Annotated in this window: 182 protein-coding genes and 3 pseudogenes (2 of these 185 cut by a window edge); 119 read left to right on the forward strand and 66 right to left on the reverse strand. The window is 67.6% G+C overall.

The genetic code is table 11. The features are described from left to right. Positions 1-752: the 5' portion of a beta-lactamase family protein gene (locus tag IPK85_07925; protein ID MBK8247306.1), read on the reverse strand. It extends 751 nt beyond the left edge of the window; 752 of the gene's 1,503 nt are visible here — the first part of the coding sequence; it begins with the start codon at positions 750-752; its stop codon lies beyond the left edge, outside the window. A gap of 46 nt (positions 753-798) precedes the next feature. Continuing rightward, a complete protein-coding gene (locus IPK85_07930; protein MBK8247307.1) occupies positions 799-1,350 on the reverse strand; it encodes a DUF4440 domain-containing protein in 552 nt (183 codons plus the stop codon). Between the two features lie 228 nt (positions 1,351-1,578). Between IPK85_07930 and IPK85_07935 the strand changes: the two genes are divergently transcribed. Next, on the forward strand, positions 1,579-2,019 hold the full coding sequence (locus IPK85_07935) for a nuclear transport factor 2 family protein (GenBank protein ID MBK8247308.1): 441 nt from the start codon (positions 1,579-1,581) through the stop codon (positions 2,017-2,019). A gap of 34 nt (positions 2,020-2,053) precedes the next feature. Here IPK85_07935 and IPK85_07940 read toward each other — a convergent pair whose 3' ends face one another. Both IPK85_07940 and IPK85_07945 read right to left on the reverse strand, forming a co-directional pair. Then, positions 2,054-3,556, reverse strand: a complete 1,503-nt coding sequence (locus IPK85_07940) for a GMC family oxidoreductase (protein MBK8247309.1) — start codon at positions 3,554-3,556, stop codon at positions 2,054-2,056. A 1-nt stretch (position 3,557) separates the two neighbouring features. Beyond that, positions 3,558-3,989, reverse strand: a complete 432-nt coding sequence (locus tag IPK85_07945; GenBank protein ID MBK8247310.1) for a hypothetical protein — start codon at positions 3,987-3,989, stop codon at positions 3,558-3,560. Between the two features lie 142 nt (positions 3,990-4,131). On the opposite strand from IPK85_07945, the gene IPK85_07950 reads away from it, so the two are divergent. The 8 genes from IPK85_07950 (at position 4,132) to IPK85_07985 (ending at position 12,956) form a co-directional block, all read left to right on the forward strand. Then, positions 4,132-5,505, forward strand: a complete 1,374-nt coding sequence (locus IPK85_07950; protein ID MBK8247311.1) for an amidohydrolase family protein — start codon at positions 4,132-4,134, stop codon at positions 5,503-5,505. Positions 5,506-5,508: 3 nt separating this feature from the next. Beyond that, positions 5,509-6,015 carry a sigma-70 family RNA polymerase sigma factor gene (locus IPK85_07955; GenBank protein ID MBK8247312.1) on the forward strand — a complete coding sequence of 169 codons (507 nt, stop codon included), beginning with the start codon at positions 5,509-5,511 and terminating at the stop codon, positions 6,013-6,015. After that, on the forward strand, positions 6,012-6,578 hold the full coding sequence (locus IPK85_07960) for a hypothetical protein (protein ID MBK8247313.1): 567 nt from the start codon (positions 6,012-6,014) through the stop codon (positions 6,576-6,578). Before IPK85_07955 ends, IPK85_07960 begins: the two co-directional genes overlap by 4 nt. A 30-nt stretch (positions 6,579-6,608) precedes the next feature. Beyond that, positions 6,609-8,000, forward strand: a complete 1,392-nt coding sequence (locus IPK85_07965; GenBank protein ID MBK8247314.1) for an HD domain-containing protein — start codon at positions 6,609-6,611, stop codon at positions 7,998-8,000. A gap of 75 nt (positions 8,001-8,075) precedes the next feature. Next, positions 8,076-10,505, forward strand: coding sequence for a carboxypeptidase regulatory-like domain-containing protein (locus tag IPK85_07970; GenBank protein ID MBK8247315.1), 2,430 nt, complete (start codon positions 8,076-8,078; stop codon positions 10,503-10,505). A gap of 125 nt (positions 10,506-10,630) precedes the next feature. Next, positions 10,631-10,903 carry a DUF485 domain-containing protein gene (locus tag IPK85_07975; protein ID MBK8247316.1) on the forward strand — a complete coding sequence of 91 codons (273 nt, stop codon included), beginning with the start codon at positions 10,631-10,633 and terminating at the stop codon, positions 10,901-10,903. Further along, positions 10,900-12,477: a cation/acetate symporter ActP gene (gene actP / locus IPK85_07980; GenBank protein ID MBK8247317.1), complete on the forward strand. Its 1,578-nt coding sequence runs from the start codon at positions 10,900-10,902 to the stop codon at positions 12,475-12,477. The genes IPK85_07975 and actP overlap by 4 nt, the downstream gene beginning before the upstream one ends. Before the next feature lie 116 nt (positions 12,478-12,593). Continuing rightward, on the forward strand, positions 12,594-12,956 hold the full coding sequence (locus IPK85_07985) for a hypothetical protein (GenBank protein MBK8247318.1): 363 nt from the start codon (positions 12,594-12,596) through the stop codon (positions 12,954-12,956). Positions 12,957-12,982: 26 nt separating this feature from the next. Here the strand turns inward: IPK85_07985 and IPK85_07990 are convergent, their stop codons facing one another. The 6 genes from IPK85_07990 to IPK85_08015 all read right to left on the reverse strand — a co-directional run bounded on the left by IPK85_07990 (position 12,983) and on the right by IPK85_08015 (position 17,204). Beyond that, a complete protein-coding gene (locus tag IPK85_07990) occupies positions 12,983-13,504 on the reverse strand; it encodes a hypothetical protein (GenBank protein MBK8247319.1) in 522 nt (173 codons plus the stop codon). A gap of 43 nt (positions 13,505-13,547) precedes the next feature. Beyond that, entirely contained in the window at positions 13,548-15,005 is a 1,458-nt protein-coding gene (locus tag IPK85_07995; GenBank protein ID MBK8247320.1) for a hypothetical protein, read from the reverse strand. Then, complete coding sequence (locus IPK85_08000; protein MBK8247321.1) at positions 15,002-15,679, reverse strand: response regulator transcription factor; 678 nt, start codon at positions 15,677-15,679, stop codon at positions 15,002-15,004. The genes IPK85_07995 and IPK85_08000 overlap by 4 nt, the downstream gene beginning before the upstream one ends. A gap of 30 nt (positions 15,680-15,709) precedes the next feature. Continuing rightward, positions 15,710-16,447 carry a spondin domain-containing protein gene (locus IPK85_08005; protein ID MBK8247322.1) on the reverse strand — a complete coding sequence of 246 codons (738 nt, stop codon included), beginning with the start codon at positions 16,445-16,447 and terminating at the stop codon, positions 15,710-15,712. 107 nt (positions 16,448-16,554) lie between these two features. Next, on the reverse strand, positions 16,555-16,752 hold the full coding sequence (locus IPK85_08010) for a helix-turn-helix transcriptional regulator (GenBank protein ID MBK8247323.1): 198 nt from the start codon (positions 16,750-16,752) through the stop codon (positions 16,555-16,557). After that, a complete protein-coding gene (locus tag IPK85_08015; GenBank protein MBK8247324.1) occupies positions 16,749-17,204 on the reverse strand; it encodes a hypothetical protein in 456 nt (151 codons plus the stop codon). The genes IPK85_08010 and IPK85_08015 overlap by 4 nt, the downstream gene beginning before the upstream one ends. A gap of 80 nt (positions 17,205-17,284) precedes the next feature. On the opposite strand from IPK85_08015, the gene glgP reads away from it, so the two are divergent. The 21 genes from glgP (at position 17,285) to IPK85_08120 (ending at position 45,927) form a co-directional block, all read left to right on the forward strand. Then, positions 17,285-19,441, forward strand: coding sequence for an alpha-glucan family phosphorylase (gene glgP, locus IPK85_08020; GenBank protein ID MBK8247325.1), 2,157 nt, complete (start codon positions 17,285-17,287; stop codon positions 19,439-19,441). A 13-nt stretch (positions 19,442-19,454) separates the two neighbouring features. Then, the gene (locus IPK85_08025; GenBank protein MBK8247326.1) at positions 19,455-21,044 is read left to right on the forward strand and encodes a glycogen synthase; all 1,590 of its coding nucleotides are present in this window, start codon (positions 19,455-19,457) and stop codon (positions 21,042-21,044) included. A gap of 97 nt (positions 21,045-21,141) precedes the next feature. Next, positions 21,142-22,833, forward strand: coding sequence for a DUF1957 domain-containing protein (locus tag IPK85_08030; protein ID MBK8247327.1), 1,692 nt, complete (start codon positions 21,142-21,144; stop codon positions 22,831-22,833). Next, the gene (locus tag IPK85_08035) at positions 22,830-24,962 is read left to right on the forward strand and encodes a DUF3536 domain-containing protein (protein MBK8247328.1); all 2,133 of its coding nucleotides are present in this window, start codon (positions 22,830-22,832) and stop codon (positions 24,960-24,962) included. The genes IPK85_08030 and IPK85_08035 overlap by 4 nt, the downstream gene beginning before the upstream one ends. Before the next feature lie 88 nt (positions 24,963-25,050). After that, entirely contained in the window at positions 25,051-26,265 is a 1,215-nt protein-coding gene (locus IPK85_08040) for an ATP-grasp domain-containing protein (protein ID MBK8247329.1), read from the forward strand. A gap of 137 nt (positions 26,266-26,402) precedes the next feature. Next, the gene (locus IPK85_08045; GenBank protein ID MBK8247330.1) at positions 26,403-27,620 is read left to right on the forward strand and encodes an ATP-grasp domain-containing protein; all 1,218 of its coding nucleotides are present in this window, start codon (positions 26,403-26,405) and stop codon (positions 27,618-27,620) included. Positions 27,621-27,697: 77 nt separating this feature from the next. Continuing rightward, entirely contained in the window at positions 27,698-28,516 is an 819-nt protein-coding gene (locus IPK85_08050; protein MBK8247331.1) for an alpha/beta hydrolase, read from the forward strand. Beyond that, positions 28,513-29,244 (forward strand): esterase, encoded by a 732-nt coding sequence (locus IPK85_08055; protein ID MBK8247332.1) that lies wholly within the window; start codon positions 28,513-28,515, stop codon positions 29,242-29,244. The genes IPK85_08050 and IPK85_08055 overlap by 4 nt, the downstream gene beginning before the upstream one ends. A 70-nt stretch (positions 29,245-29,314) precedes the next feature. Next, a complete protein-coding gene (locus tag IPK85_08060) occupies positions 29,315-30,247 on the forward strand; it encodes a hypothetical protein (protein ID MBK8247333.1) in 933 nt (310 codons plus the stop codon). Positions 30,248-30,362: 115 nt separating this feature from the next. Next, positions 30,363-31,709, forward strand: coding sequence for a hypothetical protein (locus IPK85_08065; GenBank protein ID MBK8247334.1), 1,347 nt, complete (start codon positions 30,363-30,365; stop codon positions 31,707-31,709). Positions 31,710-31,714: 5 nt separating this feature from the next. Beyond that, complete coding sequence (locus IPK85_08070; GenBank protein ID MBK8247335.1) at positions 31,715-32,824, forward strand: carboxylate-amine ligase; 1,110 nt, start codon at positions 31,715-31,717, stop codon at positions 32,822-32,824. Between the two features lie 2 nt (positions 32,825-32,826). Then, positions 32,827-33,234 (forward strand): hypothetical protein, encoded by a 408-nt coding sequence (locus tag IPK85_08075; GenBank protein MBK8247336.1) that lies wholly within the window; start codon positions 32,827-32,829, stop codon positions 33,232-33,234. Positions 33,235-33,368: 134 nt separating this feature from the next. Then, positions 33,369-35,792 carry a DUF1592 domain-containing protein gene (locus tag IPK85_08080; protein ID MBK8247337.1) on the forward strand — a complete coding sequence of 808 codons (2,424 nt, stop codon included), beginning with the start codon at positions 33,369-33,371 and terminating at the stop codon, positions 35,790-35,792. Between the two features lie 76 nt (positions 35,793-35,868). Further along, a complete protein-coding gene (locus tag IPK85_08085; protein MBK8247338.1) occupies positions 35,869-37,266 on the forward strand; it encodes a DUF1552 domain-containing protein in 1,398 nt (465 codons plus the stop codon). A 15-nt stretch (positions 37,267-37,281) separates the two neighbouring features. After that, positions 37,282-39,399 (forward strand): ankyrin repeat domain-containing protein, encoded by a 2,118-nt coding sequence (locus tag IPK85_08090; GenBank protein MBK8247339.1) that lies wholly within the window; start codon positions 37,282-37,284, stop codon positions 39,397-39,399. Between the two features lie 145 nt (positions 39,400-39,544). Next, complete coding sequence (locus IPK85_08095; GenBank protein ID MBK8247340.1) at positions 39,545-40,000, forward strand: CBS domain-containing protein; 456 nt, start codon at positions 39,545-39,547, stop codon at positions 39,998-40,000. Positions 40,001-40,113: 113 nt separating this feature from the next. Continuing rightward, a complete protein-coding gene (locus tag IPK85_08100) occupies positions 40,114-40,581 on the forward strand; it encodes a DUF1569 domain-containing protein (protein MBK8247341.1) in 468 nt (155 codons plus the stop codon). A gap of 230 nt (positions 40,582-40,811) precedes the next feature. Next, the gene (locus IPK85_08105) at positions 40,812-42,101 is read left to right on the forward strand and encodes an alpha-hydroxy-acid oxidizing protein (protein MBK8247342.1); all 1,290 of its coding nucleotides are present in this window, start codon (positions 40,812-40,814) and stop codon (positions 42,099-42,101) included. A gap of 78 nt (positions 42,102-42,179) precedes the next feature. Then, complete coding sequence (locus tag IPK85_08110) at positions 42,180-43,340, forward strand: VCBS repeat-containing protein (GenBank protein ID MBK8247343.1); 1,161 nt, start codon at positions 42,180-42,182, stop codon at positions 43,338-43,340. A 135-nt stretch (positions 43,341-43,475) separates the two neighbouring features. Further along, positions 43,476-44,039 carry a hypothetical protein gene (locus IPK85_08115; GenBank protein ID MBK8247344.1) on the forward strand — a complete coding sequence of 188 codons (564 nt, stop codon included), beginning with the start codon at positions 43,476-43,478 and terminating at the stop codon, positions 44,037-44,039. A 10-nt stretch (positions 44,040-44,049) separates the two neighbouring features. Beyond that, positions 44,050-45,927 (forward strand): serine/threonine protein kinase, encoded by a 1,878-nt coding sequence (locus tag IPK85_08120; protein ID MBK8247345.1) that lies wholly within the window; start codon positions 44,050-44,052, stop codon positions 45,925-45,927. 45 nt (positions 45,928-45,972) lie between these two features. Here IPK85_08120 and IPK85_08125 read toward each other — a convergent pair whose 3' ends face one another. Beyond that, positions 45,973-47,058 (reverse strand): formylglycine-generating enzyme family protein, encoded by a 1,086-nt coding sequence (locus IPK85_08125; GenBank protein MBK8247346.1) that lies wholly within the window; start codon positions 47,056-47,058, stop codon positions 45,973-45,975. Positions 47,059-47,162: 104 nt separating this feature from the next. Here IPK85_08125 and IPK85_08130 point away from each other — a divergent pair, with 104 nt between their 5' ends. Together IPK85_08130 and IPK85_08135 are read left to right on the forward strand one after the other, a co-directional pair. Next, complete coding sequence (locus tag IPK85_08130) at positions 47,163-50,366, forward strand: protein kinase (protein ID MBK8247347.1); 3,204 nt, start codon at positions 47,163-47,165, stop codon at positions 50,364-50,366. A gap of 47 nt (positions 50,367-50,413) precedes the next feature. Then, the gene (locus tag IPK85_08135; GenBank protein MBK8247348.1) at positions 50,414-51,850 is read left to right on the forward strand and encodes a sulfatase-like hydrolase/transferase; all 1,437 of its coding nucleotides are present in this window, start codon (positions 50,414-50,416) and stop codon (positions 51,848-51,850) included. A 14-nt stretch (positions 51,851-51,864) separates the two neighbouring features. Here IPK85_08135 and IPK85_08140 read toward each other — a convergent pair whose 3' ends face one another. The 3 genes from IPK85_08140 to IPK85_08150 form a co-directional block, all read right to left on the reverse strand. Further along, the gene (locus IPK85_08140; protein MBK8247349.1) at positions 51,865-54,864 is read right to left on the reverse strand and encodes a S9 family peptidase; all 3,000 of its coding nucleotides are present in this window, start codon (positions 54,862-54,864) and stop codon (positions 51,865-51,867) included. Between the two features lie 129 nt (positions 54,865-54,993). Continuing rightward, a complete protein-coding gene (locus tag IPK85_08145) occupies positions 54,994-57,699 on the reverse strand; it encodes an ABC transporter permease (GenBank protein MBK8247350.1) in 2,706 nt (901 codons plus the stop codon). Positions 57,700-57,701: 2 nt separating this feature from the next. After that, complete coding sequence (locus IPK85_08150; protein MBK8247351.1) at positions 57,702-58,043, reverse strand: PadR family transcriptional regulator; 342 nt, start codon at positions 58,041-58,043, stop codon at positions 57,702-57,704. 114 nt (positions 58,044-58,157) lie between these two features. Here IPK85_08150 and IPK85_08155 point away from each other — a divergent pair, with 114 nt between their 5' ends. The 3 genes from IPK85_08155 (at position 58,158) to hypB (ending at position 61,014) form a co-directional block, all read left to right on the forward strand. Beyond that, on the forward strand, positions 58,158-59,885 hold the full coding sequence (locus tag IPK85_08155; protein MBK8247352.1) for a DUF885 family protein: 1,728 nt from the start codon (positions 58,158-58,160) through the stop codon (positions 59,883-59,885). 95 nt (positions 59,886-59,980) lie between these two features. Beyond that, on the forward strand, positions 59,981-60,337 hold the full coding sequence (hypA, locus tag IPK85_08160) for a hydrogenase maturation nickel metallochaperone HypA (protein MBK8247353.1): 357 nt from the start codon (positions 59,981-59,983) through the stop codon (positions 60,335-60,337). Continuing rightward, the gene (gene hypB, locus IPK85_08165) at positions 60,334-61,014 is read left to right on the forward strand and encodes a hydrogenase nickel incorporation protein HypB (GenBank protein MBK8247354.1); all 681 of its coding nucleotides are present in this window, start codon (positions 60,334-60,336) and stop codon (positions 61,012-61,014) included. Before hypA ends, hypB begins: the two co-directional genes overlap by 4 nt. A 37-nt stretch (positions 61,015-61,051) precedes the next feature. Here hypB and IPK85_08170 read toward each other — a convergent pair whose 3' ends face one another. Next, the gene (locus IPK85_08170; GenBank protein MBK8247355.1) at positions 61,052-61,342 is read right to left on the reverse strand and encodes a DUF1905 domain-containing protein; all 291 of its coding nucleotides are present in this window, start codon (positions 61,340-61,342) and stop codon (positions 61,052-61,054) included. 46 nt (positions 61,343-61,388) lie between these two features. After that, complete coding sequence (locus IPK85_08175) at positions 61,389-62,393, reverse strand: hypothetical protein (protein ID MBK8247356.1); 1,005 nt, start codon at positions 62,391-62,393, stop codon at positions 61,389-61,391. Positions 62,394-62,659: 266 nt separating this feature from the next. Here IPK85_08175 and IPK85_08180 point away from each other — a divergent pair, with 266 nt between their 5' ends. Beyond that, the gene (locus tag IPK85_08180) at positions 62,660-63,397 is read left to right on the forward strand and encodes a gamma-glutamyl-gamma-aminobutyrate hydrolase family protein (protein ID MBK8247357.1); all 738 of its coding nucleotides are present in this window, start codon (positions 62,660-62,662) and stop codon (positions 63,395-63,397) included. Between the two features lie 103 nt (positions 63,398-63,500). After that, entirely contained in the window at positions 63,501-64,979 is a 1,479-nt protein-coding gene (locus tag IPK85_08185; GenBank protein MBK8247358.1) for a glutamate--cysteine ligase, read from the forward strand. A 39-nt stretch (positions 64,980-65,018) separates the two neighbouring features. Here IPK85_08185 and IPK85_08190 read toward each other — a convergent pair whose 3' ends face one another. Next, complete coding sequence (locus tag IPK85_08190) at positions 65,019-65,762, reverse strand: sigma-70 family RNA polymerase sigma factor (GenBank protein MBK8247359.1); 744 nt, start codon at positions 65,760-65,762, stop codon at positions 65,019-65,021. On the opposite strand from IPK85_08190, the gene IPK85_08195 reads away from it, so the two are divergent. The 3 genes from IPK85_08195 to IPK85_08205 all read left to right on the forward strand — a co-directional run bounded on the left by IPK85_08195 (position 65,694) and on the right by IPK85_08205 (position 69,280). Then, the gene (locus IPK85_08195) at positions 65,694-66,386 is read left to right on the forward strand and encodes an RNA polymerase sigma factor (GenBank protein MBK8247360.1); all 693 of its coding nucleotides are present in this window, start codon (positions 65,694-65,696) and stop codon (positions 66,384-66,386) included. The two genes, IPK85_08190 and IPK85_08195, sit on opposite strands and share 69 nt — an antisense overlap. After that, positions 66,376-68,823, forward strand: coding sequence for a serine/threonine protein kinase (locus IPK85_08200; GenBank protein ID MBK8247361.1), 2,448 nt, complete (start codon positions 66,376-66,378; stop codon positions 68,821-68,823). Before IPK85_08195 ends, IPK85_08200 begins: the two co-directional genes overlap by 11 nt. A gap of 115 nt (positions 68,824-68,938) precedes the next feature. Further along, positions 68,939-69,280, forward strand: a complete 342-nt coding sequence (locus tag IPK85_08205; GenBank protein ID MBK8247362.1) for a hypothetical protein — start codon at positions 68,939-68,941, stop codon at positions 69,278-69,280. Positions 69,281-69,293: 13 nt separating this feature from the next. Here the strand turns inward: IPK85_08205 and IPK85_08210 are convergent, their stop codons facing one another. Then, complete coding sequence (locus IPK85_08210; protein ID MBK8247363.1) at positions 69,294-70,262, reverse strand: hypothetical protein; 969 nt, start codon at positions 70,260-70,262, stop codon at positions 69,294-69,296. A gap of 441 nt (positions 70,263-70,703) precedes the next feature. Here IPK85_08210 and IPK85_08215 point away from each other — a divergent pair, with 441 nt between their 5' ends. The 7 genes from IPK85_08215 (at position 70,704) to IPK85_08245 (ending at position 77,668) form a co-directional block, all read left to right on the forward strand. Next, on the forward strand, positions 70,704-70,892 hold the full coding sequence (locus tag IPK85_08215; protein ID MBK8247364.1) for a hypothetical protein: 189 nt from the start codon (positions 70,704-70,706) through the stop codon (positions 70,890-70,892). A 100-nt stretch (positions 70,893-70,992) separates the two neighbouring features. Then, on the forward strand, positions 70,993-71,211 hold the full coding sequence (locus IPK85_08220; GenBank protein MBK8247365.1) for a hypothetical protein: 219 nt from the start codon (positions 70,993-70,995) through the stop codon (positions 71,209-71,211). Between the two features lie 80 nt (positions 71,212-71,291). Next, positions 71,292-71,936, forward strand: coding sequence for a thioredoxin domain-containing protein (locus tag IPK85_08225; GenBank protein ID MBK8247366.1), 645 nt, complete (start codon positions 71,292-71,294; stop codon positions 71,934-71,936). 65 nt (positions 71,937-72,001) lie between these two features. Next, positions 72,002-73,126, forward strand: a complete 1,125-nt coding sequence (locus IPK85_08230; GenBank protein ID MBK8247367.1) for a hypothetical protein — start codon at positions 72,002-72,004, stop codon at positions 73,124-73,126. An 801-nt stretch (positions 73,127-73,927) separates the two neighbouring features. Next, complete coding sequence (locus IPK85_08235; protein ID MBK8247368.1) at positions 73,928-74,551, forward strand: hypothetical protein; 624 nt, start codon at positions 73,928-73,930, stop codon at positions 74,549-74,551. Positions 74,552-75,534: 983 nt separating this feature from the next. Continuing rightward, positions 75,535-76,104 carry a hypothetical protein gene (locus IPK85_08240; GenBank protein MBK8247369.1) on the forward strand — a complete coding sequence of 190 codons (570 nt, stop codon included), beginning with the start codon at positions 75,535-75,537 and terminating at the stop codon, positions 76,102-76,104. Positions 76,105-76,183: 79 nt separating this feature from the next. Continuing rightward, on the forward strand, positions 76,184-77,668 hold the full coding sequence (locus tag IPK85_08245; GenBank protein ID MBK8247370.1) for a beta-lactamase family protein: 1,485 nt from the start codon (positions 76,184-76,186) through the stop codon (positions 77,666-77,668). Between the two features lie 27 nt (positions 77,669-77,695). Here IPK85_08245 and IPK85_08250 read toward each other — a convergent pair whose 3' ends face one another. The 3 genes from IPK85_08250 to IPK85_08260 form a co-directional block, all read right to left on the reverse strand. Continuing rightward, positions 77,696-78,547, reverse strand: a complete 852-nt coding sequence (locus IPK85_08250; protein MBK8247371.1) for a hypothetical protein — start codon at positions 78,545-78,547, stop codon at positions 77,696-77,698. Between the two features lie 85 nt (positions 78,548-78,632). Continuing rightward, positions 78,633-79,085, reverse strand: coding sequence for a hypothetical protein (locus tag IPK85_08255; GenBank protein ID MBK8247372.1), 453 nt, complete (start codon positions 79,083-79,085; stop codon positions 78,633-78,635). 9 nt (positions 79,086-79,094) lie between these two features. After that, complete coding sequence (locus IPK85_08260) at positions 79,095-79,631, reverse strand: hypothetical protein (GenBank protein MBK8247373.1); 537 nt, start codon at positions 79,629-79,631, stop codon at positions 79,095-79,097. A 221-nt stretch (positions 79,632-79,852) separates the two neighbouring features. Here IPK85_08260 and IPK85_08265 point away from each other — a divergent pair, with 221 nt between their 5' ends. Then, on the forward strand, positions 79,853-81,019 hold the full coding sequence (locus tag IPK85_08265) for a hypothetical protein (protein MBK8247374.1): 1,167 nt from the start codon (positions 79,853-79,855) through the stop codon (positions 81,017-81,019). A 72-nt stretch (positions 81,020-81,091) separates the two neighbouring features. Here IPK85_08265 and IPK85_08270 read toward each other — a convergent pair whose 3' ends face one another. The 5 genes from IPK85_08270 to IPK85_08290 form a co-directional block, all read right to left on the reverse strand. Next, positions 81,092-83,002, reverse strand: a complete 1,911-nt coding sequence (locus IPK85_08270; protein MBK8247375.1) for a S9 family peptidase — start codon at positions 83,000-83,002, stop codon at positions 81,092-81,094. A gap of 108 nt (positions 83,003-83,110) precedes the next feature. Then, a complete protein-coding gene (locus tag IPK85_08275) occupies positions 83,111-85,102 on the reverse strand; it encodes a chloride channel protein (protein ID MBK8247376.1) in 1,992 nt (663 codons plus the stop codon). 89 nt (positions 85,103-85,191) lie between these two features. Beyond that, positions 85,192-88,338 carry a glycosyl hydrolase gene (locus IPK85_08280; protein ID MBK8247377.1) on the reverse strand — a complete coding sequence of 1,049 codons (3,147 nt, stop codon included), beginning with the start codon at positions 88,336-88,338 and terminating at the stop codon, positions 85,192-85,194. Positions 88,339-88,496: 158 nt separating this feature from the next. After that, positions 88,497-90,173: a carboxypeptidase regulatory-like domain-containing protein gene (locus IPK85_08285; GenBank protein MBK8247378.1), complete on the reverse strand. Its 1,677-nt coding sequence runs from the start codon at positions 90,171-90,173 to the stop codon at positions 88,497-88,499. Next, positions 90,170-91,837 (reverse strand): carboxypeptidase regulatory-like domain-containing protein, encoded by a 1,668-nt coding sequence (locus tag IPK85_08290; protein ID MBK8247379.1) that lies wholly within the window; start codon positions 91,835-91,837, stop codon positions 90,170-90,172. The genes IPK85_08285 and IPK85_08290 overlap by 4 nt, the downstream gene beginning before the upstream one ends. Before the next feature lie 116 nt (positions 91,838-91,953). On the opposite strand from IPK85_08290, the gene IPK85_08295 reads away from it, so the two are divergent. Further along, positions 91,954-92,673: a TonB family protein gene (locus IPK85_08295; protein MBK8247380.1), complete on the forward strand. Its 720-nt coding sequence runs from the start codon at positions 91,954-91,956 to the stop codon at positions 92,671-92,673. On the opposite strand, the gene IPK85_08300 is transcribed toward IPK85_08295, so the two are convergent. The 3 genes from IPK85_08300 to IPK85_08310 form a co-directional block, all read right to left on the reverse strand. Beyond that, entirely contained in the window at positions 92,670-93,239 is a 570-nt protein-coding gene (locus IPK85_08300) for an NUDIX hydrolase (protein MBK8247381.1), read from the reverse strand. The two genes, IPK85_08295 and IPK85_08300, sit on opposite strands and share 4 nt — an antisense overlap. A 48-nt stretch (positions 93,240-93,287) precedes the next feature. Beyond that, positions 93,288-94,829: a DUF853 family protein gene (locus IPK85_08305; protein ID MBK8247382.1), complete on the reverse strand. Its 1,542-nt coding sequence runs from the start codon at positions 94,827-94,829 to the stop codon at positions 93,288-93,290. A 113-nt stretch (positions 94,830-94,942) separates the two neighbouring features. After that, the gene (locus IPK85_08310) at positions 94,943-95,278 is read right to left on the reverse strand and encodes a PQQ-binding-like beta-propeller repeat protein (protein ID MBK8247383.1); all 336 of its coding nucleotides are present in this window, start codon (positions 95,276-95,278) and stop codon (positions 94,943-94,945) included. 318 nt (positions 95,279-95,596) lie between these two features. Between IPK85_08310 and IPK85_08315 the strand changes: the two genes are divergently transcribed. The 4 genes from IPK85_08315 to IPK85_08330 all read left to right on the forward strand — a co-directional run bounded on the left by IPK85_08315 (position 95,597) and on the right by IPK85_08330 (position 103,394). Next, the gene (locus tag IPK85_08315) at positions 95,597-97,036 is read left to right on the forward strand and encodes a decarboxylase (GenBank protein ID MBK8247384.1); all 1,440 of its coding nucleotides are present in this window, start codon (positions 95,597-95,599) and stop codon (positions 97,034-97,036) included. Positions 97,037-97,135: 99 nt separating this feature from the next. Next, positions 97,136-100,777 (forward strand): carboxypeptidase regulatory-like domain-containing protein, encoded by a 3,642-nt coding sequence (locus tag IPK85_08320; GenBank protein ID MBK8247385.1) that lies wholly within the window; start codon positions 97,136-97,138, stop codon positions 100,775-100,777. Positions 100,778-101,003: 226 nt separating this feature from the next. After that, positions 101,004-102,260: a hypothetical protein gene (locus IPK85_08325; protein ID MBK8247386.1), complete on the forward strand. Its 1,257-nt coding sequence runs from the start codon at positions 101,004-101,006 to the stop codon at positions 102,258-102,260. Between the two features lie 201 nt (positions 102,261-102,461). After that, the gene (locus tag IPK85_08330) at positions 102,462-103,394 is read left to right on the forward strand and encodes a hypothetical protein (protein MBK8247387.1); all 933 of its coding nucleotides are present in this window, start codon (positions 102,462-102,464) and stop codon (positions 103,392-103,394) included. A gap of 41 nt (positions 103,395-103,435) precedes the next feature. Here IPK85_08330 and tkt read toward each other — a convergent pair whose 3' ends face one another. Beyond that, on the reverse strand, positions 103,436-105,445 hold the full coding sequence (gene tkt / locus IPK85_08335; protein ID MBK8247388.1) for a transketolase: 2,010 nt from the start codon (positions 105,443-105,445) through the stop codon (positions 103,436-103,438). Positions 105,446-105,615: 170 nt separating this feature from the next. Between tkt and IPK85_08340 the strand changes: the two genes are divergently transcribed. The 4 genes from IPK85_08340 (at position 105,616) to IPK85_08355 (ending at position 109,692) form a co-directional block, all read left to right on the forward strand. Then, the gene (locus IPK85_08340; GenBank protein ID MBK8247389.1) at positions 105,616-107,058 is read left to right on the forward strand and encodes a beta-lactamase family protein; all 1,443 of its coding nucleotides are present in this window, start codon (positions 105,616-105,618) and stop codon (positions 107,056-107,058) included. Between the two features lie 110 nt (positions 107,059-107,168). Continuing rightward, positions 107,169-108,581, forward strand: a complete 1,413-nt coding sequence (locus IPK85_08345) for a M20/M25/M40 family metallo-hydrolase (GenBank protein ID MBK8247390.1) — start codon at positions 107,169-107,171, stop codon at positions 108,579-108,581. Between the two features lie 260 nt (positions 108,582-108,841). Continuing rightward, the gene (locus IPK85_08350; protein ID MBK8247391.1) at positions 108,842-109,213 is read left to right on the forward strand and encodes a hypothetical protein; all 372 of its coding nucleotides are present in this window, start codon (positions 108,842-108,844) and stop codon (positions 109,211-109,213) included. Next, positions 109,210-109,692: an isoprenylcysteine carboxylmethyltransferase family protein gene (locus tag IPK85_08355; GenBank protein MBK8247392.1), complete on the forward strand. Its 483-nt coding sequence runs from the start codon at positions 109,210-109,212 to the stop codon at positions 109,690-109,692. Before IPK85_08350 ends, IPK85_08355 begins: the two co-directional genes overlap by 4 nt. Before the next feature lie 27 nt (positions 109,693-109,719). Here IPK85_08355 and IPK85_08360 read toward each other — a convergent pair whose 3' ends face one another. Both IPK85_08360 and IPK85_08365 read right to left on the reverse strand, forming a co-directional pair. After that, positions 109,720-110,160, reverse strand: a complete 441-nt coding sequence (locus IPK85_08360; protein MBK8247393.1) for a type II toxin-antitoxin system VapC family toxin — start codon at positions 110,158-110,160, stop codon at positions 109,720-109,722. Next, a complete protein-coding gene (locus tag IPK85_08365) occupies positions 110,130-110,450 on the reverse strand; it encodes a hypothetical protein (GenBank protein MBK8247394.1) in 321 nt (106 codons plus the stop codon). Before IPK85_08365 ends, IPK85_08360 begins: the two co-directional genes overlap by 31 nt. A gap of 151 nt (positions 110,451-110,601) precedes the next feature. On the opposite strand from IPK85_08365, the gene IPK85_08370 reads away from it, so the two are divergent. Next, positions 110,602-111,591 (forward strand): hypothetical protein, encoded by a 990-nt coding sequence (locus tag IPK85_08370; protein ID MBK8247395.1) that lies wholly within the window; start codon positions 110,602-110,604, stop codon positions 111,589-111,591. A 101-nt stretch (positions 111,592-111,692) separates the two neighbouring features. Then, positions 111,693-112,739 carry a M20/M25/M40 family metallo-hydrolase gene (locus IPK85_08375; protein ID MBK8247396.1) on the forward strand — a complete coding sequence of 349 codons (1,047 nt, stop codon included), beginning with the start codon at positions 111,693-111,695 and terminating at the stop codon, positions 112,737-112,739. A 26-nt stretch (positions 112,740-112,765) separates the two neighbouring features. On the opposite strand, the gene IPK85_08380 is transcribed toward IPK85_08375, so the two are convergent. From IPK85_08380 to IPK85_08390, 3 genes are read right to left on the reverse strand one after another with little or no spacing between them, the layout of a single operon-like run. Beyond that, entirely contained in the window at positions 112,766-113,134 is a 369-nt protein-coding gene (locus IPK85_08380; GenBank protein MBK8247397.1) for a VOC family protein, read from the reverse strand. Positions 113,135-113,139: 5 nt separating this feature from the next. After that, positions 113,140-114,399 carry an ABC transporter permease gene (locus tag IPK85_08385; GenBank protein ID MBK8247398.1) on the reverse strand — a complete coding sequence of 420 codons (1,260 nt, stop codon included), beginning with the start codon at positions 114,397-114,399 and terminating at the stop codon, positions 113,140-113,142. Continuing rightward, positions 114,399-115,094 carry an ABC transporter ATP-binding protein gene (locus IPK85_08390; protein ID MBK8247399.1) on the reverse strand — a complete coding sequence of 232 codons (696 nt, stop codon included), beginning with the start codon at positions 115,092-115,094 and terminating at the stop codon, positions 114,399-114,401. The genes IPK85_08385 and IPK85_08390 overlap by 1 nt, the downstream gene beginning before the upstream one ends. Positions 115,095-115,312: 218 nt before the next feature. On the opposite strand from IPK85_08390, the gene IPK85_08395 reads away from it, so the two are divergent. The 3 genes from IPK85_08395 to IPK85_08405 are packed head-to-tail and all read left to right on the forward strand — an operon-like array spanning position 115,313 to position 117,815. Continuing rightward, positions 115,313-115,915, forward strand: coding sequence for a Uma2 family endonuclease (locus tag IPK85_08395; protein MBK8247400.1), 603 nt, complete (start codon positions 115,313-115,315; stop codon positions 115,913-115,915). Next, positions 115,909-116,703 carry an endonuclease/exonuclease/phosphatase family protein gene (locus IPK85_08400; GenBank protein ID MBK8247401.1) on the forward strand — a complete coding sequence of 265 codons (795 nt, stop codon included), beginning with the start codon at positions 115,909-115,911 and terminating at the stop codon, positions 116,701-116,703. The genes IPK85_08395 and IPK85_08400 overlap by 7 nt, the downstream gene beginning before the upstream one ends. Positions 116,704-116,741: 38 nt before the next feature. Then, the gene (locus IPK85_08405) at positions 116,742-117,815 is read left to right on the forward strand and encodes an SDR family oxidoreductase (GenBank protein MBK8247402.1); all 1,074 of its coding nucleotides are present in this window, start codon (positions 116,742-116,744) and stop codon (positions 117,813-117,815) included. A gap of 85 nt (positions 117,816-117,900) precedes the next feature. Here IPK85_08405 and IPK85_08410 read toward each other — a convergent pair whose 3' ends face one another. Continuing rightward, on the reverse strand, positions 117,901-120,369 hold the full coding sequence (locus IPK85_08410) for an ABC transporter permease (GenBank protein ID MBK8247403.1): 2,469 nt from the start codon (positions 120,367-120,369) through the stop codon (positions 117,901-117,903). A 47-nt stretch (positions 120,370-120,416) separates the two neighbouring features. Between IPK85_08410 and IPK85_08415 the strand changes: the two genes are divergently transcribed. From IPK85_08415 to IPK85_08430, 4 genes are read left to right on the forward strand one after another with little or no spacing between them, the layout of a single operon-like run. Further along, entirely contained in the window at positions 120,417-120,953 is a 537-nt protein-coding gene (locus tag IPK85_08415) for a GNAT family N-acetyltransferase (protein MBK8247404.1), read from the forward strand. A gap of 11 nt (positions 120,954-120,964) precedes the next feature. Further along, on the forward strand, positions 120,965-122,077 hold the full coding sequence (locus IPK85_08420; protein MBK8247405.1) for a galactose oxidase: 1,113 nt from the start codon (positions 120,965-120,967) through the stop codon (positions 122,075-122,077). 28 nt (positions 122,078-122,105) lie between these two features. Continuing rightward, complete coding sequence (locus IPK85_08425; protein ID MBK8247406.1) at positions 122,106-122,558, forward strand: nuclear transport factor 2 family protein; 453 nt, start codon at positions 122,106-122,108, stop codon at positions 122,556-122,558. A gap of 5 nt (positions 122,559-122,563) precedes the next feature. Further along, positions 122,564-123,343 (forward strand): glutaminyl-peptide cyclotransferase, encoded by a 780-nt coding sequence (locus tag IPK85_08430; protein MBK8247407.1) that lies wholly within the window; start codon positions 122,564-122,566, stop codon positions 123,341-123,343. 79 nt (positions 123,344-123,422) lie between these two features. Here IPK85_08430 and IPK85_08435 read toward each other — a convergent pair whose 3' ends face one another. Then, the gene (locus IPK85_08435; GenBank protein MBK8247408.1) at positions 123,423-124,097 is read right to left on the reverse strand and encodes a hypothetical protein; all 675 of its coding nucleotides are present in this window, start codon (positions 124,095-124,097) and stop codon (positions 123,423-123,425) included. 141 nt (positions 124,098-124,238) lie between these two features. Here IPK85_08435 and IPK85_08440 point away from each other — a divergent pair, with 141 nt between their 5' ends. Continuing rightward, positions 124,239-124,685 (forward strand): Rieske (2Fe-2S) protein, encoded by a 447-nt coding sequence (locus IPK85_08440; protein ID MBK8247409.1) that lies wholly within the window; start codon positions 124,239-124,241, stop codon positions 124,683-124,685. 36 nt (positions 124,686-124,721) lie between these two features. On the opposite strand, the gene IPK85_08445 is transcribed toward IPK85_08440, so the two are convergent. Next, positions 124,722-125,090 carry a hypothetical protein gene (locus tag IPK85_08445; GenBank protein ID MBK8247410.1) on the reverse strand — a complete coding sequence of 123 codons (369 nt, stop codon included), beginning with the start codon at positions 125,088-125,090 and terminating at the stop codon, positions 124,722-124,724. 105 nt (positions 125,091-125,195) lie between these two features. Between IPK85_08445 and IPK85_08450 the strand changes: the two genes are divergently transcribed. The 8 genes from IPK85_08450 to IPK85_08485 all read left to right on the forward strand — a co-directional run bounded on the left by IPK85_08450 (position 125,196) and on the right by IPK85_08485 (position 131,309). Continuing rightward, a complete protein-coding gene (locus IPK85_08450) occupies positions 125,196-125,543 on the forward strand; it encodes a hypothetical protein (GenBank protein MBK8247411.1) in 348 nt (115 codons plus the stop codon). 149 nt (positions 125,544-125,692) lie between these two features. Further along, positions 125,693-126,073: a copper resistance protein CopC gene (locus tag IPK85_08455; protein MBK8247412.1), complete on the forward strand. Its 381-nt coding sequence runs from the start codon at positions 125,693-125,695 to the stop codon at positions 126,071-126,073. A gap of 8 nt (positions 126,074-126,081) precedes the next feature. After that, a complete protein-coding gene (locus IPK85_08460; GenBank protein ID MBK8247413.1) occupies positions 126,082-127,350 on the forward strand; it encodes an exo-alpha-sialidase in 1,269 nt (422 codons plus the stop codon). Next, the gene (locus IPK85_08465) at positions 127,347-127,889 is read left to right on the forward strand and encodes a TlpA family protein disulfide reductase (GenBank protein ID MBK8247414.1); all 543 of its coding nucleotides are present in this window, start codon (positions 127,347-127,349) and stop codon (positions 127,887-127,889) included. Before IPK85_08460 ends, IPK85_08465 begins: the two co-directional genes overlap by 4 nt. Further along, positions 127,886-128,221 carry a hypothetical protein gene (locus tag IPK85_08470; protein ID MBK8247415.1) on the forward strand — a complete coding sequence of 112 codons (336 nt, stop codon included), beginning with the start codon at positions 127,886-127,888 and terminating at the stop codon, positions 128,219-128,221. Before IPK85_08465 ends, IPK85_08470 begins: the two co-directional genes overlap by 4 nt. A gap of 141 nt (positions 128,222-128,362) precedes the next feature. Next, complete coding sequence (locus tag IPK85_08475; protein ID MBK8247416.1) at positions 128,363-129,244, forward strand: metallo-mystery pair system four-Cys motif protein; 882 nt, start codon at positions 128,363-128,365, stop codon at positions 129,242-129,244. Further along, on the forward strand, positions 129,241-130,425 hold the full coding sequence (locus tag IPK85_08480) for a di-heme enzyme (GenBank protein ID MBK8247417.1): 1,185 nt from the start codon (positions 129,241-129,243) through the stop codon (positions 130,423-130,425). Before IPK85_08475 ends, IPK85_08480 begins: the two co-directional genes overlap by 4 nt. A 122-nt stretch (positions 130,426-130,547) precedes the next feature. Then, positions 130,548-131,309, forward strand: coding sequence for a DJ-1/PfpI family protein (locus IPK85_08485; GenBank protein MBK8247418.1), 762 nt, complete (start codon positions 130,548-130,550; stop codon positions 131,307-131,309). 65 nt (positions 131,310-131,374) lie between these two features. Here IPK85_08485 and IPK85_08490 read toward each other — a convergent pair whose 3' ends face one another. Genes IPK85_08490 through IPK85_08500 form a run of 3 tightly spaced genes read right to left on the reverse strand, consistent with a single transcriptional unit; the run spans position 131,375 to position 133,259 of the window. Next, on the reverse strand, positions 131,375-131,740 hold the full coding sequence (locus IPK85_08490; protein ID MBK8247419.1) for a TfoX/Sxy family protein: 366 nt from the start codon (positions 131,738-131,740) through the stop codon (positions 131,375-131,377). 21 nt (positions 131,741-131,761) lie between these two features. Beyond that, positions 131,762-132,274: a DUF1697 domain-containing protein gene (locus tag IPK85_08495; protein MBK8247420.1), complete on the reverse strand. Its 513-nt coding sequence runs from the start codon at positions 132,272-132,274 to the stop codon at positions 131,762-131,764. 28 nt (positions 132,275-132,302) lie between these two features. Then, the gene (locus IPK85_08500; GenBank protein ID MBK8247421.1) at positions 132,303-133,259 is read right to left on the reverse strand and encodes a GTP-binding protein; all 957 of its coding nucleotides are present in this window, start codon (positions 133,257-133,259) and stop codon (positions 132,303-132,305) included. Between the two features lie 171 nt (positions 133,260-133,430). Here IPK85_08500 and IPK85_08505 point away from each other — a divergent pair, with 171 nt between their 5' ends. Then, positions 133,431-135,827 (forward strand): glycoside hydrolase family 95 protein, encoded by a 2,397-nt coding sequence (locus IPK85_08505; GenBank protein MBK8247422.1) that lies wholly within the window; start codon positions 133,431-133,433, stop codon positions 135,825-135,827. A 25-nt stretch (positions 135,828-135,852) separates the two neighbouring features. On the opposite strand, the gene IPK85_08510 is transcribed toward IPK85_08505, so the two are convergent. Then, a complete protein-coding gene (locus IPK85_08510; GenBank protein ID MBK8247423.1) occupies positions 135,853-136,431 on the reverse strand; it encodes an OmpA family protein in 579 nt (192 codons plus the stop codon). 160 nt (positions 136,432-136,591) lie between these two features. Between IPK85_08510 and IPK85_08515 the strand changes: the two genes are divergently transcribed. Beyond that, positions 136,592-138,811 (forward strand): fused MFS/spermidine synthase, encoded by a 2,220-nt coding sequence (locus tag IPK85_08515; GenBank protein MBK8247424.1) that lies wholly within the window; start codon positions 136,592-136,594, stop codon positions 138,809-138,811. Here IPK85_08515 and IPK85_08520 read toward each other — a convergent pair. The 3 genes from IPK85_08520 to IPK85_08530 are packed head-to-tail and all read right to left on the reverse strand — an operon-like array spanning position 138,798 to position 142,009. Next, positions 138,798-140,660, reverse strand: a complete 1,863-nt coding sequence (locus tag IPK85_08520) for a serine/threonine protein kinase (protein ID MBK8247425.1) — start codon at positions 140,658-140,660, stop codon at positions 138,798-138,800. The genes IPK85_08515 and IPK85_08520 overlap by 14 nt on opposite strands. Positions 140,661-140,708: 48 nt before the next feature. After that, on the reverse strand, positions 140,709-141,482 hold the full coding sequence (locus IPK85_08525; protein ID MBK8247426.1) for a DUF3108 domain-containing protein: 774 nt from the start codon (positions 141,480-141,482) through the stop codon (positions 140,709-140,711). Between the two features lie 26 nt (positions 141,483-141,508). Then, positions 141,509-142,009 (reverse strand): MmcQ/YjbR family DNA-binding protein, encoded by a 501-nt coding sequence (locus IPK85_08530; protein ID MBK8247427.1) that lies wholly within the window; start codon positions 142,007-142,009, stop codon positions 141,509-141,511. A gap of 66 nt (positions 142,010-142,075) precedes the next feature. Between IPK85_08530 and IPK85_08535 the strand changes: the two genes are divergently transcribed. The 6 genes from IPK85_08535 to IPK85_08560 all read left to right on the forward strand — a co-directional run bounded on the left by IPK85_08535 (position 142,076) and on the right by IPK85_08560 (position 150,406). Further along, positions 142,076-143,770: a GMC family oxidoreductase gene (locus IPK85_08535; protein ID MBK8247428.1), complete on the forward strand. Its 1,695-nt coding sequence runs from the start codon at positions 142,076-142,078 to the stop codon at positions 143,768-143,770. Continuing rightward, entirely contained in the window at positions 143,767-144,411 is a 645-nt protein-coding gene (locus tag IPK85_08540; protein ID MBK8247429.1) for a gluconate 2-dehydrogenase subunit 3 family protein, read from the forward strand. The genes IPK85_08535 and IPK85_08540 overlap by 4 nt, the downstream gene beginning before the upstream one ends. A gap of 10 nt (positions 144,412-144,421) precedes the next feature. Then, on the forward strand, positions 144,422-144,970 hold the full coding sequence (locus IPK85_08545; protein ID MBK8247430.1) for a prolyl-tRNA synthetase associated domain-containing protein: 549 nt from the start codon (positions 144,422-144,424) through the stop codon (positions 144,968-144,970). 104 nt (positions 144,971-145,074) lie between these two features. Next, on the forward strand, positions 145,075-147,126 hold the full coding sequence (locus IPK85_08550; protein ID MBK8247431.1) for a S9 family peptidase: 2,052 nt from the start codon (positions 145,075-145,077) through the stop codon (positions 147,124-147,126). A 131-nt stretch (positions 147,127-147,257) separates the two neighbouring features. Continuing rightward, complete coding sequence (locus IPK85_08555) at positions 147,258-147,584, forward strand: helix-turn-helix transcriptional regulator (GenBank protein ID MBK8247432.1); 327 nt, start codon at positions 147,258-147,260, stop codon at positions 147,582-147,584. Further along, on the forward strand, positions 147,581-150,406 hold the full coding sequence (locus IPK85_08560) for an ABC transporter permease (protein MBK8247433.1): 2,826 nt from the start codon (positions 147,581-147,583) through the stop codon (positions 150,404-150,406). Before IPK85_08555 ends, IPK85_08560 begins: the two co-directional genes overlap by 4 nt. A gap of 1,396 nt (positions 150,407-151,802) precedes the next feature. Here IPK85_08560 and IPK85_08565 read toward each other — a convergent pair. Beyond that, positions 151,803-155,096 (reverse strand): PD40 domain-containing protein, encoded by a 3,294-nt coding sequence (locus IPK85_08565; protein MBK8247434.1) that lies wholly within the window; start codon positions 155,094-155,096, stop codon positions 151,803-151,805. Between the two features lie 152 nt (positions 155,097-155,248). Here IPK85_08565 and IPK85_08570 point away from each other — a divergent pair, with 152 nt between their 5' ends. Then, a complete protein-coding gene (locus IPK85_08570) occupies positions 155,249-156,976 on the forward strand; it encodes a beta-lactamase family protein (protein MBK8247435.1) in 1,728 nt (575 codons plus the stop codon). Between the two features lie 43 nt (positions 156,977-157,019). Here IPK85_08570 and IPK85_08575 read toward each other — a convergent pair whose 3' ends face one another. From IPK85_08575 to ppk2, 3 genes are all read right to left on the reverse strand, one after another. Further along, positions 157,020-157,691: a hypothetical protein gene (locus IPK85_08575; GenBank protein ID MBK8247436.1), complete on the reverse strand. Its 672-nt coding sequence runs from the start codon at positions 157,689-157,691 to the stop codon at positions 157,020-157,022. Between the two features lie 105 nt (positions 157,692-157,796). Next, positions 157,797-159,083: a hypothetical protein gene (locus IPK85_08580; protein ID MBK8247437.1), complete on the reverse strand. Its 1,287-nt coding sequence runs from the start codon at positions 159,081-159,083 to the stop codon at positions 157,797-157,799. A 97-nt stretch (positions 159,084-159,180) separates the two neighbouring features. Beyond that, a complete protein-coding gene (gene ppk2, locus IPK85_08585; protein MBK8247438.1) occupies positions 159,181-160,599 on the reverse strand; it encodes a polyphosphate kinase 2 in 1,419 nt (472 codons plus the stop codon). Here ppk2 and IPK85_08590 point away from each other — a divergent pair. The 5 genes from IPK85_08590 (at position 160,591) to IPK85_08610 (ending at position 171,783) form a co-directional block, all read left to right on the forward strand. Further along, positions 160,591-163,806: a PD40 domain-containing protein gene (locus IPK85_08590; GenBank protein MBK8247439.1), complete on the forward strand. Its 3,216-nt coding sequence runs from the start codon at positions 160,591-160,593 to the stop codon at positions 163,804-163,806. The genes ppk2 and IPK85_08590 overlap by 9 nt on opposite strands. Before the next feature lie 82 nt (positions 163,807-163,888). Further along, the gene (locus IPK85_08595; GenBank protein MBK8247440.1) at positions 163,889-164,347 is read left to right on the forward strand and encodes a (2Fe-2S)-binding protein; all 459 of its coding nucleotides are present in this window, start codon (positions 163,889-163,891) and stop codon (positions 164,345-164,347) included. Further along, complete coding sequence (locus IPK85_08600) at positions 164,344-166,686, forward strand: xanthine dehydrogenase family protein molybdopterin-binding subunit (GenBank protein MBK8247441.1); 2,343 nt, start codon at positions 164,344-164,346, stop codon at positions 166,684-166,686. Before IPK85_08595 ends, IPK85_08600 begins: the two co-directional genes overlap by 4 nt. A gap of 332 nt (positions 166,687-167,018) precedes the next feature. Beyond that, positions 167,019-168,662, forward strand: coding sequence for an amidohydrolase family protein (locus IPK85_08605; protein ID MBK8247442.1), 1,644 nt, complete (start codon positions 167,019-167,021; stop codon positions 168,660-168,662). Between the two features lie 208 nt (positions 168,663-168,870). Beyond that, the gene (locus tag IPK85_08610) at positions 168,871-171,783 is read left to right on the forward strand and encodes a PD40 domain-containing protein (GenBank protein ID MBK8247443.1); all 2,913 of its coding nucleotides are present in this window, start codon (positions 168,871-168,873) and stop codon (positions 171,781-171,783) included. Between the two features lie 4 nt (positions 171,784-171,787). On the opposite strand, the gene IPK85_08615 is transcribed toward IPK85_08610, so the two are convergent. Continuing rightward, positions 171,788-172,363 (reverse strand): Uma2 family endonuclease, encoded by a 576-nt coding sequence (locus IPK85_08615; GenBank protein MBK8247444.1) that lies wholly within the window; start codon positions 172,361-172,363, stop codon positions 171,788-171,790. Positions 172,364-172,416: 53 nt separating this feature from the next. On the opposite strand from IPK85_08615, the gene IPK85_08620 reads away from it, so the two are divergent. From IPK85_08620 to IPK85_08630, 3 genes are all read left to right on the forward strand, one after another. Beyond that, positions 172,417-173,022, forward strand: coding sequence for an MBL fold metallo-hydrolase (locus tag IPK85_08620; GenBank protein ID MBK8247445.1), 606 nt, complete (start codon positions 172,417-172,419; stop codon positions 173,020-173,022). Between the two features lie 79 nt (positions 173,023-173,101). Beyond that, the gene (locus IPK85_08625) at positions 173,102-175,018 is read left to right on the forward strand and encodes an amidohydrolase family protein (protein MBK8247446.1); all 1,917 of its coding nucleotides are present in this window, start codon (positions 173,102-173,104) and stop codon (positions 175,016-175,018) included. 36 nt (positions 175,019-175,054) lie between these two features. Then, complete coding sequence (locus tag IPK85_08630; protein MBK8247447.1) at positions 175,055-175,516, forward strand: DUF1499 domain-containing protein; 462 nt, start codon at positions 175,055-175,057, stop codon at positions 175,514-175,516. Position 175,517: 1 nt separating this feature from the next. On the opposite strand, the gene IPK85_08635 is transcribed toward IPK85_08630, so the two are convergent. Continuing rightward, entirely contained in the window at positions 175,518-178,145 is a 2,628-nt protein-coding gene (locus IPK85_08635; protein MBK8247448.1) for a serine/threonine protein kinase, read from the reverse strand. A 5-nt stretch (positions 178,146-178,150) separates the two neighbouring features. Further along, on the reverse strand, positions 178,151-178,699 hold the full coding sequence (locus IPK85_08640) for a sigma-70 family RNA polymerase sigma factor (GenBank protein ID MBK8247449.1): 549 nt from the start codon (positions 178,697-178,699) through the stop codon (positions 178,151-178,153). Between the two features lie 145 nt (positions 178,700-178,844). Between IPK85_08640 and IPK85_08645 the strand changes: the two genes are divergently transcribed. After that, on the forward strand, positions 178,845-181,145 hold the full coding sequence (locus IPK85_08645) for a hypothetical protein (protein MBK8247450.1): 2,301 nt from the start codon (positions 178,845-178,847) through the stop codon (positions 181,143-181,145). 86 nt (positions 181,146-181,231) lie between these two features. Here the strand turns inward: IPK85_08645 and IPK85_08650 are convergent, their stop codons facing one another. After that, on the reverse strand, positions 181,232-184,507 hold the full coding sequence (locus IPK85_08650; protein ID MBK8247451.1) for a glycosyl hydrolase: 3,276 nt from the start codon (positions 184,505-184,507) through the stop codon (positions 181,232-181,234). Positions 184,508-184,636: 129 nt separating this feature from the next. Between IPK85_08650 and IPK85_08655 the strand changes: the two genes are divergently transcribed. The 8 genes and pseudogenes from IPK85_08655 to IPK85_08690 all read left to right on the forward strand — a co-directional run bounded on the left by IPK85_08655 (position 184,637) and on the right by IPK85_08690 (position 192,606). Continuing rightward, positions 184,637-184,978 (forward strand): PilZ domain-containing protein, encoded by a 342-nt coding sequence (locus tag IPK85_08655; protein MBK8247452.1) that lies wholly within the window; start codon positions 184,637-184,639, stop codon positions 184,976-184,978. 295 nt (positions 184,979-185,273) lie between these two features. After that, entirely contained in the window at positions 185,274-186,062 is a 789-nt protein-coding gene (locus IPK85_08660; GenBank protein ID MBK8247453.1) for an ABC transporter ATP-binding protein, read from the forward strand. Then, on the forward strand, positions 186,059-186,829 hold the full coding sequence (locus IPK85_08665; GenBank protein MBK8247454.1) for an ABC transporter ATP-binding protein: 771 nt from the start codon (positions 186,059-186,061) through the stop codon (positions 186,827-186,829). Before IPK85_08660 ends, IPK85_08665 begins: the two co-directional genes overlap by 4 nt. Further along, positions 186,826-188,667, forward strand: a complete 1,842-nt coding sequence (locus IPK85_08670) for an AMP-binding protein (GenBank protein MBK8247455.1) — start codon at positions 186,826-186,828, stop codon at positions 188,665-188,667. The genes IPK85_08665 and IPK85_08670 overlap by 4 nt, the downstream gene beginning before the upstream one ends. Further along, positions 188,664-189,558 (forward strand): annotated as a pseudogene (locus tag IPK85_08675) (branched-chain amino acid ABC transporter permease). Before IPK85_08670 ends, IPK85_08675 begins: the two are co-directional and overlap by 4 nt. Next, positions 189,555-190,642 (forward strand): annotated as a pseudogene (locus IPK85_08680) (branched-chain amino acid ABC transporter permease). The pseudogenes IPK85_08675 and IPK85_08680 overlap by 4 nt, the downstream one beginning before the upstream one ends. Before the next feature lie 20 nt (positions 190,643-190,662). Beyond that, positions 190,663-191,895: an ABC transporter substrate-binding protein gene (locus IPK85_08685; GenBank protein ID MBK8247456.1), complete on the forward strand. Its 1,233-nt coding sequence runs from the start codon at positions 190,663-190,665 to the stop codon at positions 191,893-191,895. Between the two features lie 99 nt (positions 191,896-191,994). Then, complete coding sequence (locus IPK85_08690; GenBank protein ID MBK8247457.1) at positions 191,995-192,606, forward strand: hypothetical protein; 612 nt, start codon at positions 191,995-191,997, stop codon at positions 192,604-192,606. A 108-nt stretch (positions 192,607-192,714) separates the two neighbouring features. Here IPK85_08690 and IPK85_08695 read toward each other — a convergent pair whose 3' ends face one another. After that, complete coding sequence (locus IPK85_08695; protein MBK8247458.1) at positions 192,715-193,251, reverse strand: hypothetical protein; 537 nt, start codon at positions 193,249-193,251, stop codon at positions 192,715-192,717. A gap of 426 nt (positions 193,252-193,677) precedes the next feature. Between IPK85_08695 and IPK85_08700 the strand changes: the two genes are divergently transcribed. After that, on the forward strand, positions 193,678-195,342 hold the full coding sequence (locus tag IPK85_08700) for a sodium:solute symporter (GenBank protein ID MBK8247459.1): 1,665 nt from the start codon (positions 193,678-193,680) through the stop codon (positions 195,340-195,342). 59 nt (positions 195,343-195,401) lie between these two features. Here IPK85_08700 and IPK85_08705 read toward each other — a convergent pair whose 3' ends face one another. After that, positions 195,402-195,947: a YceI family protein gene (locus IPK85_08705; GenBank protein ID MBK8247460.1), complete on the reverse strand. Its 546-nt coding sequence runs from the start codon at positions 195,945-195,947 to the stop codon at positions 195,402-195,404. 148 nt (positions 195,948-196,095) lie between these two features. Between IPK85_08705 and IPK85_08710 the strand changes: the two genes are divergently transcribed. From IPK85_08710 to IPK85_08720, 3 genes are all read left to right on the forward strand, one after another. Further along, positions 196,096-197,364 (forward strand): beta-lactamase family protein, encoded by a 1,269-nt coding sequence (locus tag IPK85_08710; GenBank protein ID MBK8247461.1) that lies wholly within the window; start codon positions 196,096-196,098, stop codon positions 197,362-197,364. Positions 197,365-197,440: 76 nt separating this feature from the next. Continuing rightward, positions 197,441-198,307, forward strand: coding sequence for an acyl-CoA thioesterase II (gene tesB, locus IPK85_08715; protein ID MBK8247462.1), 867 nt, complete (start codon positions 197,441-197,443; stop codon positions 198,305-198,307). Between the two features lie 165 nt (positions 198,308-198,472). After that, positions 198,473-199,471, forward strand: coding sequence for an acetamidase/formamidase family protein (locus IPK85_08720; GenBank protein ID MBK8247463.1), 999 nt, complete (start codon positions 198,473-198,475; stop codon positions 199,469-199,471). A gap of 214 nt (positions 199,472-199,685) precedes the next feature. Here IPK85_08720 and IPK85_08725 read toward each other — a convergent pair whose 3' ends face one another. Beyond that, positions 199,686-200,699 carry a dienelactone hydrolase family protein gene (locus IPK85_08725; GenBank protein ID MBK8247464.1) on the reverse strand — a complete coding sequence of 338 codons (1,014 nt, stop codon included), beginning with the start codon at positions 200,697-200,699 and terminating at the stop codon, positions 199,686-199,688. Positions 200,700-200,860: 161 nt separating this feature from the next. After that, positions 200,861-202,168 (reverse strand): amino acid permease, encoded by a 1,308-nt coding sequence (locus tag IPK85_08730; GenBank protein MBK8247465.1) that lies wholly within the window; start codon positions 202,166-202,168, stop codon positions 200,861-200,863. 98 nt (positions 202,169-202,266) lie between these two features. On the opposite strand from IPK85_08730, the gene IPK85_08735 reads away from it, so the two are divergent. Continuing rightward, entirely contained in the window at positions 202,267-203,985 is a 1,719-nt protein-coding gene (locus tag IPK85_08735) for an amidohydrolase (GenBank protein ID MBK8247466.1), read from the forward strand. 93 nt (positions 203,986-204,078) lie between these two features. Further along, complete coding sequence (locus IPK85_08740; protein MBK8247467.1) at positions 204,079-204,744, forward strand: AroM family protein; 666 nt, start codon at positions 204,079-204,081, stop codon at positions 204,742-204,744. 3 nt (positions 204,745-204,747) lie between these two features. Here IPK85_08740 and IPK85_08745 read toward each other — a convergent pair whose 3' ends face one another. Both IPK85_08745 and IPK85_08750 read right to left on the reverse strand, forming a co-directional pair. Continuing rightward, positions 204,748-205,638 (reverse strand): universal stress protein, encoded by an 891-nt coding sequence (locus IPK85_08745; protein MBK8247468.1) that lies wholly within the window; start codon positions 205,636-205,638, stop codon positions 204,748-204,750. Between the two features lie 42 nt (positions 205,639-205,680). Then, positions 205,681-208,347 carry a cation-translocating P-type ATPase gene (locus IPK85_08750; protein MBK8247469.1) on the reverse strand — a complete coding sequence of 889 codons (2,667 nt, stop codon included), beginning with the start codon at positions 208,345-208,347 and terminating at the stop codon, positions 205,681-205,683. A gap of 132 nt (positions 208,348-208,479) precedes the next feature. Here IPK85_08750 and IPK85_08755 point away from each other — a divergent pair, with 132 nt between their 5' ends. The 8 genes from IPK85_08755 (at position 208,480) to IPK85_08790 (ending at position 218,051) form a co-directional block, all read left to right on the forward strand. Continuing rightward, the gene (locus IPK85_08755) at positions 208,480-209,412 is read left to right on the forward strand and encodes a dihydrodipicolinate synthase family protein (protein MBK8247470.1); all 933 of its coding nucleotides are present in this window, start codon (positions 208,480-208,482) and stop codon (positions 209,410-209,412) included. After that, positions 209,405-210,805, forward strand: a complete 1,401-nt coding sequence (hydA, locus tag IPK85_08760) for a dihydropyrimidinase (protein MBK8247471.1) — start codon at positions 209,405-209,407, stop codon at positions 210,803-210,805. The genes IPK85_08755 and hydA overlap by 8 nt, the downstream gene beginning before the upstream one ends. Continuing rightward, positions 210,793-211,443 (forward strand): GNAT family N-acetyltransferase, encoded by a 651-nt coding sequence (locus tag IPK85_08765; protein ID MBK8247472.1) that lies wholly within the window; start codon positions 210,793-210,795, stop codon positions 211,441-211,443. The genes hydA and IPK85_08765 overlap by 13 nt, the downstream gene beginning before the upstream one ends. Positions 211,444-211,555: 112 nt before the next feature. Next, the gene (locus tag IPK85_08770) at positions 211,556-212,794 is read left to right on the forward strand and encodes a Gfo/Idh/MocA family oxidoreductase (GenBank protein ID MBK8247473.1); all 1,239 of its coding nucleotides are present in this window, start codon (positions 211,556-211,558) and stop codon (positions 212,792-212,794) included. A 64-nt stretch (positions 212,795-212,858) separates the two neighbouring features. Further along, positions 212,859-214,304 carry an amidohydrolase family protein gene (locus tag IPK85_08775; protein MBK8247474.1) on the forward strand — a complete coding sequence of 482 codons (1,446 nt, stop codon included), beginning with the start codon at positions 212,859-212,861 and terminating at the stop codon, positions 214,302-214,304. A 178-nt stretch (positions 214,305-214,482) separates the two neighbouring features. Beyond that, positions 214,483-215,727, forward strand: a complete 1,245-nt coding sequence (locus tag IPK85_08780; GenBank protein ID MBK8247475.1) for a PQQ-dependent sugar dehydrogenase — start codon at positions 214,483-214,485, stop codon at positions 215,725-215,727. Positions 215,728-215,829: 102 nt separating this feature from the next. Beyond that, positions 215,830-216,921, forward strand: a complete 1,092-nt coding sequence (locus IPK85_08785) for an alkaline phosphatase family protein (protein MBK8247476.1) — start codon at positions 215,830-215,832, stop codon at positions 216,919-216,921. A 170-nt stretch (positions 216,922-217,091) separates the two neighbouring features. Next, on the forward strand, positions 217,092-218,051 hold the full coding sequence (locus IPK85_08790) for an alpha/beta hydrolase (GenBank protein ID MBK8247477.1): 960 nt from the start codon (positions 217,092-217,094) through the stop codon (positions 218,049-218,051). A 59-nt stretch (positions 218,052-218,110) separates the two neighbouring features. Here IPK85_08790 and IPK85_08795 read toward each other — a convergent pair whose 3' ends face one another. From IPK85_08795 to IPK85_08815, 5 genes and pseudogenes are all read right to left on the reverse strand, one after another. Beyond that, the gene (locus IPK85_08795) at positions 218,111-219,355 is read right to left on the reverse strand and encodes an ABC transporter permease (protein ID MBK8247478.1); all 1,245 of its coding nucleotides are present in this window, start codon (positions 219,353-219,355) and stop codon (positions 218,111-218,113) included. Positions 219,356-219,370: 15 nt separating this feature from the next. Then, a pseudogene (locus IPK85_08800) lies at positions 219,371-220,612 on the reverse strand (ABC transporter permease). Positions 220,613-220,700: 88 nt separating this feature from the next. After that, positions 220,701-222,038, reverse strand: a complete 1,338-nt coding sequence (locus IPK85_08805; GenBank protein MBK8247479.1) for a Gfo/Idh/MocA family oxidoreductase — start codon at positions 222,036-222,038, stop codon at positions 220,701-220,703. A 126-nt stretch (positions 222,039-222,164) separates the two neighbouring features. After that, on the reverse strand, positions 222,165-223,400 hold the full coding sequence (locus IPK85_08810; GenBank protein ID MBK8247480.1) for a nucleoside permease: 1,236 nt from the start codon (positions 223,398-223,400) through the stop codon (positions 222,165-222,167). A gap of 7 nt (positions 223,401-223,407) precedes the next feature. Then, positions 223,408-224,112 (reverse strand): DUF1080 domain-containing protein, encoded by a 705-nt coding sequence (locus tag IPK85_08815; protein ID MBK8247481.1) that lies wholly within the window; start codon positions 224,110-224,112, stop codon positions 223,408-223,410. A gap of 108 nt (positions 224,113-224,220) precedes the next feature. On the opposite strand from IPK85_08815, the gene IPK85_08820 reads away from it, so the two are divergent. From IPK85_08820 to IPK85_08830, 3 genes are all read left to right on the forward strand, one after another. Continuing rightward, on the forward strand, positions 224,221-225,648 hold the full coding sequence (locus IPK85_08820; GenBank protein ID MBK8247482.1) for a M48 family metalloprotease: 1,428 nt from the start codon (positions 224,221-224,223) through the stop codon (positions 225,646-225,648). A 174-nt stretch (positions 225,649-225,822) separates the two neighbouring features. Then, positions 225,823-226,155, forward strand: a complete 333-nt coding sequence (locus IPK85_08825) for a PadR family transcriptional regulator (GenBank protein MBK8247483.1) — start codon at positions 225,823-225,825, stop codon at positions 226,153-226,155. A gap of 8 nt (positions 226,156-226,163) precedes the next feature. Further along, positions 226,164-228,890, forward strand: coding sequence for an ABC transporter permease (locus tag IPK85_08830; GenBank protein ID MBK8247484.1), 2,727 nt, complete (start codon positions 226,164-226,166; stop codon positions 228,888-228,890). Positions 228,891-228,906: 16 nt separating this feature from the next. Here the strand turns inward: IPK85_08830 and IPK85_08835 are convergent, their stop codons facing one another. Further along, a complete protein-coding gene (locus IPK85_08835; GenBank protein ID MBK8247485.1) occupies positions 228,907-229,464 on the reverse strand; it encodes a methylated-DNA--[protein]-cysteine S-methyltransferase in 558 nt (185 codons plus the stop codon). Positions 229,465-229,734: 270 nt separating this feature from the next. Between IPK85_08835 and IPK85_08840 the strand changes: the two genes are divergently transcribed. Continuing rightward, entirely contained in the window at positions 229,735-230,367 is a 633-nt protein-coding gene (locus tag IPK85_08840) for a hypothetical protein (GenBank protein MBK8247486.1), read from the forward strand. A gap of 99 nt (positions 230,368-230,466) precedes the next feature. On the opposite strand, the gene IPK85_08845 is transcribed toward IPK85_08840, so the two are convergent. Continuing rightward, positions 230,467-230,686, reverse strand: the 3' portion of a protein-coding gene (locus IPK85_08845; GenBank protein MBK8247487.1) for a serine/threonine protein kinase. The gene runs 824 nt beyond the window's last position; the window shows 220 of its 1,044 coding nt (coding positions 825-1,044); its start codon lies off the right edge, out of view; its stop codon occupies positions 230,467-230,469.

Genomic DNA, 230,686 nt, shown 5'->3' on the forward strand with positions numbered 1-230,686 from the left:
CCCTCGAGATCGTAGGCGTCGTGGTCCCTGACGCCGTCCTTCGTGCGCTGGTAGCCGCGCGTCCGCGTGCCGTTCCACGCGCTGAACCGCGCCGGGCGCAGGAAGGCGGTGAGCTGCAGCGGTCGAAAGAAGCGAGCGGCCATGAAGTCCGCGTAGGACTGCCCCGACGCACGTTCGATCACACTCGCGGCCAGGTCGTAGGCCAGGTTGTCGTAGGAAAAGCCGTGCCCGACGCGAAACGGCAGCGGGGGACGAGTGCGCGCGAGGAGTGCCAGGTGTGCCTCGTTGCTCCGGGGTTCGCCGGGCGAGGTCAGCGAGTCGAAGTACGAGTAGTCGGGGAGTCCGACGGCGTGGACGAGCAGGTGGCGGAGCCGGACATTGGCGTAGGGAAAGGCGGGCAGCCACCGCGTGACATGGTCGTCGAGCCGGAGCCGTCCCTCCTGCGCGAGCTCAAGCAGCCCGGCCGCGGTAAAGGTCTTGGCGATCGAGGCGGCGTCCGTGGGAGTGTCCGGGGTGAACGGGATGCTGGCGGCGCGATCGGCGAAGCCAAATCCACCGCGATAGACCACTCGGTCCCCGCGTCCGACCACGACCGCACCCTGGAAGCGATCGCGCGCCACCAGGTCCCGCATCATCGAATCGATGGAGATTCGTACGCGGTCGTCGCGGAGCGCCTGCGCCGACAGCGTCGAGGTGCAGGCGAGTCCGGCGATCAGGAGCAGCCGAAGCCGGCCGCGGATGTGCGGAAGCATGGTCTGAACTGGACGTTCCGGGACGCCGGAGCGCTTGATCCGGCCCCTACTTCCCCGGGACCGGGAGATACCGCTTGGCGAAATTGAACAGGGTGGTCTCCTGCTCGGCGGGGTTCGACGCCTGGAAGTGGGTGATGCGCCAGCCGTCCGAGCTGTTCTTGACCACCATCATCATGAGTCCGCGAATGGTGACGCTACGACCGGCAGTGTCGCTCCACTGTTCTCTATATGTCTCTGTGACGCTGGCAACCCCCGGCGCCAGCGGTCGAATGACCACCGAGTCCGGCGTCCAGTTGAAGCCGCCGAGCCAGTCGGGCCGCGCGCCGAACAGGATTTCCTTGCGACCGGAAGCCAGGACGGGTTCGGGGGACCCAACCGAGCCCCCGTAAAAGACATCCTCGGAGTAGATCTTGAGGCCGAGTTCCTGGGCCTGCGGTCCCGCGGGATACCCGCTCATGAAGACCTGGTGCTGCTGCAGGAAGGTGCGCACGCTGTCGCGCAGTGCGGCTTCGTGTGCGGCGGTCATGACCGCAGGCGCACTCGAACATCCGACGCAGCAGACAAGCGAAAAGGCGGCGAGGCGAGCAGAGATGGGCATGGGGAGGCAGGGCGGTTGGGATCAGCGCGCGAAAGTGCGGTGGGGGCGCGTTCGGCGCAACCGCGCTCCCGGGGGCGCTCGTCAGGGTCGCGCGCGCCTTGTTCTGCCCCTCGGCGCTGGTGCAGGGAAAGCGGCCCGCCCTCTCACCACCACGGTTCGTCCCTTGCTGCGTTTGCCCCGTCGCGCGCGAGGTGATGTTGCGGCCTCACCCGGAACCCGAGGTCTCTCGTGCGTCTCCCCCTCATCACCTGCTTGTTCCTCGCCCCCCTCCTGCTCCAGGCCCAGGCACCCGCAGATCGCGATGGCGTGCGTCGGGCCGCGATGGACTACCTCGAGGGGTTCTATGAAGGAGACAGCACCAAGCACCTCCGCAGCATCCGTCCCGAGGTCTACAAGTACGGCTTCTACAAGCCTGCGGCCGACAAGCCGTACCAGGGCAACCAAATGACCTGGGCCGGCTTCATGGACTTCACGCGGAACGTGCGGACCCGCAAGAATTTCGCGCCGGCGACGGCTCCGAAGGAGGTGGCGATCCTCGAGGTACAGGACCAGACCGCGGCGGCAAAGGTGACCGCCTGGTGGGGGACGGACTACCTGCTCCTGGGAAAGTTCGACGATCGCTGGATGGTCACCCACGTGCTCTGGCAGTCACCGCCGCCGCGCCCGTGATCCCCGGCGCCGCGGTGTTGCTCGGCTGGCGGTCCTAGGCGAGCGCGCCCCACTCCTCCCGGATCCCCTCGGCCACGCGATCGGCCAGGGCCATGATCGTCAGGTACGGATTGATCTCGAGTGAATCCGGGAACAGGGACGCGTCGGCGACCCGCAGCCACGGGAAATTGCGCAGACGCCCCCGGGAGTCGGTCACCGCGCGAGCGCCGGTGCCCATGCCGCAGCCTCCCATGAGGTGGGCCGCGGCAATCGAGACGCGCCCTGGCAGGAAATACTCCTCCCGGATCAGGTCGTCCATGCGGTACGCGTCGGCCCGCTCGATGAGCGTGGGGTCGGAGAGCGGGGAATGCACGCGCTGGGCGCCGGCCGCAAAGAAGATCCGCGTGGACGCGCGCGTGGCCGCCACCAGCGACCGCCGCACAGCGGGCGTAAAGCTGTAGTGCACCACGGCCTTCCCTGTTTTGTCGACCGTGATCCGGTTGCCCTTCACCGCCTTGTCGCACGCGAGCACGAGGATCATCTGCAACCGCGGAAACGCCTGCATGAACGTGCTGTGTTCGGGGCCGAAGCTGGTGAGGTTCTTCGCCGTCACGAACGGGAAGTACATGCACGTCTCGAGCACGAACCCCTCGGCCACGGCGCGGTCGACGAAGTAGCTCTTCGGGTGCCCGACGTCATTGGTGATGGGGTGCTCGTGCTCGCCCACGAGGATCAGGGCCGGATGGCAGGTGAATCCTTCCCCGAGTCCCGGAATGCCGCGGGTGAGCGGCGAGCGGAGGAGCAGCGCACTCGTCCCGATCGAGCCGCCGCAGCTCACCACCAGCCGTGCCGTCACGTGATACTCACCAGCCGCCCAGGGTGAGGGACGACCCTTGGCGCCGTCCGGGCGCGGGTGCACCCGGACCCGCAGGGCGCGCTCCTCGACCTGCAGCACCTCCGCGCGGGTCACGACCTCCACCCCCTGACGCTCAGCATCGGGAAGCTGGACCCGGTGGGTTCCCATCTTGGCGCCATTCGGGCACCCGAGGTTGCATAACGAGGACCCCTTGCAGCCGCGCACGTTCACCGGGAACTGCTCGGGCTTGTAGCCACAGCGGTGGGCCCCGGTGAAGAAGCGCTTGTTGTTCTCGTTCAGCAGCACCCGCGGCAGGTAGTGCACATGGTTGGCCGCCATGAAGCGCTCGCACCGCCGCTCGAGGTCGGCATGTTCGAGTCCCGGCACACACCACGACCGGATGACGCGATCCGGTGCGACGAGGGACGTTCCCGTGTAGACCACGGTCGATCCGCCGTAGGCCTGGCCCATGGCGAGGGTCATCGTGCCGTCGGCCGTCAGGAAGCCCCCACCCTCCGCGTAGAGCGCGGGAGCCATCTCCGCCTCGCGGCCGGTGAACTCGTGGTCATCCAGCTGCGGCCCCTGCTCGAGCACGAGGACCTTGAGTCCCTGGGCCACCATCGGGGCAAGCGCCTGCGCGACGGTCCCGCCGCCCGCTCCGGAGCCCACAATCACGATGTCGTACGCGCGCGACTCTGCCACGTCAGCTGTCCATCAGCGGCTCGCTCGCGGCGCGTCGTGCGCTCCAGCCGTCCGGGTGGGCGCGATAGCCGATGCGCTCCTGGATCTCCGGCTGCGAGTAGTACCCGAGCAGGACAAGCGTGCGCAGCCCCCACACGCCGCGCCGGACCAGGAGGAAACGCGACAACTCCAGTGCCTTGAGCAGCCGGTGCCGTGGCGTGGGGGCGAGGCGCGAGAAACGGGCGCGGTCAGTAAGCAGCGGCAGGTATTCCACCACGCGCGCAAACAACACGAGCTGCCGCCGGACGCGTTCCGGCCGAGCGGCAAGGGCCCGCTCCACCTCGGCCTCCATGCGGGCCCAACCGTCTGCGTCCAGCGCAACCGTCTCGGGCACCACCGCCGCCGCCACCGCCCGGAAAGTTGCGCGGATCTGGGGAAGGACCAATCCGCTCATGCCGTCGGGTGAAGTTCGCGGGAAGGTAGTCCCCGTTCGCTCCGGGGGAAGGACACGATGGTCGCACGGGGCGAGGGGTCTGCCCGTGTAAGGTCTTCCAGCGTGGAGGGACTGCCTGTGTAACACCCTCCGCCTCCCGGCCATGCTCAGCGCGCTCCTGTTCAGCATTCCCCTGCAGCTCACCGTGATCCGGGATGTCACGGTGATCGATGGCCCCACATCGGCCGCTCGTGCACACCACGATGTCGTTGTACGCGATGGGCGCATTGAGCGCGTCGAGCCTACGCAACGGAATGCGCCACGCGGGGCCCGGGTCATCGACGGACGCGGCAAGTACCTGCTTCCCGGGTTCATCGATACCCACGCCCACGTGGCGATCGGTCCCGTGACGTATCGCGTCGACGTCGGGGGTCCGCAGATGAGTTTTCGGTATGACCACGAGGCGTCGCGCCACACGCTCGCCACGCTGCTCGCCTTTGGGGTGACCACCGTCCGGAATCCGGGTGGTCCCATTGAGCACGCCGTGGCCCTGCGCGACTCCCTGGAGCGGGGACAGGTCCCCGGTCCACGCGTGCGCACCGCAGGTGAGGCGATCGATGTCTTCGCGAGCCCGGGGATGGGTCGCGCGGCGACCACCCCGGAGGCGATGCGCGAGGAAGTACGGCGCCAGGCCGCCTTCGGGGTCGACTACATCAAGCTGTACGGCGGATTGAGCCTTCCCCTGGTCACAGCCGGCATCGACGAGGCCCATGCGCGTGGCGTGAAGGCCATCACCCACACGGTCTTCACGACGTGGACCGACGCGGCGAACGCCGGCATCGATGGCATCGTCCACGTGGTGCCGGGCTCCCATATGCTGATCGACAGCACGCGACGCGTGGACTACATCAAGACGTTCAAGGGAACGCAGTTCATGGCGACCTGGTTCCGCTATGCCGACACGAGCAGCACGGAGATCCGCACGATGATCGACGCGCTGGTCCGGAACGGCACCTGGTTGGATCTGACGCTGGTCACCTTCGACCGCATGTTCCGCGGCAACAGCGCGGCGGTGCGCGAGAGCCCCGACCTGAGGTTTGCGTCGCCCGTCATGCGCGAAAACTGGCAGACCTTTGACCTGGCCCTGGGCTGGAGTCCCCAGGATTACATAGATGCCGTCGCGGTGTGGCCCCGGGTGGAGGCCTTTGTGCGCGCCCTGTTTCGGGCGGGGGTGCGATTGACCGTCGGGACGGACGCCAACAACCCGTGGACCGTGCCCGGGATATCGTTCCATGATGAACTTGAACTGCTCGTGAAAGCCGGCATCCCCGCATCCGACGTACTCCGCATGTCCACCCTGGACGGCGCGAAGTCCCTGGGACTCGAGGCAGAGATTGGCACGGTGGAGCCGGGGAAACGTGCCGACCTGGTCCTGCTCGAGGCCGACCCACGGGTGGACATCCGGAACACGCGACGCCTGGCCGTGATTGTTCAGCGGGGCGAAATCCGACGGGCGGCTGACCCGCGCTCGCGCTGACGCATGTCGGCGCCGGCGGACGCCGAATGGGAACGGGTCCTCGCCACCTGGGGGCCGGCCCTGGTACGCCTGGCCAGGGCCTACACGTCAACAGCAGTTGATGCCGACGACCTCATGCAGGAGATCTCGTTTGCCCTGTGGAAGGCGCTCCCCGGCTTTCGCCATGACTGTGCCGAGCGGACGTTCGTCTATCGGGTCGCGCACAATCGGGCGAGCAGCTGGCGCCGCACGCATGGGCGCCACCAACGCGACGAGGTGCTGGACGACCAGCTCGTGGATCCCGCCCCGTGGGCCGACGACCAGGTACACGCCCGGGTGCGGGCCGACCGCCTGCGACACGCCGTGAGCCGGCTGCCGAGGTCGCTGCAACAAGTGGTGGTGCTCCGGCTCGAGGGACTGCACGACGCCGAGATCGGCGAGATTGTGGGAATCACCGAGGGCAATGTCGCCGTCCGGCTCACCCGGGCGCGCCAGATGCTGCGGAACCAACTGGGGGGCGACCCGACATGATGACGAAGTTCACCGCCATCGCCGACGCCGACGACGAGTGGCTCAGCCTCAGCGACGAATGGAAGGCCGTGTCGGTCCCGGTGGATGTGGATGCACTTCGCCGGCGCGTTCGGAAGCAGTCGCGGCGGATGCGCCTGATGCTCGGGCTGGAAGTGCTCGTCACCCTGGGCGCCGTCGCCATGCTGATCTGGGGTGCGAGGGTTGCGGACACCTGGGAGGCCTGGCTGGTCATCGCCGGCCTGACGCTGTTCTCGGTCGTGACGTGGGCATTCAACGTTCGGAATCGCCGGGGCACCTGGCTCGCGGCGGCCGAGTCCCTCGAGGCGTACCAGACGCTGGAAATCGTGCGCCGGCGGCGGCGGTTGGCGGCGGCGACCTTCACCCGGCGCATGAGCCTGTTCGGCCTGGTGCCACTCACGGTCCTGACGATAGTCCGCTGGCGCGCGATGGAAGGGTCCGGATCTCCCCTCGGACTGGTGGTGTGTGTGGCCGCCATGGCCTATCTGGTGGTCTGGTGGGCCGTCGCCCGACGCCAGGAAAGGACGCTCAAGAGCGCAACGTGAGGGCGCGCCGGTCGTCTGTCTGGCGACCCCATGCGTAAGAGCGCGCCCCACCCGACCCTGACCACCCCCGAACACGCCCCGGAGACCGTGGCGGTCGGAGACGTGCTCGCGGCCCTCTCCCACGCGCTCGACCTCACCGAGGGGCAACCGCTGGGTCACTCGGTCCGCTCCTGCCTCATCGGCATGCGGCTCGGCGAGGCGGTGGGACTCGGCGCCGAGGCCCTCGGTGACCTGTACCACGCCTTGTTGCTGAAGGACGCCGGCTGCTCCAGCAACGCGGCGCGGATCGCTTCGTTGTTCGGGTCCGACGACCAGGTCGTGAAGCCGCGGATGAAGGTCGTGGACTGGGATGATCGCATGCAGCTGGCACTGGCGACCTGGCGCCACAGCGGGATGCGCCAGTCGTTAGGTGCCCGGGTGCGGCACTTCGTCACGATTGCGCGGCAGGAGTCAATGACCCGCGACCTCATTACCACGCGCTGTGAGCGTGGGGCGGAGATCGCGCGGCGGCTGGGTTTTTCTGCGGCGACGCAGTCGGCCATCCGGTCGCTGGACGAACACTGGAACGGTGGCGGGTATCCCGACGGACTCGCCGGCGAGGCCATTCCGCAGCTCGCGCGCATCCTCAACATCGCGCAGACCATTGAGGTGTACTGGGGGACCGAGGGGCCTGCGGGCGTGGATGCGATGCTGCAGGATCGCCGCGGCTCGTGGTTCGATCCCGCGCTGGTGGACGTCGCGCGCGACCAGCTGCGCGATCCCTGGTTCTGGCAGCAGGTCGCCGATCCGGAGGTCACGGCCCTGGTTGCCTCGATCGATCCGTTGCCGGCGGCGCGAACCTTGGGCGAGTCCGGACTCGACGCGGTAGCCGAGGCCTTTGCGGAGATCATTGACGCGAAATCCCCGTTCACCTTCCGGCATTCGTCCGGGGTGGCGCGGTATGCCGTGGTGATTGGCGAGCAGATGGGGCTGGATGCGGAGGCGAAGGTCCGGCTGCGACGGGCCGGCCTGCTGCACGATATCGGGAAGCTGGGGGTGTCCAACCGGATCCTCGACAAGAACGGCCCCCTGGATGCCGCCGAGCGCACGGCCATTGAGCAACACCCGCTGTTTACGTGGGAGATCCTGCGCCGGGTCACCTGCTTTGCCGACTTTGCCCGGCAGGCGGCCCAGCATCACGAGCGCCTGGACGGGACGGGGTACCCCTGGGGGATTGGTGCAGACGAGCTCGACCTGCCGTCGCGCATCCTGGCCGTGGCCGACACCTATGAGGCCGTCACGGCGAGTCGGCCCTATCGTCCGGGGATGAGCGTGGACGAGGCGCTGGCCGTCCTCGAGGCTCGCAAGTGGCGGCACCTGGACCCGCAGGCCATCGAGGCCCTGGCCTCCGTCGTGACCCGCCCGGAAGGCCAGGACCTCTGATCGGTTGACGCCGCGGGCCAGGGGAGCAATTCTGGGCACGCCGGGTAACAGCACCCGGTTTCCCTGGAGGAGTCGATGTCCCTGCGCACGAGGCTGGCCGCGCTGGCGTTCGTCCTGATTGCGCCCGCCGCCGTCAACGCGCAACGCGTGCGCGGGGTCGTGATCGAGTCGGATGGGACGACGCCGGCGGCCCATGTCGCCCTCCTCCTCGTGGACAGCGCGGGAGCCCTTACCGCGCGCGGACAAACTGGTGGAAGCGGGAGCTTCGAGCTCGTCGCCCCCGCCCCGGGGTCGTATCGGCTGCGCGCCTTGCGTGTGGGCTTTGCGCCGACGGTCTCGGAGCTGTTGGTCCTCGGCCCCGAGGAGGTGCGCACCGTGCGGATCACGCTCGCCGGCCAGCGCGTGACCCTGCCGGCTGTGCAGGTGACCGATCGGGCGGCCTGCGGTAGCACACGCGGTACTGGCGGGACGCTGCTCGATGTGTGGGACCAGGCCCGCGCCGCGCTCCAGGGGGCGAGCCAGGCGCGAGGTGATGGCATAGCGGCGACCACGCGAGTGGCTTGGATGCGCTCCCAGCCGCTGCTCAACGACAGCGCCGCCCAGACCTGGTTCGACCAACCGCGTGAAAGCAGCGTCGAAGCCTTTCGGAGCCGCAGTGCCGGGGAGCTCGTCCGTGAAGGATTCATGACGAGCGCGGGCGACTCGGTCGAGTTCCACGCCCCGGACGCCCAGGTCCTGCTCGATCCGGAGTTTGCAGCGTGGTATTGCTTCGGGCTGGTGGCACCGCCGGAGGACCATCGCGATTGGCTGGGGCTTTCGCTACGGGCCCAGGGTGCGGTCGAAGGTCGGGTCACGATCGAGGGGACGCTCTGGCTCACGCGGGCCGGGGCCTTGCAACACTTCGAATACCGCTATGCCGGGATGGACAAGGTGTACGACGATGCCGAGCCGGGTGGCCGCGTCGACTTCATGCAGCTGCCCACCGGGCAGTGGATCGTCTCGCGTTGGATGCTGCGGATGGGCGAGGCCCTCACGGAAGTACGACGCCAAAGCGTGGGTCGCAACGAGAGTCGGTGGCGGCGCACGCGACTCGTCCGCATCGTGGAACGCGGCGCGTGGGTGAGTCGAGTGCAGCTGGCCGACGGACAGTTCGTGGAGCCGAACCGCAGCGTTGTGCGACTCATGCTCGCAGCTCCTGACCAGGGTGTCGAACAACTGGCGGGCACCGACGTCTCGATTCCGGAGGACGCCTTCACTGCCCAAGCGTCCGAAACAGGGAGCGTCCTGCTCGAGGCGATCGGTCCCGGGCAGCATCGCGTCCTGCTCCGCACCCCACTGATGCGTGACCTCGGGTTGGCACCAGAGACGACGTCGGTTGCGCTCCTTCCCTCTGTCCTTGAGCTGCGCCTCCCGGTCCCGACGCTCGCAACCCTCAGGCAGCGGATCTGCCCGGCCAATCCGCGCGATGCGGTGGCGGCGGGGCTGCTGCCCGCGGGGACCGCTGGTCCCTTGGTGGTCCGGCGTGCACAGGACGCGACGGGGGCCGGTGTGCCGGTTGTGGTCGACAGTGCGGGTCGTTGGCACGCGTGTGGCCTGTCCAGGAATGTGAGTTATCTCCTGGCCGGGGGCACGAACACGGCTGCTGCCACGCGATTCCGGATTCCGCGAACGGTTGACCTGGCGCTGGTAGGCGTGCGCGGCGGACCTTCACTGGACGTCGCCGCGACCCTTGCTCCCGCGCCAACCATCGAGGGTGATGGCGCTCGCCTGGTGGTCCGTGCGTTCGCGGCACGCGACTCGAGCCCCTTGCTTGATGCGCAAGCGGTGCTCGATGACTCGTTGCTCGTGCGTCCAGCGGCCAACGGCGATTTGCGTTATCGCGCCTTGGCGCCCGGCGATCACCTCCTCACCGTGCGTCGACTCGGCCACTCCCCCTCGATCCAGACCGTGACGGTGGCGCTTGGCGAGCCGCTCGAGATGCAGGTGTACCTCGAGCGGTTGCCCCAGCTCATGTCGGAGGTGGTGGTGCGGGGGCGAACGCTTCGCGTGCCGACGAAGTTTGTGGACGTGCTCCGACGCACGGCGTCCGGGTGGGGTATGGTCTTTTCGCGCGAGGACTTCCAGAACGCCACCGATGTGAAGAATGTGTTGTGGAGAGTGCCGGGCGTCAGGGCCAGCGACAACGGCATCACGTTCCAGCGGTGTGCCGGCGAATTGCCCGGGAACCTCCTCGCACAGGCTCAGGGTGGCGAGGCGGTGACGAGCACGACGGCGAGCACGGTGGGCGACACGCCGAGCACCTCCAAGGTGCAGGTGTATATCGATGGCGTGCGGGTGACGGCGATGGCCCCGGATCGGGGGAGCGATCCCATCACCACGGCGCTCAAGATGGTGCCGGTCCGCGACATCGAGTTCATGGAGGTCTACCGGGGGACGGCGCAGATCCCGGTGGAGTTCGTGAACGATGCCTGTGCGGTGATCGCCATCTGGACCCGGGCCTACTGACGGTCCCTGCAGGCCCGGGTGGCGGTCGACGGCGCGTCGCGCCCCTTGCCGAAGGGACGGGCGGAAGGCACGTTCTCCCACCGGCCGTCGGTGCCTAACGCCGACCCCCCTCGCTCCCCCGGACCGTGACCGATCGACACGAACGCCTGCGGCTGCTTGCCGCACGCCGCTTTCGCCTGGCCCTGGCGCTCACCGGCGCGATGATCGCGATCTACTTCGGGTTCATCCTGGCCATTGCCTTCAACAAGGAACTGATGGGGTCGCTCGTGCGCCCCGGGCTCTCGCTGGGCATCCTGGCCGGCGCGCTGGTCATCGTGGCGTCGTGGCTCTTGACGCTGGTGTATGTCCGCTGGACGAACACGCACTATGACCACGCCATCAAGGAGCTGTCGCGATGACGGCCTTCGTGCAGGCGGTGGCGGACTCCACCCGGCCGGTCACGCGCATCGGTGAGCCCAATGCGGTGGCGATGGCCTTCTTCTTCGTTTTCATCGCCATCACCCTGGGGATCACGTATTGGGCGGCCCGGCGCACGCGAACCACCGAGGACTTTTACGCGGCGTCCCGCTCGATCACGGCGGGGCAGAACGGCTTTGCCCTGGCGGGCGATTACATGAGTGCGGCGTCGTTCCTTGGCATCGCCGGGTTGGTCTCGACGACGGGGTTCGATGGCCTGATCTACTCCACCGGCTGGCTGGTGGGATGGCCGGTGGTCTTGTTCCTCATCGCCGAGCCGCTGCGCAACCTTGGCAAGTACACCTTTGCCGACGTGCTGACGGCGAGGCTGCGGCAGAAGCCGGTGCGGATTGCAGCGGCGATCGGGACGCTGGCGACGGTGATCTTCTACCTGATCGCCCAGATGGTCGGCGCAGGCGGGCTGATCCGGCTCATGTTCGGCCTGACATATGAGACGGCCGTGGTGATCGTCGGGGCGGCGATGATTGCGTACGTGTTGTTCGGTGGGATGATCGCGACGACCTGGGTGCAGATCGTGAAGGCGGTGTTGTTGTTGGGTGGGGCGACGATCCTGGCGGTGATGGTGCTGGCCAAGTTCGGCTATTCTCCGCTGGCCCTGTTTCGCGCCGCTGCGGCACAGTATGGCGACGCCGTCCTGGCACCCGGCAAGCAGGTGGCCAATCCGTGGGACGCGGTATCGTTAGGCATGGCCCTGATGTTCGGCACGGCGGGGCTGCCGCACATCCTCATGCGGTTCTACACCGTGCCCGACGCGAAGGCGGCGCGCACCTCGGTGTTTTATGCCACCGGCCTCATCGGGTTCTTCTACCTGATGACGTTCATCCTCGGATTTGGCGCCATGGTTCTCGTGGGCCCGGATGCCATTCGCGCCGTCGACAAGGGGGCCAACATGGCGGCCCCGTTGCTCGCCGAAACGCTGGGCGGGACGCCGTTCCTCGGGTTCATTGCCGCCGTGGCTTTTGCGACAATCCTCGCCGTTGTGGCGGGCCTGACCCTGTCCGGTGCCGCCGCGTTGTCGCATGACTTGTGGGTCAGCGTGGCCCGCAAGGGCGACGCGACGGCGCACGAGCAGCTGCGCGTCGCCCGCATCGCCACGGTGGCGTTAGGTATCGTGGCCGTGGCGCTGGGGATCACGTTCAAGGGCCAGAATGTCGCGTTCATGGTGTCGTTGGCGTTTGCGATCGCCGCGAGCGCCAATTTCCCGGCCTTGCTGCTGTCGATCTTCTGGCGGCGCGCCACGACGCAGGGGATCACGGCGTCGATGGCCGTGGGGACCGCGAGTACCCTGTTGTTGATCTGGTTGTCGCCGACGATCCAAGTCGACATCCTCCAACGGGAGGGGGCGTGGTTCGCGCTCAAGAACCCCGCGCTGGTCACAATCCCGCTCTCGTTTCTCACGGGGATCGTGGTGTCGTTGTTCACGAACGATCCGGCGGCCGTCAGCGGCTACGCCGAGGTAGAGCGACGCATGCATCTGGGTGAGCTACCCGGATGACGCTGACTGCCGCGGGCGTCGCCTGACGTTCGCGGTCGGGCGGTGGCGGCGCGAATCATCTGCTGTTCGGCCGGTTATTCTTGCTCTGACCTTCAGCTGACCACCCCTGACAGACCATGGTCAAGATCACACTCGACGGCGATGCGCTGCAGCTTGATGTGCAAGGCATGCACAAGTTCTGGGCCCTCAAGTCCACCTTGCGGATCCCCCTCGCGGACATCGTGAGCGTTCGTCGCGACCCCGAGCGCGCCAGCGGTCCGCACGGGCTTCGCTTCCCGGGCACGCACCTGCCCGGGGTCTACTTTGCCGGGACGGCGTACCAGTCGGATCGTCGGCCGGACTTCTGGACCGTGCATGATCCCGAGAAGGCGATCGTGATCCAGTGCCAGGACACCGCCGCGTATGACGAGATCATTGTGGAGGTCGAGCACCCGGATCACGACATCACGCTGATCACCCGCGCGCTGGCATCCCGGTGAAGGCGCGCACGTCGCGTTTGTGCCGACTACGGGTGGCTGTCGTTCATCCGGACGTGATCGATCCCGGCGCCGTGGCACCCCTGGCACGCCGTGCCGCGGCCAGCAATCCCGATTTGGGGTGAGCCGTCAGGCGCATAGTACGCCCAGAGCCATCCCCCGGTGCCTGCACTGGCTGACCCTCGCAGCTTGTACATGACGGCGTAGCGGTTCAACGCCCCACCGATGATGAGCTCCTTCACGATCAGGGAGCTGTCGGGAAAGCTCGCCCCCGCTCGCACCTTGCCGTTGGCATCCAGGAGGGTCGCGGCCCGCGCGTTGAACCGCGTGCGCAAACGCGCTTCCGCATGGCCGGATTGCACGGATCGCAGCAGGGTGTCCGGGCGATTCTTGTAGTACGACCAACCGGTCGAGGCACGAGCCAACGCGCTCAGCGCGGCGTCGGTGATGTCGGTGGACCCGCTCGGCGGTGTCACGCCGCCCATGTCGTCGTCCGAGCCGCTGCACGCGATGACGAGCAAGAGGGCGGGGATGGCAAGGAGTTTGGTCATCTGTGGTCGGAGGTCAAACGGGCGACGTTAGGCGCCACGATGGTCATGAGAGGGGAAGGGCATTGGCCGGGGTCGGGCGCGCTTCCCATGCGTTCCGATCGGCGGCGAGATCAAGGATGAAGGTCGAGCCGGCCCCTTCGGTGCTCGTGGCGTCCACCCGCGCGCGCTGGGTGTGTGCCAGCGTCCGGGCAATCGCCAGGCCCAGCCCCGCGCCGCCATGCTGCCGACTGCGAGATGCCTCGACTCGATAGAAGCGATCGAACACGCGCGGCAGGTGCTCGGCCGAGATGCCGGATCCCGAGTCGCGCACCTCGGCAATCACCGAGGCGGCCGCGCGGCGCACGGCCACCACGATGTGCCCGGACGGGGTGTGACGGGCCGCGTTGGAGACGAAGTTCAGCAGGATCTGGCGCGTGTAGGCCGGATCTCCGTGGGCGGTGATGGCCGTCGGATGGTCCGTGGTGACGGCCACGGGTTTGTCGACACACATCACGCCGCCCAACTCGGCGACCTCGTCGGCGATGACTCCGAGGTCGAAGTCGCGCACGCGCGGGGTCAGTTCCCGCGAGTCCCCACGGGCGATGAGCAACAGCCCCTCGATCAGCTGGCACGCTTGGTCAACGGAGGTGCCGATGGCGCCTAACGACTCGCGCAGTTCCTCGGGAGTGCGGCGTTCGTCGAGGGCCCACTGAGCCTGGGCGCGCAGGTGCGTGAGCGGGGTGCGCAACTCATGGCTCACGTCTGCGGTGAACTGGGTCAGGGCCTGGTGCGCCCCCTCGACGCGGGCGACCAATTCGTTGATCGCATGGCCGACCCCGGTCAGTTCCTCGATCCCCGTCGGCGCGGTGACCCGGCGACTCAGCTCCGTCGGGCGGATCCCGTGCGTTTCCTCCACCAGGGTGTGCAAGGGACGCAGCGTGACTGCGGTGGAGGCGCGGACCGCGCGGTGGGCCGCCCAGGCAACGATGGGAAGCAGCAAGAGGCTCAGCGCCACCAGTCCGCCCAACGCGAGCACCATCGGCCATCGACTGGCACTTACGTACAGGTCAAAGTCGCCAGCCGCACGGTGGTAGAGTAGCGGCCATCCCCGACCGGTGACCGAGGAGACCATCTCCCGGCGCACGGCGTCGGGCGAGCTCGCCTGTCCCGCTTGCTCGATGAGCTTGGCGGGCATCCCCGGCGAGAGATAGTACACTTTCGGCATGCCGTCGTTGGAGTCGACGGTGCGCAGGATGACAAACCGCGCGTCATTGCCAACGCCCAGCAGCGCCGAGGTGAGCATGTCGGGGGCGACCGTCGTGCGCTCGCCCCCCGGGTCCGCGTACATCCCCAGCAATGACTCGATGACGTCCGCCGAGCGTCCGAGCGCGTGACGAGCCAGCACCTCGCTCAGCACGGCAAAGCCGAGCAGCGTCGCGGCGGAGTACCACAGCAGCGTGCGCACCGTCAACTGGCGGAGCCGCGCTACCAGTGCATCCGCCAGGGATCGTTCGACCGTCATGGCACCTCCAGGCGATATCCGACCCCACGCACGGTCACGATCTCCGGTGCGTCACCGTCGCCGGCCAATTTGCGCCGCAGGTACGTGATGTATTGGTCCACCACGTTGGTCTGGGGGTCAAACTGGTAGTTCCAGACGGCTTCGGCGATTCGCGAGCGCGACAAGGTGCGCCCCGCGTTGAGCATCAGGAACTCAAGCAGGGCAAACTCGCGTGGAGACAGGTCAATGGCCTGCGACGCGAGGGAGACGCGGCGCGCGAGCTGGTGGAGGGTGAGGGGCCCGACCCGCAGGACCGGTTCGGCGCCGCCAAGCCGGGCGCGCCGCACGAGGGCCTGGATGCGCGCCAGCAGTTCCGCCAGATCGAAGGGCTTGGCGAGATAGTCATCCGCGCCGCTTTCCAGGCCGCGGACCCGATGCGCCAACTCGGCACGGGCGGTCAACATCAAGATGGGCGTCAGCACGCCGGCCGCTCGCAACGTGGTGAGCACATCAAACCCATCGCGCTCCGGCAACATCACGTCGAGCACGATGCAATCGTACGACTTCGAGGCGGCGGCCTCGAGCGCTGCTGCGCCCGAAGCCGCTTCCTCGACCGTCACCCCCTCCTCGCGCAGCGCCTTGCGCAGGAATTGCCGGAGGTGCTTGTCATCCTCGACGATCAGGACGTGTGTCACGACGCAATATGCGGGGGGAGGGAACCGGGGTCAGGTCGTGCCACCGGCACGCTGGATCGTGATCATGGCGACCGGGCCCTGCCAGCCATGCTCGGCGGGAACAAGGTCGCGCTCCCCATGGAATCCGGGGTGCATCCGGATGGTTCGCGACTCCGCACGGCGACCACCGCCGCCGACAAATCCGCCCACCGGTCCAATGCCGAAGCATGGAGGTACAATGTCGCCCTGCGCTTCCGTGTTCCGTTCCGTGCCCGCGTCGTATCCGTACGCATACACGGTCACCGGTTGGTCATCGTTCGGCAGCGCGACTCCGTTCAGCCCGGCGAACCCGTCATTGCTGCAGATCAGCATCGTGGCGAGCGACAGGAGGCGATGCTCGCGGTCCGCCGTGATCGTGGCCTGGACGGTGTTCGGCCCCGGGCCGCCGATGCGGTGGGCCGGGGCGCCCGTGGTCACCACATCAAAGACGCCGCGGGCGCCCGTCAACATCGTGGCCGCGACGGCCGGATTTCCATCTTCGGCGATCGCCTGGATCCCGGCCGACGCCGCAGCGCCCATCGAGAACAGCGACACGCGCCGCACATGCGTGACCAGCACCGCGGGGGACAACGGCTGGCCTGTCGTCATGTTGGTGATCGTGACGTCGAACGATTCGGTGCTGGCCAGACGGTTCGCACTGGCCTCGCTCGGCGCGAGTGCGGTGGGCTGGTCGGTCCCGCACGCGACAACCGCGGCAGAGACGAGGAACGGGGTAATGCGACGGAACATCGGTGAACTCCTGTCGGGGTGAGTGCTGCAGTGACAGGGTCAACCTGTGGCGCTACGTCGCAGCATTGCGCTGTATGTGAAGACTCACACGCAGCGCTCATGGACGCCTACGCGCCCGGTCCGTCGAACACCTTCTCGATAGGCAGGCCAACCAGCCGAGCAATGCGGAAGGCGAGCGACAAGCTGGGTTCGTAGCGCTCGGTCTCGATCGAGTTCACCGTCTGCCGCGACACCCCCAGGCGCTCGGCCAGCTCGGCCTGGGACCAGCCGCGCTCCGCGCGCAATTCCCGCAGTCGCGTCTTCATTGGTCGCGATACCGCCGCATGGCGAGCGCCAGGCCGATCGAGTACGCAAGGATCAGGAAGGGCCAGATATGGCGAAAGCCCCAATTCCGCGGGTCCAGGGGTCGGGCGACCTCAACCAGGCCGAGGGTCATCAGGAACACGAGCGTCACCGGAAAGGCCACGGTGAGTGCCTCGAACTGGATCTGTCGATGCATCTCGTCCATGCGACGAATCTCACGGATGAGGCCAAGGAGCATCAGGAGGAAGAAGGGGAGCGGGAGGAGGGCCACCGCGATCCGCGCGGCTCCGGCGGGTCCGCCGGGATTTCCCTCCAGCCAGACCCGCACGGCGAAATAGGAGGTGGCCCAGAGTGGGAATCCCCAGAGGAGGGAGGGGTGCAGGGTCCGGAGTGGTCGACGATCGCTCATGGCGGGGTTGGCAGGCACGAGGTCAGAGTAAAGCAAGCTTGACATAATGTCAAGTATGCTTGTCGCCACCAAAGTGTGGCGCGAGAGGAGGCGGGGTAACGACGGGGCGGGTTATGTTCACGCCCATGTCACTCGCGAACGAGAAGATTCCCTACCTCCCGGAGCGCATTCAGGGGCTCGGGACGATCGCCACCAACTTGTCGTGGAGCTGGAGCCGGAATTCCCGACGCCTGTTCAGCCTGCTGGATGAGTCCCTGTGGCACCTGACGCGGCACAATCCGATCGCGACGCTCCGCCGCGTGGACCCGAGTCGACTGAGCGCGTGCTCGCGCGACCCGCAGTTTCTGGACCTGTACGACCGTGTCATCGACGACGTGCAACGCGAGGCCTCGTTCGCGGACACCTGGTTCCACGACCAGTTCCAGGACTTGCGCGGGCAGACCATTGCGTACTTCTGCGCGGAGTTTGGCCTCCACAGTTCAGTGCCGATCTATTCCGGCGGCCTTGGCGTCCTTGCCGGTGACCATTGCAAGTCGTCGAGCGACCTTGGGGTGCCGCTGGTCGGGATCGGGCTCTACTACCAGAAGGGGTACTTCGACCAGAAGCTCAACCTCGACGGGCTGCAGGAGGACAGCGACGAGCACTTCGATGTCCAGAACACGCCCCTCGAACGCTTGTACGGCCCGGGACGCGAGCCGTGGCTGGCCGTGGTCCGCAGCTTCGGCCGCAACATCCATGTAGGCGCGTGGCGGATGCTCGTGGGGCGTGTCCCCGTGTACCTGCTGGACACCGACCTCGCGCAGAACGACCCGGTCGACCGCGACCTCACCGCCAAGCTGTACACCGGCGGTCCCGACATGCGGTTGCGCCAGGAGTGGATCCTTGGCGTGGGGGGCGTGCGGGTGCTGCGCGCGGTTGGGGTTTCACCGGCGGCGTGGCATGCCAACGAGGGACATGCGGCGTTCATGCTGGTGGAGCGGTTGCGCGAGTTGTGCACCACCGGCGTCGCCTTCGACGAGGCGGTGCGACAGGTCCGCGCGACGAGTGTCTTCACGACCCATACGCCCGTGCCGGCCGGGCACGATGCCTTTGACTTCGGCAAGTTGGAGCAGTGCACGGGCCCGGTGTGGGAAGAGCTTGGGGTGGACAAGGAGGTGTTCCACCAGATCGGCAAGCACCCGACCGAGAATCGCCTGCAGTTCCAGATGACCGTGTGCGCGTTGCGCTTGTCCCGGTTTGTCAATGGCGTGGCGCGCAAGCACGGCGAGGTGTCGCGCTCCATCTGGGCGCCCCTCTGGCCCGATCGCGAGGCGACGAAGGTCCCCATCGGGCACGTGACCAACGGCGTCCACAAGGCGACGTGGATGGCGCGCGAGCTGATGGACCTCTTCGATCGCGAACTGGGCCACGAGTGGGCACAGCATGTGGGCGAGGCGGCCTTCTGGGAGCGGGTGCTCGATATCGACGATGAGCAGCTGTGGCGCGTGCACGTGGGGCTGCAGACCGGGTTGATGGACTTCATCCGGGAGGAGGCCCGTCGCCGGTGGGCCAGGCACTGGAAGGAGGCGTCGCACGTCGTCGGGGCGGGGACGTTGCTCAACCCCAACGCGCTCACGATCGGCTTCGCCCGTCGGTTTGCCACCTACAAGCGGGCCAACCTGATCTTCAAGGACGCCGAGCGGCTGCGACGCCTGCTGGTGGATCCCGCGCGCCCCGTGCAGATCATCTTCGCGGGGAAGGCGCATCCCGCGGACCTGCCGGGAAAGGAAGTGCTCAAGTCGGTCTACGCCTTCACGCGTGACTCCGGCTTCGAGGGACGCGTGGCCTTCATCGAGGACTACGACCTGCACCTGGCGCATCGCCTGGTCCAGGGGGTGGACCTCTGGCTCAACCTGCCACGGGTCCCGCTGGAGGCGAGCGGCACCAGTGGGATGAAGGCCGCCCTGAACGGGGTGCCCCAACTCTCCACCCTGGACGGCTGGTGGCATGAGGGGTACGACGGACTCAATGGGTGGGCGATTCCCCCGGCCTCGTCACGGGCGACCCCTGATGACTGGGACGCGGACCACCTCTATCGTCTCCTCGAGGAACAGGTGGTACCGCTCTACTACACGCGCGATGAACGCGGCATTCCCCGGGCGTGGATCCAGAAGATGAAGCACGCGATTCGGGTGGCCGGGCAGCAGTTCACCTCGCGGCGCATGTTGCAGAACTACGCCCGGCAGTACTATGCCCCCGCGATGCGTGGGACGACCCAACCGGACGATCCACCAACGGCGTAACGCAGGGGGAGCCATGGCAGTACGCAAGCGGAGCACCGCAGCCGCAGGGTCGACGCCACGCAAGTCGCGGGCGAAGGTGGCGCCCATCGCTCCGGTCGAGCAGCAGCGGCCGTACCCGTTGATGACTCCGGCCGGCGAGCCGGTGCGGGTCGTGCATGTGGCGGCGGAACTCGCCCCGTTCGCCCGCACGGGCGGGTTGGGGGAAGCAGTCGCCAATCTGGCCCTGGAGCAGGTGAAGGCGGGGCTCAAGGTGGCCGTGATCATGCCCCTGTACCCCCAGGTCCGCACGGTGGTGAGTGACTTCGTCCGTGTGGGAGACCCCTTCCCGGTCGTGGTGGGATCGCGCACGGAAGAGGTGCACCTCTGCGAGTCGCAATCGCTGCGCTCGCGCGAGGGTGAGGGCAAGCCGCGCGTGTACTTCGTGGCGAACGCGCACTTCTTTGATCGTGAGGGGATCTACGGCGACGCCGGCGGCGACTACCCGGACAGCGCGGAACGCTGGGGGTTCTTCGCGCTCGCCGCCCTCAACGCGCTGCCGCGCACCGCGGACGCGCCGGTGATGATGCACGCCCACGACTGGCACGCCGCGCTGGCGCCGGCCTACCTGCGCGCGTACGACATGGGGCGGCCGTTCTACCGGAAGACGTTCAGCACGCTCACGGTGCACAACGCGGGGTACCAGGGGCACTTCCCCGCCGAGACCCTGGGGAAGGTCGGGCTGCCGTGGGAGTTCTTCAACCACCACATGTTCGAGTGGCACGGGCGGATGAACCTCCTCAAGGGGGGGATCGCCTGCGCCGACGTGGTCACGACGGTGAGCCCCACGCATGCGCACGAACTGCGTACGGCCGCCGGCGGCTTCGGGCTCCACGAGCACTTCATCGCCATGCGCGAGCGCTTCGTGGGCGTGCTCAACGGGATCGACAACGCCGACTGGGACCCGGCCACGGACAAGTTCATTGCCGCTACCTACTCGATGACCGCGCTGGCGAACAAGCGCAAGTGCAAGGCGGCCCTGCAGAACATCTTTGGTCTCCCGCAAAAGCCCGGGACACCCATCATCGGTATGTCGGCCCGCATGGTCGCGCAGAAGGGGCTCGACCTGATCCTCGGCTCGCCGGCGTTCCTGTCGCTCGATGCGCAGTTCATCTTTCTGGGGCAGGGCGAAAAGCGCTACATCGACATCTTGCGTGAGTTGGCCAACTACGCGCCGGGTCGCATTGGCGTGCAATCCAACTTCACGGTGGAGCAGGAACATCGCCTGCTCGCCGGTGCCGACATGATCGTGATGCCGTCGCAGTACGAGCCGTGCGGCCTCACGCAGATGCGGGCGCAGCGCTACGGAACCCTGCCCGTCGCTCGCAAGGTCGGCGGGCTCGCCGACACGATCGACGACAACGTCACCGGCTTCCTGTTCGACGAGTACACCGCGCAGGCGTTCCAGAATGCCTGCGCCCGGGCCATCGACCACTACCGCTACCCGCAGGTGTGGACGGCGATGGTGCGCGAGGCGATGAGCCGCGACTTCGGCTGGCACAAGTCGGAGCGGCGGTACCGGGAGCTGTACGGCCGAGCGATCGCGAGTCCGAGGTGGCGAAGGTGAGACAGGCACTGATGCAGCACGGGCAGCACGGTACCAGGGCAGCACGAGACGCGTTCCGCGCGTACCGCTCGTGCTTCGCTCTTGCCGTTGAACGCCTGTGAGGCAGACCGACTTTGTCCTCATGCTGCACAGCCACCTGCCGTACGTGCTCAACCACGGCCGGTGGCCCCACGGCAGTGACTGGATCTGCGAAGCTGCGATCGAGACGTACCTGCCGCTCCTCGAGAAGCTCAGGGCACTCGACGCTGCCAACATCGCAGCTCCGGTGACGATCGGCTTCACGCCGATCCTGGCGAACATGCTTGAGCATCCGACATTCGCCACCGAGTTGGAGGCGTTCTTCGCCCAGCGCTTCACCTTCTGCGACGAGGCCCCCGACTCGATGCGCGGCACGCCTGACGAGTCGATGCTCCCGCTCGTGGCTTACTGGCGGTCACGGCTGGAGCGCCTGCACCAGCTCTGGCGCGCCATCAACGGCGACATCCTCGGCGAGTTCCGCGCCCTGCAGGAGCGCGAGCGGCTGGAGATCACCAGCTCGGCCGCCACGCATGGGTTCCTCCCCTTGTTGGGTCGCGACGCCTCCATCCACCTGCAGCTCGCCCTTGGTCGCAGCGAGCACCGGCGCATCTTCGGGCGCGACCCCGAGGGGTGTTGGGTGCCGGAATGTGCGTACCGCGGCGCCGGGCACTGGGAGCCACTCCCTGGCGCCCCCGGGGCGGGGCCACGCCGTGGCACCGAGGAGTTCCTCGCCGACGCCGACTATCGCTACTTCTATGTGGACTCGCACATGGCGCGGGCCGGTGCCCCGTTAGGCGTCTACGGGGCGCTCTTTGGCGGTGAGCCCGAGCGGGTGGTCGCCGGGGCGGCATCGCCGGAGACCGGGGACTACTCGCCCTACCAGGCATATCGCGTGACCGATGCCCTGGATGCCCGGGAGGTGGCGGCCTTTGTGCGCGACCCGCGCACCTCCCAGCGCGTGTGGAACCGGCACGGGGGGTATCCCGGCGATGGCGCGTACCTCGAGTTCCACAAGATCCGCTGGCCGGGGGGCCTGCGGTTGTGGCGCGTGACCTCGCGCACGTCCGACCTGGGAGACAAACAGCCGTATGCACCCGAGGAGGCTCGGGCGCGGTCGCACGAACACGCCAACGACTTCGCGCAGTTGCTCGTGCGACTCCACCATGGACGGGCCGCGGCGGAGGGCGCCGTCGTCGTGGCACCGTTCGACACGGAGCTGCTGGGCCACTGGTGGTTTGAGGGACCCGACTTCATGGGCGACCTCTATGCGGCGTTGCCGCACCACCCGGAGGTGCGCGCCACGACGGCGGGGGAACACCTCGATCGCCATGGGGCGCCCGTCGCCCTCCAGCTGGCCGATGGCTCCTGGGGAAAGAACGGGACCTGGGAAATGTGGATGAACGATCAGGTCGCCTTCACCTGGCCGGTGATCTGGGAAATCGAGGGCCGCTTCTGGGATGCCGCGCCCGCAGCGATCGAACGACCGGACCTGCACCCGATCCTCGAGCAGGCCGCACGGTCGATGCTGCTGCTCCAGTCTTCGGACTGGCAGTTCATCATCAGCACCGGGGAGGTCGAGGATTACGCCGTGAAGCGGTTCAATGGCCATGCCGACGATTGCCGCGAGTTGCTGCAGGCCCTCGAGGCCGGGATCGGTGGGGGCGACGTGTCGCCCGCGGTCGCCCGCGCGCGCGAGCTTCAGGCGCGCGATGACATCTTCCGCGAGATCCTGCCGAGTATTGAGCTGGCTATGGAGCGCGCCGCCAGGTGACCACGGGGTCGCATCGGGCGGAGCGGCGGCACCTTGTCATCCACGCCCATTTCTACCAGCCGCCGCGTGAAGACGCCGACTTCGATGAGGTCGAGGCCGAGCCGAGCGCGGCGCCGTTCCACGACTGGAACGAACGCATTGAACGAGAATGTTATCGGGCGGTGGTCGCCGCGCGCGTCCATGGCGCCGACGGACGGATCGCCGGGATCGTCAACCTCCTGGAGTGGATCTCGTTCAACGTGGGCCCCACGTTATTCGAGTGGCTCGTCCGTCACGCGCCGGACACTGCGCGACGCATGGTCGAGGCGGATCGGGCAAGCGCCGCACGGCTCGGACATGGCAATGCCATCGCCCACCCCTACCATCACGTGATCCTTCCCCTCGCCTCGCGCCGTGACAAGGTCACCGAGGTGCGGTGGGGTATGATTGACTTTCGGCGTCGGTTCGGGCGCGAACCCGAGGGAATGTGGCTCCCCGAAACCGCGGTCGACGATGAGACCCTCGATGTCCTCGCGCAGGAGGGCATTCGCTTCACGATCCTGGCCCCGCATCAGGTGGTAGGGGCAGCACCCAACGGCCATGCGGGTCGCTATGTCACGGCCAACGGCCGTGAGATCGCACTGTTCCCCTACCACGGGGACATCTCGCATGGCATCGCCTTCGGCGGGCTCGTGCGAAACGCCGATCATTGGCTCGATGCGCTGTGGGGGGTCAAGGCCTCGCGTCGCCGTACTCCCGTGGCGTCCGACGTCGCGACCCACGAGCCGCCACACCCCTTGCTGGTGAGTGCCGCCACCGACGGCGAGACCTACGGCCATCACCACAAGTTCGCCGAGCTGGCCCTGGCCCGCGTGCTGGAACGGAGTCGCGTCAAGGGAGGGCACCTCGACAACTTCGCGTCCTTCCTCGCCCATCATCCGGCGCGCCACCACGTGACGCTCGTTGCTCCCAGTAGTTGGAGTTGCTCCCACGGCATCGAGCGCTGGCGGTCCGACTGTGGCTGCCGCATGGACGCACAGGCCGCGCCAAGCCAGGCATGGCGGGCACCCCTGCGTGACGGGCTCGAGACGTTAGGCGCTGCCCTGGCCATGCAGTTTGAGGAGGAAGGCAGGCGCTGGTTTGCCGCTGACCCGTGGGCGGTGCGCGATGCGTATGGCGAGGTCGTCGGGAGCACCGAATGGCCGCAACGCAGCACCTGGCTGCAGGAACGACTGGCCACCAACGTCCCCGATCCCGCCGAGGCGCACACGCGGCCGTTCCAGCTCCTCGAGATGGCGCGCGACGCGCTGCGCATGTTCACCTCCTGTGCGTGGTTCTTCGACGACATCGGGGGAATCGAGCCGCGCCAGGTGCTGCGATACGCGGCGCGTGCCATCGCCCTCTCGGGACGCGCACATGAACTGGAGCCCACGTTCCGCGCGACCCTGGCACAAGCGGCCAGCAACGATCCCGCCGTGGGAAACGGACTCCGGGTCTTTGCGACCCTGTCGCCCCCGCACGCCGCCGCCGCGCGGTTCGCGGCCGCCATCGGGGCCCTGGCGTCCCAGGGCGTCTTGCCCGTCGAACCGCTACTGGGTCAGTGCACCGACGATGGGTCGATCCCGGCATTCGACGCGACGGCTGGCGCCGGCCGGGTCAGCGTCACCGATCTGCGGTTGTTGCGGGTCGAGGCGTTTCGAGTGGAGGTGGGGCGCGACGACGGGAACGAACTCGGCTGCACCGTGACACCCGTCGCCCCCAACGGGGAAGTTCGAGGCGTGTCAGCGACGATCGCGCTCTCCGAATTTCCCGAGCGACTCCGGCTGCGCGTAAGACAGGCGCGCCGCGATGCCCTGCTCGGCCTCTGCCTGACCGAGTCGGAGCTCGCCGATCTTGCGACTGGTCGGTCGACGCTCCGGGAGTTGGCGGGCGCGGCCCTGATCAGGGAAGTCCGCCGTCTGGCGGAGGGGGGCGATTCCGCCGTCGACCCCAGTCGCGTGGAGTCGGCCCTCGACCTGTTCGAGCAGCTCGAATCGCACATCCCGTTTGACGCCCAGACCGCCTTCTGGGATCGCTGGTCCACGGGCTCGACGTCCCAGCGCGCCGCATTGCAGGGCATCGCCCGACGCCTGGGCTTTACCGGCGACTAGATACACAGGGGAGACGCCCACCCGACTTGCGCCGAGCGTCAGGGGAGCGTACCAGTGGGTTGCCGTCTGCCGCTCGCCGAATCGTCACATGCCCTTTGTCATCTTCGCTGCACCCATGATTTCGGACAACGCGTTCCGCATGATTGATGCGGTCGCGTCGCACCCGGACGTCTCCCTTGGCGTGATCACGCACGATGAAGCCGGCGCGCTGCGGCATCTCTCGGATCGTGCTGCCCACTGGCGGGTCACCAACATCCTCGATGCGCAACAGCTGGCGTGGGCGGCCCGTGAACTGCAGCAGCGCAACGGGCCCATCCACCGCTTGTTCGGTGCGTTGGAGCAGTTGCAGGAGCCGCTCGCCCAGGTGCGAGAGTGGCTGGGGGTGCCGGGGGTTTCGCTGGAGGTCGCGACCAACTTCCGAGACAAGGCGCGCATGAAATCGTTGCTGCGCGCGGCCGGCCTTCCCTGTGCGCGGCACTGCCTCGCGACCTCGATGGCGGAGGCGCTGGCCTTCGGCAGGAGTTCGGGTTTTCCGATGGTGGTCAAGCCGCCCGCCGGTGCCGGCGCCATATCGACCTACCGGGTGGAATCCGAGGAGCAGTTGCAACGGGCACTGACGCCACAGCCCCCCACGGCGGCGCGTCCGGTGTTGCTCGAGGAGTTTGTCGTCGGTGACGAGCACTCCTTCGAGACCGTGACCATCAACGGGACGCACGTCTGGCATTCGCTCACGCACTATCACCCCACACCGCTGGCGGTCATCGAAAATCCATGGATCCAGTGGGCGGTGGTGTTGCCCCGCGAGGTGGATGGCGCGCCCTACGATGACATTCGCACGGCGGCGCGACGGGCCCTCGACGTCCTCGGGATGACGACGGGGATCTCGCACATGGAGTGGTTTCGTCGCCCGGACGGCACCATCGCGATCTCGGAAGTGGCGGCGCGTCCCCCGGGCGCGCAGATCACCACCTTGATGTCGAAGGCGAATGATTTTGACCTGCTCAAGGAGTGGACGCGCGCGATGATCTTTGGCGAGTTTCAGGTACCCGAACGACGCTATGCCGTTGGCGCTGCATTCCTGCGTGGGCAGGGGCGCGGCCGGATCGTGAAGGTGAGTGGGGTCGAAGAAGTGCAGCGTACCGTCGGGAATCTGGTCGTCGATTTTCGCATGCCCCAGGTGGGCGCCACGCCGTCCCCTTCATATGAGGGAGACGGTTACATCATGGTGCGGCATGCCGAGACGCGTCGGGTCGAGGAAGCGGTCATGAAGATCATCTCCACCATTCGCGTTGAACTCGGCTAACATGAACCGCCGGGACGACGCGCGAGCAACACGAGGCCGCCGAAACCGGAACGCTCACCCGTGCTTCACGTGCTGCCCGGGCTGCCCGTGCCCCTCGTACTTCACGCCCTTGCCCTTCTGCTGAGAGTGAACCTGCGATGAACGTCATCATGCTCGCCCCCGGGTATCCCGGCGAAATGCCGTACTTCTGCCGCGGCTTGTCGTTGCATGGCGCGAAGGTCTACGGCGTGTCCGACGTGCCGGAGAAGGACCTTCCCGCGTTGACGCGCGAACACCTGTCCGGGTACTTGCGCGTGCCCAACTTCACCGATGAGGACGCAGTGGTGCAGCAGATCATCGCTGGGGTCGGCAACCACACGATAGACCGCGTCGTCTGCCTGTGGGAGCCCGGCGTGGTGCTCGCTGCAAGAATTCGCGAGGCGTTAGGCATTCCCGGCATGGGAGTGGAGCAGGCGAATACCTTCCGCAACAAGGACCTGATGAAGCAGGTCGTGACCCGGGCGGGCATACGCACGGCGCGTCACGCGGCCGCCACCTCGATCGCCAGCGTCAAGGCGGCAGCCGAACAGATCGGCTTTCCGGTCATCGTCAAGCCGATCTCCGGTGCCGGTTCGATGGACACCATTCGCGCCGGCTCCATGGCCGAGTTGGACGCCGCGCTCGCGCGGGTGACGAGCTACGACGAGGTCAACGTCGAGGAGTTCATCGAGGGCGATGAGTACACCTACGATACGATCTGCATCGACGGGCAGATTGTGTACGAGAACGTGTGTTACTACCGCCCCAACCCGCTGGCCGCGCGGAGCACCGAGTGGATCTCGCCGCAGACCATCGCGCTGCGGGACCTCACCACGCCCATCGTGCGGCAGGGCGTCGCCCTGGGCCACGAGGTATTGAAGGCGATGGACTTCAAGACCGGTTTCACCCATATGGAGTGGTTCTACACCCCAAAGGGAGAAGCCATCTTTGGGGAAATTGCCGCCCGGCCTCCCGGTGCGCATACCGTCGACCTGATGAACTTCGTGAGCGACGTGGACCTGTTCACGGGGTACGCCGAGGCGGAACTGAAGGGCACGTTCTCCGTGTCGACGGAGCGGAAGTACAACGTGGCCAACATCTTCAAGCGCGCGCAGGGCCAGGGTCGGATCCGTCGCATCGAGGGACTGCAGCGACTCCTTGAGCGCTACGGGGAACATGTCGTGCACATGGACCTGCTGCCGATCGGTGCCGAGCGACGCAACTGGATCTTGACCCTGGTGTCGGACGGATACGTCGTCGTGCGACATCCGGAGCAGCAGGCGTGCTTTGACATCGCCGACGCGGTTGGAACCGACCTGCAGTTGTACGCCGGTTGAGCGAGCCAAGCCTCCAGCCCACGCCCTCGCGCGCAGCGCCCAGCACCCGCCAGCAGCAACCAGCAACCAGCGGTTCTTTGCCCCTCTCCCGCAACTTCATCGAGAAATGGATCACTCGCCGGCGCCAGGCGCCGGGGACGCTGGAGATCCTGCCCGAGGTGTCCGCACCGCAACTCGGAAACCGGCGCGACATTCTCGTGTACACGCCAGCATCGTATCACCGCACGGAACGTCGGTACCCCGTGATCTACATGCAGGACGGCCAGAACCTGTTCGACCCACGGACGAGTTTCGCTGGTGAATGGGGGGTCGACCGGGCCATGGCGCGCGCCCCGCGGAAGGGGCGGCGGGCGATCATCGTGGGGATCCCCAACATGGGGGTGGACCGGATGAAGGAGTATTCGCCCTGGCATGATCCCCGACATGGGGGCGGCGGGGGCGACGCCTATGTCGACTTCATCGTGCACACACTGAAGCCGTTGATCGACGCGCGGTATCGGACCGCACCGGACCGGGAGTCCACCGGGATTGTCGGGTCTTCCCTGGGCGCCCTCATCGCGCTGTATGGCTTCTTCCGCGCCCCGGCTAGCTTTGGGTTCGTCGGGGCGATGAGCCCGGCGTTCTGGTTTGCGGACGGGGGGATCTTCCCCTTTGTGCAGGACGCGGCCAACGTTGCCGGACGGGTCTACCTCGATGTCGGGATGCGCGAGGGACCTGGCACGCTGGCAAATGCGAGGAGCATGCGCGACCTGCTGACGGCCAAGGGCTATCCCCTCGGCGACACGCTGTCGTACGTCGAAGATCCGCAGGGGGTGCATAACGAGGCCGCCTGGGGACGTCGCATTCGTCATGCCCTGCCGTTCCTGCTCACGCCGCCGGTGGGGGCCCGCCGGTGAGCACGCGGATGTTTGGCCGCCACGAGGTGTGGCACAGCCCGGCGGTGGGGCGCGCGATGCACGTCCGCTGGTTCGGGGACGCGGGCGCGCGCGTCCTGGCCTTCCCGACGACGATGGGCAACCACAACGAGTGGCCCAATCGCTACATGCCGGATGTGCTGCGCGACCAGATCGAGCGCGGCTGGTTGCAGCTCTGGTGCCTGGACCACAACCACGACGTTAGCTGGTACGACAAGACGGTGTCGCCGGCCCAGCGCGGTGCGCGTCACCTGCAGTACGACGCATACATCCGCGATGAGCTGCTCCCCTTCACGCAGCATGTGAACCCGAATGGGTTTGTCATCGCGACGGGAGCAAGCTTCGGGGCCTTTCATGCGATGAGCATCGGGCTGCGAAACCCGCACCTGTTTCACCGCATCATCGGGATGAGCGGGATGTACGACATCGCGGGGATGACCGGCGGTTACGGTGACGGCTCGGTGTATGCGTCCAACCCGATGGCGTTCATGCGCCATGAGCACGATCCGTCGCGGCTCGCGGCCTTTCGACGCCAGGACATCATCATCGCGACGGGTCGTGGGGATCCCAACTTTCAGGAGAACCAGGCGTTTTCCGGCCTCTTGTGGGAGCGCGGGATCGGCAACGCGTTTCGCGTTTGGGACGGCCATGCCCATGACTGGCCGTATTGGGAGCGCATGATCGTGCAGTACGTCGGTGGGCACGACTGAAGGCGACGGGCGAGGCGACGGACGCAGTTCAGCGGAAGCAAGCAGTCACTCTGGCACAGGTGAGCACCACATGGTCAAGCGAATTGGTCTCGTCGTCGGGCGCGAATGGAGCTGGCCCCCGGCATTCATCGAGGAAGTCAACAAACGGAATGCAGGTGTGGTTGCCGAGTTTGCCGTAATGGGAGGCGACGCACACGACGGGCCCGTCCCGTACGACGTGCTGATCGATCGCATCTCGCACGAGGTCCCGATGTACCGCTCCTACCTCAAGAAGGCGGTCCTCGAGGGGCGCACGGTCGTCAACAATCCGTTCATGTGGACGGCCGACGACAAGTTCTTCGGCGCCGCGCTGGCCGCACGACTTGGCGTGGTCTCGCCGAAGACGATCCTCCTGCCCAACAAGGACTATGTCGAGGGGATCGTCCCCGGCGAGTCATTGCGGAACCTGCGCTTTCCGCTCGACTGGCAGGGGATCGCCAATGAGGTCGGCCTGCCGTGCATCCTCAAGGATGCCCACGGGGGGGGCTGGAAGGAGGTGTATGTCTGCCACACCCTCGAGGAGCTGATCCGGAACTACGACGAGTCGGGTCGCTTGACGATGATCGTGCAGGAGATGGTGCAGTGGGACCAGTTCGTCCGCTGCCTCTGTTTGGGCCAGGAGGATGTGCTGGTGATGCAGTACGATCCCAAAGCGCGCAAGTATATCGTGGACGACGACTACCTCACGCCCGCGCTGCGCGATCGCGTGGTGCGCGACTGCCGTACGTTGTGCGGCGCCCTCGGGTACGACATGAACTCCCTCGAGTTCTGCATCAAGGATGGCGTGCCCTACGCGATCGACTTCATGAATTGCGCCCCGGACATGGACATTTACTCGCTGACGCCGGCGTACTTCGAATGGGCGGTGACGCACATGGCCGACATGGCGATCAAGCTGGCCAAGCAGCCACGGCGCACGGCCGTGGAAGCCAAGTGGAGCGCCCTCTTCACCGCCAGCCGATGACCATGAGACAACCAAGTGGACCGAGCCCACGTCGGGAAGAAGCGCCGCCGGCCGTGAGGGGCCGCCGTGAACGCGTGCGGCCATGGCCTCGCGTGCTCCTCGTGCTGCGCTGTATATGTCGTTAGTCGACCGTTGGCACGACTTGCTGGGTCCCGACGTCGCTGAGGACACGCACGCGCACATCGAGTCGGAGCTCACCCGGCGTGGGCTCGTGTTCGGAGGGCGCGCCCTGTGCACGGTCCTGCGTCCCCGCTTGATGACCCTGTCGCAGCTCGACGAGATGCAACGCCGTGTGGCCGCCATCCTGCGGCCGTGCACGAAGGCCTTCGTCCGTGCCCAGCAGGACGCCACCTTCCGTGCCCAGTTTGGGCTCCTGGACTGGGAAGAGCAGCTGTTCGCCACGCCCCTGCGATATCGGCATCCCAGCCCCACGTCGCGCCTCGACTTCTTCGACCAACCGTCGACTGGTGGCCTGGCACTCACTGAAAACAACGCGGAAACCCCTGCCGGGGCGGCGTATTGTGATGCGCTCGCCGAGACCTTTCTGGATACGCGGGTGCTCCGGGAGTTCGCGAAGGCGTTTGCCGTGTTCCCGATGCCTGCTCGGCAAGGCGTGGTTGGGGCCGTGTTGCAGGCCTGGCGCGAGTTCGAGGGCGGACGCCAAGCGCCGCGGATCGGGATCCTCGACTGGGACGACGTGCCAACCCGGACCGAGTTCGAGCTTTACCAGCAGCACTTCGCCACCCTGGGCCTCGAGGCAGTGATCGACGACCCACGCCGCTGCGAGTACCGCGACGGCAAGCTGTGGAGCCAGGGAAAGCCGATCGACCTCATCTACAAGCGCGTATTGATCGATGAGCTCGTGACGACCTGCGGGATCGATCATGACGTGGTGCGCGCTGTCCGCGATGGGGCCGTGTGCCTGGTCGATGGGTTCCACTGCAAGGTCCTGCACAAGAAGGCGTCGCTCGCCGTGCTGAGCGACGAGGCCAACGCGGCGATGTTCGACGACGCCGACCTCACGGCGATTCACCAGATGATCCCGTGGACGCGGGTCGTCGCGGAGCGCCACACGACCCATCGCGGCCGGTCCGTGGACCTCGTGCCGTTCATGCTCGCCGAGCGTGAGCGGCTCGTGCTCAAGCCCAATGATGACTACGGCGGCAAGGGGATCACCCTCGGCTGGACGGTAGATGCCACCGCGTGGGAAGCCGCGGTGACGGAGGCCCTCGCGGCGCCGTTCATCGTGCAGGAGCGCGTCGAGATCCCGAGCGAGCCTTATCCCAGCTGGGTGGATGGCCGCGTGGAGACCTATGATCGCAATTACGACACGGCGCCGTTCGTCACCAACGGTGCGACGATGGATGGGCTGCTGACGCGCCTCTCCACCGCCAAGCTGCTCAATGTCACCGCGGGTGGCGGCAGCACGGTTCCCACCTTTGTGGTCCATCCCAGGAGCTGAACCCGATGAAGAAGCCGTCGCTCACCATTGGGGTCGAAGAGGAGTACCAGATCATCGACCCGGAGACACGGGCCCTCACCTCGTACATCACGCAGATCCTGGAGGCCGATCACCTCATCCTGGGCCAGGTCAAGCCGGAACTGCACCAGAGCATCGTCGAGGTGGGCACCACGGTCTGTCGGACGCCACAGGAGGTCAAGGCCCAGCTCATTGAGCTGCGCCGCGGCGTGATGGAGCTGGCCGGGCGCAAGGGGCTCAAGATCGCGGCGGCGGGGACGCACCCGTTCTCCCACTGGGCCGACCAGGAGATTACGCAGCTCGACCGGTACGTCGGCACCAAGGAGGCGATGCAGCAGCTCGCGCAACAGCTGCTCATCTTCGGCACGCACGTGCACATCGGGATCGAGGACAAGGACTTCCTGATCGACGCCTGCAACGTGTCGCGGTACTTCCTGCCGCACATCCTGTGCTTGTCCACCAGCTCACCGTTCTGGATCGGACGACTCACCGGGCTCAAGTCGTATCGCAGCGCGGTCTTTCGCGCCTTTCCGCGCACGGGGGTGCCGCGGTTCATCCCGTCGTGGATCGACTACGAGCACTACCTCGAAACGCTCGTCTCTACCGGTTGCATCCCCAACGGATCCAAGATCTGGTGGGACGTGCGCCCCCATCACACCTTCCCGACCCTCGAATTCCGGATCTGCGACGTGTGCACGCGCGTCGACGAGGCGGTCTGCATTGCGGCGATCCTCCAGGCGCTCGTCTACAAGCTGTGGAAGATGCGGCGGGACAACACCACGTTCCGCGTCTACAGCTCCGAGCTGATCGACGAGAACAAGTGGCGGGCGGTGCGCTACGGGCTCGACGGCAAGCTCATTGATTTTGGAAAGCAAGTCGAGCTGCCGGCCGCATCCCTCATCCGCGAGCTCATCGAGTGGTTCCTGGACGACGTGCTGGATGAACTCGGGACGCGAAAGGAGGTCGAGTACGCCTTCACGATCCTGAGCGAGGGGTCCAGCGCCGACCGCCAGATCAAGGCGTACCACGCGGCGGGTGGGGATACCAAGGCCGTGGTCGACATGCTCATTCGAGAGACGGAGATGGGAGTCCTGTAGGCATGTCGGACTACTACAACATCCTCGCCTCGACGTCGGCCGTCTTCGGCGGCTTTTCCCTGGCCTTTCTGGGCGTCATGCTCTCCGGGGGCGTTTCAGGGCGCGCGAGCGACTGGACCATACGGACTGCTACCCTGTCTGCGACCATTTTCACGGTTACTGGCCTCGGCTGGTCCCTGGCGGCCTCAGCGGCTGCCGTATCCCCGGATTCCGGCCCCGCAATGGTAACCACCTTCAAGCCGTCTCATCGGTTGCTGTCGCAGCTCTTCATCCTTGGGGTTGCCCTGTTCATCGCGACGATCGGCTTCTCCGGCTGGGTTCGATCCCGGTCCCTCGGCCTGTTTTCAACTACTGCGGCCGTCGTCGGTTTTTTGCTGGTCTTCCGCATCCTCTCCCCGTTCATCAACTGAGGGGGGCCGGCCCGGCGGCTGGCCAACGGCCGCCCCTCGCGTTGCGTATTTCGGGTCCGCGCCCTCTATTGTAGGGCCGGGGACGATCCGCACGAACGCTGCCCGCCTGAGAGGGCGGGGGAGAGATCTGCTGCATGAAGCTTCTGCTTGCCGCTGCTGGGGTCGTGATGGGCGTGGGACTCACCGCCACCGGTGGCCCGCCGCCCGCCCCGAAGAAGCCGCTCCTTCCGCCGGCGCCCCATGCGAAGCGGATCAACGCCGCGGAGTTGACCCCGGTCGTGCGACGGTATTGCGCGACGACCTGTCACAGCGCCACCCAGAAGCGCGGGAACATCTCGCTGGCCGACTTCAACGTCGAGGCGGCGGCGGGCGACCCGGAGCGCGCCGAGCGGATCATTCGCAAGTTGCGCACGGACATGATGCCGCCGCCGGGGTCGCGTCGCCCGCGCGGTGACACCCTTGTCATGCTGGCGGACGCGCTCGAGCAGACCATCGACAACGCAGGCCCGATCAATCCGGGTTCGCGCGTGTTCCAGCGCCTGAACCGCGCCGAGTACGAGGCGGTGATCCGTGACCTCCTCGGCCTGGAGGTCAACGCGGGGGACTACCTGCCGCTGGATACCAAGAGCGCGAATTTCGACAACATCTCCGCAGCGCAGCTGCTCTCGCCCACCCTGCTCGAGGCCTACCTCAATGCGGCCTCGGCGGTCTCGCGCATCGCGGTGGGGGATCGTAACCCGGTCTTTGCGCAGGCCACCTACAAGACCTCGCCGTTTGCCTCCCAGCACCCCTGGGACCATGTCGAGGGGACCCCGTACGGCACCAGGGGCGGGCTCGTCGTCACGCACAACTTCCCGGCAGACGCCGAATACGAGTTCCGCATCAATGTGGCAGGTGGAATCGGGACCAAGCTTGAGGATGTGGACATCTCGATCGACGGGGAGCAGGTCGCCCTCCTCATGTACGAGCGTGGCATCGCCCGCAATGCCTCGTCGGCGGACGCCCCACTCGGCGCGGACTACCTCCGCAGCGAACCGATCAAGGTCAAGGCCGGACAACGCAAGGTGTCGGTGGCGTTCGTCAACCGGGCGATGGGGCCGTACGAGGACCTCATCAAGCCGCACGACTGGTCGCGCGCGTCGGGCGGCAGCGCGGCGGCTGGTTCGACCGAACCGCCCGCGATCATGGAAGTGCAGGTCAATGGTCCGCGGAATGTCACGGGCATCTCCGAGACCGAGAGCCGACGCCGCATCTTCAGCTGCAAGCCGACGTCGCGGGCCACGCAACGTCCCTGCGCCACGCAGATCATCAATCGGTTGGGCGAGCGCGCCTACCGGCGCCCGCTGACCCCCCGCGATCGCGAGGCGCTCCTGTCGTTCTTTGATCGCGGTGCCGCGGCCGCTCCGGACAACGCCTTCGAGAACGGCATGCGGACGGCACTGCAGGCGATGCTCGCCAGCCCCTACTTCGTCTTCCGCATCGAGCCCACCCCGGCCGGGGTGGCCGAAGGCAAGGACTACAACGTCAGCGACATCGATCTTGCATCCCGCCTGTCCTTCTTCATCTGGGGCACGATGCCGGATGAACGGCTCCTCGGCCTCGCGAAGGCCGGTCGCCTCTCGGAGAAGCTGACGTATGAGCGCGAGGTCAAGCGGCTCCTGGCGGATCCGCGCGCGGCCGCGCTGTCCCGCCGGTTTGCCGGCCAGTGGCTGCGCCTGCCTGACCTCGATCTCGTGCACCCGGATGCCTTCTTCTTCCCTGACTTTGACCAGGGGCTGGCTGACGCGATGAAGCGCGAGACCGAGTCCTTCGTCGAGGACATCATCCGGAACGACCGGAGTGTGCTGGAGCTGTTCTCCGCAGACTGGACCTACGCCAACGAGCGGCTCGCGAAGCACTACGGGATCCCGAATGTCGCGGGGAATGATTTCAGGCGCGTGACCTACCCGGACGAATCTCGCCGCGGCATCCTCGGTCACGGCAGCGTGTTGGTGCAGACGTCCCTCGGGAATCGCACCTCGCCGGTGTTGCGCGGCAAGTGGGTGATGGAGGTGCTGCTCGGTTCGCCGCCGCCGCCACCGCCGCCGAACGTACCGGATCTCGAACAGACCGCAGGGTCGAAGGAAGGCAAGATCCTCACGACGCGTGAGCGGATGGAGATGCATCGCACCAACCCGACGTGCAACTCCTGCCACCAGTTCATGGACCCGCTGGGGCTCGCGCTCGATGCGTTCGACGTCACCGGCCGGCTTCGGTTCCGTGAGAACGGGGCGCAGCTGGACACGCGCGGGAACACCTATGACGGCACGTCGGTCGCCACGGCTGCCGACCTTAATCGGTGGCTGGTCAAGCGTCCGACGCCGCTGATGCGCAACTTCGCCGAGAACATGTTCGCCTATGCGCTGGGCCGCCGGGTCGAGGACCACGACCAGCCGGCGATCCGCGCCGTGGTGCGCGACGCGGCGGCGAAGAACTACCGTTTTTCGTCATTTGTCCATGGCGTCGTCACCTCTCGGGCATTCCGCCAGAAGCGGGCCGAGGTCGTGACGGACCAGTAGGGCGGGCACCAACGACACCGCCGCACCCCGTACGGCTGCATCCCACGCTCACGCGTTTTCACCCAGAGTACATCTCATGTCCTTCATCTCCGGGAAGACCCTCCCCCGCCGCACCTTCCTCCGAGGCCTCGGCGCCACCGTCGCACTGCCCTATCTGGAGGCCATGCGGCCCGCGGCGCGATTCGGCTCGGCATCCGCGGGAGCGGCGCCGGCGGCCAAGACGCGACTCGTCTGCATCGAGTCCGTGCACGGCGCGGCGGGTTCGTCGAACCTCGGGGCCACGAAGTACCTCTGGGCCCCACGAGAGGTCGGACGCGGATTCACCTTTGGCCAGGACAACGCGCTCAAGCCCTTGGAATCCTGGCGCGAGTATCTCACGATCGTCTCCAACACCGACGTGCGAATGGCTGAGCCGTTCGAAGCGCCGGAAATCGGCGGCGACCACTTCCGGTCCAGCGCCGTGTTCCTGACGCAGGCCCATCCCAAGCAGACGCAGGGATCGGACGTCTACGTGGGCACCTCGTTCGACCAGATCGTAGCCCAGCGTATCGGTCAGGACACCGCGATTCCCTCGATGCAGCTCTGCATCGAGAACCTCGACCAGGCCGGCGGGTGTTACTACAACTACGCCTGCGCCTATACCGACTCGATCAGCTGGGCCTCGCCCACCGAGCCGCTGCCGATGATCCGGAACCCGCGCGTGGCGTTCGACATGCTGTTTGGCACTGGCTCCAACCATGCGGACCGCGCGAATCGCCGGAAGGAAAACGGCTCGATCCTCGACTGGATCACCGGTGAGATGGCCAGCCTCAAGCGTCAGCTGGGGAACGCCGATCGCGTGCGCGTGGACCAGTACCTGGAGAACGTGCGTGAGCTCGAGCGCCGCATCCAGAAGATCGAGACGCAGAACCGCAGCGGTGAGGAGCGCCAGCTGCCGGATGCGCCCGCCGGCGTGCCCGACTCGTTCGAAGAACACATGAAGTTGATGTTCGACTTCCAGGTGCTGGCCTTCGAGTCGGACATGACGCGCGTGACGGCCTTCAAGACGGGGCGCGATGCGTCCAGCCGCGTGTATCCCGAGTCCGGGACGAACAAGGGCTTCCATCCGGCGTCGCACCACGGGGGACGCGAGGCGGCCATCATGGACTTCAACCTGATCAACCGTTATCACGTCAGCTTGCTTCCGTACTTCCTCGACAAGCTCAAGAACACGAAGGACGGCGACGGCAACCTGCTCGACCAGACGACGATCGTGTACGGCTCCCCGATGGCGGATGGCAACACGCACAACCACCGTCGCTGCCCGCTCATCCTGCTCGGCAAGGGGAATGGCCAGCTGCCCGGGAACGTGCACCTCAAGGCACCGGACGGCACCCCGATGGCAGACGTCTTCCTGAGCCTGCTGCACAAGTTCGGCGCCACCGAGATCGAGACGTTCGGGGACAGCGCGTGCCCCTTCACCCTCTCTGCATAACGCCTGAGGTCTCCAATGGTCTTTCGACTGTTAGGGCGCGCGTCGGTAGTCGCAGCCGCATGGGTGGTGCTGTCGGCGGCCGCGCTGGAGGTCAATGCGCCGCTGGCCGACGCGGCGCGTCGCGGCGACGTGACCCGAGTGCGCCAGCTGCTGGCGAGTCGTGCCGACGTGAACGCGGCGATGGGTGATGGGATGACGGCGCTGCACTGGGCGGCCGACCGAGGCGATGCGGTCATGGCGGACCTGCTCGTGAAGGCGCGGGCCAAGCTCACGGCCACGACGCGCCTCGGGAACCACACCCCATTGCACGTCGCGGCCAGGAAAGGAAATGCCGCGGTGGTGAAGGTGCTGCTCAAGGCGGGGGCGGACCCCAAGGCGATCGCCGTGAACGACATCACGGCCCTGCACCTCGCGGCAGCCGCCGGAGACCCCGAGACGGTGAAGGCGCTGCTCGATGCCAAGGCCGATCCCAACGCACGCGAAGGGGAATGGCAACAAACCCCATTGATGTTTGCGGCCGCGGCGAATCGCGCGGATGCCATCAAGGTCCTGGTCACGTACAAGGCCGACGCGGCGATCCGCACGAAGCTCGTCGACCTGCAGGACGAGGAAAAGCGCGAGCGCGCGGCCTCCACCAAGCGCAATGAGGAACTCTTCGCCGCGCTGCCCGAGAAGGTGCGCGACTCGCTGCGCGCGGCCGCGGCGCGGACCCCCGCACCTCAACGTCCAGGGGCCCCAGCGGCGGCCGCTGCTGCACCGGGTACGCCGCCGCCAGCTCCCCCGCCGGGCGCGCCAGCGGCCAACACCCAGGCCCAGCAAGCCCAGGGTACCGGGGGCATGCCCGCCATCTTCAACCGGGATGCACCGCCAACCACCGGACTGACGGCGTCACAGATCCAGCAGGCAATTGCGGCGGGCCGTCAGGCGTACCTGTCCGGGGCGACGGCCACCGGACCGGAGGCGCCTGTGGATACCTCGTTAGGTGAGGTCGCCGGCTTCACCGGGTCTGTGGGCAAGATGGGCGGGATGACCGCCCTGCATCACGCGGTGCGGCAGGGGAACATGGCGGCCGCGTTGGCGCTGCTGGATGCGGGGGCCGATATCAACCAGGTCAGCACGAGTGACTCCACCACGCCGGTCCTGCACGCGGCACTCAACGGGCACTTCGACCTCGCCATGGAGCTCGTGAAGCGTGGGGCCGACGTGAAGATCGCCAGCGTGCACGGGACTACCCCGCTGTATGCGGCAATCAACAGCACCTACCTGCCGCGGTCACGGTATCCGCAGCCCCAGTCGATCCAGGTGCAGAAGACGTCGCATCTCGAGCTGATGGAGGCGGTGCTCAAGGCCGGGGCGGACGTCAACGTGCGGCTGAAGAAGAACCTCTGGTTCTTTGGTTACAGCAACTGCGGCAATGGGAACTGCGGCTTGGAGTACCTTGACGGCACGACGGCGTTCTGGCGTGCGGCGTACGCGGTGGACGTGGAGGCCATGCGGCTGCTCAAGAAGTACGGCGCGGACCACACGATTCCCTCGTTCCGCCAAGTGGCGGCGCGTGGTGCGCGTGGTGGTGCCGGGGGCCCGCCGGGCGCACCAGGAGCGCCGGCTGCTGCCGGCGCCGCGCGACCGGATTCGTCGACGGCGGGCCGACTCGCCGCCGTGCGGGCGCAGCTCGCGCAGGGTGGCGGTGGCGGTGGCTTTGGTGGCGCACCGCGCATGACCCCGGAGATGGACTCTGCCTCGAAGGCGGTGCCGCCGGGGATCGGCGTCTACGCGATTCACAACGCGGCAGGGGTTGGCTATGGCAACGGCTTTGCCGGCAACGCGCACCGGCACTACCCCGAGGGGTGGATGCCGACGATGAAGTACCTGGTCGAGGAACTCGGCATGGACGTGAACATGCGCGACAACAACGGCTACACGGCCATGCACCACGCGGCGTCGCGCGGGGACAACGAGATGATCCAGTACCTCGTGAGCAAGGGCGGAGACGTGAAGGCCGTCTCGCGCAACGGGCGCACGACCGTCGACATGGCCAACGGCCCCGTGCAGCGCCTGCGTCCCTTCCCGGAGACGATTGCGTTGCTTGAGAAACTCGGCGCGAAGAACAACCACAACTGCGTCGGCTGCTAGGGTGTCGAGGCGGTCGTCCCGCGCGAGTACGAGGGGGCATTCGGGCGACCGGATGCCCCTTGCTCGTTGCGTTGTCGTCGTTCCGCTGACAGTCCCGAGGCCGGTGTCGGCCGATACTTGAGGACAACACAGCGAGGAAGGCGCCATGCTCGTCGCCGACGTGATGACCCCGGATCCGGTGTCGGTCCGGGAGGACAAACGCTTGCTCGCCGCAAAGGCGATCATGGAGTTCAGCAGGATCCGCCACCTCCCCGTGGTCAACGCACATGGTGACCTGGTCGGGTTGTTGACGCGTGGCACGCTGCTCGCAGCGTCGGCCTCGTTGCTCGACCATCTCCCGGCGGTGGAGAGCGATCACCAGCTCGGTGCGGTCCTGATCCGGGACGTGATGGTCCACGGCCCGATGACGGTCGAGGCCGGAGCCCACGTCTCCACGGCGGCCCACTTGATGGCGACGCGCAAGGTGGGCTGCCTCCCTGTGGTCGAGGGGTCGCGGCTGGTCGGCATCATCACCGAGGTTGACCTCCTGCGACTGGTGGAACAGGCCGAGAAGCACCACTTGCTGGATACCCTGGGCGCATCGGCGCACCAGCATCCCTGACGGCCTGTTCCCCGGGGCTGCGGAGGGTGAGGGAGGGACGTAGTTTCTCGCGACACACACCGCGCTGTGCGGCACGTGCGTTGCCGTGACACCGGGTGTTTCGCCCCTCGCCCATGACCAACGTTTCCCTCGCCGACCTGTTCGATCCTGCGGGCCTCGAGTCCGCCATGGCGCGCCTCAATGCGCTCTCGCCAACCTCCCAGCCGCAGTGGGGGAAGATGGGGGTCGCGGCCATGCTCGCGCACCTGAACGTCTCATATGAGATGTTGTACGAGACGAAGCACAAGCGGCCGAACGCCCTCGTGCGCTTCCTCCTGCGCACCTTCCTCAAGGACAAGGTCGTCGGGCCAGCGCCGTACCCGCGCAACTCCCCTACCGCGCCGCAGTTCCGTATCGCGGACACGCGCGACTTTGCGAAGGAGAAGGAGCGCCTCGTTACCTACATGCGACGCATGTACGGGGAGGGGCGGGCGCATTTCGAGGGCAGGGAGTCCGCCTCGTTTGGTCCGCTGACGGCGAGTGAGTGGAACATCATGTTCTCCAAGCACCTCGACCACCACATGCGGCAGTTCGGGGTGTAGGTCGGCCCACCGCGCCCGGTCGACGCGCGACGGGAAGGAGCGAACGCTTCCCCGAGCGCGAACGTGCCGCCGCCTGGGCGCCGCACAGGGCGGGCACGGTGAGAGCGAGAATGGCGAGAGCGGTACGCACGTGCGAACAAATGAGGACTCCTGTCAGTGGAGCCGGACGCCGCAAGGGTTGCACGGCGGGCCCTCTGGACACGATGCGGAGCCGGACTTCTCTTCCGCGCATGACGACTCCACGTGATTCGCGACGGCGTTTCCTTGCCTTCCTGGCCGGGAGCCCCCTCTTCGCCGCGGCCGGAGTAGATCCTGGCCTCGTGTCCGACCTCCTCCGAGGCGGACGCCGCGCGGACCGTGACGCCCTGGACCTCGTGGAGCAGCTTCCGTCGCAGGATCCCCCGATCACACGGGTGCAGGACGCGCTCGACGTCTTCGACTTTGAGCCGGTGGCGAAGAAGGCCATCCCCGTCGCGCACTGGGGATACCTGGCGGGCGGCACGGACGACGATGCAACGATCGCCGCGAACCGCGCCGGCTTCGACCGTTGGGTGCTCAATCCCCGCCGCCTCATCGATGTGAGCCGCATCGACGCCAGCCTGTCGTTCTACGGCACGAAGTACCCGACGCCCATCGTGATCAATCCCGTGGCGAGCCAGAAGGCCTTTCACGCACAGGGGGAGGTCGCGGTCGCCCGGGCGGCGCGGGCGAAGGACCACCTGATGGTGCTGTCGACGGTCGCGACCACCTCCATCGAGGAGGCGATCGCCGAGCGGGGCGGTCCGGTCTGGTTCCAGCTGTACCACCAGCCTGACTGGTCGGTGACAAAGCAGATGGTGCAGCGCGCGGAGCGCGCCGGGGCACCGGCCATCGTCTTTACCGTGGACCTGCTCGCCGGGAGCAACCGCCTCACCTTGCTGCGGGAGTCGCGCAAGGACACGCGGGAGTGCACCCGGTGCCACCTGGGCGGCCCACCGCTCCCCGGGCTCACGGGGCGCCTCGATGACCGGGACAACCGGCGCAAGCCGATGCTCAATGGCTACGACGCACTCCCGCCGCAACTCGAGGTCGGGACCCCGACCTGGGAGTTCGTGGATCGGCTCAAGCAAAGCACCCGAATGAAGGTGCTGCTCAAGGGGATCGTCACCGAGGAGGACGCCGCGCTCGCCGTGAAGCATGGGGTCGATGGTCTCTTCGTCTCGAACCACGGGGGCCGTGCCGAGAATTCCCAGCGCGCGACCATCACGTCGCTCCCGGAGGTCGTGAAGGGGGCCCGTGGCCGGATTCCGTTGATCTGCGATGGTGGCTTTCGTCGCGGGACCGACGTGTTCAAGGCAATCGCGTTAGGCGCGACGGCCGTGGGGATCGGGCGGCCGTATGTGTGGGGGCTTGGGGCGTTTGGCCAGGAAGGGGTGGAGGCCGTGTTGACGATCCTGCGAAAGGAGTTCGAGTTGATCATGAAGCAGAGCGGCACCACGACCCTCGCGCAGGTCTCCCGCCGCCACATCGCGCCGGCCTGACCCAACGCGGCGTGGACGCGTCATGGCTGCGCCGGTGTGCGCGGTCTACCTTTCGTGTGACGACCATCGAGGATCGACATGCGACGACGGCAACTGGTGGGCCTCCTGGCAATGGCTGCGGCTCTTCCCTGGCATCGCACCGCGGCGCAGCCGCGCGGCGACCTTCCGCGCTACGAGCGCGTGGTACTGCTCGAGACCACCTCCGAGACGTCGGCGAACGCGTCGATTGGTGACATCAACGGGGACGGCCTCCCGGACGTGGTGCTGGCCAAGGGGCGGCACTGGCCCCTGGTCGACAAGGTGCTCTTGGGGGATGGCAAGGGTGGCTTCACCTCCACCCATGACCTGGGGGAAGCGTCGGACAAGTCGTACTCCGGTCGTCTCGTGGACCTCGACGCCGACGGCGACTTGGACGTGGTGATCAGCAACGATGCACCGAGTCCTAAGCTCGTGTATCTGAATGATGGCCGTGGCCGGTTTACGGTAGGCTCGACGTACGGCCACCCGGACTGGCCCATGCGGAACGCCACTATCGCCGACATGAACGGTGACGGTCGTCCGGACATCATCGCGGCGAATCGCTACGGGCGGACCAGCGGCGCCAACTACATCTGTCTGAACGCCGGGGGTGGGCGGTTCGATGCGGCGTGTATTCCCTTTGCGAAGGAGCCGGCCACGACGATCACGGCGGCGGACTTCAACGGCGACGGCTTCCCTGACTTGTTGGTCCCGCACCGGAATGGCGGCCAGAGTCGGCTCTATCTGGGAGCACGGTCGGCGAACCTCGCCGCACTGCGTGCGGTGCCGTTTGGGCCGCCGGATGCGGAAGTGCGCATCGCCGAATCGGCCGACCTGGATGGCGACGGCCGGTTGGACGTCGTCGCGATCGATGAGCGGAAGGGGATCGCGATCTACCGCGGCCGCGGGGACGGGACCTTCGATCCCTCCACTCCCGTTGGCGATACGTCGATCATCCCATACGCCCTCACGGTCGCCGACCTCGACTGCGACGGTCGGACGGACTTCGTGGTCGGGAACGTGAAAGCCCCCACCCGAGCGTACTTCAATCGCGGCAACGGCTCGTTCGTCCCTGTGGACTTTGGCGACGGGGCCGGGACGGTGTATGGCATCGCGGTGGGAGACCTCAATGGCGACCGCCGCCCTGACATCGTGACGGCGCGCTCGGAAGCACCGAACGCCCTCTACCTCGCGGCCGACACGGGTGGCCGATGCAGGTGAGCGCAACCGCGACGTTAGCGAAGCTCTCCAGAGTGACGCTCCGGAGTTCGGCGCGCGGGTTGTCGCGGGCCGCTCACCAGAGTACTTTGCACTGCAAAGTTTAATCGGGAGCCACGCTCCCCGGTCAGGCGAGCGATGACGAGCTGGATCACGAGAATCCGGGGTGCGGTGGGGACTGGGATCACCTGGGCCGCCGGGTGGGCGGTGGCGGGTATCGGAATCGGGGCCGCCTCGCTACTTCCGTGGCACCCGTTCGAGCGGTTCATGCAGGTCATGGATGCGCCGCTCCCTGCGATGGCAATCCCCGGCTTCTTCGCCGGACTGCTCTTCTCGGGCGTTGTGGGAGTCGCTGCGCGCCGAGTGCGCTTTGAAGAGCTGACTTCGAGGCAGTTCATTGCCTGGGGTGCCATTGGTGGCGCGTTACTGGTCCTATTCCCCTTCCTTCTGGTGGCCGTTGGGCTCGCGAGTACCGAAGGGTCGGTTCACTCGGGATGGTCCGTGATCGAGGCGATCGCCCCGGTGTTCGTTGCCCTGAGCAGCGCGTCGGCTGCAGGCTCACTCCTCATCGCCAGACGCGCGCGCGACCGGCGGATGGTGGAAGCGACGGAGCGCGCGGACCGTACCCTGGGCGAGGGTCAGCCAGAACTCGCCGAGCGGTCGACCGCGCAGGACTTCCGCTCCGATCGCATCCCTCGGTGAGGCGGAATTCATGACGGCACCCTCGGCGGAGTTCCTCGCCTTTCAGGCCGCCCTCGCTGGTGAGTACTCCCTCGCCCGCGAGCTCGGCCGCGGTGGAATGGGAGTGGTGTACCTCGCTCGGGACGTACAGCTCGACCGTGACGTCGCGATCAAGGTCCTGCCTGGTCCACTCGCCCTGGATGCCACGGCCAGGGAGCGATTCCTCCGCGAAGCACGCACCGCCGCGGGGCTCTCTCACCCGCACATCGTCCCGATCCATCGCGTGGGCGATGTCGGCGGGTTTGTGTTTTTCGTGATGAGTTATGTGAAGGGCGAAACGCTCGGAGAACGCCTGCGAACGCGTGGCCCCCTTCCCCCGGTAGACGCCATGCGGATCATGCGCGAGGTGGCCTGGGCGCTCGCGTATGCCCATGGGCGGGGGGTCATTCACAAGGACGTGAAGCCAGACAACATCCTGCTCGAGGCCGAGACCGGGCGCGCGATTGTCAGCGACTTCGGGATCGCGCAGGGAGAATCCGATGTGCGAGACGAAGGACGGGTGATGGGCACGGCGCAGTTCATGAGCCCTGAGCAGGCGGCCGGTGAGTTCCTGGACGGACGGAGCGACCTCTATTCGCTGGGGGTGATGGCGCACCTGGCGGTCAGTGGCCGACTCCCGGCCGACACGACGCGCTTGGCCGCTCCGACGCATCCGGGATCGCGGTTGCCGAGCGTACTGGAAGCCGCGCCGGGGCTACCGCCAGCGCTCGCCTCTGCCATCGACCGCTGCCTCGCGTTGGATCCGGCGCTCCGATTCACCGATGGCGAGGCCCTGGCCACTGCGCTGGCTCCCGCCCCCGCACGGCCGGAACTCCCACCTGGGCTTCGCGCCTGGCTCGCGGCACGCAATCCATTGTTGGTGCCCTACATGGCCTGGATGGGCCTGTTCGGGACGCTGACGACGGTCAACCTGGTCATCTGGCTCGCCGGGCAGCGCCCCGCCGGATTTGGCGATCTCCCTCTTCTGGCCTCCATCGCGTCACTGCCCGTCATCCCGATCGTGGGATACCATCTCAATCAGGGCTACAAGCAATTCAGGGCAGGCTTTTCACTGGCGGACCTGCGCGCGGCCATGGACGTGGCACGTCGCGAGCGCGAGGACGTGGAGGCGACGGAACAAAAGGCCCCGGAACCCGGCTTTCACCGCCCGCTCCGCTCCGCGACCGTGGCCGCCGCTGCCTGGTTGGGCGCCACGTTCGTGCTGCTCTTGCTTGGGGTGATCCACGAAAACCGTGGGCAGGCCTACCTGGTCCTCGCCCCGGTGCTCGCGACGATGGGGCTCGGCGCGGCGAGCAACGCTCTCGACGTCCAGTTCATCCCGAACCGTGTGCGTCGGTGGTGGCAGGCCGGGGTGCGCGATCGGCTGTGGAACAGCCGCGTGGGCCAGTGGTTCGCCCGGCGCTTTGGCGCACCCGAGCACTCACGCGCTGTTGACGAAGGGGCGTTCCGTGCGACCGAGGTCGCGTTAGGCGTGGCCGCCGCGGACCTGTTCGCTGCCCTCCCGGCGGCGTACCGGACCCAGCTCGACGAGCTGCCGGCCATCGTCCGATCCCTGGAAGCTCGCGCGGCGGACGCACGCGCCGAACTGGGCGTCCTCGCGGCGATGGCGCCGGCGGGAGATGGCGTGGACGTGCTTGCTGCCCGTCGTGCGGCGGCCAAGCAGCACCTGTCCGACAGCGTGGCGGCGCTGGAGGGAATTCGCCTTGACCTGTTGCGCATCCATGCGGGGTCCAGCGACCTGGCGCCGCTCACGACGTTGATGGGCGATGCCCGACGGATCGGGGACGACCTGCACCGCCTGGCCGCGGCGCAGCGCGAGCTGGACGACGCGCTGCACCAAACGACCTGAAGCTACCGACGGTAGCCCGGTCGTCGTGGCGGGAGGCGCTCCCGGCTAGCGCGCGCCTCGCGTGTCGCGTGCGCGCCAGTGATCCGGGGTCATCACGAGGCGGAAGCCGATGTGTGAGGCTCCCGTGTCCGGCGCTCCAGTGCCGCGCGCGCTGACCCGATAACCGCGACAGTACGCGTCGTTGCAGAGGAAGGACCCTCCACGAATCACGCGGGTGGCCTCGACCCCGTCGCGCGGGTCGAGTGGGGTCGCGGGGCCGGCCGGGTTCACCACCGGCTGCGAAGTGGCACGGCGTGTGTACGTGTCCGGTCGGTACCAGTCGGCGGTCCACTGCCACACGTTGCCAGACATGTCGCGCAAGCCAAACCCGTTGGGTGCGTAGCTCCCCACTGCCACGGGTTCTGCGGGGTGGGTGGGGAAGGCACCGCGGTAGATGTGGGCTTGTGGCGAGGCCGTGTCATGTGCCTCGTGTCCCCAAGTGTGCGCCGCGCGTTCGAGCCGTCCACGCGCGGCGTATTCCCACTCGGCCTCGGTTGGCAGTCGTCCGCCGGCCCAGGTCGCAAAGGCGACGGCGTCGTCCCATGCGACGTGCACCACGGGAAACGCCTCGCGTCCGCTGATGTCACTGCCCGGTCCGTGTGGATGCCGCCAATTCGCCCCCGGCGTCCAGCGCCACCACTGCGAGACATCGCGGAGGTCGACCTCACGATCGGTCGGCGTGAAGACGACCGATCCCGGAACCAGGAGCTCGGGCGCAGGGGGTGAGGTGCCTGCCGGGAGTTGCTGCATGAGTGCCGCGACGTCTGGCGCGCGCTCGGCGATGGTGATGTATCCGGTGGCGCGGACAAACTCTTCAAAGCGCTCATTGGTGACGGGAGCGACATCCATGAAGAAGCCGTCGACCGCGACCTGGTGCACCGGTTGCTCGTGGGGGAGGGCGAACGGGCCGTCATCTCCCATGGAGAAGGTGCCGCCGGGGATCCACACCATGCCGGCGGGAGCGGCCCCTGGCGGTTCGATCGTGAGGTCACGCGTCCCTGCCGGCGTGCAGCTTACCAGGAGCGCGGCGGCGGACAAGGCGGCGAGGTACGACCGGGTGCGGCACCCGGTGGCAACGAGGAGCAGGGACATGGGGGTCCAAGGTAGCGCCGACCGCCGGCCAAGGGTAACGTTGCCAGAGAGTCTGGCCTCAGGGACCCAGGGGCCGCTCGATGCTGCCGAGGAGCGAGGACGATTTGAGCGATACCACCCGGTCCGACCCGATTCGCGAGGCCCTGCAGGGCAGCCTCGGAGGGCAGTACGTCATCGAGGGGCTCCTGGGGCAGGGCGGGATGGGCAGCGTCTACCGCGCTCGCGACATCACCCTGGATCGTCCGGTTGCCATCAAGGTCATCGCCGGCGACGTGGCGACCCATCCGCAGCTGCGGGACCGGTTCCTCCTCGAGGCGCGCACAGTCGCGAAGCTGCGCCATCCCAACATCGTCGCGGTGTACTCCGCGGGCGAGGCCGGGGGGATGCTCTACTTCGTGATGGAGTTGGTGCCCGGCGAATCGCTGCGGGACCTCCTCTCGCGAGAGCGGGGTGTCGAACCCGCACGGGCCGAGCGGATCCTGCACGAACTGGCGCTCGCGCTCGACTATGCCCATACCAGCGGGATCGTCCATCGTGACGTGAAGCCGGAGAACATCCTGCTCGATCGGGAAACCGGGCGCGCGATGCTCACCGACTTTGGGGTTGCGCGCGCGCTCGAGGGCGACGGCCGGATGACCGGGACGGGGATGATCCTTGGGAGCCCGCGGTACATGAGCCCGGAGCAGGCGTCCGGAGAGCCGACGATCGATGGGCGGAGTGACCTGTATGCCCTCGCGCTCGTGGGCTACGAAATGTTCACCGGCAAGCCGGTGGTCGAGGCATCGAACGTGGCCGGGATGTTGGTCAAGCATCTCACGGAGACACCGCGTCCGCTGGGTGACGCCGCCCAGGCGGTGCCCGCGGGAGTGTCCACGGCCATTGATCGCGCCTTGGCCAAGGACCGCCAACTACGGTGGGCGACAGGCCGCGAAATGGCCGAGGCGATCGGCGCCGGGTGGACGCCGACGGGGACGTTGGCTGGCACCGGCATTCGCGCGGCCGCCGGTACGGTGGCTGCCCAGCGGCCCAACCGCCGCAACCTGCTGTTAGGGGGAGCCGTGGCCGCGGCAGCCGTTGCGGCAGTGGCGTGGCGTTTTCTTGCGGGGGGCGGGGCACCCAGTGGGGTCGATCCGCGCCGCTCGTACGCCGTCATGCCGTTTGAGGTGCAGTCGGGGAATGCGGATGTTCGCTGGCTGCGTGACGGCGCAGTGAACATGCTCACGCTCGCGCTCTCGCAGTGGAAGGACCTGACGGTGGCCGACTATGAGCGCACGATGGTGTTGGTGCGCGACGCCGGATTGGAAGAGAAGCGCGTCGACATCGACAAGGCCCTCGGGATCGCGCGTCGCGCGAACGCATGGACGGTGGTGACGGGCACCATCACCACCACCGCCGATTCGTTGCTGGTGCAGGCACGGCTCTACGATGTGGTGAGCGGCGACCAGTTGCGCACGGAGTCGCGCAGTGCGCCACTCGCCGCCGACCCGCGTCCCTTGTTCGAGGGGCTGGCGCGGTACCTCATTGGCGTCGCCGGTGTGACGGGATCGGAACGGATGGATCTCGCCGCAGCGACCACCAACTCGCTGAGTGCGTATCGCGCCTACCTGGATGGCGTGCGCGCGCTGTTCTCCTGGCAGGTCTTGCGCGCTGACTCGTTGTTCCAGGTCGCCATCCAGAATGACTCCACCTTTGCGCTGGCCTGGCACAAGCGCTCACTCGCGCTCGGCTGGGGAGATGCGGCCGGCGGGGGATACCTGGAGAGTTCGGAGCGCGCCCTGCAGCTGGTCGACCGGCTGCCGGCGCGCGAGCAGGCGTTGGTGCGCGGGCATCACGCACTCTCACGCGGCCTGCGCGCCACGAACACCGGAGGCGATGGCACGGCCAAGCTTGCCGAGGCACAAGAGATCTATCGCACGCTGATCGCGAGCGATTCCGGAGTCGCCGAGGCGTGGTATGGATTGGGTGACGCCCTGTTCCATACGCCCTTCGATCCCAAGGACCTCAATGGAAGCACCGGTCGGTTGACGGCATCGATACGTGCGTTCAATCGGACGCTGGCCCTCGACTCGACCTTCCATCTCGCGTACTCGCACCTGATCCAGCAGTACCAGACGGTGGCTTCACCGAGTGGACTCGTCCTGGTGGGTGATTCGGTCCAGGTGGTGATTGACTCTGCGGCGACGCGGCGACTGGGGGGCGCGGCCGGGCTGGACAAACTGCGGGCCGACGCACAGGCACGGGCGTTTGTGATGACCCGTGGCTGGCTCAAGGCCGACCCTGATGCCGTGCCCGCCGTGGCGACGCTCGTGCAGGGGTATGCCCTGGCCGGTCACTTCGATTCCGCGCTGGCGTTCGTCGACACGGCGCTCAAGCGACCCGCGCTGGCACGATCGCCGCTCCGCTTTCAGGCTGGCATCTACCAGTTGATAGCCGACGATCCTCGTGGGACGGAGACGCTCCTGCAAGTCAGCCAGACCATGACGCCGGCGGCGATGCGACAGGATGTGCCGGCCAACGATCGATACGCGGTCCTGGCGACCGCGGTCTCCGCGGCGGCGATGACGGGCAGCCAAGCCGCGGTGGACCGCACGTCAGAGTTCTTCGTCCAGACCGACAGTGTCCTCCCTGGCGGCAGTGCCCCGACGCGTCCCCTCATGCGCGGGTTTCAGTTGGGACTCGCCGCGACAATGCGGGGGTCCATGACCAGTGCGGAACGGTCGGAGATCCTGGGAGGCCTGCGTCGGACCGAGAGCCTGCTGGCGGCCGCCCTCCCACAACTGCGCCAAGGGATGCTGCCCCTCGCGTACGTGTCGTTCATGCTCACCGGAGACACCGCGTTCAGCGGCGTGGTGAAGCGGATCACGGCGGGTGGCCCGCGACAGCCAGACCTCGAGGCGAGAGAGGCACTCCTGCGCGGGGATACGGCCGCGGCGCGAGCCATCGCCGCGACCTTCTCGCCCGCGGATTCTGTGCGCCGCGCCCGCCTTGGACTGGCCGGGCTACGGACCGTAGTGCGGGCTGAGGTGCTCGAGGCGCTGGGCGACACACGGGGTGCCATCGCCCAGTATGAGGCGATGCACCCCAGTCGATTTGTCACGTCGTTCATTGATCCCGGCTTCGCCGTCTTCGTGCGCACCTTTGCCGCACGGGCGCGACTCTACGAGTCGATCGGCGAGCGCGACAAGGCGGTTGCCGCGTGGGAGGAATTCCTGAGGCGCTGGGAAAAGGGTGACGCGATCACCGAACCGGCACGGCGCGAAGCGCGTGCGGCACTGCAACGCCTGCGCGACGCTGCTCCCCGTCGCTGATCGTCACGACATAGCGGTGCCCCCGAGTACGGGGTAACGTTGGCGATATGCACCCTCGCCTTCGCTTCCTTGCCCTGCTCGCCCTGGCCGCTGCCACGTCGTGTGGCGCGCCAGAGGCCTCCCGACCGAACATCTTGTTCGTCCTGGTGGATGACCTGCGCTGGGATGACATCGCCGTGGCCGGTCACCCGTTCGTCGAGACGCCGAACATCGACCGGCTGGCGCGTGAGGGGACGCGCTTCCTCAATGCCTTTGCGGCGACGCCCCTGTGTTCGCCGAGTCGGGCGACGATCCTGACTGGGCAATTCGCGCACACCAACGGGATCATCGACAATACGGCGCGTGATTCGGCGAGTCATCAGCTGCCGACCTTTGCCGTGCCCCTGTCGGCGGCGGGCTACACGACCGGGTTTTTCGGCAAATGGCACATGGGGAACGACGATTCCCCGCGACCGGGTTGGACGCGCTGGGTGGCGATGCGTGGGCAGGGGGAGGCGGTCGACCCGCAGCTCAACTTTGACGGGACGCGGCGCGTGGTGCCGGGGTATGTCACCGACGTGCTGACGGACCAGGTGGTGGAGTTCGTGCGCGGTGCGGGTGCAAAGCCGTTCATGGCGTTCCTCGCGCACAAGGCGCTGCACCCGAACATCATGCAATCGAACGATGGCACACGCGGGTCGATGCGTGAGGGGCAGCCGGAGGGGTTCGTGCCTGCGCCACGGCATGTGGGGCGGTATGCGGTGCCGCCGATTACTCGACGGCCCAATGCGCTGCAGCCGCCACTGGGGAAGAAGGCGCTCGCCCGCGCCATTCCCGGCCTGCCGCCGCTGAGCCCGGCGACGGGCACCAGTGAGCGGGACATTCGGGCGCGCCTCGAGATGCTGTTGGGCGTTGACGAGTCCCTCGGCCGCATTGTGGCGGTGCTGGATTCACTGGGAACGCTCGACCAGACCATGATCGTGTTCACGAGTGACCACGGATACTTCTACGGGGAGTTTGGCCTCGACCAGGAGCGTCGCTTGGCCTACGATGAGACGGCCCGGATCCCATTGCTGGTGCGTTACCCGCCGCTGGCGCGTGCCGGGGCCACCCCCGCGCCGATGGTGCAGACGACGGACTTTGCCTCGACGATCCTCGAGGTGGCAGGAGTGAAGGACGTCGCCGTGCGCGATGGGCGATCGATCGTGCCGCTGCTCGTGGGCGAGGCACCGGCGGACTGGCGGAAGTCCCTGCTCCTCGAGTACTGGACCGACATCGTCTTTCCCCGCACGCTCACCATGGGCTACAAGGCCGTGCGGACGGAGCGCTACACGTACATCCACTACACGGAGCTGGAAGGGATGGACGAGTTGTACGACCTCCAGGCCGACCCGTTCCAGATGGAGAACATCATCGACTCGGAGCGCGGACGCGCGGCGCTTCCCGCCCTGCAGCAGGAGCTTGGGCGATTGGTTGCCACCGGGAGCCCTGGCGCCGCGCGCTGAGATCGGCCCTGTCGCTACGGCACGACGCGTGGCGGCGTCTCCTTCACCAGGAACGGCACGCCCTGCGTCATCCACGCGGGGGCCGGGCGGCCTCGCAGGTAGTGGTCAAAGAACTGGAAATAGCGCTCAGTGAGGTCCCGGCGGTTCGCGAGGCCACGCAGCCCGTGTCCCTCGTTAGGGTAGGCCAGCATGATCGCCTGCTTCTTGTTGTAGCGGAGCGCGCTGTAGAGGTTCATCCCCTCGACGAAGCTCACCGTGGGGTCAGCGGTCCCGTGCATGATGAGGAAGGGCGCTGTGACCTGTGGCACGTGGGTCAGCGCTGACTCGAACCGGTAGACCTCGGGCTTGTCCCACGGGGAGAATCCCCAGCGCCCCTGGCCGTTGAGGTAGTACTCGAAGGCGTTGTCGCCGCTGCCTCCGGTGACGGCATAGGTCCACCCCCAGCTCTGCGCGAAGTCTGTCGTGAGGTCGGTGACGCCGGCGCCTACCCCAACGGCCGCGAACATCTTCGACCTCGTGCCGATGAACGCGGCACCCTCGCCGCCATAGCTGTGGCCGTGGACACCGACCTTCTTCGGGTCCGCATACCCCAGCTCGATCACCTTCTGCGTCGCCGCCTCGACGGCCTCGAGCATGTCGCTGTGCGAGCGTCCCGTGCGGAAGTACACGTCGGGCATCATCGTGATGTATCCCTTGCTCACCGCTTCGACCGGGAGGCTCCCCATCCCCGTCACGAAGCTCGGTGAGGTGTAGCGATGCATGTTCTGCGAGTTCTTTTCGTAGAACGAGACGATCATGGGCCGCTTCTCTCCGGCCTGGTAGTCGTCCGGCAGGGTCAGGATCCCCTGGGAGCGCGTCCCATCCTTGAGCTTGAAGTCAAAGAGGACGCGGCGCCCCCACGCGTACTCGGCCTGTTGCGGATTCGCGTCCGTCACCTTGCGCGACGTCGCGAAGTCCGCGCCGGACACGCGCAGGTCGGGGAACTCGATGAAGGTCTGTCGCGTGAAGAGGTACGTATCGGCGCGCGCCGCTCGCATGGGGAGGCTGAACGTCGCGTCCTCAAAGACGACGGGGCGCAGCGCCCCGGCAGCGAGGGTGTGAAAGCCGGACTTCTTCGTCCACTCCCCATACGACGCGAGGGTCACCGGCTGCGCGAGGTCGACGACGCGTCCATCGCGCTCGCCTCGCAGGGCCACCAGGTCCGGTGGCGATGTGCGCACGACGCGAAAGACGATCTCCTGTCGCGTCCCTTCGCCATTGGTGAGGTTCCGCGGCTGCCCCGACGCATACGGGAGGTACCAGAGGTCGTAGCGGTGGTTCACGATGACCCCCGAACCGTCGGCGGCGTATCCGGCCACGCCGTACGACGGCTTTGGCCCGGGGTGGTCGAACTCGCGGTTGATGAAGCTCGGTGCCCCGGTGGCGATGAGGGGCTTGGACGTCCCGGTTGCTGCTTCGTATTGATGGAAGCGTTCGTCCTTCCAGTAGAGCCAATGCCTGGCGTTTGGGGAGAAGCCGTAGGCGAAGGCCTCGACGATGAGCCCCTTGAACATCAAGGTGCGCTGGCCCGTGGTGACGTCCACGCGATAGACATCGGCCTGCTGCCGTCCGTAGTCCGTGACGTAGCCACGCAGGTCGCGGCCCACGGCCCAGCTGCCGTCGGGGGCGACGTCCAGTTCGCGCATGGTGGAATCGGCGAGTCGCACAAACGCGCCGCTGCGAAGGTCGAACGCTTGCCGAAAGGTGTAGTTGCGGTCGGCTTCCGCGCGGATCATCTGCAGCGACTGGACGCGCTCATCCTCGGTGCGCCAGACGTCGACGTCGGGTAGCGAATCGGTATTGCGACGCCGGGCGGTATCCGGTGCCGGGCGCTGGCCGATGAGCCCGAGGAAGACGCGTTGGTTGTCGTCGCTCCAGCTCAACGTGGCGCGATCGCTGATCACCCAGCCGCGCGGAAACCCGGCTGCGGTGGAGTCGAGCGCCATGGTGGACGGTCGGGTGTCGTCCCGCATGGCGGCGCGCACGTTCGGCACGGCCATCAGGATGTTCTCGCGCTCGCGCATGCGCGGCACGTCCTTCCCCTTGAGCACAGCGAGGCCGGTGCCGCTGTCATTCCACGCCAGCCGGCTGTACGTGCGCGCATCGTTGTCCAGCACCCAGGTGCGGCCCGTGGCGAGGTCGATCACGAAGAGGCCGTTGGCGTCCTTCACGGGCGCTTCCACGGTGTAGGCCAGCAGGTCACCGGTGCGATTGAACGCGGCCTCGCCAACGTTCCCGAGGTAGGTCGTGAGGCCCGTGGCGAGGTGGTGCAACAGCGCGTCGGCGGCGCGAACGCCCGAGCTGGCATTGGCACCACCGCCAGGCCCGCCCGGCCCGCCAGGTGCGGCCGCACCGCCGGTCGCTCCGGCGTTGCCCGAGGGACGGCGCCGCAGCAGCAGGTGCGACGCCGTGGAGGAAAAGGTCGCCCCCTGGATATCCTGCCACGACATGACCTTGCCCGTCGCCAGCTCGCGCAGTTCCGCCAGACGCTGGGGCGGTGGCGTTCGTGCGCCGCGGGTTGGGGCGGTGGTATCCGACGGAGCCGGGGACGGTGCGCCGCCGGGAGTGCTGGCGCTGTCTCGCGTTGGTCGGGACGGCGGAGGCGGCTCAATGAGGTAGGCGATCCATCGCGAATCGGACGAGAAGGTAGCCTGTGTGGCGTCGACAACGGCCGTATCGTTGCCGCCATCGAGCCGCTTGATGTGTAGCGCGGGCTTTGATGCCGTCGCGACGACGTTGGTCTGGCGCTGCACGTAGCTCAACCAGTTGCCGTCGGGGGAAAGCTGTGGAGCCTCGAGCGCACGCCAACGGGTGTAATCGTTGATCGTCAGGACCTTCTTGCCGCTTGCTGGCTGCCCCGCTGGCCTCCCGGCCCGACTGTCCTGTCCAACGACGCTCTGCAGCGGGCTGATGACGGCGAGTACGGCGAGGGCGGCGCCCAGGCGGGTGGGAAGTCGTTCAAGGAGGCGTGGCATGGCGGGGGCGAATGGCGCGGTGGCCCCCTGGGTGGGGGCGGTGACCTCCGCCAGAATCTGGGAGACCGACGGACCACCGCCAGTCCCCGCCGGCCGGCGGTGGCACAGGGTGTACCTCGACGCCGATGTCTAACCCTCGAAGAGCACGGTGGACGGGGCCTGCCGCGCCACGCGCCACGCCGGGAGGAGGCTCGCCGCGAGCGTGGCGACGGCGGTGAGCGCTGCCACGGTCGCGAAGGTCAGCGGATCGGCCGCACCAACGCCATGCAACAGCTGTCCGAGGAGGCGTGTTGCGAGGAGGGCTGCGGCCACGCCGACGGCGAGCCCCAGCAGGACCTGCCGGAGTCCCGTCCCGAGGCTCAAGCGGACGAGGGTCAGCGGGGTGGCGCCCAGCGCCGCGCGGATCCCGAATTCGTGCCGGCGCTGTGCGACCACCTGGGCGACGACACCAAAGACTCCAAGCAGGGCGAGGCCGAGCGACAAGACGCCGAACAGCGAGAGCAACCGCATGGCGAAGGCCTGCTCGGCCAGCGCGGCGGCGAGGACGTCATCCCAGGCCTGGACCTCCGATACGGGGAGCCGGGGGTCGATCCCCCGGATCACCTGCCGCGCCGGGCCCACGAGGTCGGTGGGATCCCCGGCGGCGCGGAGGACAAGGTGCATCGACCGCCGGGTGCTGCCCGGCGAGAGGGCGAACTGGGCGAGCGTTGCATAAAACTGGGGTTTCACGGCCCGGGTCAGGCCATTGTGTCGGACGTCATCCACCACGCCCACGATCGCGTATGGCGGGCGCCCCCGCGCGTTGCCGCCGATCTGAACCCGGGTGCCGAGGGCGGTGCGATTGGTGAGGTACGCCCGCACAAAGGCCTGGTTCACGACCATCGCGAGTGGCCCTTCCATGTCATCGCGCGCGTCCAGAAAGCGACCCTCACGCAGGCGCAGCCCCATCGTCTCGAAGTACCCGGGCGTCACGACCTGCCAGTCGCCCGGCGTTCCCTGGTTGGGCGGTGGCGTGTATCCCTCGACTTGTAGCCCCCAGTCACCCATCTCCGAGGCGAGGGGGATCTGGCGTACCGCGCCAGCAGATCGCACACCCGGGAGTTCGGCGACCTGCCGCGTGAGCTCACGCCAGAAGGACGCCACCTGGATCGAGTCCCCGTACCAGCTGGACGGTGTGGACACCTGCATCGAGAGCACCCCGCGGCCGTCGAATCCGCGATCCACCGCCAGGAGGTTGCGGACCGTACGCACCATCAACCCGGCACCCACCACCAAGACGACGGCCAGGGCAATCTCCATGGTCACCAGGCCCTGTCGCCAGCGCAGGCGCGCTCCGCTGGCGGTCATCCCCTTGCCTCCATCCCGGAGGTCGGCTGACGGCGCCACCCGTGCGGAATGCAGTGCGGGGAAAATGCCGGCCAGCACGGCCGTCACCATGGTCACGAGCAGGGCGACGGCGACCATGGTGGCATCGACCTCCGTGTCCGCCACCCGAGGAAAGGCGGCCGGCGCAAAGCGGCGGGCCCCCGCCGCGCCTAACGCGGCGACGCCCAGACCCAGGAGCCCGCCCAACAGCGCCAGCAGCGTGCTCTCGGTAAGCAGCAAGCGATTGAGCCGTGCCGCGCCGGCGCCGAGCGCCACGCGGACCGCGAGCTCGCGCCGCCGGTGTTCACCCCTGACGAGGAGAAGGGCTGCCACGTTGGCGCACGCGATCAACAGCAGGAGGACCACCGCACCCAGGGTGATGAGCAGCACGGGACGGATGCGCCCGGTCACCTGGTCGGTCACCCCGACGGCGAAGGCGCGGAACTGCTGCTCCTCAACGTAGACGCCTTCCACCTTCAGCTGCGCGACGCGCGCGGCCAGCTGGCGATTGGCGAGGTCGATGGTGGCCCCCGGCGCGAGCCGCGCGACGCCGTACCATCCGTGACTCCCTCCCCCCGTGCCGTTGAACGCGGGGCCCGGCGCCGCTCCCTCGGATGCCGCGTCCGTGGCGTTCGGCATCCAGGCGAGGGTGGGACCGTCGCGGCCAAAGTCGAGGGGGAGCTTGAATCCCTGGGGCATGACCCCGACCACCGTGGCCGCGCTCCCGTCCACCTGGATGGTCTGCCCGACGATGGCTGGATCCGCGTTGAAGAGGCGCTCCCACAACGTGTAGCTCAACATGATGACCCGTTCACCGTTGGGCCGGTCCTCGCTCGGGGTGAAGTTCCGCCCGTACAGGGGTGCCACGCCGAGGATCGGGAACAGCCGCGCACTGACCGAGGCAAAGCGGATGCGCTCCGGCACATCCCCAGCGGTGAGCGTCAGGTTGCCATCAGAGAAGAGCGCTACCTCATCGAAGGCCGGGATGTCGGTATCCCAGGCTTCGTACTCGTCCCAGGAAAGCCAGGTCTGGTCAAACCCCTTCCAGGCACTCCAGAGCACGGCGATAGCGTCCGGCTGCGCGTAGGGCAGCGGCCGGAGCAGGACGGCGTTTGCCACGCCGAACAACGTGGTCGTGGCGCCGATGCCGAGTGCCAGGGTTGCCACGACGAGTGTGGTGAATGCCGGACGGAGTCGCAACGACCTGAGCGAGATGGCGATGTCGCGGCGCCAGTGCTCCCACTGCGGGGCACCGCGCTCATCACGCACGTCCTCCTTGTGGCGTTCGACGCCACCGAACGCGCGCGCGGCCGCACGACGCGCGGCGGCGCGATCCTCGCCGAGAACCGCCTGCCGGTGCTCCGCCTCCATCTCCAGGTGAAATCGGACCTCGTCCGCGAGTTCCGATTCCTGGCGGCGGCGTCGGAAGATCGCGGCGAGCGCCGCACGGAGTTCGTGGTGCCAGGCCATGATCAGGCTCCCGTGAAGGAAAGTCGCAGTACCCGGTGGACGGCGGCCGACGTGCGTTCCCAATCGGCGATGGCACCCACCAGCTGGCGGCGGCCTTCGGCGGTGATCTCGTAGTACCGCGCCCGCCGGTTGTGCTCCGTCAGGTGCCAGCTGGAGCGAATCCAGCCGCGGCGCACCATGCGCTGGAGTGCCGGATAGAGGGATCCCTGGTTGACGTCGAACACCTCGCGCGAGGCCGCCCGCAAGCGCATCGACAACCCCCATCCGTGCATCGCTTCGCCGGTGAGGAGCTTGAGCACCATCATTTCGAGGGTGCCCTGGAGGACCTCTGAACGATCTGTCATGCTTCTGTAGACATCCAAAAGAAGCCGACGGTTTCATACGTCCGCTCTCGGTGGCGAGGGGCGGGTCGGGCCCCCATCTTGGCGCAGCTCCACCGCACCCAACCGGTCTCCCCGATGATCATTCCAGCGAGCTGGGCGTTGCGCCTGGCCGGCATTGCGATACTACACGTGGCGTCCACGGCGGCTTCGGCGCAGGGCGCGGCGGAGTCGAGACTTCGCGCCCTCTACACCACCGAATGGGAGTGGCGCGGCAAGGAACTCGCCCGCAACAGCGACACCTTTCCTCGTGTGGATGCTGCGTCACAACAGGCCCGCCTGGTGTACTGGGCGCAGGTCCTCGCGGCCCTCGACTCCATCCCGCTCGCGCAGCTCGCTCCGGAGGAACAGGTCAACTACCAGGTGTTCCGTACGTCGATCACGGCGCTGGCCAACGACATCCGCTTCAAGACGTATGAGGCCCCATTCAACAGTGACACCTTCTTCTGGACGGAGTTTACCCCGCGCCAGGGGATGGCCCAGCTGGACGAGTACCGACGGTTCCTGACGCGCTTGCGCGACGTGCCGCGTTACTTCACCGAGCAGGTGGATAACATGCGCGCCGGGCTGGCGCGCGGGTACACGGTGCCGCGGGTCGGCGTGCAGGGACGGGACGCGACGATCGTGCCCTACACAAGGGCAGACACCACCAACCCGCTCTACCTACCGTTCGCGCAGATGCCGCCGACGATCCCGGCCGCGGACCGGGAGGCCCTGCGCGCCGAGGCCCGCACGGTCATCCGTGAGACGATCGTGCCGGCGTACACCACCCTGCTGGGCTTCATGCGACAGGAATACCTCCCGCGCGCGCGGACGGCGCTTGCCGCGACCACGCTTCCCGACGGCGAGGCGTTCTATCAATCGCAGATCGAGAAGTTCACGACCCTCACACTGACCGCCGCCGAGATCCACGAGCAGGGGAAGGCCGAGGTCGCGCGGATTCGCGCGGAGATGGAGGTGGTGAAGGCGAAGACCGGGTTCCGCGGGAGCATGGCGGCGTTCTTCCAGTTCCTGCGCACTGACCCGCAGTTCTACGCAAAGACGCCTCGCGACCTGTTGGCGTATTCGGCGTACGTCTCCAAGAAGGCGGACTACAAGCTCAAGGAGTTCATCGGCTACTTGCCGCGGCATCGGCACGGGATCATCCCGGTCCCGGACGCCATTGCTCCCATCTATACCGGGGGGCGCGGCGGGCTCGACGCCTGCATGATGAACACCTACAACCTGAAGGCGCGCACCATGTACACGATCGCGGCGCTCACGCTGCATGAGTGTACCCCGGGCCATTCGTTCCAGGCCGCGCTGGCCCTGGAAGGGCCGCCACGCCCCGCCTTCCGGAATGGAACCGGCTTCTCCGGGTACGGCGAAGGGTGGGGGCTCTACACCGAGTGGTTGGGCACCCTGATGGGGGTCTATGAGACGCCGTATGAGGATTTCGGACGACTCACCTACGAGATGTGGCGCGCCTGCCGGTTGGTCATCGACACCGGGATCCACAAGTATGGGTGGACACGGCAGCAGGCGATTGATTTCCTGCGCTCCAACGCCGCCCTGTCGGAGCATGAGATCACGACGGAGATCGATCGCTACATCTCGTGGCCGGGACAGGCGCTGGCCTACAAGCTGGGCGAGATGCAGATCCGGCGGCATCGCCGCGAAGCCGAAGCAGCGTTAGGCGCCACGTTCGACCAGCGCGCGTTTCACGATGCGATCCTGGCGCTCGGCTCCGTCCCGCTGCCGGTGCTGGAGGCCCGGATGCAGAAGTTCATCGCCGACGGCGGCAAGAACCCCACGGTCGTGCCGTGACGGGCGCGACTCCGGAACGCGCCGCGCGGAACTAGCTTTCGCAGGGCGACGCGCGCTGCGTCGCCTGTCCCTGGCGAACTTCCCGAACGAGATCGATGCACGAGCTGTCGCTGGCCCATGGGATCGTGGAACAGAGCATCGCGGCGGCGGAACGGCTCCGTGCAGCGCGGGTGGTGGCCGTGCAGCTGCGGGTGGGACGGCTGGCGGGGGTGGAAGCCGGCGCCCTCGTCTTCTGCTACGACATCGCCAGCCAGGGGACCGTGCTCGAAGGATCGCGGCTCGAGATCATCGACGTGCCGCTGGTTGTCTGGTGCGCCCACTGTCTGAAGGAAGTGGAGCTGCCGGGGATCCAACGGCTCCGCTGCCCGACCTGCGACACGCTGTGTGGCGAGATTCGCCACGGAAGGGAATTGGAGATCGCCTCCCTGGAGATCGAGGAATCGGACGGATGAGCCAGACCCGAATTGTGGAAGTGCGTGCCGGTGTGCTCAAGAAGAACGATGAGCTGGCGCGTGCGTTGCGGACGCGGTTCGAGGACGCCGGCGTCTTTGTCGTCAACCTCGTGTCCAGCCCGGGCACCGGGAAGACGCAACTGCTGGAGCGCACCCTCACCGAGTTGGCGGCGTCCGGGCAGCGGTGCGCTGCCCTGGTCGGAGACCTCGAGACCGACAACGATGCCCGGCGGCTGGCCCGGAGCGGCGTCCCGGTCCGGCAGATCAACACACACGGGCGGTGCCACCTGGAAGCCGAGATGATCGGCGACTTTCTCGGCGACTGGGACCTTGGCGCGCTGGACGTGTTGTTCATCGAGAACGTCGGCAACCTGGTCTGCCCCGCGAGCTACGACCTGGGCGAGGCGCTGCGCGTGGCCCTGCTCTCCGTGACGGAGGGCGAGGACAAGCCGCAGAAGTATCCAACGATGTTCAACTCCGCGGACGTCGCCCTGATCACCAAGATCGACCTCGCGGAGGCCTGCGAGTTTGACCGGGCTGCGGCCCACGCCGCCATCCATGACGTGCGCCCGGGGATGACCATCCTCGAACTCTCGGCGAAACGCGGGACCGGGATGGCCGAATGGCACCAGCTGCTCGCCGACCGCCGGGGCGCCTGGCAGGCTAACCACAAATAGCTGCTGCCTCGTCGGCGCCCCACGCCGCGGGCGCGCCTCAACGCGATCGGAGGGCCAGCTGGATGCGGACGCGATCCCCTTCGTCCAGTCCCTCGGACTCGCGCACGGCGTCCTTGATCGGCACCCAGTATCGCCCTTCGCGCGGAAAGAGCGAGGTGGTCCACTCGGTGGCGCCGATCCGCGCCGTGACGGGGATCATCCCCCAGCCGTAGGTGACGAAGCCCGCCATGTCGCGGAGGTCACGGCATGTCTTTGCCGGGACGACGATGAAGTAATACGGCGCCGGGCCGCGCCATTCGATGATGGTGCCGCGGAAGGACGTGAGCATTGCCGGACGGAACGTCCTGGGAGCCGCCGTTCGCCGGGACGCTGGACTACTTCTTCTCTGCGGCGAGCAGCAGGTTCACATGCTCCTGTGCCTGCTGCAGTCCACCTTCAGGGTCGTCCCAGCGAATCAACCCGTCGGCGTTCGCGTCGCGGCCGGCCACCAGCTGCTGGGCCAGGGAGACCAGTTGCGCCATCAACCCCGCGGCCTCTTCGGCCGTCGTCGCGGCTCGCACCTTTTCTGCCATGGCGATCACCTGTGCGGTCCGCTCCAGCGTTGTCCGCGAGGCCGTGGTGATGTGTCGCGCATGCGTCGTGACGTTGGCCGACGCACCCTCGGACTTGGCCGCCAGCTCCGTGTGGGCGATCACGCCGGTCACTGCCTTGCGCACGCCGTAGCCGCGCCCGGGACCCTGGGTGACCACCGTCGGGTCCACCGCATGGATGACGTGGCCGGCGTGCAGCTTCATCCCGTCGAGGTTGGTTGGGTTGCGCGCCCCGAGTTCGGCGTGCTGGATCGCGATCCGTGCCTCGGTGAAGGCGGTCGCGAGGAGTCCCGCGCCGCCCGGAGTGTCGCTGAACGCGTTGACGACATGGCCGAGGTGGACACCAACCGGTCCGGCCGGAACGGCGACCGGGGCCGTCGATGGTGCTGCAGCAGGGGGTGCGGCTGGCAGGGAGCCCGGGAGTGGAGCGCCCGTGATCTTCGCGATCGCCGAATCGAAGGTGGCGCGCGCTTCCCCATCGGTGCTCACGTAAAAGCGGCGGCGCTCGAACTCCCCGTTGGTGAGGTTGGCCGATGCGAGAATCTGCGCAATGCGTGCGCGCAGCTTGTCGCGGCCTTCCTTCTGTGCCTCCTGCTTCTTGTTGCTCGCCCGGGCCAGCTCAACGTCAGCGGAGTCCACGGCGGCGTTGATGGCCACGTGCAGGGCCGCCAGGGAGCGCACCTCCTCCGGGGTCAACTTGACCGCCTGGGCTGCCTGTCCGCCGGCGACCAGGGGAGTGACCCCGACGAGACATGCGAGGGTCACCCGATGGAGCGTTCGAAGCGTCATGCCGAGCATTGCGCTGGGGAGGAGGTACGGAGGGAGTACGCAGCGACGGAGCGCGGTGCTGCGGAACTGAAGATTACGGGCCGCGGAGTGACGAGGCGAGGGACCGGAGGTGGCAGAGGCCCGGTTGCGGGGTACCTTATGGGCACGTCATCTGCTCTTGATCTTGTCGTGACGGAGCGGTGATGTGGGTTGGTGGGGGCGGGCGGGACGTAACTCGATATCACGAGAGGGTTTACGGACTTATGTATAGGCGCCCACTTATTGGCGTGACGACGCAGACGCTGCAGGCAATCGACGGGATTCCGAGCGGGTTGCCACAGTCTGACGTGATGAACCAGCGGTACTACATCGCCGTCGCCCTCGCGGGCGGCGCCCCGACGCTCATTCCGCTCCTCGACGATGAGCCGGAAGCGCTGTGGTCCGTCTATGATGCCTGCGACGGGATCCTGATCCCTGGCGGGGTGGACGTGGACCCCAAGCACTTCGGCGAGGACCCACATCCCAAGCTCGGCCGCATCGACGCGGCCCGGGACCGGGTGGAAATGCAGGTCACCCGCTGGGCCGTGGAGGACCGCAAGCCGTTGCTCGGGCTCTGTCGCGGCCTTCAGGTCATGAACGTCACCCTGGGTGGTTCCCTGTGGCAGGACCTCGAGGAGCAGGTGCCGGCGTCCATCAAGCACGACTACTTCCCGACGTATGGCTTCGACCGCGACCACCTGGCGCACGAGGTGAGCCTCACGAAGGGGTCGCGCCTGCGTGACCTGATGGAACTCGAGCGGATCCCGGTGAACAGCATGCATCACCAGGGGATCAAGACCTTGGCACCGTCGTTGGCGCCGTGTGCCGTGGCCCCAGACGGGCTGGTCGAGGCGGTGGAGATTGCGACCGACGGGCACTTCATGCTGGGTGTGCAGTGGCATCCCGAAGTCTTCGAGATGACGGACCCGCACACGCGGCACGTCTTCCGCGAGTTCATCAACGCCTCGGCCCGGCGACGCGGATAGCGGGCTGGTGGCCCGATCCCGCACAGGGTGAGGGGGAATTCCCCGATGCGTCTCGGGGCAAGGGGGGCAACGATAGACGCCCCCTCCCCGTCGAGGTCGTGCCGTGTCCCAGGCGATCGGTTCGAGCGCGTTTACGCCCGAGCAGTACGAGCGATTTCGCGAGGCCACGCGAGCCCAGGCCGCCGCGCTGCACACCCTCCTTGCCCGGCCCGGCTTTGGTGAGGGGGAGCGCACCCTCGGCGCGGAACTGGAGTTGTGCATCATCGACCGGGATGGCAACGCTCTTCCGGTGAATCGCGCGCTCCTGGCGGCAAACCTCGACCCGCACCTCACGGTCGAGATCGACAAGTTCAACTTGGAGTACAATCTCTCGCCGGTCCCGGCGCGCGGGGCCCCGTTTGCTGCCCTGCAGATGGAGCTGCACAACGCGCTTGCCTCGATCAACCGGACGGCGATGGCGTTCGACGGGCGCGTGGTGCCGGTGGGCATCCTGCCCACGCTCACCGAGCGCGACCTGACACCGGCGGCGTTGACCGACCTGCCGCGGTACCGGGCGCTCAACGAAGGATTGCAGGCGTTGCGCCACGCGCCATTCGAGGTGCGGATCGACGGGGAGGACCCGTTGACCCTGAATGCGAAGGACATCACGCTCGAGGGGGCGAACACCTCGTTCCAGGTGCATGTGCGCGTGACGCCCGCCGAGTTTGCGGACTGGTACAACGCGGCGCAGCTGGCCACGCCGGTCGCCCTCGCGGTTGCGTCCAACTCCCCGATCTTCCTGGGGCACCAGCTCTGGGATGAGACGCGGGTGGCGTTGTTCAAGCAATCGCTCGACTACCGCGACCTGGACGCGCAGCGGTTCCGGCCGCCGGCACGGGTCGGGTTCGGGCACGGCTGGGTGCGGCAGGGTGCGGCGGAGTTGTTCGACGAGGCGGTCGCGCTGTTTCCGCCGATCTTGCCGACGTTGTCCGGCGAAGAGGAAACAGACACCGCGCTGCCTCGATTGCGGGAGCTCCGGATGCACCAGGGGACGATCTGGCGGTGGAATCGCGCGATCTACGATCACTCGCATGGTGGGCACCTGCGCATCGAGATGCGTGCGTTGCCGGCCGGGCCGACGCCGCTCGACATGGCGGCGAACGCCGCGTTCCTCGTCGGGTTGACGGCGGGGCTCGCCCCAACCATCCGCTCCCTCGTGGCCGCGCTCCCGTTCTCGATCGCCGAGTGGAATTTCTATCGTGCGGCGCAGAGCGGGGTGGATGCGCGCCTCGCGTGGCCGCAGGGCGTGGCGCCGTCACCGGTGGAGCGGCCGGTCACGGAACTGGCCCTGGAGCTGCTGCCGGTGGCCGAGGCCGGGTTGGAGTCGTTAGGCGTGGACGATCACGAGGCGACGCGGCTGTTGCGGGTGATCAGGGAGCGGGTGGCCTCGCGGCAGACCGGGGCTCGCTGGATGCGCCAGGGGCTGGACCGGGCGCGTCGGGTGCACGGGATGCCCGGGGCGCTGGCCGACGTGGTGGAGGGGTATGTGGCGCGCGCGTCGACGGGGCGCCCGGTGCACGAGTGGGATGAGCTGACGCCGTAGCACGGTAGGGGAGCGGGCGGCCGCCGGAGCGGTGCCTCGCTACAGCTCGATGCCGAGGTCTGCCGCGATCTCCTTGCGCAGCCACGCTCGCGCCTGGATCCAGTCGCGCTGGATGGTTTTGACGGAGGTCTCGAGGCTCAAGGCGGTCTCTTCCAGGCTCAACCCGGCAAAGAAGCGGCGCTCCACGACCGCCGCCGCGCGCGGACTGGCCAGTGCGAGGCGATCCAGGGCCTCATCCAGCGCGAGCAACTCGTCGGCTGCGCGTTCGCCAACCAGGTTCTCCACCAAGTCCAGGGGCAGGTGCGTCGACCCCGATCCGCGCTTGTCGCGCTGGCGTGATCGCGCATGGTCCACCAGCACCTGGCGCATCGAGCGCGCCGCGATGGCGAAGAAGTGTCCTCGGTCCTTCGCGTCCAGCTGTTCACGCTCGGCGAGGCGCACGTAGGCCTCATGAACGAGGGCGGTTGCCCCCAGGGTGTGGCCGGTCTGTTCCCCCCGCAACTGCGCACCGGCGACCGCGCGTAGCTCGCCGTACACCAAGGGGAGCAGGCTGTCGAGCGCGCCGGCTTCTCCGGCGCGCCATTTCGCGAGGCATGAGGTGACCGAGGTCTCGGGCGACACGGGTCGATGATACCTCCTGGACACCGGGAGGCAAGCCGATGTCCAACGCGGCTCCCTTTTGTCGCAGCTGGTGGCACCCGAATCAGCATCCTCATGCTCCCAGCCATCAAACGCCCCTCCGCGCCCCCTCAGAGCCGGCCCCTCCTGGCGGACACCCCGCATTTCGCTTCGGACCTGAATGACCTCGTCAACCGATTCTCCTCCTTCGGTCGCCGCGTCGCGTCACGCCATGGCCTCGATGCCGGCGAAGTCGACGAGGTCCTTCAAGATGTCCGGATACGACTCTGGCGTGCGGCCAGCTCCCCCGGTGGGGTGCGGTGTACGAATGCGCGCTACATCCACAGGGTCGTGGTGTCCGCGTCGCTCGACCTGATCCGCCGACGCCGCACACGCCGCGCCCGGCTCGTGGCCCTGGACCACCTCGATCCCGAGGACCTCTCGGTGGATGCGTCGGCAGATGCGTTGCTGGACGCCGATACCCTCACCCAGGCCGTGCAGCAGGCGCTGCTGCGGCTCCCGCCCGCGCGGCGGGACGCCGTGCGCCTCGGCCTGCTCGGGCATGATCGGTTCGAGATTGCGCGCCTGATGGGCTGGAGTGTCGCGCGCTCGCGCAACCTCCTGTATCGGGGGCTTGCTGACCTTCGTGCCATCCTGGAGGCGCGGGGTATTGCCCCGTCGCGTGCTGGGCGCATGGGGGAACGAACCTCGCCAGCCGAGGTGACCTCGGTACATTGTGTGGCGACCCGTCCGAGTGACCACCCCGCGAGGCCCACGCGTGCAGCCTGAGAACTGGGAGCGCCTCGGTTCCATCTTCCTGGACGCCCTTGAGCTTGCGGGCGAACCACGTCGCGCCTACATCGAGGAAGCGTGCGCTGGTGATCCGCGGCTCCGCGCCGAGGTGGAGGCGATGATTGCGGCGCACGGGGAGGGGAGCGTGCCGGACAGTCCCGTCCTCCTCCTTCCCGGTGCTCGTCCCATGGGGGAACGACTGGCCGTGGGCACGCTGCTTGGCCCCTACCGGCTGGAAGAGATCGTGGCGCGCGGTGGGATGGGCGAGGTGTACCGCGCGGTCCGGGTCGACGACCAGTACCAGACGCAGGTGGCGATCAAGGTGGTTCGTCCGGAGCGGACCTCGTCGGACTTGCTGCGGAGGTTCAGGCAGGAGCGCCAGATCCTCGCCCAGCTGAACCACCCGAGTATCGTGACCCTCCTCGATGGGGGGATGACCCCCGCAGGGTTCCCGTACCTCGTGATGCAATTCGTGGATGGCGTGCCCATCACACGGTACGTGAAGGACCGGGAGCTCCCCCTGGTCGAGCGCTTGCGGCTCTTCCTGGCCGTGTGCGACGCCGTGCAGTTCGCGCACGCACACCTGGTGGTGCATCGCGATCTCAAGCCATCGAACATCCTGGTGCGTGCGGATGGCACGCCTCGCCTGCTCGATTTCGGGATCGCCAAGCTGATCGATGCAGGCGCTGAGGAGTCCGCGACCGGGGATCTCCTGCTGTTGACCCCTGAACACGCCGCGCCGGAGCAGTTCCTTGGCCAGCCGGTCACCACGGCGACCGATGTGTACGCGCTCGGGGTATTGCTGTACGAGCTGATTGCTGGCGCCCGGCCCTTCGCGAAGATTCCACCGCCGGACTTGCCGCGTGCGGTCTGCGAGGACCCGCCGCCGCCGCCGGGCGCGATCGTCCCGGTGCATGAGGACCTGGAACAGGTGGTGTTGAAGGCCCTGCGGAAGGAGCCCGCGCGCCGGTACGCCTCAGCGGGCCAGCTGGCCGAGGACATCACGCGCTTTCTCGGCGGGTGGCCCGTCGTGGCCCGGCCGGATTCGGCGCCGTACCGCTTTCGCCGGTTTGTCAGCCGGAATCGCCTGGGGGTTGGCGCGGCCGCGGTCGCGCTCGTGGCGCTCGTCGGTGCGGCCGGCTGGTCCGCCTGGCAGTCGGCCCGGCGCGCCGCCGCCCTCGAGGTCGCGGAGGCTGAGCGCGCCCGGGCGAATCGCATCACCAACTTCGTGCTCGGTGCGTTTCGGGCGACCAATCCCAGTGAGACACGCGGTCGCACGGTCACGGCACGTGAGCTATTGGACGCAGCGGCGGCGCGCGCCGCAAAGGACCTCGCCGGTGACCCGGCGGCCCTGGCCGACATACAACTCGCCATGGGCCAGGCGTACGGGTTCATCGGACTTGCCGGCCGGGCCGAGTCACTCCTGACGCAGGCGGTCGACGCTCGGACGGCGATGGACCCCGTCCAGCCACTGGAAGTCGCGACCGCGCGTGAATGGCGTGCGCGCACGCGGTTGACGGCGGGCCGATTTGAGGAGGGCATTCGCGAGATGCGCGCGGTGCTCGATGTCCGCGAACGCACGCTGGGGCCAAACGCGATCGAGCTGGTACCTGCGCTGCAGCGCATCGCCCTCGCGACGTTCCAAACGAACGATAGTGCTGCCGTGAAGGTGAGGTCCCTGGCGATGCTGGATCGTGCCGTGTCGATCGTGGAACGCGCAGACTCGGGGCAGACCATGACGGCCGCTGACCTGCACCGCATCCGCGCGTGGATCACAGGTGCTCAGGGCAAGACCAGCGAGGCTGTTGCCATTCAGCGACGTGCGGTGGAGATCGCCACGGCGGCCGCCCGGGACAGGGACGACCCCGCGCTCTTCAACTTCCGCGAAACGCTGGCGCTGATGCTGGCTCAGGACAGCCAGGGCGACTCCTCGATAGCGATCCATCGCGCGTTGCTCGCCGAACGTCGGCGTGTGTACGGCCAGGTTCATGAGTTGGTCTCCTACAGCCTCTACAACCTGGCCGATGCCCTACATGATGCGGGACGGAACAAAGAGGCGGCGCCGATCATGCGAGAGGCTGTGGAGATGCGGGAGAAGGTCTTTGGAGAGCGGCACATACAGACCGCGTACGCCCTTGGCGCCGAGGGGAACATCTTCGCTGGACTCGGCCGCCTGACGGAGGCGATCGACACGTATCAGCGGGCCATCTCGATCGCTGAACCCGTCATCGGCGGAGACAATGTCGTCGTGCTGGACTGGTACGAATTCTCGGCGATCCTGCAAACACATGTCGGGCGCACGAACGACGCGCTGAAGTCGCTGACCGTCCTGGTGGAGCGAGGGTATACCAATCTCGCGCGGCCCGAGTTTGCGAAACTCGCGCGTCACCCACGATTTCCTGCGTTGGAGGCGCGGGTACGTCCGGTGAAGTAGGCCTGAAGGGCGTGCGCGACCTGGAGCGCATTGCGACGAGCGCTGTCGACATGTGAGACGGCTGGTGAGCACAACCGGCGGTGAAGAACGTCACTTCGTCAACCGGAGGGGTGACATGGATCGCATCGTGGCCGGACTCGCGCTTATCGCGCTGCCACTCACCGCACAAACACGGGTGATCAGGGGGCCACCCGATCTCGGCACTCCGCGGAACATGCCCCCGGGGCCTTCCGTCACCGATTGGCAACCGCGCGCGCGTGCCGTCACGGAGGGTACGATTGTGCTTACGGAGCCAAGCTTCCGGGTCGCCGATCTGCGCGTCGCCATCGGACAGGTCCGCCGACTGCCGGTGAACGTCGCCGTGAGTACGCCAACCGTGCGCGACCGCAAGGTGACCGTCTGTGGTTCGAGTGAGAGTGGGTGTGGTGGCCACACGGCATCGGTGGCGGTGAGCTGAGGGCGGGGCGCCCCTACATCCCGCTCATGGCCGCGCTGGCCGCCTTGTACGCCTCGGCGTTCCAGAACGCGCGTCCGCAGGTGTCGCCCCCCTGGCCGATCGCCTGGGCATTGAATGACGCCCGCTGGGCGAACCCGGCGCCGTCCAGCTCCACCGTGCGACGTTCGCCCCCGGCAAGCTCGGTGAACACCAGCGTTCCCTTCGATGCGTTGTAACTGACGAACGCGACCGCCTCGCCCTTCAGCTTGAGCATGTAGGCGGGGGAAAGGCCGCATACCGTGGCACCATCCTTGGCGATTGCGTCGTCGCTCTTCGTAGGTGCCGTGGTGGGTGTGGCGGCCTGCGCCTGGATCGCCTTGAACTTCGCCGCGGTCTCTTCCTGCAGCCGAGCGTTGGCCTCCTTGCGCTCGGCATCGCTGCCTGTGGTTTGTGCGCTCGCACTACCGCCAGCTCCTGCGTTCCTGGCTTGCGAGCGTCGCCATGCTCGTTCGCTCAGCGAGTCGGCCTGGCAAGCCATGATCTCCCGCCGCCGTGCGACGACCTCGTCACTCGTCCACTCCGCCTTGGTGCAGCCGAACTCGTCCGAGTAGCCGGTATCGCCCTTTCCCTTCGCCGCCGTTGGGGGGAGCAGCAGTCCCTGCTTGGCGAGTGAGTCGCAGTCGTTCGACGTCACGATCCCATTACGCGTCATGATCACCGTGGGAATCGCGGCGGTGCTGACCCTCATCCGGCCGGTGGCGGGGTCGACCGTGGCGTCCCCGGGGCGCGCGAGGTCGTGGGCACCGAGGTACCCCGTCTTGATCCCGTCGAAGCAGGTGAGCCACTGGCCGTCCTGTACCCGCAGCCGCCCGCGCACCGTGTATTCCTTGCCCTGCGCCGCCTTCTTGAGCTTGTCCATGAGCCCCTGCGCGTGCGCCGACTCTGCGTAGCCGGTCAGGGCGAGGGCGACGAGCGCCGAGCTGAAGCAACACCTGAATGCCATGCCACCCTCCGTGGGATCACGACCGTATGGTCATGCGGGAGCCGGCTTTGTGCAAGGCAGCGCCGGGCCTCGGTCGATCGGGTGTGGGGCCCGGTGCAGGTCAACGCGCCGTCATGATGACCGGCGCGTGGCACCGGCGTTCGTGACACTTTGCGGGAGGTCGGGCCGTACACCCGGGAAACCAAACGCGTACCGCCATGTCGACCGTTCGCACCCCCGAGGAGCAGCGCCAGGAGTTCTCACGGGGCCGCATGCTGGCCATGCCGCTGGCCGGCACCATCGCCTGGGCCGTGATCGGGATCTCTTGAACGACCTCTTCAGTGCCCACACCTAGAGAGACTCTGGACAACTCGCTCTTGCGTGCCGAGTGATCTGGTCTGGTATTGCCGGGTGACCGAGCATCCGGGAGCGGCGGCATGAGCGAGCAGCGGACGTTGGCTAGTGCGGCAATTCGCTCGGGTCGAGCTGGGGGATGACCCGGTGCCGGATGAGTCGACGATCCTGCGACTCGGCCATCGGAGCAGCACGGTACCGGCCCAGCTCTTTGCGGTGGTGCGGAGTCTGTTGGCGGACCAGAGCCTGTTGCTCAACGCCGGGACGATAGCGGACTCCACGATCCTGCATGCATGAGACAACCGGGTGTGCGGATGATGTCGTCAAACGTTATTGTGCACGGGCCGCTGGCAAAATACTCTTCCGGCTCATCACACTTCACAGGAGGAGAGGGCTTATGCGACGGAGTATCTGGCGACTTTCGGCGGCGATGCTCGCGATGGCGGCTGCCGGCATGCCGGTCGCGGCGATGGATGCGGGTTGTCCAAGCCACCTCACCGGTCCAGGAGGCGTCGTCTGCCACAACACAGCAGGAACCAGCTGCAGTTCCTGCACGTACAACTGCGGAAGCGCGGGCACACACACCTGGGACGTTTGTGGCCTGATCGAGGGCTAGCTCGCTATCGGCAGGGATTCAGGGTCAGGGGGCCATCTGGTTGGCAGGGGATGGCCCCCCGAATTCGCGGTGGAGGATTCATGCGCGCCGTACAGAGGGTCGTGGACGGGATCACAATCGCCGCATTCGTTGGCGCGGCTTATCTTCTGAGTCGGCCAGGCTCCTCCCTGCGGGTGGAGTTGGACGATCACGCGTGGCGGCGCCAGATTGGGCGTGTGGCCAACGAACGATGGGCAGAACTGGTGAAGGTGGCGGTGGGCTCACGGGCAAACTCGGGTGAAGTGGATCTCATCGAAGTCACCGACTACCAGTGCCCTTATTGCCGCCGCGCCACCGCGGTGGTCGACTCACTTGAGGCGGTGGGGATCCGTGTGGCCTACCTCCACGTTCCTCCGCCGTCGCGTCCCATGTCGCACCTCGGTGCGATCGCGGCCGTGTGCGCAGAGGACCAGTCGCGGTTGGCGCCATATCACCGATTGCTGATGGCCGACACCACCTGGTACGGTGGGACGAGTTGGGAATCGTTGGCGAGCAGGAGTGGCATCGATTCGACCGCTTTCGTGACCTGCCTGCAGAGTGACAGCTCCAAGTCGGTCGTGAGCAAGCACGCGGACCTGGCGAAGGCACTGGGTGTGCGCGGAACACCAACGTTTGTCAGCCGCCTTGGAGTACGCGAGGGAGTTGTTGCAGCTGCCGAACTTGAGCGACTTGCGCGCAAGAGGTGATGGCCATGTCGGGGGTCCGGAAATGGTCACATTGGGCGGCCCGCGCCCCCGCGCTCCTTGCTGCCGTGGTTGCGGCTTCCAGCGTGGCCCTGGGACAGCCGACGAAGCGTCTCACCATCAGCACGTCAGCGATCACGATGATGCACCAAGGCGAGCCCTTCGCGTTCGTGCGGCCCGTTGGAGCGTCGCGACTCTCCGACGGCAGCGTGGCGGTCGTCGAGGCCGAGGATCAGCGGATCCACGTGTTTGGTATGGACGGGAACCTCGTGGCCAGCGCTGGTGGGAAGGGGCAGGGGCCGGGCGAACTGGAGTTCGCGACGTCCATCCGGGCGGTGGGAGATTCCTTCGCCGTTGTCGAAGCCTCCCCGGGACCGAACCGAGTGAGCTACTTCCGCGTCGGGCAGCAGGGAACCCGGAAGGTCATCCGATTCCTCTCACGCCGTATGCTCTCGCACGGCAGCCCGCCCGAGACAGTCACGCCACTCGCGATGACCGCTTCCGGTGTCCTCATCGTGAGCCCTGGCGGAATGAGGGTGTACAGGCCACCGCCGGTGATGCAGTCGCGAAGAGACTCCCTGACGGTAGGAGTCCTGGCCCCGGCGGAGGGCTCGCTGAAGTGGGTCGGTCGATTTGCTGGCGCCACCATGACGACGTATCCACTTCCCAGAGTGCGCGCGGGAGCCGGCGTTGCGGTCCAGCGGATGCGTGGCAGCCTCCAAGTAGCAGGTGGAGCGTCGGAGGTGTGGGTGGGAGATACTGAATCGGGCGTCGTGCGCGCATTCGATCGGGCCGGGGAGGTGAAGGCCACTCTGAGGCTGGTCGCTCCTCCAGTAGCAGCTACCATGCGGGCGATCGATGCCCTGAGGGATGACGAGTTGACCGAGGTGACGACGGAACCTGACTCGGCGAGGGTACGCGCGGAATTCTCGACCACCGGTTGGCTCGGCACCCCGCCGTTATTCAAACGAATAGTTCCCGCAAACGATGACCGGCTCTGGGTAGAGCGATGGCCTGCGGCGGTCGGCGAGAGTATCGTGACCGTCACTGGCCAGCACGGTGAGGCCGTGTCAGTGCTCATCCACCCATCCCGGTTCCGGCTCGTGGAAGTCAGCGATGGGCAAGCTATTCTCTTCCGCACCACCGACAGTGGGTTTATCAACGTGCAGATGGCCCGCATCGGTGGTGGGTGAGCTGGTCGCGTGGCGCGCACAGGTCGCGCTGGAAGGTCGGGAGATCTCGAACGGGAGGCACATGTGCATATGTCTGGGCGTCGCGCATGGATGGTCGCGCTGGCTGTCGTTGGGTGCGAACAGCCAGGCGATCGCGCCATCCAGTCGGAGACCGCGTTGCCACCCATTCCCCGCAGGCCGGTGGCGTTCTTCGGGACATGGCAGCGAGTGGCTCCCATCGGACTGCGCGGCGGCCTGGTCCAATTCACGGCTGAGGCGCGGGCCGCCGGTGCCGTACCATGGCCCGGGCGCGGGATGGTCCCGATCGACGGATGGGAAGTGCGCTTCATGTCACGCGATCCCGTCGGGAGCCGGCAAGATTGGCGATCCGGGTACTCCGACGGTGGAGATGCCTCATGCCTCTCCGGTGACTCATCGTGCGTCAGCTTGCCCATGCTTTGCGTGAGCGCTCGGGGTGAATGGCTGTGCGAAGCGTTCGAGGTGAGCGCCGATTCCCTCCTGACGTCGTCCGGCCTGAGGTATGCTCGTGTCCGTGAGACGGCGGACTCCACGAACCGCCGACCGTGACACAGGGTGATTCGTGAGCGCCGCTCCCGCGTGGGCCAGGCGCGGTCGCGACTGGCGCATCGTCATGGAGTTCGACGTATTGAGGACGATGTGGCCCCCGGCTCCGTCTGGCGTTGCCTGGGTTCTCCGAAACGGGGCTGAGGGAGAGCCCAGTCGAATCGATGTGTTCGCGCCCACCGGCGTCCTGACGGACCGCGTGACTGCGGCCGCTTTCCCCTCTTCTTTCTCACCGATTTGACCTATGTCGCGGCGGACAGCCGGCGGATGGCCCGGGTGTGCGCCTCTGCAGGTACCTTCGCTTCGCCGCTGGAGCGCAGACTGAAACGGTTAGGAGACGCGCTTCGGACGCTGGCGAGCACGCAGCACGCGCATCTGGAGCGCTTGAACGGAGGGGGCACCGAGAGCGTCTGCAACATCGTGCCAAGGCATGTCTGCGTCGTGGAGTTGCATCGCGAGCGAAACGATCCGGTCCTGCAACAGGACGCGCATGGGTGGGAGGCGCACTGCCTTGAGGTCGCGCTCGGCTCGCCGCAGTGGTATGCGCAGCTGATCGAGGAATGCCGTCACGCGCTATGGGGGCGATGGGTCGCGACGCAGGGCCACGAGAATCCGGATGGCCTCGAGGTTTCCGTACCCCCTGACTTCAGCAGCTGGCGCATCGAACCCCCGAGGATCGAGCCGGGCATACACCTGACGAACCCTACGCAACTTGTCGAGCAGCCGATGCTCCTCATCCGGCGACGTGAAGAAGAGATCATCCACACCAATGCGTGCCAGAACATCGAGACGTCGGTGCGCCCGCGCCGAGCCGCTGGCTATGACGAACAGAAGCGCCGCCGGTCTCTCATTGCGCAGTGACCGAGCGCATTGCAGAGAGGTCGGCTCACCATCGTCGACGAGGAGGCAGGGTGTCCTGTCAGATACCCCCCCTGAAGGGGGTAAGAAGGAAGGGGAGAAAACGACTGGTTGCCACGGGGCTCGCTGCAAGGAGCCGGCGACCATCGGCATCAGCCATGTGAGTCGCGTATCGACAAGCACCGGCTCGCGCTCGTGGGAGTTCCCGCTTGTGGTCATCGTTCACACATATCAGAATCCTCACCAACTGAACACTCGTGCAAACCCCAGTATGCCAGCCGAGCTCGCTGGCTGACCCTGCCCACATGTCAGAGGCAGGAAGCGAAGAGGGGCGAAGCAGGCCGTCGACGAGGAGCGCTGCGCCTTCGAGCACGGTACCTGGCGACCCGTCGTCACCGAAAGCGGCGGGAAAGCTCCTCGTCTGCGGAATACTCGAGCACGGCTTCGCTCGCATTCTCAGCGACACCTGCACGCACGAGTATCTCCTGGCGTTCTCCTGCAAGGTCGGTACTTCTTCCCGAGCTGCCACGCCACGCGCCTCGCCATCTGGACGCAGTGGCTCGACACCAAGCTGCTTGCGCCCGTGTCGCACCGGCGGGTGGTACTCACCGTCCCCAAGCCGCTGGCCGTGGGTGGTCTCCTCCCCACCAGCGGGGCCCGGGAGAGGTTGATCCGCCGGACGGCGGGGGAAGACCCATGAAGAGATCTCGATTCACCGCCGAGCAGATCGTCGGGATCCTGCGGGAGGCCGCGGCGGGGAGTCCGGGGCGCCAGGTGGCTTGGAAGCACGGTAGCACGGAGACGACGTCGTACCGCTGGCAAAGCGTGTACGGCGGGATGCGAACGGATGAGGCGAAGCGCCAACGGCAGGGTGCGCAGCCTGGTGCAGTCCAACGCGCCGCCCCGGGATCGGCGCCGGACGGCAGCGTTCGTGACACTTCGCACACGGTCGAGCCGTACACCCGGGAAACCAAACGCCTGCACCCATGTCCACCGTTCGCACACTCGAGGAGCAGCGCCAGGAGTTCTCACGGGGGCGCATGCTGGCGATGCCGATCGCCGGCACGATCGCCTGGGCGGTGGTCGGCACCTTCGGCCCGATGCTCGACGTGGGGAGGGCTGGCCTGTTGATGTATGTCGCGACGGGTTCGATCGCCTACCTGGGGATGTTCATCTCCCGGTTTACCGGTGAACACTTCCTCGACAAGTCGAAGCCGAAGAACGTGTTTGACGCCCTGTTCTTTCACGGGATGGCGCAGGCGGTGCTGGTGTACTCCATCGCGATTCCCTTCGCCATTGAGGTGCCCAGCTCGGCGCCGCTGAGTGTGGGGATCCTGGCCGGCCTGATGTGGATTCCCGTGTCGTGGATCGTGCAACATTGGATCGGGTGGTTTCACACCGTCACGCGCACCGTACTGATCGTCGCGGCGTGGTATGCCTTTCCCACGGAGCGATTCCTGACCATTCCGTGGATCATCGTGGGGGTCTACCTCGTGACGATCGCCGTGCTGGAGAGGCGCTGGCGGCGCGTGCGCGGGGCGGCGCGCGCCGGGTAGCTCAAGGCCCGGGTCGGATTCAACGAGGGACAGGGCCCAGCCGACTACACGTCCGCCGCGCGGCCGGCATCCAACGATCATGACCCCCCTCATTCGCGTCACGGCGCTCTGCGCTTGCCTCGGCGCCGCCAGCGTGTTGCCGGGCCAGATATCGCGACCACAAACGAACGACTCCGCGCGTATCGCCCGCATCGAACGCCGGCTCCTTCCCTCGGTCCCCCTGGCTGGGACGCCAGACTCCGGCTGGTCGGTCCGCGAGCGCCTCGCCCATCACGACGTCGCCGGGATGAGTGTGGCCGTCATTCGGGGCGGCACGCTGGCCTGGGCCGGGGCCTATGGCGTCCGCGATCGCACGACCGGCGCACCGATGGATACCAGCACCATCCTGCAAGGCGGTTCATTGAGCAAGCCGATGGCCGCGGCGATCGGGCTCTCCCTTGTGCAGGACGGCACGCTCACGCTCGACGATGATGTCAACCGGTGGCTCCGCAGTTGGCGCGTGCCCGTGGACAGCTTCACGCGAGCGCACCCGGTCACCATGCGCCTCCTGTTGAGCCATCGCGCTGGTGTCTCGGTGAGCGGGTTTGACGGGTACCCGCGAGGCGCCCCGCTGCCGACCGTTGAGCAGGTCCTGCGCCGCGAAGGGCCAACGAACTCGGACACGATCCGGGTGGTGCGCACCCCCGGGACCGCGGCAGCCTACTCGGGGGGCGGGTACCTCATCGCACAACAGGTGATGACCGACGCCACCAGCCGCGCATTCAATGCCTTGGCGTTCGAGCGACTCTTCCGCCCACTTGGCCTCACCCGTTCAACGTATGCCTCGCTTGCGGACCAGGCGAACCGCGGCAACATCGCGCACGGGTACTTCGGTGATGGCAAGCCGGTACCCGGCGGCTGGCGCGTACTGCCCGAACAGGCGCCGGCCTCGCTCTGGACCACGCCGTCGGAGTACGCCCGCTTTGTTGTTGAGCTGCAGCGCGCCTGGCGTGGGGACACGGGGCGATTGCTGTCGCCGGCCACGGTCCGCGCCATGATGACGCTGCAGGGGGCCGAGGCCGACGAGCAGGGGATCGGGGTGGGGCTCAAGGGGAACCCGCCCTTCCGGTTCAGTCACACGGGATGGAACGATGGCTTTCGCTCGATCGCCATTGGGTACCTCGATCGCGGGGACGGGATCGTCGTGCTGACCAACGCCGACGATGGGGACGAGGTCGCGATGGAGTACGTGCGCGCCGCCGCCCGAGAGTACGGCTGGGAAGACCTCGCCCCGCGCACCCGCACGGCGATCGCCGTGTCGGCGGCGGATCGCGCAGCGATGGTCGGGCGCTATCGCACCGGCCCCGAGTCGGTGATCGAGATTGCCGAGCGTGATGGCGAGCTCATCGCCGGCCCCGCGGGCCGCCGGCTGATGCCGCTCCTGGCGGAGCGCCGCGACCAGTTCTTCTTCACCTTCACGGCGGACGCGGCCTTGTCCGTGGAGCGCGACGCGACCGGGCGAGTCGCCGCGATTCGGTGGAACCTGGGAGGTCGGGAGGTGCGCGGCGAGCGCATCCCAAACTGAGGGCAGCGAACGGGCCCGCCCACCGGCTTACCGGAGGACGTCGGAGATGTTATCGAGACGCAGGACCGGTGTGCTGACCAGCAGCTCGCGCAGGATCGGGACATGGCCGGCCCCGATAATGACCAGGACGCGCTCGTCGTCACGCCGGATAAGGCGCGCGATGTTGCTGTAGATCCTGAGGTTCCGGTTGTACCAGGCGCTGACGAACCCGTCGGCGCCGAAGTAGTCGCCCGCAGGGCCATTCAAGAGGTTGCCGACAAGGTAGTGCCCGTGCCCGGCGCGGAGGCGCTCCGGGCTGTTGAGATGCATGAGTGTTTCCCGCAACGACCGGACCGTCTTGAGCGAGTCGTCCTGACGGTAGATCGCCGCGAAACGCGCCTCCCAGTCGATTGCCGAAAGCGGCCCCGGCGTGAGCGCCTTCTCTCGGCGCGTCCACTCATGCTCGGTCATGGTGGAATCGAGGGATCGCGCCGGGGCGTCGATGGCCGAGACGCCACTGAGGCCGAGCCGGCGCGCGAGCCGGAAACCGATCTGGTACGTCTCGTTGCTCAGGGTGTCCATCCCGTTTCCGGGGTACACGCGGAAGAGGGAGTCGAGCCTCGCCTGCCGTGAGAGGCCGGCCTCGACCGCGATACGTGTCGGCTTCCAGGCGGCGAGCCTTGCGATCACTTCCTCGAGTTCCTTCTGGCGCGCGGTTGATCGGATGTCAAACGGGAAGGTGGGTTTGTAGCCATCGAGCCCGGCGTCCTCGAAGTGAAACATGCCGAGCACGAGCACGTGAGCTTGACGGTCGGGGCGGAGTTCGGTGATGCGATCCTGGGCCTCCACGAGGCGGGCGACACCCATGGACAGGACAACCAGACGAGCCAGTGTACGCACGAGGTCTCCGCTGTGGGGCAGGGGGGTTGGGATGCCGCCCCCCTTGGATCTCCCAGCTGCTGAGAAGGTTTGACCTCGGCGATGCCTAAGGAGCCGTCGCTGTGAAGGTGGCCGTGCCCACGTAGCCCTTCGATGTGTTGGTGAACCCGTCCCCTGTGCCCCTCGGATCCTGCCGCGTCACCTGGACCGTGTACACCTCACCCGGAACCAGGGGACGACTGGCCACGTCGGTTGAGCCGCCCGACGGGGCGGTGGTGCCGTACGACAGAGGCGAAGTGAGGGAGTTCCCTGCCGTGGCGGCGACTGACCAAACGAGCGCCGCCGTGTAGCCATCGCCGGCCGTGGCGCCGCGATAGACCCGCACGAGCTGGGCTCCGGCCGGCTGCCAGGAGATAGTCAGGGTCGCAGTTCCTACGGTTGTGGCGACGACCCGCGGTACCTGCGTCGGGTCGTAGGGATTGCGGTCGCAGGCGAGGAGGGTCGCCGCGGCAACGACTATCAGGCTGCGTCGGAAGGACGCACAGGGCGATGCCGGCATGCGATCAACCTAGTCGCGCACCCGCGCGTTCGACCGTACCGGCGACTCGTCGTGCAGCGGTTCGGCCGGGACGCGCGGAGCGGCGTTGATGGGTGCAGGTGCGAGGACGGGCTCAGCCGCTACTGTGCCGTCAGGCAGCCCGTCAGGCGACCTCCGCCGTTGGTTGCTCGGATTCGCCGAACGCAATGGTGTAGCAATCCGATGCGCATACCACGCTGCCAGTACCGCTGCGACAAGCATCGCCGCAGCGCCAATCCAGATGCCCTGCTCCGCCTCCGCATCCATGGGCTCGAAGAGTGGTTGGGCGGCCAGCAGCCCCGCCGTCGTTATTCCCCAGGTGGCGATGGCAGCCATTGCCCAGCGTGCGCGCCTGAAGACCCCGATGGCCCCCACTGCCGCCGACACGCCGATCACCAGCTGCAACGCGGCAAACAACTGCGAGCCAGGTTCGGTGTCGCGGAGCTCGCCCAGGGCCTGCCGAAAGGCATCCTTGCTGAATAGCACCAGGGCGACGGAGAGGAGGTAGCGGCCAACGATTCCAATCACAGGTACACTCGGCTTGCGTGGGTCGACGCGGGTTGTTGGGTGCCGTGGGTGTTCTACCGCGAAAGGCAGGTTGGCACAAGCAGGCGCGCCATGTCCACGGCACAGTCCGCCAGCCCTGGATACCTGATGGCCTTAGCTTACGACCCGGGCCGCGCGACGCACCACCGCGGGGTCCCTGCTGGCGCCTCCTGGTCCGGACACTCCTGTGTAGCCACGAGTAGATGCTTCGAGTCGTTTGCCTTCTGTTCCTCACCTGCGTTCCCGTGTTGCTGCCCGGCCAGGACGCTGCCCTCGAGCGTTCCATCCGCAACGTCTACGGGCAGCTCCTCATCGCGCGGGCCGCTCAGCAGCGGTACAGTACCAGGGATCCCGCCACCGCGGCGGCCAACGATTCCGCGATCGCCGGCTGGTTGCGGGCCGCCGGGGTTCCCGCGGTCGATAGCGTCGGGCGTGCGCAGTATCCGCAAGCCGTCGCCGGTGCGGAGGCTGACGTGCGCCGCTTGCAGGGGGTGGTCAACCTCACACTCCGGATGGCCGTGCCGCGGTATGCCACCTTGGGTGCCTTTCTCGAAGCGACGATGCCGTGGGCGAAGCACGAAAAGGATCTTGTGCGCCTCCGGCCGACGATGGGCGCGGCGCTGGTGAGCGCCCCTCCACCCGCGGTGACCCCCTCCGCGCCAGGTCCGATACCCCTCCCGAGCGCAGCGCGATCGTCCACGGCCGCGGCGACCCCCGAGCCGACGCAGCGCAATTCCGTGCAGGGCGCGACCCAACTTGAGGGGGTCTATCTCCGTCGCGTGACCACGACGGGATATGGCGGCATGATCGCTTTTGCGTATCGCCCGTTCCTGCACTATGCGGACGGCTCGGTGTTCATCGATCCATCGTTGGCGGGCGCGGCGTTCGATCCCGTGGCGAGTCGAGACACGGCATCGCACGCTTGGGGGCACGTGGTCACGCGCGCCGGGGCCACGTGGCAGGTGCGCATGCTCAGTACCCAGCGCGCGCGTGATGGCCTGGAGCGTGAGTTCGTCGGGGTCTATCGCCTGACCCCGGCGCGCGCCGGGCAGTCGCTCAGTGGCGAGTATCGCTCATTGGGCGGCACCGGCAACCTCGCGGTCGGTGGGGATGCGGCGGTGGTGGTCGAGGACCTTTGGTCATTCCTTCCCGACGGCCGCTTCACCCGAGGCGGATTCGCGGGGTCATCCAATCGTGGGGTGACGACCGGTTCCACCCGCGCGACAAAGGCCGGACGCTATCGCGCGGACGGCTATGCGATCGAGCTGACGTATGACGACGGGTCGGTCGAGCGGCTCCTGTTCGGCCTCGACGATACGGGTGGACTGGTGACCGTTGGTGGCGGCGTGTACACGCGCAAACGAGAGTGAGGTACCGGCAGCGATAGCGCTGGCCGGTCGCACTGCCGGGTCCCTTCCAACCCGGTAGTGCGTCGGCGTCCCCTATCGCCCGCTGTGATCCACCGAACCGTCCTTTAGGTAGCGATCGAAGAAGTCGAGCATCTCGCCCAGCATCGCCTTCGTGTTCTCCCGGCCGTAGACGTAGTAGGTCTCGTTAGGGTACTTCCGGTACTCCACCACCTTGGAGTGTTTCGCCAGCTCGCGTGCGTACTTCCACGCCGCGTACTCGGTATCGAGCACGTCCAGGCCGAAGCCGTGGATGAGCATCGCTGGCGCGGTCGCATCCTTTGCCTTGTGGATGGCCGAGCTGCGGCGGTAGATCGAGTCCACGGCGGGCGTGGAGGGCCAGCGCCCCAGTTCGTAGTGGAGCAGCTGGCTGTGCTGAAGCTGCGGCACCACTGTGTGGAAGTCGGTCACGTCCCCGTAGCCGGAGCCCGAGATCGCCGCCTGGAACACGCCGGGGGCGAACGAGGTGGCGTACATCGTGAGCATCCCGCCGTAGCTGATCCCCGTGATCCCGATCTTCCCGGGATTCACATACGCCTGCTGCTTGGCCCACGTCACCCCCGCGAGGACGTCGCGCAGGTCGCCGTGTCCCCAGTCGCGGTTGTTGGCGTCCTCGAAGCGCTTGCCGTAGCCGGAGCTGCCCCGCACGTTGGGCGCGATCACGACGTATCCGCGACTGGCGAAGAACTGCGGCTGCAATTGGTAGTTGTCCAAGAACTGCTGCGTCGGGCCCCCGTGCACGTACATGATGACCGGCGCCTGGTCACCGGCCCGCAACCCCTTCGGCTTGTAGAGATAGGCGTTGATCGTGAGGCCCTCGTTGGTCCAGGCGATCTTCTCGGGCTCGATAAGCTGCGAGGCGATGGCGCCTTCGGGGTCGGAGTCGGTGAGCTGCCGGGGCGTTCCACCGGCCGCGGGCACGACGAAGAGGTCCGGCGCACGCGTCGGCGTGCCGAAGGCGTACGAGATGAAGTGCCCATTGGGCGACCATTCCGCGCGCGACAGCAGCCCCACCGGCGGAGCCACGACGGTGCGGGCCGTCCCTCCAGTCGCCGGCGCCACCTTCAACGACTGCGTCCCGTTCGTGATCGAGAGGAAGAGCACCTGGCTTCCGTCGGGGGACCACCGCGCGTCGCTCTGGTCGGCGCGCTCTACCGCGAGCGGGCGCGGCGTACCGCCGGCCAGTGGGGCGAGCCAGTAGTTGGCCCACCCGCTGCGCTGCGAGCGGAAGAGGATGGTCTTCCCGTCGGGTGACACGCGCGCAAAGCCGAAGGACGCGCCCTGTCGATAGTCGAAGTAGTCCTTGTCGCTGAGCACAAGGCGCGCCGGGCCGCCCACGGCCGGAATGGAGAAGACATCGTGGTCGACCCAGCGCGAGTCGAGGCGCGTGTAGAGCACCCGGCTGCCGTCGGGCGTGAACGAGGGAAAGCCCTCGTACAGCGGGGACGAGGTCAGGCGCGTGGCGACGCCCGTCTCGACATCCACCACATACACGTCCTCGCTTCCGTTTCGGTCGTTGGCCAGGGCGATCCGGTCGCCGGTGGGCGAGAAGGCGTATGATCGCACATGGCCGGAGAGGCGCGTGATGCGGCGCTCGGTGCCCGCCGCGATGTCGAAGCCGAAGACGTCGTTCCCTCCCTCCACTCCCTTCACATACGTCACCAAACGGCCGTCGGGTGAGCGACGAAGCTGCGACGCCCCGCCGAGCGATGGTGTGTGTCGGGTAGGAGCCCCACCATTTACCCCCACGGACGCGAGGGCACCGTCGCCGCCGATGTAGATCAGTCGCGTGCCGTCGCTTGACCAGACCGGGGATTCTCCGGCACCAATGGCGGACAGCACCGACTGGAATAGGTCGATCGACGGCGGTGTGTCCACCTGGGCCGCGAGCGTCGATGCACCGACGATCGTGAAGGATGCGAGAGCAAAGGCACGAGTGCGGCGCATGGGGATCCGATTCAGGGTCGACGGAGTATGCGCTCTACGCTCCCGTCGCGCGAGCCGTCCGGGGCTCGGGACAATACCCCGGAGTGAGGCCGCTTTAGCCCCCGCGGTCTAGCTGTGCTGGCCGGGGTCCGTGGCCGCGCGGGTTGCGGGATCGGGATCGAACACTCGCTCCGTGGCCGCCGCCGGTTCGCCGCTGTCGAGCAAGAGGGCCCGCTCGACGACGCGCGTTACGTGGGCGCGTGTGACCAACCCGACCAGCTCACCGCCCGGCAAGGTGACCACGGGTAGCGCCGCCAGGTCGCGCAAGCCGAGTCGACGCACCACCTCCTCGAGCCCGGCCTCGAGTGAGACGGCCGGCGTGGCGACCAGCAGGTCCCCGACAATGAGCGCCGGCAAGGCGTCCCGGTTGCGCGCAGCTTGTGCGAGCAGGCTGACCGGGAGGATGCCGGCGAGTCGTCCTGCGGCGTCCACGACCGGGAACAAGGGTTGCGCGGAGAACGCCACCCGACGAAGCACGGGCTCGATGGCCTCGTGCTCGTGCAGGATGAGGGGGGTGGCGTCGTACGCATCCTTCACGCGCAACCGCGCGAGCACGTCGCGTTCGCTGGGCTGCTGGAGCACGACTCCTCGCCGACGCAACCAGCCACTGTACAGGTCGTCACGTTCAAAGCGGCGTGCGACGACGATCGCGAGCCCGGTGACGAGCATCAGCGGCGCCATGAGGGCGTAGTCGTCGGTGAGTTCAAACACAAGCAGGATCGCGGTGATAGGCGCACCGGTGGCAGCCCCCACCACGCCACCCATGGCGACAAACGCCCACGCGGCGGGCTGTACTCCAAGCGAGGGTAGCAGTGCGCCCAGCAGTCCAGCCAGGGCCGCACCAGTGGCCGCTCCCACGTACATCGAGGGCGCGAACAAGCCCCCGGAGCCACCGGTCCCGAGCGTCAGTGCTGTCGCGACGATCTTCGCGAAGCAGAGGGCGAGGATCACGTACCAGGCCACGCCGCCGAACACCTCGGCAGGAATCGCGAGATGGCCTGGCCCGAGCAGGAGACCGTTCGAGAGCCAGACCATGAGTCCCACGGTGGCTCCGCCCAGCGCGGCCTTTGTACGTGGCGTGAGTGGTGATCGGGCAACGGCCTCGCCGACCCCAAAATACGTGCGCACGAACACCACCGTCACCAACCCGCAGGCGAGGCCGAGGAGTGGTGGCAGGGCGAGCAGTTCGAACCACGAACGCGACGGGTGCAGGTTGGGCACCGGGAACGCCGGATGTACACCAAACACGGCAGTGGAAATCACCGATGCCACGACGCTCGCGACCACGACGGTGGGGAAGGCGGCGACCTGCAGGCCGCCCAGGACCTCTTCAAGGGCGAAGAAGGCACCCGCCAACGGAGCATTGAAGGCGGCCGAGATACCGGCCGCAGTCCCCGCTGCGACCAACAGGCGCGTGCGGTCACGCGAGAAGCGAAAGGCGCGCGACAGCACGGAGCCCAGGCCGCCACCAAGCACCGCGGCCGGCCCCTCGGCTCCCACGGAGCCGCCGGCGCCAAGGGTTACGGCGCTCGACACACTCCGCGCGGCGAGCGGTTGCAAGGGGACGACACCACCCTCACGCTTGACTCGTCGCTTGAGGTCGGGGACGTTGAGTCCCTCTTCGCGCGGCGCCCATCGGCGCATGACCGACACGGCCGCCACGAAGCCAAGGGCAGTGAGCAGGGGGCGGTAGGCGGGATTGCGCAGGGCCTCGACGCGTGCGCCCGGCCAGCGGATGAACAAAGCGTCGCTGAGATCCACCAGCGAGTAGAAGCCAACGACGCCGAGGGCGGCGGCCGCGCCGATTACGACGGCAAACGCGAGGAGGACGGCATTCTCGGAGAGGTCGAGGGTGCCGAACCATTCGACGAACTCGTCCCAGCCTCCGGCGGCGGCGCGGCGCGGCCCGAAGGTGAGCTGACGGGTGCGCCGTCGGGCCTGAACCTCGGCGGCGCGCACCGCACGAGCCGCGCGCTCACCCAGGCGACCGAAGTGCGCGAGCACGCCCAGCAGGCGATCCAGCGGACGAGGAGCACCGTGGGAAGGAGGAACCGGCGGCATGTTCCGCAAGATAGACGCTCGCTGGCCTCCGTCCGAACGTTATGGCCGGATTTCTCGATGAATGGGCGACGCGGCGGTACAGACGCGACCTACATCACCGTCCCCCGCGGCAGCACGATCGCCCCAAGCCCGAGCCGCTTGAGCAACTCGTTCAGCGCGGCGACATCGCGCTCGATAATGGTGCGGAGCCGCCCCGACGCGGGCGCGAGCTCCTTGCCGAGGTCGGCGAGTCGCGCCGCGGCCGCAGGCGCCGGGCGTCCCTTCGGCCCGCCGGCGATATACCCGTCACTCCCGGTGACAAAGCCGTACAACTCCATCAGCTGGTTGTCGAGCTTGCCGGCGAAGCGGATGGGATCCTGGCCGCTCTGGCTCTTCACTTGTGAGAAGTCCAGCTCAACACTGCCGAGCTTGCCGGTGAGCGAGTCGATCGCCGGGCGCACGGCCCCGTCCTGGTTGATGCGCGCGGCCTGCTCCACGGCGCGCTGGGCCTGCTCGCGGACGGCACGAATGGTCTCGAGGGCGTTCTGCACAACGTTGATGGAGTCACGAATCGCGCTGCCGAGCCGGAACTGCTCGTCGTAGTCTGCTTGCGTGAGCGTGGTGAGACGGGGATCGGCAAGCAACCGGAAGGTCTGCGACATCGTGACGCCGTTGGCGGTGAGTCGCACGGTGTACTCACCCGGTGGTGCCTTCACCCCGCCGTTGTAGCCCCAGACCACCTGGCCCTTCACCGGCTTGGGTCCCGCGTAGGTGAGGTCCCAGGTCACGCGGAACATCCCTGCCTTCGTCTGGAGGGGCGGGAGCTGGCGCTCGCGCGCCTTCGCGGTATCGCTGCTAAACGCTCGCACCACCTGCCCGCGCGCGTCGAGCACATCGAGGGTCACCTCGGCGGTGGCCGCCTGGCGCAGGAAGACGTGGAACATCGCGCCGTTGGGCAGCGCGTCCGGTGCATTCTCCACACCGCCGGCACCACCACCGCCAACCTGGATGCGATAGGCATCACGCGGCTTGTAGAGGTGCGCGGCGGCGGTGCGGGCGACGGCGGCGGCCTGGTGCAGCGGCGTGAGGTCGTCGAGGATCCAGAGCGAACGTCCCTGGGTCGCGACCACGAGGTCGTTGCGGTGGACCCGGAGGTCGGCGACCGGGGTCACCGGAAGGTTGAGCTGCAGCGACTGCCAGGAGGAACCACCGTCAAAGGTGACAAAGAGGCCATGCTCCGTCCCGGCGTAGGCCAGCCCGTCCTTCGCGGGATCCTCGCGCACGGCGCGCACCGGAGAACCGGACGGGAGACCAGCCGTCACCGCGCGCCAGGTGCGGCCGTAGTCGTCGGTGCGGAAGATGTAGGGGCGATGGTCATCCATGCGAAACTTCTGCACGGCGACCCACGCGCGTCCGTCCTGGTGCGCCGAGAGGTCGATGTTCTCGACGGTGCCAAGCGCCGGCATCCCCGGGGGGGTGATCTCCTGCCAGGAGCGACCGCCATCGCGCGTGATGTGCAGGCGGCCATCGTCAGACCCGGCCCACAACGTCCGTGCGTCCTTCGGATCCTCCGAGATCGCGAAGATCGTGTTGTAGATCTCGACGCCGGTGATGTCGTTGTTGATCGGGCCGCCGGACGCGCTCTGGTGCTCCTTGTTGTTGGTCGTGAGGTCGGGGGAGATGGCTTCCCAGGTCGTTCCTGCATCACGCGAACGCAGCACCACCTGCGCGCCGTGGTACACGACGTTGGGGTCGTGGCGCGACACGACAATGGGCGCGACCCACTGGAACCGATACTTGAGGTCCTTCGCCGCCTGCCCCAGCTGCAGCTGCGGATAGGCGATCATGTTGCGACGGTCGTCGGTCGTGAGGTCCCAGCGATTGATGGCACCACCATAACAGCCGCCCCAGATCACCTCGGGGCGATCGGGGTGCAGCGCCACCGGGCCGGTCTCACAGCCCGACGCATACTTCCACTCGTTCATCGGGTGGAGGATGTTCGGGCCGCTCCACGCGGGAATGGAGATGCTGGTGTTGTCCTGCTGCGACGAGTACACGCGATACGGAAAGCCATTGTCGACGACCACGTCGTAGAACTCCGCCGTGGGCTGCGCGTTCATCGACGACCAGCTCTTGCCCTGCGTGAGGGAGACCACGGCTCCACCGTCGTCGCCGAGGACCATCAGGCGCGCGTTCGTGGGATTGATCCAGAGGTCGTGGGTGTCGCCATGCGGCACGTCGATCGAAGCGAACGTCTTGCCACCGTCAACCGACCGGTAGAGCCCCGTGTTGAGGGCGTAGACGGTGTTCTCGTTCTGCGGGTCGGCCTCGATGCGCGTGTAGTACCAGGCGCGCTGGCGCAGGTTGTTCTCGCTGTTGGTGCGCGTCCACGTCTTACCGGCGTCGTCGCTGCGATAGACGCCACCCTCCGGCTCCGCTTCAATGATTGCCCAGAGGCGATCGGGATTCGCGGCCGAGACGGTGATGCCGATCTTGCCGGTCAGCCCACTCGGCAATCCGCCGCCGAGCTTGTTCCAACTGTCCCCGCCGTCTGTCGACTTGTAGATGCCGCCTTCGCGGCTGCCGGAGATCATCGTCCACGGCTTGCGCTCGGCGCGCCACATGGCGGCGTACAGGATGCGCGGGTTGGCCGGGTTGACGACGATGTCCGAGGCGCCCGTGGAGTCGTTGAGGAAGAGGACCTTGTCCCACGACTTGCCGCCATCCCTCGTGCGGAAGACGCCGCGCTCGGGGTTCTTGCCGAAGGGATGGCCGAGGGCGGCGAGCCAGGCGACGTCCGGGTTGGTCGGGTGGATCGCCAGGCGACGGATTGCGCCCGATTCCGGCAGGCCGACAAACGACCAAGTGCGCCCGGCATCGGTGGACTTCCAGACGCCGCGCCCCTGCGACGAGTTGCCGCGAATGTCCGCCGAGCCGGTGCCGACGTAGATGACGTTGGGGTCGGAGTTGGCGACGTCGATCGCGCCAATGGAGCCGCCGAAGAAGCCGTCGGAGATGTTCGCCCAGCGGTTGCCGGCGTCCTCGGTCTTCCAGACGCCCCCGCCGGTGCTCCCCATGTAATAGAGGTGGGGCTGGCCGGCGACACCGGTGACCGCGGTGGAGCGTCCGCCGCGGAAGGGGCCGATCATCCGGTACTTGAGGCCGGCGTAGACGGCGGTGTCCACGTTGACCGCAGCGCGTGGCTGCGCGGCAGCGAGGACTGGGGCGAGTGTGGCAAGGGCGACGAGAATGCGCATCGGGGGTCGCTGGTGCGAGTCGTGGGGCGAGGGATCGCTCCGGTGGGGAGGGGAGCGCTCCAGTTACGAAAGTACTTGCCTGGCCGCCCGTTGCGGCACCATGCCGCTGCCCTTGCGGGCGAAGTCGCCGTTGGGCTTTGTCCCCGCGTCTGCCGTCTCTACCTGTCCACCCGCATCATCAGCCCTTTCACCCCCCGATCCGGGACGGTCACCCGCACTGGCTCCATCGCACCGCCGCCCAGGCGCGCCGCGACGACGGTCAGTTCGATCCCTGCGGGGAGGTCGCACAGCGTCGCGCGCCCGTAGCCGTCGGTGGTCAGCTCCCGGACGGCGGGCTCCGAACGCGTCCGGCTCACGACCCGCGTCCAGGTCAATTGCAGGGGGAGGTTGGCGACGAGGGAGTCGCCATCGCTGGTGCGCAGGGAGAGCCGGAGGGCGCCCGTGCCCCGACGGGCCGTGCGGCCGGGGCACAAGCGGGTGAAGATGTCCCGGGCGTTGAACGCGCGCAGCGTCACGCGCGGGGCGCGGCCCTGCTGCACCTCCACGCGGGCCTCGGCGGCCGCGAGGCCTAACGAGTCATATCCCGGCGACTCGACCAGGAGCGACCAGCTGCCATTCGGGACCGAGTCGACGGTGAACGCCCCCGAGCCACGGGCGATGGCGGTCAGTCGGCTGCCGGCGAGGCGAATCCGGGCCCCTTCCCAGGGTCTGTTGGCGCTGTCGCGCACGATACCGGCGATGCTGGCCAGGCTCGTGCCTCGCACGAACTCCTCGGCGGCTACCTCGCCGCCCTCCTCTCTTAACGGAAGGTTGGTCGGCCGTACCAGCAGCCAGGGCGCCGTGGTGAGCGGCGTGGTAAGCGGGGACGTCGGCCGTGCGGCGATCGGGAGGCGAATGAACCACCGACGGACGATCCAGGCGCCGCTGCCGAGTCGCGCAAAGTGGACCTCGCCGCCGACAAAGGCACTGGTGGCATTCGGGATCCCGCGGGAGTAGGTGAACTCGACAAATCGGAGTTCGAAGGTGCGTTCGTCGAGCCAGGCCGTGCCGATCACGTCCGGCAGGGTGCGCTCCGGCAGTGGACGGAAGCCGAGTCCGATGAGCCCGGGGCGATTGCGCTGCCGCCGTTCCTCAAAACAATGATCTCGCACGAAGGCGTCGGAGAGGAGCACCTCGGCGTCGGGGCCGTAGTATGTCGTGCTGCCGTCGGTCTCGCTCCACCAGTATCCCTTGAGCGAGAGGGAGTCGGGATCGACCGAGGTGAAAGGGCGTGAGACGACACCGGCGACCTCGCTGCGCGTCTCGCTGAGGATGCGTGCGTCGCGCGGCTCGAGCTCGCGGACGTAGCGCGTCACATGGGCGCGAAACAGCTCATCGCGGAGCGAGAGCTGCGAGGCAAACAACGCCGTGCGTGCCTCTTCCCAGAGGGAGGCGATACGGGCCACGTTGCCGTTGCGTGCGCAGGTGGCGAGGCCCGTGACCACGACTTCTGGCAGCGTGTAGAGGACCGCCTCGATCTGCAGGTCCCGCACGACCGTTTCACCGGGTCCCACGTCGAAGGGGGTTGTCTGCACGCGGCGGACGCCAATCCGCTTGGCGCTGAGGATGTATCGACCGGCGGCGGGAAGCCGGATGGCGAAGGTGCCGTCGGCGGCGGAGAGCGCGGCGCCGCTGCGTTGCGACCCGCCCTCCGGGAAGACCTCGACGACCACCCCGCCTAACGGTGATGCGGTCGCGCGCTCGGTGAGGTGGCCCCGCACGAGCTGGGCCTCGACCACCCATGGCGCGAGGAGCGACAGTGCGGCGAGCGCTGCGGCGCGGAGGCGCACCCTCATGGTGGCATGCGCAGCGCGTGGATGCTGCCCGGTCGGAGTCGCAGCGAATCACGCGCCACGAGGGCCCTATCGGCACCGAGCAGCTCGATGCGGAGCGGTTGCCGGGCCGGGATGTTGCAGAAGGTGGCGCTCCGCGCTTCATCGAGCCCGCTCACTTCGGTCTGTGGCGTGATACGTATGGACGTGGCACCGGAGTTCGGCTTCTCGAAGGTGTCGAAGCGTATCCGGACGGTGGTGACATCGGGGCGCGTCACCACGAGTCGCAGCGCCCCGCGATCCTCGTCCATCTCCGCGCGGTCGCACAACCGACGCAACAGCGGCTCGGTGCCGATCGCCCGGAGTGCGGTCACCGACTGGCTGGCTTCGGCAATATCCAGCTCCTGCTCGGCCGCGAGCAGTCCAAGGGCCTCGTAATCCGGGTGTTCGAGGATGAGGGTGAAGCCGCCAGCCGGCAGGGAATCGAGCCGAAAGTAGCCATCCGCCCGTGTGGTGGCGCGATGTGCAGTGCCAGACAAACGGACAGTTGCACCTCGCAGGGGCAGGTGACCCGTGGAGTCTGTGGCGCGTCCGGTGAGGGACGCGGATTGGGACGTTGATCGTGCACCGTCCGGCGTGACCTCCCCACCATCCTCCTTGTAGCGCAGCACTTCCATGGGGGCGGTGGAGCCCGGCAACCCGGACGATCGGGCGATCCCGAGTTCCGGCATGCGGATGAACCACCGCGACACGTACCAGGTCCCGTTTGGCGTAACCGAAAACCGGACCTCGCCGCGTGGGTCGCCGCGTGGCACGACCTGCGATACGTTAAGGTAGCGAAATTCGACCAGGCGCAGCTCGTGCGAGGCGCTGTCCATCCAGAACGATCCCCGGATCTCCGGCGTCGTGCGGTCGAGCAGGGGTTCGAAGGCCAGGCCCACGAGCCCCTCCCGTGCGCGGGGAACGAGGGAGAAGCAATGGTCGCGCAGGAACTCCGGTGAGGTGAGAATCTCGGCGTCGGGCGCAAAGAAACTGTAGGCCCCGTCGGGGTCGGCCTGCATGTACCCCTTGTTCGACAACTCCTCAGGCGTGAGCGCGCGGAATGGGCGTTCCGTGGTCCCGCGCCTGACGCTGCGTTCCTCGCGGGTGATCCGGAGCGACGACGGGCTGAGTTGCCGCGTGTACCGGACCATGGTCGCCGTGAAGAGCCGATCCCGCAGGGCGAGGCGACTGGCCGTGAGCGCTGCGCGGGTCTCGTCCCACAGCACAGCGACCTGCGCGGCCTCGTTGGGGCGGATCGAGCACGGTGCGTCCGTGACGACCTCGATGACCGGGAGTGCCGCGGTGAAGTCGATCGCCTCGAGCGTGATGTCGTGACGGCGTGCATCACCAACGCCGAGTGCGAAGGGCGGGGAGGCGTAACGCTTGAGGCCCACGCGCTTGGCGGTGAGGACAAAGCGGCCCGCCGCACTGGCCTGCACCGCGAACTCGCCACGCGCGTCGGTGAGGACGGCGACGGCGGCGCGACGCGGCGCGGCGCCTTCCACTCCGGCGTCATCGAGCTGCACGACGACCCCGGAGATCGGGGCGCGGGTGAGGGCGTCGGTGACGGTGCCCCGGACGACCTGCGCGTGCGCCAGCGCCGCCACGAGGCTTGCGAGCGACAGGAGACGCCACCGAATCCTCACGGAGCCTTCACCCGATCGTAATGGATCGATAACCGCAGTTTCACCACGCTGGCCGACGTTAGGGGTAGCAGGAGAGGGAACCGCGCAGGCCATCCCACACACCGATGGAGGAATCGATGTCCGCCCGCATGAAGGTCAAGCTTCCCGAGTCCGCACGCGAACGCAAGCGTTCCTTTGGTGGAACGTCCGTGAGCACGCTGTTGCACGCGGCGCTCATTGGCGGGACCGTGGTGGCCACCGGAAAGACGGTCGAGACGATGTACGAGCCGGTGGCTCCCGTGGATCTCGTGTACGTGGTACCCAGACAGCAGCCGCCGGCCCCGGAGCCGCCGCCTGAGGCGCCGCGTCCCCCGGAGATACCCACGGACGTGCCGCCGGTGCCCAACATGGTCGTCAAGCCGGTCAACCTGGCCGTGATCCCGGAGGGGCTGCCGCCAGTCGACACCCGCATCGGGACCACGCTGATTGACTCGTTCAAGGTGGCGACGCGCGACTCGACCCCTGCGGGCGTCGGCACCGGGGTGGTCGGCAACGAGCCGCTGACGGAGGCAATGGTGGAGAAGGCGGTGCAGGCGCGTGCCGGGAACCCGACGCCAAAGTATCCCTCGTTCCTGGCGTCGGCCGGCGTCGAGGGGGCGGTCTACGCGCAGTTCGTCGTGGATACGACGGGGCGCGTGGAGCCGGAGTCGATCCGTTTCACGAAGAGCGACCACGCGTTGTTCGAGCGTGAGGTCCGGCAGGTGTTGCTGAAGTCGCGCTTTGTGCCGGCGGAGTTCGGGCGGCACCGGGTGCGGCAGCGGGTGGAGCAGGCGTTCGCCTTCGCCCTCAAGCGTTAGGCACGCCCCGGGAAGGCCTCCTGCAGCATGCGGCGGACGCTCGCGTCGGTGGTGAGCGCCGCCGCGTCCTGCGGGAAGAGCCAGCGGGCCTCGACCCGTTCCAGGCTTGCGGGGGTCGGCAGCCCCTCGACCACGGCCAGGAAGCGCAGATCGTGGTGCAGGTGCGCCGGCGCCGCGCCCCGCGCGGGGATCTCATGAATGTCGAGGTCGAAACAGGCAGGGCTGATGGTCGCGTCGAGCCCGGTCTCCTCGAGGACCTCGCGATGCGCGGCGGCCACCAGGGTCGGGTCACTGGGCTCGATGTGCCCCCCGGGTTGTAGCCAGAGGGCGAGCGTGGGGTGATGGATGAGCAGCACCTGTTCCGCATCGCGTGAGATCACGAGCGCGCTGGCGGTGAAGTGACCAGGCTCGAACTGGTCGCGAACGAACGGCGACGTGGTGGTGGCCAACAGGTCGAGCATCTGCGCGTGGTGCGCCCGCTCGCGCGCGTCCGCGGGGGTGAAGGCGTCGAGGAGTTCGAGGACGTGAAACCCGCGTGGGTCGCGGGTGAGGACGCGGGTCGTCACGAGTTGCGAGAGGGGGGACGAAAGGCAGACGGCAGATAGGGCCAGCGGCTACCGGCGGCGCGTGCGACGCCGCGGGCTCGGCAAGAGCGATCCCATCATCCCGCGCACGAGACGTCCGGTGATCGCCACAGCCGCCGTGCGCACCATGCTCTTGGCGATGCTGGAGTCGAGCACGCGACCCAGGAACCCACCTTCATCTTCCTTGGCCTTCGCCTTTGCCTTCGGCGCTTCCGCCTCCTCCTCCGGGGCGTCCACCACCCGCGCGGCCAGCATCTCGCGGGCACTCTCGTTGTCGACGGCGGTCGCGTATTTCTTCACCTGCGGCGTGGACAGGCGCTGCGCCAGCTCTGGGTCGGTGAGCGGGCCCATGCGGGACTGCGGCGGGATCATCCGGGAGATGAACGGCAGCGTCGGCGCCCCGTTCGCCTGCAGCGTCACGACCATCGCCTCGCCGATGCCGAGCGTGGTCAGCACCTGCTGCACGTCGTAGTACTCGGTGCGCGGGAATGTGCGGGACGCCGCGCGGAGGTTCTTCTCGTCGTCGGGGGTGAATGCGCGCAACGCATGTTGCACCCGGTTCCCCAGCTGAGCGAGCACCGTCTCGGGAATGTCCTTCGGGCTTTGCGTGATGAAGAACACGCCCACGCCCTTGGACCGGATCAAGCGCACCACCTGCTCGATCTGGTCCATCAACGCGTCGTTGGCGTTGTCGAACAGCAGGTGCGCCTCATCAAAGAAGAAAACCAGCTTGGGCTTCTCGATGTCGCCGACTTCCGGCAGCTCGTTGTACAGCGAGGCCAGCATCCAGAGCATGAAGGTCGAGAATAACGCGGGGCGCTGCTGCACGTCGGACAACGACAGCACACTCACCAACCCGCGTCCGTCCCGCTCGACCTGCAGCAGGTCATCGAGGTCGAACATCGGCTCCCCGAAGAAATTCTCCGCCCCCTGCTGCTCCAGCTCAATCATCTCGCGCAGCAACACCCCGACCGTGGCCTTGGACATCGCGCCGTAGGCCTTGAGTTCATCGGCCCCGTCATCCGAGAGGAATTGCAGGACGGCGCGCAGGTCGCTCAGGTCGAGCAACAACAAGCCCTTGTCGTCGCAGTACTTGAACACCATCGCCAGCACCGACGCCTGCGTCTCGTTCAGCCCGAGGACGCGCGACATCAGCAGCGGTCCAAAGCTCGAGACCGTCGCACGCAGCTGCGCTCCCTTCGCCCCCGTCAACGACAGGAATTCCACGGGGAAGCCGGTCGCATGCCACGCATACCCGGTATCCGACGCCCGCTTCGTCACCTTCTCGTTGGACTCACCCGGCACGGCAACGCCGGACAGGTCGCCCTTGATGTCCGCCAGGAAGACGGGGACGCCGTTCGCCGACAACTGTTCGGCGATGAGCTGCAGTGACTTTGTCTTTCCGGTGCCGGTCGCGCCGGCGATCAGTCCATGCCGGTTGAGCATGGCCAGCGGGACCTGCACGAGCGGTTCCGGGTGGCATTCGCCCTCATGCACGACGGCGCCGAGGGTGATGGCCGTCCCCTTGGTGGTGAACGCGGCGCGCGCAGAGTCGATGACGTGGGGATTCATGAACGTCTTCTCGGGAGTATTGAATCAGTGAGGTGGGAGGCCGCGCTGGGGACTGCGAGGAGCCAGCGTCGGGGACTTCGCGCGGCGCCGTGCGGCCGCCCCTGTCCGAACGGTTAGCCAGCCGCCGCGGCACTACGCTGCCGGTTGGCTGAAGTTGCGCTCGGACCGATCTCGCTGACGGGCATGAGTGGCGAGTCACTCGCAATGCTGGCCAGGTCCCAACCCATCCCCTTCAAGTTGTTGTGCCAGATGACCTTTCCATCCTGCGGGTTGAGGCACCACATCTCGCCCTTCGCCGTGGCGTAGAGGAACTCCTGGTCGCGGGTGACCTGCGTGTAGAACTGGCCCTTCAGGGCTGTTTTCCACACCATCTCGCCCGTGAGGCGATTGAGGGCAATGACGTGGCCCTTGATGCCGATGTAAACGAGGGTCGGACGACGCGGGGGCATGTGACCTTGCGGGAAGGAGGTTCAGACGGGACCATAAGTTGGCAGGATTCCCGCACCAGCGTGAGGAGGAGTTCATCATGTGCGACTGAACGGCCGCGGTGCCGAGGACCCTGTACTCAGGCGCCGCCGGGGTGGTCCTCTTCCTCGCCGAGCAGGCGGGGGCGGGGGGGGGGGGGGCCCCGGCGGGGGGGGGGCGGGGCCGACGGCCGATCACGGCGCGCGGGGTCCGCCGGTCCCGTACTTGGCCAGGCGGGTTGGTCGCGTCGGCGCTCCGGCGAGCGAGGAAGTTGTCAGCCAACGCCTCCGCACACCGCCGACATGCACGAAAAGACCCCGCTGGAACTTCCCGAAGCCGAGATGCGCGCCCTGGGGCACCACGCCCTCGAGGCCGCGATTCGATATATCACCACGTTGCGCGACGCCCCGGTGGCGATGGCCATGCCCTCGCGTGCCGAAACCGAGGCGGTGCTGCGCACCCCACTCCCGGAACATGGCTCGGATCCCAGGGAACTGATCGACTTCGTGGAGCGCCACGTCTTCCCGCCGCTCTTTCACGCCGACCATCCGCGCTTCTATTCGTTTGTCCCGAGCCCGACGAACTTCGTCTCCGTCGTCGCGGACTTGCTGGTCAGTGCCCACAACTCGTTCATGGGGCACTGGATGGCGTCGTCGTGGGCATCGCAGGTCGAGATCATTGTCATCGACTGGCTCAAGGAACTCTGCGGACTCCCGCAGGAAGGAGCGGGGATCCTCCTGAGTGGCGGGTCCATGGCCAATCTCTCGGCGATCGCGACGGCGCGCGAGGTGAAGCTCGGCGGGCCCGACGAGCGGGGCGTGCTCTATTGCTCGGACCAGACGCACTCCTCGCTGGCGAAGGGGTTTCGCATCCTCGGGTTCCGGCGCGAGCAGCGGCGCGTGGTCCCCACGGACGCGCGGCTGCGGCTGGACGTTGGTGCCTTGGCGCGGATGGTCCTGGAGGATCGGATGGCCGAACGCCGGCCATTCTGCGTGGTGGTGAACGGCGGGACGACCAACACGGGGGCGGTGGATCCGCTGCATGAAGTCGCGGACTTCTGCGCAGCCGAGGGGCTGTGGATGCACGTGGACGGCGCGTACGGAGCGGCAGCAGTAATCAGCGAGCGTGGGCGCAAGGCGCTCGACGGGCTCGGTCGTGCAGACTCCATCACCTTGGACCCGCACAAGTGGATGTTCCAGCCCTATGAACTCGGCTGCCTCCTCGTGCGCGATGCGCGCACCCTGCGCACCGCGTTTCGGTTGAGCGACGACGACCATGCCGACTACCTCACGGACGTCACGCGCCACATCAGTGAAGAGGTCAACTTCTACGAGATGGGGCCGCAGCTCACGCGGTCGTTCAAGGCGCTCAAGTTGTGGCTCTCGCTGCGGGCGTTTGGGCTCGCCGAGTTCCGTCGTGGCGTGGATGTGGGGTTCGACATGGCCGAGGCGGCGGAGCGCGCGTTGCGCGCGGACCCGCGCTGGGAGGTGGTCACGCCGGCCCAGATGGGGGTGATCACCTTCCGCTGGCGCGGGGACGGTGGGTATGCCGCCGTGCAGGAGGACACCATCGTGCGGCGCGTGGTGGACGACATGCGCCTGGACGGCTACGCCCTGGTGATGTCGACCCTCGTGGGTGGTCGTCCGGTGCTGCGCATCTGCGCGATCAACCCCGGGGCGCGGGTGGCCGAGGTGGAGGAGACCATTCGGCGGCTGACCGGTTACGCGGCGGCGACACGCTAATCGTCGTCTCACGGGAGCTTAATCAAGTCCTAATCCCGCGTACCTCGACGGCGCAACCTAAATCCCGCAAGATGGGCCGACCCCTGTCGGAGTGTCGGCATGTGGACTGGCTGCTGGTGGGTTGGGTGCGTGTTGGCGCTGGGGGCGGCGCCGGGGATTCAGGCCCAGGCAAAGGCGGACGTCATCACGGGACGGGTCATCGGCCCGGACAGCGCCGCGGTGGCCGGGGCGACCATCGTCGTCATGGACACGACCGCGCGCACGACCACTGCGGGGCGAACCGGGGTCGATGGTCGCTACAGCGTCTCGGTGGAGGGGGGGAGCGGACGCTACCTCGTGCGGGCGCAGGCGCCGGGGCTGCGTCCCGACCAGCGTTTTCTCACACGTGGTGATTCGCCCAGCTCGCTCGTCGCCGACTTCCGCCTCGGCACCCAGCCACAAACGATGGCGGCAGTGCGCGTGCAGGCACGACGACCACGGCCGCAGCGTGAGAATCCGTTTGGCGATGAACTCGGTGGTGGAAACTTCTTCGGCGGCCGTATGCCGACCGCCGGCGACGCAAACGACCTTGCCTCGTGGGCCGCACTCAGCCCCGGCCTGTCCCCCATCCTCGGCTCCGATGGCAGCATGGGCGGGTTCTCGGCGCTTGGGCTCGGCGGCGACCAGAACAACATGATGTTCCAGGGGATGCAGATGTCCGGCGTGGAGATCCCACGAGCCGGTGGTGCATTCCCGATCATGTCGACCAACTCGGCGGATCCCTCACGAGGTGGCTTCACCGGCGGGTTGGCGCAGATGTATGTGTCCAGCGGGTCCAATTTCCGGAACTACAACGCGGTCGTGAACATCGAGGATCCCACGCTCCAGGCAACGGATCGCGCGGCGGCGCGCCTGGGGCAGGAGTTCCGCAATGTGCTGGTGAGTGCCGCGGTCCAGGGGCCGATCGTGGAGGATCGCATCTACTACAACACCTCGTTCCAGGTCACGCGACGGACGAGCGACCTCGCCTCGTTGCTCGGGCTGGATGGGCAGGCGCTTCAGGCGGTCGGCCTGTCCCGGGATTCGCTAAACCGCTTTGAACAGTTGGTCACCGGGGCAGGCATTCCGCTCACCCTCGCGGGATTCGGGAGCCAGCGGGTGAACGACAACGCGACCCTCATCGGTCGCTTTGATCTGTCGCCCACCGGGACGACCGCGGCCAACCTGGTCACCACGCTGAACGCCGGCCGCTCGCGCGGGCTTGGCATCGGACCGACCTCGCCCTTGGCGGCGGGCGGGGAGAGCACCACCCGCGGCGCCTCGGCCGTATACACCTGGTCGAAGTACTATCGCCAGGCCTTCCTGCAGGAGTTCAAGGGAGCGGCGGGTTACACGCGACGTGCGAGCGAGCCATGGCTCGACCTGCCGTCGGGGCGTGTGCGTGTGCAGTCGCAGCTGGTGGACGGGACAGCCGGCACCACCTCGCTGGGGTTCGGGGGCAACGCCGGCCTCGCCGATGAAAGCCGCAGCGGCAACTGGGAGCTTCAGTCGAACACCTCGTGGGTCTCCGCGGACAACAAGCACCGACTCAAGCTCGCCTCCAGCCTGCAGTATGCCTGGTCGTCGCAGGAATCCGCGCAGAATGCGCTCGGCACCTGGACGTACAACTCCCTCGATGACCTGGCTCGGGGGGTACCGGCGTCGTTCACGCGCAACCTGACGCCACGCGTGCGCGACGCGGCGGGATTCAACTGGTTCACGTCCATCGGCGACTCCTGGCGCGTGGGTGACGCCACCGCGGTGCAAGGAGGGCTGCGCCTGGAGGGGAACTACTTCACGCGCTTACCGGGCTACAACCCGGAGGTGGAGCGGCAGTTCGGGATCCGCACCGATCGTGCACCGAACCGTTGGCGCCTCAGCCCGCGGCTGGGCTTTCGGCACACCTTCAACCTGCCGAAGCAGTCACCGACAGGGCCGCCCGCGTTCTTCGATGAGCGAAAGATCTGGACCATACGCGCCACCGTGGGCGAGTATCGCAACATGGTGCCGGCGACCCTGTTGTCTGGGGCGTTCGACGCGACGGGGCTGCCGAGTGGCTGGCGCCAGCTTTCCTGCTTTGGTGCGGCGGCGCCGCAACCCGTGTGGGATGACGCGGCGTCCACGCCGGAACGTTGCCTCGACGGGGCCACGGGTGGGTTGCTGACCGACGCCGTACCGCGGGTGCTCGCCTACGGCGGGGACTGGGATGCCTCGCGCAGCCAACGCGTCAACGCGTCGGTGGCTCGTGTGGCGGGTCCACTGCGTGCGACCATCGATGTCACATGGGCGCGCAACGTCAATCAAGGATCGAACTACGACCACAACTTTGCCGGACGTCCGGCGTTCACCCTGCCGGACGAAGCGGGACGTCCCGTGTTCGTCACGGCGGCCGGGATCGATCCGCGCACGGGTGCGACCTCGCCGCGCGGGAGTCGGTTGGTGGATGCCTTCGGGCAGGTCAACGTGCAGCGCGCCGACCTGCGTTCGGAGAGCCGCCAGCTGATCCTGTCGCTCAGCCCGCGCCGGTTCTCGAACAACTACTTCTGGAACGTCACCTGGACGCAGACCGCGACGCGGGGCCAGCAGCGTGGTTTCGGTGGATCCGGGATTGGGGATCCACGGCTGGTGGAGTGGGGGCCATTGGGCTTTGCACCACGGCATCAAGTGGCGACGCAGTTCAGCCTTGGTGTACAGGGGTGGCCATTCCGGCTGACCCTCAACCATCGGCTGAGTTCGGGGACACCGTTCACTCCTACCGTGGGTGGCGACGTGAACGGTGACGGCGTCTCTGGTGATCGCGCCTTCATTGCCGGTCGCGGCGTCGGTGATCCGGCCTTGGCAACCGCGATCGATGCCGTGGCGGCAGGGGGCCCGTCGTACGTGCGCGATTGCCTGCGCGCGCAGGCCGGCCGCTTTGCGGGACTCAACTCCTGCCGAGGCCCCTGGACGCAGACCATGGGGCTCGTGATGAACGTGCTCCCGGGGCGCCTGGGGGTACCAACGCGGATGAACCTGTCGCTGACGGCGTGGAACCCGTTAGGCGGGGTCGACCAGCTGGTGAACGGGAACGACCTGCGGGGCTGGGGACAGGCGGGCTTCGCCGATCCGACCTTGCTCTACGTGCGCGGCTTTGATCCCGCCCGCCAGCGTTTCCAGTACGAAGTGAACCCGCGGTTCGGCGATGCCCGCGCCTCGCGCACGGCGTTCCGGGCTCCTTTCCGGTTGGCCCTGGAGGCTCGGTTCCGCCTCGGGCCGCCAAACGATCAACAGCAATTGTCGCGTGAGCTGTCGCTCGGCAGGACGCGCAAGGGGGACCGGCTGGTGAGTGCGCGCTTTCGGCAGACCTACGCCCGCATCCCCTTCAATCCGCTGCCGCAGCTCCTGCAGATGCGGGATTCGCTCGGTCTGACCGCGGCGCAGGTGGACTCGCTGAACGCCCTGCAGCGCCGCGTGCAGGATCGCATGGAGGCAGCCTGGGCGCCGACGGCCGACTGGCTCGGCGCGTTGGGCGACACGTACGACTTGAAGGAGGCGCTGCAACGGGTGCGAGACACGCGCCAGAAGGTGCTTCCGATCTTCTCGGAGTTCATGGCCGATATGCGCCGCCAACTGCGCGAGGACCAAGTCGAGAAACTCCCGGAGTTCGTCCGCCAGTTCTTCAATCCGGCGTTTGTTCGCCTGTTCCAGAACCAGGGGATGTTCGAGGTGTTCATCGCCTTCTGAGGTGTCGCGGGGCCCGTCAGGGAAGGGGAAGTGGAATCAAGGGACCTGGCGGGTCTCCGCGTGCCGCGGCGGGACGACCTTGAGACTGCGGCCGTGCCGTTCCTGGCGCGTCGCGCAGCGGTGGGTACCATCGATGCCGACGCCCGTCTAGCCTTCTACGGTGTCCTCGCCGCAGCTGATTTCCGGTACTTCGCAGCGCGCCCGGCTGCCGCAGGTTGGCGGTCCCGTGGCATCGCCACCGTTCCGGGTGCCTGCAGCGCACTTCGTCGCGTCGCTGTCCTGGCTGTTGGTGGCCGCAGGGATGCTGGTGTGGTTGGCACCGCGCCTTGCCCTGGGGCGTGTGTTCGATCCTCCGGTGCTCGCCCTTGTTCACGTCGTCATGCTCGGGGTGGTCGCTTCCGCGATCTTTGGGGCGCTGAACCAGTTCGTTCCCGGGGCGCTGGGTGTGCCGCTGCGCAGTGTACGTGTGGCGATGGCAGGCTTCTGGCTGCTCCAGGCCGGCGTCGTGTTGCTGGTGGCCGGGCTGTGGCTGTGGCGCGGGGTGTTGCAGGGTCTTGGGTGGCTGCTGGTGTTTGGGGCCGTGAGCGCCGTTTCGTATAACACGCTGCGTGCGCGGCGGCACTCGATTCACGGCAAGCTCGTCGGCCTCTACCTGAGCGTCTCGCACTCGGCGCTCGGCGTCGCCATGGGTGTCGCCGTTGCGCGGATCGGCGACACCGTAGGCTGGTGGCAGGTCGATCGCGTGTCACTCCTGGCCGCGCATGCGCTCCTTGGCGCCCTCGGGTTTGGCACGTTGAGTGCTATCGGCGTTGCCAGTCGCATGCTCCCCACCTTCTTGCTCGGTCCCGGCGACGATAGGCGCTGGCTTCACGCCCAGCTGGCAGTGACGGTCGTGGGACTGCTCACCGTCGTGACCGGAGCTTTCTTGGGATACACGCCGGCGATGCGTCTCGGGGGCGGGACCCTCGTCGCAGGTGGCTGCCTCACCGTCGGACTCGGTGTCCGCTGGTTCAGGCGCCGGCATCGCGCGCTCGACCCTGCGCTGTGGCATGTGGTGGCAGCGTTTGTGGCGCAGGCGCTGGCGACGGTCGAAGGAACACGGTTGCTCGTGGGCGCGCTGAACGACTTCACGCAGTGGGCGGTGCTCCTCGTGCTGCTCGTGATCGGCTGGCACGTGACGCTCGTCATCGGGGTCATGTCCAAGATCCTGACGCACTTGAGCTACAACAATCTTGCGCCGGTGATGCCGGGGTTCGCGGCGCTCGGTTCGCCCGACCGCCTGCTTCGTCGGGACTGGCAAGGCGCGAGCGCCGCCCTGCTGACGCTGGGCTGGTGCGGTGCGGCGACGGCGATAGCGCGTCATGCGCCTGGCGCGGCTCGCGTCGCGGCGCTGCTCTGGAGCTGTGGGGCGACCCTCACAGTGGCGAACTACGTTCGAATGCTCGTGCGTGGCCGTGATTCGGTGACCCGCGCGCCTGTCTGAGCGCGCGCAACCGGCGGGTCCCGTTGGTCGAGCGTTCGCTGTCCGGGAATCCCCGTCCATCGCGTCATCGCCCGCCCTACTGCCGCGTACGGCGCGCGGAGCGATGATGCCACGCCTTCCGAGGAGCGATGTGACGTGACTGCGGTGCCACTCCCAGTTGTCCGACAGCGCCCTCTCTGGCGCGCCGCCCAGTGGATCGGTGTGAGCCTCACTCTGGTGCTTCTGGGCGCCCTGGTCACCGCACCGACGACCACGTTACACGTGCTGTGGGACATGGTGATTCCGCTCCTGCCCGCAGTCTTCCTCGTGAATCCGCTCATCTGGCGCAACGTGTGTCCACTCGCGACGCTGAACGATCTGTTGCCCGACCGGCCCGCGCGCCGAGCGATGGACACGACGATGCTGCGGCGGGCGTGGGTGGTGGGAATCGTCCTCCTTTTCGCGATGGTCCCGGCGCGTCGATTTCTGTTCAACGAGGGCGGCATCGCGCTCGCGCTCACCATCACGGTGGTGGCCGTGCTCGCCGTGGTGACAGGTGTCGCGTTCTCGCGGCGGGCCGGCTTCTGCGGTTCGCTCTGCCCTGTGCTTCCCGTCGAGAAGTTGTACGGACAGGCGCCACTAATTTCGATGTCCGGGGCTCGGTGCAGTGACTGCACATTGTGCATCAGCATCGGTTGCATCGACCTGGCGGGGAACAAGACAGTGGCCCAGACCATCGGGCCCCTGCGACGTGATACGGGTTGGCTGCGCACCAGCTTTGGTGTTCTTGCCGCCGCGTTCCCCGGGTTCATCCTCGGGTACTTCACGACCAGCAACGGCGACCTGTCCACGGCAGGCGAGGTCTACTGGCGGGTTCTGTCCCTGGCAGCGGCCAGCTACGGGATCGTAGCGGTGCTGACGGTGATGCTGTCCCTGCGCGCGGCGCTGGCGATGCCGCTTCTGGGAGCTGGTTCTCTGGGGATCTACTACTGGTACGCGGCCCCCGTGCTTGCCGAAGCGTACCTCGCGCCGCCGGCGACAACCTCGATAGTTCGCGGTGCGATGGGCGTGGTCATCGCGTGGTGGCTTTTTGCGGCATTGCGACGGGTGAGGGCGAATCCGTCACTGGCGCCACGCGTCGCCAATTCGACGTAAACGACGGGCAGTGGGACGGCCGCTGCCCGTCGTCTTCAGCTTCAGGTGAGCGCGGCCGCGACCACCCGCTCCACCGTGAGCCCGTACTCGCGGTACAACACCTGGTACGGAGCACTCGCGCCGAACGTCTCGATCCCAATCACCGTCCCCTGGTCCCCGATCAGGCGGTCCCACGACATCGGGTGCGCGGCCTCGATCGCGATGCGCTTCACGCCGGCCGGCAACACACTCGCGCGATACGCGGCGTCCTGCTGCAGGAACAACTCGTGCGACGGCACACTGACCACGCGCGCCGCCACCCCCTTCGCGGCCAAAGCCCCCTGGGCCTCTAGCGCGATCCCTACCTCGGACCCGCTCGCCATCAACACGACGGCAGCTGCACCGTTGCCGGCATCGAGGACGTACCCCCCGCGTGCCACCTCGCTCGCAGCTCCACGGTTGCTCCGGTCGATCAACGGCAGCTTCTGGCGGGTGAGCACGAGGGCCACCGGGCCCGTCCGATGCGCAATCGCCACGCGCCACGATTCGGCCGTCTCGTTGGCGTCCGCCGGGCGCAGCACCATCACATTGGGAATGCAGCGGAGCGACGTGAGATGCTCGATCGGCTGGTGGGTCGGTCCGTCCTCGCCGAGCCCGATCGAGTCGTGGGTGAAGACGTAGATCACCCGCTGCTTCATCAGCGCCGCGAGCCGGATGGCCGGGCGCATGTAATCCGCAAAGACGAGGAAGGTGCCGCCGTAGGCGATGCAGCCGCCGTGCAGCGTCATCCCGTTCATGAGCGCGCCCATCGCATGCTCACGCACCCCAAAATGCATGTTGCGCCCGGCCGGGGTTGCCGCGGCAAAGCGGGGCGAGTCCTTGATCACGGTGAGGTTCGACCCGCTCAGGTCGGCCGAGCCACCGATCAACTCGGGCACCTTCGCCGCCAGCGCGTTGAGCACGATACCCGAGGCGTTGCGGCTGGCGATGTTGCCATTCTCCGCCGTGAAGGTCGGGATGGCCTGCTGCCAGCCGCCGGGCAGGTCGCCCCGCATGCGGCGCCCAAACTCCATCGCGTCGGCGGGATGTGCCTTCGTGTAGGCGATCACGGCGCGGCGCCAGACGTCCTGCACCGTCGCGCCACCGGCGCACAACCCGCGCCAATGCGCCGCCGCCTCGGCGGGCACCGTAAACGGCTCCGCCGCCGTCCATCCATAGGCCTGCTTCGTCAACGCCACTTCGGCAGCGCCTAACGGTTCTCCGTGCGCCTTGGCGCTGTCCTGCCGGTTGGGGGACCCAAAGCCGATGTGCGTCCGCGTGACGATCAATGACGGCCGCGTCGGATCGCTCTTCGCCGACGCGACGGCGCGATCAATCGCGTCGAGGTCGTTGACGTCGGCGATGTGCAGCACCTGCCAGCCGTAGCCCTCAAAGCGGCGAGCCACGTCGTCGCTGCACGTCAGGTCGGTGCTGCCGTCGATGGAGATGCGGTTGTCGTCGAAGAAGGCGATCAGCTTGGCGAGCTTGAAGTGCCCGGCGAAGGACGCCGCCTCGTGCGAGATCCCCTCCATCAGGCACCCGTCGCCCACCACGACGAAGGTGTGGTGGTCGACGATCGTGTGTCCCTCACGATTGAACGTCGCCGCCAGGTGCGCCTCGGCGGCGGCCATGCCGACTGCGTTGGCAAAGCCCTGGCCGAGCGGGCCCGTCGTGGTCTCGATCCCTGCGGTGTGGCCGACTTCCGGGTGGCCCGGCGTGGCGCTTCCCCATTGGCGAAAGCGCTTGATCTCGTCGAGCGACAGCGCGTACCCACTCATATGAAGGGTCGCGTACAGCAACATCGACGCGTGTCCGTTGGACAGGACGAACCGGTCGCGATCCGGCCAGTGCGGGTCGGCCGGGTTGTGCTTGAGGTGTTTGGTGTAGAGGCGGTACGCGAGCGGGGCGAGGGCCATCGGGGCCCCGGGGTGTCCACTCTCGGCGGCCTGGACGGCGTCGATCGCGAGGGTGCGGACTGTATTGATGCACAACGCGTCGAGCGACCCGATGGTCGCGTCGGCGGGAGGGGTCACGTGGTACTCCTGTGGGGGGCCGTGCGGGAGGAACGAAAGCTAGCCCGTCGCCCCAAGGGTGCGAAGCGCCCGGCGGGTTCCGGTGCCCCCGCGGTGGAGCGCACTTGGCTTGACGGCCGGTCGGATTGGGGCGAGGGTAACCCGCGACTCCCCATCCCTCGAAAACGCCCATGCCGAGCGCCACCTCTCCATCCAGGCTCCTCCTTGCCCTGACCCTCGCGGCGACGTCGCTCGGCGCCCAGTCCGCCGGCTCGGTGGCCAACGACCCCGAGGTCCTCGGCGCCGCGCGACTCTTCTCTGCGTGGATGGAGGGGCAGATCGCCTACCGCGGGCTGCCCGGCATTGCCGTCGGGGTGGTGAGCGACCAGGAGCTGGTCTGGTCCAAGGGCTTTGGGTACGCCGACGTCCAGTCAAAGCGACCGATGACGCCCAGCACCCTGTTCCGTATGGCGTCGCACAGCAAGCTCTTCACGGCGACCGCGATCATGCAGTTGCGCGAGCAGGGGAAGGTGCGGCTCGATGATCCCGTCTCCAAGCACCTGCCATGGTTCACCCTCAAGCCGGCGGGGAGCGACGATGGCGAGGTGACTATTGAGCAGCTCCTCACGCATGCCTCGGGACTCCCGCGTGAAGCGGGCGACCACTGGTCGACCAACGATTTCCCGACCACCGAGGAAGTGAAGCAGTTGATGGCCAACCGCCAGGCGGCGTTTCCTCCAGCGACGCGATGGAAGTACTCGAACCTCGCGTACACCATCGCCGGGATGGTCGTCGAGGCGGTCAGCGGCCAACGCTGGGCCGACTATGTGCAACAACACATCTACTCCCCGCTCGGGATGACGCAGTCCAGCGTGGACAAGAACGTCCCCGGGCTGACGGTGGGATACGGTCGTCGCATGCCCGACGGCTCGCGGGCGCTCATTCCCTTCATTGATGCGCGCGGGATGGGCTCGGCGACGGGGATCACCTCGAATGTCGAGGACATGGCGAAGTTCGCCTCCGCCCAATTCCGCAGGGGAAAGATGGGCGGGAAGCAGATCCTGAGCACGGGTTCACTTCGCGAGATGCATCGTGTGCGCTCCGTGGAGGAGAACTGGACGTCAGGGACGGGGATCGGCTTTGGGATCAGCCGCTTCCGGGACCGCACCTACGTGGGACACGGCGGCGGATACCTGGGGAATACGACGCAGACGATGATTCAGCTGGACGACAAGGTGGCGGTGATCGTGCTGACCAACACCAATGACTCCGACCCGTCGGCGATAGCGCGGCAATTGATGAGTACCGTCGGTTTCGCCGTGGCGAAGGCAGCGGCGGTGAAGCCGGCGGTGGTGGCGTGGGATCCCGCGTGGGGGCGCTTCGCCGGGTTGTACCGCGACGCCTGGGGCGACCAACAGGTCGTGCTGCTCAACAACAAGCTGGTGCTCATCTCGCCTAACGCGGGCAACGTGGATGAGCCCACGCAGCTGGAGCCGCTTGGTGGCGGGCGATTCCGGATGATGGCGCGGTCGGGGGGCGGCGCGGTGGGGGAAGTGGTACAGTTCGTTGAGGAAGGGGGACGGGTGACCCGACTCCTGATCGGTGATGGCTTCTATCGTCGCGTCGCGCCGTAGCCTTGGTCGACCGGTCGGCGGTCGTTTTGCGAGCGTGATCTTGATGGGACGTCCCCGGAGTGGGGCGTCCCCCCTCGCGAGATCGGGGTAGGCGCTGGCATCTTGGCTGGATGAAAACAGCCCTCATGAATCGCGCCCTGATCGTGTCCGCCTTGCTGGCTGCTTCGGCGGAAGGGCAGGGCCGCGCCCACCCCGACAGCGCGCATCGCGCCATCCTCAAGGAGATGCTCGAGATCAACTCCTCCCCGGTCGGGGGGAAGGTCTCGCAGGCCTCGCGCGCCGTGGCTCGGCGCCTCCTCGCGGCTGGGTACCCGGCCGCGGACGTGCAGGTAATCGGTCCGTCGCCGGCCTGCCTCAACGTGGTGGCGACCCTCCGCGGCCGCGACCGGTCGACCAAGCCCATCCTGTTGATGGCCCACCTCGACGTGGTGAACGCCGAGCGCAAGGACTGGAAGTACGATCCGTTCGTGCTGCGGGAAGAGAACGGGTTCTTCCTGGGGCGCGGCGTGCTGGACAACAAGGCCGGCGCCAGCGTCATCGTGGCCAACATGGTGACGATGAAGCGCGAGCGGTTCGTGCCACAGCGCGACATCATCCTGGTCCTGACCTGCGACGAGGAGACAACGGCCGAGAACGGGATCGTCTGGTTGCTGAAGAACGTGCCGCGGCTCAAGGAAGCGGCCTACGCGCTGAATACCGACGCGGGTGGGGTCTACCAGTCCGAAGCAGGACGCCACGTCTTCGACCTGCAGGCGGCGGAGAAGACGTACATCGCGTTCGAGGCGACCGCCACGAACGAGGGCGGGCACTCGTCGCTGCCGCGGCCGGACAACGCGATCTACGCGTTGGCCAGCGGCCTCGCGCGGCTCGCGGCCCATCGCTTCCCGGTGGAGTACAACCCGGTCTCCCAGGCGTCGTATGCGAAGGGTGCCGAGGTGGAGCGCGGGCAGCTGGCGGATGACATGCGCGCGGCCGGGCGCGGGGAGACATCGGGGCCCGCGATCGAGCGGCTCCTGGCCATCCCACACATTGGCGCCGGGCTGCATACGACCTGTGTCGCGACGATGTTGCGCGGCGGGCACGCCGAGAACGCGCTGCCGCAGTCGGCGACCGCGACGATCAACTGCCGGGTGATGCCGGGGACCGAGGTCGAGTCGGTCCGTACGACACTCGCGCGGGTGATGGCCGACAGCACGATCGCGATCAAGCTCACCTATCCGCCGACGCCGAGCGGTGCGTCCCCACTCATGCCGGAGGTGATGGCGACGGTGGAGCGGTTGGCCGAGGAGTACTGGCCGAAGGCGCTCGTGGTTCCCGGGATGTCGAATGGGGCGACGGACGGCCTCTACCTGCGGAATGCCGGCGTGCCCGTGTTTGGGATTGCGGCGATCGCGGTGCAGCCGGAGGACGAGCGATCGCATGGCCTCGACGAACGGGTTCCGGTGGCGTCGGTGTACCGGGCGCGGACCTTCTGGGACAAGATGGTGCGCGAGCTGGCGTCGGCGGCGGGGAGGACGATGTGAGGGACCGCGATTCGGTGGTGGAGGTCGTGCGGAGCGCGACGGGCTTGAATCTGGTTGGGTGGGCTGCGATCACTGATGCGGCACGAGCGGCACGAGCGGCACGAGCGGCACGAGCGGCACGAGCGGCACGGGCGGCACGGGCGGCACGAGGAGCACGGGGGGCACGCGGGGGGGGGAGTGTCACGCGCCGACCTGGTGTTGTCGCGCTCTTGCTGAGTATTGCCTGCGCGAAGGAGGCGCCGCCGCCACCGCCGCCCGCGGTGCCGCCGGCCCCGATCGCGTGGGCGTATGACGCTCCTCCGGTCTGGGACGAACGGGTGACCTTCTCCGAGGACCAGCAGCCGGGAGCGCACCTCTCTTCGCGCGTGTTTCGCTATACGCCGCGCGACACGTCGGTGAGGCCGCAGGTCCTCCTCGGTATCGTCGTCTACGACAGCGCGGCGTGGGCGCGTTTAGCTGCCGAGGCTGGTCCGCCCCAGGGTGACTCGCTCACCAGTGCAGACGGACAGGTGTTTGTGGCGGGATTCCCGCAGTCGAATCCGTTCGCCGAGGGCTCGGCGGACTCTCGGACCTTTGACTCCCTCGCCGTTGACCTCGCCCGCGTGCGACAGGGGTTCCGCGTCCTGAGATGAGCGCGCCCACCGAGCGCGATCGCGCGGACATCATCCTGCTGCCACCGCTGATCTACCTTGGCGGGATCGTGGTGGGATTCATCATTGAATCGTGGTTCCCGACGTCGCTGGGCGATCGGCGGATGCTGAGTGTGCTTGGGGTCGTGGGGATCGCGGCTGGCGGGTTGCTCGGCGCGTGGGGTGACCTGACCATGAAGCGCTCGGGGACGAGCCCGTTCCCGTGGAAACCCACCAAGGCGATCGTCGATACCGGGCCGTATCGCTTCACCCGCAATCCGCTGTATGTCGCACAGGCGTTGATGCACGCGGGGGTCGCGGCGCTTGGGGATTCGGCGTGGGCGCTGGCGGCGCTGGTGCCGGTGCTGGTTGTGGTGCGCTACGGCGTGATCAAGCCGGAAGAGGAGTACCTCACGCGCAAGTTTGGCGACGCGTATGTCGGGTATACACGGCGCGTGCGGCGCTGGCTGGGCCCGGCCTGACGTCCCACTGGCGAACGCGATGCCCCGTTAGCCGGTCACCATCTCGTAGCCAGCCGCCGCGAAGTGCCGGTCCAGCGTCAGTGCTGAGCGGGTGCCGCGTTCGGCCATGATGGCGAAGCTCACGGCATCAACCAGCGAAAACGGCTTATCCGAGAATCGTGTGATCCAGTTGGTGACTGCGGCGTCTTCCAGGGACTCCGTGCTCGTCACGACCACGTTCGGCGATGCGCGCACCAACTGCAGGAAGCGCAATCCTACTCCGATTCCCGCGCGTCTCATGATGAGCGCGTGCGACTCGGCCACGACCAGGTTTGACGTCACGATGCGTTCGCGGCGTTCGATCCTGGTTCGCAGGGCGGCACTCAAACGCGCGTGATCCGGGTGGGACCGTACGACGAGGGGATACCACGCGCTGGTGTCGACAAACACCTCACTCATCACCTGTCCCCGTCGGGCTGCGCCTGCCACGACTGCTCCTCGGACTCCGCAAGCACTCGATCGTGCTCACGCGCGACGTCGCTGGCGTCACTCGTCGCGACGTCGTCGACGAGTCCGATCACACGAAGCGTCGGGTGCGCCGACGGGTCCAGATGCTGCAGCTCCAGTGCCTCGAGCCCCTGGCGGAGCACGTCAGACTTGGATGCCCCGAGCCGAGCGGTCAACCGTTCGAGTCGCGCCTGATCAGCCTCGGTCAGGTATACCTGCGCTGGCTCGCCGACGCGTCCTCTCGGCCGTGGCCTGTCATGAAATCGTGTCATGACATTACAGTATGACGGACAGGGAATTCAAGTCAAGCGTCGCGCGCGGCCGGGACGCGCTTGTCTCTCCCGGGACGTCGGCGTCCCCGTGGTGAGAATCTGACCACCACGCGTCCGTTCCTGCGCCAGAACCTCTGGCGGAGTCAACGGAATGCGACGCGTGGTGATGGGATTGGTGGGTGTGATGATCGGCTGCACAGGCGATGCATTGATGGGACCGCGACGGCCGCTCGCCCCGGATACACCATCTGCCAAGGTGTACCCTCCGTGGGCATACAGCGTCTCCTCGTTGTTCCCGGGGCAGCAATCGGTGGCCACTGCGGTCAATGACCTGAACCAGGTCGCTGGGCACGTTGGTGGCAGCGCCTTCCTGCGCGAGTCGAACGGGACCGTGTACCTCCTGCCTCTCAACGGCGCGGCCTGGGCCACCGCCACAGACATCACCACGCACGGCGTGGTGAGCGGCGCGGTGCTCCGAAACGGAGTTTCCTATCCTGCGGTTTGGACCACGCCCACCGCGCCCGCCAGCGAGCTGCCGCGACCCGGAGGCGTACACGCCATCAACGATCGACTTGAGGCGGTGGGCCGCTACGACCGCAAGGGATTCCCTCGTCCCATGTACTGGGACGTTCGCAACGGCACCGCTGTCTTCCTCCCGGTGCCCCCGGGCACGACACAAGGGTTCGCGAACGACATCAATAACGACCGCATCATCGTGGGCGAGGTGGATGGCCGGGGCGCCACCTGGCGCTGGAACGGGACCACGTGGGTCTTCGCGAGCCTCAATGGGATTCGCGCCTGGGGTGTCGACGCCGGCTACGGAACGGTAGGGATTACGCCATCGGGGCAGGCGGCCTTTGGATCGCCGGACCTCACCGGCCTCTTCCCCACCGTTGGCCTGAGCACCGCATGGGACACGAATGGCCGGGGTGTCGCCACCGGGGAGGACTGGAACCTGACCACGAACCGCATGGACGCCTGGGTCGGAGACCGCAACGGGAACTTCAGCATCCTCCCGTTTCCATCGGGGAGCACGGCGTTCCAGGCGTCGGGGCGCGCGGTCAACACCTGCGGCCTGGTGGTGGGCTTCATTGCCTGGGGCGCGACCCAGGAGGCGGTGATGTGGGACCCGGGGTGTTAGGGGGAGCCTAACGAGCCGGCTCGCTTACGCCTGGCTGATCGGGGCTGCACGTTCCCGCGCGGCGAATGCTACCTTTCGGTCGCATTCACCACGCTGAGGCTATGCATCATTCCCGTCGTCTTGCCGCCCTGTTGATGCTCCTGGTCGCCGCCTGTACCCGGGCGACACCGACCGGCTTTCCCACGCGTTCGGCCGCCGTGGATTCGAGCGGGGTGTTCGCCTTGCTGAGCGCGCTGTCGGCGGATTCCATGGAAGGACGTGGGACCGGGACGGCGGGCGGGGGCCGCGCCGCCCGGTGGATTGCCTCGCGAATGGCAGCCGTCGGGCTCGAGGCGGCGGGGGACAGCGGGTACCTGCAGCGCGTGCCACTGGCCATGATGCCGCGGGGACCTCAAGGCGCGATGCGCGTGGCGCTCCTCCCCAGCCTCGCTGCGCTCGACACCGTGCCGGTCGATCGGCGGCGCCCCGGGTTCAACGTGGTGGGCATCATCCGCGGCAGCGACGCGCAGTTGCGCGACGAGGCCGTGCTCGTGGACGCACACTACGACCATCTCGGCATCCGGTCGTCGCCGCAGGGTGGCGACTCCATCTACAACGGGGCAGATGACGACGGGTCGGGGACGGTTGCCGTGCTGGAGATCGCGCGGGCGATGGCAAGCGGTCCGCGTCCGAAGCGCACCCTCGTCTTCCTCGCCACGACGGGGGAGGAGGTGGGGCTGTTGGGGACACGCTGGTACATCCAGTCACCCGTGGTCCCGCTCGCTCGGACCGTCGCGAACCTCGAGATCGAGATGATCGGCCGCCCGGATTCGCTCGCAGGGGGATGGGGGAAGGCGTGGCTGACGGGGTTCGAGCGCTCGACCATGGGCGATATGCTGAAGGCCAGCGGCATCCCAATCGTTCCTGACGCGCGGCCACAGCAAAACTTCTTCACGCGCAGTGACAACATTGCGTTTGCCAGGCTGGGAATCCCGGCCCACACGTTGAGTTCGTTCAACCTGCACACGGACTACCACAAGCCTAGTGACGACATGCGGGGGGTGGATGCCGGGCACATGGCGGCAGTGATTCGTGCGGCGGTCGCCGCGGTGCAACGGTTGGCAGACGGTCCCGCGCCGCAGTGGCATCCGGGAGGGCGGCCGCAGTAACAGCTCGGGCGTTGCGTGTCGTCGGCCTAGTCATGCGCGACGCCCGCGCGCCGCTGGGCAATGTGCCACAGCACGCCGCAGGGGTCTACGACATAAGCAATCCGTAGGCCCCATGGCTGCATGGCCGGTGCCTTGGGCGCAGCAACCCCAAACCGGCCCGGCAGGTCCAGCGACGCGATGTGCGCCCACCACGCGTCCAGGTCATCGACCATGAACTGCATCATGAAGTTCTCGGCCCATCCCTGCTCATAGTGCCGCTGGAGGATGAATCCTCCAGAGCCCGCCGCGAAGATGGCGACCTCGCTATCCAGAAGCAGCCGGAATCCCAGCGCCACATAGAAGTCCCGGGACCGATCGAAGTCCCGCGTCGGGACAAACGGGCGAACCAGCTCCATGGTCATCAGGAGAGTGGGGTGAGGTTGGAGGCCACGTCCGTGCGGTACGCCTTGAAGGCCGGGACGAGGCCGGCGAGCGCGCCCACGATCACCATGCCGATCGGGGTGAGCACGAGCGCCCAGTCGAAGCGAAAGGCATCCAGCACGACGCCGGTCTGGGCCCGCACGATGACCGCCGCCGCGCCGATGATCGCGCCGTACACGAGAAAACCGACGAGCGTGCCGAACGCCGTGATGGTTGCCGACTCGAGCACGATGGCCGAAAAGACGGTCGAACGCCGTGCACCTAACGATCGCAGGATGGCGAATTCCCGTCGCCGCTCATTCATCGTGTTGTAGATCGAAGCGAGGATCGAGCCCGCGGCCACGACGACCACCAGGTAGGCCACCATCGCGAGGACGTTGTTCATCCAGCCGATCTTGCCGAACAGGTCGGCCATCACGCGCCCGATGGGCCAGGCGAGCGTGGCCGACTTGCCGGTCCGATTGATCGCCTGGTCGAGGTAGATCCCCGCCGTGGGGTCCTTGAGCTTGAGCATCACCGCGCTCACCTCCAGATGCTCTGGCGGGATGGTGGAATCGGCAACCGGAGTGTAGGACCGGCCCGTGCCGCGCAGCACATGCCCACTCATCCGATACAATCCCTCGAGAGGAATCCACACCACACGGTCGGACGGTGAGTTGGACGGCTCGAGGATGCCGACGACCGTGTACTCATCCTCGTGCGCCTTGGTGGAATCGCCGGAGAGACCGTGGTAAGGCTCGAAGGTGTCGCCGATCTTGAGCCCCGTCCGCTGCGCTACAAAACTGCCGACCACGGCCCCGCGCTCCTCCATCGTGAAGACCCGTCCCCCGGGTGCCAGCGCGAGCTTGCGGCCGGCGGTGTACTCGAAGCGCGTAAAGAGGTCGGGGATGGTTCCCACCACGCGGTACCCCTCGTAGTTGTCCCCCACGGCGTACGGGATCGCCAACTCCACCCCCGGGTCCGCACTAATCGCCGTGTACATCGAGTACGGAATGTTGCCGGGCGACGTCTCCAGGTGGAACACGGTGTTGAGCACGAGCTGCAGCTGGCTGCCGCGGGCACCGAGCACGGCGTCAAAGCCGATCGGACCTCCCGTGAACGCCTGGTAGGTCTGCTCCTTGATCGAGAAAACGGCCATGACCAGGCCGCTGGCGAGTCCGACCGAGAGCAGGGTCACGGCCGTGGAGAGCGCGTGCTGCCGCATGGAACGCAGCACGATGCGCAGGATTCCGCGTCGCATCAGCGAGTCCCCCCCGCGGCCGCGACGTCGCGGGCGGCACGATTGAGTTGGGAGAGGTCGTCACAGCGCTCGAACTGCTCGAGGATCTGCGGATCGTGGCTGACGAGCAGGAGGGCCGCGCCGTGTTCGCGACAGACCGCACGCATGAGCTCGAGCGCCTCCATGGCGTGGCGACGATCGAGGTTGCCGGTGGGCTCATCCGCGAGGACAAGCTTTGGCTTGTTGGCCAGGGCGCGGGCGACCGCGACGCGCTGCTGCTGTCCCACGGAAAGTTGGCGTGGGCGATAGGTGACCCGGTGGCCAAGCCCCACGCGATCGAGCAACTCGCGGGCATACTTCGCGTCGATCCCACGCCCGAACATCATGCCGAGTTCGACATTCTCGAGGGCGGTATACCCGTGCAGCAGGTTGAAGGTCTGGAAGACGTAGCCCATGCACTCGGCGCGGAGGGCGTCGCGACGGGGTTCCGACAGGGCCGTCATCTCCCGGCCGTCCACGTGGATGTGGCCCTTGTCCGCCTGGAGGATGCCGGCGATGAGGTTCAGGAAGGTGGTCTTGCCGGAGCCGGAGGGCCCGCGCAGCCCGACCTGCTCGCCGGGTTGCACCGAGAAGGCGGGGACATCGATGATCATGCTTCGCTCACCCTCGGGCGAGACAAAACTCTTCTCGAGGTCGCGAACGTCGAGGACCGTCATGAATTCCGGGGAAGGCGTGGAGTCGGGATCATGACTCGGTGCGGGCGTCTTCGGCAAGCATGTGAGATATCGATGGCACCGTGAGGAAGCGGTCGCGTGACTGGGCGACTGGGGACAGGATGACCCGGTTGGCAATGGCACGGTACCGGGCCACGATCCTCGCCTCCCTACACTCGGCAGATGTTCGGTTGCCGAGCGTTGAGCGAGGGAGGTAGCATATGGCCATGCCTGTCCTGGTGCCTGGCGTTCGACCGGGGGAGTGGACGGCGGACCTGGTCCGCCAGCTTCCGGAAGACGGGAATCGCTACGAAGTCATCGACGGGGAGCTGCTGGTGAGCCCCTCGCCGCGCGGGCGTCACCAACGCTCGGTCTTCCTCCTTGGCCGCATCCTCGAGGCCTTCGCGCGGGACCATCGGTTGGGTGTGGTCATGCTTTCGCCATCGGATGTGGAGTATTCCCCGCGCCGGATGGTACAGCCGGACGTGTACGTCGTACCGCGTGAAATGGGCGGCAAGGTCGCATACGACTGGGATCGCGTCCCACAACTCATGCTCGTCGTTGAGGTGTTGTCGCCGTCGACCGCACGATACGATCGCGTCACGAAGCGACGCATGTACCTCGCGCAGGGCGTGCCGCAGTACTGGGTGGTTGACCCCCAAGCGCGCCTCATCGAGCGATGGACGCCGGATTGCGATCGTCCGGCCATTCACGATGCGTCGATCGACTGGCACCCGGCGAGCCACGCCCCGACGCTGACGATCGACCTGCCGGCGTACTTCGACGAGGTCCATGAGCCGTTCCCCGAGGACAGCGGGTGGTAGGCCGCCGGCTGGGCCTCCTGGGTACGACCTGGCTGCTGGCCGCGTGTTGGGGGCTCGCACCGGGACGTGGGGCGGCCTCAACGGGGCTGCGGATCGTCTCGTACAACATTCGCCACGGGCGTGGCATGGACGACAGCGTGAACCTGAGGCGAACCGGGCGTGTGCTCGCCGCACTTCGACCCGACTTCGTGGGACTGCAGGAAGTGGATGATCGCGTCCGTCGCAGCGGCGGCGTGGACGAAGCCGCTGCCCTGGGGGCGCAGCTCGGGATGCAGTATCGCTTTGGGTCCTTCATGGACTACCAGGGCGGGCGGTACGGGCTCGCGATCCTTTCGCGGCACCCGATCATCGAGTCCCGCGTCGTCATTCTGCCGGTGGGGAACGAACCGCGTGTCGCATTGGTTGTCGACGCCGAGCTTCCGTCGCGGGACACCGTCTCCATCGTGACGGTGCACTTCGACTGGGTGTCGAGCGACAGCTTTCGCTTTCCGCAGGCGTCACGCCTTGCGGCGAGGCTCGATTCACTCCGACACCCGTACGTGCTGCTGGGCGACTTCAACGATGAGCCCGGTTCGCGCACGCTCGGGCTGTTCACCGCACGTGCGCGCGAGGTGCCCAAGCTCCCGGAGGCGCGCTTCACCTTCTCGTCGGCGGAGCCGGTGAAGGAGATCGATTTCGTGTTCGTCTCGCCGTCGGGACGGTGGGAGGGCGGGTCCGCGCGAGCGATCGACGAACGGGTTGCTTCGGATCACCGACCGGTATTGGCCGAGGTCCGGTTGCGGCGCTGACGCTGGCGGCGGGTCGTAACACGGCTCATACTGCCCGCATGACCAATCGTCGTGCGTTTCTTGAACAGTCCGCCGGCCTCCTTGCCGCCGGTTACCTGGGCCTCCCCCGTGCACACGTCAACAGCGGGCGTGCACCACTCAAGGTCCTGATCCTGGGCGGAACCGGCTTCATCGGGCCGCATATGGTGCGTCGGGCTATCGCCGGGGGCCACCAGGTCACCCTGTTCAACCGCGGTCGCAGCAACGCCGACCTCTTTCCCAATGTGGAGACATTGACCGGCGATCGGGACGGGAAGATCGACGCGCTCAAGGGCCGCTCGTGGGATGTGGTGATCGACAACAGTGGCTACGTGCCGCGCCATGTGCGCGACTCCGCGAAGTTGCTCGCGCCGAACGTCGGTCGCTACATCTTCATCTCGACCGGCTCCGTCTACCCCGTCGGGGCAGAGCGATATGACGAAGACTCCGCGCTGCTCAAGGCCCCAGAGCCCGCGAGCGAGGACGTCAACAAGTACTACGGGGAGCTGAAGGTGCTGTGCGAGCAGGCGGTGCAGGAAACCTATCGGGACAAGGGGACGATCCTGCGCCTGCATATCGTCGCGGGTCCGGGGGACCCGACACATCGCTTCACCTACTGGCCGGTCCGGATCGACAAGGGAGGGGAAGTGATCGCGCCGGGCGTGCCGGATGCACCCGTGCAGCACATCGATGTGCGGGACCTAGCGGACTTCGCGTTGCGCTGCGCGGAACAGGGACATGCCGGGATCTACAACGTGGCCGGGCCTTCGGCCTCGACGACGACCCTGGCGAGCTACCTCGAGGAGGTACGGGTCGGCGTGAAGTCCGCGGCGACGTTCACGTGGGTGGACCTGCCGTTCCTTCAGCAACAGAAAGTGAACTTCCCGATGGTGGTCCCGCCGGCCGCGCACGGCATCATGCGCATCAGCGCGGCGCGCGCCATCGCCAAGGGGCTCACTTTCCGGCCGCTCCGCGAGACCGCCGCGGACACCCTGGCCTGGTACGAGGGAGCACCCGCTGCCGAGATCGAGGGGCTCAAGATCGACCTCGAGCGAGACGCGCGGATCGTGCGGGAGTGGAAAGCGCGCGGCTAGCTGCTCCCAGGGTGGGCACCACCGACCGGACGCGAAGACTTCGGTGTATTGAGCTGTCACGTCCTGCCAACGCGGCGCGTGCGCGTCAATCCGCGCGTAGGGCGTCGATCGGGTTGACGCGCGTCGCCCGATACGCGGGGAGCAGGCACGCGACCAGGGCCGCGAGGGCGAACACGGCGGCACCGGCCACCACGGTCAGCGGGGCGCCGGGGGCGACACCGTAGAGGAGCGCACGCAGCGCCCCGGAGCCGGCCATGGAGAGCGCGACGCCGGCCGCGAGCCCGGCCAACGGCCAGGCGAGCCCGTCGCGCAACACGAGCCGCAGCACGCCAGCGGTCGTCGCGCCGTGCGCGATGCGAATCGCGATGTCGCGCGTGCGCTGGGTCGTGGCATGCGAGACGACCGCCCAGGTGCCGCACGCGGCGAGCAGGAGGCCAAGGACCGCCAGCATCGTGGTCCCGGACGCGGCGCGACGTGGGGCGGCGCGGGCCGTGTGGAGCACCTCGGCCAACGGGCGCACGTTGCGCAGCGGCAGCCCCGGGGCCACCCGGCCCACTGCCGCAGCGAGTGCCCGTTCCATGGCGCGCGGATCGCCCGTCACCTTAACGAAGTACACCCGCCACCCATAGGTGAATTGCCGGTAGGGGGTGTAGAAACTGGCGGTGGTCCGCTCGCCCAGCGGCGGATCGTACCGCACGTCGCCGACGATGCCCACAATCTCGCCGCTGCTGTCTGGCGACGTCATCGTGCTGCCGGTGAACCAGACGCGCTGGCCGAGGGCGTCACCAGCGGGAAAGAACTGTCGGGCGGCCGTCTCGCTGATGACGACCACACGCGGTGCCCCCTCACGATCCGTGGCGTCAAAGCCGCGACCGGCCTTGATCGGGATGCCTAACGTGGCGAAGTGCTCCTCGCCCACATAATGCCGCAACACCGTGGGCGGCGCACGCTCGCCGGACCCGGTGCGTCCCACGACCTGCAACCCGGTGCTCGCACTCCCGGCGAGGGGCGCACCGCCATCCACGCTCGCCGATACGACGCCGGGGACCGTTCGCAACTCGTCCAGCACCCGGCTGATGAACGCCGGCGCCGCATCGGCCGGCACGTCGCGCTCTGCCGGCTGCAGCTCGAAGGTCAGGACCCGCTCCACCTCAACACCGATCGTTGCCGACTGCACCCGGCGATAGCTGTCGAGTAGTTGTGCGGCCGCACCGACCAGGACGACCGCGAGCAGCGCCTCGACGCCGAGGAGGGCCGCCCCAATGCCGGGTCGCCGCAACGAGACGCCGGTGGCCGCGGCCGCATGCGATCCGGCACGCAGGTCGCCAAGGGTCACACGTCGCGTGGCCCACGTGGCTGGGATCGCGGCGACAACCACGATGGCCACCGCGGACACGACGATCCACCATCCCACCAGCCGGAGGTCGAAGTTGACGGCGCTCCAGGTGCTCAAGAAGCCGCGCCCGAGACCCGCGAGGGGATCGAGCGGCCCGGTCGCGCGTAGCCATCCGGTAATGGCCAGCAGGGCGATCACCGCTCCACCGGCAACGAGCGCTGCGCCATCCGTGGCGAACTGCCGCCACAGGCGGTGCGGGGTCGCACCCAGGGCAAGCCCGACGGCGGACTCGCGTCGCCGCGCGAGGGCACGCCCCATGACTAGCGCGGCGAGATTGGCGAGGGTCAGGAGGAACAGCACGCCGGCACCGCCGACCAACAACGCAGACGCGCGGCTCACCTCGGGCCGAAGACGCGCGTCGCCTAACGACTGTACCTCCCCACCCACCGTCACGTCTCCGGGTACGTCGTCGGACGGCGCCGCGCGATACGCGGCCGCGGCCAGCATCGCGACCTCGCGCTGAATCGCGTCGTCCGCCATTTCGGGCCGCCGCCGAGCCAGCAGGGTGATGAAATCCTGGTTCGTGGTGAGGTACTCCGGATAGGTGAGCACCGGCGCCATCGGTGTTGGCAACCAGAAGTCAGCGCTGCCGGTGAGACCGCGAAAGCCGTCGGGCATCACGCCGATCACGGTGACGAGCTGGCCATTGAGCCGCAGCGGCGTCCCGATGGTGATCGGCGTGCCGTCCTGAGTTAGCCGGTCGCGCAGCTGGGCCGCGATGATCACCACGGGGACGGCGGCCGCCGGCCGGTCTTCATCGGCGCTGAACCCGCGTCCCTCGACGGGAGTGACGCCGGTGAGGGTGAAGTACTCGGGAGAGACAAACTCTCCAGCGATCACCCGCGGCGCGTCGCCGGTTGAAAGGGTCACCGACGCCGGGCGCCAGGGAGCGACGAGGTCGACGGTCGAGGCGCGTTCGCGCACCAACTGTAACCGGGCAAACGACCAGCCGATGCGGGTCCGCACCTCACGCGGACTGGTGTGGCTGGACGTGAGCACCACCATCTCGCGAGCCGCTGGAAAGGGGAGCGTGCGCCACCGCGCCGCATCGCGGATGGACAGCGCTACGGTGAGCAGCGCGATCCCAATCGCGGCCATGCCAACGGCCGCGAGGGCAGAGGCCGGGTGGCGACGCAGGGACTGGGCGAAAGCTCGCATCCTTCATATGATGCCGCTCGACCCTGCCTCGTGTAAACTTCGCGTCGATGATCACCTCCATCCGGATTCGACGCGGCATGCCGGCTGACGCGGCTGCCCTGGCGGCGCTCGCCTCGCGGACGTTCGAGGAGACCTTTCGCCATACGACGACGGCGGAGGACATGGCCGCACACCTGGCGCGCGCCTATGGGGAGGCGCAGCAGGGCGCGGAGCTGGCCGACGCGGGCACGCTGACCTTCCTCGCTGAAGAGGATGGCGTGCTGGCCGCCTTTGCCCAGGTGCGCCGCGGTGCGCCTGGCGATCCCCTGATTTTGGACGCCCCCGTGGAGCTGTACCGGTTCTATGTCGATCGGCCCTGGCATGGACTCGGCCTCGCCCAGCGCCTGATGCAGCATGTGCGCGCGGCAGCGAGCGAGTTGGGTGGTCGCGAGTTATGGCTCAGCGTCTGGAGCGGGAACGAGCGCGCCAAGGCGTTTTACGCGAAGGAGGGGTTCGTCGACCGGGCGGAGACCGTGTTCTGGCTCGGAAGCGACCGGCAGGTCGACCGGATCTTCGTTGCCGTGATGGATGGGGCGATCCCCTGATGTACGCCACGGTGAGGAGCAAACAGCGGTATGCATGTCGCCTGCACGCGGAGAGTCACCGCGAGGGACTGGGGGCACGGCGCCACCTGGGGTCGCGCGCGGTGCTGGTGGCGGGCGTGATCGCCGCGCTGGCGCAGCGTGCGATGGCACAGCCGGCATTGCCCATGGCCGTGGCCAACAACGCCGTGGCGCAGGGCACGGTGGATGGGCGGTCGTGGCTCTTCTCCTTCCTTGGCATCGACGCAACGAAACGCTGGTCCGGCATCACCCGCGCTGCCTTCGCCTGGTCACCGGGGATGCCCACCTGGCGTCGGTTGCCGGACGTCCCGGGCGCGGTGGGGCGGCTCGCGGCGACGGCGCAGGTGGTGCGCGGCAAGGCGTACCTGTTCGGTGGCTACACGGTGGACTCGGCGGGCAACGAACGGTCGCTCGACGTCGTGAATGTGTGGAATGCTGCAGCAGGTCGTTGGGAAACGGCGCCGCCGATGACCGTCGCGGTGGATGATGCCGTGAGCGCGACCTGGCGGGACTCGCTGGTTTACGTGATTTCCGGCTGGCACCACACCGACAACGTGCCCCTGGTCCAGGTGTTTGACGTGGTCGCGAAGCGGTGGGCGCAGGCCACGCCGATTCCCGGGCCGGGAGTCTTTGGCCATACCGGCGGGATCTCGGGGAACACGCTGGTCTATGTGGATGGCGCGCGACGCCAGGACGGGAAGGTGAGATACGGGTTGGAGCGATCATCGTGGGCCGGCGAGATCGATCCGACGCATCCGTTGCGCATCAAATGGCGGCGGCTCCCTGATCACCTTGGTCCGGCGTTGTATCGCGCAGCGGCCGGTGGCTGCGGGGCGCTGGTCGTTTTTGCCGGTGGCACGGACAACCCGTACAACTACAATGGGATAGGGTACGATGGGGTCCCGGCGAACCCGCGCCGTGACACGTTCGCATGGGACACGCGCCGCGGAATCTGGCGGCGGCTCGCGCCGGCGTCGAACGCGACCATGGACCATCGTGCCCTCGCGCTCCAGGGGGATACGGCCGTTGTCGTGGGGGGGATGGTGCCGGGGCAGCGCGTGACGGACCAGGTGGAGCGCTGGCCGGTGGGCGGGTGCGATCGATAGCTTCACCCGACGCCTTCCCCAGCCTTCCATGACTCCAACATTGCGCCGTGCCCTGCTGGCCCTTGCGATTGTGTCGCTTCCCGCGAGCGCCCAGGGGACGCGCGGTGACGCCGACGAGGTCAAGGCGACGCTGACCCAGATGTGGGCGGCGATCGAGGCGGGAGACGTCGAGCGATATGCGTCGTTCGTTCATCCCGACTTCACGCAGTTCGGGGAGAACGACCCCTACCTCGCCGAGGGGAAGGAGAAGGAGGTGCGGGGGATGGCCGCGTATCTCCAGCGGGCCAAGGGGGTACATACGGACATGCACAACGCGCAGGTGACGGTGCGTGGCACCGTCGCCTGGATCACGTACTATTGGACGGATGCGGGGGTGGTGGAGGGGAAACGCGTCTCCAGCCACGGCAAGTCGACCCGGGTTTTCGTGAAGGAGAATGGCCGCTGGCTCTGCATCCACGGCCACTACACCAACGGCACATGATGACGATGGCAACCACCACGCGATTGATGACGTTAGGCGCCCTGGCTATCGCGGTGATGGGGGTGCACGGATGCGACAAGGTCCGCGGCGCCGAGGTCGATGCGCCGTTCGAGGTACTGGCGACATATCCGCACGACACCGCGGCCTACACGCAGGGGCTGTTGTGGGACGATAGCGTGATGCTGGAGAGCACGGGGCAGTACACGCACTCCGAGCTGCGTCGCGTCGACCTCACGACGGGGCGGGTGCTGCAGTCCCGTCGACTCGCCGACAACCGATTCGGGGAAGGGCTGATCAAGCTCAACGGCAAGCTCTACCAGCTGACCTGGGAGAGCGGGGTGGGCTACATCTACGACGCCGCCACCTTTGCGCCGCTCGATTCCTTCACCTACAAGGGAGAGGGATGGGGGCTGGCGACGGACGGCTCGGCCATCATCATGAGCGACGGCTCGGATTCACTGCGCTGGCTGGACCCGCAGACGCTGCAGCAGCAGAAGGCCGTGAAGGTCACCTACGAGGGGAGCCCGTTCCCGAAGATCAACGAGATGGAATGGGTCGACGGGATGATCCTGGCCAACGTGTACGAGAGCGACTGGATCGCGAAGATCGACCCGGCGACAGGGCAGGTGGTGCGGCTCTACGACTTTGCCTCGCTGTGGCCGAAGGCGCAGCGTCCGTATGGGGCGGAGGTGTTCAACGGGATTTCGCTGGGGCCGCAGCCGGGGACGTTACTGGTGACCGGGAAGCTGTGGCCGTCGCTGTACGTCGTGCGGCTCAAGAGCTAGACGGCAGACGGCGAAAATGAGCAGCGCCGCGGGATGCCCACGGCGCTGTACCGCAGATCACGTGGGGCCGCAGTGACGCCTACGCGCCGGACGCGAGCACGTAGTGACAGCCGGCCTCCTGCGCGCGCAGGGCGGCGAAGATCCCGTTGGGCTGCAGGATGACGCCCGGGACCATGAGGGAAAGCGCCTTCTGTCGCGCCTCCGCTGCGCTAAGTTTGTCTTTCTCGCGCACCATGCTGGCCATTTGCGCGAACGCCCAATTGCAGCCCAGGACGATCCCGCCTGACGCGAGGAACGGCTCGATCTTGTACTTCGCCTGGGCCGCCGGCAGCTCGGCCCCGCCCGTGCTCAACGGGTTCTTCATCGCCCACTTCTTCCCCTGTTCGTCCTTCCACTTCCGGGACTTCCCGACCTCGTACATCTCCCAGAACTCGTTCTTCATGATCATCGGCATCGCGGCATGCCGAAAGACAACGACCGGCGACATGTCTGTTCGGGCGGTGCCGTAGGCATCCTTGTACATGTCGCACCAGGCCACCGCGCGGAACAGGGCCGCACCATCATTGGCCTCCGGCGAGTCAAAGACCGCCTTGTACTTCCCGGTCACGCGGTCCGTCCAGCTGAAGTCGAACTGCCCCTGGGCCAACGGAGCGTCGTGGTCGGGGGCCGACGCGTGCGCGACCGAGGGGACGCCGACGGCGCCAAGGACACTGGAGCCACCGAGCCAGCTGAGGAACCGACGACGTGAAGACATGAGGAGGTGTGTGGGATGGTCGTGAATCCTACCCGCGGGGGTACGGCTGAAGGAAGGCGAGGGTTCCGTGGCCGAGTTCGCCAACGAGGGTAGGGCGACCGACGCGTGTCATCCCGGGAGACCCGTTCCGGATCACGACCCATGACAGAAACGCCCCTCGCCCTGCTCAGCCGCCGCGAGTTCACCCGCCTGGCCGGGCTCGCTTGCGTCGCCGCCGCGTGCTCATCCGATGAAGGGGGACCGACGGCTCCGACGGCTGGTGGCGTCACGATCAGTGGCAACACCATGACTCTTACCGTTGCCCAGAACCCGACGCTGTCCCAGTCCAACGGGATGGTCCTGGTCTCGCAACGCAGCGTGCTCGTGGTCCGCGTCTCTGCGACCCAGTACCAGGCCCTGTCCTCGGTGTGCACACATCAGGCGTGCACGGTGAGCAGCTTCGACGGCTCCAGGCTCACCTGTCCCTGCCACGGCTCGCAGTTCAGCACCTCGGGGGCGGTGACCAAGGGGCCGGCTGCTTCGGCGTTGCGCGCGTTTCCGACCACGTTTGACGCCGCCAGCGGGACCATTGCGGTGGACTTGGCCTGAGCGCTGGTGCCTGGTGGGAGGCTGCTGGTGCTGAGGCTACGTGGTCTTCTTCGCGGTGAAGGTCGCCAATCCCTGACCGCTGAAGTCGGCGGTGCCGGTGATGGTGTCGCCGATGATCGTTCCCGAAAAATTCAGGTCGACCCCACTCTTCACCGTGAAGGCGACCTTGTCCCCCTTCACCGTGCCTTCCAGCGGGCGAGCGCCGCCCCGCTGCGACTCGTAGGTGCCGGTGAGCTTCTCGCCTTCCTGCTTGAAGGTGACCGTCGGGTTTCCTGTCCCGTTTTCGGTGACGACCTCAAAGGCCCACTTGCCAGTGAGATCCGCGATCGGGGTGGCGGGACGAGCGGCGAGCAGGGCCGGGACGACGAGGAGCGCGGAGAGGATAGCGCGGCGGGAACGGAGCATTGGGAATCGCGGTAGCAGTACGGTGAACGGTAACGGACGGAACGACCGGCTCAAGGGTTCCGCGGATTTGACGCCTCCAGCCACCGGCCGTACTATCAAGCCTTGGTGACTTCCCCGACACGGCGCCTGTGGGGCGCACGACTGCTGCTGAGCTTCTTCGCCCTGTTCTGGGCGGAGTCGTTCGTGTTGCCCTCGTGCCCGATGCATCGCGACATGGTGCAGCACGGGTCGCACGGGGGGCATGACTCGTCGGACCAGCAGCCGACCACCGACTGCGACTGCCTGGGCTCCTGCGTCTCGTCCGAAGGGGTCGGGCTGGCGAAAGCGCCATTCGTGTTTGAGATCGCCGCGCCACGTGCGTTGACGGTCGCGGTAGACCGGGCGATTGGGGTCGCACCGACGGTAGACCAGCTGCACCTGCCCGAGGCGCAGGGGCCGCCAGCGAGCGCCTGACACTTCACGCCCGACGTGCCGTTGCGGCACGCGGCGTTGGCGTCATCCTGCTTTCTCCCCTCACGACCGCCCAGCGGTCGTGAGACTGGCGACCGTCGTCCCGCGCCCCGCGGAACGGCAAACTCATACCAACAACGAGAGGCCCCCTCATGTCGTCTTCCCGTCGCGTCTTCGTTCGGCTGTTGATTGCTGGAACCGCGGTGCTCGCCGTCGGCACCAGCGCCCGCGCCGCGATGCACCTTCGCCTCGCCAAGAGCGAGCCCGCGAAGGATGCCGTGGTCGCTGCACCGACCCAATTGCAGCTCTGGTTCTCACTCAAGCCCGCTATGTCGATCACGAGCGTGAAGCTGACGTCGTCGAGCGATGCTGCGGTGAAGGTGGGGAAGGCCGCCCACAGTGGCGACGAGAAGGCGCCCGTGCTCGTGGCCATTGAGGAGCCGCTGGCCGCTGGCAAGTACACGGTGTCGTGGAAGACGGCGTCGAGTGACATGCACCCCGTCACCGGAGACTTCAGCTTTACGGTCAAGTGAGGCCGGCCATGCGGCACGGTGCCTGGTCGCTGGCCGCGGCGGTCGCGTGCGGGGGTGGAATGGGGGAGCCAGCGGCCGTCACGCGCACGATGCTTGACGCGCCGCCGGCTCGGGGCATGTCACCGGCGATCACCCTCGATTCCGCCGGGCAGGCGCACTATGCCTGGGTAGCGCTGGACTCTGTTGGCACCGGCCATCTGTTCACCATGAACGAAGGCGGCACGCGACAGGAACTCGTGGATCCACTGGGGCCGGCGCAATTCGACGGGGAAACCCCGCCGAAGCTGCAAACGGCGCCTGACGGCTCCCTGATGATGTCGTACGCCGTGGCGGTTCCGGACTCTGCAGCAAAGTACAAGGCGCTCTCCGGGCTGCGGTTTGTGCGGTCCACGGATGGCGGTGCCACCTGGAGTGTCCCGGTAACGGTGGCTGACGACGGTGACTTGCAGCGGTACCGGAACGATCACACGATGACGATCGGGCAAGACGGTAAGGTCTTCGTGGCCTGGCTCGATGAGCGAGCCGCGGATACGGCCCGGGTCTTCCTCGCGCGCTCGGAGGATCAGGGCGCCACCTGGTCTCGCAACGTGGCGCTCGACATGGAGGAGGCGTGTGGTTGCTGCCGGACACCGGTCACCACCGGGCCGGACGGCACGGTCTACGCGATCTGGCGCAAGGTCCTCGGGGAGCACCGCGACCATGTGGTGGCGCGGTCGCGCGATGGCGGGAGTACGTGGAGCGTTCCGACGTTGGTCCACGCCGACAGCTTTGCGATCGCGCACTGCCCCGATGCCGGGCCGTCCATCGCCGTCGATGCGCAGAACCGCTTGCACATCTCGTGGTGGACCGGGCGCGAAGGGGCGGCTGGGGTGAAGTACGCGTGGAGCGACGATGGCGGGGCGACGTTCTCGGCGCCCACGGCGATCGGGGTCGCCCCGTTCGCCAAGGCCTCCCACAGCCAGCTGGTGCTGTTTGGGGGGACCGGCATCGCAATTGCCTGGGATGACGGCACCCTGCGTCCGGCACGGATCGCCGTGCGAGTCAGTCGTGACCGGGGCGCGAGTTTTGGCGAGGCGACCTACCTGAGCGACAGCGCGGCCACGGCCTCATTCCCCGTCCTCGCGGCACGCGGCGATCAGCTTGAGGTGTTGTGGCAGGAGCGCGGTGCGATCCCGGGAGCCCCGGCGCCGGAGGCGTCGACGCGCGACGGCCCGTGGACGAGCTACGATGCCCGCGGGCCGGCCCGGCTTGTGCGGGCCGTGGTACCCCTGCGGTGACGATCCGGCGGCTGCTTCTCGTTGGCCTGCTCTCGGCGTGCAGCCGAGACGCTGGGTCACGCGCGGCCGCCGGTGAGGCGTTTCGGCCGATCACGGTGGGTGCCCCGTCGCCAGCCTATGAGATTGCGACATATGCCAGCGACACGGTTCGTGTGGGGCCGGCGGGTGGCCCGCAGCCGCTCACGCTGCTGAACATCTGGGCCACCTGGTGCATTCCGTGTCGCAAGGAGTTCCCGACCCTTGAGGGGCTCCATCGGCGACATGCGTCCGCCGGCCTTCGCGTGGTGGGGATCAGTGTGGACCAAGGGGGAGCGGACGCGAAGGTCCAACAATCGGCTGCCGCCCTCGGCGGGACCTTCCCCATTGCCCGGGATGCCGACGGGCGGGTCCAGGACGCCTTTCGGTCGATCGGGGTTCCCGAGACCTTCCTGATCGGCGCGGATGGCACGTTGTTATGGCGCCACGCCGGGGATGTGACGCCGAGGGTACAGGAGCTCGAGGAGGTCATCCGTCGTCACCTGGCTGGGGCGGCCCCATGATCCGGCGAATCGGACGGACCTGGTCGTTGCTGGTTGGTGTGGTCGCCATCCTCGCCCTTGGGACGCGGTGGACGATCGACGAGTGCCCCATGCATGCCGCGGCTGGCGTGCATGCCGGGCACGAGATGCCGGTGCCGCAGGGGCCAGCGGCGCCTTGCGACTGCGCGGAGGCGTGTGCGTTGCCGATGGCCGTGACGGCCCCGCCGCTCGCCGTTGGCTTCGAGACAGCGGTCCTGGAGATTCCCTGGCGGGCGCGGTCGATGACGGTCGCCCGCCTCGGTCTCGGGTCGCATCTCCGCCTGCCCTTCGCCACGGCGCCCCCGCGCGCCTGAGCCACGCGCCGCGCGCGCCCTGCCTCCGTAGACAAACGATGGTAAGCCGGTCGTTGCGTCCTCCAGGCGCGACGTCGGCTGGCGTGCGCTGGCGGGGGCCTCCGCCAGGCACGCCGACCCACCCCTTCTCCAGCTCATCACATGATCAGCTTCCTCCGCACGACCAGCGTCCTGGCGACCGCGGTCCTTCCCGCCGTCCTTGCCGCCCAGTCAGCGGCGACCACACCGGTCCGCCTCGCGATGCGCGCGACCGTCGGCGACGCTCCCTTCGCCTGTGGCCGCAGCTATGCCGGCATCGGCAAGGCGTCCTCCACCATCCAGGCAACCGAGTTCAAGTTCTACGTCCATGACGTGCAGCTCACGACGCGGGATGGTCGCACAGTCCCCGTAACGCTGACCCAGGATGGCCTCTGGCAACACGGCTCGGTCGCGTTGCTCGACTTCGAGGATGGCAGCGGCGCCTGCTCCAACGGCAATGCCGATATCCACGATGTCATCGAGGGGACTGTGCCGGCCGGGGAGTACACCGGGGTGCGCTTCACCCTCGGCGTCCCGTTCGATCGCAATCACCTCGACCTCACCGCGCAGCCCTCGCCCCTCTCGTTGACGCGCATGTTCTGGGCGTGGAACTCCGGGTACAAGTTCCTCCGCCTGGACCTCAAGCCCGAAGGCGCGCAGAACTGGGTGGTGCACCTGGGGAGCACGGAGTGCACCCCGACCGGCTCGGCGACCACGATGCCCACCGCCTGTCGCTGGGCGAACCGCGCCACGGTGTCCCTGGATGGCTTCAATCCCATGCAGGATGCCATTCGCTTCGACGTCGCCGCGTTGCTCCAGGCGGCAGACGTGTCCACCAACCAGCCGAAGACCGCCGCCGGGTGCATGTCGGGCCAGAATGATGGGGACTGCGTGGCGGTGTTCGACGCCCTGGGATTGCCCTTCGGCCCGTCGAAGGGTGGGACGCAGCGCGTCTTTGGTGTCGCCCGCGGGGCGCTCGCCGCGCCGGACGGTGCGGCGCGATGATCGTCCGTCGCGCGCTGCTCCTCCTCGGCATTGCCGTGGGCCCGTGGCTCCTCCTGGCGCGAGACGCGTCCACGGCGGCTTCGGCCGCCGTGGTGCAGCCGGCGCCGTACGACTGGCAACTGCCGCGCGGCTTCCCGGAGCCCCGCGTCCCCGTCGACAACCCGATGTCGGAGGCCAAGGTGCACCTTGGGCGGCTGTTGTTCTATGACCGGCGCCTGTCCGGCAACGAGACCTTCTCCTGCGGGAACTGCCACCTGCAGTCAAAGGCCTTCGCGGACCCACTCCCGCGCGGGGTCGGGTCCACCGGGGAGGTGCACCCGCGTGGGGCGATGGGATTGGCCAACATCGCGTATGCCCCCGTGCTCACGTGGGCGAACCCCAATATCAAGTCCCTCGAGCAGCAGGCGATGTTGCCGATGTTTGGCGAGACTCCCGTGGAGCTTGGCCTCGCCGGACGCGAGCAGGAACTGCTGGCACGCCTCGCGGCGGACAGCGCGTATCCGCGGCTCTTCCGCGCCGCATTCCCGCACGAGGATGGCGCCATCACCGTGCGTCGCGTGACCCAGGCGATTGCCGCGTTCGAGCGAACGCTTATCTCGGGGCGTTCGCCCTACGACCGGTACCTGGCGGGCGACACCACCGCCATCACGCGCTCGGCGCGACGCGGCGAGGAACTGTTCTTCAGCGAGAAGCTCGAGTGCTTCCACTGTCACGGCGGATTCAACTTCACCAACACCGTCGACTATAAGGGCAAGGGATTCGTGGAGATCGAGTTCCACAACACCGGCCTGTACAACGTCGACGGCAAGGGCGCCTACCCCACCCAGAACCCGGGGGTGAGCGAGCATACGGGTGACCCTGAGGACATGGGCAAGTTCAAGGCACCGTCGTTACGCAACATCGCCCTCACCGCGCCCTACATGCATGATGGTTCGGTCCGCACCCTGGACGCCGCCCTGGACCACTACGCGGCGGGCGGACGGACGCTTGCCACGGGGCCGCATCGTGGGGTGGGGCGTCGCAATCCGTACAAGAGCTCCTTCGTGAAGGGCTTCACACTCTCCGCCCGGGAGCGACGCGACGTGCTCGCGTTCCTGCACAGCCTCACCGACAGCACGTTCGTCTCGGATCCGCGATTCGCCGATCCCTTTGCTCGTCCCCATTCGCCCACCACACGATGAACCGCAGAGACTTTCACAAGCAGTTGGCGGCCGGGATGGCGCTGGGCACCCTGGCGCCAGCAACGGCACACGGGGGAGCAGACGCGACGGAGATCGCTGCATCGCCGCTCGCGCAGGACCCGATGATGCAGGTCATGACCCGGTTCGTTGACGACCTGGCGCAGGGCGACCCGAAGGTCAAGGAGGCCATTGCCCCGACGAAGCCGCGCCAGATCGCGATGGTGGCGTACCCCGGGATGTTCCCCCTCGACCTTCTCGGGCCGCTCACCGTCTTCTCCGACCTGTTGAATACGCAGGTGCACCTTGTGTGGAAGACCAAACAGCAGGTGCCGGCCGGGCGCGGCGTGACGCTGACGACCACGGCGTTTGCCGACGTGCCGCGTGACCTCGACGTGCTCTTCCTTCCCGGCGGGACCGTCGGGACCGTGGCCGCAATGCGGGACCAGGAAGTGCTGGCGTTCCTGCGCTCCCGTGCGGCAACCACCCGCTACATCACCAGCGTGTGCACGGGCTCCCTGATCCTCGGCGCCGCCGGCCTGCTCCAGGGATACAAGGCGACGTCGCACTGGCTCACGCACGACCTGCTGGCGCAGTTTGGGGCGTCCCCGGTCAAGGCGCGGGTCGTAGAGGACCGCAATCGCATCACGGGCGCCGGGGTCACGGCCGGGCTGGACTTTGCCCTGCTGCTGACGGCACGACTCGCCGGCGAGAACTACGCAAAGGCCGAGCAGCTTAACATCGAGTACGACCCGGATCCGCCGTTCAAGGCCGGGTCCCTCAAGGGGGCGGGGCCGGTCGTGTCCGGGGCGCTCGGGCGCATGTATGCCCCGTCGCTCGAGGCGTTCAAGGCGGCCACCGCCGAGGCTCGTGCAAAGCTCGGATAACATCACCACGCCGCGGACAACACCGCACGCGTCCCGGGGCTGGCCCCGGGGCGCGCGTCGGTCGTTCAGGCGCGGCGTCGCGGCAGCCGCCTGACTCGCGGTTTCTTCGGTGGCAGCGTGCTGGTAAAGGCTACGGCGCGCTCGATCCAGCCCGTGAGTTGTCGCGCCGTCTTGATCCCGGGGGCATCGACGTAGAGAAACCCCTTCATCGGGCGTCCCGTGAAGTCCATCGGGCGAACGTGTGGCCGCGCGAGCAGGGCGACGGCGTCTTCCGCGGCGAGCCGCACCATGAGTGCGTCGCCCACAATGCCGACACACATGTGCCCGCCGACCATAAAGGCCACACCGCCGAACATCTTGCGCTCGTCCACGTCGCGACGCCCGCCAAGGGCATCCCGTATGCGGTCGGCAAGGGCTTCACTGTAGGCCATGGGGACGACGCATGGAGGTGATCAGGCCAGGGTGCACTTGCGCACGGTGTCCCAGGTACGCGTGGTCTGCTGCTTGCCGAACGCCTGCTCAATCAACTTCATGAAGTCCGGAGTCTCCGCACCGCGTTGGTAGGTGGTGAAGACCTCACATCCCTCCACGGCCACGATCCGCGCCTCGTTGAGCACGACCGGGAGCTTCGGCACGACGGGTGGTGTCCGCAGGAATGTCACCACCCGCTTGGCATCGGCGGGCAGCCGAAACGGGGCGAAGGGATCCCGCTCCAGCACTGCTTGAAGGACATCGTGTGGGCGGACGAACGTCTCGAAGGTGCGACCGAGCCCGGCGAAGACGGCGGCCTCGACCTTCCGTTCGAGCGTCGCGACTGGCGCCGTGCGCGCGTCGAAGACGACGTTGCCGCTGGCCAACACGGTCTTCACCTTCGCGAAGCCGCCCGCTTCGAAGGCCGCGCGCAGTTCCGCCATGCGACAGTTGGTTGGCATGACGCCGCGAAGGAAGGCGACATAACGTGGCATGGGGCGTGGCCGTGGAGGGAAGGGAATCCTATGGCGTGACGCGCACCGCTGTCGCATCGGACCGCAGGGCCTCAACCAGCGCCGTCAGCGCCGCCTCATCGAGGTTGATCCCGATGAACACGGCGACCGTCGCGAAGCCGGCGAGGGGGAGTGCCTCAAAGCGGAGGGCGTCGTCCCCGGCGACATAACTCCACGCCCACTGGGCGCCGGGAGCATCCGCAAGTCCAATGACTCCCTTCGCGCGCCGCAGCCCGGGGCCGAGGGCGAGTACGCGGCTGGTGAGCGCCGAGCGTTCGACGACCGCCGGCAGCTCAACACCAACCGAGGCGAAGTGATGACGGTGGGGATCGTGGTGGGCGGACGGGGAGGATGCGCCGGCCCGCACAATGCGTGTCGGTGTTGGTTGGCGCACGAGGGACGACAGCTCGATGGTGAGCGCCTCGGGGGTCGTACGTCGGGCGAGGGGGTTCACCTCCACGAGCGATGCCTCGACGCTGGCGAGCCGACGCGGCGCGAGTTCCTCCGCCCAGTTCATCCAGACATGTGATGCCGTGGTCACCTGTTCGCGTTCCAGCGTCTTGTCGAACCATCGCTTCTGCCACCGTCGGGCGTCGATCACGGTGACCTGGATCGGACGGGACAAGGCAGAAAGTCGCGGGTCCAGGGCAAGGACATCGTGCAGCTCCGCCGCATCGCTCGTCCCGTTGGCCTCGATCAGCACGGCCGTGTCAGCGTCGATCACCAGTCCGGCGAGCGATTCCAACAGCTCTTCCCGCGAGCCACAGCAGATGCAGTCGCCACTGATCGGGGTCACCAGGGCATCGAGTGCCGCGAGTCGCGCGGCGTCCACCCGTGCGTCCTGGTAGTCATTGAGGATGACGCGCGGGCGCACCCCCTCTGCCCCAAGGAGGGGGATCACACGCTGCAGCAACGTGGTCTTGCCGGCGCCCAGGTAGCCGACGATCAGCAGGAGGGGGACAGCCACCGAACGGGAGCTCGCATCAACGCAAGCTACCTGCACGAAGGGAACGCCAGAAGGCCATGATGGCGTTGCGCATCGTTCGTGCACCTGCGCCCGTGCTCGCGCGCCGGAAATCCCGTAGCTTCCGCCCCAGCCGCTTGCAGGCCCGACCCCAGGCCAGGAGAAGTCCACGTGGTGCACGGATTGCTGTTGCTTGTGCTGGCCCAGCCAGCGCCCCCGGAGCCGGTCATCTGGTTTCGGCAGCCTGCCAAGACGTGGAACGAGGCGTTGCCCGTCGGCAACGGCCGGCTTGGGGCAATGGTGTTCGGGCACCCCGGGCGAGAACACATACAGCTCAACGAGGAGACGCTCTGGTCTGGCGGTCCGTATGATCCGGTCGTCCGCGGGGCATCTGCCGCCCTTCCCGAGATTCGCCGCTTGCTCTTCGCGGGTGACGTGGCTGCGGCGCACGACCTGTTCGGACGCACCATGATGGGCCGTCCCATCGAACAGATGAAGTACCAGTCGCTGGGCGACCTGTGGCTCGATGTGCCCGGGCACGACAGCGTCACAAACTATCGACGGGAACTCGACCTCGATCAGGCGGTAGCTCGCGTCTCATACACGGTCGCGGGGGTGCGCTACCTGCGGGAAGTGTTTGTGAGCGCGGTCGACCAGGTGGTGGTGGTGCGCCTCAGTGCGGATCGACCCGGGATGATCACCCTGGCGGCCGAGTTGCGCGGCACGCGGAACCCCACGCACTCGAACTACGGTACCGACTACTTCCAGATGGACGCGGTAGGCCCACGCACGCTGCGCCTCACGGGCAAGAGCACGGACTACCTCGGCGTAGCCGGCCAGCTGCGTTACCAGGCCGATCTCGAGGCCAAGGTCGATGGTGGCACGGTGCGGGCTGATCGTCGCCGACTCATGGTCCAGGGGGCCGACGTCGTGACGTTGGTGCTCGCCGCCGCGACGAGTTTCGTGGACTACCGCACGGTGACGGCCAACGCGGGGGAGCGGGTCGCGGCCACGGTAGGCGCCGCCATGCGGCGCTCCTGGCCGGCCCTGCACGCCGACCACGTGCGCGAACACCAACAGTGGTTTCGGCGGGTCCAGCTGTCGTTGGGGCCGCCCGACGCCCAGCTGGACACGCTCCCCACCGACGCGCGCATCGCGCGGTTTGCCACCTCGCCGGACCCCGGCCTGGCGGCGCTGTACTACCAGTTCGGCCGCTACCTGTTAATCACCAGCTCTCGCCCCGGGACGGAGCCGGCCAACCTGCAGGGGATCTGGAACGACAACCCCAACCCGTGGTGGGACTCGAAGTACACGGTCAACATCAACCTCCCGATGAACTACTGGCTGGCCGAGACGGCCAACCTCGCCGAGTTGGTCGGGCCGCTGGAGAAGCTGGTCCGCGAGGTCGCGGAGGCTGGCGCGGTCACGGCACGCGAGCACTGGGGTGCGCGCGGCTGGGTGCTGCACCAGAACACCGATCTCTGGCGCTCCACGACCCCGATGGACGGCCCGTCCTGGGGCGCGTGGCCCGTCGGCGGGGCCTGGCTGATGACAAACCTGATGGAGCGCTACCAATTTGCCCCGGACACCGCCACCCTGCGGCGGCTCTATCCGCTGCTGCGCGGCCAGGTGCGCTTTCTGCTCGACGTCCTGGTGCCGGAGCCCACGCGTGGGTGGCTGGTGACGGCGCCGTCGAACTCCCCCGAGAACTTCCCGGCCTTTCCCGGAAACGGCGAGTTCTTCGACGAGACGACGGGACTCGTCCTCACGGCGCGCACCATGGCGGTCGGTCCCACCATGGATATGCAGATCATTCGCGAAGTGCTGACGCAGTTCGGCGAGGCGGCGCGAGTGCTTCACATGGACAGCGCGATGGTGACCGAGGCACTGGCCGCCCGCGGGAGGCTGGCGCCCAACCAGGTCGGCAAGCACGGACAGCTGCAAGAGTGGCTGGAGGACTGGGACGAGATCGAGCCAGAGCATCGCCACCTGTCGCACCTCTGGGGGCTCTATCCCGGGCGCGAGATCACTCCCGAAGGCACGCCGGCGTTGGCTCGCGCCGCTGCGGTCTCCCTCGACCGGCGTGGCACGGGCGGTTGCGGATGGTCCTACGCATGGAAGATGGGGCTGCGGGCGCGTCTCTACGACGGCAACGCGGCACATGACCAGTTCCGCGCCCTGCTGGGGCGATCGTCCGTCTCCAACTTCTTCTCGTTGTGCGGCCGCGCGCTGCAGGTGGACGGCAACCTGGGCGCGACGGCCGCGATGGCCGAGATGCTCGTCCAGTCGCACGGGGCGGTGCTGCACCTGTTGCCGGCGCTTCCATCCGATTGGGCTCAGGGAACGGTGACCGGTCTCCGGGCCCGGGGCGGGTTTACGATCGACCTCTCGTGGCGCGCGGCCAAGGTCACCGAGGCACGGCTGGTCGCCACGCGCGCGGGCGAGGTGGTGGTGCAGGCACCCGGGCTGGAGCGGGTGAGCGCGTCGGGTCGCGCGGTGCGCGTCCGCAGGGTGGGGCCGGCGACTCTCGCCTTTGAGGCCAGCCCCGGGGTGACGTACGTGCTGCGATGACGCGGGCGCTTCGCCGCCGCGTCAGCTACCGACGCGGAACGGCGGAGATGTTGCCGGAGGTGACCACGAAGGTCGCGCGGCGGTTGCGCTGCCAGCACGACTCTTCACCCGAGGTGCACTCCGGTTGCTCCTCACCCATGGAGACCACGGAGAGGCGAGAGTCGGCGATTCCCCGATCCATGAAGTAGCGCTTGACGCTGGCCGCGCGGCGCTGGCCGAGGGCGAGGTTGTATTCATCGGAGCCGCGATCATCGGCGTGGCCGGTCACACGCACCTGCACGTCGGCATTCGCCACGAGGACGGCGAGCTTGGCGTCGAGGGAGGCACGCGCCTCGTCGGTCAGTCCATCCTGATCGTACAGGAAGTAGACGGCCCCCTCCAGGGTGGCGCGGGCCTCCGCGAGCGCAGCGGCCGACGGGCCGGCGGGTGCTGCGGGTGGCGGTGTGGTGGGCGCCGGCTGGCTGGTCCCGCTGGACGACGGGGCTGGCTGCGATGGGGCCGGAGCGGGGGCTGGCGCCGCCTCAGGCTTCTTGCGGCAGGCGATGGGGGCCAGGCAGGCAACGGCGAGGACGAGCGCAACAGCGCGACGGTGATGCTGCGGCATGGGCGGGGCTCGTGACGGGGTGGTCGACCAGGGTTGTCCCAAGGTATCTGTGGGGGCAGCCTAACGCCACCCTTGCAGCGTGGTTAGGCAGGGTGTGGAGACGGGTCCGGGGCGTGATGTAGACTCGCCAATCTCGGGTGTGTGATCCACATTCCGCCGGATGACGACCGCTCCCTGGCCCGCCGTGCGCGTGAGGGCTACCCTGACCTTGTTCGCCGGTCTCACCTTCACGAACGCGGCGCTGCTGTTTGTCGTGCAGCCGATGTTCACGAAGATGGTGCTGCCGCTGCTTGGCGGAACGGCGGCGGTCTGGAACACCTGCCTCCTCTTCTTTCAGGCGGCGCTGCTGCTGGGGTACTGCTACGCGCACATGGGGAGCCGCCTGCTGGACCCAACCCGGCAGGGGCTGCTCCACCTCGTCCTGCTGGCCCTGGCCCTGCTGGTACTCCCCATCTCGATCCCCGAGTGGCTGCCCCCCCCAAGTGACGCCCGGCCGGTCTGGTGGCTGCTCGCGGTGCTTGCGGCTTCGTTAGGCCTGCCGTTCACCCTGCTCGCGGCCGGTGCCCCCATGTTCCAGCGGTGGTTCGCGTCGACCGCGCACCCGGGAGCGGGCAACCCCTATGTGCTGTACGTGGCGAGCAATCTCGGCTCGTTTGCCGCCTTGCTCGCCTATCCCCTCCTGGTGGAGCCCCGGTGGCGGCTGGGCGAGCAGGGGACGGCGTGGCGCACCGGGTACCTTGTGCTCGTGGCGTTGGTTGGGGCGGCATGGTGGATCACCCGTCGATGGTCGGCGGTGGCGACGCCGTCCGTGGCGCCGGTCGTGGCGCCGGCCCCCACGCGCGCCCTGAGGGTGCGGTGGGTCCTCCTCTCGGCCGTGCCGTCGTCCCTCCTCCTGGGGGTCACGACCTTCATCAGCACGGACGTGGCGGCTGTGCCGTTGCTGTGGGTCGTCCCGCTCTCGCTCTACCTGCTGACCTTCACGCTGGTGTTTGGCGAGCGTCCCCTGCTGGGGCGCGAGTTCATGAGTGGCTTCCACCTGTTCGTGGGAATCGCGCTGCTCGTGGTCGTGGGGATGACGCCGACCAAGTTGCACGCGGCCCACGTGATCCTGCACCTGCTGGGCTTCTTCGGCGCGGCGATGGTCTGTCACCGCCAGTTGGCGGACGTGCGTCCGCATCCGGCGCACCTCACGGAGTACTACCTGTGGATGTCGCTGGGGGGCGTCATTGGTGGTGCGTTTAATGTGCTGGTGGCCCCGGTGCTGTACCAGCGCGTCATCGAGTATCCGCTGATGCTGCTGGTGGCCTTTGCGTTGCGACCGGGGTACGGTGTCTACGATCGGTCGCGACGGGCCTGGTTGCTCGACCTGGTCCTGCCCGCCCTCGTCTTTGGCGGCATGGTGGCGAGTTTCCAGCTGCGCGTCCCCGTGGAGGGGCGCTGGCCGATGATCCTGATGTGGTCGGTGTTCACGGTGGCCGGGCTGGCGGTGGCCGCGATGTTTCGGCGCCCGCTGCGGCTCGCGTTAGGCGCGGCGGCGCTGTTCCTCGCCATCGAGCAGCGCAACGCGGGCAATGTCGAACGGGTGATCACCCAGGAGCGGAGCTTCTTTGGCGTCTACAAGGTGACGCGGTGGGAACACTACCTGATGTTGACCAGCGGCACGACGACCCACGGCGCCCAGGACCTGGTCACCAGCGGCAAGCGCACGCCGCTCACCTACTACACACGGCAGGGGCCGCTCGGCGACATCTTTTCGGAGTTGACCGATAGCACGCAGGCGCGACGTGTGGGACTCGTCGGGTTGGGGACCGGGACCACGGCGTGTTATGCCCGGCCGGGCGAGCCGTGGACGTACTTCGAGATTGATCCGACCGTCGTGCAGTTGGCGACGTCCGGGCGCGTGTTTACCTACGTGAAGGAATGTGCGCCCGGGGTGCGCATCGTCCTCGGCGATGCGCGGCGCTCGTTGGCTGCCGAGCCGGATCGCGCGTACGACCTGCTGGTGTTCGATGCCTTCAGCTCGGACGCGATCCCGGTGCACCTCATGACGCGTGAAGCGGTGCAGCTGTACCGGACGAAGCTCCAGCCCTACGCGGCAATGGCGTTCCACGTGAGCAACCGGTACCTGCACCTGGAGCCCGTGCTGGCGGCGATCGCGATGGACGAGGGGCTGGTGGCCGTGGCGCGCGATGACGCGCCGGACGAGGAGGCGCGAGCGGCACTACACTACGGCTCGCGCTGGGTGGTGCTCGCCCCGGATTCGGGGACGGTGCGGTCGCTGATTAACGATCGGGGATGGCGCCCGGCCGAACCGCGCTCCGGGGTCAGCGCGTGGACCGACGACTACTCGAACATCGTGCGGTTGCTCAAGAAGGAGTGATGTCGGGGGGCAGTGCCTTGCGCGGCGCCTCGGGGTGGGCCCGTGGCCCGAACAGGTCGTTCGACTGCAGGGAGCCGCCAACCGCATCGAGGGCACGACCCATTTCCTTCTGTGCGCGGGCGACGGCCCCGCGATAGGAGCCGCGGTACAGGGCGAGACTGGCGTAGCCCGTGAGCCCGGCGCTGCCGGCACCGACCAGCCCGGCCACCGCCGCGGCGGGCAGCGCCGCTGCCCACGTCGCCACGCCGATGGCCGCACCGGCTGCCGCGCCGATGATCCCGGTCACCGACGCCAGGAACGTCGCGATGCCGGCGGACGCGTTCACGTTGCGGCGTACTCCAGGGCGGAGGTCGACGTACATCGTCAGCTCGGTTGAGCCCGGGGCGCCCGGCGCTTCACGGATGGTGACCTGGCAGGTGGCGGCTTCCAGCTGCATCCGCGTGCCGTACCAGGTCATGTTCAACCCGCTGGCAACGCCGAGGATTGAGGTGTCCCCGGGCAGCGTGAAGACCATGACGCCACCATCAAGCGGGTGGCCGCCCACCACTTCGCGCAGCGAGAGGTCGAAGGGCCCCTGTTGGAGGATCTGGCCGAGGGCAGGCAACACCTTGCCCGGGGGGGCGGCCACGATCCGGGTAACGGCGAGGCTTCGCTCGGTGGTGCCGAGAAACCGTGGAGCCTTCCGCTCCTGCCAACTGGCGGTCGCGGTCGTGTCGGCCCCCTGCGCCGTACCTGCGGCCGGGCGTGCCCCGCGAACCTCGGCGAGGGCAAGCGAGACAAACTGTTGAGAGATCCCGGCCTCGACCGCCGCGGCCTGCACATGTTCCAGGCGGTAGCCATCGGCGGGTGTGGCCCCGCGGGCGGCGCCGGCCACCGTCAGCTCGGGGGCAATGTCCTTGCGTTCCAGCCGGCGCAAGGCATCGGCCTGCAGCTGCGCCGCCCGGTGCCACAGCGCGGCGGCCTCGGTCTCGCTCAGCACGACCCCGGGTGCGCCCGCCCCGGCGGCCTGCTCGGCGGCGGCCAGCGCGGCGCCTAACGACTCAGCGAGTGCTTCCCCGGTGCTGGGGCGCGCGTCAGGATCCTTGGCGAGGCACCGGTCAATCACGGCCGCGACGGACCGGGGGACGTCGGGCGCGACGCTGCCCAGCGGGGGGGCGGGTTTGGTCGCATGGGCGAGGAGGACCGCGGTGGCGACGTCGCCCTCGAACGGAAACCGCCCGCTGAGCAGCAGGAAGCCGACCACGCCGAGCGCGTAGAGGTCGCTCCGGCCATCGAGCGGGGCACCGGCTACCTGCTCGGGACTCATGTAGTGTACCGTCCCGAGCACGTTGCCCGTGTGCGTCAGGCCGTCGGCCCTGGTGGTGTCGCGCGCGATGCCGAAATCGGTGACCATCAACCGTCCGGTGCTGCGCTCCAGCATCAGGTTCTCGGGCTTCACGTCACGGTGGATCACGCCGCGGGCATGGGCATAGGCCAGCGCCCAGGCTGCCTCGCGCAGGTAGCGAACCACTTCGGCGACCGGGAGCGCGCCGCGTCCACGGAAGCGCTCGCCCAGGCTTTCACCGTCCACGAATCCCATGGCGAAGTACGCGACGTCGTTGACCGCCTCGGCGTGATGGATCGGGACGATGTTCGGGTGCGAGAGTTGGGCTGCCGTGCGTGCCTCGCGCAGGAAACGCTCCCGCACATCGGACGCCGCGGCCTGGTCGGCCGGGAGGACCTTGAGGGCGACCAGGCGATCCAGGGCGAGGTCTCGTGCGAGGTACACGATGCCCATCCCGCCGCGGCCCAGCTCACGTTCAATCTGGTAGCGTGCGGCCAGGAGGGTGCGCAGGGATTCAATCGTCACGCGGGAAAACTACGCGACCGGCGTGTGCGGAGTGTCCTGGGCCGCGCACTACGGCCGGGCGCCGCCCTGGAACTCGCTGAGTTGGAGCGTGATGCTCCCGAAGGCGACTTGGGTTTCCATCTTGACCATCATGCGGCGTTCGTCATCCGTGAACCAGACGGAGGCCTTGCCGCCCTGGCCGAAGATCCCGTTGGACTTGAAGACCGGGCGGACGACCACCGTCCCGAACCGACCCGCCGGCACGTTGACCGACTCGCGGCGCAGGACGCTGAGTGTCACCGGGTTGTTGGGCGGCTTGTAGAACCGGCTGTACGAGTAGGTTTGGCCCGCCTCGAGGGGGAGGGTGCGGGCGAAGAAGAGGAACGAGGCCTGGTCGAGGGGTTGGGCGGACATCTCGGCGTCGGGCTTCCGGATTTCCTGGAGGGGTCCACCGCCTTTGGGGACGCGCCAGTCGGTTTCCTGGTATTGTGCCCGATCGGGAAACAGCTCAGCGACGCGGCGCTCTTCCTTCCCTCCGTTGTTAGTCTCCTGCCGATAGCGCAAAGAGGACAACGTGGAGACGTCGAGCCAGCTTTCGAGGACGTTGACGACGCGAAAGCCGGGAATGCCGGCGCGCACCTCGAGGCGCAGGTGCCACGCCGGTCGCCCGCGCACCGTGTCGATGCCCACGACTTCCATGCGACCCGTGCCGACGGTCAGCGGTCCGTACTTGACGTTGTAGACCATCGACTCGCCGACGCCAAAGGGAACGCTGGCCGCGCCGCCGTTCTGGGCGTATAGCGGCAGGGCGGCCAGGAGGAGGGTCGGGAGCAGTCGGCGCATGTGAGGGGTCGGGCGCCGAAACATAGTCAGCGACGCGGGTGCTTTCGGGCTACCCGCGGCGTCGTCGCGGGTTCCGTGAGGGCCCGGCGCAACGTCGCGGGGGCGACCGCCAGGTATCCATCACGCAACAACTCGCGCAAGCCGTCCCAATCCGTTGCGGCGTCGAGCACGACACCCACCCATCCGGACGGGCCGACGTACGGCGGCTTGAAGAAGCGCGCCGGCCAGGTCGTGATAAGCAGTTGCTGGTTGGTGGGGGTGCACTTGATCCATGCCCCGTCACGTCCGCCCCCGTGGTGATCGTTCCGGCTGGCAAACATGGCGAACAGCTTGTTCTTCACGCGAAAGGTCGGTGCTCCCCAAGCCTCGACTTCATGGGCCTCGGGAAGGGCCAGGCAGGCCTTGCGCAGGCGGGTGAGTGCGGACGGTGGCAACGGGAGGCGGGAAGTGCGACGTGGAGGGTAGGCGCCCGGCGCGGATGAGGAAAGTGGGCCGTGTGGCTTGAGCCGGTTGCCCCACTGGCCCATGGGGGCGCAGTATACCGTCAGCTGCCGTGGCGTGGACCGTGGCCGCTCCCCCAGCCCTTCACGGTGATGCCCCAGCGACAACCTTCATATGACGTCTGCATCGTCGGCTCAGGTGCCGGCGGCGCGATGACCGCCCATGCGCTCACGCAGGCCGGGGCCAACGTCATCATGCTCGAGGCCGGCGCCTGGTGGGACAACACCAAGGACTCGGCGATGCTCAAGTTCCCGTACGACTCGCCGCGGCGTGGCGCATCGACGACGGAACGCCCGTTTGGGGAGTTTGACGCGTGCATTGGGGGGTGGCAGGTCGAGGGGGAACCGTACACGAAGGCCGACGGGACGAAGTTCGACTGGTGGCGGGCGCGCATGCTCGGTGGGCGCACGAACCATTGGGGGCGCATTTCCCTGCGCTTCGGCCCGGACGACTTCCGCCGCAAGTCGCTCGACGGGCTGGGCGACGACTGGCCGATCACCTACAACGATATTGCGCCGTACTACGACCAGGTCGACCAGCTCATCGGGATCTTCGGGTCGAAGGAGAACCTGCCCAATCATCCGGATGGAGTCTTTCATGAGGCCCCCAGGCCCCGGTGTTACGAACTGCATGTCAAGCGGGCGGCCGACAAGATGGGGATCTGGTGCATTCCGGCGCGGTTGTCGGTGATCACCCAGCCGCTCAATGGACGCGCCCCGTGCCACTACTGCGGGCAGTGTAACCGCGGGTGCATGACCAACTCGAACTTCTCGTCGCCGAACGTCCTGCTCTTCCCGGCGCAGAAGACCGGCCGGTTGACCATCACCGTGAACGCGATGGCGCGCGAGGTCGCCACCGACGCGCAAGGGCTCGCCACGGGCGTGCACTACATCGACAAGGCAACCGGCAAGGACGAGTTTGTCGCGGCCAAGGTTGTGGTGCTGGCGGCCAGCGCATGTGAAAGCGCCCGCATCCTCCTCAACTCGAGGAGTGCACGTCATCCCCAGGGACTCGCCAACTCGTCCGGCGTCGTCGGCAAGTACCTCACCGATACGACGGGGACCGATGTCGCCGGCTTCGTTCCGCAGCTCATGGATCACGTGCCGCACAACTGCGACGGCGTGGGCGGCGGGCACATCTACATGCCGTGGTGGCTGGACAACAAGAAGCTCGACTTCCCACGCGGGTACCACATTGAGGTGTGGGGAGGACTCGGGGTCCCCTCCTACGGCTTCGGGGGCGGGATCCAGGGGATGCCGCAGTCGCGGGGCGGTGGGTACGGCAAGGCGCTGAAGGACGAGTATCGTCGTTACTATGGATCGACCATTGGGTTCTCGGGGCGCGGTGAGCAGATCCCAAATGCCGACTCGTACTGCGAGCTCGACCCGACGGTGAAGGACCGCTACGGCATCCCCGTCCTCCGCTTCCACTGGAAGTGGCGGGACGACGAATACCGGCAGGTGCGCCACATGCAGGAGACCTTCCGGGCGCTCATTCGCGAGATGGGTGGCGAGCCGATGGGCGACATGCCGTCGAAGGAGCGTGGGTACGGCATCGCCAACGGCGGCGCGATCATCCATGAACTGGGGTGCGTGCGCATGGGGGCCACCGCCAGGGACTCGGCGCTGAATGCCCATTGCCAGGCGTGGGATTGCAAGAACCTGTTTGTCACTGACGGCGGCTCGTTTGTGTCACAAGCCGACAAGAACCCGACATGGACGATCCTGGCGCTGGCTTGGCGCACGGCGGACTACATCACGCAACAGCGGAAGGCGGGGGCGATATGAGGGAAGCAGATCAACAGCCAGGGCGAAGCACGAGCGGCACGGGGGTGGCGCGGCGCGATGTGCTGCGCATCCTTGCGGCGGCCCCGTTGGCGGTGTTCGCGATTGCGTGCGAGGACGTGGACCGGGCCGCGCAACATGCGAGCGATTCCCTCGCACAGGCGGCGAAGGACGGCGTGCCCTATGTGCCGCAGTTCTACACGGCGACGGAGTTCGCCCTCGCGCGGGTGCTTGCGGACCGCATCCTGCCTGCAGATGAACGCTCGGGGTCGGCAAGTGACGCGGGCGTCCCGGAGTTCCTGGACTTCCTCATGACGGCGTATCCCGACATGCAGGAGCCCATGCGCAAGGGACTTGCCTGGATGGACGACGCGACGCAGTCGCGCTTCCAGAAGACCTTCGTGGCCTGTTCGCCGGAGGAGCAGTCCGCCCTCCTGGACGAGATTGCGTACCCAAAGCGCGCAGCGGACAAGGTGAAAGACGGCGTCACCTTCTTCTCCCGTTTTCGCGACCTCACCGCCTCCGGCTTCTGGTCGAGCCGCATCGGCGTGAAGGACCTCCAGTACTTGGGGAACGTGCCGCAGACTTCATGGACCGGGTGTCCCCCGGAAGCGCTCGCCAAGCTCGGCGTCAGTTACACATGACCTGTGGCTCATGGACGCGGAGTCCCCGATCGTGACGGTGCCGCAGGCCGAGGTGGACCGCGCCATCTGCGAGACGCTTGCGCAGTGGGGCATTGCGTACACGCGGTTCGATCATCCGCCGGTCTTCACCTGCGCGGAGGCGGACGTTCATGTGCCGAGCGCTGCCGATGCGCTGCAGACGAAGAATCTCTTCCTGCGCGACAAGAAGGGGGGGCGGCACTGGCTGGTCATCACCTCGTGCGAGAAGCGGGTGGACATCCGGGCGCTGGGGGATCAGCTGGGAGTCGGTCGCCTGTCGTTCGGTTCGCCCGAACGTCTCATGAAGTACCTGGGCGTGACGCCGGGGGCAGTGACCCTCCTCGCCCTCGCCCATCCCGGGGCGCGAGAGGTGGAGTTGGTGGTCGACGCTGCCGCGCGCGACGTCCCGTGGCGATGCCACCCCATGGTGAACACGGCGACCCTGGTGCTTGATCCGGCCGCGTGCGCCGCTTTCCTCGCGCGGACCGGCCACGTTCCCGGTTACCACGCGATCCCGGAGCTCGACGCTTCCGGGAGTTGACCGAGTGTCGCGCTCGGAGGTAGCGGGCGCGGCGATGTGGCCGCACACTTGAGATGCCCTGCGATGGCCGGTTCTCCCTACCCTCACCAAGATCTGTGAGCCTCATGCGCCTGTTCCGATCACTGTTGCTTGGTCTTGCCTTCGCCCTGCCAGTCGTCGTTGTGGCACAGGCGCGGCCCCTCGCCCCCGCCGACATCTTTGCGCTGGCCTACGCTGCCGACCCGCAGGTCAGCGGCGATGGGCAGTGGGTGGCCTATGTGCGGCAATGGAGTGACCCGTCGACCGACCGACGGCACAGCAACATCTGGTTGGTCAAGGCGGATGGCTCCGACCACCGCCCGCTCACCGGCGGCACCTTCACGGAACACTCCCCGCGCTGGTCCCCGGACGGCACCCGCCTCCTGTACATCTCGAACCGGGGCGGGTCGCCCCAGCTGTATGTCCGCTACATGTCAACGGGAGAGGCGTTCCCCGTGACAAACACGCGACAGCCGCCGGGCAGCCCGGTGTGGTCCGCCGACGGGACGCAGGTCGCCTATCTCGCCCTGGTGCCCAAGCCACCGCTGGTGATCGGGACGCCGCTGACGCCACCGCCGGGTGCACAGTGGGCGGCGCCGCCCAAGTACACCGAGAACCTCGTCTTTCGCTTCGACGGCGTCGGTGAAGTGCCGACAGGGTTCGTGCACGCGTTTGTGGTCGCCGCGACGGGCGGGGCACCACGCCAGGTCACCAGTGGTGACTTCAACCACGGCGGCACCCCGTATGGCGGCGGGTCGCTCGCATGGACACCGGATGGCAGCGAGCTCGTCCTCCCGGCACGTCGCGGTGAACGTCCGGAGTGGAACGCCCGCGAGAGCGACCTCTTCGCCGTCAACGTGCAGACCGGGGCGTTACGCCGCCTCACCGATCGCTTTGGTCCCGATGCATCGCCCGCAGTATCGCCCGACGGGCAGCTCATCGCCTGGGTGGGATACGACGACCGCAAGCAGGGGTATCAGAACACCCTGCTCTACGTGATGAATCGCGACGGGTCCGGCAAGCGCGTCATCTCCACCAAGCTCGACAACAGCGTTTCCAGCCCGTCATGGAGCGCGGACAGCAAGGCGATCTATGGACAGGTGGATGAGCGCGGGACCACGAAGGTCATGCGCTTCATGCTCGATGGCACGCACACGGTCGTGGCGTCGAACCTCGGCGGTGGCACCAGCGCCTACAGTGGTGGCAGCTACTCGGTCTCGCGCACCGGGGTCGTCGCCTACTCAATGAGTACGCCGAACGTGCCGAGTGAGGTCGCGGTGGCCAGCAGTGCGTCTCCCGCGCCTCGTGTGGTCACCGCCCTCAACGCCAGCCTGCTGGCCGACCGCACGATCGGTGAGGTGGAGGAGATCTGGTACGAGTCCTCGAAGGACAAGCGGAAGATCCATGGCTGGATCATCAAGCCCCCGGGCTTCGACGCACGCCGCAAGTATCCCCTGATCCTTGAGATCCACGGCGGACCATTTGCCAACTACGGCGACCGCTTTGACGAGGAGAAGCAGTTGATGGCCGCCGCCGGCTTCGTGGTGTTGTACACCAATCCGCGCGGCAGCACGAGTTATGGCGAGGAGTTCGGCAATTTGATTCACCACGCCTACCCGGGCGATGATTTCCACGACCTCAACGCCGGCGTGGACGCGGTGATCGCGAAGGGGTACGTCGACGAGAAGAACCTCTTCGTCACTGGAGGGAGCGGCGGCGGGGTGCTCACCGCGTGGATGATCGGGCACACGGATCGTTTCCGCGCCGCGCTCGCATTCTACCCGGTGATCAACTGGGAGAGTTTCTCGCTGACGGCCGACATGGCGCCGAGTTCGGTGAACAACTGGTTTCCCGGCTTTCCCTGGGACCATCCCGAGAACTATGACAAGCGGTCACTGCTCTCGGTGGTGAAGAACGTGAAGACCCCGACGTTGATCATGACGGGCGAAGAGGACTATCGCACGCCGATGTCCGAGTCCGAGCAGTACTACAAGGCGCTCAAGATGCGGGGCGTCGAGTCAGTGCTGGTCCGCGTGCCGGAGGAACCGCACGGCATCCGCCGTCGTCCGAGTCACGAGGCGTCGAAGATCACGACGCTGAAGGGGTGGTTCGACAAGTACAAGGCGCCCGTGCAGTAGCCGTTCCGGTGCCCGGTGCCCCGGGCGCCGGATCGTGTACGCGCAGTGAGCCGCGTCCGGGGGGGGCGCGATGTCGTGTCCCTTCGATGGCGTCGGGTGAAACCTATGTGCGCCGCGCACGTAGTGCCGGCATGGCAACACTCCGCCCCATCGAATTCGAGATCCTCCTCTCCCTCGTCCGGGAGGAGCGACACGGCTACGCCATCATCCAGGATATCGCCGGGCGCAGCGGCGAAACGGTCGAGACGGGGACACTCTACCGCGCGCTGCAACGATTGACCGAGGGCGACCTCGCGCGCCCGGTCGCACAGCGGCGGTCCGGACCGGGGGACGACGAGCGTCGCCAGTACTACGCGATCACCTCGAGGGGTCGCCAAGCAGCGAGCGCGGAAGCCCGACGACTCTCGGCCCTCGTCGACGCCGCCCGGGACGCGCGACTGCTCCCGCGTGCCACATGACGCGCGCCTGGCAGGTCGCGTATCGCCTGGCCCTGTACGCGTTTCCCCGTGCGTTCCGGGCGCGCTGGGGGCAGGGGATGATCGACGCCTTCCGTGACGGGTGGCAGGCGAGGGAGGCGACAGCGCGCAGGGGATACGCCCTCCGCGAACTGCGCAGCGCGCTCGCTGCCGGCCTGCGCGAGAGACTACACACCGACACCCGGCAACTCCAGATGCTCCATCTCACAGACGTGCGATACGCCCTACGCCTGCTGACTCGCAGCCCCGGGTTTGCGCTGCTGACCGTCCTGGTACTCGCCGGTGGCCTGGGATTGAGCACGTTCACGTTCTCGTTCCTCTACACCGCCATGATCAAGCCGCTCCCGCTGGGCGACGGTGCCGAGATCGTGCGGCTGATGCGGGCCGATGGGGGGCGCCGGGCACCAATTGATGCGACGGACATCGTTCAGTTGCGCCAGTCGGTGAAGACCCTGCGGGAAGTCGCCCCGTATGTCGGGACCGAGGTGGTGCTGGGGATGCAGGGGGAACGCCGCGCCGTGGACGCGGCCGCGGTCGATGCGGGGATCTTCACCATCGCCCGCACGCCGGCGCGGTTGGGGCGCCACCTGCTGCCGTCCGACAATGCCGCCGGGGCAGAACCCGTGATCGTGCTGTCGCATCGCACCTGGGAGGTCGCGTTCGGCTCGGATCGCGGCGTGATCGACGACGTCGTCGACGTGAACGGCACACGCACGCGCGTCGTCGGGGTGATGCCCGAGGCGTTCGGCTTTCCCGTGGCCACCGAGGCCTGGATCCCGCTCGGTCCGCGGGAGCTGGCGCCGGCCGACACCGGCCTATCACTGCAGGTCGCGGCCCGGTTGGCGCCGGGGGCGAGTGCAGCCGATGCCACGGCGGAGGCGACGGCGATACTCCAACGATTGTCAGCAACGCTGGATACCACGCGCGGCCCGGGCGCGGTCCCGCGCACGGCGAGAGCCGAGTCGTTCCCGCAGGCGCAGTTCGGGGATGAGCGCACGCTCGTATTTGGGGTGCTGAACCTCGTGGCCGCGTTGATCCTCCTGCTTGCCCTTGTCAACGTCACCAACCTGCTGCTGGCCCGGGCCAATGAACGCGCACGCGAGACGGCGGTACGCATGGCCCTTGGTGCCAGCACCGCGCGACTGGTGATGCAGGGGATGTGGGAAACCATCATCCTGTGCGTGGTTGGCGGCGTGCTCGGTACGGCGGGCGCGGCGTGGGGGCTCAAGGCTATCACGCGCTGGACCCAGGAAAACCTCCAGGGCAACCTGGCCTTCTGGTGGGTGTGGCGTCCCGATGGGGTGACGATGCTCATTGCCGGCGTGTTCGTCACCGTGGCCGTGCTGGTCCTGTGCGTTGTGATGGCACGCCGCGCCACGCAGGTTAACGTGCGCGAGGTGATCCAGGATGGATCGGTGCGTGGGGGCTCACGTCGCGAGGGACGCACGGCCCGTGCGCTCGTGGTGACGCAGGTCGCCACCGTCACCCTGCTGATGTTCTTTGGGGTGCTCTCCGGCATCATGGCCCGGCGCCTCGCGCGCCTCGACCTGGGGTTCGACGCCACGTCGGTCATGCAGGTGACGGTGGATCCGGGCAGCAGTCGGTATCCCGATCGCGCGGCACGCCACGCCGTCATGGCGCGCATTCAGCAGGAACTCGCGCAACGCCCCGGGGTGGATGGCGCGCTGTTGCGCACCGGGCTCGCTCGGCCGGACGTCGGGGGACAAGTGGAGGCGCGGCGAGGCACCGCGGTCACACGTGCCGCGGCCTGGGTGTACGCCGCGTCCGGTGCGCTCGATGTCGCTGGGCCGAGGCTGGAATCCGGGCGGGCTTTCACCACGGCCGATGACACGGCACAGGCGCCGGTGGTGCTGGTGAGTCGTTCGTTGGCGAAGCGGCTTGCGCCGAACGCGTCAGTCGAGGGATTACAGGTCCGCCTCACCAGCACGGGGGACACGACCCAGTGGCGCACGATCGTGGGCGTCGTGAGTGACATCCCCTATGGAGATCCCTGGGCGCGGGAGCGCTCCACCGATGCGGCCTACATCCCGACAGCGCAGTCTGTGGTCGACGCCGCGGTGGGCTTTCTTCGAGTGCCCCGGGACCTCGCGGCCGGGCGTGAGGCGATCTTCGAGGCCTTTCGCCGGGTCGACCGGGAGCTGGTGCCGGGACAGGTGACGACCTATCGCGAAGTGATCGAGAAGACGCGCCTCGTCACGATCGGGACAACGAAGCTGTTCGCGGCCGCTTTCGCCTTCGCGCTGGCCCTGGCGATGGTGGGCAGCTACGGCTTGATGTCCCGGGGCATCGGCCTCCGCACGCGGGAGATCGGCGTGCGGCGCGCGCTCGGCGCCACGGAGTCCTCCGTCCTGCGCCTGTTGCTGGGCACAGGCGCGCGGCAGTTAGGTATCGGGGTGGTGGTCGCGCTGCCGCTCGTGGTCGTAGTGGCGGCGGCATTCAACCACTTCTCCTCGGTCCCGGTGTGGGGCAGTCCCCACGGCAGGTTGGCCGGCAGCCTGTGGCCGGGTGTGCCGCCATCGTGGGATCGGTGGGGCGTCGCGGGGACCTGGAGCCGGCGGGGCTGCGCGGGGTGTTTCTCCACCGTCGTCGATGCCTGTTGGCCCAACGGGAGTTCGAGGCGTCGATCAGCGATGCGCCGGGATGGGTCATCCATGGTGGACACCGACGCCTTCACTGCGTCCTGGCGGCTGCCCAGGACTCCAGCAGTCGCCGATTGGGCGCGATCGCGGCGGTCGCCCTCGGTGCCGGGGCGGCTGGTCGTAGGTCGCTGGGCGCCGCGTTGAGGCGGCGCCGGCGGCGGGGTGGGGGGGCCGGGGGCCGGGGGGGGCGTGGTGGCGTCGCAGGCCGCCTCGATGCCGGCGCTCCACCCGCTGCGCCACGGTGCCAGCAGCATCCTGATAGCCTCGGTCCGGGGAGGCGCCGCGCGCGCCGGCGGTCTCCGCCCGGTACTTGCCTGCCGGAAGGATGCGGGCCACGCCGAGCCGCGCGGCACGGAAGGCGTTGTCCGGCTGGTCGTGGGCGAAGGGTACGGCGAGCGTCGGGCGGCCACTGCGGAGCGCCTGCCCCATGGTGCCCGCCCCGCATTGCTGCACGATGGCTGCGGCGCGAGGAAAGAGCAGCGAATGCGGCGCGCGCTCGAGAGCGAGGATGGTGGGGGGGAGGGTCGAGCGCATCGCCGCGGCGTTTCCAGGGCCAACCAGAAAGACGGCTCGTGCGCCGAGGGAGCGAACGGCCGTGGTGCTTTCCTTCCAGAACTCCCCGGGCGACAGCACCGCGGAGGAGCCCAGGGTGAAGACGATCGGCGCCGGCCCGGCCTCGAGGAATTCGGTCACCTCGTCGGGCAGGGCGGCGCCATGCACTGCGTCATGGAACATGTATCCGGTGATGACCGTGTGTTTCGGCCAGTCCGGCTGGGGATCACCTAACACGCGCGAGTAGAGCGCGAGGACCAGCTGTGGCGAATGCTGTCCGTCGAACAGGGGAACCAGGCCGTCGCCCAGGCCCAGCTCGCGACGGAAGGCGGTGACCGCATGCGCCCAGCGGTGGGTGCTGGCCTTGCCACCCGCAACCAGGAGGCGCGGCAGCCAGCTGCCGAGGACTTCGAGATGCTTGAGCCAGGGTGCAGGCGGAAGCACCGGCATGTCGGTGGGGGAGAAGAACGACGTGGGCGCGAGCACCATGTTGGCCCACGGCACCCCGTGCTGCTCCGCGTAGATCGGCACCGCAATAGAGAGCGGGTGGCTGATCAGGAGGTCGGCGCCCGCGGCCGCCGCCTGGACGTCCGCATACTGGTCGCGCACCGCAGGGAAGACGATCTCCTTGAGGAGGTTCTCCGGGCCGCGTTTCGCATCCATGATGCGCTGCACGGTCGCCGTATCGGAAGGGTCCGCATGCGGGCGCAGCGGGAAGGAGTCGCACCCCGACTGCTCGACGGCAGGTCGGAAGTAGTCGAGGGTGGCGATGCCGACCGAGTGACCGCGCGCGCGCAGCCCGGTGGCGAGTCCGAGGGCGGGGTCGACGTCGCCGTGCGACCCCCAGCAGAAGATGACGATGCGAGCCATGGACGAATGATACCGTGGCCCGCCGTGTCGGTCGCGGGTCAAACGACCTGTGGCTGGCTGCCGCTGCCGACGTTGCCGGGCGTCACCCCCGCAGGGCGCGGGGGTGACAGTGCTTCTGTTACGGTCGCTTGCCCCAGGTGGGGCCTGCGGGCTCGGCCTTGAGCTGGACCGCCTTTGTCTCCAGCAGCTTGAGCGCTTCCTGCACCGCGCGCTCCAGCTGCGGATCGCGCCCGGCGATCACCTCGCGGGGGAAGTTCTCGATCTCGATATCGGGCGGTGTGCCGACGTTTTCCACGGCCCACTTGCCGTCGCGATCGAAGAAGCCGAGTCGCGGGGCAACGAGCGATCCACCATCGACGAATGGTGGTTGGTCGGAGGTTGCCACCAACCCGCCCCATGTGCGGGTGCCGACCAGTGGGCCGATCTTGCGCCGCGCGAACATGAACGGCATGAGGTCGCCACCGGAACCGGCCATCTCGTTGATGATCATGACCTTCGGGCCCCAGATACCGGCGGAAGGACTCGTGAACGGCTTGCGATCCCCGGCGGGGTTGTTGAAGTAGCCATCGAAGTCGCGGCCGAGCAGTTCAATGATGTAGTCCGCGGCGGAGCCGCCGCCGTTGTATCGCTCGTCGACGACGGCACCCTGCTTGTCCTGCTGCGCGAAGTAGTAGCGGTTGAATGAGCTGTAGCCGCCCTGGCCGGTGTTGGGGAGGTGGAGGTAGGCGAGGCGTCCCTTCGAGAGCGAATCCACCAGGCGGCGATTGCCCTCGACCCACGCGCGGGTGCGCAGCCCCTGCTCATTCGCGACCGGCACAACCGTAAGCTGCCGAGCACCCTCGAGGGCGGGGCGCGTGCTCACGGTGATCACCGTCTGGCGGTTGGCGGTGCCATTCAACAAGCGATGCACGTTGTCCGTCGCCCGCAGCTCCTGGCCATTCACCGCGAGGAGATACTCACCGGCCTTGACCTCGAAGCCGGGGGTAACCAGCGGGGCGCGCAGGTCGGGGTTCCAGCTCTCGCTGTCGTAGACCCGGCTGAAGCGATACCGTCCGTTGTCGATGGTGAAATCCGCGCCGAGCAGGCCGCCAAGGTCGTTGGGCGTCTCCGGCATGTCGCCGCCGCGGACGTAGGAGTGGCCGACTGCGGTCTCGCCTTCCATCGCGTCGAGCAGGTAGTTCAGGTCCTCGCGGTGCGCGACGAACGGCAGGAAGCGCTTGTATTCAGCCACGACCTTGGGCCAGTCGGTCCCGTGCAGGTTGGGAACATAGAAGTAGTCACGGACCTTCCGACGGGCTTCCTCGAAGATCTGGGCAAACTCGGCCTTGCCGTCCCACCACATGCGCAAGGTGGCGCTGAGGCGACCCGCATTGGCGGCTGGAGCCGCGTTCGCGGCGGCATCTACAAGGAACAACGCTCCCTGGGCACCACCGGTGCGGTAGAGCAGGCGTCGCCCATCGGCACTGAGGGTGTACTGAGCGACACCGGGGGCGAAGGGAATGGCACGCCGATCCCGAAGGGTGTAGCGATGCAACGGGCTTCCCGCTCCGGCGCCTGGACCGCCACCCCCACGTTCATTGGTGCCCGACGCGGCAACGGTTTCCGTGAAGAACACCGTTCCAGCGACGCCGGCGCGTAGCTGCCCGTACTCCCGTTCGGCGACGCCAGGGACCGGGACGATGCGTCGCGCGATCCCATCGAAGTCGATCGTGACCGCGGGCGCCTGGACGGCAACGCCGCCGCGTTCGCCCCCGGCAGCGACCGCCCGCTGGCCCGGCGCCGGTTCGTCGTCGCTCTCTGGCGTAAACGGCGTCGGTTCCCCGTTCCTGAGGATCGCGGCGTAGAGCGCGTGGGTGCGCGGGCGCTCGTAGTTCGTCATGTCCAGCCACTGCGACCGCAACGCGTGGTTGGTGCTCGCGAGGAACCACAGGTACTTCCCGCTGGCGTCCCAGGCAGGCGAGGTCGCGTCGGCCATCCCGTCGGTCAGCTGCGTGGCCTTGCCCGTTGCGACGTCGAGCACCACGATGACGCGATAGTAGGTCGAGAGGCGCTTGGCGAAGGCGATCCACCGCGAGTCGGGGCTCCACACCGGGTTCATGGAGCGCTCGGGGACCATGTGCGGGTCGCCGTCGAACTTGCGCACTGTGCCGGCCGCGACGTCGACCACCCACAACTTAAGGTGGGTGTCGACAAACGAAAGCTTGCGACTGTCGGGCGACCACTGCGCCATGTACGGGAAGCTCATCCCCGGCAGGGCGATCTCGCGTCGCGCGGTGAGGGCGTCCTGGGACGACACCACGAGTTGGTACTCGCCCGAGGCGTCGCTGAACCAGGCGATGGATTGCCCGTCCGGCGACCAGGTGGGGAGGCGTTCAGCCGCACCGCTGGTGGCGGTCAGGTTGCGCACGTCGCCCTTCTCGGCGGGGATCGAGAAGATCTCACCGCGGGCCTCGACCAACGCTCGCTTGCCGGTGGGGCTGACGGCGAGGTTACTCATGCGGGAGGTAACATCCTTCCATTGCGGCATCATCCAGGGGAAGTCGCCTCGCACGGTGATGGAGACGGCGCCCGTCCGTCCGGTCTTGGGGTCGTGAAGGTGAATCCGCCCCGCCTGCTCGAAGACGAGGACGCCGGCCCCGGCGCCGAGTGTCTTTACGTCGTGGTCGCGGAAGCGCGTGACCTGCGTGAGTTGGCGGGTCCGCGACGCGTACTTCCAGACGTTCTGCACGTCGTCGCGGTCCGAGATGAAGTAGACATCGTCGCCGATCCAGACGGGGTCGACTTCCTTGGAGTTCACCGGCCGGGCGATGGTATCCGTCGCCCACGTCTTCATATCCACGACCCAGATCGGCTTGTTCTGGCCGCCCCGGTAGTTGCGTCGTTCGTCATCCCATGACGACGCCATGCGGTAGGCGATGCGTCCACCATCCGCGGAGATCTGTCCCTGGAAGCCGCGCGGAATGGCCATCGGTTCCTCGGCGCCACCTTCGACCGAGACTGTCCAGAACCGTGGGACCGCGTTGGGTGCGTGGCTGGCACGTCCGCTGGTGAACACGACGCGACGTCCATCCGGGGTCCACCCCGAAGCGTTGTCGCCGCCTGGGTGCCAGGTGAGGCGCTTGGGCTCGCCACCGTCAACCGGAACCACGTAGACGTCGGCGTTGCCGGCGTAGCTGCCGGTGAAGGCGACGAGGCGTCCGTCGGGAGAGAGCCGCGGCGCGGACGAGCCGCCAGGGAACGAGGTGAGTCGCCGTGCGGCGCCACCGGCCCGATCGACGATCCAGATGTTGTTGGCGTAGGCGAAGGCGATGTGCCGCTCGCTCACGGTGGGCTGGCGGAGGAACAGGGTCTCCTGGGCGCCGAGGGCGCCGGCGAGGAATGTGGCCGCGAGGGCGGCGAGACGGCGGGTCATGATCGAGCCGGGGAACGGGTTCCCGGGATTGTGGCGCCCGGCGCGGTGGGCCGCAACGAAGCCATCGCTTCCCGGGGCCCGCGCGGCCTGGCGCGCGTGCCCCGAGCTGGCGCATCCCACGTCCGTTGGGCCAACTTCGCCCTTCACTCCCCATGCACCGACTCACCATGTGCCCACGCACTGTCCTTGCGGCTGCCGTCCTCCTCTCGACTACCGCTGGCGCCCAACATGTCATTGGTGCCCGTGACGCCCGGGCCGTGCGCGCCGACAGCGTTTTCCAGCGGTTTGATCGCACCGACTCACCGGGCTGCGCCCTTGGGGTCTACCAGGACGGGAAGATCCTGTACGCGCGGGGCTATGGGATGGCGAACCTGGAGCACGGCATTGCCCTCTCGCCGCGCTCGATGCTCGACGTTGGGTCGATCTCCAAGCAGTTCACGGCCATGTCGATCCTCATCCTGCAGCAGGAAGGCAAACTCTCGATTGACGATCCGATCCGGAAGTACATCCCGGAGATGCCGGCGTACGCCGATCGCATCACCTTCGGGAGGGCGCTGAGCCAGACGAGTGGGCTGCGCGACCTCTATGTGATGTGGAGCCAGGCGGGGCGGCCCGTGCAGGGGGACACGATTGACGCGCTGCGCATCATCAGTCGGTCGGCCGAGCCGAACTACGAACCCGGTGCCCGGTACCTGTACACCAACTCGGGATGGATCCTCGCGGCACAGGTGATCTATCGGTTGACGGGAAAGACACTCGCACAGTTTGCCGAGGAACGGATCTTCGGGCCGCTCGGGATGCGGGACTCACGGTACATGGCCGACGCCACCGCCATTCGGCCGAATGGCGCCGACGGCTACGCGCCCCGCGGCGGCGGGGGATTCCGCCTCGCGCGATCGGCGTACGACGGCGCGATCCTGGGCGCGGGAGCGGTGCATACGACCATCGAGGACTTCGGGCGCTGGCTCGCGAACTACGAGACCGCCACGGTCGGCGGCCAGGACGTCATCCGCCTGATGACGACGGCCACCACACTCAACGACGGCACGCCGGCGACCTCCGGCGCGAACCAGGCGTACGCGATCGGCCTGAATGTGGGGACGCTGCGCGGACTGCGCGTGGTGTCGCATGGGGGGAGCTGGGCCGGGTATCGCGGCCACTTCCTGCGTTTTCCGGATCAGCGTCTTGCGGTGGCGACGTTCTGCAACCTCACAACCTCCGGTCCCGACTCCCTCGCGCGCAAGGTGGCCGGGATCTACCTCGGCGATCGCATGTTGCCGGATAGCGCGGCGATCTGGACGGCCAACCTTGCGGCAGCACCACCCGAGCCGCGTGCGGCAACGGAGCTGCGCACTCTCGTAGGCGTGTGGCGCCACATCGAACGTGGCGAGGTGCGACGCACGCGGATGGTCGGGGACACGCTCTTCCTGATCGACGGCGATCGAACGCGCATCGAGCCGCTTGGTGGCGGACGCTACCGCGCGGGATCAGGGACGGAGTTGCGATTTGAGGGCGACGGTGGCGCCGCGTCGCGCCTCGTGGTCCGTACCGCGGGCGACCTCGCGACGTTCACTCGCGCTGGGGAGGTGCAGCCAACCGCCGCCCAGCTCGCCGAGTATGCTGGCGACTACCGGAATGATGAGGTGGAGGCCACGCACACCTGGCGGGTGGAGCGGGACTCACTGGTGCTGTACCTCAACGAGCGGCGCCTTGGCGCGCTGCAGCCAAGCTATCGGGACGGCTTCACGCGCGCGGGGAGCGTGATCGATGTGCAGCGCGATGCCGCGGGGCGGATCACCGGCTTTCTGGTGGAGTCGGGGCGGGTGAGACACTTGCGGTTCACCCGCATGCCCCCGGCGGCGCCAGCTCGTCGAAGGTAGGCCGCCGCGCGCGTGCGGGGCCTACCTTCGCGGATGCATTCAACTACTTGCCGGCGGCGAGCGGAGTCACCGAGAGGTCCACGTTGTGGCTCACGCGATAGCCGTACTTGCCGTTCAGCGACGCGAGCTTGCCGGCACCCACCAGCTCGGCGGACGTCAGGGTCTTCACGTCCTGCCCGTTGACCACGCACGTCGCGGAGCCGCCCTTCACGCGCCAGCCGACTTCATTGGTCGCGTCACCCTTGGCGTCCGCCTTCTTGATGGCCGCATGCTCGACCATCTCGGCGGCCGAGGTGACCTTCCAGCCATTGAAGTACTTGATGGAGTACTTGCCCGTGCCGTAGACGATGCAGTAGGCGAAAGTCTGCTTGGTCTCGTCGTTCAGGTCATTGCCGCCAATGAAGACGCCGTACGAGTGCGGATGTTGCGCCTTCATGGCCTTTTCCGAGAAGGCGGCCTTGACGGTGTAGTCACCTGAGGCGGTGCTGGCATCGTTCCAGAAAATCCCGGCCGGGCCGACCTTGAGCATGAAGTCGTTGCCGACCTTCTCGAACTTCGAGTCGTTGACGGTCTTGCCCTGCTTGGCAGGGCGTTCGTCCACGCGCCCCATCCAGCCGGCGACCTTGATTCCGCCGCCCGCAACCGAGCGATCGGCGTCCTGGGCGGTGACAGTGGTGGCGAGCAGCAGGCTGGCGGCAGCAGCAATACGGCGCATTGGCGGTGGTCCTTGTCCGAGGGAGGGTGAAAGGTAGGCAAGCGCCATTGTACCCGCGAAGGGCCAGCTCGGTCGCCCCTCCCCCGGACGGCCGCCTGGTCGCGACTACGGCGTGTGTCGGACTGACAGCCGGACGTCGGTGCGGTTGGCCCCTGGGGTGGTGGTGACGGACAGGACGCCGCCCCATGGCCGGGCGGTGGAGTCGCGAAAGGTGTAGGTCGCGATAGCGACGCCCGTAACCCCGGTGCGCTCCACAGGAGTCCATCCCGCGGCCTGCAGCTGCCGGGCATAGTGATCGATCACCTCGTTGACGGGCACGGCGCTCATGATCCGCGCCTCGGAGTACCCGTCATCGCTGCTCCCGCCACGTCCGCCACCCATCGTAGGCTCTCCGGGGAGCGCGCTGAGGGAGGGGATCAGGTTCGCGGCGCTGCTCGACATCTGCCGAGCGGTGGGGTCGCAGGGGCCGCGCATCTGGGCGCCCTGGTGACTGAAGGTGATCACCGTCTCGGTGCCGCGGGCTTCCGTGACGCGCAACGCCATCATCTCGCGCTGGCGACAGAACGCGGTGCCACTGACCCCCATGCTCATGTTGCTACTCTGGAAGCCGGGCAGCTCCGTGGCGTTTGGCGGGGCTGGGAGAGGTCCCCATCCAGCAGCCTCAAGCCGACGCCGTACGGAGTCCAGCGTTGCGCGTCGTGTCCATGGATACGAGGCGATCGTCGTCCCGCCGCCCATGCCGAACAGCGAGCCGTGCACGTACGCGTCGCGAAGGGTCGCGGCATCGAGGGCCGCGATGGGCTGGCCTACCGAGAGGCGCGCGTTGTTGACGAGGTAGCGGACGAGCTCCACGGGGACCATGGAATCCACCGGAACCGGCGCGCGGGTGACCGTGGTGCGCAGCGCGGCGGCAGTGACGGTGATCGGGACCAGAACGGTGCGGGGGCGCTGCGCGGCGGGATTGGGTGAGGGGGGGAAGGTGGCGGCACTCACCCGGAGGTTGGTTGTCCCCGGCTCGAGCGCCAGGATCTGTCCCCCGCGCAGGGAGGCGATCGTATTGTCCTGCATGGAGAAATTTGGGGCGAAGCCGTCGACCGGCTGTTGCAGGGAATCCATGGCCGCGATGCGTAGCGCGCTGAACGGGAGGGACTCCCCCACGGTCATGGTGAGCTGTTGAGGGGAGACGGTGATCAGCCGCGTTCGTTCCGCGGCCTCTGCGGCACGCCGTTGCCCTTCCCGCATGGCTCGGGCGCGCACGGTCGTGTCCGCCGGCCCCGAGATGGGGACTCGCTCCACGGAATGCACGGAGACCAGCTGGCCGGTGGGCGTCGGCGCGGTCGAGCGGCAACTGGCCGCGGAGAGGGCGAGCACGGCGAGGGGCAGGGCGCGCATGGATCCTCCCAAAAGGGGGTTGCCAGTGACAGCTCAAGTCTGTCGCGCGCCGGCGAGGGCGTCCAGTAGTGCGGGACCAGCCGTCACCCGCGGCCCATCACGGAACGCCGGCCGTCACCTCCGGGCGCTCCCCGCGCTCGTAGACAATGTTCGCCCGTCCCACCAGCATGCCATCCACCGGGCCGATGCCCGTGATGTCCTTTCCGGTGTAGGGCAACTTGAGCAGGACGTAGCGCATCGCGTTGAGGCGCGCGCGCTTCTTGCAGTCCGACTTGATCACGGTCCAGGGGGAGTCGGCGGTGTCGGTGTGGAAGAACATCGCCTCCTTGGCGCGCGTGTACTCGTCCCACATGTCGAGCGAGGCCTTGTCGACCGGGGAGAGCTTCCAATGCTTGAGCGGGTGTGCCTCGCGCTCCTTGAATCGGCGGCGCTGCTCCGTGCGGCTCACCGAGAACCAGTACTTGATCAGGTGGATCCCGCTGCGCACGAGGTTGCGCTCGAACTCCGGCGCCTGCCGCATGAACTCTGCGTATTCGTCCGCTGTGCAGAAGCCCATCACCCGCTCTACCCCGGCGCGGTTGTACCAGGAGCGGTCGAAGAGCACGATTTCGCCGGCCGTGGGCAGCTCCTGCACATACCGCTGGAAGTACCACTGGCCGCGTTCCACCTCGCTGGGCTTCTCCAGGGCCACCACGCGTGCGCCGCGAGGATTGAGGTGCTCCATAAACCGCTTGATCGTGCCCCCCTTGCCGGCAGCGTCGCGACCCTCAAAGAGCACCACGACCTTCTGCCCCGTGGCCTTCACCCAGGCTTGCAGCTTCAAGAGCTCCACCTGCAAGCCGTATTTCTGGCGTTCGTACGCCTTCCGGGACATCAGGTTCTTGTACGGATATCCCCCGTTCCGCCAATCGGGGGCGAGCTCCTCGTCCGCATTCATCGTGTCCAGGTGAGCCAGCCGGGACTTGTCCCGGAGTGCTCGCCGGAGGGCGGCGGCGTCGTCAGGGGAAACGCCATCTGCGATCGCCTGGAGTGACGTGGCGAGCTGACGACGATCCACCGCGTGTGGGCCGGCGATGATGTCCTGGACAGCGGTTGCCTTGGACTCGATGGCGGCAGACTCCGCCTCCGTGACGGCGAATCGCTCAATGCCGCGCGCCGTCAGGGACGGAGCGATGTCACCCGCTGCGACGCGCCGGGCGCGGGGTTTGGGCCGAGGGCGTTGGCTGGCGGGGCGTTTTCCGTTGGTGCTGGCATTCACAGGCAACCTCCTCCCGGGCACGCCGGGGCTATCCCGGTAGCATCGCCCCGCCGGCCGGACCCCAGTGTCAGCGTCTACCCCACCACGTGTCGGGCGCTGACCGACGAATGCGCTTCCGCCGCGAAGCCAGTCCAATCGTGAGAAGACGCTAGCCGGGGGCGCGACCACGCCGCGAATCCGATGTTGGCTTGCGTCGGCTCGGGACGGGGGGGCAACGTGGTGGAGCCCAATCCAACCCGAAGGCCTCCCGTGCGCCATCGCTGCCTCCTCGCCCTCCTGGCCCTCTCGGCCCCCATCGCCGACGCCCAATCCGCGACGAAGTTCGTCCGGTATGCCCATGTGGCGAACGACGGCCGCATCGCCTTCACCTACGCGGACGACATCTGGCTCGCGGACGGGAATGGCGCCAACCCTCGGCGAGTGACGGCACACGTGGCCCGGGACTTCTCCCCCCGCTTCTCCCCCGACGGCCAGTGGATCGCCTTCACGTCGAATCGCGCGGGGAACAACGACGTCTATGTGATTCCGGCGGCGGGTGGGGAACCCAGGCAACTCACCTACCACTCGGGTGATGACCAGGCGCTGTATTTCACGCCGGATGGTACCGCGATCATCATGACGTCGTCCCGCGGCACCCTGGCCTGGGGATCGCCGCTCTATCGCCTGCCACTCGATGGGACGGTGCCGACGCCGATGGCGATGGACATCGGCCGGGCCGGGATGATCAAGCAGGACGCGACGGCGGTGGCCTTCAACCGCGTGTTGCCGACCTACTGGCGCAAGGGCTACCGCGGCAACAATTCCGGCGACCTCGCCGTGCAGGACCTGCGCACGGGTGACATCCGCGAGATCACCGACACCGACCTGCAGCAGTACAAGGGACACGTGAACGACGTGCACCCGATGTGGGGCGCGGATGGCAAACTCTACTTTGCCTCCGAGCGTGACGGGACGTTCAACATCTGGCGCATAGACCCGGCTGGGGGCAATGCCCAGCAGGTAACGAGACACAACGACGATGGGGTGCAGTTCCCGGCGATCTCGCCGGACGGCCGCCGCATCATCTATGAGAACAACTTCGAGCTGTGGACCCTGGAGGTCGCCAGCGGACAGTCGCGCAAGGTGCCGATCACCCTGGCCTTCGACCCCAAGGAGAGCGACACGCAGGTCGTGACGACGAACCACCGCGCCGAGGGCTTCTCGGTGGCACCAGATGGCACGGCCATGGCCGTGGACTTCCATGGCGAGATCGTCATCGTGCCGGTCGAGGCCGGGGTGGGAGACAAGTTGCAGCTGACGAACTCCCCGTGGCGCGAACGCTCCCAGGTGTACGCACCAAACGGCCGGCATCTGGCGTATGTCTCGGACGAGTCGGGCGAGGAGGAAGTGTGGGTGACGGAGATTGCCACCGGCACGAAGCGCAAGCTCACGACGCACGAGTCCGTAAAGGCGGAGCTAACCTGGGCGCCGAACTCAGCGAAGGTCGCATACACCGCGGCCAATCGCCTCTTCGAGGTGGACGTGACCGGTGGCGCGGCGCGGGAGATCGCCTTCAACCAGGCGGGAGGATTCAGCAACGTGCAGTACGCCGCCGACGGGAGCTGGCTGGTCTACATCAAGCGTGATGATGACCAGCAGGCCGACGTGTTTGCCTACGACATCGCGGCGAAGCGCGAATACAATCTCACGCAGAATCCGTTCAACGAGGCGAACGCGGCCCTGACCCCCGATGGGCGCACGCTGGTGTTCACGTCGAATCGCGCGAACGGCGTGGTGCAGCTCTTTGCCGTCTCGCTCGCTCGGCTCACGGAGGACCCGAACGATCCGTTGGCGCGCGCCCGCCGTGCCGGAGCGACCACGCGCGACACCGCAGCGGCAACTGCCGCTGCTCTCCGTATAGACGTCGCGGGGATCGACCGGCGGGTGGTGCAGCTCACCCGCGGCGGGACGGCGGTCAGCGCGTTCTTCCTCTCGCGTGACGGGCGCACCGTGTACTTCTCCCAGGGTGCGGGCGGTGGCTTCGGGGGTGGTGGACAGCAGCCCGCAGCCGGCACCGACAATCCCGATGCCGGGCTGTATTCCGTCACCATCGACGGGCGCGACCGGCGACGGGTGGCGCAGGGTGTGTTCAGCCTGATGGTGCCGAGCACGGATCGTCGCACGGTGTTCTTCCGGAACACGCCGCGGGCCGAGGACGGGGAGGCGGCCGCCGGGTTCGAGGTGCATCGCTTCGCCATCGCCAACCCGCAGCGTCCCGAACGGGTGAACTTCACTTTTCCGGTCCGTGTGGATCGGCGCGCTGAATGGAATCAGGTCTTCGAGGAGTCGTGGCGGGTGATGAAGTACCGCTTCTATGACGAGAAGATGCACGGCTACGACTGGAACGCGATTCGCGCGCGGTATCGGCCACTGCTGCCGTTCGTTGGGACGAACGAGGATCTGTACGACCTGACGAACGAGATGATCGGCGAGCTGAATGCGTCGCATACCGGGGTCAGCGGCCCGCCGACGCGTCCGATGCCGGCGACCTATCGAACGCGCTTCCTCGGCTTCGAGCTGGAGCCGGCGAACGGTCGGTATCGGGTGTCGCACATCTATCGGGACGGGCCGGCGGACAAGGAGTGGATCGACCTGGCCGTGGGCGACTACGTGCTGGCGGTGGATGGCACCGAGCTCAAGGCCGGGGACAACTACTGGAAGGTGTTGAGCACGACGATGAATGAGTGGATCCCCGTGCGTTATGCGAAGACGCCGGGCGGGGAGAATGCGAAGAGCGTGCGGATCGCGAGCGTTGCGTCACTCACCGACATCAAGTACGAGGAGTGGGTGGCGCGGAACCGGGACGAAGTGAAGGCGGCGACCAATGGGGACATCGCCTATGTCCACATCCGTTCGATGAACCAGCCGTCGCTCGCCCGATTTCGCAATGAGATCGACCAGTACTCGAATGCCAAGGGGATCATTGTCGACATCCGGTACAACGGCGGGGGGAACATCGACCAGGAGTTGATCGACATCCTCGAGCGGCGGCCGTACCAGTTCTGGAACCAGCGCACCGGTGCGCGCACCTGGGGGCGACGCCCGCGGCAGGCGATCGCGGGGCCCAAGGTGATGTTGGTCAATCACCGGTCGGGGTCCGATTCCGAGGTGACGCCGATGGGCTTCCGGCAATTGGGGTTGGGCCGAATCGTCGGGAACCCGACCGCGGCAGCGGTGATCGCGACCGGGAGCTACCCGCTGCTCAACGGCGGGTCAATCCGCACGCCGGGGTCGCTCGTGATCACCTATGACCCGACCAAGCCCAACAATTACGGGGTGAACCTGGAGAACTATGGCGTGCCACCGGATGTGTGGGTGGAGAACACGCCCAATGAGGCGGCAAAGAAGGTTGACCGCGAACTCAAGGTGGCGATCGAGGAGGCGATGAAGATGCTGCGGGCGGCGACGCCACGGGTGTCGCAGTAGCATGAGGAGTTGCCCGTGGTAGGTTTGAGGAGCCCAGCATCCTGATTGATCGTTCCGTGCACGCCAACATTGGAGTGGCCCCATGGCTATCTCACTGACCGTCAACGGATCCCGTCGGAGCTTCGACGGCGATCCCACCATGCCCCTCCTCTGGTACCTGCGCGACGAACTCGCGCTCACCGGGACCAAGTACGGGTGCGGCATCGCCCAGTGCGGCGCCTGCACGGTGCACGTGGCGGGGCGCCCCGCCCGATCGTGCCAGCTGCGGATGGCCGACCTGCAAGGGGCGACGGTCCTGACGATCGAGGCGCTGGACCCCGCGGGTGAACATCCGCTGCAGGTGGCGTGGCGCGAAATCGACGTTCCGCAGTGCGGCTTTTGCCAGGCCGGACAGATCATGCAAGCAGCGAGCCTGCTCGCTACACGCAAGAACCCGACGGACGCGGAGATCGACACCGCCATGAACGGCCATATCTGTCGCTGCGGGACCTATCCTCGCATCCGGCAAGCCATCAAGGCGGCCGCGGAGAAGAACGCATGAGCACCCCCTCCTTTCTTCCGTGGGGCGCGACCCCTTCGCCGGTCGCGGGTGATTCCACCGTGGATGCGGGCCGCCGCACCGCCCTCAAGCTGCTGGGCCTTGGCGGTCTCGTCTTCGTCGCCGGCCCCGGCGGACTGCGTCGACTCGACACCGTGGGGGCGCTCGACACCTCCGCGGACCCGTGGGACGCACACGTCTACGTCCGACTCGCGGACGATGGCACCGTGACCCTCACCTGTCACCGATCGGAGATGGGGCAGGGGATCCGCACGACAATGCCGATGATCATCGCCGACGAGATGGAGGCGGACTGGGCGAAATGCCGAGTGGAGCAGGCGCAGGGCGATGCGAAATACGGGTCGCAGAACACGGATGGCTCAACGAGCATCCGGGACTTCCTGTTCAAGTATCGCGAGGCCGGGGCGACGGTCCGGGCACTGCTCGAGGATGCGGCGGCGAAGGAATGGGGCGTCGCCGCGAGCGAGGTGGCTGCGCAGAACGGCGCCGTGGTGCACCGCGCGTCGGGGCGCAGCAAGTCGTTTGGCTCCCTGGTGGCCACCGCGCGCACGCTGCCGATGCCCGCGAAGGAGAGCGTGCGGGTGAAGGCACCGGCCGAGCGGCGCTGGCAGGGCAAGAAGATGCCTGGGATCGACCTGGTCGCGATGACGACGGGCACCGCCAAATACGGCGCGGATGTGATCTTGCCGGGAATGAAAGTGGCCGTGGTCGCTCGGCCGCCGATCTGGGGCGACACGGTGGCGACGGTAGACGACACCGCCGCCCTCAAGGTGCCGGGGGTGGAGCGGGTGGTGCGCATCCCCAACTCACCGATGCCGGCGACTTTCCTGCCGACGGGCGGGGTCGCGGTGATCGCGAAGAACACCTGGGCCGCGATCCGCGGGCGCGACGCCCTCAAGGTCACCTGGACGAGCGGGGCGAACGCGGCCTACGACTCAAAGGCCTACAAGGCCACCCTGCAAGCCAGCGTGTTGCAGCCGGGCAAGCCGGGGCGAAAGGAAGGCGATGTCGCCGCCGCGCTGGGCCGTGCGACGCGGAAGGTGACGGCCAACTATTACATGCCGCACCTGTCGCATGCACAGATGGAGCCGGTCGCCGCCATTGCCAACGTTGCCAACGGCAAGGTGGAAGTGTGGGCCCCGGTCCAGAGCCCAATGGACGCCCGGACGACCCTGGCCGCCTTCCTCAAGGTGGACGTGGCGAATGTCGCCGTGAACGTCACCCTGCTTGGCGGGGCCTTTGGCCGGAAGTCCAAGCCGGACTTCGCCTGTGAGGCCGCCTTCCTGTCGCGCGAGGTCGGGGCGCCAGTGCGGGTGCAGTGGACGCGCGAGGACGACCTGAAGAACTCGTATTACCACTCGGTGGCCGCGCACCACCTGGAAGCCGGGCTCGATGCGAATGGCAAGGTGACGGCCTGGCTGCATCGGTCGGCGTACCCGTCGATCAGCTCGACCTTTGCGCCGGACGTGCCTGGGCCAACGCCCGATGAGTTGATCAATGGCGCGTCGGACCTTCCCTGGGAGATCCCGAACGTGAGTGTCGAGGTCTGTCCGGCGCGTGCCCACACCCGCATCGGCTGGTTCCGCTCGGTGAACGCGATTCACCATGGGTTTGCCATCGGATCGTTTGTCGACGAGCTGGCCCGTGCGACGGGGAAGGACACCGGACAGTTTCTTCTCGACCTGATCGGCTCTGATCGGCAGGTGGACCTGTCGAAGGGGGCATTGGTGGGCGCACCGGAGAACTACTACGGTGCCGCCTGGACCGACTACCCGCTCGATACGGCGAGGGCGAAGAACGTGCTACGCCTTGCGATGCAGCGTTCCAACTGGGGCGAGAAGCTGCCGCGCGGACGTGGGCGCGGCATCGCCGTGCACCGTTCCTTCCTGTCGTATGTCGCGATGGTCGTCGAGGTGGAGGTGCTCGCCGACGGCACCGTGAACGTCCCCAAGGCATGGGCGGTGGTGGACGCCGGGTTCGTCGCCAATCCCGATCGGGCGAAGTCGCAGATGGAAGGCGCCATCATCATGGCGATGAGCAACGTGCTCCACAGCGAGATCTCCTACGCGCAGGGCAAGGTCGTGCAGTCGAACTACCGCGACTACCAGGTGGCGCGCATGCGCGCGGCGCCGCGTACGGTGGACGTGCATGTCGTCGAGAGCGAGGGACTCCCCGGGGGCATCGGGGAACCGGGAGTGCCGCCGGCGTGCGGTGCGATCGCCAACGCGATCTTTGCGGCGACCGGTACGCGGGTGCGGGAACTCCCGGTCGCGCGGCAGCTCGCGGGCTGGTCGACGCGGGCGACGGAAGACGGGGCGTAGTGCGACGCGTCATGCGCATCGTGTGGCGCTGGAGCGGTGAGCCACGAGGGGGCTGGCACCAAGACCAGACGCGCGACGAGCGTGAGCGGGTCCCGCCGGTCCCAGACGGTAAGTGCGCTGCCCGCCACGCACCGCCCATTCGCCCAAGAAGCCATTCAGGCGGCAAAGGCCAATCACCAACGTTCACCTGAAGGCGGGGGGGGGGGGGGGGGGCGGGGGGGGGGGGACGCGGCGTTTCCGCCCGGTGGAACGCCACTATTGGCGGGCCATCCCCGTCTTGCGCAGTGCGGGCCGTGGGGGCACAATGGCCGCGCTCCTACCACCCGTCCTCCATGAGTGACCGTTCCCCGACTCGGCGTGACTTCCTGGCCGCTGGCTCCGCCGCGGCCGTCGGGACGGTGCTGGGCGCAACCGCCATCGTGGCACAACCGGCGGCGTTTGATCTGGTCATCCGGGGCGGGAACGTCTTCGATGGGATGGGCAATGACCCGCGGGAACTCGACCTCGGGATTCGGGCGGGTCGGATCGTGGCCCTTCAGCGTCGACTCGGCGGTCGGGCGCGCGACGAGGTTGATGCCCGCGGCCTCGCCGTGGCTCCCGGCTTCGTCGACATCCACTCCCATGGGGATGGCACGCTGGCCGAGGACCCACGGGCGGAGTCGGTGATCCGCCAGGGAATCACGACCATCATCGTCGGCCAGGACGGAAGCTCACGTGGGCGGGATCCCGGGGACGTGGCCGTGTGGCGTCGCACGACCGCGGCGCTCAAGCCGTCGTGCAACGTGGCGACGATGGTCGGCCTGGGGAGCGTGCGCGGCGCGGTCGTGGGTGATGACGACCGGCCGGCGACACCCGCCGAGCTGCAGCGCATGGTTGGTATGGTGCGCCGCGCGTTGCAGGAAGGGGCGGTGGGTGCGTCGTCCGGGCTGGAATACACGCCGGGCGCATTTGCCTCCGAGGCCGAACTGATTGCGCTCTGCCGGCCGCTGGCCGCCCGCGGCCTGGTCTACGCGACGCACATGCGCAACGAGGACGACCGCCTGCTCGACTCCATTCGCGAGTCGATCGCTGTCGCGCGCGGGGCCAGGTGCGGGCTGCAGGTCTCACACCTCAAGACACAGGGGCCGCGCAACTGGGCCAAGCTCGATGAGGTCTTCGCGCTCGTCGACGAAGTCAAGCGCGCGGGGATGGACATCGCCTTCGATCGGTACCCCTGGATCGCCTACCAGACCGGACTGACGAACCTCTTTCCCGTGTGGAGTCGCGACGGTGGCACGGAGGCGTTCCTCAAGCGACTCGACGATCCGTCGACCGGTGCGCGGATCAAGCAGGAGGCCCTGGCGAAGGTCGATCTCATCGGCGGGTGGGACAACGTGATGGTCGCGTCGGTACGGGACGCGTCGGATCGAGCGGCCGAGGGCAAGCGCATGGGGCAGTATGCGGCGGCGCGGGGGGGTGATCCGTACGATGTCACCGTCGCGATGCTCAAACGGAACGCGGGGAGCGTCGGGATGGTCGGCTTTGCGATGAGCGAGGAGAACCTCGACCGGATCCTGGCTCACCCGTTAGGCATGGTCTGCTCCGACGGCGGGGCCTACGCCATCGACGGTCCCACGCGGCGCGGGAGCCCGCACCCGCGCGGGGGCGGATCGTTTCCGCGCGTCATCGCCACGTACGTCCGCGAGCGGAAGGCACTGACGCTCCGGCAGGCACTCCAGAAGATGACCGCATTCCCTGCCGCGCGCGTTCGCCTGGCAGATCGCGGACGGATCGCGACCGGGATGGCGGCGGACGTGGTCGTCTTCGACGCCGAGTCGGTGGCGGATCGCGCCACGTATGAGCAGCCCTTCCAGTATCCGGTGGGGATCGCGCTGGTGGTGGTGAACGGCAAGGTCGCGCTGCGCGGTGGGGAGCGCGAAGGGGTGGGGGCGGGGCGAGTGTTGGCGTCGGTGGGCGGCGCAAAGGAAACAACGTGAAGCACGGGCAGCACGAGACGGGAGCAGCACGGGAAGCACGGCGGCGCGGGGGTCCGATCCCGCGACCCGTGGGGACCCTGTGCCTTCTGTGTCGCATCTGCGCCAGCGCACGGTCTCGCCGGGCGTCCACGCACGGAGTCGTTAGTGCCTATGTCCGTCATGCAGTCGAAGTCATACAACGTGTACCGCACCTGATCCCATGAACCCGATGGCAACGCGCACCCTCGTCCTGGCCGCCCTCGCGGTCGTCACCACGCAGCCGTCGACCACGGCGACCGTGACGGTCACCGAGGGAACTTCCATGTCGGTTGCCGCGTCGCGGGATGGACGGCAATTGGCCATCGACCTGCAGGGGAGCATTTGGCTCCTGCCCGCGACGGGCGGTGAGGCGAAGCGACTCACGGACGAGTACAACGACGCACGCCAGCCCACCTGGTCGCCGGACGGAGGTGCCATCGCCTTCCAGGGGTTCCGCGACGGCGGGTATGACATCTGGGCGATCAATGCCGACGGGACCACGCAGCGCCAGCTGACCTGGGGCCCGTACGACGACCGCGAACCCGCGTGGAGTCCCGACGGTCGCTACGTCGCATTCTCCTCGGATCGCAGCGGCAGCTACGATATCTGGACCCTCGACCTCGAGACCCAGGCGCTGCGCCAGGTCACGAAGGACGCCGGCGACGACTACATGCCGACCTGGTCGCCGGACGGTCGCGAGCTGGCCTTTGTGGGGACGCGTGGTGGCCGGGGCAGTGTCATGGCTGTCGCCCTGACGACTGGCGCCGAACGCGCCATCACCACCGCCGCCGGGCGATACGACGCGCCGTCATGGGGGCGCAACGGGCGGATCGTCTATCACGCCACGGCCCAGGGCGCCTCGCGACTCGAGGTGGACGGCCAGGCGCTGACCGGCGCCGAGAATGCCTTTGCCTTTCGTGCGGGCTGGATCGCCGATGGTGAGATCGTCTATGTGTCCGACGGCAAGATCCGGCGGCGTGGGATGAGCGGGGAGGCTCGCACCATCCCGTTCACGGCGTCCCTGACGGTGACGAGGGCGCGCTACACCCGCCGGGTGCGCGACGTCTCCAGCCGCGCGCCGCGGCCAGCACGCGGGATCGTGGCGCCATCACTCTCTCCTGATGCGAAGCAGGTCGCCTTCACCGCGTTAGGCGACCTGTGGGTGATGCCGGTCGGCGGTACCCCGCGCAACATCACGAACGATCACTTCCTCGATACCGAGGCGTCGTGGTCTCCCGATGGTCGGTACATCGTCTGGTCGAGCGATCGCGCAGGCGGGTCACTCCTGGACCTGTGGATCCACGATACACAAACCGGGGAGAACCGCCGCCTCACGACCGAACCGACGAGCGCGATGGGCGCGGCCTGGTCGCGCGACGGGCAACGCATCGCGTTCCTCGATGTGGATGGAATCTGGCGTGCCGCGTCGGTGCATGTCGTCGAGGTGGCGACGGGCAAGGTGACGAAGATCCACGACCAGATGTTCGGCCCCGGGGCCCCCACCTGGTCGCTCGATGGCTCCCGCGTCATGATCGCCGCGCTCGAGCGCTATGCAGCACGTTTCCGCGAAGGGACGAACCAGCTGCTGTCGATCGCGTCCACGGGCGGCGATGACACGTGGTACACCCCGGTCAAGCACCTCTCGATCGACTCCCGCGTGGGAGCGGGGCCGGCCTGGTCCCCCGATGGGACGCAACTCGCCGTGATCTATGAAGGACAGCTGAACCTTGTCCCGGTCGGACACGACGGGGCGCCCCTCGGCCCCCCGCGCCGACTCACCACGGAGATCGCCCACCATCCGACGTGGAGTGGCGACGGGCGTCATGTCCTCTATCAGTCCAACGACAAGTTGCGCCTGCTGGACACCGAGACGGGGTCGGTCCGCGATGTGCCGGTCCGTCTCACCTATACGCCGAGCATCCCGACCGGCCGGGTCGTGGTGCACGCGGGACGGCTGATCGATGGCGTCGCGAAAACACCACGCACAAACGTGGACATCATCATCAATGGCAACCGGATCGAACGGGTGGTGCCGCACGCTGCGGCCAACCTGCGGGGGGCGCGGGTTGTAGATGCCTCACAGCTCACAGTGATGCCGGGGCTGATCGAGTTCCACACGCACCTGCAGAAGGACCTGGGAGAGGCGTCGATGCGGGCGTACCTCGGCTTCGGGGTCACCACAGTGCGCTCGCCGGGAGGCACGCCGTATGAGGCCGTGGAAGATCGTGAAGCGATCGAGAGTGGGGTGCGCCCCGGCCCGCGGCTGTTCGTCTCCGGCTACCTGATGGAATGGCAGCGCGTCTACTACAAGATGGCCGTGGCCGTTTCCAGTGACGCGCACCTTGGCCTCGAACTGGAGCGCGCGAAGGCGCTCGGCTTTGACATGGTGAAGAGCTACGTGCGCATGCCGGACCTCAAGCAGAAACGCATCATTGACTTCGCGCATGCGGCGGGCATCCCGGCGGCATCGCACGAGATCTACCCCTCGGCGCTCTCCGGCATCGATGGCACGGAGCATACGACCGGGACGAGTCGCCGCGGCTACTCGCCCAAGGCCGCGACCCTCCAGCGCTCCTACGAAGACGTGGCGAAACTCTTCTCTGCGTCGGGGATGCCCATCACGCCGACACTCGCGTTAGGCGGCGGTGGCATGCGCCGGTTGATGGAGGAGGACACCACGCTGGTTGGCGATCCGCGCTTCCGGCTGTACCCGGGGTGGCTGCGCCCGACGCGCGGTGGAGGGGGAGGTGGAGGCGCCCCGCCGGGAGCGATCGACGTGAACGCCGGAGGGCAAATGGTGATGGGGCTGATGCGCGCTGGCACGCGGGTCGTGGCCGGCACGGATACCCCGAACGCCGCCACCCTGCATGGCGAGTTGTACACGTACGTCCTGGCCGGGATGACCCCGTGGGAAGCGATTCGCACGGCCACGGTCAACAGTGCGGAGATGCTTGGGCTCGATGCGGGGGTCGTCGCGGCCGGAAAGCTGGCGGACCTGGCGATTGTCGACGGCAATCCGCTCGAGGACATCCGCACGACGGCACGTGTGCGCTACACGATTGCCAACGGCAAGGTGTACGACGTGCGCGAACTGGTGAAGTAGCGGTTCAGTCGACGAAGGCCGCGAGCGGGCTGGAGAAGCCGGGGACGACATCCTCACCGTCGAGAACATCGTCGCCCCGGCATTCGGTGATCGTACCGTCCGCACGATAGATGCGCGCGGTGCGCTTGGCCGGGTCAACGACCCAGATGAGGCGCGTGCCGGCGCGCAGCCAGGCCCCAACCTTGGACAGCACTTCCCCCGGTCGGTCATCGGGGGACAACACCTCAACAGCGAGATCGGGGGCCAGCTCAGCGAAGCCGCGCGGGAGCGGGTTGGGCACGCGATCGGCGCGCACAAAGGCAACGTCCGGCGCCCGAACCGTGTCCGGGTTGCGTTCCAGCGTGAATCCAGTCTCGGCGGCGAGCATCCGCCCAAGTCGCTTGGTGTTTACATGAGCCGCAAGCGCGACAAGAATCCGCGCGGCCACATCGCCGTGCAGGAAACCGGCGGGTTCGCGAACGACGAGGCGCCCACGGATCAGCTCAGTCCGCTTGTCCGGCAGGTTGAGGGCGAGAAGCTCCTCTGCGGTCATGAGGCCCGATTCCGGCATGGCCTCAAGTTGTGTGGTGTCGACGCTCATGGCAACAGGATCGCATGGCGCGTCAGCTGGCCGTCACGCGCTAACTTTGCGGCATGGCAGCGCGAACCCCCACCATCGTCAACGTCGGGTATCGCTCCACCAACTTCTGGGTGGTGAGCGCAGGAACGTCGCGCCTCCTCGTCGACCTGGGGTGGCCGGGGATGGTGCAACCACTCCTCGCCAACCTCGCGCGGATGGACGTGCCGCTCAAGGAGATCCGATACGGGCTGGCCACGCACTATCACATCGACCACGCCGGCGCCGCGCAGGACCTCAAGCAGCGTGGCATGAAGCTGCTCGTCACCCCGGAGCAGGTCGCGGCAATTCCCGCGATGAAGCAGTGGACGAAGCCAACCGACGGCTACGCAGAGATCGCCACGCACGACAATGTGGTCGTGCCCCTTGCCGAGAGCCGTGCCTTCCTGGAGACGTTGGACATTGGCGGCGAAATCCTCCACACGCCGGGGCACTCGGACGATCATGTCACCCTGCTCCTCGATAATGGGGTCGCTTTCACCGGAGACCTCAACCCGATGATGCCTGACGAAGCCTCGCAGGCGTTGGTGGAGCAGTCGTGGGCACTCCTCCTCGATCGCGGGATGACGACGATCTACCCCGGGCATGGGCCGGTGCGCCCGGTCACGCGGGGCGTCCCCTGACCGTCCCTTTGCCGCGGGCGCGGATAGCCGCCGCCCGGTTCTTGCCCCACTTTACCGCAGTCACCGCCAGCCCCACGCCATGTTCGCTCGCTTCGCCGTCCTTTCCGCGCTCGCCCTCATCTCATTGCCCGCCGGGCAACAGCCGCCTGACCTGGACCTGATCATTCGTAACGGGACGATCGTGGACGGAAGCGGGGGCCGTCGTTTCACGGGCGACGTTGGGGTGCGCGGTGATCGCATCGTGGCCATCGGAAACCTGGCCACCCGACGGGCCGCCAACGAAATCGACGCGCGCGGCCTGATGGTCACCCCCGGCTTTATCAACCTGCACAGTCATGCGAACGGCCCGGGGCTTCGCATCGCCGAGAACATGCTGAGTCAGGGGGTCACGACCGAGATCCTCAATGCCGACGGGTCCAGCCCGCTGGACATCAAGGCCCAGCTGCAGATGCTCGATACGTCCGGCCTTGCCCTGAATGCGGGGGCGGCGGTCGGATTCAACAGTGTGTGGTCGAGCGTGGTCGGTGCCACCGATCGGCGGCCCACCGCGGACGAGATGGCGAAGATGCAGGGACTCATCCGGTCGAACCTCGAGGCGGGCGCCTACGCGGTGTCGGCGGGGCTCGACTACAAGCCGGGTTTCTTCGCGACAGAGGCCGAGGTCGTCCAGGTCGTGTCGCCCGCGCGAAAGTGGCGCACCAACTTCCCGAATCACGATCGGGTGCTCCCCGAAACGCGGTATAGCGCGCGGGCCGCCGTGCAGGAAACGATGCGCATCGGTGAGAAGTCCGGGATGGTGCCGGTCATCACGCACATGAAGGTCACGGGGCGCGAGCGCACGCAGGGACACGTGGTGCTCAGCGAGATGGCAGCGTACTCAAGGCGTGGAGTGTATACCGCCGCCGATGTGTACCCCTACCTGTCAGGGATGACCGGGCTCGCGGACCTGACGATCCCCGGGTGGGCGCAAAACGGCGGGCCGATCGAGATGCGCAAGCGCTTCGCCGACCCGGAGCAGCGCAAGCGGATCATCGCCGAGACCGACGAGACGATGCTCGGTCGCTTCACCGGGCCGCAGGGTGTGCTCGTCCTCGGGACAGGGAAGACGCTCGCCGACTTCATGAAGGAGTTCGGGACGACCTCTCCCGCAGAGGCACTGGTCCAGATCATGGAGAAGAGCTCCCCACGTGCCATCCTCGGGTTCGGCGACGAGAGCGACCTCGTGAAGATCCTCAAGTTCCCGAGCGCGGCCGTCTCGTGCGACTGCGGTGCCACGAACGGACCCACGGGACACCCCCGCAACTACGGCACCTTCCCGCGCGTGCTGGGCCGCTACGTGCGCGAACAAAAGCACCTCACCTGGGAAGAGGCGATCCGCAAGATGACCGCCCTCCCCGCGACGATTGCAGGGATGATCGACCGCGGCTACCTCGCCGTTGGCATGCACGCGGACATCACGGTCTTCGACACCGCCACGGTGATCGACCACGCCACCTTTGAATCCCCGGGGCTCAAGTCCGAGGGGATCCGGCACGTCGTCGTGAACGGGAAGGTGACCTATCGCGATGGCCAGCTGACCGGGGAGAAGGGCGGGCGAGCGCTCTACCGTGGCAGCTGGATGCCCAGTCGCCCCATGACGGCCGGCACGGCCCAACGACGCCTTGCAGCCTCCGGGCTGGCGACGCCGACCGGGGATGGCGGCGTTCCGCTCCGCCTCGCGATGACGCTGTCGCAGACCGCCGGGGCGCGCCGCGCGACCGGGGCGCTGCGCCTCACGGACCCGGCGTCTGGTGACGTGATGGAGGCGACGTCGTTGGGCGTCCTCCAGCTTGGCACACGATGGGGAAGCGTGACCGGGACCATGAAGCGGCGATCGAGCGGCGAGGAGCGCCCCTTTGTGCTGACCTACGAGCGCGCGGACCCGTTCGTGGAGGGTGCCCCGCAGACGGTCACCCTGGCGCTCGGGACAGACGTGGTGCGGGCTATCCTCAAGTAAGGAACATCGCGCATCGCCCGTGCGCTTGGATTGCACATGTCCTCCTCCTCACACGACAACACTCGTCACCGGTCGGGATGGCGCCTCGCCGTCGTCGCTGTCCTGGCGGCGTGTCACGGGCGACCCGGAAACCTCGCGGTTCCCGGCGGTCCGCTGCCGCCCTGCCCGGCGACGCCGAACTGCGTCTCGACCGAAGCCACGGATGACGAACACCGGATGGCCGCGGTGCCGTTCAGCGGCGACGCAACCACGGCTCAGGCCGCCGCCCGGGCGGCGTTACTCACCGAGCCGCGTACCAAGGTGGTCCTCGAACATCCCGGCTACCTGCGCGCCGAATCCACGAGCCGACTCTTCCGCTTTATTGACGACGTCGAGATCGTCATCGACTCCACGAACCGCGTCTACCGCTTTCGCTCAGCGTCGCGACTGGGGAAGGGGGACATGGGGGTGAATCGGGCGCGCATGACGCGCATCGCGACCCGCCTCGGCGCGCCCTGACCTACTTCGCGATGTAGCGCTCACGCTCGGCGCGGTACTTCGCCGCCGAGTCCGGCCGTGCGGTCGAGTCGAACACGATCGAGAGATCGAGTCGCGCCGCCTGAAGGAAGCTTACCGTGGGTTCGGCGACCTTCGCGACGATGGCATACCCGCGGCGGATCTCGGGCTCGGCATCACGGAAGCGGCCGCCGCGCATCAACGCGCGTCCCAGCTTGATGTAGCCAATCCCGGTGTTGAGGTGATCCGGTCCCTGCGACGCGATGTAATGGGTGAGTGCCTCGCGGTAGTGCGCCTCCGCCCGCCGGAAGTCCTTCTGGTACAGGTAGGTGTCCCCAAGGTTCGCGATGGCCACGCCGACGCGGAAGTTCATCCCGGGGTAGGCCGACCGGTAGATCGACAGCACCCGCTCGAAGGTCGTGCGCGCGGCGACGTAGCGCTCCTCGCGCATCGCCAGGCTGCCCAGTTCGTTGAGTGTGTTGGCGATCGTGGGATGGGTCGGCGGGTAGACGCGCTCCCGGATGGCCAGCGCGCGCTGCATGGCGACGCGCGCCTCATCGTAGCGATTCTGCAGCAGGAGTGATCGCCCGAGGTACAAGACGTTGCTCGCCGTGCGGTAATGGTTCTCGCCGTGGAAGGCGGTGGTAATGTCGATGGCCTGACGGAAGAGTTGCTCCGACTCCTTGTAGTTCCCGCGTTCCTGCTCCGTCGCGCCGAGGTTCATCAGGTCCTCGGCGACCAAGGGGTGGCGCTCGCCATACAGTTGTTTGGTGAGCGTCAGGACCTGTCGGTTCAGCGAGTCGGCCCGGTCGTAGTTGCCTGCATAAAAGGTGGCATTGGCCAGTTCGGACATCGCGCGCAGGTGTTCCCGTGTGTCCGGGGCGACGCTGGCCAGCAGGGCCGTGGCCGTATCGAGCACGACCATGGCGGTGTCGTGCGCCCCGCGCTCCGTGAGGGATCGGCCGAGGGCCACGAGGGCGTCACCAACCTGGGTCTGGGCGCCGGGTGCGGGCGGCAGGGCGCGCAAGGTGGCGAGGGCCCCGCGCAGGAGGGTGTCCGCATCTGCGTACCGCGCCTGGTCGGTGCGGAGATCGCCGAGCAACACGTCCATGTGCGCGAGCAGCCGCCGGTTGGTCACGGGATCCCGGTTCCACACCGCTCGGGCCTCCGCCAACAGCGAGTCGGCACGCCCCATCGCACCTAACTGCTGGTAGATCCCCCCGAGGGTTTCATACAGGTCGGCCTGTGCCCCCGGTTCCGCGTCCAGGGAGCGTGCTTCCAGCACCCCCTGCTCCAGCAGGGCGATGACGCGCAGCGAGTCGGCCGGTCCCGCGTCGGGATCGCGTCCGCGGAACAGGTCAGTCATGAATCGCTGGATCCGCTGGGCCCGCACCTGCTCGGCCACGGCGGCATCACGCGCGCGCGCCAGGCGAATCGTATAAAACGAGGTCAAGCTGATGCCACCGATGAGCACTGCGGCGGTGACGGTCACGGCGCGGGCGTGTCGTCGCGCGAACTTCGCCGTGCGGTATCTCCACGAATCGCCGCGCGCTTCCAGGGGTTCTCCCGCGAGGAACCGCTCGAGGTCGCGGGCCATGGCGTCCACCGTGGCGTACCGCCGTGCCGGATCCTTCTGCAGGGCGGTCTGGCAGAAGACATCCAGGTCCGCCCATTGGTCGCGGCTGACCACCACGCCCGCGGCCGCGCCGGCGACCGATGGGCGGCCCGGCTCATGCTCGACCACGAGTCGTTCCACCTGCGCCGGGCTGGCTCCCGCCAGGTCGAAGGGCAGCCGGCCCGTGAGCAGTTCCCAAGCCATCATGCCTAACGCGTACACGTCCGTGCGCACGGAGAGCGCCCGCCCGAGCACCTGCTCCGGGGCGGCGTAGGCTGGGGTCATGAGCCGCAGGCCCGTGCGCGTGGCCCCGGGGTCCGTCGCTTCCTCCAGGCGCTTGGCGATTCCGAAGTCGAGCAGCTTGACCTCGCCCGCGGCGGTGACCAGAACGTTCGACGGCTTGAGGTCGCGGTGGACCACGAGGTGCTGGTGGGCGTGCTGCACCGCGCGACAAACGTCCCGCAACAACCCCAGCCGGTCGCGCAACGCGGGGCGGCGCGTGGCGCAATACGTATCGAGTGGCAGTCCCTCGACGTACTCCATGGCGATCCAGGGCGTACCGTCCGGCAGGGTGCCGGCGTCGAACAACCGGGCAATACCGGGGTGACTGAGTTGGGCGAGGGTGCGCTGCTCCGCGACAAAACGCTCACGGCGTGCCGGCGAGAGGCTGGCGTCACGCAGCACCTTGATGGCGGCGACGCCGTCCAGGTCGGCGCGCTCCCCTCGATAGACGACCCCCATGCCACCTTCGCCGAGGAATCGGGTCGCGCGGTACGGTCCAAAGATGTGCTGGGGCAGCGACGACGCGCGTCCGACGAGCTCCCCGGCAACGCCACCCAGGGTGCGGTCGACAATGGGCGCGCTGCCGGCGTCTCCCCGAATCAGTGCCTCCACCTCGCCGCGGAGGGTGGCGTCGCTCCCACAACGTTCGGTGAGGCGTGCGTCGCGATCGGCCTTGGGGAGATCAACGACGTCATGGAAGATCTCCTGGACCAACTCCCATCGGGCGGCGTCCATGGGGCTCACCCGGCGCGGCGCAGTTCCGTGGCGAGCCACGCCCGGGCCGCTCGCCAGTCGCGTTGCAGCGTTGCCTCCGAGACGTCGAGCATCGCGGCGGTCTCCTTCATGTCAAAACCGCCGAAGAACCGCGCCTCGACCATCAGGGCTTGTCGGGGACTGAAGAGGGCGAGCCCCTCCAGGGCGGCGTCGAGGGCGATCACGTCGTCGGCCGTGGTCGTCGCCTGGTCGAGCGAGTCGTCAAAGGTCACCATAGCCATGCCACCGCCGCGCTTCTCAGCCCGGCGTCGACGCGCCGCCTCGATCAGCACCTGGCGCATCGCCCGGGCCGCAATACGCTTGAAGTGAAGCGGCGAGGTCCGTGCGACCTGTGGTGAGTCGGCGAGCTTGATCCACGCCTCGTTGACGAGCGCGGTTGGCGTGATCGTGGCGTTCGGATCGCCAGAGCGGACACGCGCGGCCAAGCGGCGAAGCTCTTCGTAGGTCTCGCTGAAGAGGTCGTCGAGTGCCTGGCGGTCTGCGTCAGGAGTACGGGGCACGTCGGGGCCACGCATGGGATCGGAAGGTGGCCGATGGAGGTCGGGCCGGCGAGCCCAAGCGTACCCCGCAAGACGTTTCCCCGCCAGCCGTGATGGGGATCGGTGTCGGACGACGCAATGCGGGACGCCCCGTTGTTTCCCCTCCCCGGTCCGGTTCGCCATGCGTCCCCTCGCTCGTCTCTCCCTCGTGCTCGCAGTGTTCGCCCAATTCGCCTGCTCCGGTGGGGACTCCGGCGGCACAACGCCGCCTCCGCCGCCGGTTGGAACGCTCACATTGTCCCTCCCCAGCGGGAGCGCCACGCTCACCACCGGGGGCAGTACGACGCTTTCCGTCGCCATCGTGCGTGGCGGGAGCTTCACGGGAACCGTCACCCTCGCGGTGGCGGGGCTCCCCACGGGTGTCACGGGGAGCTTCTCTCCCGCAACGCTCGGGGCCGCGACGACCACGGCCTCGCTCACCCTTTCGGCGTCGACGAGCGCCACCGCGGGCACGAGTACGCTCACGCTCACCGCGAGTGGGCCCGGGGTCACCGCGACGACAGCGAGCGCCACATTGACGGTGACTCAAGCGGCGATCGCGGTCGCGGCCACGCCCACGGCGTTGACCATCATGGCCGGCGTCACGGGCCAAACGACTGTGAGCATTGGACGATCGACGGGGTACACGGCACCCGTCACCCTGGCGCTCGACACCCCACCGGCGGGGATCAGCGCATCCTTCAATACGTCGCCCACGACGGCCAACTCGAGTGTGGTAACGGTGAGTGTCGCGGCGACCGTCGTCCCTGGCACGTACCCCGTCACGATCAAGGCGACCGCACCAGGCGCTGCGGACAAGACCGTCGCGTCGACGCTCACGGTGACCGCGGCATTGCCTATTGGCTTCACGGCCTCGGTGGACCCCGTCGAGTTCGAGATTCCGGCAGGGCAGGGTTGGGGCGCCAATGGGATCGTGACGGTGCAGCGGGCCAACGGATTCACGGGGGCGGTGTCGTTGTCGGTGCAGGGGCTGTCGTTCCCTGCGTTCGTCGGCATCACCCCATCGTCGCTCCCCGCGTCGCAGACGCAGTCGAACATGCTCTCGCTGGCCGTGGACGGTGCGACGCCGGGCGTGTACAGCGGCGTGGTGCGGGTGACCGCCGCCGGCTTCGCCGAACAGCAGGTGCCTATCCGCGTCCGCGTTTCTGCGCCCAGTACCGGGACGATCACCTGGAGCTTCTGTCGCAGCGATCGGGTCCCGAAGTTCATGGCGGTGAAGGATGGGAGCGGTCCCTGGCGGCATATCGTGCCCGGCGGGCCCGCCGGCGCCACGCAGGCGAACCCGGCGACGTTCGCGTTTGACGTGGCACAGGCCACGGTGGGCGTGGCGATGATCGGGTTGGGTGAGAAGACCAGTTCGAACACGCTGATCGAAGGCCACCACTGGCAAGTGTTCTACCTGACGCGCCAGGAGGTCATCGACATGGCAGCCGCGGAGTGCGTCGACTATCGCGACGTGACCACGCGTCGTGCGACCGGCACCCTGACCGGCTATCAGTCGTTTGACGCCGTGATCGCCTCGGCGAGCCATCGCGCGCTGGCCTTCGCTGGGAGCACAGGCCCGTTGAGCACGTCCATCACGGCGCAGAACATTGCCCCTGGGCCGTTCGATCTGATGCTGAGCCGCACGAGCTTTGTCCCCGCGTCGGGGCCGGATATCTCGGTGTTGTCGCTCATCCTGCGGCGGGGGATTGATCCGGCGAACAATGGCACCATCGCCGCCGCGAGTTTCGCCACGGAAGGGGTGACTCCCGCGAGTGCGACGTTGACCCTGGGCAACACGTCGGGGGAGACGGTGAGCAAGACGATGACCTTCCGCACGGCGGGAGGCCTCAACGCCTGGCTGGCCGCGTCCGCCGGCTACACCAACACGACGCGCACCTGGTGGGGCTGGCCCACGTCACAACTCGCCACGGGTGACCTGCACCAACTGGTCCTCACGACGGGGAACGCGGCCGCGCGTCGACAAGTGATCCACTTCTCGCGCACGGTGCAGCCCGTCACCCTGGCGTTTGGCTTCCCGCTCGCGTTCCCAACGGTGGTTGCCCCCCTGGCGACGCCGGGGATCGTGCAGGCCGTGGGCGTGTTGTTGCCGGACTATGCCGCGCGGGTGTCGATGTACCTCCGGGAGCAGGATCCCGATCCGCGCACCTTGAGCCTGGTCGCGACCCGCGGCTACCTCGGTGCCGGGACGCAATACGACATCGCGATCCCCAACCTGTCCGCTGCAACCGGATTTACCGCGTTCTGGAATGTGCGCCGCGGACGAACGGTGCGCTGGACCGTGACCGGCGGTGAGGGGGCGATGGGCGACCCGATCAACGATACGTTCTGCACCCTCCAGGGCTACTGCCCGGTCCGCGTGGTCGACGGCGCGACGTACAAGTCCGCCCAGGCCACGGGCACCGTGGTGATTCCCTAAGCGGGAAGTGAAAGGGGCTGGCGCCGGGCACCAGCCCCGGCTCCAGCCCCTTCCGTCAGCACCCGGTTCCAGCCGTCTGCCACCAACTACATGACCCCGCACCCCTCCACCTTCCCGCACTTTGGATCAATCGGCGGCAACTTGAGCCGCGCCAGCTCGGCGTTCACCGCCGCCAGGTCCGTGCGCCACACCTGGGCCAATCGGTCGGTGTAGCCCTTGAGCTCGGTCTGGAGGATCCCGAAGATCTCCGGCATGTAGGTGGTCGGTCGACCGTCGCCGCGCTCGGACATCGAGAGCAGGTTGGCGAGTCGGTTGTTCACCTTGATCGGGAAGTTCAGCGGGTCCTGCCCCGACTGGTTGCGGACCTGGTAGACGTTCTCCTCGACGCCGGACGCATTGGTGCGCAGCGTTTCACCCTTCGACTTGAGCTGGCCATCGTCGGATCGCTTCAGCCGGTCATCCAGCTGCGACTTGACCCGCCGGATGTCGATCACGGCGTTGTTGGCCTCGGTGACCTTGTCGCGCACCATCCGGCCAAAGCGATACTGCGCGTGCAGGTCGGCATCGGTGACGTCGGTGATCCAGGGATTCCGCCGTACGACCAGTGGCGCCGTGACCGTCTGCGCATCAGCCGTCAGCTTGAGGGTGTAGCGCCCCGGCGGGAGGACAGGACCTGCGGTGCCGGCCCCCCACAGGATCATTCCCGGAAATGCGGATGCGCTCTTCGAGCGACCATCCCAGGGCAACCGATTGAGTCCCGCCGCGTTGGGGAGGAACTGCGCCGGTGGGGGACCGCCAAAGCCGCCTGACGGCAAGGGGTCGCCGGAGGCGCGAGGGGGCGTGGTGTCGTTTTCCCAGGAACGCAGCACCGCTCCGGTGGAGTCGACAATCTCGAGCAGGGCGCGCTTCGCCGGCGCCTTGAGCCACCAGCTCAACACCAGGGCAGGTCCGGACCGCACCGCGACCGGCGGCGTGAAGACATGCGCGGCCTTCGCCACCACCGCCGGCGTGTACTCCCGGAGCGCGGCGATGTTGTCGAGCACCCAGAAGCCGCGCCCGTGCGTGCCGATCACCAACTCGTTCTTCTCGACGATGAGGTCGGCGACCGGGACGTCCGGCAGGCCGGGATTGAGTTCCTGCCAATTCGCACCGTCGTCGTATGAGATGTACACGCCGTGTTGCGTCGCGGCATAGAGCAGCCCGCGGCGCGTCGGGTCCTCGCGTACCGCATGGACGTAGGCATCCGCGCGAATGCCGGTGACGATCTTCGTCCAGGTCCGCCCGAAGTCGGTCGTCTTGAAGATGTAGGGGGACCGATCGTCGAGCAACGGCTTGCGCACCGAGAGGTATGCCGTGCCTGCCGCGAAGCTCGACGCATCGATCTGGCTCACGCGCCCGAAGTCCGGCATCTCCTTCGGCGTGACATTGCTCCACGTCTTGCCGAAGTCGCGCGTCACATGCACCAGGCCATCATCCGACCCGGTCCAGATGAGGTTCGCGTCCTTCTTGCCCGGGCCAACCGAGAAGATCACGCCGTACACCTCGGGGCCGTTCATGTCCCCTGTGATCGGGCCACCCGACTTCTCCTGCGTCTCGGGGGCGTGCCGCGTGAGGTCACCCGAAAGCTTCATCCAGGTCCGGCCGCCATCCCGCGTGGCCCACAGCCGCTGCGACGACACGAAAAGCAGCGACGGGTCCGCCTTGGAGAAGATGATCGGGAAGGTCCACTGCCACCGCTCCTTGATCTCCTTGGACGGTTCGCCCGAGTAGAACCAGGGATACGGATTGACCTCTCGCGAGGTGTTGAGTCGTCGGTTGAACTTGTCGACGTAGGAGCCGTTGTTCGTCCCCGAGTAGAAGAGGTCGGGGTCGCGCGGGTCCGGGGCGATGTAGCCCGGTTCACCCCCCCCAGCCTGGTACGACACGGCCATGCCGCCCGACGTGATGTCGCCCCTGGGCGCCCCACCACCACCGCCCCCCCCGCGCCGCCCGCCGGCCGCCAGCCCGAAGGCCCCAGCGTTCCAGTTGTAGGGCGTGCACAGGGTGCTGTTGTCCTGCTGGGAACCGCACACATGGTAGGTCGTGTGCGCCGTGGTGATCACGTGATACCACTGCGCCGTCGGAAAGTCCTGGTCCGTCCAGCGTCCGGCATTGTTCGTGGACACCGCGCCACCGCCATCATTGCCGGTCACCAGGTGCGTCGGATCATCCGGGTCGATCCACAGATCATGGAAGTCCCCGTGCGTCCCGTTGCCGGCGTTGGTCAGCGTCTTGCCACCGTCCGTGGAACGGAACTGCGACGTGTTCTGCAGGTAGACCACGTCGGCGTTCTTCGGATCCGCAAAGACGTGCGTGTAGTAGAACGCCCGCTGCCGGATCGAGCGATTCTCGTTGATCAATGTCCAGGTCGCCCCGGCATCGTCGCTGCGGAACAGCCCACCCTTGTCGTTCTCCACCAGCGCGTAGACGCGGTTGCCGTTGGCGGGTGAGACCGCCACGCCGATCCGCCCGACCAATCCGGTCGCCGGCATCCCAGGCGCCCGCGTGACCTCGGTCCAGGTCTCCCCACCGTCGGTGGACTTGAACAGCCCGCTTCCGGGGCCACCGCTCGACATCTGGTACTCCTTCCGGTAGGCCTCCCACATCGCCGCGAACATCACGTTCGGGTTCTTCGGATCGATGGTGAGGTCCACGCTCCCGGTCTTGCTGTCCCGGTACAGGACCTTCCGCCAGGTCTTGCCGCCATCTGTCGACTTGTAGACGCCCCGCTCCTCGCTGGGCACGCTGTACTTGCCGAACACCGCGGCATACACCAGGTCCGGGTTGGTGGGATGCACCCGGATCTTGGAGATCGCGTCCACGTTGCGGAAGCCGACATGGTTCCAGGTCTTGCCGCCATCGGTGGATTTATAGATGCCGTCGCCCGGCATGATGTTGCCGCGGATGCAGGTTTCGCCCATGCCGATGTAGACCACGTCGGGATGGCTCTCGCTGACGGCGATCGCCCCAACCGAGGCGCTGCGGACCTGGCCGTCCGTCACCGGTGCCCAGGTTTCGCCCCCGTCGGTCGTCTTCCACAGGCCGCCGCCAACGGCGCCGAAGTACGCCTCGTTCCTGCGACCCCGTACGCCGCTGACCGCAATGGAGCGGCCGCCACGATCGGGGCCGATGTTCCGCCACCGATAGCCGGCCAGGAGGCTGGAGTCGACCGCGGCGGGGGCCAAGTCATGCAGGTGCCCGTCGTGAACGTGCGGCGCCAATGTGATCCACGGCACGGGGGCGGCCGCGTCGGCGAGCCGACCGGCGGGGAAGACCGCCGCCAAGGCGGCAGCGGGGACGACCAGGAGTCGTTTCGAGAGCATGGCAACACGGGGGAGAAATGGGTCAGCCGAGCTGCCCAACGTTGCCACCCCGCCACGACTCGGGCAACTCGGAGGGCTCAGGTTCGAGCCCGCTCAGGGCGATACTCTGGACGACCCGTCGCGACCTGGATGTCCTTCGCTTTCGATCGAGCCACCTACCGGATCCCCTATCCACCCCAGGCCCGCCCCCGGTTCTATCTGGACGGCATGGAGCTGGAAGTGGTGGATTGCTCCGAAACCGGACTCCGCTTTGTGGCCCCCAACGGCAAGCCCCTGCCGGATCCCGAGGCCCGTCTCGCCGGGCAGGTGCGGCTGCTCAGCAAGCCCGAACGTCTCCCAATAGAAGGGCAGGTGCTGCGCTGTTACGGGAACGAGGTCGCCTTGCTGCTCGACAAGCCGGGAATTCCACTCCAGGCCATCTTCGGCGAGCAGCGTTACCTCGCGCGGCGATTCCCCGCTCGATATCGCTGACCCGCCGCCGAGGCCGCGCGAGCCCCTTCCGTAGCAGACCTTCGGCTGAACGGGCACGGCCCCACAAGCACGGCGCGTTCCCCCGGTATTGACGCGCTCCAATCACGCGAACTCCGCATCACTGTCCGCTGGCTGGGCGGTGATGCGCTCTTCTGGCGGTTCGCGCGTTACACGGTGAGCCTGCGACGCTGCCTGCACCAGGGAGTGAACGCTTGCCTTGACGCAGTCCACCGCCGCGGTACCTTCGCCCGCCCCCGGTACCCTCCCTCCCCGCGCCAACGCCGTGACCCATCCCCTGCTGGCGGTGCGCAACCTCGAGGTGGTCTACTCCGACGTCATCCTCGTCCTGCGCGGGGTGAGTCTTGAGGTGCCGCCCCACTCCGTGATCGCGTTGCTCGGTGCCAACGGGGCGGGAAAGACTACCCTGCTGCGTGCCATCACGGGGCTGTTGGGGATTCAGCGCGGGCGCTGCACCAAGGGGCGGGTGGAGGTGGACGGGGTGGAGGTGACCACCGCCACTGCCCCGGCGATTGTTCGCCGCGGGCTCGCCCAGGTCATGGAGGGACGGCGCCTGTTTGCGGAACTCACGGTTGAGGAAAACCTGCGGGTGGGCGGGTTCACGCAACCCGCCACGGACGCGCGGGCGCGCCAGGACCACATCTACGAGATGTTCCCGCGCTTGGCGGAGCGTCGCACGGCGATTGCCGGCTACCTGTCCGGGGGCGAGCAACAAATGGTGGCCATTGGCCGTGCCCTCATGAGCGCGCCACGCCTGCTCCTCCTCGACGAACCATCGTTAGGCCTGGCCCCCAAGGTCGTCGACCAGGTGCGGGAGATCATCGCCACGATCCATGCCTCCGGGACGAGTGTGTTGCTCGTCGAGCAGAACGCGACCATGGCGCTGTCCGTCGCCCAGTACGGCTACGTGATGGAGCACGGCAAGATCGTCCGCGACGGCCCGTCGGCCGAGCTGGCCGAGGACCAGGATGTGCGCGAGTTCTACCTCGGCGGGGGCGTCGGGGACGCGCACCGGTCGTACCGCGACGTCAAGACCTATCGTCGCAAGAAGCGGTGGAGCGCATGACGACCCCCCTGCTGACGGTCGACGGGATCACCCTGCGGTTCGGCGGCGTGTCGGCGCTGACCGGGGTGAGCTTCACCGTGAACCCCGGCGAGCTGTTTGCGATCATTGGACCCAATGGAGCGGGCAAGACCTCGATTTTCAACTGCCTCAACGGCGTCTACAGGCCGACCGAGGGCGCCATTACCCTCGGCGGCGAGCGGCTGACTGGCCTGTCGCCGGCGACGATCGCGACGCGCGGCGTGGCGCGCACCTTCCAGAACCTCGGCTTGTTCAGCCACCTCACCGTGCTGGAGAACATCCTCCTCGGCCGGCACCACCTGATGCAGACGGGGTTCCTGGCCGGCGCGTGGTGGTGGGGCCCGGCCCGGCGCGAGGAATTGGCCCAGCGGCGGTACTGCGAGGACATCATTGAGCTGCTGGAGCTGGAGCCGTACCGGTTCCAGCCCGTCGCCCTGCTCCCCTACGGGGTGCGTAAGCGCGTGGAGGTGGCGCGCGCCGTGGCCATGGAGCCGCGCCTGTTGCTCCTTGATGAACCGGCCGCCGGCATGAACCTCGAGGAGAGCGAGGACATGGCGCGCTACATCCGGGAGATCAACGAGGAACTGCAGGTTGCCATGATCCTCGTGGAGCACGACATGCACATGGTCATGGACCTCGCCCACCGCGTGTTGGCGATGGACTTTGGCCGGGTGCTGGCGATCGGGCGTCCCGAGGAGGTCCGCGCGCACCCCGCCGTCATAAAGGCCTACCTCGGGGCAGCATCATGACGACGCGCACCGAGGTGCGAGGGGCCGACCTTCCCCCGATCACCGACCAGCAACCCCTCCCCGCCGTCCTGCGCGCGAATGCCGCTCGGTGGACCGGGCGGGTGGCCCTGCGCCACAAGGATCTCGGCAAGTGGTGCGAGTACTCCTGGGCGGACTACGCCGATCGCACGGCACGCACCGGGCTCGGCCTGCTCGCGGTCGGTGTGCAACCGGGCGACAAGGTCGCGATCATTGGTGAGAATCGCCCCGAGTGGCTGTGGGCCGACCTGGGGGCCCAGGGGATTGGCGCAGTCTCGGTGGGGGTGTACTCGACCAGCCCGGCCGCGGAAGTGGAGTACATCCTGGAGCACTCCGGATCGGTCGTCGCCGTCGTCGAGGACGAGGAACAACTCGACAAGGTCCTGCAGGTGCGCGAACGCCTGCCGCTCCTCCGGCAGGTGGTGCTCATCGAGCCCCGCGGGAGCCGGACGTACCTCGATCGCGGCGACTGCATCACCTTCGACGCGCTCCTCGACGCGGTCGCCGGCGCGGATACGCAGGACTTCTGGCACCGGGTGGATCGCGTCGACATGTCCGAGACCGCGATCATCGTCTACACCTCGGGAACGACCGGTCCGCCCAAGGGCGCGATGCTCACGCACGCGAACATCGCGAGCCTCTCGCAGTCGTGGCAGACGATTTGGCAGGCAGCGCCGGACGACGAGTTGCTCTCCTACCTCCCCCTCTGTCACGTCCTCGAGCGCGCCCTCTCCGGGGTGGTCTCGATTGCCTCGGGATATCGCGTGAGTTTTGGCGGCGGCGGCGAGTCGCTCATCAGCGACCTGCGCGAGGTCCAGCCGACCCTGTTTGTCGGCGTACCACGCGTCTGGGAGAAGATGCTGGCGAGCGTGGAGATCCGGATGGCTGATGCCTCGTGGCTCAAGCGCACGGTGTACCACACCTTCATGGCCCGGGGGCGCGCCCTCGCGCGCAAGCGGCTCACGGGAACGGCGTGGACGCTGAAGGACCGGCTGGACTATGCGATCGGCTGGACCCTGCTCTTTCGCCCGCTGCGCGACCGGCTCGGCATTTCGCGCGTGCGCGGCGCGGGTTCGGGGGCAGCACCGATCGCGCCGCAGGTGCTCGAGTTTTTCTGGGCGTTAGGCGTGTCCATCCAGGAAGGATACGGGCAGACCGAGGGCTCGGCGCTCGCGACCTGGAACCCGATGGACGCCGCGCGCATCGGGACCGTGGGGATCCCCGTGCCGGGGGCCACGATTCGCATTGCCGACGATGGCGAGATCCTCGTGAAGGGGCCTGGCGTCTTTGCCGGTTACTACCGCAACGAGCAGGCGACGCGCGAGACCGTGGACGACGACGGCTGGCTGCATTCCGGCGACGTGGGAGTGCTCGATGCGGAGGGGTATCTCACCATCACCGATCGCAAGAAGGACCTGATCATCACGGCGGGGGGCAAGAACATCGCGCCCAGCTGGATCGAGAACATGCTCAAGGTCTCGCCCTACGTGCGCGAGGCCATCGTCATCGGTGACCGGCGCAAGTTCGTCTCGGCGCTCATCGGCATCGAGCTGGACACGGTGGGTGATTGGGCGACGCGACAGCGCATTCCATTTACCACTTACAAGGACCTCAGCGAGCGGCCCGAGGTGCGCAAGCTCATCCAGGAATGGGTGGACAAGGTCAACGCCGACCTGGCGCAGGTGGAACAGGTGAAAAGGTTTGCGCTGCTGCCCAAGGAGCTTGACCACGAAGAAGGCGAGCTGACCGCCACGCAAAAGGTGAAGCGCCGGGCGATCGCCTCGCGCTTCGAGGAACTCGTGGAGGGCATGTATCGATGACGGACTTTCTCCAGTTCCTTCTGGCCGGGTTGTCCCTGGGATCCATCTACGCGTTGATCTGCCTCGGGTTCGTGGTGGTGTATCGCGCGACCGGCGTCGTCAACTTTGCCCAGGGCGGGCTCGTCGTGCTGGGTGCCTACTTCACCTACCAGCTGGCAGCGGTGTGGCACGTGCCATTCCTCCTTGCCATGCTGCTCGCCGCCGCCGGGATGGCTGGCCTCGGCCTGCTCATCGAACGGCTGGTGTTGCGCCGCATGGTGGGGCAACCCGTGTTCGCCAGCATCCTCATCACGTTGGGGCTGTTGTTTGTCCTGGAGCAGGTCTGCACCACGCTCTGGGGGTACGACCTCCTCGTGCTGGGCGATCCGTGGGGCGTGCGCACCGTGAACGGGGGGCGTCATCGCCAAGGTCTCCGACCTGTGGACGCTCGGCGCATCAGCGATCGCGTTGCTCGGTTTCTTCGCCATGTTTCGGTACAGCACCGTCGGCGTGGCTATGCGCGCCGCCGCCAGCGATCCTGAGGCGGCCCTCGCTTCGGGGGTAAGCCCGCAGATGGTGCAGGGGATCGCCTGGGCGATTGCAGGCGTTCTCGCCGTGTTGGCCGGAGTTTTCATCGCGAGTGGGTCACGCGGCGTGGACCTCACGGTCAGCATCGTGGCACTCCGGGCCTTTCCCGCGGCGATTCTCGGAGGGCTCGACTCACCGGAGGGTGCGGTGATCGGCGGGCTGACGGTCGGCCTCGCCGAAGTGATGAGCGCGGCGTACATCACCCCGAACGCCCCCTGGCTGGGCGGGAACGTGCATGCGGTCATTCCCTACGTGTTGATGATCATCGTCCTGCTGGTCAAGCCGTATGGCCTGTTCGGGACGGCGGAGGTGCGGCGCGCATGAGGCTCCCCAACACGCGGCTCACCACCGAATACGCACAGGACCTGGTTCTCTTTCGTTCGTGGACGAAGCGGACGGGGCTGGCCGTCCTGGTGGTGGCCTGGCTGGCCGCCCCGATGGTGGTTTCCGAATACTGGGCCACCGTCCTCGTCTACGCCGGCATCGCATCGGTTGGGGCCATCGGCCTCAACCTGCTCACGGGCTTTACCGGCCAGGTCTCCTGGGACACGCCGTCTTCTACGGGATTGGTGCCTACGCAGGGGCGATGGCTGCCCAGTTCGGGCTGCCGTTCCCGCTCTGGCTCATCGCGGCGTCGGCGGCCGGCGGCTTCATCGGGGGGCTCACCGGTCCGTTCGCACTCCGGTTGCGCGGCAACTACCTCGTGATCGTGTCCCTTGGCCTGCTCGTCCTCGGCCAGCATGTCTTCGAGAACTGGTCATCGGTGACCGGCGGACTCACCGGACGGTCGGTGCGGCTTCCTGTGGCGATTGGCGCGTTCGACGCCGGCAACCTCACTCTGTTTGGCACGCTCCTCACCCGGAGCCAGGGGTACCTCTACTTCGTGTGGGCCGTGGTCGCGGTGCTCGGGCTGGCGGCGCGCAACATCGCGCGATCGCGACCCGGTCGTGCCCTGCAGGCCATTCGCGATCGCGACCTCGCCGCGGAGATCATCGGCGTCTCGCAGGTGCACTACAAGGTCGGTGCGTTTGTGGTGTCCAGCGGGTACGCGGCCTGCGCCGGCGCCATCTACGCGAGTTACGCGCGATTCCTCAGCCCGCTCGACTTCTCGCTGTTCCTGTCCATCCAATTCGTGGCGATGATTGTCGTCGGCGGGATCGGGACGATCCATGGATCGATCCTTGGTGCGCTCTTCCTGACCGTGTTGCCGCGTTTCATAGAAAGCGTGAGTGACCGTCTGCCGTTCGTGAGCACGGACGGCACGGGGGCGGGCCTCACGGTGCAGTCGCTCAACCAGGCGATGTTCGGCATCCTCATCATTGCTTTCCTGTTATTCGAGCCGCTGGGACTCGCCGAGATCTGGCGGCGGATCACGCGGTACTTCAAGGCCTGGCCCTTCTCCTACTGATTCCCACGAGGTCACTCCCCATGCGAAACGTGCTTGGTATCGGTTGTTCGTCAGCGGTGCTTGCGGCCCTGGTGGCGTGTGGCGGCGGCGGTGAGGCGGCCGTCCAGGTGCCGGGCGTTTCCGGTGACACGATCTACGTCGGTGCGCTGGTGCCGCTCAGCGACGCCGTGGCGGTGATCGGTAAGCCGGTCCTGGCCGGTCTCAACACCTATTTCGAGGCGCTGAATGCGGCTGGCGGAATCGGCGGGAAGTACAAGGTGAAGGTGTTGGCCGAGGACATCACCTATGCCAATCCTTCCTCCGGCTCGCAGAAGTACCAGAAGATCAAGGATCAGGTGACGATGTTCGCGTCGATCATTGGCACCGACCAGATCAACGGTGTGCTTCCGCTCCTGGCTGAGGACTCGATCCTCGCCCTTCCCACGACCTTCGACGCGGAGTGGGTGCGCAATCCCAATCTGCTGCCTTGGGGGGTGCCGTATCAATTGCAGGCGATCAATGGTGTCGGTTACGCCGTGACCGATGGCGGATACGCCGGCAAGCCCGTGTGCACCATGACCCTGGCGACCGGATACGGGGAGGCGGTGGTCGAAGGGATCGATCACCTGGCGAAGGAGATGAGCTTCACGGTCGCGGCCAAGGCCACCTTCAAGCAGGACGACCAGGACTTCGTCGCTCCTGTCACGCAGCTCAAGAACGCCAACTGCGCCGTGGTCATGATGGCGTCACTGCCGAGCGTGACGGGCAAGGTGCTCGGGGCGGCCGCCCAACTGGGGTATGCGCCTCGGTGGGTCCTCACCTCACCCTCGTATCACCACGCCCTGGCCGGGTCGCCGCTGAAGGACTACCTCGCGAAAACGACGTGGGTCTCGTGGGACGGCGCGATGTATGCGGACACCACGACGCCGGCGATGCGTGCCTTCGCTGCGGCACAACAGAAGTATGCGCCCGACCAGACGCCCGACCTGTTCTACGTGGCCGGTTATGTGATGGGTTATCCGGTGCGTGCCACCCTCGAGAAGGCAGTCGCCTCGGGGAACCTGGGCCGGTCCGGGATCATGGCGGGGGCCGCCGCCGTCCCGACGCTCAACACCGACGGCATCCTCTCGGAATGGACGTATGGTGCTGCGGCACAGCGCAACCCGCCTCGCAGCGGCACCATCTTCAAGATCGACCCGGGCGTACCGCTTTCCCTCGGGATCGAGAAGCAGGGGGTCTCCGTCCCGGCTGCGGCCTCGTTCACCTTCAAGTAGTGCGACATCCGGCCGTCGGTCAGCATGGCCGAGGTGTGTAACTCGCGCGGGGTGGCCTCGTCTCCGGACAGGGCCACCCCGTTTCGCGAGAATGGCAGGATGATCGTACGATACGTTCGGATCGCCGTGTACTCGGTGCTCGCTGCCGCGACCAGTTATGTCGCCACGCGCCTGTTCCTCCAGAGCGACGCGGCACCTGTGCCGGTGTCTGTCGTGGCGTCCGGTTCGTGGTTCGCGCGCGCGCGGCCACACTGCAACTCCGTTGAGGTGGAGACGTTCATGCGCCAGGCTCCGCCCGAGCTTGAGTCACTGGACGGAATCTCCTACGCGGCGGCCTGTTATGCGTTGGCCGGCAAGGTGGACACGGCGAAGGTGTTGATCTTCCGCTTGCCGCCAGACGACCGCTTCCGCGCGGCCGGGGTCGTGTTTGACGTCGGGCACCCGGTCGCGGACGCCGGCGACGACCTGTCCGCGGCGCCGATCATGGAGCTTGTCGTCTTCTTTTGGCCCAACCACTACATGGCGCTCTACCATGCGGGGGCGTCGGCCTACCAGCTGGGGCACTACGCACGCGCGACCCAGCACCTCGAGGCGTTCGGGAAGGCCTACACGGCGAATGACGGCTGGAACCGCGCGGCGGAAGGGATGCTGCAGCAGATGCGTGCACGTCCAGAAGGGAAGCCGCAGAGAGTGGAGGACCCGCACGGATAGGGCCCCAAAGCAAACGACCGCGCATTTCTGCACGGCCGCCTGCCCCCTTCGGTGCACTCCCAGGAATGCACCGTCCCGTGGAGTTTCGGGACGTTGTGCGTTGCGGGTCTACTTTGCCGGCTTGATGCCGAAGGTGAGCCCGACGTTGATCGTCGCCGCGCCTGAAGCACCGGCATCCGCGTACACGGCCATCTTCTCGTTCAGGAAGTAGCGAATCCCGGCGCGGCCAATGAAGTACAGGCCGGAGCTTGCCGATCCGGTGAAGTCCGTCGAGACGGACGAAAGCCCGAGCCCGGCGCCAAGGAACGGGTCGATCTTGGTGTTCGTGACTTTGAAGTGGTAGTTGGCGGTACCGCTGAAGGCGATGTATCGGAAGTCGTAGTCGAACGCGCTGAAGTTCTGGCTGTAGTTCCAGTAGTCCACGCCCAGCTGGAAGCCGAGGGTGCCGTCACCGAGGTCGGGGAGCTTCTTGATGGCCTTCTCGAAGCGACCGCCAATGGCGAGCGCACCGCCCACATTGCCGAGGCCGATCGTCGCGCCGATGTCCGTGTACCCGGGCTGGAATCCCTTGCCCTGAGCGGTGGTGATGGACGGGACGACCGTCAGGGCCAACACAGCGCCGGCCAGCCATTTCGTGCACTTCATGTACTTCCTCCTGGGATTGATGTCAGAAAGGGGGTGCGACAAGAACGCGCAGGGGTACGTGTTCTTCTCACCCCACAATTGCGCAATACGCGGGAAAAAGCCATCACGCGGTTGCGGGTGGTAGGGCTGCGGTCTACGTTCGCGAGCCGTCTGCCGTCTGCCGTCTGCCGTCTGCCGTCTGCCGTCTGCCGTCTGCCGTCTGCCGTCTGCCGTCTGCCGTCTGCCGTCTGCCGTCTGCCGTCTGCCGTCTGCCGTCTGCCGTCTGCCGTCTGCCGTCTGCCGTCTGCCGTCTGCCGTCTGCCGTCTGCCGTCCTTCCTCCCGCCACCATGTTCCGTCGCACCCTCGTTCGTGTGCTCGCCATCCAGGTCGTGACCCTTGTTGCCCTCTGGGCACTTCAGGTTCGCTACCATGGGAGGGGATGATTCATGCATTGGCTGAACTGGGTCATCGTCGTCGCCTATCTGACGTACGTCGTCTGGGACGGGCTGCGGCGCACGCGTGGGACGACGGAGCTGGAAGGGTACTTCCTCGCCAACCGCAGCCTGCCCTGGTGGGCCGTCGGTCTCTCCGTCATGGCGACCCAGTTGTCCGCCGTCACGATGATCGGGACCACCGGACAGGGCGCGACCGACGGGATGCGGTTCGTTCAGTTCTATCTCGGATTGCCGCTGGCCATGGTCATCCTCGGTGTGACCCTCGTGCCCTTCCTCCACCGCGCGAGGGTCTACACGGCCTACGAGTACCTCGAGACGCGGTTTGACGCGAAGACCCGCTCCCTCACCAGCCTGCTCTTCCTGGTGTCGCGAGGCATGTCGTGCGGCGCCATCATCTCGGCGCCAGCCATCGTCTTCTCGGCCATCTTCGGGTGGCCGATCTCCTGGTCGGTAGCCATGATCGGCGTCCCCACGGTCATCTATACGATGTTGGGCGGGGTGCAGGCGGTGACCTGGGCCGACGTCAAGCAGATGTTCCTCATCGTGGGAGCCCTGACCGCCATTGTGGTGGTGCTCTTGTTGCGGATCCCGGTGCCGGCCGACGAAGCGCTGGCTATCGCGGGTGCGGCCGGCCGCATGAAGACCTTCGACTTCACCTTCACGCTCAACGAGACCTACACGTTCTGGTCCGGGATCATCGGCGGCACCTTCCTGATGCTGTCGTACTTCGGCACCGACCAGAGCCAGGTCCAGCGGTACCTCACGGCAAAGTCGGTGGACGAGGCCCGCAGCTCGCTCCTGATGAGCGCGTACTGGAAGATCCCGCTGCAGGCGTTGGTCCTGCTCATCGGGATCCTGGTCTTCGTCTTCTACCTGTTCCAGCCGCAGCCCACGCTGTTCAACCCGGCCCATGCGCGCGTCGTGCAGGAGCGCGAACCGGTGATGTGGGCCGACGTCAACCAGCGGTTCCAGGCAGCGACCGGGATCCGCGCTGGGGCTGCCCGGGATCTCGCGGCCGGCCGGACACCGTTGACGACGGAGAGCTTTCGGGCCGCCGATGCCCAGGTCACCAAGATCCGCACCGAGGCGCTGGACATGGCCGCACGGGTGACCGGACAGCCGTCGCGGGACGTGAACTACATCATCCCGCATTTCGTCCTGAACGAACTCCCCTTGGGGCTGGCCGGCGTCTTCATCGCCGCCGTGATGGCAGCCGCCATGTCGAGCATCGCGGCTGAGCTGAATTCGCTCTCAACCGCCACGGTGATCGACTTCTACCGGCGCTGGGTCCGCCCGGAGGCGACCGATGCGCACTTCCTCGGCGTGTCGAAGCTGGCGACCGGGGTATGGGGCGTTTTCGCCTGTATCGTGGCGACCTACGCTGCCTCGTTGGGCTCCCTGATTGAGGTCGTCAATCGGTTCGGATCGTTCTTCTACGGCTCGATCCTGGGGGTCTTCCTGCTCGCGATGATGCCCCGAGCGACGGCGCGAGGCGCATTTGTTGGACTACTCGCAGGAATGGCCACAGTTGCTGCCGTGTCGTTCGGTGCGCCCCAAGTGTCCTTCTTGTGGCATAATGTTGTCGGGGCGGTGACAGTGGTGATTGTCGGCTTTATCCTCGCCGGCGAGCGCGCCGCTCACGCAAGCGGGCGCTGACGGCGCCTCACTCCTGACCCGACGCGGCGTGACTGGTCGCCGCGTCGGCTCATCCAGGTTCAAGCGGCCTGCTCACTCTGCGCGGCGCGCACGAATTGCACCTCCAACTCGAGCTTGACGTCGCTGGACACCAGGAGGCCACCGGCTTCCAGCGCCTGGTTCCAGGTGAGGCCGAACTCCTCGCGGTTGATCTTGCCCATGGCGGTGAACGCCTTGCGCTCGTTGCCCCACGGGTCCTTGCCGGCGCCCTCGAAGGACGCGTTCAGCGTTACCGGGCGCGTCGTGCCGCGGATGGTCAGGTCACCGAGGACGGTGAAGGTGCCGTTCACATCGCCCTGGATTTTCGTACTCTTGAATGTCAGCGCGGGATGGTTGGCGACGTCGAAGAAGTCCGGGGAACGGAGATGGTTGTCCCGTTGCTCCGTCCGGGTGTCCACCGACGCCGTGCTGATGGAGACCTCGAGCGCCGAGTTTGCCGGGGTCGCATCGTCCAGATTGAGGGTGGCCGTGTAGTCGGAGAAGCGTCCGCGGACAGTTGAGATCATGAGGTGCTTGACAGAAAAGCCGACGGACGAGTGGGTCGGGTCGATGTTCCAGGTGGTCATATTGGGCATCTCCAAGTGATTTAGTAGTCGTTTACTTAGTGCTAAGGTATAGTTCGAGCCCTTTTGGCGTCAAGGGCTGGCAGTCACGCGTGCGACGGGAGCGCGAATGGGCTAAGCTCCCCGCGAAACGCCCCTTTACCGCAGAGCCATGCGACTTCGCAGCCTCGCCGTCTTCGCGCTTTCAGCCGCGGTGCCCCTTTCGGCGCAGTTCGCGCCCCCACGTCGTCCGGCGGCGCCGCCCGCGGGGTTTTCCACCGAACGTCTGGCCCGCATCGATCGGGCGCTCCAGGAACGGGTGGACAACGGCAGCATTGCGGGAGCGGTGGGACTCGTGATGCGCGACGGCAGGGTGGTGTACGAGCGCGCCGTGGGTTGGAGCGACAAGGAAGCCGGCCGGCGCATGACCACGGACGCGATCTTCCGCATTGCGTCGCAGACCAAGGCGATCACCAGCACGGCGATCATGATCCTGGTCGAGGAGGGGCGTCTCGGGCTCGGCGATCCGGTGAGCCGGTACATTCCGGCGTACGCGCGGACGACGGTCGCGGTCACGGCGGACTCGATCGTTCCCGCGCGTCGCGCGATCACGATTTTCGACCTGCTGACGCACAGCGCGGGGATTTCGTACGGCACGGACGCGAAGGTGTCCGCGAAGTACCAGGCGCTTGGCCTCGGCCCGGCCGCTGGATTTGGTTGGTACACGGCGGACAAGGATGAACCGGTCTGCGCGACGATGGAACGGTTGGCGACGCTGCCCTTTGTGGCCCAGCCCGGCAGTGCCTTTGTCTACGGCTACAACACGGACATCCTCGGCTGTGTCGTCGAGAAGGTCACCGGAATGGCGCTCGACGACTTCGTGCGGACGCGCATTACCGACCCGTTAGGCATGAAGGACACGCACTACTTCCTGCCCTTCCCCAAGCGGGAGCGGCTGGCAGCCGTGTACATGTCGGATGCGTCGGGCAAGGCCGTGCGGGCACCGGACGGGGCCAGGGGGCAGGGCCACTACGTGGATGGTCCCCGCCGCAACTTCGCCGGCGGCGCCGGAATGTTGTCCACCGCACGCGACTACGGCCGCTTCCTCCAGATGTACCTTAATGGCGGTGCCCTCGACGGCGTGCGCGTCCTGGGACCAAAGACGATCGATGTCATGCGCACCAACCAGCTGGGACGGGTGTACGGCGACGCCGGGATGGGCTTCGGGCTCGGCTTCTCCGTGGCCGAGCGGCCTGGGGCCGACGGCTTCGCGTCGGTCGGGACGTATGGTTGGGGAGGCGCGTACGCGACGGTCTACAAGGTCGATCCGGTGGAGCGGCTGGTGATCGTCTTCATGATCCAGATGCTGCCTAACGCCAGCGACATCCGCGACCGGTTCCCGAGCCTCGTCTACCAGGCACTGCTCGGTAGCCGACCCTGAGCCGGCCCGGGTTACACGGACGCTGCGCATGAGCGGGAGTTCGCGCCGCGAGGCACGGCCCCGATAGACTTCTGACATGGCGCGCCCTGACGACATCCTCCTCGACCTCCTCGACCTCGAGCCGCTCGAGGTCAACATCTATCGCGGACGCAACCGCGACCTCGGCTCCGGACGGGTGTTCGGGGGGCAGGTTTTCGCCCAAGCGCTGGTTGCCGCACGGCGCACGGTCGACGAGGGGCGCGAGGCGCACTCCGTCCATGGGTACTTCATCCTGCCCGGCGATCTCGATGCGCCGATCGTGTTCTTCGTCGATCGGTTGCGCGACGGTAAGAGCTTCACCACGCGCCGCGTCACGGCGATCCAGCACGGGCAGGCGATCTTTAACCTCTCGGCGTCCTTTCACGTCGCGGAAGCGGGACATGAGCACCAGGACCAGATGCCGGATGTGCCGCCTCCGGAGTCCCTCGCCCCGGAACTCGACCTGATCCGCGAGATGGCCGATCGGATCCCCGAGCCGCTGCGTACCGTGCTGACGCAGGATCGCCCGGTGGATTTTCGCCCCGTCAACCCGATCGACCCGTTTGCCCCCGGCGTGCCGCACGCGCCCGTGCGTCACGTCTGGTTCAAGACCGTCAATCCGCTCCCTGACGAGACCTTGCTCCATCAGGCCGTGCTGGCCTATGTCTCCGATTATGGGTTGATCACCACCGCACTGCAGCCGCATGGGCTCACCTTTCGCTCACGCGGACTCCAAATGGCGTCGCTGGATCACTCTCTGTGGCTGCACCGGGAATTTCACGTGGATGACTGGCTCCTGTACGCGATGGACTCGCCGGTGGCGGCGGGTGCACGCGGGTTTGCGCGGGGGCGCATCTATACGCGCGATGGCGTGTTGGTGGCGAGCGTGGCGCAGGAAGGACTGATGAGGGTGCGGTCTGCGTAGGGATAGGGACGGCACGAGCCAGGGCGCAGTACGAGCGGCACGGGCAGCCCGAGCGGTACGAGGGGCACGCGCCTCAGTGTGGCGTGCGAGGCTGCCTCCCAAACTCGTGCTGCACCTCGCTCGTGCTGCCCGTGCTTCACGCAGTTGACCCATTCCAACACCCCGATGAAACGCGTCGCCGCTCTGCTCCTCTCCGGCTCCACCACCCTCGTCGCCCAAACGACGCACCGGTTGCCGGCAACGCCGCAAACGGTCGCGTACGGGCACTACTGGGCGGAAACGAAGCCGGTGCTCCGGATCAAATCAGGAGACATCATTGATGTCGAGACGCTGCTCACCAACACACCACCACGGTTGGAGGCCGCGGGTGTGGCTCCGGCGGACGTGCAACAATCGCTTCGCGACATCGTCGCGCAGGTCACCGATCGCGGACCCGGTGGACACATCCTCACGGGACCGGTCCATGTGGAAGGGGCCGAACCCGGCGATGTCCTGGAAGTGAAGGTGCTCTCGATCGACCTCCCGATCGCATACGGCTACAATGGCTGCAGCGGCTTCATGCGCGAGTTGTGCGAGCGACCCACGACCACCATCATCCCGCTGGATCGTCGCCGCATGACGGCCGAGTTCGCGGGCGCCACGATTCCGCTGAAGCCATTCTTCGGTTCGATGGGAGTCGCGCCGCCGCCGGACCGCGGTCGCGTCTCATCGAATCCCCCTGACATCCACGCGGGGAACCTCGACAACAAGGAGCTCGTGGCGGGCACCACGCTCTACATCCCGGTGCACGTGGCCGGGGCGCTGTTCGAGGTGGGAGACGGCCACGCGGCCCAGGGGGACGGCGAGGTCAACCAGACGGCCATTGAGACCTCACTCCGCGGCCGCATCCAGCTCACGGTCCGCAAGGACATGAAGCTCGACTGGCCGCTCGGCGAGACCTCCACCCACTGGATCACCATGGGGATGGACAAGGACCTCACCGTCGCGACCCGCATCTGTTTACAGAACACCGTCAAGTTCCTGCAAGCGCGACTTGGGATTTCGCAGACACAGGCCTATCAGCTGGCGAGCCTCGCCGTGGACTTCCGGATCACGCAGCTCGTCGACGGCAACGTTGGCGTACACGCGATGGTGGGGAAGGGGCTGCTGCGCCGGGCACAGTAGGATCTGCGGGGGCGGAAGGACCGACCCCGACTTGCCTGTTGACCACCGGCGAGCGGCGGTAACAGCGCAGCACGTGCAGCACGAGTCTTGAGCAGCACGCGACACCGCTCGCCTCGCGCCCACGTGCCACACGTACTGCTCGTGCCCCCCGTGCTGCTCGTGCCGCTCGTGCTTCAGCAGTGACGGCGCCACCGGCGCCGTCCGCCGTCGCCATCTATTTCAGGTTCTTCTTCAGGAACGCGATCGTCTTCGGCCACGCATCTTTTGACGCGGCCAGGTTCGCCATTTCCTCGGCTTCGTCGCGGTTCTGCGCCCGGGGGTCGTTCTGCGCCCGCAGAAAGCCGTGGATCGCTCCGTCGTAGTTCATGCCGACGTAGTCCTTCTTCATCGCCTTCATCATCGAGTCCAGCGACGGCATGGCCGCGCCGATGCGGGCATCCTTGGACCCGTTAAGCAGCATGACCGGCGCCTTGATCTTCGCGATCGAGTCGGCCATCACGGAGGCAGGGACCGCGGCCGTGGTGGCGGTGGCCGGCGTGCCGCCGGTCATGTAGCCGAGCCCATAAAACGCCACGCCTCCACCGTAGCCCTTCACGCCACCGTGCACGGCGTGCATGAACACCGTCTGGCCGCCCCAGCAGTAGCCGATCACGCCGTACTTCTGGGTGGCGGCGGGTAGCATCATGCCGTAGTTGGCCGCCGCGGTGATCACGCGATTGCGCTCGGTGGAGTTGACGCCGGCGATGAGCTTGCGCGCCGAGTCTCCCGTCAGCTCAACATTCGACGGGCCTCCCCGGACGCGCGAGAGGAAGTCTGGTGCGACGGCGATGAAACCGTCGGCGGCCACTTGGTCGGCAACCCCACGAACCCAGGTGGCGAGGCCAAAGATCTCGTGCACCACCACGACGACGGGCGCCTTCTCGCGTGAGACGGGGTACACGACCCACGCCATGAGCGAATCGCTGGAGCCTGGCTCGTACGGGATCTTGACCCACTCCCCGTGTCGCGGGCTTGCCGCGAGCCGAGCCTGCGCGGTCAGGTTGCTCGCCGGAATTCCGGCGGTGCCCTGCTGCAGGGGGCCGAGGTCACGCGTGGGTGGGGCCACGAGGTCAGCCGCGTTCATGTGGGACGTGTGGTCGTCGGCGCCGTTGGCGCCGGACGTTCGTGAGACCTGCTGCAGGGTGCAGGCGGCGGCAGCGAGCGGGAGAGCGAGGACGAAAGAGCGCATGGTGTGGAGACGGTGAGAGGGTGTCAGGCGCTGCGAGGAGAGAACGGACGGCCTGGTCCGTCATCGCGGACCACGCGGGCGAGCTGGGTGCACCGGTGTGCGCCCGCTCGCGATGCTGGACGCTGCACGTTGGCGCGCGTTGACGCCAGCCCGGGGGGGGGTCACCGCACGCCGCGGCCATCCCACCAGAAGAGTGCCACACCAAGGGCGAGGGTGCCCAATCCGGCAAAGGCCGCCAGCGGTCGTTCCCACAGGACGAAGCCCAGGGTCCACACCGACGCCAACACGAAGAAGGCTGGCACCATGGGGAACCCGGGGATGCGGTACGGGAGCACGCGGTGCGGTTCGCGCTTCCTCCGGATCCACACCGCCAGGACGGCGAGCAGGGTGCCGATGTTGAGGGTGAACCCGGCATAGGTCATCACCCGGTCCACCGAGTTGGTCATGAGCAGGAGGAGGGTGATCCCGACCTGGAGCAGGATCGCGTTGCGTGGCACGCGGTTCGCGCTCCGTGCGCCAATCATCCGAAGCCGCGTCAGGTCGCGGGTCACCGCCTCGGTGACGCGTGAGCCGGCCATCACCATCGCGCTGATGGTCGCCACGAGCAGCATCGAGATCATCGCACTCATCAGTCGTCCGCCGCTCTCGCCGAACATCGCCTGCGCCGACAGGGCGCCAACTTCCACCACGCCCCGCATCTCCGCGACCGGGATCGTGCGCAGGAAGGTCCAGTTGAGGAGCAGGTACAACACGGCCACCATCGCGGTGCCGATGATCAGCGTGGCGGGCAGCGTGCGTCCCGGATTTCGTACCTCGCCGGCGATGTACCCCGCCGCATTCCAGCCGGAAAAGGCAAACGAGACATAGATCAGCGACACGGCGAACCCGGGTGACAACACCTGGCGCCATCCGTCTGCGGTCGGCTCGAAGGCCATGCTGGTGGGGCGGTCGAAGGTCAGGCCCGCGACCACAAAGGAGAGGATCAGCACCAGCTCCACGACGACCAACGTGACCTGGAAGCGGCGCGCCACCGCGAGGTCCGACGCATGGATGAGGGCGACGACGACCAGTACCGCCACCGACGCGGCGAATGGCGGCACCGCGACAACCGCTGCGAAGTACTTGCCAAAGGCGAGCGCCGCCAACGCGATCGGGGCGGCGAACCCAACGGTCATCGAGATCCAGCCGCCGAGGAACCCGACCAGCGGCGAGTAGAGACGCGAGAGGTACACGTACTCCCCGCCGGAGTGGGGGTAGGCCACGCCGAGCTCGGCATAGGCCAGCGCCCCACACATCGCGACGAGGCCACCGATCGCCCAGAGGGCGAGCAGCGCGAAGCCGCTGGTGGTCTCGATGACCTGGAATCCCAGGCTCGTGAAGACGCCGGTGCCGATCATGTTGGCCACGATCACCGACGTTGCGGTGGCGAAGCCGACCTGGCGCAGCGGGTCGTCGGTCTGTTGGGTCATTGGAGGGTTCGGGAATATGCCGTACGAGGGAAGGGGTACCCTCCCGGGACCGGGCGCCCAGCCGCATCTTCGGCGCATCCCCGTCCCAGAGTGACGACATGCCGCGTTACACCCGCAAGGAGTTCCTCTCATTCGGTGCCCTGCTGGCGGGGGCCGCGAGCCTGGCCCGGTTGCCGTTTCCCCGAGCGGCACAGGCCCAGCCGGCACCCGCACAACCCAACCGCGGCGCTGGCATCGAGGCCGACCTGGTGGTGGTGAACGCGGTGGTGCACACCTCTGATCCGGCGATGGCCAGCGCGCAAGCCTTCGCCGTGAAGGACGGACGCTTTCTCGCGGTGGGGTCGAATGCGGACATCCGCAACCTCGCGACGGCGCGCACCCGCGTCATCGACGCAGCCGGAATGTTTGTCGCGCCGGGGTTCATTGACTGCCACTGCCACCCGAGCGGGGTGAACGAGCTGTTCGGGGTGAATGCGAACGTGCGCACCCTCGCCGAACTCAAGGCCAACCTTGCGAAGCGTGTGGCCCAGGTGCCGAAGGACATGTGGGTGGATGCCTACATGTTCGACGACACCAAGCTGGACGTCGACCTCACGCGCCAGCTCCTCGACGACATCTCCCCAAACAACCCCGTGTCGGTGAACCATCGCGGTGGGCACACCAGCTGGTACAACTCGTATGCCCTGACGCTCGCCGGGATCACCCCGGCCACGCCGGACCCGGAGCATGGGCGCTTCTTCAAGGACGCGCGTGGCCAGCTCACGGGCCGCGTGGCCGAGCTGGCGCGCGGCGTGTTCGCCCCGGTCGGGGTGCGGGCACGCTTCAGCAAGGCCGAAGGGGAGGAACGCGCCCGGCAGGGGATGAAGCACATCTCGCAGGAGTTCGCGAAGGTGGGGCTCACCAGCGTACATGACGCCGGCGCCGGCTCGGACAAGATCCGCGCCTACGAGGACGTGTATCGGGCCGGCGACCTGCGGCATCGCGCCTACATGATGATCCGGGGTGGGGCCTATCCCCAACTACGTGATGCTGGCGTGTACACGGGCTTCGGCGACGAGTGGCTGCGCGTGGGAGGCGTCAAGTACGCGGCCGACGGCTCGGCCTCCGAGCGCACCATGCGCATGAGCACGCCCTACGTCGGGACAAACGACTACGGCATCCTCACCATGACGCAGGAGGATATCCATGCCGCGGTCGACAACGCCCACGCCAACAACTGGCAGGTGGGGATCCACGCCAACGGCGACGTGGCCATCGACATGGTCCTGCAGGCGTATGAGCGCGTGCTGGCGAAGTCCCCGCACCCGGACCGGCGACATCGCATCGAGCATTGCTCCCAGGTGAACCCGGACCTGCTGCGGCGCATCAAGGCCACCGGCACCATTCCCACCCCGTTCTGGACCTACGTGTACTACCACGGGGAGAAGTGGTCGCAGTACGGTGACGAGAAGATGCGCTGGATGTTCGCGCACCGGTCGTTCCTCGACAGCGGGATCCGCGTACCCGGCGCGTCGGACTACGGGCCCGGGCCTTTTGAGCCGCTGATGGCGCTCCAGTCGATGGTCACGCGCCGCGACTTCCGGGGGCGCGAGTGGGGGACGAACCAGAAGGTCTCCATCGACGAGGCGCTGATGATCGCCACGCAGCACGGCGCGTACGCCTCGTACGAGGAAAAGACCAAGGGCTCGATCACGGCGGGGAAGTACGCCGACTTCGTGATGCTCGAGAAGTCACCGAAGGCGGTGGACCCGAACGCGATCAAGGACATCCGGATCGTGCGCACCGTGGCCGGTGGTCGCACGACCTGGGAGGGCTAGCGCCAGCGACCCTGGTCTCCGTGGTCGGGACGCGCGCTGCCTACATTTGTGGCGTCGCCCGTCCTTCGCCCTCCTCCCTTCGCGCGTCCCGCCGTGCCTCCCGTCCTCGGCGTTGTCACCATCGGGCAGTCCCCGCGCCCGGACCTCGAACGCGTCTTCCTGGCCCAGGCGCCGGGGGCGCGCGTGCGGGTGGTTGGTGCGCTCGATGGACTCGATACCCATGAGATCGCCGACCTCTCGCGGCGCGCGACCGAGTATCCGCTCCTCGTCCGCCTCGTGGATGGATCCACCCGGGAGATCGGCATCGAGTGGTTGCATCCGCTCGTTGAACGCCGCGCCCAGGAGCTCGCAACAGAGGGGGCGCAGGCGGTCGTGGTGGCCTGTGCGGGTGATTTCCCCGCCTGTCGGTGCGATGTGCCCGTGATAATGCCCGGGCGGCTCGTTCCACAGGAGGCGGCCGCGCGCAGTGAGCGCAAACGGGTCGGTATCGTGACGCCGGTGGAGCGCCAGGCCCGCGCGGCTGGTGCCAAGTGGCTCGCGGACGGGTTCCTGCCCGTCGTCACGTGGGCCTCGCCGGTGAAACACAGCGAGATCGTCCGTGCGAGCGACCTCATGCGATCGGCCGACGTCGACGTGGTCGTTCTCGACTGCATGGGGCATGACGCGTATTACGCCGAGGAGTTCGCCCGACGCAGTGGCAAGCCCGTCTTCACGGCGCAGGAGGTGGCGGCCCAGGCCGCGGCGCGCCACCTCCGGTAAGATTCAGCTGCGTTCCGGACCGCGCACGTAGACCGGTCGGGTGGTGAGGCGCAGCAGCTTGTCCGCCACGCTGCCTAACGCGAAGCGGGCGATTCCGTGTCGCGCGTGGGTGCGCATGGCGATCAGGTCGAACGCACCAGCATGGGCCAGATCGGCGAGGGCGCGCGCCGCGCTGTTCGCGGTGAGTACGACGGTGTGAACGGCGCGGCGTTCATCGCGCCATTTCGCCGCCAAGGGCATGAGATACTCGTGCTCAACGGCGTGCACCGCGGAGGCATCCTCCAGGTTGGCCAGCATGACCGGGGACGGGCTTACCACGTGGGCCAGGGTGAGGTCGAGCGGGACTCCGTGCAGCAGGCGAGATACGTCATCGATCACCTCCTCGGATTCCGGCGTGCCGTCGACCGGGAGGAGCACCTTGGTGAACGGGACTCCCCGGGCGAGCATCGTGGAGAGATCGAGTCGCTGGCGGGTGACGAGAACGGGGACGTGGAGGTGACGCAGCAACGTTTCGGTCACGCTCCCGAGCCAGGCACGCGAGACCCCACCGCGGCCGTGGGTGGTCATCACCACGAGGTCGGCCGACACCTCGCGCGCGGCGGCCTCGATCTCATCGATCGTGTGGCCAACACGTACCTGGGGCGAGACCTCGAGTTGTGTGGCGCGATGGATGCGCCGGGCCATGCGCTGGAGCGCCCGCGCGGCGCGTGCGCGTTGCTCCTCGTCAAAGGTTGGATCGAGTGGTGGGGCGTTGACCGCCCGTGCGGTCAGCGGGAGGAAGACGCGCACGAGGTGCAGGTGTGCGTGGTGGTGCCGGGCGAGGGCGGCGGCGACCGGGATGGCCCGCTCGCTGATCGCGGAGCCGTCCAGGGGCACGAGGATGGAGCGGGTCATGTCAACCTCCGGGGAACGTGGGTGAGAGTGTAACGCACAAGGTCATGGGTGAACGCGGCGCAGCGGCCCGCGGTACGTCAGGTGGCCGTGCCGCACCAACCACTTCTCGAGCTCGACGGCCACGAGCACGATGCCCGAGGCGCCTAACGCGACGGCGAGCTCCAGCGGCGTCAACGGCTCCGTCTTGAACAGGCGGTTGCCGGCGGGCAGGTACAGCGTGAGCAGCTGGAGCACGATCGTGCCGGCGACGACCAGGGCCAGGGGGCGGTTGCTCAAGATTCCCTGCTGCACCAGCGACTCCCGCTCTGACCGCACCGCCAGCACGTGCCCGAGCTGCGAGAGCGCGAGGACCGTGAAGGTCATGGTTTGCCAGTGGGCGTGTCCTGTGTGGTAGGCCCACCCCTGCACCGCGAGGGTCACGCCGGCCATGAGCAGTCCCACCCAAAGCGCATGCTGCCAGACGCCATGCGCGAACACGCTTTCCCCCGGCGGGCGCGGGGGCCGCGACATCACGGCCCGCTCGGCCGGTTCCGTGGCCAGGGCCAGTCCCGGGAGTCCGTCGGTCACCAGGTTCACCCACAGGATATGGATGGGGAGCAGGGGCAAGGGCAACCCGACAAACGGCGCGAGGAAGAGGATCCAGATCTCGGCGGAGTTGCCAGTGAGCACATACCGCACGAAGCGCCGGATGTTGTCGTAGATGCGGCGCCCCTCGCGCACGGCAGCGACGATCGTCGCAAAGTGGTCGTCGAGCAGGACGAGGTCAGCGGCGTCGCGCGCGACGTCGGTTCCGCCGCGCCCCATCGCCACACCGATGTCCGCGCGCCGAAGCGCCGGGGCGTCATTCACCCCATCCCCGGTCATCGCCACACACTCCCCCCGCTGCTGGAGGGCCTGGACGATGCGCAGCTTGTGTTCCGGTGCCACGCGCGCATACACCGCGACCTGGTCCACCTCCCGCTCGAGCGCGGCGTCCCAGCGGGCGAGGTCGTTCCCGGTCGCGACCGCATGGCCGTTCGTCGCCTGAATCCCGACCATGCGGGCGACGGCATCCGCTGTTCCCGGATGATCGCCCGTGATCATGACCACGCGGATGCCGGCCGCATGGCACTCCGCCACTGCCGCCTGCGCCTCGGGCCGTGGGGCGTCGAGCAACCCGACCATGCCAAGCAGGACGAAGCCCGCCTCATGGTGCTCGGTGAGCGCGCCCTCGCCATGGGGATCATCCCGGTGGGCAAACGCCATCACGCGCAGCCCTTCGCGGGCCATGGCCGCGGCCGCCGCCTCGGCCGCCTCGCGTTCCAGCACGACGGGACCGTCAGGGTTCCACGCATGGGAACAGCGGGACAGGACACGTTCCGGCGAGCCCTTCATCACCAGGAAGTGCCCCGTGGCGTCGTGCACATGCCGGGTCGTCATGCGGCCGCGCTCGGATGAGAACGGCAGTTCGTCCACACGCGGATAGCGTTCGGCGTGTGCGGCCGTTTCCGGGAGGGAGGCCGTGACATGGTGGAGCAGGGCGGCTTCGGTCGCCTCGCCCGTCACTTGTCCATCGTCGCCGCGCACGGCGTCGGTGTTCAGGGCGAGGGCGCGCGCGAGGGGATCGTGGGGATCAGTGAGCCCGATGACCTCCCACCCTGGCGGGCGGCGCAGTTGGGTCACGGTCATCCGGTTCGACGTCAGGGTGCCGGTCTTGTCGGAGCAGATCACCGTCACCGAGCCGAGCGTCTCGACCGCGTGCAAGCGCCTGACGAGCGCCCGGTGCCGCGCCATGCGTCGCGCCCCGAGCGCCAACGCCACGGTGACGACGGCGGGCAGGGCCTCGGGCATGGCGGCGACCGCGAGGCTGACCGCCGTGAGGAACATGAGGACGGGTGGTTCGCCGCGCAGCAGCCCGATGCCAAAGACGACGCCGCAGATCATGAGGACGATCCCCGCCAGCTGTGCCGCAAACCGCTTGAGGCGCTGCTGCAGGGGGGTGAACGTCGGCTCCGCGACACCGAGCAAGGTTGCGATCCGGCCCAGTTCGGTCCTCAGCCCGGTGGCGACGACCACCCCGGCACCGCGCCCGTAGGTGGCAATCGTCCCCTTCCAGGCCATGTTGCGCCGATCGCCGAGCGCGCTGGCCTCGACGGGCAGTGGGGCGGTCGTCTTTTCAACCGCAGCGGATTCGCCGGTGAGCGCTGCCTCGTCGACGCGCAGGTTGTGCGCGCCTACCAGGCGCAGGTCGGCCGGGATGATGTCGCCGGCTTCCAGCATGACGAGGTCACCGGGCACCAACTCGGCGGCGGGGATGAGCCGCGACGCTCCATCCCGCACCACGCGTGCGGCGGGCGCGGCGAGGGCGCGGAGCGAGGCCACCGCTTGTTCGGCCCGGAAGTCCTGTGCCACCCCCAGCCCCGCATTCAGCAGGATGATCGCCACGATGGCGAAGGAATCCTGAGGCTCGCCCACGACGCCGGCGAGGATCGCGGCGACCAGGAGGACCACGACCATCAGGTCCGAGAACTGGTCCAGGATCATGCGCGTGAGTGACCGGCGCGTCGCCTCCGGGAGGAGGTTGGGGCCGGCGGCCTGGAGGCGCTGCGTCACCTCGACGTGCGACAATCCCCGGGTGTCGTGCGCGGCAAGCGACGCGACGACCTCCCCGGCCGACATGACATGCCAGGTCGGGCCAGGTGCCGAGGTGGGGGGGAGGAATGAGGTCATGGCATTGCCCTCGAGGGAGGATCCCCGATGCCGGGGTGAAATGCAGTCGGGTCAACGGGGGATAGGCGTCGGGGGCTGCCCGACCCGTCGTCGGCCGCCGATCTTGTGGGGTCTCCACCAGCCCCGAATTCCGTGATTACCCCGGCCACGCGCGGTGTCTTCGTCATCGCTGCCACTCCCTTCGACGAGGGCGGCGGGCTCGACCTTGCCAGTGTGCCCACCCTGGTCGACTACTACCTCGGTCACGGGGTGAACGGCATCACGTTGTTGGGGATGATGGGTGAGGCCAACAAGCTGACAACCGAGGAATCACACCGGCTGGTCGGGGCAATGATGCAGGCGATTGGCGGTCGCGTCCCGGTGGTGGTGGGAGTGAGTCACCCCTCGCTGGTCGCCATGCGCGAGCTGGCGCACGCGTCGATGATGGCCGGGGCGGCGGGGGTGATGATCGCGCCGCCTACGGGGCTTCGGACGGACGACCAGCAGTTCAGCTGGTTCGGCGACTGCTGCGCCGCCCTGGGGCCGGACGTGCCGGTGGTGTACCAGGACTACCCGCCGACCACGGGGGTCTTCCTGTCGGCGTCACTCTACCTGCGCATTGCAGCCGCCTATCCGCAGGTGGCGATGCTCAAGATGGAGGACCATCCCGGGCTCGACAAGATCACGCGCATTCGCGCGGCGGAAGGGCGCGAGGATGTGCGCCGGACGGCCATCGTGGTCGGCAACGGCGGGCTGTTGCTCCCGCAGGGACTCGCGCGCGGGGCCGATGGGGTGATGACGGGGTTCGGGTATCCCGAGATGCTGGTGCAGGTCTACAATCGGCATGCAGCTGGCGACGTGGACGGGGCGGAGAGGGTGTACGACACCTACCTGCCGCTGGTGACCTACGAACAGCAACCCGGGTACGGCCTGGCCGTGCGCAAGGAGATCCTGCGGCGGCGCGGTGCCATCCGCACGGCGACGGTCCGCGCCCCCGGCCCGAGGCTCACCCCGGCCGATGTCGCCGAGCTGGATCGCGTCCTGGCGCGGCTCGAGGCGCGCCTGTCCGGAGGGCCCGATGCCTGAGTTCGACCTCGTCGTTCGTGGGGGCACGGTGGTCAATCCCGACGCGACCCTTCCCGACACCGACGTGGGGGTCCGCAATGGCCGGATCGTCGCGTTAGGCAGGGCACTGGGCCCGGGGCGCGAGGAAGTGGACGCGCGCGATCGGCTCGTCCTCCCGGGCGCGATTGACGCGCACTGCCACCTCGCGCAGGTGTCGTCCACCGGCCTCCTCACCTCCGACGACTTCCTCAGCGGGAGCCGTTCCGCGGCGCTTGGCGGGACGACGACGATCGTACCCTTCGCGGCCCAACATCGCGGCCAATCGCTGCGGGCGGTGGTGGCGGCCTACCGTGAGGAGGCGCGCCGGTCCATGCTGGACTACGCCTTTCACATGATCGTGTCGGACCCGTCGCCCACCGTGCTCGACGACGAGCTGCCATCACTGGTGGCCGAGGGGCATGTCTCCTTCAAGGTGTTCCTCACCTACGAGGCGCTGCGCCTCGACGACCGGCAGGTGCTTCAGGTGCTTGACGTTGCTCGGCGCGCCGGGGCACTGACGATGTTCCATGCGGAGCATCATGAAGCCATCGCCTATCTCACCCAACGACTGCTGGCCGAGGGAAAGGTCGCGCCCAAATGGCATCCGTACGCACGTCCGGAAGCGGTGGAACGGGAAGCCACGGCGCGCGCCATCATGCTCGCCGAAGTGGCGGGCGCGCGCATCATGATCGTGCATGTCTCGGGGCGCGAGGCGCTGGATGAAGTGCGTCGCGCCAAGGCGCGCGGCGTCGCCGTTCAGGCCGAGACCTGCCCGCAGTACCTCTCGTTCACGCGGGCGGACCTGGACCGGCCGGGGTTCGAAGGAGCGAAGTTGATGTTCTCCCCGCCGGCGCGCGATGCGGAGAGCCAGGAGGCGTTGTGGGGCGGTCTGCGCGACGGCACGATCGATATCTTCTCGTCGGACCACGCCCCGTATCGATACGACGACGTGAAGGGCAAGAAGGCGCACGGGGTGGACGCCCCGTTCACGAAGATTCCCAATGGCGTGCCCGCGATTGGCGTGCGGCCTGCGGTCCTGTTCAGCGAGGGGGTCCAGCAGGGGCGCCTCTCGATCGAGCGCTTTGTGCAGCTGGTGGCGAGCGAGCCGGCCCGCGTGTACGGTCTCGATGCGCGAAAGGGCCGGCTCGCGCCCGGGATGGATGCCGATATCGCCATCTGGGATCCGGCACGCGAGGTGACGGTTCGGCATGCGATGCTCGGTGACAACATGGACTACTCGCCGTGGGAGGGGCACCGCTTCACGGGGTGGCCCGTGGCGACGATCGCCCGCGGCGAGGTCATCACGCGCGATGGCGAGGTGCTGGGTGCGGAGGGGCGCGGGCAGTTCCTGGATCGGCGTCCATGGGTCCGCTGATGCGGATTGAGTCGCTGCCACCGGCGGCGCGTGCGGAAGCGACGCCGATGCTGACCGCCGCGTTTGCCAACGACCCGCTGATGCACTTCCTGTTCAGCGATGCGCCGGTTGGCGTGAGCGGGGGCATCGCGGCGCTGATGGACCTCGCGTTCGAGACGCGCAGTTCGCGGGGGTGGCCCGTGCTGGGCGCTCGCCGGGCTCACGGCCAGCTGGGTGGTGTGGCCTACCTCAGCCTTCCTACGCCGGCTCACGCCCTCGCAGGGACCGAGGGCTCACTGGAGCCCGAGATCCTGCGCGCGACGCGCGAGCGCTTCGAGTCGGCGATTGGGGCACCGGCGCTGGCGCGGTATCGCAGCTACGAACAGGCCTGGACGGTCGGTGCGCCGACGCGTCCGCACCACTACCTGGGGGTCCTCGGTGTGTCGCCCGCGTGTCAGGGGACCGGGGTCGGGGTCGCGCTGCTGGACGCGGTCGCGGCGATCGTCGACGCGGACGACAGCTCGGACGGTGTCTGGCTGGATACGGAAAATCCTCGCAACGTCGGATTCTATGAACGGCGGGGGTTCCGGGTGGCAGCGGAGCGCCCGTTGGGGTCCGTGACGATCTGGGGGATGTGGAGGGAAAGGGCAAGCCGATAGCTGGTAGCTGGCCTGGGAGCATCCAGCTAGGGTTGGGGCTTGCGCCGATGAGGTGGCGGCTGCACCCATCGTCTGCCGTCTGCCGTCTGCCGTCCTTCTTCTCTGACTTCAAATGACTCGACCTCTCGGAGTTGCCTTCGTTGGCTCTGGTTTCAATACCCGCTTCCACATCCAGGCGTGGCGCGGGGTGCGTGACGCGGACGTGCGAGGGGTCTGGAGCCCGAACGCGAAGAACGCGGCATCAGCGGCGACCCTGGCGCGGTCGCTTGATGTCGGCGCGGCCAAGGCCTACAAGAGCATCGCAGCGATGGTGGAAGATCCCGAGGTGGACGCTATCTGGCTGTGCGGGCCGAACCAGGCGCGGATCGAGAATGTCGAGGAGATCGTGGACACCATCCGGCGCGGGAAGGGGGAGCTGAAGGGGTTGGCCTGCGAGAAGCCCCTGGCGCGCAACGTCGCGGAGGCGAAGGCGGTGGCGAAGATGGTGGCCTCGGTTGGCCTCACCACCGGCTACCTGGAAAACCAGCTCTTCTCGCCGCATGTCGAGGCCGGCAAGGCGTTGATCTGGGCGCGCGGGGCGGCGACCACCGGGCGACCATACCTCGCTCGTGCAGCGGAGGAACACAGCGGGCCCCACGCGCCATGGTTCTGGCAGGGAACGTTGCAGGGCGGTGGCGTGCTCAACGACATGATGTGTCACTCGGCGCTCGTCGTGCAGCACCTGCTGACCAAGCCGGGGGAGCCGTTGTCGACCGTGAAGCCGGTGGCCGTCACCGGGCACATCGCGTCGCTCAAGTGGTCGCGCCCGACCTACGTGGCAAAGCTCAAGAAGGAGATGGGCGCCGACTACGCGAAGGCGCCGTCCGAGGACTTCGCGAGCGTCATGATCGAGTTCGAGACAGCGGATGGGCAGCGCGTGATCGGGGAGGCGACGACCTCCTGGAGCTTTGTCGGTGCCGGGCTGCGCCTCTCGGCGGAACTGCTCGGGCCGGAGTACTCGATGAAGTGGAACTCCCTTGATAGCGGGCTCCAGCTCTTCTTCTCGCGCGAGGTGAAGGGGCGCGCCGGGGAAGACCTCGTGGAGAAGCAGAACGCCGAGCAGGGGATGATGCCCGTGGTGCCCGAGGAGTTCCTCGCTTACGGGTACACCAACGAGGATCGCCATTTCGTGCGGGTGTTCCAGGGAAAGGAGGCGCCGCGGCTCACCTTCCAGGATGGCGTGAACGTGGTGACGACGCTCATGACCGCCTACCAGAGCGCGGAACAAGGGAAGACCCTCGCGTATCCCCCGCGCGGCATCGACAAGTTTGTTCCCGCCGTGGCCCGCGGGGCCTGGAAGCCGCGGGGCTGAGGAGGTGGTTGCGCCGGCCGTGGCCACCGACGCGCCGGCGCGGGACAGGCAGGCTGCGGGCGTGCTGGCCCGCCTCACAATTGCACGCTGGAGATCGCTGGTGAAACGGACCATCCTGCTCGCACTCGCCCTCTCGTCGCCGCTCGCCGCGCAGCGCCCGCCGCTCTCGGCGGGCACGCGCGTCTACGTGAAGGTGGACACGGCCGTCGTGGCCTTCACGAACGTGCGGGTGATCGACGGGACCGGGGCGCCGGCCCGTGAGGGGCAGGTCGTCGTGGTGCGGGACGGTCGCATCGCGGCCGTGGGGCCCGCCGGGTCGACCGCCGTCCCGTCCGGGGCGCAGGTCATCGATGGGGCGGGGAAGACGGTGATCCCCGGGCTCGTGATGGTGCACGAGCACCTGTACTACCCGGCCGGCGGCGGCACCTACGGCAACTACACGGAGTCGTTCACGCGCCTGTACCTCGCGGGGGGTGTGACCGCGATGCGCACCGGCGGCAACATGAACGGCTTCAGTGAGCTGAACATGGCCAAGGCCGTAAATCGCGGCGACAAGCCCGGGCCGTGGATCGACGCGACGGCACCGTACCTCAATGGGCCGAACAACTTCTCCCAGATGCAGGTGCTGCGCACCCCCGCGGAGGCGAAGCGGTTCGTCGACTTCTGGGTCGACCAGGGCGCGACGTCTTTCAAGGCCTACATGCAGATCTCGCGCGAGGTCCTGAAGGCGGGGATCGACGCGGCGCATGCACGGGGGGTCAAGGTCACAGGGCACCTCTGCTCCGTGACTTATCGGGAGGCGGCCGACCTTGGCATCGACAACCTCGAGCATGGTTTCCTTGCCGCGACGGACTTCGTGGCCGACAAGAAGCTGGACGAGTGTCCCAGCCAGGGGCGCGGACAACAGACGGTGAACACCACGGACCCTTCGTCGGCGGCCGGGCAGGCGCTCATTGCGCACCTCGTCGCGAGGAAGGTGGCCCTGACCAGCACCCTCACCGTCTTCGAGACCTTCACGCCGGGACGGCCGATGCCGCCGGGGATCGAGGTGCTGGCCCCGCAGTTCAAGGAAACGTACGAACGCCAGCATGCGCAGATCGCTCGCATGCCGCAGTCGATCTACACCACCCTGTTCCCGCGGGCGATGGCGTTCGAGCGGGCGTTTGCCCGCGCCGGTGGATTGCTCGTGGCAGGCACTGATCCCACGGGGGGCGGTGGGGTGATTCCGGGGTACTCCAACCAGCGCGCGGTGGAGTTGCTGGTCGAGGCCGGTTTTTCCCCGACCGAGGCCATCCGCATCGCGACGCTGAACGGTGCGACCTACCTCGGACTTGCCGACCGGACCGGGTCCATCACGGTAGGCAAACAGGCGGATCTCGTCCTCGTGGCCGGCAACCCCGTGGATCGCATGTCGGACATTCGTAATGTTGAGTTAGTCATGAAGCAGGGCATCGGGTACGATCCCGCGAAGTTGATTGCGTCGGTAAAAGGCTGGGTCGGCATCTGGTAACCTGATGGGCGGTTTCATGCGCATCCTGCGGATGTGCCAATCCAGGCGCTGCGCTTGACATGGTGGCGGCGCCTCCCTCGAATCCCCCAACCCGAACTGCGTGCTCCCCGTGCTCCCCGTGCTGCTCGTGCCCCTCGTGCTGCGCCGTACCCTGCCCTTGACCTTGGCGTCCCTCGCGATCTCAGCGGGTCTCGCCCACGCCCAGGGCACCCGCGCCGCCTGCGCCCCCAACAACCTCGGCATTTCCGTTCCCGACGGATTCTGCGTGCAGCTCGTCGCGGATTCGGTCGGTCCGGCGCGCCATGTCACGAGTGCCCCAAACGGCGACCTCTTCATCGCTCTGGCCAACTCACGGACGGCTCGTGGCGGCGTGCTCGCACTGCGCGATGCGGACGGCGATGGCGTCGCGGAAATCTCTCGGCGCTTTGGCATTGGGGGAGGGAGCGAGGTCCGCTACCATGACGGCTTTCTCTACTTCAGCACCGACAGCGCGATTGTGCGCTGGAAACTCGCACCCGGCGCCCTCGAGCCCACGACCCCGCCCGATACGGTCGTCGCGGGGCTGCTCTCCGAGCGTGGACACCACGCCGCCAAGACCTTCGCGATTGGCGCTGACGGCTTCTTGTATGTGAACATTGGTGCACCATCGAACGCGTGTGAACCCCAGCGCCAAGGCACCGCGCAAAAGGGCACGGATCCCTGTCCGTTCCTCGCGAACTCGGGCGGGGTGTGGCGGTTCGATACCCGGCGGCTGCGCCAATCACAAGCCGACGGCGAGCGGTACGCCACGGGGACGCGCAACCTGATGGGGATCACCATGGACCCCACCGGCCGCGCGGTGTGGGCGGTCCAGCACGGGCGGGACCTGCTGGCCGGCAATTGGGGCAAGGTGCACGCGATCTACACCAACGAAAAGAGCGCAGAGAACCCCGCCGAGGAGATGTTCCGCATTGATCGCGGCGGCGACTATGGCTGGCCGTATTGCTATTTCGACATCGATGTGCAGAAGAAGGTGCTCTCCCCCGAGTACGGCGGTGATGGGGTCACGCAGGGCCGATGCGCGAACGTTGGCCAGCCGCGCGCGGCCTTCCCCGGGCACTGGGCGCCCAACGGGATGGCCTTCTACACAGGAAATGCATTCCCCGCCGCGTATCGCAACGGTGCCTTCGTCGCGTTCCACGGGTCGTGGAATCGCGCACCGGTACCGCAAGCGGGTTTCAATGTCACCTTCCAACCGTTTGTCGGTGGCGTCCCCAGCGGCACGTGGACCGTGTTCGCTGATGGTTTTCGAGGTGGTCCAGCCGAAATGCAGTACCGGCCAACCGGACTGGCTGTGGCCCGGGATGGCTCGCTGATTGTCACCGACGACAAGGCCGGACGCATCTACCGGATCCGCTGGGTTGGGAACCAGAGACGCAGCTGAACCAGGAGTGTGACAGGATCGATGCCTGCGTCCCACAGGATGCGTGACATCCGTCCGTCTGCCGTCTGCCGTCTGTCGTCCACAGTCTCACGCCATCGCCGCATGCTCCGCTCGCTCCTGTGCTTCAGCCTGTGCGTCTCGACCGCGGTCCACGCGCAGCTCAAGACCCGCAACGTCGTCCTCATCGTCACGGACGGGCTCCGCTGGCAGGAGGTGTTTCGTGGCGCCGAGCGCGCCCTGATTTCGCGCCAACCCGGGGGCGTTCGGGACACGGCGTTCACCCGCAAGGCGTTCTGGCGCGATGAGCTGGCCGACCGCAGGGCGGCGCTGCTCCCGTTCTTGTGGGGCACCGTGGCGCGCGAGGGCATCCTCTATGGGAACCAGGATGTCGGGCAGCGGGCGTCGATCACCAACACCATGAAGTTCTCGTATCCCGGCTACAACGAACTCTTCACGGGATGGTTTGACCCCCGCATCGACTCCAACGACTATCCGCCCAACCCGAACGTGACCGTGTTCGAGTGGCTGGCGCGGGACCCGGCGTTCAAGGGGCGCGTCGGGGCGATCGCGACCTGGGATGCTTTTCGACGCATCGTCAACAAGGAGCGCGCCGGGATCGACGTGATCGACGGCTGGGATCCACCGTTCACGGGCCCGGCCGCGCGCGAGCCACGGAAGGCGGTGATCAACGAGCTGTACCGCTCCACGACCCGGATGTGGGAGAACAATGCGGTCGACTCGCACATGCATCTTGTCGCGAAGGAGTACATCCGCTCAACGCGCCCGCGCGTCCTGTTCGTCGGTTACGGCGAAACCGACGAGTGGGCGCACGGGGGTCAGTACGATCTCGTCCTGCAATCGGCCCATCGCGTGGACGGGTACATCAAGGACCTGTGGGACTCGATGCAGGCCATGCCCGAATACCGGGGGACGACGACCTTCATCGTGACGACCGATCACGGCCGCGGGGACGGGCCATCGGCGTGGCGGGACCACGGGCAGGACGTGGCGGGGGCGGAACATATCTGGATGGCGATCCTTGGCCCGGATACTCCCGCGAGCGGCGTCGTGACGACAGGCGTCGTGACGCAGAGCCAGGTCGCCGCCACGGTCGCCGCGCTCCTCGGGAAGGACTACATCCAATTCGCCCCGCGCGCGGGTCCGCCGATGGACGTGCTCGGACCTCGTCGCTGATGTGCCTTTCGGAGGAGTAACAAAAGGGCGCGGCTACGGACATTATGTCCGTCGAGGTGGCATAGGCTACAGCGAGGTTGTGCAGGCGGTCACATCGCAAATCCGGGCGCGAATCTATTATTTCGCGCCCGGATTTTCTTGTTGTCGTTAAATCAACTTCCAGAGCTACGATGAAACGGTTTCTCTCCCATGTTGTGGCGGCGGCGGCGGTGGTGGGGGTGGCAGCCTGTTCTGATCACACCGCGACCGGGGTCGCGACAGATCGCGTTGAGTCGCCCTTGCTTGAGGTGTCGCCGGGGGTCCTGGCGGTCACCGACGTGCCCTATGCGACGCGTTCGGCAACCCAGAAGCTCGACATTCACCTGCCGACGACCGGTTCGAAGCCTTACCCGGTAGTGATGTGGGTTCACGGGGGAGGCTGGAGCACAGGCGACAAGAAGCTGGCTTCGACAAATGCGGTTCTTACCCTGCTGACCAAGGGAATCGCGGTCGTCTCCGTCAACTACCGCCTGTCCGGCGAGGCCAAGTGGCCCGCGCAGATTCACGACGTCAAGGCGGCGCTCCGCTGGGTCCGCGCCAACGCCGCGACGTACAAGCTTGACCCGAATCGCATTGGCGCGTGGGGACTTTCCGCAGGCGGACACCTCGTGGCGATGCTGGGCACGACCGACGGGGTCGCCTCCCTTACCGATCTCAGCCTCGGGAACCCAACGATGTCGGAGAAGGTGAAGGCCGTGACGGATTGGTTCGGACCGGTCGCCTTCACGGCGATGGACGCACAGCTCGCACTGGACGGGTGCCCGCTGTTCGGCGGCACGGGCCATGGCTCAGCGCAGTCACCGGAATCCAGGCTCCTCGGCGCTCCAATCCTCACGGTCCCGAGCCTTGTGAAGTCGGCGAACCCACGCACGTATGTGACGCCAGGCGACGCGAAGTTCCTTGTCATGCATGGGACGAAGGACTGCACTGTTCCGTACCAGCAGAGTCAGGCCATGGCGAATCGGCTGAACGCGGTCATGCCGGGCTCCGCGACGCTGCTGCTGCTCACCGGTGCCGCTCATGGGGGGGCAGCGTGGACATCCGCCTCCACGGTTGACATCGTCTCGACCTTCTTCAGGAACAACCTCTAGTCGGTGACGCCTTCTGACCAATGAACGGCGCCCACGAGGCGCCGTTCATCGTTTGCCCGCTACTCGTAGCGCAAGGCCGCGACGGGGTCGAGCCGCGAGGCACGCAACGCCGGCACCATCCCGAACGCCACACCAGTGATCGCGCTGGCCAGGAGCGCCGTAACCACGATGCTCGGCGGCAGAGTAGCCGGAATCGGGCTGCTGGTGCGGATCAGCCATGCGAGCCCCGCGCCGATCGCGAGTCCAATCAAGGCCCCAACGCTGGTCAACGTGGCGGCCTCCACCAGGAACTGCCAGCGAATGGTCCCTGCGGTGGCCCCCAAGGCTTTTCGCACGCCGATTTCCCGTGTGCGCTCGGTGACAGAGATCGTCATGATCGCGACCACGCCCACGCCGCCCACGAGCAGCGCCACACCGGACAACGCCAGGCCGACGGCGAAGATGGCGCCAAACAACTGGTTGAAGGTGTCCATCAACCGGTCCTGCCCGATGAGGTAGAAGGTGTTGTCCGTCCCCGGCTTCAATCCGCGCCGGGCGCGCATGGCGGCGACGACCTGGTCCATCACCTCATCCTGCGTGATGGTGGAGGACGGCCGCACGAGCAGGGTCAGGTCGCGCCGGAAGACCGCCAGTCGCCGAACCGCACTTTGCAGGGGCAGGATGGCGCGCGGGGTGTCCGGGCCCTTGCCTTCCATCGTCTTGAGGAAGCCTGCTTTCGGCTGGTAGATACCAATGACCGTGAACGGCTGTCCATCCAACTCGACCTGCTTGCCGATCGGGTCCGAGTCCCCGAAGAGCTGGGCGCGCAAGGTGTCGTTGACGAGCACGACCGGCTGGCCGGCATCGTACTCGGCGCGCGTGAAGTTACGCCCGGGTGAGATATCCGACGGGTCGACGAGGGGCCAATCCGGGCTGTAGCCGTCGAACCCGACGTTGTCCGCGCGGTTGGTGCGGTAGGCGAAGTTCGCGCCTCCGCCGAGGACGCCCACGGCATCCTGCACCCCCGGGACCCGCTTGATCATGTCCCACTCCTCGAACGAGATCGGCGGATTGCGTCGGTCGGGGCACTTCTCGTCCGTGCCGTCGCATCCACTGATCCCCGGGTTGCGCCGACGCACAAAAAACGAGGTGGCGCCGATCGACTCGAGGTCCTGACGGAACGACTGCTGGATCCCGTTGACCACGGCGCCCATGGCGACCACCACAAATACGCCGATCGCCACTCCGGCGATGGTGAGTGCCGCACGCACCTTGTTGGACCGGATGGCGTCGAAGGCCATGACGACACCCTCGAAGACGAGCAGGAAGCGGTTCATGGCCTATTCGGAGCGGAGCGCAGCGATCGGATCGAGCCGGGCGGCACGGCTCGCGGGATAGACACCAGCGGCGACGCCGACGCCACCGCCAGTGATCAGGGCAGCGACGATGGACTAGGGGGCGACGGCTGCGGGCAGTGGCGTCAGGCTCGAAATCAACATCGCGAGGCCGATGCCCAGCCCGATGCCGACGGCGGCCCCCATGATGCTCAGCGTGGTGGCCTCCACGAGGAACTGGCGCAGGATATCACTCCGGCGCGCGCCTAACGCCTTGCGCACCCCGATCTCCCGGGTGCGCTCCGCAACCGCGACCAGCATGATGTTCATGATGACCATTGCCCCCACGATGAGGCTGATGGCCGGCAGCGCCGTCCCGAACAACACCAGGCGCCCCTTGAGCTCGGCAATGAAGCCAAAGGCCGCATCCTGCGTGACCAGGCCGAAGTTGTCCGGCTCAGAGGCGCGCAACCCGCGAATCGAACGTAAGGCCGAGCGGGCCAGCTCAATACCCTCGGGAATGTCCTCCTGTCGCGCCACCTGGACCACCAGGGATCCGATATCCTTTTCCGGGCGAATGATCCGCCCCATCGCGGAGGAGAAAGGCGCAACCGCGAGACGGTCCAGCGAGAAGCCGAAGACCGATCCCTGCTCCTCGATCACCCCGATGACCGTAAACGGCACGCCTTGAATGCGCAGCGTGCGGCCCTCCGGGTCCAGTCCGGGGAAGTAGTGTTCGGCGACCTCCTTGCCGATTACGAGCACCGGCGCCCCGGAGCGCTCCTCCTGTTCATTGAACGCGCGCCCCTTCTCGATCACGTAGTTCTTGATCGCGAAGTAGTCCGCGTCGGCGGCGACCGCCTGTACCTGTCGCGGCCGTGCCCCGGGCGACGAGGCGTACTTGAAGGTCTCGCTGGTGACCGTGCTCTTCATCGCGGCGGGAAGCACGGCACGCACCGCCGCGACGTCGGTCATCCGGATGAGGGGCCGTCGGGACGCCTCGCGTGCGTCAAATCCCCGCTGCCCTCCGGGCCCAACATTGTCGAACCGCCGCACCGTGAAGGTATTCGTCCCCAGGAGACGCCCGGCGAAGTCCTCCTCCACGTACCGCCCCATGCCCTCCACGATCGACACCACGGCGATCAGGAACATCACGCCGATGGTCACCCCGAGCAGGGTGAAGGCACTCTTCAGTTTTTGGACGCGGAGCTGGGACAGCGCCAGTCCGACGGCATCACGGAGCTGCATGGTCCGAAGCTAACGCGCCACCGCACCGCGGGGTGCCCCGAACCGGCGCGGGAGACGTAGGCCGGTTCGGAGAGTGTGGCCTGGCTTGCTACAGGGACCAGCCCGTGCGGTAGCTCGGTGTCACCCACTCCGCCGGGATGTTCGGGGTCTTCAGCACTCCGGACTCCGGGTCCAAGTCGATCGTCCGACCCGACCGCACCGCCAGGTTGCCAAGCGCGATCATCTCGGTGAGTGGGCCAGCGTGTCCCACGAAGTTGGATCCTGGCTGCGTTCCGGCCTTGATCGCCTCGATCCACTCCTTGTACACCCCTTGGGTGCGAGGGTATTTCGGGGGCAGTGGTTTCGACATGAGCTCGGCGTTCTTCACCGGGTCGCTGAGTTGTGGGTCCGCGCCATAGGTGCCCGCCACCAACGTCCCCTTGGTGCCGATCCACAGTTGCCCGCCTTCCGGATCATGCGGCCAGGCCCGATCCAACCCCCAATCTTCAGGGCGCGGCGGGAAGATCGATCCGTCGCGCCAAACCAGGGTGACCGCGGGACGATTCCCGCGGGCGGGGAATTCATAGGTGATGCGTGAGCCCTTCGGCGCGGTCTCGGTAAACAACGGGGTCGATTCCGGGATCACCTTCGACGGAAACTTGAGGTCGAGGATCCAGAACGACGCGTCCATGATATGGCAGGCCATGTCCCCCATCGCGCCGGTGCCGAAATCCCACCAGCCTCGCCAGTTGAATGGGGCGTAGCTCGGGTGATACGGTCGCTCGGCGGCGGGGCCGAGCCACAGGTTCCAGTCGAGGGTCGGCGGAACGTTGTGCATTTCCGTCGGGCGATTAATCCCTTGCGGCCAGATCGGACGGTTTGTCCAGAACTCCACGCGTTGCACGGTGCCGATGACGCCAGACTCGATCCATTCGCGCAGGATCCGGGTCGAGTCCATCGCATGCCCCTGGTTCCCCATCTGCGTGGACTGCTTCGGTCGACGCGCCGACTCGGCCTTGAGCGCTCGTACTTCTCCCACGGTGCGGGCAAGCGGCTTCTGGCAGTAAACATGCTTGCCCGCCTTGAGTGCCATCATCGCGATGGCCGCGTGCGCATGGTCCGGCGTGGTGATGGTCACCGCGTCAAAGCTGGACGCCTCGCGGTCAAACATCTGGCGGTAGTCGCGATACCGCTTGGCCTTCGGCCACTTGAGGAAGGCGCGTTCTGCAGACTTGTCGTCGACGTCGCAGAGGTAGGCGATGTTCTCGATCGCCACCCCTTGCACGTCGCTGTAGCCCATACCGCCCACGCCAATGCACGCGATGTTCAGCGTATCACTCGGCGCCCGGTACCCGCGCCCCAGCACGTGGCGCGGGACGATGGTGAAAGCGTAGGCGCCCGCAGCGGCGCGCGACAGGTCGGATACAAAGGTGCGTCTGCTCGTCATTGGTTCTCGACTGTTAGTCGTGTCGAAGGACTCTCTCGTGCCGCCCGTGCCGCCCGTACTGCTCGTACTGCTCATAGGGTCGTAGCCGAGAACCAGGCCCGCCGTGTATCTGGTCGGGCCGCTCCCCTATCCCCGCATTCCCTCTTCCTTCGGCCGGAACACCACCAGGAAAATGATGGCCACCACTCCCGCCATCACCGCGGGATGGAGCCAGATCGCATGCCAGTCGTGCGTAACCGCGAGGCACCCCTGGGTCACCGGGTCGGTGCAGTCCGCGTTGGCGCGGGAGAAGCGGTCCACCACGGCGCCCGAGGCAAAGGCCCCGATGAAGTAGCCGACGCCGTTCGTGACGAAGTTGATGAACCCCTGCGCGGCGGCGCGAATCTTCGGCCCGGCCTTCTGGTCGGTGTAGATCTGCCCGGAGACAAAGAAGAAGTCGTAGCAGATCCCGTGCAGCAGGATGCCGAAGAAGAGGAGCCACATCCCGGATCCGACGTCACCGCGGGCAAAGGCCACGTAGCGCAGGGCCCACGCCGCCATCCCGACGACCATGATCTTCTTGATCCCGAATCGCGGCAACAACATCGGGAGCAACACCATGAAGCCGATCTCTGACCACTGCCCGAACGTCTGGATGAAGGCGGGATCTGGCGCCTTGATCTCGTTCAGGAAGGGGTTCGCGAACGAGTAGTAGAACTGCAGGGGAATGCAGAGCAGGAACGACCCGAGGGTAAACACGGCGAAGTCCCGGTCCTTCAGCAGCTGCAGGGCGTCGAGCCCCAGGGCGTCACGCGCGGAAAAGGGAGTGCCCGCCGCCTTGGGCGGTGTGTGCGGTAGCGAGAAGCTGAAGAGTCCCAGGAGCACCGACGCCGCGGAGGCGACGAGCATCGGGGTGGCGAGCGCATCGGCCTTGAGCCCCTTGCCGATCAAGGTGCCCGCCGCGATCCACCCGATGGTGCCGAGCACCCGGATCAGCGGGAAATCCTTCGCCGGGTTCGTGACATGGTGAAACGAGATCGAGTTGGTCAGGCTCAGCGTGGGCATGTAACAGAGCGCATACCCGATCAACATGGGGTAGAACGCGCCAAAGGACTTCTGCTGGGCCACAAGGTACATCAGCGCGGCGCCCACCAAGTGCAGCACGGCGAGCAACTTCTCGCTGGCAAAGAAGCGATCGGCAATCATGCCCACGAAGAACGGGGAGATCAAGGCGGCGATCGCCGTGGCGCCATACGCCAGTCCCACCTCGCGTCCGCTGAAGCCCAGCGTCTGCCCAAGGTAGGTCCCCATCGTGACGAACCAGCTCCCCCAGATGAAGTACTGGAGGAACATCATGATCGAAAGTCGGGTGCGCACTGGCATGGGAATCCTAGAGTGGACGGATCCGGATGTTCCGATAGGCCACCCAGTCCCCATGGTCCTGGAGGCCGATGAACCCCTTCGGCGCCCGCCCATAACTCGGCCACTGCGCGAACTTGCTCGCCTTGACCTTCGCCTCCCAGTCCGGGCTCCACAGCTCGTAGTCCACGACCTTCTGCCCGTTGAGCCAGTGCTCCACGTGCGCCCCCTTCGCCACGATCCGCACGGTGTTCCACTCGCCCACCGGCTTCACGGCCTCACGGGGCGCCGGATGCAGGCCATAATTGGAACCAGACACCGTCAGGTCCGTCGAGTTGTCCGGGTGCCCGATATTGTCGAGCACCTGTAGCTCGGGCGCGTTTTCGTAGAGCCACTCGGTCGACTCCGTCCCGCGGAAGAAGACGCCGGAATTCCCCTTGGGTTGGAGCTTCCACTCAAGCTCGAGTTCAAAGTCGCTGTACTCCTCCGCAGCGTACACGATGTCGCCGCCGGGCCCGGTGCGCGTCAACGCGCCGTCGACCACTCCCCATCCCTCCAGGGTGGCCTTCTTATAGGAACGCCACCCGGTGGCGACACTGTCCACGAGATCCCGCCACTCGGCAGGGGCCGACGCCTCGGAGGAGGCCGTGGCGGCCCCAGCCGTGTCTCCTCCACGGGAGGCGGATTCCGAGCAGGCCATCGGGATGAGCAGGAGGGCGAGGTATCGACGGGACATGGATGGGGGGCGAAGGCGTCGGTCGGCGCGAGCCAACGTAGGCCAGTCCGGCGGTGTGGGGAAGGGCGAAAGGGGCTAAGATATGAGAGCCCTCATCTCTCGCTCCCGATGCGTTCAACACTCTCCCTCGCCGCCGCTGTCGCGACCACCGCCTTTGCTGCAGCTTGCGCCACGAACCCCGTCACCGGGCGGCGCGAACTCTCCCTTATCGGCGAGCAGCAGGAGATCGCCATGGGGCTTGAGGCTGCGAAGTCCGCATCCTCAGAAATGGGGGTCTACCCGGACTCGGTCCTCCAGCGATACGTGAACGGACTGGGGATGCCACTGGCGCGCGCGTCCGAGCGCCCGAACCTGCCGTGGTCGTTCACCGTGATCGACGATCCCGTCGTCAACGCGTTCGCGCTCCCCGGTGGTCCGCTCTTCGTGACGCGCGGGATTCTCGCCCACATGAACTCCGAGGCGCAGCTTGTCTCGGTCCTCGGCCACGAGATCGGGCATGTCACCGCGAGGCACTCCGTGAGCCAGATGTCGCGCGCACAGCTGACACAGGGGCTGTTCGTCGGTGCCATGATCCTCCGCCCCGAACTCCAGCAGTTCGGCAACCTCGGGAGCCAGGCACTGGGGGTGATGTTCCTCAAGTTTGGCCGCGACGACGAGACCCAGTCGGACGAACTCGGCTTCAAGTACATGACGAACGCCGGGTTCGACCCTGCCGAGATGGCCGAGATGTTCAAGACGCTTGATCGGACTGGGGGCGGAAGCCAGCGGACTCCCGAATGGCTTTCGACCCACCCCAATCCGGGGAATCGGGTGGCGAAAACCCACGAACGGATTGCGGCGTGGACGCGACCCGCCGGGCCGCTCAAGGTGAACCGCGACCCGTTCCTCCAGCGTCTCGATGGGATGGTGTTTGGCGACGACCCGCGGCAAGGGTTCTTCCAGCAGGCGACCTTCCTGCACCCCACGCTGAAGTTCCGCTTCGATTTTCCGTCTGGGTGGCGGACGCAGAACAGCGCGCAGCAGGTGGCCGGGATGAGTGCGGCGCAGGACGCCCTGCTCGTCTTGTCCGGCGCGACGGGGACACCCCAGCAAGCGCTGTCACAGTTCCTCGGGCAACAGGGCATCCAGTCGAGCGGGGCGTCCAGCACGACCATCAACGGGTTGCCCGCGGCCAGCGCGCAATTCGCCGTCCAGACCCAGGAGGCCGCACTCGCCGGCTACGTGACGTTTGTCCAGCTCGATGGCACGACGTACCGGTTGCTGGCCTACACCGACCAGGCCAAGCTGGGCAACTACGACCGCGTCTTTCGCGGGGCCATGGGCTCCTTCCAGCGGCTCACCGATCCCCAGGCGTTGAACGCGAAGCCGAACCGCCTGCGCGTCGTTCAGGTGCGGAGCGCGATGACACTCGCGCAGTTCCAGCAGCAGTTCCCGTCCGTGATCCCCATCGAGCAGCTGGCGCTGATCAACGGGGTGGATGCGGCCACCGCGACGTTTCCCGCCGGCGCGTGGGTCAAGCGGGTAGTGGCGCAATAGCGCCGCGCGCGCCGTGCGACATTGACGCGCGGCGCCCTGCTGTGCCGGGCTAGGGAAGGTGGGTCCCCACGGGAGGGAGTGCAAACCGTCACGTTGACGTCTGTCGGGCCTGGCGGCACCCCTTGACGCGGCGGGACGGGCCTCGCCATCGTACCCTCAACAGTTGAGGGTGCGATGGCCGACGATCCCATGCAGCTCCTCCAGGGCACGCTCGATGTTCTGGTCCTCAAGACCCTCACCTGGGGGCCAAACCACGGGTATGGCGTCGCGCGTTGGATTCGCGACACCACCGACGATGCCCTTGCCATCGAGGACGGCGCGCTCTACACGTCGCTCCATCGCATGGAGCGGAAGGGATGGATCGCGAGCGAGTGGGGGGTCACGGACGGGGGGCGTCGCGTAAAGCAGTACGCGATCACCACGGCGGGACGGCGCGCACTCCAGGCCCAAGCCTCTCAGTGGCAGCGCTACGTCGTCGCCGTCGGCAAGATCCTCCAGCCCGCGTGAGGCCGCCCATGGAACGCATCCCGGGATTTCGACGCGTGGTTCGCCACGAGGCCACCGACGCATCGGTGCGGCGTGATGTTGAGGACGAGATCCGCTTTCACATGGACACGGCGGTCGCGGATCTCATCGCCCGTGGGTTCTCCTCGGAGGCCGCCCGCGCCGAGGCTGAGCGTCGGTTCGGCGACCGCGAGCGCGTGCGCGTCACGTTGGAAGCGGAAGACACGGCGGGGGTGTATCGGCAACGATGGTATGAGCGGATCGGGACCTTCTTCACCGACCTGCGTCTCGCCGTGCGCGCCCTTGCGCGTGAGCCACTCTTCTCCCTTGGGGTCATCGCGACGATGGCCGTCGGGCTGGCGGCCAACGCCACGATGTTCGGCGTCGTGGACCGGCTCCTGTTGCAGCCTCCCGCGGCCGTCCGCGGTGGCGACGACATGACGCTCGTGTATTTCGCCAAGCCGTACCGGGGCGCGACGTTCACGCAGACGAGCACCTCGTATCCGGATTTTGCGACGCTGCGGGACACCAGCGGGGTGCTGGCAAAGGCAGCGGCCTTTTGGCTGACCGAGGGCTCCCTCGACCGCGGACTCAGTGCCACGCGCCTGTCGCTGGGGTTGGCCACCGGAGACTTCTTTGATGTCCTCGGGACGCAACCCGCGATGGGGCGCTTCTTCCACGCGGCGCACGACGATCCAGCCAGCCCCGAGAATGTTGTCGTCATTTCGCATGGGCTCTGGACCGGGCGCTTCGGGAGCGACCCGGAGATCGTGGGTCGCACCATGCGCATTGACGCGCGCACGTACACGGTCCTGGGTGTTGCTCCTCGCGGATTCCACGGGCCGCAGGGGCGGCGGGTTGATGCCTGGCTTCCGCTCCGCCTGGTCGCCAGCGAGTACCTCGGCGCCTGGTGGGCGGATACGCGCAACATGTATTGGCTGCGCGTCGTTGGTCAGTTGTCCCCGGGCGTGTCGCGTGCCGTGGCAAGCGAACGCGCCACGCTGGTGCACCAACGCGCCAACGCGGCCGCGAAGAAGGGGGATTCTCTTGCGACGGTGGTCTTCGGCTCCATTGTCCCCGCCCGCGGTGCGGGGATCGCCGGATCAGCGACGGGACAGTCGGGATCGTCGGCACCCGCGCGCGTCGCGACCTGGCTGCTGGGTGTGGCCGCCGTGGTTCTCCTCATCGTCTGTGCCAACACGGCCAACCTCTTCCTCGCCCGTCACAACCGGCGGCGGCGGGAACTCGCCGTACGGCTCGCGCTCGGCGTGCGCCGCTGGCGCCTGCTGCGCGCCCTGGTCAGCGAGGCGCTCCTGCTCGCCGTCGTCGCCGGGGCGGCGGCCCTCGGGCTTACCTGGTGGGGCACACGGCTCATGCGGGCCACTCTGCTTAATGCCTATGCCTGGGATGTCCCGACGGTCGGGGCGCGAGTGGCCGGTTTCACCGCGCTCGCCGCCGTGATCTCCGCGCTGGTGGCCGGTCTCCTGCCGGCACTGGTATCAAGCCGCGGCGACCTCACGGGAGCGCTCAAGAGCGGAAGTACCGGTGCGGGGCGGCGTCGCACCCCCCTCCAGCGCGGGCTGCTGATGGTGCAGGCCTCACTCTCCACGTTGCTGTTAGTGGGGACGGGCCTCTTTGTGCGGAGTCTCGCGAACGTCTCCTCCCTCCGGCTTGGGTACGACGTCGACCAGGTGGTGGTCGCCAACATCGAGGTCAGCAACCGCTTCAGCTCGGACACGACATTCAATCGCTTCTGGCAAGACGCGGAAGATGCGGTCCGCTCGATCCCGGGGATCTCACACGCCGCGCTTGGGGTCACCGCACCCTTCGCGTCGAGTTGGGCCACGGACCTCTTTGTGCCTGGGTATGACTCACTCCCGGACATCGGCGACGGCTGGTACGTGAATGCCGTGTCCACTACCTGGTTCGAGACGGTCGGCACGCGCATCCTGCAGGGGCGCGGCTTCCAACCGACCGACGTCAAGGGTGCCGAGCCGGTGGCGGTGGTGAACGAGCATATGGCACGCGCCCTGTGGCCGGGGCAGTCCGCGGTTGGCAAGTGCATCCGGGTGGGCGCCGACACCGCGCCCTGTGCCACCGTCGTCGGGATGATGGAAAACGCCTACCGCGACAACCTGCGGGAAACGCCCACGGCGCAGTACGTGGTCGTCATGCAGCAGGAGACATTTACCGCCGCGTCGATGCGCACCCTATTCATGCGGGTCACGGGCGATCCGTCGCTGGCCGTGCCGGCCATCCGGGCCCGGCTCCAGGGATTGCAGCCCGACCTGCCGTTCGCCGATGTGCGCCCGATGGGCACCCTCATGGACGGCGAGGTGCAGCAGTGGCGGCTCGGCGCGACGATGTTCGGGCTCTTTGGGGCGATTGCTTTGCTGGTGGCGGCCATCGGGTTGTATGCGCTCGTGGCCTACGACGTTGCGCAGCGCTGGCACGAACTGGGGATCCGCGCCGCCCTGGGCGCCGCCCCGGGCCACCTGCGGGGGCTGATCGTCCGGGCCGGACTCGTGGACGCGACGATCGGGCTCGCGTTAGGCGCGGTCCTCGCGCTGGCCCTTGCCCCGCTGGTCGCCGACCTGCTGTTCCACGTGGCGCCGCGTGACGCCACCGTGTTGGTGGGGGTGGGGCTGGTCCTGTTGCTCACCGCGACGCTGGCGGCCGTGCTGCCGGCGCGTCGCGCGACGCGCGTGGAGCCGGCGCAGGTGCTACGCGCCGACTAGGCGCGACATCATCTCGCTAGCGCGGGGTCCCCGGCGAGAGGTCGAACATCCCCAGCTGCGCCGCCACGGCGGCGCCTTCCAGCTGGAGCAACCGATGCTTGGTCGCTGTGCCGCCGGGCGCCGAGAATCCGCCGAGGGCGCCCCCGGCGGCGAGCACGCGATGACAGGGGACGATCAATGGCACCGGGTTGCGCGCCATCGCCTGGCCCACGGCACGCGCCTGGGTGGCGTCGCCCGCGGCCGCGGCCAACTCGCCGTACGTTCGCGTCTGCCCAGGTGGAATGGCGCGCGTCAGCGCATAGATCGTTCGGTCGAAGGCGCCGGGAGCCGGCTCTACCGGAACGTCGCGGAGGTCGTCGAGCGCGCCGCCGACGTGCGCCACGACGCGGGCAATGACCCGCAGGATGGCGGACGGAGCTTCGGTCGAGGTCAGGTCGGGATGTCGTTGGAGCAACCGCGCAATCGATGACGACCCGTCGTTCATCGGCAAGCTCAGCCCGACGATCAGCGGTTCCCGCCACGCGATGGCACAGGTGCCGATCGCCGTGCCGAATACGGTGCATCCCGACATCACACCCCTCCTGTGGGAAGCTGAATGGTGCGCTGCGACACGGGTGCAGACAACCCGGATCCTGCGCCTCGAGGGTCAGGAGGAGGGCGGCTCTTCCGATCGGCGCGCCCGCGCGCTCGAAGGCCTCGCTATCACCCTGCGTCTCAACTCGGCAAACACCCTTGCCGGCAGGCGGGGTTGATGGCAAGCTAGGCTCACGCGGTCCCGGCGCCGCTGTGCGGCGTTGGCCGTGTGGCGTCTCAAGCAGCTGAATCTCCAACCAGGAGGCTTCTGATGCGTCCTACTCAAGCTGGCACACGCCGGATCCGAAGGCACACGTGGCATGCGCTCTTCCTTCTCGCCCCGTTCATCGCGTGTGACGACACCTCGACCACGTTCATGATGCGGCGGACCGTGGACCTGCATGCTCGCTTTGGTGCTACCACGCCCAGCGTCCTGACCGGCTTTCAGTTGGGGGGCGACCTGGATGCTCCCGTCCGCACCAGGGCAGAAGCGCGAGTGACCGCGACCCTGCCGGCGGCCGGAGCGGAATCGCCACCGTGCAACGACGGCACGGCGCATATGCGTCGAGTCACCGGCGATCCGATGTTCGTGGGCGACTTCGTCAGCCTGATCGGTGATACGGGCGCCGAAGACATCAGTACGGACCGGGATTGCGGCTGCGACACGCACATCAGCCGCATGAGCTTCACGCTTATCCGGATGGTTCCGTCCCTGCCAAACCTCCCGGATCTGGGAAGCGTGACCCTCGGGAAGGCTGACTTCTGCCCCAACACCCTCGACGATCTGGTCGTCGGTGATACCAACCTCGACGGACAGGTCGAGGTGACCATGACGGCGGTCCTCGAGGTGCGCGGCGGTCGGCTGATGCTCGACGTGACTTACGAAGGGCGAGAAGTCGACTGAGGGAGTAGACGGGTCGCCGCGCTCGTGCGCGCGGTCATTGACACGCGGGAGATCGCATCGTTGACGCGCCCGGTCGGGTTCCATGTCGCGCGCGTCGCACTACGCCGCCGAGGCGATTGCGGCATCAAGCGCCTGCGCCAGCGCCTCCGCAGAGGGATAGCGAGATGACGGGTCGTGCGCGATCGCGCGTGTCACGCAATCGTCAAACGGCACCACGGCCTCGGCGTCTCGTGATGCTGCCGCCGCGCTCGGTAGCACTGGACGCGACGTCGGTGGCTGCCCGGCCAACAGGACGTAGAGGACGGCGCCGAGGCTGAAC

Source organism: Gemmatimonadota bacterium (assembly GCA_016712265.1).
In the GTDB taxonomy this organism is placed as follows: Bacteria; Gemmatimonadota; Gemmatimonadetes; order Gemmatimonadales; family Gemmatimonadaceae; genus RBC101.

Excerpts from the sequence above, each read along its gene's own strand:
- IPK85_07930 (MBK8247307.1), bottom strand. The coding sequence starts at position 1,350 with ATGCCCATCTCTGCTCGCCTCGCCGCCTTTTCGCTTGTCTGCTGCGTC.
- IPK85_07945 (MBK8247310.1), bottom strand. The coding sequence starts at position 3,989 with ATGAGCGGATTGGTCCTTCCCCAGATCCGCGCAACTTTCCGGGCGGTG.
- IPK85_07950 (MBK8247311.1), top strand. The coding sequence starts at position 4,132 with ATGCTCAGCGCGCTCCTGTTCAGCATTCCCCTGCAGCTCACCGTGATC.
- IPK85_07955 (MBK8247312.1), top strand. The coding sequence starts at position 5,509 with ATGTCGGCGCCGGCGGACGCCGAATGGGAACGGGTCCTCGCCACCTGG.
- IPK85_07960 (MBK8247313.1), top strand. The coding sequence starts at position 6,012 with ATGATGACGAAGTTCACCGCCATCGCCGACGCCGACGACGAGTGGCTC.
- IPK85_07965 (MBK8247314.1), top strand. The coding sequence starts at position 6,609 with ATGCGTAAGAGCGCGCCCCACCCGACCCTGACCACCCCCGAACACGCC.
- IPK85_07970 (MBK8247315.1), top strand. The coding sequence starts at position 8,076 with ATGTCCCTGCGCACGAGGCTGGCCGCGCTGGCGTTCGTCCTGATTGCG.
- actP (MBK8247317.1), top strand. The coding sequence starts at position 10,900 with ATGACGGCCTTCGTGCAGGCGGTGGCGGACTCCACCCGGCCGGTCACG.
- IPK85_07985 (MBK8247318.1), top strand. The coding sequence starts at position 12,594 with ATGGTCAAGATCACACTCGACGGCGATGCGCTGCAGCTTGATGTGCAA.
- IPK85_07990 (MBK8247319.1), bottom strand. The coding sequence starts at position 13,504 with ATGACCAAACTCCTTGCCATCCCCGCCCTCTTGCTCGTCATCGCGTGC.
- IPK85_07995 (MBK8247320.1), bottom strand. The coding sequence starts at position 15,005 with ATGACGGTCGAACGATCCCTGGCGGATGCACTGGTAGCGCGGCTCCGC.
- IPK85_08005 (MBK8247322.1), bottom strand. The coding sequence starts at position 16,447 with ATGTTCCGTCGCATTACCCCGTTCCTCGTCTCTGCCGCGGTTGTCGCG.
- IPK85_08010 (MBK8247323.1), bottom strand. The coding sequence starts at position 16,752 with ATGAAGACGCGACTGCGGGAATTGCGCGCGGAGCGCGGCTGGTCCCAG.
- IPK85_08015 (MBK8247324.1), bottom strand. The coding sequence starts at position 17,204 with ATGTCAAGCTTGCTTTACTCTGACCTCGTGCCTGCCAACCCCGCCATG.
- glgP (MBK8247325.1), top strand. The coding sequence starts at position 17,285 with ATGTCACTCGCGAACGAGAAGATTCCCTACCTCCCGGAGCGCATTCAG.
- IPK85_08025 (MBK8247326.1), top strand. The coding sequence starts at position 19,455 with ATGGCAGTACGCAAGCGGAGCACCGCAGCCGCAGGGTCGACGCCACGC.
- IPK85_08040 (MBK8247329.1), top strand. The coding sequence starts at position 25,051 with ATGCCCTTTGTCATCTTCGCTGCACCCATGATTTCGGACAACGCGTTC.
- IPK85_08045 (MBK8247330.1), top strand. The coding sequence starts at position 26,403 with ATGAACGTCATCATGCTCGCCCCCGGGTATCCCGGCGAAATGCCGTAC.
- IPK85_08060 (MBK8247333.1), top strand. The coding sequence starts at position 29,315 with ATGGTCAAGCGAATTGGTCTCGTCGTCGGGCGCGAATGGAGCTGGCCC.
- IPK85_08065 (MBK8247334.1), top strand. The coding sequence starts at position 30,363 with ATGTCGTTAGTCGACCGTTGGCACGACTTGCTGGGTCCCGACGTCGCT.
- IPK85_08070 (MBK8247335.1), top strand. The coding sequence starts at position 31,715 with ATGAAGAAGCCGTCGCTCACCATTGGGGTCGAAGAGGAGTACCAGATC.
- IPK85_08075 (MBK8247336.1), top strand. The coding sequence starts at position 32,827 with ATGTCGGACTACTACAACATCCTCGCCTCGACGTCGGCCGTCTTCGGC.
- IPK85_08080 (MBK8247337.1), top strand. The coding sequence starts at position 33,369 with ATGAAGCTTCTGCTTGCCGCTGCTGGGGTCGTGATGGGCGTGGGACTC.
- IPK85_08085 (MBK8247338.1), top strand. The coding sequence starts at position 35,869 with ATGTCCTTCATCTCCGGGAAGACCCTCCCCCGCCGCACCTTCCTCCGA.
- IPK85_08090 (MBK8247339.1), top strand. The coding sequence starts at position 37,282 with ATGGTCTTTCGACTGTTAGGGCGCGCGTCGGTAGTCGCAGCCGCATGG.
- IPK85_08095 (MBK8247340.1), top strand. The coding sequence starts at position 39,545 with ATGCTCGTCGCCGACGTGATGACCCCGGATCCGGTGTCGGTCCGGGAG.
- IPK85_08100 (MBK8247341.1), top strand. The coding sequence starts at position 40,114 with ATGACCAACGTTTCCCTCGCCGACCTGTTCGATCCTGCGGGCCTCGAG.
- IPK85_08105 (MBK8247342.1), top strand. The coding sequence starts at position 40,812 with ATGACGACTCCACGTGATTCGCGACGGCGTTTCCTTGCCTTCCTGGCC.
- IPK85_08110 (MBK8247343.1), top strand. The coding sequence starts at position 42,180 with ATGCGACGACGGCAACTGGTGGGCCTCCTGGCAATGGCTGCGGCTCTT.
- IPK85_08115 (MBK8247344.1), top strand. The coding sequence starts at position 43,476 with ATGACGAGCTGGATCACGAGAATCCGGGGTGCGGTGGGGACTGGGATC.
- IPK85_08120 (MBK8247345.1), top strand. The coding sequence starts at position 44,050 with ATGACGGCACCCTCGGCGGAGTTCCTCGCCTTTCAGGCCGCCCTCGCT.
- IPK85_08125 (MBK8247346.1), bottom strand. The coding sequence starts at position 47,058 with ATGTCCCTGCTCCTCGTTGCCACCGGGTGCCGCACCCGGTCGTACCTC.
- IPK85_08135 (MBK8247348.1), top strand. The coding sequence starts at position 50,414 with ATGCACCCTCGCCTTCGCTTCCTTGCCCTGCTCGCCCTGGCCGCTGCC.
- IPK85_08140 (MBK8247349.1), bottom strand. The coding sequence starts at position 54,864 with ATGCCACGCCTCCTTGAACGACTTCCCACCCGCCTGGGCGCCGCCCTC.
- IPK85_08145 (MBK8247350.1), bottom strand. The coding sequence starts at position 57,699 with ATGGCCTGGCACCACGAACTCCGTGCGGCGCTCGCCGCGATCTTCCGA.
- IPK85_08150 (MBK8247351.1), bottom strand. The coding sequence starts at position 58,043 with ATGACAGATCGTTCAGAGGTCCTCCAGGGCACCCTCGAAATGATGGTG.
- IPK85_08155 (MBK8247352.1), top strand. The coding sequence starts at position 58,158 with ATGATCATTCCAGCGAGCTGGGCGTTGCGCCTGGCCGGCATTGCGATA.
- hypA (MBK8247353.1), top strand. The coding sequence starts at position 59,981 with ATGCACGAGCTGTCGCTGGCCCATGGGATCGTGGAACAGAGCATCGCG.
- hypB (MBK8247354.1), top strand. The coding sequence starts at position 60,334 with ATGAGCCAGACCCGAATTGTGGAAGTGCGTGCCGGTGTGCTCAAGAAG.
- IPK85_08170 (MBK8247355.1), bottom strand. The coding sequence starts at position 61,342 with ATGCTCACGTCCTTCCGCGGCACCATCATCGAATGGCGCGGCCCGGCG.
- IPK85_08175 (MBK8247356.1), bottom strand. The coding sequence starts at position 62,393 with ATGACGCTTCGAACGCTCCATCGGGTGACCCTCGCATGTCTCGTCGGG.
- IPK85_08195 (MBK8247360.1), top strand. The coding sequence starts at position 65,694 with ATGCTCCCAGCCATCAAACGCCCCTCCGCGCCCCCTCAGAGCCGGCCC.
- IPK85_08190 (MBK8247359.1), bottom strand. The coding sequence starts at position 65,762 with ATGCGGGGTGTCCGCCAGGAGGGGCCGGCTCTGAGGGGGCGCGGAGGG.
- IPK85_08205 (MBK8247362.1), top strand. The coding sequence starts at position 68,939 with ATGGATCGCATCGTGGCCGGACTCGCGCTTATCGCGCTGCCACTCACC.
- IPK85_08210 (MBK8247363.1), bottom strand. The coding sequence starts at position 70,262 with ATGGCATTCAGGTGTTGCTTCAGCTCGGCGCTCGTCGCCCTCGCCCTG.
- IPK85_08220 (MBK8247365.1), top strand. The coding sequence starts at position 70,993 with ATGCGACGGAGTATCTGGCGACTTTCGGCGGCGATGCTCGCGATGGCG.
- IPK85_08225 (MBK8247366.1), top strand. The coding sequence starts at position 71,292 with ATGCGCGCCGTACAGAGGGTCGTGGACGGGATCACAATCGCCGCATTC.
- IPK85_08240 (MBK8247369.1), top strand. The coding sequence starts at position 75,535 with ATGTCCACCGTTCGCACACTCGAGGAGCAGCGCCAGGAGTTCTCACGG.
- IPK85_08245 (MBK8247370.1), top strand. The coding sequence starts at position 76,184 with ATGACCCCCCTCATTCGCGTCACGGCGCTCTGCGCTTGCCTCGGCGCC.
- IPK85_08255 (MBK8247372.1), bottom strand. The coding sequence starts at position 79,085 with ATGCCGGCATCGCCCTGTGCGTCCTTCCGACGCAGCCTGATAGTCGTT.
- IPK85_08265 (MBK8247374.1), top strand. The coding sequence starts at position 79,853 with ATGCTTCGAGTCGTTTGCCTTCTGTTCCTCACCTGCGTTCCCGTGTTG.
- IPK85_08270 (MBK8247375.1), bottom strand. The coding sequence starts at position 83,002 with ATGCGCCGCACTCGTGCCTTTGCTCTCGCATCCTTCACGATCGTCGGT.
- IPK85_08275 (MBK8247376.1), bottom strand. The coding sequence starts at position 85,102 with ATGCCGCCGGTTCCTCCTTCCCACGGTGCTCCTCGTCCGCTGGATCGC.
- IPK85_08280 (MBK8247377.1), bottom strand. The coding sequence starts at position 88,338 with ATGCGCATTCTCGTCGCCCTTGCCACACTCGCCCCAGTCCTCGCTGCC.
- IPK85_08285 (MBK8247378.1), bottom strand. The coding sequence starts at position 90,173 with ATGAGGGTGCGCCTCCGCGCCGCAGCGCTCGCCGCACTGTCGCTCCTC.
- IPK85_08295 (MBK8247380.1), top strand. The coding sequence starts at position 91,954 with ATGTCCGCCCGCATGAAGGTCAAGCTTCCCGAGTCCGCACGCGAACGC.
- IPK85_08305 (MBK8247382.1), bottom strand. The coding sequence starts at position 94,829 with ATGAATCCCCACGTCATCGACTCTGCGCGCGCCGCGTTCACCACCAAG.
- IPK85_08310 (MBK8247383.1), bottom strand. The coding sequence starts at position 95,278 with ATGCCCCCGCGTCGTCCGACCCTCGTTTACATCGGCATCAAGGGCCAC.
- IPK85_08315 (MBK8247384.1), top strand. The coding sequence starts at position 95,597 with ATGCACGAAAAGACCCCGCTGGAACTTCCCGAAGCCGAGATGCGCGCC.
- IPK85_08320 (MBK8247385.1), top strand. The coding sequence starts at position 97,136 with ATGTGGACTGGCTGCTGGTGGGTTGGGTGCGTGTTGGCGCTGGGGGCG.
- IPK85_08340 (MBK8247389.1), top strand. The coding sequence starts at position 105,616 with ATGCCGAGCGCCACCTCTCCATCCAGGCTCCTCCTTGCCCTGACCCTC.
- IPK85_08345 (MBK8247390.1), top strand. The coding sequence starts at position 107,169 with ATGAAAACAGCCCTCATGAATCGCGCCCTGATCGTGTCCGCCTTGCTG.
- IPK85_08355 (MBK8247392.1), top strand. The coding sequence starts at position 109,210 with ATGAGCGCGCCCACCGAGCGCGATCGCGCGGACATCATCCTGCTGCCA.
- IPK85_08365 (MBK8247394.1), bottom strand. The coding sequence starts at position 110,450 with ATGACACGATTTCATGACAGGCCACGGCCGAGAGGACGCGTCGGCGAG.
- IPK85_08370 (MBK8247395.1), top strand. The coding sequence starts at position 110,602 with ATGCGACGCGTGGTGATGGGATTGGTGGGTGTGATGATCGGCTGCACA.
- IPK85_08375 (MBK8247396.1), top strand. The coding sequence starts at position 111,693 with ATGCATCATTCCCGTCGTCTTGCCGCCCTGTTGATGCTCCTGGTCGCC.
- IPK85_08380 (MBK8247397.1), bottom strand. The coding sequence starts at position 113,134 with ATGGAGCTGGTTCGCCCGTTTGTCCCGACGCGGGACTTCGATCGGTCC.
- IPK85_08385 (MBK8247398.1), bottom strand. The coding sequence starts at position 114,399 with ATGCGACGCGGAATCCTGCGCATCGTGCTGCGTTCCATGCGGCAGCAC.
- IPK85_08390 (MBK8247399.1), bottom strand. The coding sequence starts at position 115,094 with ATGACGGTCCTCGACGTTCGCGACCTCGAGAAGAGTTTTGTCTCGCCC.
- IPK85_08395 (MBK8247400.1), top strand. The coding sequence starts at position 115,313 with ATGGCCATGCCTGTCCTGGTGCCTGGCGTTCGACCGGGGGAGTGGACG.
- IPK85_08405 (MBK8247402.1), top strand. The coding sequence starts at position 116,742 with ATGACCAATCGTCGTGCGTTTCTTGAACAGTCCGCCGGCCTCCTTGCC.
- IPK85_08410 (MBK8247403.1), bottom strand. The coding sequence starts at position 120,369 with ATGCGAGCTTTCGCCCAGTCCCTGCGTCGCCACCCGGCCTCTGCCCTC.
- IPK85_08415 (MBK8247404.1), top strand. The coding sequence starts at position 120,417 with ATGATCACCTCCATCCGGATTCGACGCGGCATGCCGGCTGACGCGGCT.
- IPK85_08425 (MBK8247406.1), top strand. The coding sequence starts at position 122,106 with ATGACTCCAACATTGCGCCGTGCCCTGCTGGCCCTTGCGATTGTGTCG.
- IPK85_08430 (MBK8247407.1), top strand. The coding sequence starts at position 122,564 with ATGGCAACCACCACGCGATTGATGACGTTAGGCGCCCTGGCTATCGCG.
- IPK85_08435 (MBK8247408.1), bottom strand. The coding sequence starts at position 124,097 with ATGTCTTCACGTCGTCGGTTCCTCAGCTGGCTCGGTGGCTCCAGTGTC.
- IPK85_08440 (MBK8247409.1), top strand. The coding sequence starts at position 124,239 with ATGACAGAAACGCCCCTCGCCCTGCTCAGCCGCCGCGAGTTCACCCGC.
- IPK85_08445 (MBK8247410.1), bottom strand. The coding sequence starts at position 125,090 with ATGCTCCGTTCCCGCCGCGCTATCCTCTCCGCGCTCCTCGTCGTCCCG.
- IPK85_08455 (MBK8247412.1), top strand. The coding sequence starts at position 125,693 with ATGTCGTCTTCCCGTCGCGTCTTCGTTCGGCTGTTGATTGCTGGAACC.
- IPK85_08460 (MBK8247413.1), top strand. The coding sequence starts at position 126,082 with ATGCGGCACGGTGCCTGGTCGCTGGCCGCGGCGGTCGCGTGCGGGGGT.
- IPK85_08470 (MBK8247415.1), top strand. The coding sequence starts at position 127,886 with ATGATCCGGCGAATCGGACGGACCTGGTCGTTGCTGGTTGGTGTGGTC.
- IPK85_08475 (MBK8247416.1), top strand. The coding sequence starts at position 128,363 with ATGATCAGCTTCCTCCGCACGACCAGCGTCCTGGCGACCGCGGTCCTT.
- IPK85_08480 (MBK8247417.1), top strand. The coding sequence starts at position 129,241 with ATGATCGTCCGTCGCGCGCTGCTCCTCCTCGGCATTGCCGTGGGCCCG.
- IPK85_08485 (MBK8247418.1), top strand. The coding sequence starts at position 130,548 with ATGATGCAGGTCATGACCCGGTTCGTTGACGACCTGGCGCAGGGCGAC.
- IPK85_08490 (MBK8247419.1), bottom strand. The coding sequence starts at position 131,740 with ATGGCCTACAGTGAAGCCCTTGCCGACCGCATACGGGATGCCCTTGGC.
- IPK85_08495 (MBK8247420.1), bottom strand. The coding sequence starts at position 132,274 with ATGCCACGTTATGTCGCCTTCCTTCGCGGCGTCATGCCAACCAACTGT.
- IPK85_08510 (MBK8247423.1), bottom strand. The coding sequence starts at position 136,431 with ATGCCGCAGCATCACCGTCGCGCTGTTGCGCTCGTCCTCGCCGTTGCC.
- IPK85_08515 (MBK8247424.1), top strand. The coding sequence starts at position 136,592 with ATGACGACCGCTCCCTGGCCCGCCGTGCGCGTGAGGGCTACCCTGACC.
- IPK85_08525 (MBK8247426.1), bottom strand. The coding sequence starts at position 141,482 with ATGCGCCGACTGCTCCCGACCCTCCTCCTGGCCGCCCTGCCGCTATAC.
- IPK85_08530 (MBK8247427.1), bottom strand. The coding sequence starts at position 142,009 with ATGGGCCAGTGGGGCAACCGGCTCAAGCCACACGGCCCACTTTCCTCA.
- IPK85_08535 (MBK8247428.1), top strand. The coding sequence starts at position 142,076 with ATGCCCCAGCGACAACCTTCATATGACGTCTGCATCGTCGGCTCAGGT.
- IPK85_08540 (MBK8247429.1), top strand. The coding sequence starts at position 143,767 with ATGAGGGAAGCAGATCAACAGCCAGGGCGAAGCACGAGCGGCACGGGG.
- IPK85_08545 (MBK8247430.1), top strand. The coding sequence starts at position 144,422 with ATGGACGCGGAGTCCCCGATCGTGACGGTGCCGCAGGCCGAGGTGGAC.
- IPK85_08550 (MBK8247431.1), top strand. The coding sequence starts at position 145,075 with ATGCGCCTGTTCCGATCACTGTTGCTTGGTCTTGCCTTCGCCCTGCCA.
- IPK85_08555 (MBK8247432.1), top strand. The coding sequence starts at position 147,258 with ATGGCAACACTCCGCCCCATCGAATTCGAGATCCTCCTCTCCCTCGTC.
- IPK85_08560 (MBK8247433.1), top strand. The coding sequence starts at position 147,581 with ATGACGCGCGCCTGGCAGGTCGCGTATCGCCTGGCCCTGTACGCGTTT.
- IPK85_08565 (MBK8247434.1), bottom strand. The coding sequence starts at position 155,096 with ATGACCCGCCGTCTCGCCGCCCTCGCGGCCACATTCCTCGCCGGCGCC.
- IPK85_08570 (MBK8247435.1), top strand. The coding sequence starts at position 155,249 with ATGCACCGACTCACCATGTGCCCACGCACTGTCCTTGCGGCTGCCGTC.
- IPK85_08575 (MBK8247436.1), bottom strand. The coding sequence starts at position 157,691 with ATGCGCCGTATTGCTGCTGCCGCCAGCCTGCTGCTCGCCACCACTGTC.
- IPK85_08580 (MBK8247437.1), bottom strand. The coding sequence starts at position 159,083 with ATGCGCGCCCTGCCCCTCGCCGTGCTCGCCCTCTCCGCGGCCAGTTGC.
- ppk2 (MBK8247438.1), bottom strand. The coding sequence starts at position 160,599 with ATGGCGCACGGGAGGCCTTCGGGTTGGATTGGGCTCCACCACGTTGCC.
- IPK85_08595 (MBK8247440.1), top strand. The coding sequence starts at position 163,889 with ATGGCTATCTCACTGACCGTCAACGGATCCCGTCGGAGCTTCGACGGC.
- IPK85_08600 (MBK8247441.1), top strand. The coding sequence starts at position 164,344 with ATGAGCACCCCCTCCTTTCTTCCGTGGGGCGCGACCCCTTCGCCGGTC.
- IPK85_08605 (MBK8247442.1), top strand. The coding sequence starts at position 167,019 with ATGAGTGACCGTTCCCCGACTCGGCGTGACTTCCTGGCCGCTGGCTCC.
- IPK85_08610 (MBK8247443.1), top strand. The coding sequence starts at position 168,871 with ATGGCAACGCGCACCCTCGTCCTGGCCGCCCTCGCGGTCGTCACCACG.
- IPK85_08615 (MBK8247444.1), bottom strand. The coding sequence starts at position 172,363 with ATGAGCGTCGACACCACACAACTTGAGGCCATGCCGGAATCGGGCCTC.
- IPK85_08620 (MBK8247445.1), top strand. The coding sequence starts at position 172,417 with ATGGCAGCGCGAACCCCCACCATCGTCAACGTCGGGTATCGCTCCACC.
- IPK85_08625 (MBK8247446.1), top strand. The coding sequence starts at position 173,102 with ATGTTCGCTCGCTTCGCCGTCCTTTCCGCGCTCGCCCTCATCTCATTG.
- IPK85_08630 (MBK8247447.1), top strand. The coding sequence starts at position 175,055 with ATGTCCTCCTCCTCACACGACAACACTCGTCACCGGTCGGGATGGCGC.
- IPK85_08635 (MBK8247448.1), bottom strand. The coding sequence starts at position 178,145 with ATGGACGCCGCCCGATGGGAGTTGGTCCAGGAGATCTTCCATGACGTC.
- IPK85_08640 (MBK8247449.1), bottom strand. The coding sequence starts at position 178,699 with ATGCGTGGCCCCGACGTGCCCCGTACTCCTGACGCAGACCGCCAGGCA.
- IPK85_08645 (MBK8247450.1), top strand. The coding sequence starts at position 178,845 with ATGCGTCCCCTCGCTCGTCTCTCCCTCGTGCTCGCAGTGTTCGCCCAA.
- IPK85_08650 (MBK8247451.1), bottom strand. The coding sequence starts at position 184,507 with ATGCTCTCGAAACGACTCCTGGTCGTCCCCGCTGCCGCCTTGGCGGCG.
- IPK85_08655 (MBK8247452.1), top strand. The coding sequence starts at position 184,637 with ATGTCCTTCGCTTTCGATCGAGCCACCTACCGGATCCCCTATCCACCC.
- IPK85_08665 (MBK8247454.1), top strand. The coding sequence starts at position 186,059 with ATGACGACCCCCCTGCTGACGGTCGACGGGATCACCCTGCGGTTCGGC.
- IPK85_08670 (MBK8247455.1), top strand. The coding sequence starts at position 186,826 with ATGACGACGCGCACCGAGGTGCGAGGGGCCGACCTTCCCCCGATCACC.
- IPK85_08685 (MBK8247456.1), top strand. The coding sequence starts at position 190,663 with ATGCGAAACGTGCTTGGTATCGGTTGTTCGTCAGCGGTGCTTGCGGCC.
- IPK85_08690 (MBK8247457.1), top strand. The coding sequence starts at position 191,995 with ATGATCGTACGATACGTTCGGATCGCCGTGTACTCGGTGCTCGCTGCC.
- IPK85_08695 (MBK8247458.1), bottom strand. The coding sequence starts at position 193,251 with ATGAAGTGCACGAAATGGCTGGCCGGCGCTGTGTTGGCCCTGACGGTC.
- IPK85_08700 (MBK8247459.1), top strand. The coding sequence starts at position 193,678 with ATGCATTGGCTGAACTGGGTCATCGTCGTCGCCTATCTGACGTACGTC.
- IPK85_08705 (MBK8247460.1), bottom strand. The coding sequence starts at position 195,947 with ATGACCACCTGGAACATCGACCCGACCCACTCGTCCGTCGGCTTTTCT.
- IPK85_08710 (MBK8247461.1), top strand. The coding sequence starts at position 196,096 with ATGCGACTTCGCAGCCTCGCCGTCTTCGCGCTTTCAGCCGCGGTGCCC.
- tesB (MBK8247462.1), top strand. The coding sequence starts at position 197,441 with ATGGCGCGCCCTGACGACATCCTCCTCGACCTCCTCGACCTCGAGCCG.
- IPK85_08720 (MBK8247463.1), top strand. The coding sequence starts at position 198,473 with ATGAAACGCGTCGCCGCTCTGCTCCTCTCCGGCTCCACCACCCTCGTC.
- IPK85_08725 (MBK8247464.1), bottom strand. The coding sequence starts at position 200,699 with ATGCGCTCTTTCGTCCTCGCTCTCCCGCTCGCTGCCGCCGCCTGCACC.
- IPK85_08730 (MBK8247465.1), bottom strand. The coding sequence starts at position 202,168 with ATGACCCAACAGACCGACGACCCGCTGCGCCAGGTCGGCTTCGCCACC.
- IPK85_08735 (MBK8247466.1), top strand. The coding sequence starts at position 202,267 with ATGCCGCGTTACACCCGCAAGGAGTTCCTCTCATTCGGTGCCCTGCTG.
- IPK85_08745 (MBK8247468.1), bottom strand. The coding sequence starts at position 205,638 with ATGACCCGCTCCATCCTCGTGCCCCTGGACGGCTCCGCGATCAGCGAG.
- IPK85_08750 (MBK8247469.1), bottom strand. The coding sequence starts at position 208,347 with ATGACCTCATTCCTCCCCCCCACCTCGGCACCTGGCCCGACCTGGCAT.
- hydA (MBK8247471.1), top strand. The coding sequence starts at position 209,405 with ATGCCTGAGTTCGACCTCGTCGTTCGTGGGGGCACGGTGGTCAATCCC.
- IPK85_08765 (MBK8247472.1), top strand. The coding sequence starts at position 210,793 with ATGGGTCCGCTGATGCGGATTGAGTCGCTGCCACCGGCGGCGCGTGCG.
- IPK85_08770 (MBK8247473.1), top strand. The coding sequence starts at position 211,556 with ATGACTCGACCTCTCGGAGTTGCCTTCGTTGGCTCTGGTTTCAATACC.
- IPK85_08785 (MBK8247476.1), top strand. The coding sequence starts at position 215,830 with ATGCTCCGCTCGCTCCTGTGCTTCAGCCTGTGCGTCTCGACCGCGGTC.
- IPK85_08790 (MBK8247477.1), top strand. The coding sequence starts at position 217,092 with ATGAAACGGTTTCTCTCCCATGTTGTGGCGGCGGCGGCGGTGGTGGGG.
- IPK85_08805 (MBK8247479.1), bottom strand. The coding sequence starts at position 222,038 with ATGACGAGCAGACGCACCTTTGTATCCGACCTGTCGCGCGCCGCTGCG.
- IPK85_08810 (MBK8247480.1), bottom strand. The coding sequence starts at position 223,400 with ATGCCAGTGCGCACCCGACTTTCGATCATGATGTTCCTCCAGTACTTC.
- IPK85_08815 (MBK8247481.1), bottom strand. The coding sequence starts at position 224,112 with ATGTCCCGTCGATACCTCGCCCTCCTGCTCATCCCGATGGCCTGCTCG.
- IPK85_08820 (MBK8247482.1), top strand. The coding sequence starts at position 224,221 with ATGCGTTCAACACTCTCCCTCGCCGCCGCTGTCGCGACCACCGCCTTT.
- IPK85_08825 (MBK8247483.1), top strand. The coding sequence starts at position 225,823 with ATGGCCGACGATCCCATGCAGCTCCTCCAGGGCACGCTCGATGTTCTG.
- IPK85_08830 (MBK8247484.1), top strand. The coding sequence starts at position 226,164 with ATGGAACGCATCCCGGGATTTCGACGCGTGGTTCGCCACGAGGCCACC.
- IPK85_08840 (MBK8247486.1), top strand. The coding sequence starts at position 229,735 with ATGCGTCCTACTCAAGCTGGCACACGCCGGATCCGAAGGCACACGTGG.